The sequence below is a fragment of the Achromobacter sp. 77 genome (assembly GCF_020541125.1).
GTDB classification, from domain to species: domain Bacteria; phylum Pseudomonadota; class Gammaproteobacteria; order Burkholderiales; family Burkholderiaceae_B; genus Achromobacter; species Achromobacter mucicolens.
Window position 1 is genome coordinate 1 of the sequence record NZ_CP059848.1, and the last position, 225,744, is coordinate 225,744.

The 225,744-nt window shown below is 65.4% G+C and carries 214 protein-coding genes, 2 tRNA genes and 1 riboswitch (1 of these 217 only partly in view); of the genes, 97 read left to right on the forward strand and 119 right to left on the reverse strand.

Annotation, left to right across the window (positions count from 1 at the left end; genetic code table 11):
- The 3 genes from dnaA to gyrB all read left to right on the forward strand — a co-directional run bounded on the left by dnaA (nt 1) and on the right by gyrB (nt 5,118).
- The gene (gene dnaA / locus H4P35_RS00005; RefSeq protein WP_226847632.1) at nt 1–1,461 is read left to right on the forward strand and encodes a chromosomal replication initiator protein DnaA; all 1,461 of its coding nucleotides are present in this window, start codon (nt 1–3) and stop codon (nt 1,459–1,461) included.
- Between the two features lie 2 nt (nt 1,462–1,463).
- The gene (dnaN, locus tag H4P35_RS00010; protein ID WP_056327779.1) at nt 1,464–2,573 is read left to right on the forward strand and encodes a DNA polymerase III subunit beta; all 1,110 of its coding nucleotides are present in this window, start codon (nt 1,464–1,466) and stop codon (nt 2,571–2,573) included.
- A 97-nt stretch (nt 2,574–2,670) separates the two neighbouring features.
- A complete protein-coding gene (gene gyrB, locus H4P35_RS00015; RefSeq protein ID WP_062839304.1) occupies nt 2,671–5,118 on the forward strand; it encodes a DNA topoisomerase (ATP-hydrolyzing) subunit B in 2,448 nt (815 codons plus the stop codon).
- Nucleotides 5,119–5,309: 191 nt separating this feature from the next.
- Here gyrB and H4P35_RS00020 read toward each other — a convergent pair whose 3' ends face one another.
- Complete coding sequence (locus H4P35_RS00020) at nt 5,310–6,242, reverse strand: LysR substrate-binding domain-containing protein (RefSeq protein WP_226847633.1); 933 nt, start codon at nt 6,240–6,242, stop codon at nt 5,310–5,312.
- Between the two features lie 171 nt (nt 6,243–6,413).
- On the opposite strand from H4P35_RS00020, the gene H4P35_RS00025 reads away from it, so the two are divergent.
- The 6 genes from H4P35_RS00025 to H4P35_RS00050 all read left to right on the forward strand — a co-directional run bounded on the left by H4P35_RS00025 (nt 6,414) and on the right by H4P35_RS00050 (nt 11,671).
- Entirely contained in the window at nt 6,414–7,325 is a 912-nt protein-coding gene (locus H4P35_RS00025) for an amino acid ABC transporter substrate-binding protein (RefSeq protein WP_226847634.1), read from the forward strand.
- A 90-nt stretch (nt 7,326–7,415) separates the two neighbouring features.
- Nucleotides 7,416–8,180 (forward strand): amino acid ABC transporter permease, encoded by a 765-nt coding sequence (locus H4P35_RS00030; RefSeq protein WP_056327648.1) that lies wholly within the window; start codon nt 7,416–7,418, stop codon nt 8,178–8,180.
- A gap of 1 nt (nt 8,181) precedes the next feature.
- Nucleotides 8,182–8,871, forward strand: a complete 690-nt coding sequence (locus tag H4P35_RS00035; protein WP_056327649.1) for an amino acid ABC transporter permease — start codon at nt 8,182–8,184, stop codon at nt 8,869–8,871.
- Between the two features lie 52 nt (nt 8,872–8,923).
- Nucleotides 8,924–9,658 (forward strand): amino acid ABC transporter ATP-binding protein, encoded by a 735-nt coding sequence (locus H4P35_RS00040; protein WP_056565987.1) that lies wholly within the window; start codon nt 8,924–8,926, stop codon nt 9,656–9,658.
- A gap of 5 nt (nt 9,659–9,663) precedes the next feature.
- Nucleotides 9,664–10,722, forward strand: a complete 1,059-nt coding sequence (locus H4P35_RS00045; RefSeq protein ID WP_226847635.1) for a low specificity L-threonine aldolase — start codon at nt 9,664–9,666, stop codon at nt 10,720–10,722.
- 40 nt (nt 10,723–10,762) lie between these two features.
- Entirely contained in the window at nt 10,763–11,671 is a 909-nt protein-coding gene (locus H4P35_RS00050; RefSeq protein ID WP_226847636.1) for an EamA family transporter, read from the forward strand.
- Nucleotides 11,672–11,741: 70 nt separating this feature from the next.
- Here H4P35_RS00050 and H4P35_RS00055 read toward each other — a convergent pair whose 3' ends face one another.
- Complete coding sequence (locus H4P35_RS00055) at nt 11,742–12,038, reverse strand: acylphosphatase (protein ID WP_056327653.1); 297 nt, start codon at nt 12,036–12,038, stop codon at nt 11,742–11,744.
- A 164-nt stretch (nt 12,039–12,202) separates the two neighbouring features.
- On the opposite strand from H4P35_RS00055, the gene H4P35_RS00060 reads away from it, so the two are divergent.
- Both H4P35_RS00060 and H4P35_RS00065 read left to right on the forward strand, forming a co-directional pair.
- Entirely contained in the window at nt 12,203–13,099 is an 897-nt protein-coding gene (locus H4P35_RS00060; protein WP_180099921.1) for a phytanoyl-CoA dioxygenase family protein, read from the forward strand.
- Between the two features lie 127 nt (nt 13,100–13,226).
- A complete protein-coding gene (locus H4P35_RS00065) occupies nt 13,227–14,390 on the forward strand; it encodes an alpha-hydroxy acid oxidase (RefSeq protein ID WP_056327655.1) in 1,164 nt (387 codons plus the stop codon).
- A gap of 73 nt (nt 14,391–14,463) precedes the next feature.
- Here the strand turns inward: H4P35_RS00065 and H4P35_RS00070 are convergent, their stop codons facing one another.
- Nucleotides 14,464–15,306: an IclR family transcriptional regulator gene (locus H4P35_RS00070; RefSeq protein WP_128829685.1), complete on the reverse strand. Its 843-nt coding sequence runs from the start codon at nt 15,304–15,306 to the stop codon at nt 14,464–14,466.
- A gap of 209 nt (nt 15,307–15,515) precedes the next feature.
- On the opposite strand from H4P35_RS00070, the gene H4P35_RS00075 reads away from it, so the two are divergent.
- The 9 genes from H4P35_RS00075 (at nt 15,516) to H4P35_RS00115 (ending at nt 24,613) form a co-directional block, all read left to right on the forward strand.
- Nucleotides 15,516–16,589, forward strand: coding sequence for an ABC transporter ATP-binding protein (locus H4P35_RS00075; RefSeq protein ID WP_152383052.1), 1,074 nt, complete (start codon nt 15,516–15,518; stop codon nt 16,587–16,589).
- Between the two features lies 1 nt (nt 16,590).
- Complete coding sequence (locus H4P35_RS00080; RefSeq protein WP_226847637.1) at nt 16,591–17,481, forward strand: ABC transporter permease; 891 nt, start codon at nt 16,591–16,593, stop codon at nt 17,479–17,481.
- 19 nt (nt 17,482–17,500) lie between these two features.
- The gene (locus tag H4P35_RS00085) at nt 17,501–18,295 is read left to right on the forward strand and encodes an ABC transporter permease (protein WP_056327659.1); all 795 of its coding nucleotides are present in this window, start codon (nt 17,501–17,503) and stop codon (nt 18,293–18,295) included.
- Nucleotides 18,296–18,332: 37 nt separating this feature from the next.
- A complete protein-coding gene (locus H4P35_RS00090) occupies nt 18,333–18,674 on the forward strand; it encodes a (2Fe-2S)-binding protein (RefSeq protein WP_142052102.1) in 342 nt (113 codons plus the stop codon).
- Nucleotides 18,671–20,056 (forward strand): NAD(P)/FAD-dependent oxidoreductase, encoded by a 1,386-nt coding sequence (locus tag H4P35_RS00095; RefSeq protein ID WP_226847638.1) that lies wholly within the window; start codon nt 18,671–18,673, stop codon nt 20,054–20,056. The genes H4P35_RS00090 and H4P35_RS00095 overlap by 4 nt, the downstream gene beginning before the upstream one ends.
- Before the next feature lie 25 nt (nt 20,057–20,081).
- Entirely contained in the window at nt 20,082–21,254 is a 1,173-nt protein-coding gene (locus H4P35_RS00100) for an FAD-binding oxidoreductase (protein WP_226847639.1), read from the forward strand.
- Nucleotides 21,251–22,321: an ABC transporter substrate-binding protein gene (locus H4P35_RS00105; RefSeq protein ID WP_056327663.1), complete on the forward strand. Its 1,071-nt coding sequence runs from the start codon at nt 21,251–21,253 to the stop codon at nt 22,319–22,321. The genes H4P35_RS00100 and H4P35_RS00105 overlap by 4 nt, the downstream gene beginning before the upstream one ends.
- Nucleotides 22,322–22,391: 70 nt before the next feature.
- A complete protein-coding gene (locus tag H4P35_RS00110) occupies nt 22,392–23,327 on the forward strand; it encodes a glyoxylate/hydroxypyruvate reductase A (RefSeq protein ID WP_226847640.1) in 936 nt (311 codons plus the stop codon).
- Between the two features lie 452 nt (nt 23,328–23,779).
- Nucleotides 23,780–24,613 (forward strand): GyrI-like domain-containing protein, encoded by an 834-nt coding sequence (locus H4P35_RS00115; RefSeq protein WP_226847641.1) that lies wholly within the window; start codon nt 23,780–23,782, stop codon nt 24,611–24,613.
- Between the two features lie 16 nt (nt 24,614–24,629).
- On the opposite strand, the gene H4P35_RS00120 is transcribed toward H4P35_RS00115, so the two are convergent.
- Entirely contained in the window at nt 24,630–25,526 is an 897-nt protein-coding gene (locus H4P35_RS00120) for a LysR family transcriptional regulator (protein WP_180099905.1), read from the reverse strand.
- A 159-nt stretch (nt 25,527–25,685) separates the two neighbouring features.
- Here H4P35_RS00120 and H4P35_RS00125 point away from each other — a divergent pair, with 159 nt between their 5' ends.
- Genes H4P35_RS00125 through H4P35_RS00135 form a run of 3 tightly spaced genes read left to right on the forward strand, consistent with a single transcriptional unit; the run spans nt 25,686 to nt 30,465 of the window.
- The gene (locus tag H4P35_RS00125; RefSeq protein WP_062839321.1) at nt 25,686–26,666 is read left to right on the forward strand and encodes a tripartite tricarboxylate transporter substrate binding protein; all 981 of its coding nucleotides are present in this window, start codon (nt 25,686–25,688) and stop codon (nt 26,664–26,666) included.
- A gap of 24 nt (nt 26,667–26,690) precedes the next feature.
- The gene (locus H4P35_RS00130; RefSeq protein WP_226847642.1) at nt 26,691–28,754 is read left to right on the forward strand and encodes a hydantoinase/oxoprolinase family protein; all 2,064 of its coding nucleotides are present in this window, start codon (nt 26,691–26,693) and stop codon (nt 28,752–28,754) included.
- On the forward strand, nt 28,741–30,465 hold the full coding sequence (locus H4P35_RS00135; protein ID WP_226847643.1) for a hydantoinase B/oxoprolinase family protein: 1,725 nt from the start codon (nt 28,741–28,743) through the stop codon (nt 30,463–30,465). The genes H4P35_RS00130 and H4P35_RS00135 overlap by 14 nt, the downstream gene beginning before the upstream one ends.
- 13 nt (nt 30,466–30,478) lie before the next feature.
- Here the strand turns inward: H4P35_RS00135 and H4P35_RS00140 are convergent, their stop codons facing one another.
- Entirely contained in the window at nt 30,479–31,282 is an 804-nt protein-coding gene (locus H4P35_RS00140) for a GntR family transcriptional regulator (protein ID WP_062839324.1), read from the reverse strand.
- Between the two features lie 184 nt (nt 31,283–31,466).
- Here H4P35_RS00140 and H4P35_RS00145 point away from each other — a divergent pair, with 184 nt between their 5' ends.
- The 9 genes from H4P35_RS00145 to H4P35_RS00185 are packed head-to-tail and all read left to right on the forward strand — an operon-like array spanning nt 31,467 to nt 39,724.
- The gene (locus tag H4P35_RS00145) at nt 31,467–32,498 is read left to right on the forward strand and encodes an ABC transporter substrate-binding protein (protein ID WP_056327670.1); all 1,032 of its coding nucleotides are present in this window, start codon (nt 31,467–31,469) and stop codon (nt 32,496–32,498) included.
- A gap of 46 nt (nt 32,499–32,544) precedes the next feature.
- Complete coding sequence (locus H4P35_RS00150) at nt 32,545–33,612, forward strand: ABC transporter ATP-binding protein (protein WP_226847644.1); 1,068 nt, start codon at nt 32,545–32,547, stop codon at nt 33,610–33,612.
- Complete coding sequence (locus H4P35_RS00155) at nt 33,609–34,475, forward strand: ABC transporter permease (protein WP_226847645.1); 867 nt, start codon at nt 33,609–33,611, stop codon at nt 34,473–34,475. Before H4P35_RS00150 ends, H4P35_RS00155 begins: the two co-directional genes overlap by 4 nt.
- A gap of 1 nt (nt 34,476) precedes the next feature.
- The gene (locus H4P35_RS00160) at nt 34,477–35,277 is read left to right on the forward strand and encodes an ABC transporter permease (RefSeq protein ID WP_056327673.1); all 801 of its coding nucleotides are present in this window, start codon (nt 34,477–34,479) and stop codon (nt 35,275–35,277) included.
- Nucleotides 35,277–36,434 carry an FAD-binding oxidoreductase gene (locus H4P35_RS00165; RefSeq protein WP_056327674.1) on the forward strand — a complete coding sequence of 386 codons (1,158 nt, stop codon included), beginning with the start codon at nt 35,277–35,279 and terminating at the stop codon, nt 36,432–36,434. Before H4P35_RS00160 ends, H4P35_RS00165 begins: the two co-directional genes overlap by 1 nt.
- Nucleotides 36,418–36,726: a (2Fe-2S)-binding protein gene (locus tag H4P35_RS00170; protein ID WP_056327675.1), complete on the forward strand. Its 309-nt coding sequence runs from the start codon at nt 36,418–36,420 to the stop codon at nt 36,724–36,726. Before H4P35_RS00165 ends, H4P35_RS00170 begins: the two co-directional genes overlap by 17 nt.
- Complete coding sequence (locus tag H4P35_RS00175) at nt 36,723–38,165, forward strand: NAD(P)/FAD-dependent oxidoreductase (RefSeq protein ID WP_175236638.1); 1,443 nt, start codon at nt 36,723–36,725, stop codon at nt 38,163–38,165. The genes H4P35_RS00170 and H4P35_RS00175 overlap by 4 nt, the downstream gene beginning before the upstream one ends.
- A gap of 12 nt (nt 38,166–38,177) precedes the next feature.
- Nucleotides 38,178–39,341: an FAD-binding oxidoreductase gene (locus H4P35_RS00180; protein WP_226847646.1), complete on the forward strand. Its 1,164-nt coding sequence runs from the start codon at nt 38,178–38,180 to the stop codon at nt 39,339–39,341.
- Nucleotides 39,338–39,724, forward strand: coding sequence for a RidA family protein (locus H4P35_RS00185; protein ID WP_226847647.1), 387 nt, complete (start codon nt 39,338–39,340; stop codon nt 39,722–39,724). The genes H4P35_RS00180 and H4P35_RS00185 overlap by 4 nt, the downstream gene beginning before the upstream one ends.
- Here the strand turns inward: H4P35_RS00185 and H4P35_RS00190 are convergent.
- From H4P35_RS00190 to H4P35_RS00210, 5 genes are read right to left on the reverse strand one after another with little or no spacing between them, the layout of a single operon-like run.
- A complete protein-coding gene (locus H4P35_RS00190) occupies nt 39,699–40,979 on the reverse strand; it encodes an amidohydrolase family protein (RefSeq protein WP_226847648.1) in 1,281 nt (426 codons plus the stop codon). The genes H4P35_RS00185 and H4P35_RS00190 overlap by 26 nt on opposite strands.
- A 43-nt stretch (nt 40,980–41,022) precedes the next feature.
- Nucleotides 41,023–41,973 (reverse strand): ABC transporter permease, encoded by a 951-nt coding sequence (locus H4P35_RS00195; protein ID WP_226847649.1) that lies wholly within the window; start codon nt 41,971–41,973, stop codon nt 41,023–41,025.
- A gap of 10 nt (nt 41,974–41,983) precedes the next feature.
- Nucleotides 41,984–43,057: an ABC transporter permease gene (locus tag H4P35_RS00200; protein WP_063953565.1), complete on the reverse strand. Its 1,074-nt coding sequence runs from the start codon at nt 43,055–43,057 to the stop codon at nt 41,984–41,986.
- Between the two features lie 45 nt (nt 43,058–43,102).
- Complete coding sequence (locus tag H4P35_RS00205; RefSeq protein ID WP_226847650.1) at nt 43,103–44,632, reverse strand: ABC transporter ATP-binding protein; 1,530 nt, start codon at nt 44,630–44,632, stop codon at nt 43,103–43,105.
- Nucleotides 44,629–45,660: a BMP family protein gene (locus H4P35_RS00210; protein WP_056327682.1), complete on the reverse strand. Its 1,032-nt coding sequence runs from the start codon at nt 45,658–45,660 to the stop codon at nt 44,629–44,631. The genes H4P35_RS00205 and H4P35_RS00210 overlap by 4 nt, the downstream gene beginning before the upstream one ends.
- A 444-nt stretch (nt 45,661–46,104) precedes the next feature.
- Here H4P35_RS00210 and H4P35_RS00215 point away from each other — a divergent pair, with 444 nt between their 5' ends.
- The 6 genes from H4P35_RS00215 to H4P35_RS00240 all read left to right on the forward strand — a co-directional run bounded on the left by H4P35_RS00215 (nt 46,105) and on the right by H4P35_RS00240 (nt 50,526).
- The gene (locus H4P35_RS00215) at nt 46,105–47,019 is read left to right on the forward strand and encodes a DedA family protein/thiosulfate sulfurtransferase GlpE (RefSeq protein ID WP_226847651.1); all 915 of its coding nucleotides are present in this window, start codon (nt 46,105–46,107) and stop codon (nt 47,017–47,019) included.
- A gap of 112 nt (nt 47,020–47,131) precedes the next feature.
- Nucleotides 47,132–48,058: a 2-dehydropantoate 2-reductase gene (gene panE / locus H4P35_RS00220; protein ID WP_226847652.1), complete on the forward strand. Its 927-nt coding sequence runs from the start codon at nt 47,132–47,134 to the stop codon at nt 48,056–48,058.
- A gap of 257 nt (nt 48,059–48,315) precedes the next feature.
- Nucleotides 48,316–48,927, forward strand: coding sequence for an NAD(P)-dependent oxidoreductase (locus H4P35_RS00225; RefSeq protein WP_062839340.1), 612 nt, complete (start codon nt 48,316–48,318; stop codon nt 48,925–48,927).
- A gap of 63 nt (nt 48,928–48,990) precedes the next feature.
- Entirely contained in the window at nt 48,991–49,449 is a 459-nt protein-coding gene (locus tag H4P35_RS00230) for a nuclear transport factor 2 family protein (protein WP_056327686.1), read from the forward strand.
- A 7-nt stretch (nt 49,450–49,456) separates the two neighbouring features.
- Nucleotides 49,457–50,020: a flavin reductase family protein gene (locus H4P35_RS00235; protein ID WP_370638947.1), complete on the forward strand. Its 564-nt coding sequence runs from the start codon at nt 49,457–49,459 to the stop codon at nt 50,018–50,020.
- Between the two features lie 5 nt (nt 50,021–50,025).
- The gene (locus tag H4P35_RS00240) at nt 50,026–50,526 is read left to right on the forward strand and encodes a nucleoside 2-deoxyribosyltransferase (protein ID WP_128829696.1); all 501 of its coding nucleotides are present in this window, start codon (nt 50,026–50,028) and stop codon (nt 50,524–50,526) included.
- A 16-nt stretch (nt 50,527–50,542) separates the two neighbouring features.
- Here H4P35_RS00240 and H4P35_RS00245 read toward each other — a convergent pair whose 3' ends face one another.
- From H4P35_RS00245 to H4P35_RS00255, 3 genes are all read right to left on the reverse strand, one after another.
- Nucleotides 50,543–51,193 (reverse strand): TetR/AcrR family transcriptional regulator, encoded by a 651-nt coding sequence (locus H4P35_RS00245; RefSeq protein WP_226847653.1) that lies wholly within the window; start codon nt 51,191–51,193, stop codon nt 50,543–50,545.
- Nucleotides 51,194–51,277: 84 nt separating this feature from the next.
- On the reverse strand, nt 51,278–51,997 hold the full coding sequence (gene ribB, locus H4P35_RS00250; RefSeq protein WP_056327690.1) for a 3,4-dihydroxy-2-butanone-4-phosphate synthase: 720 nt from the start codon (nt 51,995–51,997) through the stop codon (nt 51,278–51,280).
- A 112-nt stretch (nt 51,998–52,109) separates the two neighbouring features.
- Nucleotides 52,110–52,261: riboswitch (FMN riboswitch) on the reverse strand.
- A 110-nt stretch (nt 52,262–52,371) separates the two neighbouring features.
- Nucleotides 52,372–52,998 (reverse strand): SET domain-containing protein, encoded by a 627-nt coding sequence (locus tag H4P35_RS00255; protein WP_226847654.1) that lies wholly within the window; start codon nt 52,996–52,998, stop codon nt 52,372–52,374.
- A 106-nt stretch (nt 52,999–53,104) separates the two neighbouring features.
- On the opposite strand from H4P35_RS00255, the gene H4P35_RS00260 reads away from it, so the two are divergent.
- Nucleotides 53,105–54,025 (forward strand): bestrophin family protein, encoded by a 921-nt coding sequence (locus H4P35_RS00260; RefSeq protein WP_226847655.1) that lies wholly within the window; start codon nt 53,105–53,107, stop codon nt 54,023–54,025.
- Nucleotides 54,026–54,047: 22 nt separating this feature from the next.
- Here H4P35_RS00260 and H4P35_RS00265 read toward each other — a convergent pair whose 3' ends face one another.
- On the reverse strand, nt 54,048–54,518 hold the full coding sequence (locus H4P35_RS00265) for an Lrp/AsnC family transcriptional regulator (RefSeq protein ID WP_063953553.1): 471 nt from the start codon (nt 54,516–54,518) through the stop codon (nt 54,048–54,050).
- Nucleotides 54,519–54,611: 93 nt separating this feature from the next.
- Here H4P35_RS00265 and ilvB point away from each other — a divergent pair, with 93 nt between their 5' ends.
- Nucleotides 54,612–56,447, forward strand: coding sequence for a biosynthetic-type acetolactate synthase large subunit (ilvB, locus tag H4P35_RS00270; RefSeq protein WP_226847656.1), 1,836 nt, complete (start codon nt 54,612–54,614; stop codon nt 56,445–56,447).
- Nucleotides 56,448–56,459: 12 nt separating this feature from the next.
- Here the strand turns inward: ilvB and H4P35_RS00275 are convergent, their stop codons facing one another.
- The 5 genes from H4P35_RS00275 to H4P35_RS00295 form a co-directional block, all read right to left on the reverse strand.
- On the reverse strand, nt 56,460–57,239 hold the full coding sequence (locus tag H4P35_RS00275; protein ID WP_226849419.1) for an SDR family oxidoreductase: 780 nt from the start codon (nt 57,237–57,239) through the stop codon (nt 56,460–56,462).
- 14 nt (nt 57,240–57,253) lie between these two features.
- Nucleotides 57,254–58,099 (reverse strand): ABC transporter permease, encoded by an 846-nt coding sequence (locus H4P35_RS00280; RefSeq protein ID WP_108006355.1) that lies wholly within the window; start codon nt 58,097–58,099, stop codon nt 57,254–57,256.
- A 19-nt stretch (nt 58,100–58,118) separates the two neighbouring features.
- On the reverse strand, nt 58,119–58,889 hold the full coding sequence (locus H4P35_RS00285; protein ID WP_180099854.1) for an ABC transporter ATP-binding protein: 771 nt from the start codon (nt 58,887–58,889) through the stop codon (nt 58,119–58,121).
- Entirely contained in the window at nt 58,889–59,950 is a 1,062-nt protein-coding gene (locus tag H4P35_RS00290; RefSeq protein ID WP_226847657.1) for an ABC transporter substrate-binding protein, read from the reverse strand. The genes H4P35_RS00285 and H4P35_RS00290 overlap by 1 nt, the downstream gene beginning before the upstream one ends.
- 119 nt (nt 59,951–60,069) lie before the next feature.
- Complete coding sequence (locus tag H4P35_RS00295) at nt 60,070–62,721, reverse strand: DNA topoisomerase III (RefSeq protein WP_226847658.1); 2,652 nt, start codon at nt 62,719–62,721, stop codon at nt 60,070–60,072.
- A gap of 62 nt (nt 62,722–62,783) precedes the next feature.
- Between H4P35_RS00295 and H4P35_RS00300 the strand changes: the two genes are divergently transcribed.
- Nucleotides 62,784–65,408, forward strand: coding sequence for a GDYXXLXY domain-containing protein (locus H4P35_RS00300; protein WP_226847659.1), 2,625 nt, complete (start codon nt 62,784–62,786; stop codon nt 65,406–65,408).
- 61 nt (nt 65,409–65,469) lie between these two features.
- Here H4P35_RS00300 and gluQRS read toward each other — a convergent pair whose 3' ends face one another.
- The 4 genes from gluQRS to H4P35_RS00320 form a co-directional block, all read right to left on the reverse strand.
- A complete protein-coding gene (gene gluQRS / locus H4P35_RS00305) occupies nt 65,470–66,348 on the reverse strand; it encodes a tRNA glutamyl-Q(34) synthetase GluQRS (RefSeq protein ID WP_226847660.1) in 879 nt (292 codons plus the stop codon).
- Nucleotides 66,349–66,436: 88 nt separating this feature from the next.
- Nucleotides 66,437–66,895: a DUF494 family protein gene (locus tag H4P35_RS00310; RefSeq protein WP_056327700.1), complete on the reverse strand. Its 459-nt coding sequence runs from the start codon at nt 66,893–66,895 to the stop codon at nt 66,437–66,439.
- Between the two features lie 236 nt (nt 66,896–67,131).
- Entirely contained in the window at nt 67,132–69,156 is a 2,025-nt protein-coding gene (locus H4P35_RS00315; RefSeq protein ID WP_056327701.1) for a TRAP transporter permease, read from the reverse strand.
- Between the two features lie 236 nt (nt 69,157–69,392).
- Nucleotides 69,393–70,352, reverse strand: coding sequence for a TAXI family TRAP transporter solute-binding subunit (locus H4P35_RS00320; RefSeq protein ID WP_056327702.1), 960 nt, complete (start codon nt 70,350–70,352; stop codon nt 69,393–69,395).
- A gap of 265 nt (nt 70,353–70,617) precedes the next feature.
- Between H4P35_RS00320 and H4P35_RS00325 the strand changes: the two genes are divergently transcribed.
- Nucleotides 70,618–71,757 carry a DSD1 family PLP-dependent enzyme gene (locus tag H4P35_RS00325; RefSeq protein WP_226847661.1) on the forward strand — a complete coding sequence of 380 codons (1,140 nt, stop codon included), beginning with the start codon at nt 70,618–70,620 and terminating at the stop codon, nt 71,755–71,757.
- A 148-nt stretch (nt 71,758–71,905) separates the two neighbouring features.
- Here the strand turns inward: H4P35_RS00325 and H4P35_RS00330 are convergent, their stop codons facing one another.
- From H4P35_RS00330 to H4P35_RS00360, 7 genes are all read right to left on the reverse strand, one after another.
- Nucleotides 71,906–72,034, reverse strand: coding sequence for an entericidin A/B family lipoprotein (locus tag H4P35_RS00330; protein WP_056327784.1), 129 nt, complete (start codon nt 72,032–72,034; stop codon nt 71,906–71,908).
- A gap of 58 nt (nt 72,035–72,092) precedes the next feature.
- Complete coding sequence (locus H4P35_RS00335) at nt 72,093–72,275, reverse strand: CsbD family protein (RefSeq protein WP_076518134.1); 183 nt, start codon at nt 72,273–72,275, stop codon at nt 72,093–72,095.
- Nucleotides 72,276–72,420: 145 nt separating this feature from the next.
- A complete protein-coding gene (locus H4P35_RS00340) occupies nt 72,421–73,158 on the reverse strand; it encodes an amino acid ABC transporter ATP-binding protein (protein WP_142052026.1) in 738 nt (245 codons plus the stop codon).
- On the reverse strand, nt 73,139–73,795 hold the full coding sequence (locus tag H4P35_RS00345; RefSeq protein WP_063954198.1) for an amino acid ABC transporter permease: 657 nt from the start codon (nt 73,793–73,795) through the stop codon (nt 73,139–73,141). The genes H4P35_RS00340 and H4P35_RS00345 overlap by 20 nt, the downstream gene beginning before the upstream one ends.
- Nucleotides 73,792–74,460, reverse strand: coding sequence for an amino acid ABC transporter permease (locus tag H4P35_RS00350; protein WP_063954197.1), 669 nt, complete (start codon nt 74,458–74,460; stop codon nt 73,792–73,794). Before H4P35_RS00350 ends, H4P35_RS00345 begins: the two co-directional genes overlap by 4 nt.
- Nucleotides 74,461–74,476: 16 nt before the next feature.
- A complete protein-coding gene (locus H4P35_RS00355) occupies nt 74,477–75,259 on the reverse strand; it encodes a transporter substrate-binding domain-containing protein (RefSeq protein WP_226847662.1) in 783 nt (260 codons plus the stop codon).
- Between the two features lie 282 nt (nt 75,260–75,541).
- Nucleotides 75,542–76,507 carry a tripartite tricarboxylate transporter substrate binding protein gene (locus H4P35_RS00360; protein WP_226847663.1) on the reverse strand — a complete coding sequence of 322 codons (966 nt, stop codon included), beginning with the start codon at nt 76,505–76,507 and terminating at the stop codon, nt 75,542–75,544.
- Between the two features lie 228 nt (nt 76,508–76,735).
- On the opposite strand from H4P35_RS00360, the gene H4P35_RS00365 reads away from it, so the two are divergent.
- From H4P35_RS00365 to H4P35_RS00410, 10 genes are all read left to right on the forward strand, one after another.
- Nucleotides 76,736–77,929, forward strand: a complete 1,194-nt coding sequence (locus H4P35_RS00365; RefSeq protein ID WP_056327713.1) for an acetylornithine transaminase — start codon at nt 76,736–76,738, stop codon at nt 77,927–77,929.
- A gap of 118 nt (nt 77,930–78,047) precedes the next feature.
- Nucleotides 78,048–79,073 carry an IS110 family transposase gene (locus H4P35_RS00370; protein ID WP_226847664.1) on the forward strand — a complete coding sequence of 342 codons (1,026 nt, stop codon included), beginning with the start codon at nt 78,048–78,050 and terminating at the stop codon, nt 79,071–79,073.
- 327 nt (nt 79,074–79,400) lie between these two features.
- On the forward strand, nt 79,401–79,727 hold the full coding sequence (locus tag H4P35_RS00375) for a hypothetical protein (RefSeq protein ID WP_226847665.1): 327 nt from the start codon (nt 79,401–79,403) through the stop codon (nt 79,725–79,727).
- A gap of 55 nt (nt 79,728–79,782) precedes the next feature.
- Nucleotides 79,783–80,403, forward strand: a complete 621-nt coding sequence (locus H4P35_RS00380) for a class I SAM-dependent methyltransferase (protein ID WP_226847666.1) — start codon at nt 79,783–79,785, stop codon at nt 80,401–80,403.
- A 226-nt stretch (nt 80,404–80,629) separates the two neighbouring features.
- Entirely contained in the window at nt 80,630–80,818 is a 189-nt protein-coding gene (locus H4P35_RS00385) for a hypothetical protein (RefSeq protein WP_226847667.1), read from the forward strand.
- Nucleotides 80,819–81,586: 768 nt separating this feature from the next.
- On the forward strand, nt 81,587–87,886 hold the full coding sequence (avs3a, locus tag H4P35_RS00390; RefSeq protein WP_304518377.1) for an AVAST type 3 anti-phage nuclease/ATPase Avs3a: 6,300 nt from the start codon (nt 81,587–81,589) through the stop codon (nt 87,884–87,886).
- A complete protein-coding gene (gene avs3b / locus H4P35_RS00395; RefSeq protein ID WP_226847668.1) occupies nt 87,852–88,547 on the forward strand; it encodes an AVAST type 3 anti-phage proein Avs3b in 696 nt (231 codons plus the stop codon). The genes avs3a and avs3b overlap by 35 nt, the downstream gene beginning before the upstream one ends.
- Nucleotides 88,548–88,613: 66 nt before the next feature.
- Nucleotides 88,614–89,234, forward strand: a complete 621-nt coding sequence (locus H4P35_RS00400; protein ID WP_226847669.1) for a hypothetical protein — start codon at nt 88,614–88,616, stop codon at nt 89,232–89,234.
- Nucleotides 89,235–89,367: 133 nt separating this feature from the next.
- Nucleotides 89,368–89,898, forward strand: a complete 531-nt coding sequence (locus H4P35_RS00405) for a hypothetical protein (protein ID WP_226847670.1) — start codon at nt 89,368–89,370, stop codon at nt 89,896–89,898.
- A gap of 407 nt (nt 89,899–90,305) precedes the next feature.
- On the forward strand, nt 90,306–90,638 hold the full coding sequence (locus tag H4P35_RS00410; protein WP_226847671.1) for a hypothetical protein: 333 nt from the start codon (nt 90,306–90,308) through the stop codon (nt 90,636–90,638).
- A gap of 99 nt (nt 90,639–90,737) precedes the next feature.
- On the opposite strand, the gene H4P35_RS00415 is transcribed toward H4P35_RS00410, so the two are convergent.
- Together H4P35_RS00415 and H4P35_RS00420 are read right to left on the reverse strand one after the other, a co-directional pair.
- Nucleotides 90,738–91,475, reverse strand: coding sequence for an anti-sigma factor (locus H4P35_RS00415; RefSeq protein WP_226847672.1), 738 nt, complete (start codon nt 91,473–91,475; stop codon nt 90,738–90,740).
- Nucleotides 91,472–91,987 (reverse strand): sigma-70 family RNA polymerase sigma factor, encoded by a 516-nt coding sequence (locus H4P35_RS00420; RefSeq protein ID WP_226849421.1) that lies wholly within the window; start codon nt 91,985–91,987, stop codon nt 91,472–91,474. The genes H4P35_RS00415 and H4P35_RS00420 overlap by 4 nt, the downstream gene beginning before the upstream one ends.
- Before the next feature lie 199 nt (nt 91,988–92,186).
- Between H4P35_RS00420 and H4P35_RS00425 the strand changes: the two genes are divergently transcribed.
- Nucleotides 92,187–93,410: a catalase family peroxidase gene (locus H4P35_RS00425; protein ID WP_226847673.1), complete on the forward strand. Its 1,224-nt coding sequence runs from the start codon at nt 92,187–92,189 to the stop codon at nt 93,408–93,410.
- Nucleotides 93,407–93,976: a cytochrome b gene (locus H4P35_RS00430; protein WP_226847674.1), complete on the forward strand. Its 570-nt coding sequence runs from the start codon at nt 93,407–93,409 to the stop codon at nt 93,974–93,976. Before H4P35_RS00425 ends, H4P35_RS00430 begins: the two co-directional genes overlap by 4 nt.
- 68 nt (nt 93,977–94,044) lie before the next feature.
- Here H4P35_RS00430 and H4P35_RS00435 read toward each other — a convergent pair whose 3' ends face one another.
- Together H4P35_RS00435 and H4P35_RS00440 are read right to left on the reverse strand one after the other, a co-directional pair.
- A complete protein-coding gene (locus H4P35_RS00435) occupies nt 94,045–94,467 on the reverse strand; it encodes a hypothetical protein (RefSeq protein WP_217618959.1) in 423 nt (140 codons plus the stop codon).
- A 15-nt stretch (nt 94,468–94,482) separates the two neighbouring features.
- The gene (locus H4P35_RS00440) at nt 94,483–94,857 is read right to left on the reverse strand and encodes a glutathione S-transferase N-terminal domain-containing protein (RefSeq protein ID WP_226847675.1); all 375 of its coding nucleotides are present in this window, start codon (nt 94,855–94,857) and stop codon (nt 94,483–94,485) included.
- Nucleotides 94,858–95,131: 274 nt separating this feature from the next.
- Between H4P35_RS00440 and H4P35_RS00445 the strand changes: the two genes are divergently transcribed.
- The 4 genes from H4P35_RS00445 (at nt 95,132) to H4P35_RS00460 (ending at nt 97,774) form a co-directional block, all read left to right on the forward strand.
- Nucleotides 95,132–96,196 carry a hypothetical protein gene (locus H4P35_RS00445; protein WP_226847676.1) on the forward strand — a complete coding sequence of 355 codons (1,065 nt, stop codon included), beginning with the start codon at nt 95,132–95,134 and terminating at the stop codon, nt 96,194–96,196.
- A gap of 128 nt (nt 96,197–96,324) precedes the next feature.
- Nucleotides 96,325–96,774, forward strand: a complete 450-nt coding sequence (locus H4P35_RS00450; RefSeq protein WP_255616251.1) for a GNAT family N-acetyltransferase — start codon at nt 96,325–96,327, stop codon at nt 96,772–96,774.
- 414 nt (nt 96,775–97,188) lie between these two features.
- Nucleotides 97,189–97,509, forward strand: coding sequence for a transcriptional regulator (locus H4P35_RS00455; RefSeq protein ID WP_226847678.1), 321 nt, complete (start codon nt 97,189–97,191; stop codon nt 97,507–97,509).
- The gene (locus tag H4P35_RS00460) at nt 97,493–97,774 is read left to right on the forward strand and encodes a BrnA antitoxin family protein (protein ID WP_180099801.1); all 282 of its coding nucleotides are present in this window, start codon (nt 97,493–97,495) and stop codon (nt 97,772–97,774) included. Before H4P35_RS00455 ends, H4P35_RS00460 begins: the two co-directional genes overlap by 17 nt.
- 57 nt (nt 97,775–97,831) lie before the next feature.
- Here the strand turns inward: H4P35_RS00460 and H4P35_RS00465 are convergent, their stop codons facing one another.
- The 6 genes from H4P35_RS00465 to H4P35_RS00490 form a co-directional block, all read right to left on the reverse strand.
- On the reverse strand, nt 97,832–99,067 hold the full coding sequence (locus tag H4P35_RS00465) for an MFS transporter (RefSeq protein ID WP_226847679.1): 1,236 nt from the start codon (nt 99,065–99,067) through the stop codon (nt 97,832–97,834).
- A gap of 131 nt (nt 99,068–99,198) precedes the next feature.
- On the reverse strand, nt 99,199–101,223 hold the full coding sequence (locus H4P35_RS00470) for an acetyl/propionyl/methylcrotonyl-CoA carboxylase subunit alpha (RefSeq protein WP_063954177.1): 2,025 nt from the start codon (nt 101,221–101,223) through the stop codon (nt 99,199–99,201).
- A 56-nt stretch (nt 101,224–101,279) separates the two neighbouring features.
- Complete coding sequence (locus H4P35_RS00475; RefSeq protein ID WP_056327727.1) at nt 101,280–102,887, reverse strand: carboxyl transferase domain-containing protein; 1,608 nt, start codon at nt 102,885–102,887, stop codon at nt 101,280–101,282.
- Nucleotides 102,888–103,116: 229 nt separating this feature from the next.
- On the reverse strand, nt 103,117–104,298 hold the full coding sequence (locus H4P35_RS00480) for an acetyl-CoA C-acetyltransferase (protein ID WP_062839373.1): 1,182 nt from the start codon (nt 104,296–104,298) through the stop codon (nt 103,117–103,119).
- A gap of 34 nt (nt 104,299–104,332) precedes the next feature.
- Nucleotides 104,333–106,213, reverse strand: a complete 1,881-nt coding sequence (gene aceK / locus H4P35_RS00485) for a bifunctional isocitrate dehydrogenase kinase/phosphatase (protein ID WP_226847680.1) — start codon at nt 106,211–106,213, stop codon at nt 104,333–104,335.
- A gap of 22 nt (nt 106,214–106,235) precedes the next feature.
- On the reverse strand, nt 106,236–107,414 hold the full coding sequence (locus H4P35_RS00490) for an isovaleryl-CoA dehydrogenase (RefSeq protein ID WP_056327730.1): 1,179 nt from the start codon (nt 107,412–107,414) through the stop codon (nt 106,236–106,238).
- A gap of 247 nt (nt 107,415–107,661) precedes the next feature.
- Here H4P35_RS00490 and H4P35_RS00495 point away from each other — a divergent pair, with 247 nt between their 5' ends.
- Both H4P35_RS00495 and H4P35_RS00500 read left to right on the forward strand, forming a co-directional pair.
- Nucleotides 107,662–108,837, forward strand: a complete 1,176-nt coding sequence (locus H4P35_RS00495) for a M20 aminoacylase family protein (RefSeq protein ID WP_082578974.1) — start codon at nt 107,662–107,664, stop codon at nt 108,835–108,837.
- 58 nt (nt 108,838–108,895) lie between these two features.
- Entirely contained in the window at nt 108,896–109,867 is a 972-nt protein-coding gene (locus H4P35_RS00500; RefSeq protein ID WP_062839376.1) for a tripartite tricarboxylate transporter substrate binding protein, read from the forward strand.
- Between the two features lie 155 nt (nt 109,868–110,022).
- Here the strand turns inward: H4P35_RS00500 and H4P35_RS00505 are convergent, their stop codons facing one another.
- Complete coding sequence (locus tag H4P35_RS00505; protein ID WP_062839377.1) at nt 110,023–110,355, reverse strand: YnfA family protein; 333 nt, start codon at nt 110,353–110,355, stop codon at nt 110,023–110,025.
- Nucleotides 110,356–110,360: 5 nt separating this feature from the next.
- Nucleotides 110,361–110,741 carry a MerR family DNA-binding transcriptional regulator gene (locus H4P35_RS00510; RefSeq protein ID WP_056327734.1) on the reverse strand — a complete coding sequence of 127 codons (381 nt, stop codon included), beginning with the start codon at nt 110,739–110,741 and terminating at the stop codon, nt 110,361–110,363.
- A 73-nt stretch (nt 110,742–110,814) separates the two neighbouring features.
- On the opposite strand from H4P35_RS00510, the gene H4P35_RS00515 reads away from it, so the two are divergent.
- Nucleotides 110,815–111,882, forward strand: a complete 1,068-nt coding sequence (locus H4P35_RS00515; protein ID WP_226847681.1) for an MBL fold metallo-hydrolase — start codon at nt 110,815–110,817, stop codon at nt 111,880–111,882.
- A 91-nt stretch (nt 111,883–111,973) separates the two neighbouring features.
- Here the strand turns inward: H4P35_RS00515 and H4P35_RS00520 are convergent, their stop codons facing one another.
- Nucleotides 111,974–112,600: a LysE family translocator gene (locus tag H4P35_RS00520; protein ID WP_226847682.1), complete on the reverse strand. Its 627-nt coding sequence runs from the start codon at nt 112,598–112,600 to the stop codon at nt 111,974–111,976.
- 126 nt (nt 112,601–112,726) lie between these two features.
- Here H4P35_RS00520 and H4P35_RS00525 point away from each other — a divergent pair, with 126 nt between their 5' ends.
- Both H4P35_RS00525 and metC read left to right on the forward strand, forming a co-directional pair.
- A complete protein-coding gene (locus H4P35_RS00525) occupies nt 112,727–113,434 on the forward strand; it encodes a nitroreductase (protein WP_226847683.1) in 708 nt (235 codons plus the stop codon).
- A 58-nt stretch (nt 113,435–113,492) separates the two neighbouring features.
- Entirely contained in the window at nt 113,493–114,686 is a 1,194-nt protein-coding gene (gene metC / locus H4P35_RS00530) for a cystathionine beta-lyase (RefSeq protein WP_175236666.1), read from the forward strand.
- Nucleotides 114,687–114,743: 57 nt separating this feature from the next.
- Here metC and H4P35_RS00535 read toward each other — a convergent pair whose 3' ends face one another.
- The 5 genes from H4P35_RS00535 to argS form a co-directional block, all read right to left on the reverse strand.
- Nucleotides 114,744–115,709 carry an alpha/beta fold hydrolase gene (locus tag H4P35_RS00535; RefSeq protein WP_226847684.1) on the reverse strand — a complete coding sequence of 322 codons (966 nt, stop codon included), beginning with the start codon at nt 115,707–115,709 and terminating at the stop codon, nt 114,744–114,746.
- Nucleotides 115,688–116,899, reverse strand: coding sequence for an ABC transporter substrate-binding protein (locus tag H4P35_RS00540; protein WP_175156337.1), 1,212 nt, complete (start codon nt 116,897–116,899; stop codon nt 115,688–115,690). Before H4P35_RS00540 ends, H4P35_RS00535 begins: the two co-directional genes overlap by 22 nt.
- Before the next feature lie 161 nt (nt 116,900–117,060).
- On the reverse strand, nt 117,061–117,693 hold the full coding sequence (locus tag H4P35_RS00545) for a thiol:disulfide interchange protein DsbA/DsbL (protein ID WP_226847685.1): 633 nt from the start codon (nt 117,691–117,693) through the stop codon (nt 117,061–117,063).
- 79 nt (nt 117,694–117,772) lie between these two features.
- Entirely contained in the window at nt 117,773–118,489 is a 717-nt protein-coding gene (locus H4P35_RS00550) for an SPOR domain-containing protein (protein WP_226847686.1), read from the reverse strand.
- A gap of 9 nt (nt 118,490–118,498) precedes the next feature.
- On the reverse strand, nt 118,499–120,184 hold the full coding sequence (gene argS, locus H4P35_RS00555) for an arginine--tRNA ligase (RefSeq protein WP_056327739.1): 1,686 nt from the start codon (nt 120,182–120,184) through the stop codon (nt 118,499–118,501).
- A gap of 269 nt (nt 120,185–120,453) precedes the next feature.
- Between argS and H4P35_RS00560 the strand changes: the two genes are divergently transcribed.
- Nucleotides 120,454–120,801: a DUF1840 domain-containing protein gene (locus tag H4P35_RS00560; protein ID WP_056327740.1), complete on the forward strand. Its 348-nt coding sequence runs from the start codon at nt 120,454–120,456 to the stop codon at nt 120,799–120,801.
- Nucleotides 120,802–120,882: 81 nt separating this feature from the next.
- A complete protein-coding gene (locus H4P35_RS00565) occupies nt 120,883–121,200 on the forward strand; it encodes a hypothetical protein (protein WP_056327741.1) in 318 nt (105 codons plus the stop codon).
- Nucleotides 121,201–121,264: 64 nt separating this feature from the next.
- On the opposite strand, the gene H4P35_RS00570 is transcribed toward H4P35_RS00565, so the two are convergent.
- The 7 genes from H4P35_RS00570 to H4P35_RS00600 form a co-directional block, all read right to left on the reverse strand.
- Nucleotides 121,265–122,613 (reverse strand): IS3 family transposase gene (locus H4P35_RS00570; RefSeq protein WP_226847687.1). Its coding sequence is split into 2 segments (ribosomal slippage): nt 121,265–122,166 and nt 122,166–122,613, totalling 1,350 coding nucleotides; the frame shifts between segments, so codons are not numbered across the junction.
- 91 nt (nt 122,614–122,704) lie between these two features.
- A complete protein-coding gene (locus H4P35_RS00575) occupies nt 122,705–123,505 on the reverse strand; it encodes a carbohydrate ABC transporter permease (RefSeq protein WP_226847688.1) in 801 nt (266 codons plus the stop codon).
- Nucleotides 123,502–124,377 (reverse strand): carbohydrate ABC transporter permease, encoded by an 876-nt coding sequence (locus H4P35_RS00580; RefSeq protein ID WP_056327743.1) that lies wholly within the window; start codon nt 124,375–124,377, stop codon nt 123,502–123,504. Before H4P35_RS00580 ends, H4P35_RS00575 begins: the two co-directional genes overlap by 4 nt.
- A gap of 15 nt (nt 124,378–124,392) precedes the next feature.
- Nucleotides 124,393–125,688 carry an ABC transporter substrate-binding protein gene (locus H4P35_RS00585; protein WP_062840146.1) on the reverse strand — a complete coding sequence of 432 codons (1,296 nt, stop codon included), beginning with the start codon at nt 125,686–125,688 and terminating at the stop codon, nt 124,393–124,395.
- A gap of 33 nt (nt 125,689–125,721) precedes the next feature.
- The gene (locus H4P35_RS00590) at nt 125,722–126,777 is read right to left on the reverse strand and encodes an ABC transporter ATP-binding protein (protein WP_062840147.1); all 1,056 of its coding nucleotides are present in this window, start codon (nt 126,775–126,777) and stop codon (nt 125,722–125,724) included.
- Between the two features lie 115 nt (nt 126,778–126,892).
- Nucleotides 126,893–127,690: a phosphodiesterase gene (locus tag H4P35_RS00595; protein ID WP_226847689.1), complete on the reverse strand. Its 798-nt coding sequence runs from the start codon at nt 127,688–127,690 to the stop codon at nt 126,893–126,895.
- Nucleotides 127,691–127,735: 45 nt separating this feature from the next.
- Entirely contained in the window at nt 127,736–128,749 is a 1,014-nt protein-coding gene (locus H4P35_RS00600; protein ID WP_056327747.1) for a LacI family DNA-binding transcriptional regulator, read from the reverse strand.
- Nucleotides 128,750–129,065: 316 nt separating this feature from the next.
- Between H4P35_RS00600 and H4P35_RS00605 the strand changes: the two genes are divergently transcribed.
- On the forward strand, nt 129,066–130,394 hold the full coding sequence (locus tag H4P35_RS00605) for an amidase (protein ID WP_180099774.1): 1,329 nt from the start codon (nt 129,066–129,068) through the stop codon (nt 130,392–130,394).
- 260 nt (nt 130,395–130,654) lie between these two features.
- Here H4P35_RS00605 and leuA read toward each other — a convergent pair whose 3' ends face one another.
- Both leuA and H4P35_RS00615 read right to left on the reverse strand, forming a co-directional pair.
- Nucleotides 130,655–132,364 carry a 2-isopropylmalate synthase gene (gene leuA, locus H4P35_RS00610; RefSeq protein WP_062840150.1) on the reverse strand — a complete coding sequence of 570 codons (1,710 nt, stop codon included), beginning with the start codon at nt 132,362–132,364 and terminating at the stop codon, nt 130,655–130,657.
- Between the two features lie 518 nt (nt 132,365–132,882).
- Complete coding sequence (locus H4P35_RS00615; RefSeq protein WP_180099770.1) at nt 132,883–133,545, reverse strand: hypothetical protein; 663 nt, start codon at nt 133,543–133,545, stop codon at nt 132,883–132,885.
- On the opposite strand from H4P35_RS00615, the gene rpoN reads away from it, so the two are divergent.
- Entirely contained in the window at nt 133,544–134,989 is a 1,446-nt protein-coding gene (rpoN, locus tag H4P35_RS00620; protein ID WP_056327751.1) for an RNA polymerase factor sigma-54, read from the forward strand. The genes H4P35_RS00615 and rpoN overlap by 2 nt on opposite strands.
- 121 nt (nt 134,990–135,110) lie before the next feature.
- Complete coding sequence (locus H4P35_RS00625; RefSeq protein ID WP_056327752.1) at nt 135,111–135,389, forward strand: bacterioferritin-associated ferredoxin; 279 nt, start codon at nt 135,111–135,113, stop codon at nt 135,387–135,389.
- Nucleotides 135,390–135,418: 29 nt separating this feature from the next.
- Here the strand turns inward: H4P35_RS00625 and H4P35_RS00630 are convergent, their stop codons facing one another.
- Nucleotides 135,419–136,282, reverse strand: a complete 864-nt coding sequence (locus H4P35_RS00630) for a LysR substrate-binding domain-containing protein (protein WP_226847690.1) — start codon at nt 136,280–136,282, stop codon at nt 135,419–135,421.
- A 132-nt stretch (nt 136,283–136,414) separates the two neighbouring features.
- On the opposite strand from H4P35_RS00630, the gene H4P35_RS00635 reads away from it, so the two are divergent.
- Together H4P35_RS00635 and bfr are read left to right on the forward strand one after the other, a co-directional pair.
- Complete coding sequence (locus H4P35_RS00635; RefSeq protein WP_226847691.1) at nt 136,415–137,326, forward strand: DMT family transporter; 912 nt, start codon at nt 136,415–136,417, stop codon at nt 137,324–137,326.
- Nucleotides 137,327–137,717: 391 nt separating this feature from the next.
- Nucleotides 137,718–138,194 (forward strand): bacterioferritin, encoded by a 477-nt coding sequence (bfr, locus tag H4P35_RS00640; RefSeq protein WP_056327755.1) that lies wholly within the window; start codon nt 137,718–137,720, stop codon nt 138,192–138,194.
- Between the two features lie 93 nt (nt 138,195–138,287).
- On the opposite strand, the gene H4P35_RS00645 is transcribed toward bfr, so the two are convergent.
- The 4 genes from H4P35_RS00645 to H4P35_RS00660 form a co-directional block, all read right to left on the reverse strand.
- The gene (locus H4P35_RS00645) at nt 138,288–138,962 is read right to left on the reverse strand and encodes a hypothetical protein (protein ID WP_226847692.1); all 675 of its coding nucleotides are present in this window, start codon (nt 138,960–138,962) and stop codon (nt 138,288–138,290) included.
- Nucleotides 138,963–138,999: 37 nt separating this feature from the next.
- Nucleotides 139,000–140,607, reverse strand: a complete 1,608-nt coding sequence (locus H4P35_RS00650; RefSeq protein ID WP_063954092.1) for a peptide chain release factor 3 — start codon at nt 140,605–140,607, stop codon at nt 139,000–139,002.
- A 109-nt stretch (nt 140,608–140,716) separates the two neighbouring features.
- Nucleotides 140,717–141,346, reverse strand: a complete 630-nt coding sequence (locus H4P35_RS00655) for a LysE family translocator (protein WP_056327758.1) — start codon at nt 141,344–141,346, stop codon at nt 140,717–140,719.
- A gap of 45 nt (nt 141,347–141,391) precedes the next feature.
- Nucleotides 141,392–142,927 (reverse strand): DEAD/DEAH box helicase, encoded by a 1,536-nt coding sequence (locus H4P35_RS00660; protein ID WP_226847693.1) that lies wholly within the window; start codon nt 142,925–142,927, stop codon nt 141,392–141,394.
- 305 nt (nt 142,928–143,232) lie between these two features.
- Between H4P35_RS00660 and H4P35_RS00665 the strand changes: the two genes are divergently transcribed.
- Together H4P35_RS00665 and H4P35_RS00670 are read left to right on the forward strand one after the other, a co-directional pair.
- Entirely contained in the window at nt 143,233–144,705 is a 1,473-nt protein-coding gene (locus H4P35_RS00665) for a YdgA family protein (RefSeq protein WP_152383123.1), read from the forward strand.
- A gap of 131 nt (nt 144,706–144,836) precedes the next feature.
- Nucleotides 144,837–146,288 carry a YdgA family protein gene (locus H4P35_RS00670; RefSeq protein ID WP_226847694.1) on the forward strand — a complete coding sequence of 484 codons (1,452 nt, stop codon included), beginning with the start codon at nt 144,837–144,839 and terminating at the stop codon, nt 146,286–146,288.
- 3 nt (nt 146,289–146,291) lie between these two features.
- Here the strand turns inward: H4P35_RS00670 and H4P35_RS00675 are convergent, their stop codons facing one another.
- The 8 genes from H4P35_RS00675 to H4P35_RS00710 form a co-directional block, all read right to left on the reverse strand.
- Nucleotides 146,292–147,500, reverse strand: a complete 1,209-nt coding sequence (locus tag H4P35_RS00675) for an amidohydrolase family protein (protein ID WP_226847695.1) — start codon at nt 147,498–147,500, stop codon at nt 146,292–146,294.
- A gap of 27 nt (nt 147,501–147,527) precedes the next feature.
- Complete coding sequence (locus H4P35_RS00680; RefSeq protein WP_226847696.1) at nt 147,528–149,255, reverse strand: ABC transporter ATP-binding protein; 1,728 nt, start codon at nt 149,253–149,255, stop codon at nt 147,528–147,530.
- Nucleotides 149,256–149,262: 7 nt separating this feature from the next.
- Nucleotides 149,263–150,189, reverse strand: coding sequence for an ABC transporter permease (locus tag H4P35_RS00685; protein WP_056327764.1), 927 nt, complete (start codon nt 150,187–150,189; stop codon nt 149,263–149,265).
- A 23-nt stretch (nt 150,190–150,212) separates the two neighbouring features.
- Nucleotides 150,213–151,184 (reverse strand): ABC transporter permease, encoded by a 972-nt coding sequence (locus tag H4P35_RS00690; protein ID WP_226847697.1) that lies wholly within the window; start codon nt 151,182–151,184, stop codon nt 150,213–150,215.
- A 119-nt stretch (nt 151,185–151,303) separates the two neighbouring features.
- A complete protein-coding gene (locus H4P35_RS00695; protein ID WP_226847698.1) occupies nt 151,304–152,911 on the reverse strand; it encodes an ABC transporter substrate-binding protein in 1,608 nt (535 codons plus the stop codon).
- 262 nt (nt 152,912–153,173) lie between these two features.
- Nucleotides 153,174–154,559: a GTPase/DUF3482 domain-containing protein gene (locus H4P35_RS00700; protein WP_226847699.1), complete on the reverse strand. Its 1,386-nt coding sequence runs from the start codon at nt 154,557–154,559 to the stop codon at nt 153,174–153,176.
- A complete protein-coding gene (locus tag H4P35_RS00705; RefSeq protein WP_226847700.1) occupies nt 154,552–156,009 on the reverse strand; it encodes a DUF2868 domain-containing protein in 1,458 nt (485 codons plus the stop codon). The genes H4P35_RS00700 and H4P35_RS00705 overlap by 8 nt, the downstream gene beginning before the upstream one ends.
- Nucleotides 156,010–156,117: 108 nt before the next feature.
- Nucleotides 156,118–157,008: a helix-turn-helix domain-containing protein gene (locus tag H4P35_RS00710; protein ID WP_175156352.1), complete on the reverse strand. Its 891-nt coding sequence runs from the start codon at nt 157,006–157,008 to the stop codon at nt 156,118–156,120.
- A 172-nt stretch (nt 157,009–157,180) separates the two neighbouring features.
- On the opposite strand from H4P35_RS00710, the gene H4P35_RS00715 reads away from it, so the two are divergent.
- Entirely contained in the window at nt 157,181–158,086 is a 906-nt protein-coding gene (locus H4P35_RS00715) for a DMT family transporter (RefSeq protein WP_226847701.1), read from the forward strand.
- Nucleotides 158,087–158,099: 13 nt separating this feature from the next.
- On the opposite strand, the gene H4P35_RS00720 is transcribed toward H4P35_RS00715, so the two are convergent.
- From H4P35_RS00720 to H4P35_RS00735, 4 genes are all read right to left on the reverse strand, one after another.
- Nucleotides 158,100–159,296: an aminotransferase class V-fold PLP-dependent enzyme gene (locus H4P35_RS00720; protein WP_226847702.1), complete on the reverse strand. Its 1,197-nt coding sequence runs from the start codon at nt 159,294–159,296 to the stop codon at nt 158,100–158,102.
- Nucleotides 159,297–159,321: 25 nt separating this feature from the next.
- Entirely contained in the window at nt 159,322–159,795 is a 474-nt protein-coding gene (locus tag H4P35_RS00725) for a RidA family protein (RefSeq protein WP_226847703.1), read from the reverse strand.
- Nucleotides 159,796–159,903: 108 nt separating this feature from the next.
- Nucleotides 159,904–160,797, reverse strand: coding sequence for a transcriptional regulator GcvA (gcvA, locus tag H4P35_RS00730; protein WP_180099746.1), 894 nt, complete (start codon nt 160,795–160,797; stop codon nt 159,904–159,906).
- Between the two features lie 169 nt (nt 160,798–160,966).
- A tRNA-Asn gene (locus tag H4P35_RS00735) sits at nt 160,967–161,042 on the reverse strand.
- Between the two features lie 181 nt (nt 161,043–161,223).
- Here H4P35_RS00735 and H4P35_RS00740 point away from each other — a divergent pair.
- Nucleotides 161,224–162,612 carry a GntP family permease gene (locus H4P35_RS00740; protein WP_226847704.1) on the forward strand — a complete coding sequence of 463 codons (1,389 nt, stop codon included), beginning with the start codon at nt 161,224–161,226 and terminating at the stop codon, nt 162,610–162,612.
- An 84-nt stretch (nt 162,613–162,696) separates the two neighbouring features.
- Here the strand turns inward: H4P35_RS00740 and H4P35_RS00745 are convergent, their stop codons facing one another.
- The 8 genes from H4P35_RS00745 to petA form a co-directional block, all read right to left on the reverse strand.
- Nucleotides 162,697–163,107 (reverse strand): hypothetical protein, encoded by a 411-nt coding sequence (locus H4P35_RS00745; RefSeq protein ID WP_152383133.1) that lies wholly within the window; start codon nt 163,105–163,107, stop codon nt 162,697–162,699.
- Entirely contained in the window at nt 163,107–164,183 is a 1,077-nt protein-coding gene (locus H4P35_RS00750; protein ID WP_226847705.1) for a PAAR domain-containing protein, read from the reverse strand. Before H4P35_RS00750 ends, H4P35_RS00745 begins: the two co-directional genes overlap by 1 nt.
- A 171-nt stretch (nt 164,184–164,354) precedes the next feature.
- Nucleotides 164,355–164,430: transfer RNA gene (locus tag H4P35_RS00755), tRNA-Thr, on the reverse strand.
- 68 nt (nt 164,431–164,498) lie between these two features.
- Nucleotides 164,499–164,951: a ClpXP protease specificity-enhancing factor gene (locus tag H4P35_RS00760; protein WP_226847706.1), complete on the reverse strand. Its 453-nt coding sequence runs from the start codon at nt 164,949–164,951 to the stop codon at nt 164,499–164,501.
- Nucleotides 164,952–164,964: 13 nt separating this feature from the next.
- Complete coding sequence (locus H4P35_RS00765; RefSeq protein WP_006388039.1) at nt 164,965–165,576, reverse strand: glutathione S-transferase N-terminal domain-containing protein; 612 nt, start codon at nt 165,574–165,576, stop codon at nt 164,965–164,967.
- Between the two features lie 151 nt (nt 165,577–165,727).
- Complete coding sequence (locus H4P35_RS00770; RefSeq protein WP_056320427.1) at nt 165,728–166,579, reverse strand: cytochrome c1; 852 nt, start codon at nt 166,577–166,579, stop codon at nt 165,728–165,730.
- A gap of 24 nt (nt 166,580–166,603) precedes the next feature.
- A complete protein-coding gene (locus H4P35_RS00775) occupies nt 166,604–167,992 on the reverse strand; it encodes a cytochrome bc complex cytochrome b subunit (RefSeq protein WP_056320424.1) in 1,389 nt (462 codons plus the stop codon).
- 73 nt (nt 167,993–168,065) lie between these two features.
- Nucleotides 168,066–168,707, reverse strand: a complete 642-nt coding sequence (gene petA / locus H4P35_RS00780; protein ID WP_062840173.1) for a ubiquinol-cytochrome c reductase iron-sulfur subunit — start codon at nt 168,705–168,707, stop codon at nt 168,066–168,068.
- A gap of 138 nt (nt 168,708–168,845) precedes the next feature.
- Here petA and mscL point away from each other — a divergent pair, with 138 nt between their 5' ends.
- The gene (gene mscL / locus H4P35_RS00785; RefSeq protein ID WP_152383135.1) at nt 168,846–169,292 is read left to right on the forward strand and encodes a large conductance mechanosensitive channel protein MscL; all 447 of its coding nucleotides are present in this window, start codon (nt 168,846–168,848) and stop codon (nt 169,290–169,292) included.
- Nucleotides 169,293–169,344: 52 nt separating this feature from the next.
- Here mscL and H4P35_RS00790 read toward each other — a convergent pair whose 3' ends face one another.
- Nucleotides 169,345–170,121, reverse strand: coding sequence for a Nif3-like dinuclear metal center hexameric protein (locus H4P35_RS00790; protein WP_226847707.1), 777 nt, complete (start codon nt 170,119–170,121; stop codon nt 169,345–169,347).
- A 19-nt stretch (nt 170,122–170,140) separates the two neighbouring features.
- On the opposite strand from H4P35_RS00790, the gene H4P35_RS00795 reads away from it, so the two are divergent.
- The gene (locus H4P35_RS00795) at nt 170,141–171,298 is read left to right on the forward strand and encodes a trypsin-like peptidase domain-containing protein (protein WP_226847708.1); all 1,158 of its coding nucleotides are present in this window, start codon (nt 170,141–170,143) and stop codon (nt 171,296–171,298) included.
- Here H4P35_RS00795 and H4P35_RS00800 read toward each other — a convergent pair.
- The 26 genes from H4P35_RS00800 to H4P35_RS00925 all read right to left on the reverse strand — a co-directional run bounded on the left by H4P35_RS00800 (nt 171,295) and on the right by H4P35_RS00925 (nt 191,423).
- Entirely contained in the window at nt 171,295–171,717 is a 423-nt protein-coding gene (locus tag H4P35_RS00800; protein WP_152383138.1) for a helix-turn-helix domain-containing protein, read from the reverse strand. The two genes, H4P35_RS00795 and H4P35_RS00800, sit on opposite strands and share 4 nt — an antisense overlap.
- An 87-nt stretch (nt 171,718–171,804) precedes the next feature.
- Nucleotides 171,805–172,599 carry a twin-arginine translocase subunit TatC gene (tatC, locus tag H4P35_RS00805; protein ID WP_180099738.1) on the reverse strand — a complete coding sequence of 265 codons (795 nt, stop codon included), beginning with the start codon at nt 172,597–172,599 and terminating at the stop codon, nt 171,805–171,807.
- Entirely contained in the window at nt 172,596–173,177 is a 582-nt protein-coding gene (gene tatB / locus H4P35_RS00810; RefSeq protein WP_226847709.1) for a Sec-independent protein translocase protein TatB, read from the reverse strand. The genes tatC and tatB overlap by 4 nt, the downstream gene beginning before the upstream one ends.
- Nucleotides 173,178–173,252: 75 nt before the next feature.
- On the reverse strand, nt 173,253–173,480 hold the full coding sequence (tatA, locus tag H4P35_RS00815; protein ID WP_056320404.1) for a Sec-independent protein translocase subunit TatA: 228 nt from the start codon (nt 173,478–173,480) through the stop codon (nt 173,253–173,255).
- Nucleotides 173,481–173,494: 14 nt separating this feature from the next.
- Nucleotides 173,495–173,863 (reverse strand): histidine triad nucleotide-binding protein, encoded by a 369-nt coding sequence (locus H4P35_RS00820; protein ID WP_056320402.1) that lies wholly within the window; start codon nt 173,861–173,863, stop codon nt 173,495–173,497.
- Nucleotides 173,864–173,880: 17 nt separating this feature from the next.
- Complete coding sequence (locus H4P35_RS00825; RefSeq protein ID WP_062840179.1) at nt 173,881–174,231, reverse strand: phosphoribosyl-ATP diphosphatase; 351 nt, start codon at nt 174,229–174,231, stop codon at nt 173,881–173,883.
- A complete protein-coding gene (gene hisI / locus H4P35_RS00830; protein WP_056320398.1) occupies nt 174,228–174,632 on the reverse strand; it encodes a phosphoribosyl-AMP cyclohydrolase in 405 nt (134 codons plus the stop codon). Before hisI ends, H4P35_RS00825 begins: the two co-directional genes overlap by 4 nt.
- A 2-nt stretch (nt 174,633–174,634) precedes the next feature.
- Nucleotides 174,635–175,456 (reverse strand): imidazole glycerol phosphate synthase subunit HisF, encoded by an 822-nt coding sequence (gene hisF / locus H4P35_RS00835; protein ID WP_056320396.1) that lies wholly within the window; start codon nt 175,454–175,456, stop codon nt 174,635–174,637.
- Complete coding sequence (gene hisA, locus H4P35_RS00840; protein ID WP_006224535.1) at nt 175,453–176,193, reverse strand: 1-(5-phosphoribosyl)-5-[(5-phosphoribosylamino)methylideneamino]imidazole-4-carboxamide isomerase; 741 nt, start codon at nt 176,191–176,193, stop codon at nt 175,453–175,455. Before hisA ends, hisF begins: the two co-directional genes overlap by 4 nt.
- A gap of 56 nt (nt 176,194–176,249) precedes the next feature.
- Nucleotides 176,250–176,948, reverse strand: coding sequence for an imidazole glycerol phosphate synthase subunit HisH (gene hisH, locus H4P35_RS00845; RefSeq protein WP_062840181.1), 699 nt, complete (start codon nt 176,946–176,948; stop codon nt 176,250–176,252).
- A gap of 52 nt (nt 176,949–177,000) precedes the next feature.
- Complete coding sequence (gene hisB, locus H4P35_RS00850) at nt 177,001–177,588, reverse strand: imidazoleglycerol-phosphate dehydratase HisB (RefSeq protein WP_008160445.1); 588 nt, start codon at nt 177,586–177,588, stop codon at nt 177,001–177,003.
- A gap of 1 nt (nt 177,589) precedes the next feature.
- A complete protein-coding gene (gene hisC / locus H4P35_RS00855; protein ID WP_179690782.1) occupies nt 177,590–178,693 on the reverse strand; it encodes a histidinol-phosphate transaminase in 1,104 nt (367 codons plus the stop codon).
- Nucleotides 178,690–179,994, reverse strand: coding sequence for a histidinol dehydrogenase (gene hisD / locus H4P35_RS00860; protein ID WP_142051890.1), 1,305 nt, complete (start codon nt 179,992–179,994; stop codon nt 178,690–178,692). Before hisD ends, hisC begins: the two co-directional genes overlap by 4 nt.
- Before the next feature lie 61 nt (nt 179,995–180,055).
- Nucleotides 180,056–180,730, reverse strand: coding sequence for an ATP phosphoribosyltransferase (gene hisG / locus H4P35_RS00865; RefSeq protein ID WP_056320385.1), 675 nt, complete (start codon nt 180,728–180,730; stop codon nt 180,056–180,058).
- Nucleotides 180,727–181,998 carry a UDP-N-acetylglucosamine 1-carboxyvinyltransferase gene (murA, locus tag H4P35_RS00870; protein WP_056320441.1) on the reverse strand — a complete coding sequence of 424 codons (1,272 nt, stop codon included), beginning with the start codon at nt 181,996–181,998 and terminating at the stop codon, nt 180,727–180,729. Before murA ends, hisG begins: the two co-directional genes overlap by 4 nt.
- On the reverse strand, nt 181,998–182,243 hold the full coding sequence (locus H4P35_RS00875) for a BolA family protein (RefSeq protein WP_056320382.1): 246 nt from the start codon (nt 182,241–182,243) through the stop codon (nt 181,998–182,000). Before H4P35_RS00875 ends, murA begins: the two co-directional genes overlap by 1 nt.
- Nucleotides 182,244–182,248: 5 nt before the next feature.
- The gene (locus tag H4P35_RS00880; protein ID WP_056320380.1) at nt 182,249–183,061 is read right to left on the reverse strand and encodes an ABC transporter permease; all 813 of its coding nucleotides are present in this window, start codon (nt 183,059–183,061) and stop codon (nt 182,249–182,251) included.
- Nucleotides 183,058–183,870: an ABC transporter ATP-binding protein gene (locus H4P35_RS00885; protein ID WP_056320378.1), complete on the reverse strand. Its 813-nt coding sequence runs from the start codon at nt 183,868–183,870 to the stop codon at nt 183,058–183,060. The genes H4P35_RS00880 and H4P35_RS00885 overlap by 4 nt, the downstream gene beginning before the upstream one ends.
- A 175-nt stretch (nt 183,871–184,045) precedes the next feature.
- Entirely contained in the window at nt 184,046–184,684 is a 639-nt protein-coding gene (locus H4P35_RS00890; RefSeq protein WP_056320376.1) for a phospholipid-binding protein MlaC, read from the reverse strand.
- Nucleotides 184,685–184,721: 37 nt separating this feature from the next.
- Nucleotides 184,722–185,528, reverse strand: coding sequence for a VacJ family lipoprotein (locus H4P35_RS00895; protein ID WP_056320374.1), 807 nt, complete (start codon nt 185,526–185,528; stop codon nt 184,722–184,724).
- An 81-nt stretch (nt 185,529–185,609) separates the two neighbouring features.
- Nucleotides 185,610–186,110 (reverse strand): outer membrane lipid asymmetry maintenance protein MlaD, encoded by a 501-nt coding sequence (gene mlaD, locus H4P35_RS00900; protein ID WP_056320371.1) that lies wholly within the window; start codon nt 186,108–186,110, stop codon nt 185,610–185,612.
- A gap of 12 nt (nt 186,111–186,122) precedes the next feature.
- Nucleotides 186,123–186,911, reverse strand: a complete 789-nt coding sequence (mlaE, locus tag H4P35_RS00905; RefSeq protein ID WP_056320369.1) for a lipid asymmetry maintenance ABC transporter permease subunit MlaE — start codon at nt 186,909–186,911, stop codon at nt 186,123–186,125.
- Entirely contained in the window at nt 186,908–187,744 is an 837-nt protein-coding gene (locus H4P35_RS00910) for an ABC transporter ATP-binding protein (RefSeq protein WP_175156363.1), read from the reverse strand. Before H4P35_RS00910 ends, mlaE begins: the two co-directional genes overlap by 4 nt.
- Before the next feature lie 365 nt (nt 187,745–188,109).
- A complete protein-coding gene (locus H4P35_RS00915) occupies nt 188,110–189,171 on the reverse strand; it encodes a nitronate monooxygenase family protein (RefSeq protein WP_180099728.1) in 1,062 nt (353 codons plus the stop codon).
- Nucleotides 189,172–189,189: 18 nt separating this feature from the next.
- Complete coding sequence (locus H4P35_RS00920) at nt 189,190–190,167, reverse strand: tripartite tricarboxylate transporter substrate binding protein (RefSeq protein WP_062840186.1); 978 nt, start codon at nt 190,165–190,167, stop codon at nt 189,190–189,192.
- A gap of 26 nt (nt 190,168–190,193) precedes the next feature.
- On the reverse strand, nt 190,194–191,423 hold the full coding sequence (locus H4P35_RS00925) for a YbfB/YjiJ family MFS transporter (RefSeq protein WP_226847710.1): 1,230 nt from the start codon (nt 191,421–191,423) through the stop codon (nt 190,194–190,196).
- Nucleotides 191,424–191,487: 64 nt separating this feature from the next.
- Between H4P35_RS00925 and H4P35_RS00930 the strand changes: the two genes are divergently transcribed.
- Nucleotides 191,488–192,360: a LysR family transcriptional regulator gene (locus tag H4P35_RS00930; protein ID WP_226847711.1), complete on the forward strand. Its 873-nt coding sequence runs from the start codon at nt 191,488–191,490 to the stop codon at nt 192,358–192,360.
- Nucleotides 192,361–192,400: 40 nt separating this feature from the next.
- On the opposite strand, the gene H4P35_RS00935 is transcribed toward H4P35_RS00930, so the two are convergent.
- From H4P35_RS00935 to H4P35_RS00950, 4 genes are all read right to left on the reverse strand, one after another.
- Nucleotides 192,401–193,039, reverse strand: coding sequence for an OmpW family protein (locus H4P35_RS00935; RefSeq protein ID WP_056320354.1), 639 nt, complete (start codon nt 193,037–193,039; stop codon nt 192,401–192,403).
- A gap of 199 nt (nt 193,040–193,238) precedes the next feature.
- Nucleotides 193,239–194,705 carry a glutamate synthase subunit beta gene (locus H4P35_RS00940; protein WP_226847712.1) on the reverse strand — a complete coding sequence of 489 codons (1,467 nt, stop codon included), beginning with the start codon at nt 194,703–194,705 and terminating at the stop codon, nt 193,239–193,241.
- A gap of 8 nt (nt 194,706–194,713) precedes the next feature.
- Nucleotides 194,714–199,453 carry a glutamate synthase-related protein gene (locus tag H4P35_RS00945; RefSeq protein ID WP_226847713.1) on the reverse strand — a complete coding sequence of 1,580 codons (4,740 nt, stop codon included), beginning with the start codon at nt 199,451–199,453 and terminating at the stop codon, nt 194,714–194,716.
- Nucleotides 199,454–199,883: 430 nt separating this feature from the next.
- Complete coding sequence (locus tag H4P35_RS00950; protein WP_062840191.1) at nt 199,884–200,648, reverse strand: hypothetical protein; 765 nt, start codon at nt 200,646–200,648, stop codon at nt 199,884–199,886.
- A 235-nt stretch (nt 200,649–200,883) separates the two neighbouring features.
- Between H4P35_RS00950 and fghA the strand changes: the two genes are divergently transcribed.
- The 3 genes from fghA (at nt 200,884) to rpoH (ending at nt 203,570) form a co-directional block, all read left to right on the forward strand.
- Entirely contained in the window at nt 200,884–201,750 is an 867-nt protein-coding gene (fghA, locus tag H4P35_RS00955; RefSeq protein ID WP_180099717.1) for an S-formylglutathione hydrolase, read from the forward strand.
- A 96-nt stretch (nt 201,751–201,846) separates the two neighbouring features.
- Nucleotides 201,847–202,536 carry a hypothetical protein gene (locus H4P35_RS00960; RefSeq protein WP_062840193.1) on the forward strand — a complete coding sequence of 230 codons (690 nt, stop codon included), beginning with the start codon at nt 201,847–201,849 and terminating at the stop codon, nt 202,534–202,536.
- Nucleotides 202,537–202,685: 149 nt separating this feature from the next.
- Nucleotides 202,686–203,570 (forward strand): RNA polymerase sigma factor RpoH, encoded by an 885-nt coding sequence (gene rpoH / locus H4P35_RS00965; RefSeq protein ID WP_062840194.1) that lies wholly within the window; start codon nt 202,686–202,688, stop codon nt 203,568–203,570.
- A 316-nt stretch (nt 203,571–203,886) separates the two neighbouring features.
- Here the strand turns inward: rpoH and cpdA are convergent, their stop codons facing one another.
- Nucleotides 203,887–204,726 carry a 3',5'-cyclic-AMP phosphodiesterase gene (gene cpdA / locus H4P35_RS00970; protein WP_056320337.1) on the reverse strand — a complete coding sequence of 280 codons (840 nt, stop codon included), beginning with the start codon at nt 204,724–204,726 and terminating at the stop codon, nt 203,887–203,889.
- 197 nt (nt 204,727–204,923) lie between these two features.
- Between cpdA and H4P35_RS00975 the strand changes: the two genes are divergently transcribed.
- Nucleotides 204,924–207,620, forward strand: a complete 2,697-nt coding sequence (locus tag H4P35_RS00975; RefSeq protein ID WP_180099714.1) for a cation:proton antiporter — start codon at nt 204,924–204,926, stop codon at nt 207,618–207,620.
- 111 nt (nt 207,621–207,731) lie between these two features.
- On the opposite strand, the gene H4P35_RS00980 is transcribed toward H4P35_RS00975, so the two are convergent.
- Nucleotides 207,732–208,544 (reverse strand): NUDIX hydrolase family protein, encoded by an 813-nt coding sequence (locus tag H4P35_RS00980; RefSeq protein ID WP_180099712.1) that lies wholly within the window; start codon nt 208,542–208,544, stop codon nt 207,732–207,734.
- 289 nt (nt 208,545–208,833) lie between these two features.
- Between H4P35_RS00980 and coxB the strand changes: the two genes are divergently transcribed.
- From coxB to H4P35_RS01005, 5 genes are all read left to right on the forward strand, one after another.
- Nucleotides 208,834–209,991: a cytochrome c oxidase subunit II gene (coxB, locus tag H4P35_RS00985; RefSeq protein WP_056320329.1), complete on the forward strand. Its 1,158-nt coding sequence runs from the start codon at nt 208,834–208,836 to the stop codon at nt 209,989–209,991.
- A 103-nt stretch (nt 209,992–210,094) separates the two neighbouring features.
- A complete protein-coding gene (ctaD, locus tag H4P35_RS00990; RefSeq protein WP_062840198.1) occupies nt 210,095–211,702 on the forward strand; it encodes a cytochrome c oxidase subunit I in 1,608 nt (535 codons plus the stop codon).
- 30 nt (nt 211,703–211,732) lie between these two features.
- A complete protein-coding gene (locus H4P35_RS00995; RefSeq protein WP_216639588.1) occupies nt 211,733–211,858 on the forward strand; it encodes a cytochrome oxidase small assembly protein in 126 nt (41 codons plus the stop codon).
- A gap of 11 nt (nt 211,859–211,869) precedes the next feature.
- On the forward strand, nt 211,870–212,094 hold the full coding sequence (locus H4P35_RS01000; protein ID WP_056565538.1) for a DUF2970 domain-containing protein: 225 nt from the start codon (nt 211,870–211,872) through the stop codon (nt 212,092–212,094).
- Between the two features lie 36 nt (nt 212,095–212,130).
- Nucleotides 212,131–213,006: a cytochrome c oxidase subunit 3 gene (locus tag H4P35_RS01005; protein WP_062840199.1), complete on the forward strand. Its 876-nt coding sequence runs from the start codon at nt 212,131–212,133 to the stop codon at nt 213,004–213,006.
- A gap of 163 nt (nt 213,007–213,169) precedes the next feature.
- On the opposite strand, the gene H4P35_RS01010 is transcribed toward H4P35_RS01005, so the two are convergent.
- Nucleotides 213,170–213,370: a twin transmembrane helix small protein gene (locus H4P35_RS01010; RefSeq protein WP_056320319.1), complete on the reverse strand. Its 201-nt coding sequence runs from the start codon at nt 213,368–213,370 to the stop codon at nt 213,170–213,172.
- A gap of 36 nt (nt 213,371–213,406) precedes the next feature.
- Between H4P35_RS01010 and H4P35_RS01015 the strand changes: the two genes are divergently transcribed.
- The 5 genes from H4P35_RS01015 to H4P35_RS01035 all read left to right on the forward strand — a co-directional run bounded on the left by H4P35_RS01015 (nt 213,407) and on the right by H4P35_RS01035 (nt 217,459).
- Nucleotides 213,407–214,219: an SURF1 family protein gene (locus tag H4P35_RS01015; protein WP_056320317.1), complete on the forward strand. Its 813-nt coding sequence runs from the start codon at nt 213,407–213,409 to the stop codon at nt 214,217–214,219.
- A 71-nt stretch (nt 214,220–214,290) separates the two neighbouring features.
- Nucleotides 214,291–214,872, forward strand: a complete 582-nt coding sequence (locus H4P35_RS01020; RefSeq protein WP_142055878.1) for a hypothetical protein — start codon at nt 214,291–214,293, stop codon at nt 214,870–214,872.
- A gap of 19 nt (nt 214,873–214,891) precedes the next feature.
- Entirely contained in the window at nt 214,892–215,929 is a 1,038-nt protein-coding gene (locus H4P35_RS01025; protein WP_175156373.1) for a heme A synthase, read from the forward strand.
- Nucleotides 215,930–215,942: 13 nt separating this feature from the next.
- Nucleotides 215,943–216,836, forward strand: coding sequence for a heme o synthase (cyoE, locus tag H4P35_RS01030; protein WP_056320311.1), 894 nt, complete (start codon nt 215,943–215,945; stop codon nt 216,834–216,836).
- A 17-nt stretch (nt 216,837–216,853) separates the two neighbouring features.
- The gene (locus H4P35_RS01035) at nt 216,854–217,459 is read left to right on the forward strand and encodes an SCO family protein (protein WP_226847714.1); all 606 of its coding nucleotides are present in this window, start codon (nt 216,854–216,856) and stop codon (nt 217,457–217,459) included.
- Between the two features lie 15 nt (nt 217,460–217,474).
- Here H4P35_RS01035 and H4P35_RS01040 read toward each other — a convergent pair whose 3' ends face one another.
- Entirely contained in the window at nt 217,475–217,693 is a 219-nt protein-coding gene (locus H4P35_RS01040; protein WP_175235899.1) for a DUF3717 domain-containing protein, read from the reverse strand.
- A gap of 132 nt (nt 217,694–217,825) precedes the next feature.
- On the opposite strand from H4P35_RS01040, the gene H4P35_RS01045 reads away from it, so the two are divergent.
- From H4P35_RS01045 to H4P35_RS01070, 6 genes are all read left to right on the forward strand, one after another.
- Nucleotides 217,826–218,485 (forward strand): glycine zipper 2TM domain-containing protein, encoded by a 660-nt coding sequence (locus H4P35_RS01045; RefSeq protein WP_226847715.1) that lies wholly within the window; start codon nt 217,826–217,828, stop codon nt 218,483–218,485.
- 44 nt (nt 218,486–218,529) lie between these two features.
- Nucleotides 218,530–219,354, forward strand: coding sequence for a PhaM family polyhydroxyalkanoate granule multifunctional regulatory protein (locus H4P35_RS01050; protein ID WP_226847716.1), 825 nt, complete (start codon nt 218,530–218,532; stop codon nt 219,352–219,354).
- A gap of 69 nt (nt 219,355–219,423) precedes the next feature.
- Nucleotides 219,424–220,797: a bifunctional UDP-N-acetylglucosamine diphosphorylase/glucosamine-1-phosphate N-acetyltransferase GlmU gene (gene glmU / locus H4P35_RS01055; protein ID WP_226847717.1), complete on the forward strand. Its 1,374-nt coding sequence runs from the start codon at nt 219,424–219,426 to the stop codon at nt 220,795–220,797.
- A complete protein-coding gene (locus H4P35_RS01060) occupies nt 220,794–222,182 on the forward strand; it encodes an MFS transporter (protein ID WP_226847718.1) in 1,389 nt (462 codons plus the stop codon). The genes glmU and H4P35_RS01060 overlap by 4 nt, the downstream gene beginning before the upstream one ends.
- A gap of 129 nt (nt 222,183–222,311) precedes the next feature.
- Nucleotides 222,312–223,634, forward strand: a complete 1,323-nt coding sequence (locus H4P35_RS01065; protein ID WP_226847719.1) for a UDP-glucose/GDP-mannose dehydrogenase family protein — start codon at nt 222,312–222,314, stop codon at nt 223,632–223,634.
- Nucleotides 223,631–224,689 carry a glycosyltransferase family 4 protein gene (locus H4P35_RS01070; RefSeq protein ID WP_226847720.1) on the forward strand — a complete coding sequence of 353 codons (1,059 nt, stop codon included), beginning with the start codon at nt 223,631–223,633 and terminating at the stop codon, nt 224,687–224,689. The genes H4P35_RS01065 and H4P35_RS01070 overlap by 4 nt, the downstream gene beginning before the upstream one ends.
- A 47-nt stretch (nt 224,690–224,736) precedes the next feature.
- Here H4P35_RS01070 and H4P35_RS01075 read toward each other — a convergent pair whose 3' ends face one another.
- Nucleotides 224,737–225,279 carry a nucleotidyl transferase AbiEii/AbiGii toxin family protein gene (locus H4P35_RS01075; protein WP_235512675.1) on the reverse strand — a complete coding sequence of 181 codons (543 nt, stop codon included), beginning with the start codon at nt 225,277–225,279 and terminating at the stop codon, nt 224,737–224,739.
- 147 nt (nt 225,280–225,426) lie between these two features.
- On the reverse strand, nt 225,427–225,744 hold the 3' portion of the coding sequence (locus H4P35_RS01080) for a hypothetical protein (protein ID WP_226847721.1). 81 nt of this gene lie beyond the right edge of the window; the window shows 318 of its 399 coding nt (coding positions 82–399); its start codon lies off the right edge, out of view; the stop codon is at nt 225,427–225,429.

Sequence of the window (225,744 nt, forward strand, 5' to 3'; positions counted from 1 at the left end):
ATGAAAGAATTCTGGCAGACCTGCGTCAGTCGTCTTGAGCAGGAACTCCCCCCCCAACAAATCAGCGCGTGGATACGACCGCTGGTCCCGCTTGCGTACGACGAAACGCAGGCGGTGCTGCGCGTTGCCGCGCCCAACCGCTTCAAGCTGGACTGGGTGCGCAAGAACTTTTCCCACCAGATCGAAGCGTTGGCCGCGGAGTGGTTCAAGCGTCCGGTGCAGGTTCTGTTCGAGCTGCCTTCGCACGGCGCCGCGCCGCGCATGCCGGTTGCGCCCGTGCGCGCCCAGCAGCCCGCCCAGCAACCGCACCTGTCCGCTGCTCCTCCCTCCGGCGCCGCGCCGCCTGTGACCGTCACCGTGACGACCGCGTCGCCGGCGCCCGCCACGACCGCGGCTGCGCAGGCCGTGAACGCGGACGCCGCCAACATCGTGTACGAGCGGTCGCGCCTGAACACCGACCTCACGTTCGAGAACTTCGTGACCGGTAAGGCCAACCAGCTCGCGCGCGCCGCCGCGCTGCAGGTCGCTGAAAACCCGGGCACCTCGTACAACCCGCTGTTCCTGTATGGCGGCGTCGGCCTGGGCAAGACCCACCTGATCCACGCCATTGGCAACGCCATGGTCGCGGCGGGCACCGGGGTGCGCGTGCGCTACGTGCACGCGGACCAGTACGTGTCCGACGTGGTGAAGGCCTATCAGCGCAAGGCGTTCGACGACTTCAAACGTTACTACCATTCGCTCGATCTGCTGCTGATCGACGATATCCAGTTCTTCTCCGGCAAGAACCGCACGCAGGAAGAATTCTTCTACGCGTTCGAGGCGATGGTTGCGCAGCGCAAGCAGATCATCATCACCAGCGATACATATCCGAAGGAACTGTCGGGCATCGACAGCCGCCTGATCTCGCGCTTTGACTCGGGCCTGACGGTGGCCATCGAGCCGCCGGAACTGGAGATGCGCGTGGCGATCCTGCTGCGCAAGGCCGAGTCCGAAGGCGTGCCCATGCCCGAGGAAGTGGCGTTCTTCATCGCCAAGCATCTGCGCAGCAACGTGCGCGAACTGGAAGGCGCGCTGCGCAAGGTGCTTGCCTATGCGCGTTTCCACGGCCGCGACGTGCTGACGGTCGATGTCTGCAAGGAAGCGCTGAAGGATCTGCTGTCGGTGTCCAACGGCCAGATCACCGTCGAAAACATCCAGAAGACGGTGGCGGACTTCTACAAGATCAAGGTCGCCGACATGTACTCGAAACGCCGGCCGGCCAATATCGCCTTGCCGCGCCAGGTCGCGATGTATCTGGCCAAGGAGCTGACCCAGAAAAGCCTGCCGGAAATCGGCGATTTATTCGGCGGCCGTGATCACACCACGGTGCTGCACGCCGTTCGCAAGATTTCCGATGCCCGCGCCAAGCAAGCGGAGCTCAACCATACCCTGCACGTGTTGGAACAAACTCTAAAAGGATGAACATGCAACTCGTACAAACCACACGCGATGCATTGCTGAAACCGCTGTCGACTGTGGCGGGCATCGTCGAAAGACGCCATACCCTGCCCATTCTTGCGAACATCCTGATGCGCAAGGAAGGCAACAAGGTTGCCTTCATTGCGACCGACCTGGAAGTGCAGATCACCACGCACGCCGACTTTGGTGTCGGCCAGGACAACGAGTCCACCACGGTGGCCGCGCGCAAGCTGCTGGACATCCTGAAAGCCCTGCCCGATACCGGCGACGTGCGCCTGGCCCTGGCCAGCAACAAGTTGTCGGTGCAGTCCGCCAAGAGCCGCTTTGCGCTGCAGACGCTGGCCGCCAGCGAATTCCCCACCGTCGCTCAGCCCGAGCAGTGGGACGTGTCGCTGACCATGCCGCAGCGCACCCTGCGCCACCTGTTCAACATGGTGCATTTCGCCATGGCCCAGCAGGACATCCGCTACTACCTGAATGGCATGCTGCTGGTGTTTGAACCGGGCCGCGTGCGCGCCGTGGCCACCGACGGCCACCGCCTGGCGCATTGCTCGACCGAAGCCGACGGCATCGCCGAGCGCCACGAAGTCATCGTGCCGCGCAAGACCGTGCTGGAAATGCAGCGTTTGCTGGAAGACTCCGACGAGACCGTCTCCATCGACGTGGCGCCGGGCCAGATCCGTTTCCGTTTTGGCGACGTCGAGCTGGTGTCCAAGCTGGTCGAAGGCAAGTTCCCCGATTTCACGCGCGTGATTCCCACGAACTACACGCGCCATTTCCTCGTCGGCCGCGAAGCGCTTCAGGGCAGCCTGCAGCGCGCCGCCATCCTGACCACGGACAAGTTCAAGGGCGTGCGCCTGCAACTGGCGCAGAACCAGATGAAGATCTCGTCCTCGAACGCCGAGCAGGAAGAGGCGCAGGAAGAAATCGACATCGACTACAGCCATGAAGCGCTGGACGTGGGCTTTAACGTCGGCTACCTGCTCGACGTGCTGTCCAACGTGAAGGTCGACAACATCCAGTGGTCGGTCATGCCCGATGCCAACGCGTCGGCGCTCATCACCCTGCCCGAAGACGACCAGTTCAAGTACGTCGTCATGCCCATGCGGATCTGATCCGCACTCCCCCCGTGGGTTTGTGCCGCTTGCGGACCGGTTGGTCCGCGGGCGGTCCGGCCGCCAGGCCGTTCTTTAAAGCGTTATCGATACAGACATGTCAGATCAGCAGAACACCACTCCCGAGACCAGCGGCTACGGCGCTGACTCGATCAAGATGCTCAAGGGGCTGGAGGCCGTGCGCAAGCGCCCCGGCATGTACATCGGCGACACGTCCGACGGCACGGGCCTGCACCACATGGTGTTTGAGGTCGTCGATAACGCCATCGACGAAGCCCTGGCCGGCTATTGCGACGACATCGTCGTAACCATCCACACCGACAATTCCATTTCCGTCACGGACAATGGCCGCGGCATCCCGACCGATATCCACAAGGACGACGAATTCCACCGCAGCGCGGCCGAAATCGTCATGACCGAACTGCACGCCGGCGGCAAGTTCGACCAGAACTCGTACAAGGTGTCCGGCGGCCTGCACGGCGTGGGCGTGTCCTGCGTGAACGCGCTGTCCGAATGGCTGCGTCTCACCATCCGCCGCAACGGCCAGGTGCACCAGATGGAATTCCGCCAGGGCGAGCGTGTGGCGCCCCTGGCCGTGACCGGCACGACCGACAAGCGCGGCACCGAAGTGCGCTTCTTGGCCGATCCGATCATCTTCAACAACATCGAATACCACTACGAGATCCTCTCCAAGCGCCTGCGCGAGCTCTCGTTCCTGAACAACGGCGTCAAGATCCGCCTGATCGACCAGCGCCAGGGCAAGGAAGAGAACTTCGCCTTCTCGGGCGGCGTGAAGGGTTTCGTCGAATACATCAACCGCGCCAAGACCGTGCTGCATCCGAACGTGTTTTCGGTCAGCACCGAGTCCGCGGCCGGCGGCGTGTCTGTGGGCGTAGAAGTGGCGATGCAGTGGAACGACAGCTACAGCGAAAGCGTGCTGTGCTTCACGAACAACATCCCGCAGCGCGACGGCGGTTCGCACCTGACTGGCCTGCGCGCCGCGATGACGCGCATCATCAACAAGTACATCACCGACAACGAACTGGCCAAGAAGGCCAAGGTCGAGACGTCCGGCGACGACATGCGCGAAGGCCTGGCCTGCGTGCTGTCGGTGAAGGTGCCCGAGCCCAAGTTCAGCAGCCAGACCAAGGACAAGCTGGTGTCCAGCGAAGTGCGTCCGGCCGTTGAAGAAGCCGTGGCCCGCACGCTGGAAACCTGGCTGCTCGAACACCCGAACGACGCCAAGGCCCTGTGCAACAAGATCGTCGAGGCCGCCCGTGCCCGCGAAGCCGCGCGCAAGGCGCGCGAGATGACGCGCCGCAAGAGCGTGCTGGAAGGCGCCGGCCTGCCCGGCAAACTGGCCGACTGCCAGGAAAAGGACCCCGCGCTGTGCGAGCTGTACATCGTCGAGGGCGACTCCGCAGGCGGCTCGGCCAAGCAAGGCCGCGACCGCAAGTTCCAGGCCATCCTGCCGCTGCGCGGCAAGGTGCTGAACGTCGAGAAGGCGCGCTTTGACCGCCTGATCGCCAGCGAACAGATCGCCACGCTGATCACGGCGCTGGGCACCAGCATCGGCCCGGACTTCAACGTGGACAAGCTGCGCTACCACCGCCTCATCATCATGACCGACGCGGACGTGGACGGCGCGCACATCCGCACCCTGCTGCTCACGCTGCTGTACCGCCAGATGCCCGAGTTGGTGCAGCGCGGCTATGTGTACATCGCCCAGCCGCCGCTCTACAAGGTCAAGGTTGGCCGCGAAGAGCGCTATCTGAAGGATGACCAGGAAGAAGCGCAGTTCATGCTGACGCTCGCCCTGAAGGACGCCGAGATCATCTCGGGCGGCAACATCATCCGCGGCGAAGAGCTGAACGACCTGGCCCGCCAGTACGTGGCGGCCGACGGCGTCATCGCCCGTCTGTCGCGCGTCTTCGACGTGGGCGCGCTGTCGGCCATGGCCGAAGGCGTGGAGATCAACCTGGACACGGCCGAGTCCGCCGCCGACTCCGCCAAGCGGTTGGCCGACGCCATGCGCGATCCCATCAACGGCAACGGCGTCGAAGTCGTACCGCAGTTCGACGAGGCCACCGAACGCCATCGCCTGTCCGTGCAGCGCATGCATCACGGCAACGTGCGCGTCAGCATCATCGATGCCGACTTCATCAATGGCTCGGATTACGCCATCCTGTCCAAGGCCGCCAAGAGCTTCCTGGGCAAGGTCGGTCCGCGCTCGCTGGCCGCTCGCGGCGAAGGCGACAAGCGCAAGGAGCAGCCGGTGTCCGACTTCCGCGAGGCCATGCAATGGCTGCGCAGCGAAGCCGACCGCAGCATCTCCAAGCAGCGCTACAAGGGTCTGGGTGAAATGAACCCCGAGCAGCTGTGGGAAACCACGATGGACCCGAAGGTGCGCCGCTTGCTGCGCGTGCAGATCGAGGACGCCATCGCGGCCGACGAAGTCTTCACCACGCTGATGGGCGACGACGTCGAACCGCGCCGCAACTTCATCGAAACGCACGCGCTGTCGGCGGGCAACATCGACGCCTGATCGCACGCCTGCTTGGTCACCGAAGGCCAGCCCGAGAGGGCTGGCCTTTGGTTTTGTGGGCCCGGGAGTTTTTCGGACTTGCCGCAACGGAGTCTGACATCCTGGGGAGACCGTCGTTGGTTTGCGGCAGTGCCTCAGCGGGTGTCAGACACCTGGCTTACCTGGCCCTGGCGTCCCGCCGTAGCGCCCTTCTACCTGGGCAGCCGCGCCTTCAGGTCTCCCATTTCCTCCAGCATGAGCTGATGCGCGTAGCGTGAAAATACGCTGACCAGCCGTGTGCGCGTGTGATACGGCGGATATAGCAGCGCCACCGTGACCGGCACTGCCGGGCTGAAGGGCCGGACTTCCACGCCGTTGGCTTCGTATTCCTCGCGTGCGGCCAACGGGTTGATCAGCGCCACGCCCAGGCCCGCGCCCACCAGCGCGCAGACCGACGAACCCAGTCCGGCCTCGGCCACCGTGTGGCGTTCGACCTTGGCGGACTTGAAGACGGCGTCGATCTTTTCTCGCAGCGGCGTGCCGCTGGGAAACGCGATGAAGGGCTCGCCCGCGAAGTCGGCGGGCTTGAGCTTTTTCAGTTTGGCCAGGCGGTGTCCGCGCGGCAGCACGGCCACGCAGCTCATCGTGAGGACGGGTTCGACCTGGATGCCGGGGGTTTCGCCCGACAGCATGGCCAGGCCGGTGTCGCAGAAGCCCGAACTGATCCAGTTGTGGACCGTGCTGGCGTTGCCCGAGTGGATCGCCACCATGACTTCCGGGTACTCGGTCTTGAAGGCGGCCACGATGCGCGCCAAGAGGCCGCCCGCCAGGCGCGGCATGGCGGCCACGCTCAGGCGGCTGGCGCTGAACGAGCGGATGCTGGCCGCCGCCGACTCCAGGCCGGCCAGGCCGATGAAGGTCTTTTCCACCTCCTGAAAGAAGCGCGACCCGTCCTGGGTTGGACTGAGCCGGCTGCCGTTGCGGTCGAAAAGGGGAAACTGGGTAATGGCTTCCAATTGCGCAATTAAGCGGCTAACGTGCGGCTGCGAGGTATGCACTCGACGGGCTGCTGCCGTCATGGAACCGGTCATCATGACGGCGCGGAACGCCTCGATGTGTCGCAAGCCCATCCGGGGAATGGCCATGTCAAATCCGTATAGAGGAATACTTGATTGGAACTGGATAAAACCATACTGCTAGTTGATACTTTTTGCCAGCCGCGGGGCTCATCGCGGGACGCGGCGGTCACCAGCAAGCCTGGATCCGCCGATCGTGAACATAAACACGCGCCGCACGCACGGCGCCAAGGGAATCAGATGAAAGCACTTGCCGCGATCTCCGTCGCCGCCACCCTTCTGGGCAGCGCCGCGACGGCTCATGCCGAAGGTCCCAGCCGTCTGGACAAGATCCGGGAAACCGGCGTCATCACGCTCGGCCACCCCGAGACGTCGGTGCCGTTCGCGTACCTGGACGGCAATCAGAAGCCCATTGGCTACACGGTCGAGATCTGCCAGGAAGTCGCCAAGTACGTGCAAGCGGCGCTGAAGCTGCCCAAGCTGGAAGTGCGCTACAACCCGACGACGTCGGCCACGCGCATCCCGCTGCTGGCCAACGGCACGATCGATCTGGAATGCGGCAACACCACCAACAACGAAGCGCGCCACAAGCTGGTGTCGTTCGCGCCCACGACCTTCGTGGCGCAAGTGGTGCTGGTGGCGCGCAAGGATGGCGGCGTGGACCCCAATGACCTGTCCTCGTTCCGCGGCAAGACCATCGCGGCGCAGGCCGGCGGCCAGACGTTCAAGCTGATCTCGCAACTGAATGCGCAGGGCAACCTGGGCATTTCGATGGCGCCCACCAAGGACACCGCCGAAACCATCCTGATGGTGGAATCGGGCCGCGCGGCCGGTTCGGCCAACGACGACGGCATCGCCTACGGCGCGGTCGCGTCGTCCAAGAACCCGGATGCGTTCGTGATCGGCAAGAAGGGCCTGGAAATGGCGCCCTACGGCATCATGGAGCCCAAGGACGATCCGAAGTTCAAGAAGGTCGTTGACGACGCCGTGATCGATCTCATGAAGACCGGCAAGATCGCCGCGCTGTACGACAAGTACTTCAATTCGCCGATCCCGCCCAAGCAGATCAACCTGAAGTACCCCATGAGCGACGCGCTCAAGCGCGCGTTGGCCAACCCCACCGACTCGGGCGATCCCAAAGCCTACGAGTAAGCAGCATGCCGCGGGGCGCAGCGCGCGCCCGCGGCGCATGAAGGGGCAAGGACGCCGGCAGCGACCGGCGCCGCGATCAAGGGCGAGGGCATGAATTACAACTGGAGTTGGAGCGTCTTCCTGGAGATGTCGCCGGACGGCGTGCATACCTTCCTGGAGACGATCCTGATCGGCGTGGGCTGGACGCTTGCGCTGGCGTTGACGGCGTGGGTGTTTTCGCTGCTGCTGGGATCCTGGCTGGGTGTAATGCGCACGGTGCAGTCCCGTCTGATGAACGCCATCGGCGCTACCTACGTGGAACTGTTTCGCAACGTCCCGCTGCTGGTTCAGATGTTCCTGTGGTATTTCGTGCTGCCCGAATTGCTGCCGCATGCATGGGGCCTGGCGATGAAGCAGATGCCGCAGCCGTGGGGGCAGTTCGTGCCTGCGGTGCTGTGCCTGGGTTTTTACGGGTCGGCGCGCGTGGCCGAGCAATTGCGCGCCGGCATCCAGTCGCTGCCGCGCGGCCAGTTTCAGGCGGGGACCGCGCTGGGCCTGACCGAGGCGCAGGTCTATCGCCACATCATCCTGCCCGAGGCCTATCGCATCGTGCTGCCGCCGCTGACCTCGGAGTTCATGGGCACGATCAAGTATTCGTCAGTGGCGCTGACCATTGGCCTGCTGGAGCTCACCGGACAGGCGCGCTCGATGGCGGAATTCAGCTTCCACATTTTCGAGGCGTTTTCGGCCGCGACCGTGATCTACCTGATTCTGAACGGCATCGTCGTGCTGGGAATGCGTACGCTCGAGCGCCGCGTGGCGGTGCCCGGCCTGATCGGCACGGCGGCAAAGTCGCCTGCGGGATTGGGGCGCTAGCATGGGCAAGTTCGATTTCGATGTGATCTGGGGCGCGCTGCCGTACCTGTTCCAGACCGGCATGACGTTCACGCTGACCCTGACCGTGCTGGCGGCGGTGATGGGGCTGGCGCTGGGCACGCTTCTGGCGATGATGCGGCTGTCGCGCTACAAGATCCTGTCGGTGCCGGCGGGCATCTACGTGAACGTGATGCGGTCCATCCCGCTTCTCTTGGTGATCTTCTGGTTCTACTTCCTGATGCCGTACATCGCGGCATGGGTCGTGGGATCGCCCACGCCGCTGCGTGTGGGGGCGTTCAATTCGGCGGTGATCACGTTCACGCTGTTCGAGGCCGCGTACTTCTGCGAGATCATGCGCGCCGGCATCCAGTCCATTGCACGCGGCCAGGTGTCGGCCAGCATGGCGCTGGGCCTGAACCACTGGCAGGGCATGCGGTATGTGGTGCTGCCGCAGGCGCTGCGCAACATGGTGCCGGCGCTGCTCACGCGCGTCATCATCCTGTTTCAGGACACCTCGCTGGTCTACGTGCTGTCGCTGACCGACTTTCTGGGCGCGGCGTCCAAGATCGGCCAGCGCGACGGACGGCTGGTCGAACTCTATCTCTTCGTGGCGGTGGTGTATTTCGTGATTTGCTTCACGGCATCGCGTCTGGTCAAGCATCTGGAAAAGCGCACGCGCGTGCTGCGCTGAGCCGTCCAGGTTATCCACAGGTTCAACGATGCAACTCTCTTCCAATCCTCCGATGATCGAGATCCGCCAGGTCAGCAAGTGGTACGGCGACTTCCAGGTGCTGGACGATTGCTCGACCACGGTGCGCCGCGGCGAGGTCGTGGTGGTGTGCGGTCCGTCGGGATCGGGCAAGTCGACGCTCATCAAGACCGTGAACGCGCTCGAGCCCTTCCAGAAGGGCGAAATCGTGGTCAACGGCGTGTCCGTGGGCGATCCGCGCACCAACCTGCCCAAGCTGCGCGCCGTGGCCGGCATGGTGTTCCAGCACTTCGAGCTGTTCCCGCACCTGTCGGTGACCGAAAACCTGTGCCTGGGCCAGATCAAGGTGCTCAAGCGCGGCAAGGACGAAGCGCGCCAGCGTGCGCTGGCCCTGCTCGAGCGCGTGGGCCTGTCGGCGCACAAGGACAAGCATCCTGGCGAACTGTCGGGCGGCCAGCAGCAGCGCGTGGCGATTGCGCGCGCGCTGTCGATGGACCCGGTCGTGATGCTGTTTGACGAACCCACGTCGGCGCTGGACCCGGAGATGGTCAACGAGGTGCTGGACGTGATGACCGACCTGGCGGGCGAAGGCATGACCATGATGGTGGTGACCCACGAGATGGGATTCGCGCGCCGCGTCGCCGACCGTGTGATCTTCATGGACGGCGGCAAGATCGTCGAGGACTGCCAGAAGGAGCAGTTCTTCGGCAACGTCGAGGAACGTGCCCCGCGCACGCGCCAGTTTCTTTCCAAAATTCTGCAGCACTGAACGCCATGACCCAGCGGACCCTCGCCGAACCTCCTCCACCGCCCGTCGACCTGCGCAGCGACACGGTCACCCACCCGACCGCGGCCATGTACGAGCGGATGCGCACCGCCCCCATCGGCGATGACGGCCTGGACGGCGACCCCACCGTGCGCGAGCTGGAAGCCTGTGTGGCGGCCAGCCTGGGCAAGGAAGCGGGCCTGTTCGTGCCGAGCTGCACGATGGCCAACCTGCTGGCCGTGCTGGCGCAGACGCAGCGCAGCGAGCAGGTGGCGCTGGAATCGACCGCCCACATGTACACGTCCGAACGCGGCGCGGCCACGTTCACGGGACTGTTCTATCAAGGTGTTCCGGGCACCGCGGGCGCGATGGACCTGAACCGGCTCGAGGACGCCCTGCTGACCGGCGGGCACCGGCTCAAGACCGCGCTGGTGGCGATGGAGACGTCCCACAACAATGCGGGCGGCACCGTGCTGCCGCTGGACCACATGCAGGCTGTGTACGGCATGGCGCGTGCGGGCGGCGTGCCGGTGCACCTGGACGGGGCGCGGCTGTTCAACGCGGCCGTGGCGCTGGGCGTGCCGGCCAGCGAGATCACCCGCCACACCGATACGGTGTCGCTGTGTTTGTCCAAGGGCCTGAGCGCGCCGGTGGGCGCGGTGCTGGCCGGCAGCCAGGCGGTGGTGGCCAAGGCGCGCTCGCTGCGTCGCATGCTGGGCGGCACGCAGCGCCAATCCGGCATCATGGCCGCCGCGGGCCTGGAGGGCGTGCAGCACATGAGCGGCCGGCTGGCCGAAGACCACGTGCGGGCGCGCCGCCTGAGCGACGGCATCAACAAGCTGGCCCCGGCGCTGACGGCGACGGTGCCGCAAACCAACATCGTGCAGGTCGAGACCGCGGATACCGGCATGACCAACGCGCAGTGGGTCTCGGCCCTGCAGGCGCAAGGTGTGCTGACGCGCCCCTGGGGCCGCACGCGGCTGCGTTGCGTCACGCACCGGCACATCGGCGATGCCGATATCGATGCGGCCGTCCAGGCGTTTGCCGCGGTGCTGCACGCGCGCTGATTCAGCCGGCTTTGGGGTGGGCGATGCGATAATGCTCCGCATGTCCACCCCCACTCATCTTTCCCGAAAAGACTATTTCTGCGCCTTGGCGGTGGTGGTCATCTGGGGCCTGAATTTCGTCGTCATGAAGGTCGGCATGCGGGGCCTGTCTCCCATGATGCTGGGCGCGTTGCGATTCGCGCTGGCGGCCTTCCCCCTGATCCTTTTCGTGCGCATGCCGCGGCTGCCGTGGCACTGGGTCGCGGCCTACGGGCTGGTCCAGGGGCTGGGCCAGTTTGGCCTGCTCTTTACCGCATTGAACTTCGGCATGCCCGCCGGCATGGCCTCGCTCGTCATCCAGACCCAGGCGTTCTTCACGCTGCTGCTGGCCGCGCCGGTCCTGCATGAACGGGCGCGGCGGCATCACTGGTTCGGTCTTGGCGTGGCGGCGATGGGTCTGGCCGTCATTGCCGGGGGGCGCGGCGAAGGGCCCGGGCAGATGACGATGCTGGGCTTTGTGCTGACGCTAGGCGCCGCGTTCATGTGGGCGGTGTCGAACATGATCGTTCGGCTGGCCAGCCGCAAGGCGCCCGGCTACGACCCCTTCGCATTCATTGCCTGGAGCAGCGCCGCGCCGGTGCTGCCCTTCCTGGCGCTGGCCGTGCTGATCGACGGCTGGAAGCCGGTGGTGGGCATGGTGACCGGCATCGGCTGGGGCGAGGCGCTATCGGTGCTGTACCTGGCGGTGCTGGCGACCCTGCTGGCCTACACGTTGTGGACGCAGCTGCTGTCGCGCCACCCCGCCGCAAAGGTTGCGCCGTTCTCGCTGCTGGTGCCGGTGGTGGGGCTGTGGGCCGCGTCCATGGCCTTCGGCGAGCGCCTGCAACCGCTGCAATGGCTGGGCGCTGCATGCGTGCTGGCCGGGCTGGTCATCAACCAGGTCGGCGGACGCTGGATGCGCTCGCGCTGACACCGTCAGCCCTTGCGGCGTGGCCGCCTCGTCCGGCCGGATTACATCGTGCCGGCTAGGGCGGCGCTGTTCAAAGTTGTTCGAAGCGGATGTAACGCTTATCGGTGTACTCCCGTCGCGTGATGATTTCCTGCACGGACGCGCCGGGCGGACCGCGCCGCAGCCATTCCAGCATATGGTCCACCTGGTCGGGCGTGCCCTGAACCAGCGCCTCGACCGTGCCGTCCAGCATGTTCTGCACCCAACCCTTCGCGCCCAGCATGTGGGCGCGCCGCACCGTCGCGTGACGGTAGCCCACGCCTTGGACCGTGCCGCTGACGGTGACGTGGACGGTTTCGATATGGGAATCGGCCTTAGGGTCTTGCATGGTTTTTCCTTCGGATGATGCGCCGCCACGCACGAGATACGTAGGCGGAATCGGCTACAGCGGATGGTCTATAGGCCCGGCGGGCTTCGAAGCGATACGTTAGAGCACATGTCAAAACGTGCCAGCTTAGAAATACCCATTACCGAGAGCTTGGAGAAGCCATTATGGAAGAGACCAGTTTGTTGTCGGATGCCGAGACAGCGCGCTACAGGGATCAGGGCTACCTGGCCTTGAAGGACATGTGCCCTCAGGATGAGGTCGGCTACATCCGCAGGACGCTGCTGGACTTGTTCGCGAACAAGACGGGTTACAACGAGGGCGCGCAGTATGACTTCGTCAGCCGCGACGACCCGACCAAGCCCGCCAAGTTTCCCAGTCTGCATGATCCGCGCCATTATGCCCCGGGCCTGTTGAAGACGGTTTACCACGAACGCACGCTGGAACTGGCGCGGCAGCTGCTGGGCCCGCAGGCGGCGCTCTATGGCGAGCACGCGTTGCTCAAGCCGGGTCCGCACGGACCAGAGACGCCGTGGCATCAAGACGAAGCGTTCCGTTCGCCGGACTTCGTCTACAACGAATTGAGCATCTGGCTGGCGCTGCAGCCGGCCACCATCGAGAACGGTTGCATGCAGTTCCTGCCGGGTTCGAACAAATGGGACGTGCTGGAGCACCGTTCGCCGGGGGGCGACAAGAGCCTGCATCCGCTGGAATGCTGCGGCGATTTTCCGCGTGAACAGGCCGTGGCCGAGCCGCTCGATCCGGGCGGCATCACGGTGCACGACGCGCGCACGCTGCACTTCACGGGGCCCAACACCTCGCAGACGCCGCGGCTGGCGTACATCCTGATCTACAACACGCCGCCGGTCTATAAGCCGGGGCGCCGCGAATTCCCATGGCTGGAGGGCCGCTGGACCGACAGCCAGACGCGCAAGAAGCAATGGCACAAGCGTGGCGGGCTGGCGGTGGACGTGATGCGCCGGTTGCCGGGCGCGCGGCTGACCAGCCCGCGCTGGGTCGCATGGGCGACCATCCGCGCGGTCACCAAGGTGTGGCCGCGCTAAGGCTGGGCGTGCAGGGACCGTAGAGTCTTTGCGCAGGGGGGCGAACGGGGCCGGCAAGCGACGCTTGCCGGCCTCGGCGCGTATACTGGGCGGCGCTGGCGCCCCCCTATCACTCCACAGACACCCCATGACCGCTAACCTTTCTACGATCACCTGCATCGAAGATTTGCGCGTCGTCGCGCAGAAGCGCGTGCCGCGCATGTTCTATGACTACGCCGATTCCGGCGCCTGGACAGAAGGCACCTACCGCGCAAATGAAAGCGACTTTCACAAGATCAAGCTGCGCCAGCGCGTGGCGGTGAACATGGAAGGCCGGTCGCTGCGCACCACGATGGTGGGCCAGGATGTGGTGATGCCGCTGGCGATTTCTCCCACCGGCCTGACCGGCATGCAGCACGCCGACGGCGAGATCCTGGCTGCCAAGGCCGCCGCCGATTTCGGCGTGCCCTTCACGCTGTCCACGATGAGCATCTGCTCGCTGGAAGACGTGGCGCAGGCCACCGGCAAGCCGTTCTGGTTCCAGCTGTACGTGATGCGCGACCGCGAGTTCGTGGGCAACCTGATCGACCGCGCCAAGGCCGCCGGCTGCTCGGCGCTGGTGCTGACGCTGGACCTGCAGATCCTGGGCCAGCGCCACAAGGACATCAAGAACGGCCTGTCGACGCCGCCCAAGCCCACGCTGCGCAACCTCATCAACCTGGCGACCAAGCCGCGCTGGTGCATGGGCATGCTGGGTACCAAGCGCCGCACCTTCGGCAACATCGTCGGCCACGCCAAGGGCGTGAGCGACCTGTCGTCGCTGTCGTCCTGGACGGCCGAGCAATTCGATCCACGCCTGAGCTGGGACGACGTGGAATGGATCAAGCAGCGTTGGGGCGGCAAGCTCATCATCAAGGGCATTCTTGATGTCGAAGACGCGCAACTTGCCGCCAACAGCGGCGCCGACGCGCTCATCGTCAGCAATCACGGCGGACGCCAGCTGGACGGCGCCATGTCGTCCATCGCGGCCTTGCCTGCCATTGCCGATGCCGTGGGTTCGAAGATCGAGGTGTGGATGGACGGCGGCATCCGCTCCGGCCAGGACATCCTGAAGGCGGTGGCCCTGGGCGCGCGCGGCACGATGATCGGCCGCGCCTTCCTGTATGGCCTGGGCGCGTATGGCCAGGCCGGCGTGACCCGCGTGCTGGAGATCCTGTACAAGGAAATGGATACGACGATGGCGCTGTGCGGCCGCCGTACGATCGAGCCGGGCGACCGCAGCATCCTGCTGCCGGGCACGTACCCGACCTGATTGCAGACGCGCATGACAAAAACCCGGACCGCCAGCGTGTCCGGGTTTTTTTATGCGCCGATGCCAGCGCTGGCTACGCCCCGTTGCCGGTGCCCAGAAACTGGCTGGGCCGGCGCAGCGCCGGATCGAAGGGATTGATCTGCGCCCCTACCGCGTCGGCCTCGCGCCGCAGCATTTCCACGATCAGCGGCAGGCGTTCATCGCTGATGCGTTCGATGGGCGCCGCCACGCTCAGCGCCGCGACCGTGACGCCGTTGGGATCGTAGACCGGCACCGCCAGCCCCGCGATGTTGGGAAACACGCCCTGCCCCTGGCTGCGCGCGTAGCGCAGTTCCAGGCATTCCTTGATGCGCACGCGCATCGAGATCTCGTCCACGAAGCCCAGATGATGCAGGCGCGGAATGTTAAAGCGCATGACCTCTTCGCGCTCGGCCTCGGGCAGGCTGGCCAGCAGCACCAGGCCGCCCTGTCCCATGCCCAGCGGCACGCGCCCGCCGATGTCGCCCGTGTGCGAGCGCACCGGAAATGCGCCATCCACGCGGTCGACGCAGACGGCGTCAAAGCCGCTGCGCACCAGCAGAAAAATGGTGTCGTTGAGCATGCCGGACAGCCGCAGCATGGCGGGACGGTACAGGGTGCGCAGGCTGGACTGGTGGGTGCCGGCGGCCGCGGCCAGCGAAAAGAAGGCGACGCTGAGCTGATACCCCTTGCTTTGCGCCGGCTGCTCCACCACGCCCTCCTGCATGAGCCCTTGCAGCACCCGATGCACCGTGGCCTGCGCCTGTCCCGTGCGTGCGGCGATATCCGTCAGGCGCAGCTTTTCGCCCTTGGCGTCGGCCAGCACGCGCAGCACCGCGAACGCCCGCTGCAGCACGCCCTGACCTGCGGAATCCTCCGAAGCCTCTGATTTCTTCATTCTTCAGTTCCGGTAATCAAAATAGTCAGGTGTATTTTTATCAAGAAATTCAGTCTAATGGAATTATTAGATAAAAAATTCGATTCTTCGGAAAACCCTAATTGCCCCGCATTTTTGAGGCTCCTAGACTGCCCCATCGATCAAGCAGCTGGGGTGAAGTCAGATCCCCCCGGCGGCGCAAGGCCCGGATGGGTCACGGGGTGTGGAACATGGCATTTCTGCGGCTGGACAACGTCTCCAAGAACTATGGCGACCTGCGTGTCGTCTCGGACCTGAACCTGTCGGTCGACAAGGGCGAGTTCGTCTCCCTGCTTGGCCCCTCCGGTTGCGGCAAGACCACCACGCTGCAGATGATTGCCGGTTTTGCCGACGTGACCTGCGGCACCATCACGCTGGACGGGCGCGACATCACGCACGCCAAGCCCAACACGCGCGGCCTGGGCATCGTCTTCCAGAGCTACGCGCTGTTTCCGCACCTGACCGTGACCGACAACGTCGCCTTCGGCCTGAAGATGCGCAAGGTCGAACGCGCCGAGCGCCAGGACCGCGTGCGCGAGGCGCTGGCGCTGGTCAAGCTGGACAAGCATGCGGACCGGTTCCCGCGCGAACTGTCGGGCGGCCAGCGGCAACGCGTGGCGCTGGCGCGCGCGCTGGTGATCCGCCCGCCCGTGCTGCTGCTGGACGAGCCGCTGTCCAACCTGGACGCAAAGCTGCGCGAAGACATGCAGTTCGAACTGCGCAGCATCCAGCGCAAGATCGGCACCACGACCGTCATGGTCACGCACGATCAGGCCGAAGCCCTGTCCATCAGCGATCGCGTCGTGGTCATGCAGGACGGCCGCGCCACGCAGGTGGACGCGCCGTATCGCATGTACGAGCACCCGCAAACCGAGTTCATCTCGCGCTTCGTGGGCAAGACCAATCTGCTCGCCGGGCGCGTGACGCGCTGCGGCGCGCGGGCAGAAGTCCAGACCGGCGCGTTGAGTCTCCTGGTCGACGGCGAAGGCCTGCGCCACGGCGATAGCGTGCAGTTGTCGCTGCGGCCCGAAAAGCTGGTGCCGGTGCCGTCCGGGCAAGGCAAGCTTGCCTGTGTGGTCAACACGCGCTACTTCCTGGGCAGCCAGTGGATGTACGACCTGGATTCGCCCGTGGGGGCGCTGACCATCCTGACGCCCAACGACGGCCGCCGTCCGCACGACGACGGCGAAGCCATCGGGCTGGACTGGGCGGACGGCGTGCTGCGCGTGCTGCGCGCGCCCGCCGCGGCGGTGGCGGCGGACTGACATGGCGACGCTCACGCAACGCGGCGCTGCCGCCAGCCAGCCCAAGCCGCGCAACGACGGCCTGCTCGCCATCCTGGGATCGATCCCGCTGGCGCTCGTGTTCCTCACGCTGGTGCTCACGCCGCTGGCGCTGACGTTCGCCTTGTCCTTCCGGCCGTTCGATTACGCCGCGGGCATCCAGCCGGGCCACACGTTCGAGCACTACCTGGCCGTGGTCACGGACAGCTATTTCATCGAGATCTTCTGGCGCACCTTCTGGATCGCCGGCGTCACCACGCTGATCTGCGTGCTGATCGGCGCGCCCGAAGCCTACATCCTCTCGCGCATGGGCAAGCCCTGGCGCTCGATCTTCCTGCTGGTGGTGCTGTCGCCGTTGCTGATCTCGCTGGTGGTGCGCGCGTTCGGCTGGAGCATGCTGCTGGGCCCGGGCGGACCGCTGGGCAAGGCGGCCGCCGCGTTGGGACTGGGAACGCTGCTGTACACGCCCACCGCCGTCATCATCGGCCTGGTGCACGTCATGCTGCCCTTCATGGTGATCCCCGTCTGGACGTCGCTGCAGAAGCTGGACCCCACCGTCGAGCATGCGGCGCTGTCGCTGAACGCCTCGCGCTTTCAGACGCTCACGCGCATCGTGCTGCCGCAGGCCATGCCGGGCATCCTGTCGGGCAGCCTCATCGTCTTCGGCCTGTCGGCCAGCTCGTTTGCGATTCCCGCGCTGCTGGGCGGACGTCGCCTGAAGATGGTGGCGACCGTCGTGTACGACGAATTCCTGACCGAGCTGAACTGGCCGCTGGGCGCGGCCATCGCGATCGTGCTGCTGATCGTGAACGTGATCGTCATGATGGCGTACAACCGCGTCGTCGAACGCTCTTACCGCCGCAGCCTGGGCTGAGCCGCGCAAGGAATCGAACATGCAGAAGAACGGTCCTTTCGCGCTGGCGTTCAATTTCCTGGTGGTGGCTTTTGTGCTGGCGCCGCTGGTCATCGTGTGCCTGGTGGCGTTCACGCCGGACTCGACGCTTACCGTGCCCACCACAAGCTTCTCGCTGCGCTGGTTTTACGCGGTATTCGAGCATCCCAACTTCATGCAGGCATTCAAGAACAGCCTGTGGCTCGCGTTCCTGTCGGCCAGCATTGCCGTGTGCCTGGCCGTGCCCGCGGCCATCGCCATCACGCGCTACCGCTTTCCGGGGCGCGACGTGCTCAACGGCCTGTTCCTGTCGCCGCTCATGATCCCGCACCTGGTGCTGGGCGTGGCGCTGTTGCGTTTCTTTGCTCTGATGGGCATGGCCGGCAGCTTTCCGTGGCTGGTCGCCAGCCACGTGGTCGTCATCACGCCTTACGTGATGCGCCTGGTGATCGGCGCGCTGGTGGGCTTTGACCGGTCCATCGAGCATGCCGCGCTGTCGCTGGGCGCCAGCCGCGCCACGGTGTTCTTTACGGTGACCCTGCCGCTCATCATTCCCGGGGTATCCGGCGGCTGGCTGCTGGCGTTCATCAACAGCTTCGACGAACTGACCATGTCGGTGTTCATCACCGCGCCATCGACCATCACGCTGCCCGTTCGCATGTACATGTATGCCACCGAATCCATCGATCCCATGATGGCCGCCGTGTCCGCGCTGGTGATTGCGCTGACGGCCGTGACCATGCTGCTGCTGGACCGGGTGTACGGACTGGACCGCGTCCTGGTGGGCCAAAAATGAAATCGCTGCCGACAGCCGCAAAGGAGCCGCGCGCGCCATGGCAATCCTGAAACGCCTGGCCGAAACCGGCCGGCCCGCGTTGACCTTCACGTTCGACGGACAGCCCTGCACGGCGCTTGCCGGCGACACGGTCCTGACCGCCGTCCTGACGCAGGGCGAGCGCCTGCGCGTCTCGGAATTCGGGGGCGGGCCGCGCGCCGGCTTCTGCATGATGGGCGCCTGCCAGGACTGCTGGGTGCAGCTTGAAAACGGCGAGCGCGTGCGCGCCTGTTCCACGTATATCGAGCCCGGCATGCGGCTGCAGAGCGCCGCGCTGGCGCCGGCAGCCGCGCCGGGAACCCTGTCGGCCGCCGCCTGGCCCGAGGACGACACGCCATGACCGCCGTGATGCCCGTGATCGTCGGCGCGGGGCCGGCCGGCATCCGCGCGGCCCAGACGCTGGCCGCGCAAGGCCTGCGGCCCGTGATCCTGGACGAAGGCCTGCGGCCCGGCGGCCAGATCTACCGGCAGCCGCCGCCCGGCTTCTCGCGGCCCAAATCCGCGCTGTACGGCTTCGAACACCGCAAGGCCGACGCCGTGCACCGGACCATGCAGGCGTTGCAGGGCAGCGTGGAATACCGCCCCGGCTGTCTCGTCTGGAACGCCGAGGGCAGGACGCTGGACGTGCTGCGCGACGGCGTCAGCACCACCGTGCCCTACACCCACCTCATCCTTGCCACCGGCGCCACCGACCGCGTGCTGCCGTTTCCCGGCTGGCTGACGCCCGGCGTCTACACGCTGGGCGGATCGCAGGTGGCGCTCAAGCACCAGGGATGCGGCATCGGTTCGCGCGTCGCGTTCATGGGCACCGGCCCCCTGCTGTATCTGGTGGCCTATCAGTACGCCAAGGCGGGCGCGCAAGTCGCAGCCGTCCTGGACACGTCCCGCTTTGCCGACCGCGCTGCCGCGCTGCCCGGCATGCTGCGCGCGCCCGCGTTGCTGGCCAAGGGCCTTTACTACATGGCGTGGCTGCGCGCACACGGCGTGCCGCTGCGCAGCGGCGTGCGGCCCGTGGCCGTCGCGGGCACGGACCGCGTCACGGGTCTGTCGTACCGGCAGGGCGCACGCACCCACACGCTGGACTGCGATGCGGTGGGCTTTGGCCTGTCGCTGCGGCCCGAAACCCAGCTTGCCAGCCTGATCGGCTGCGACTTTGAATTCAACGAACGTGACCGCAACTGGATCCCGCGGCGCGATGCCGCTGGCCGCAGCAGCGTGGCGGGCGTCTACGTCGCCGGCGATGGCGCAGGCATCGGCGGCGCCGACGCCGCCGAACTGGCGGGCGAACGCGCGGCGCTGGCGCTGCTTGAAGACACCGGGCATCCGCACGACGCGCGCCGCGCGCGCGTGCTGGAATCGCAACTGACGGCCAACGGCCGCGTGCGCGACGCGCTTGAACGCGCCTTCCCGTTCCCAGAGGACTGGGCCGCCGGCATCGCCGACGACACCGTCGTCTGCCGCTGCGAGGAAGTCACCGCCGGCGCCATCCGCCAGGCCGTGCACGAGAACGGCGTGCGGGAGATGAATCGCCTGAAAGCGCTGACGCGCGTGGGCATGGGCCGTTGCCAGGGCCGCATGTGCGGCGTTGCCGGCGCGGAAGTCCTGGCCCACGCCGTGGGCTGCGCGCCGCGCGCCATGGGCCGGCTGCGCAACCAGCCGCCGGTCAAACCCATCCCGGTCAACGTGGTGTGCCTGGAACGGCCCGCGAAAAGGGCTGCATGATGGAAGTCCGCATGATGGAGGCCGCATGACGGAACGCATCGACACCGAAGTCGCGATCATCGGCGGCGGCATCGTTGGCGGCAGCGCCGCGCTGTTCCTGCGCCGCCAGGGCGTGCCCGTGGTGCTGCTGGAAGCGGCGCTGTGCGGCGCCAAGGCCAGCGGCGTCAACTACGGCGGCGTGCGGCGGCAGGGCCGCGGCGTTGAACAGCTGCCGCTCGCGCGGCGCGCGCACGAACTGTGGGGCAAGCTGCCCGAGCTGATCGGCATCGACGGCGAGTACGTGCGCTCCGGACATTTGAAGCTTGCCTGCAGCGACGCCGACCTGGCGTTGCTGCAGGCCTATCGCGACAGCACGCGCGGCTTTGGCATGGATCTTCAAATCCTGGACCGCCGCGCGCTGGCGCGGCGCTTCGGCTGGCTGGGCCAGGGCGTGGTGGGCGGCTCGTTCTGCCCGCAGGACGGCCACGCCAACCCTCGGCTCGTGTCCCCGGCGTTTGGCCGTGCCGCGGCCGCGCTGGGCGCCGACGTGCGCGAAGGCGTGCGCGTCACATCAGCCACGCACGACGGCACGCGTTTCATCGTGCGCGCTGGCGACACACTGGAAGTGCGCGCGCGCGTGCTGCTCAATTGCGCGGGCGCCTGGGCCGGCCGCTTCGCCGAAGGCTTTGGCGAACCCGTGCCCGAAACCTCCATTCATCCCTTGATGATGGTGACCGAACCCCTGCCGCTGTTCATGAACGTCAGCCTGGGCATGCAGGGCGGCGGCATCTACGCGCGCCAGGTCGCGCGCGGGAACTGCGTCATCGGCGGCGGGCGCGGCGTCTCGGCAGACCCTGACTATGCCCGCCCGGGGCGCGACAACCTTGGCGCGCTGATGGCCAATGCGGCAACGCTACTGCCCGTGCTGCGCGGCGCGCAGGTCATCCGCTTCTGGACGGGGGTGGAAGGCAACATGCCCGACCACAATCCCGTGCTCGGACCCAGCGCCATCGTGCCCGGTCTCTTTCATGCCTTCGGCCTGTCCGGCGCGGGCTTTCAGATTGGCCCGGCCGTCGGCGAAGTCCTGTCCGAACTGGTCGTGCACGGCCGATCCTCCATTCCCATCGATGCCTTCCGCATTGAACGGTACGCGCCCGCCGCTCACGGCGCCGCGGCCCGGCCTGAGAGTCTTCGTGAGCAAACGCTGGAGTCACCATGATGCACAAGAAACAGGGCGCGCAGCGCCTGACCAAGGGGAAGCGCCTGTTGGGCGCGGCGGTGCTGGCATTGCTGTCCGCCGGCGCAATGGCGCAGCAAAAGACGTTGTACGTCGGCATGAACGGCGGCGACATGGAACGCGCCTTCACGCAGCACGTGTTCCCTGACTTCGAGAAGGCCAACAACGTCAAGATCGTCGTCGTGCCCGGCACCTCGACCGACGTGCTCGCCAAGGCGCAGGCCTACAAGGACAACCCGCAGATGCACGTCATGTTCCTGGATGACGGCATCATGGCCCGCGCGATCTCGATGGGCCTGTGCGAACAGCTCAACGACGACCCCGTCCTGAAAGAGCTGTATCCCACCGCCCTGATGAAAGACCGCATGGCCGCCGGCATCGACATCGGCATGACCGGCCTGGGCTACAACACCCGCCTCTTCCAGAAGAACGGCTGGACGCCGCCGACCTCGTGGCTGGACCTGGCCGATCCCAAGTACAAGGGCAAGGTCGTCTTCCAGTCTGCTTCCGGCAGCACCTTCGGCCTGCACGGCTTCCTGATGTTCAACCGCATCGAAGGCGGCAACGACCAGAACTACGAGCCCGGTTTCAAGAAGTGGCCCTCCACCATAGGCCCCAACGTGCTCGAGTACATCCCCAACTCCGCCAAGCTGGCCGAGATGATCCAGTCCGACGAGGCCGCCATCTTCCCGCTCACCCCCACCGCCATCGCCCGCCTGAAAAAGCGCGACATCCCGGTGGAATACGCCCAGCCCAAGGAAGGCTCCGTCATCCTCATGGTCGGCGAATGCGTCATCGCCAAGAACAGCGAACCCGAACTCGCGCAAAAGCTCGCGCTGTACCTCTTGTCCGCCAAGGCCCAGGCCAAGGCGCTGGAAATGGGCGGCCACTTCCCGTCCAACAAGAACGTCCAGGCGTCCGCCGACAACGCCGAGACGCTCAAGCGCTTCCAAGGCTACATGGCCAACGCTAAGATCCTGGACTGGGACCAGATCAACGCGGCCCGGCCCGCCTTCAACGCCCGCTGGAACCGCACGGTCGAACGTTGAGGCCAACGCGCGGCGTCCTGTGGACAACCCGCAGGCGCGCCGCGCCGGCCTTCCACCAGCAAGGACACGCATGCGCCTCATCATCAATTCCGGCGGCCCCCAGGCGACAGAAGAATGGCGCGCGCATTTCCGCGCGTTCGCGCCGGAACTGGACGTTGTCGGCTGGCACGAAGACCCCGACCCCGCCACCATCGACTACGCCCTCGTCTGGGCCCCCGACGCCGGCCGCCTGGCCACCTTCCCCAACCTGAAACTCATCATCAGCGCCGGCGCCGGCGTCGACCACATCCTCGCCGACCCCGCCCTGCCGCGCCACCTGCGCATCGCACGCATGGTCACCGCGCGCACGCAGACCGAAATGGCCGAGTACGTGCTCACCAGCGCCCTCATGATCACGCGCAACGTCAAACGCATCACCGACAACCAGGCCCGCCGCCACTGGGAATTCTTCGACTCCCTGCGCGTCGCCGCCGACGTGCGCGTCGGCATCATGGGCCTCGGCCACCTTGGCATCGCCTCAGCCCAACTCCTGTCCGGCGCAGGCTTTCCCGTCAGCGGCTGGTCGCGCGGCGCCAGCAAGCTACCCGGCATGCCGTCCTACGCAAGCCAGGACCAGTTCGCCGACTTCCTCGCCAACACCGACCTCCTCGTCTGCCTCCTGCCCGCCACCGAAACGACGCGCGGCATCCTCAACCGCACGACGCTGTCCCAGCTCCCAAAAGGCGCCAGCCTCATCAACGCCGGCCGCGGCACCCACATGGTCACCGAGGACATCCTGGATGCGCTGAACAGCGGCCATCTGGACCAGGCGATCCTGGACGTCTTCGAGCAGGAACCCTTGCCCGAAGACTCCCCACTGTGGACGCACCCAAGAATCACCATCACGCCCCACTGCGCGGCGATCCCCGACCGCAAGGAGCGCGCGCGCCACACCGCGCTGCTGATCGCAGCCAACGAGCGCGGCGAGGCGCTTCCCAACATCTACGACCCTCAGCGCGGCTACTGACACTGCGCAGCCCACAGCAATCCAGAGCGAAGCGCGCAGCGCCAACGCGTGCCGCAAGACACTGCGTAAGCGCCACCAGGCCGCCCGCGCGGCCGCCGTGGAGCGGGCACCGCAAGATCTTCCATCCCAAGCACCGCCCGAGCATAAAAACGCCAAGTACCCCGCCCGCCCCAGCGATGCGGATACTCGAACTAACAGAGCACGGTGTGGCGGCGGCCTTGGGGCGCGGGGCGTGTAGATGCGCCCGAGGGAATCTGAAGGGAGCCGAAGGCGGACGAAGATGACGAAGGGGCAGTCCGGAGCGAAGGCTCCGGACCGCAATCGTAGCCCCGCGCCCCAAGGCCGCCGCCGCGCCGTGCGTCTAAAGAACCGAACCGGCGCAACCCAGAGAAAAAAACCGCAAAATCTGCAAACCCCCAAACGCTAAATTGCCCCTACCAAGGAGCAACCCATTGAAACCCGCAACGCGATCCCTCTACGCCCAACGCCTGGACCCCGTCCTACGCTGGCTAGCCGCCAACCCAGACGCCCCGCCAGACCTGCACCACCTGGCCGACCTGGCCTGCCTATCCCCTTATCACTTCCACCGCGTCTACCGCGCCATGATGGGAGAAACGGTCAACGCCACCGTCCAGCGCATCCGCATGCACCGCGCGGCTGCCGCCCTGGCCGGCTCCGAAACCCCATTGAGAGACATCGCCCAACGCGCCGGCTACGAATCCGACGCCGCCTTCAACCGCGCCTTCGGCGCCCTCTTCGGCACCCCGCCGGGCCGGTATCGCGCCGCCCGCTCCCAGTCTTCCACCCCCAAGGAGCTGACCATGTACCCCGTCGTCATCGAGAACTTCCCTGGAACCACCCTGGCCGTCCTGCCCCATCGCGGCAGCTACCAGGACATCGGCCCCGTCTTCTCAAGGGCCTTCATGCTCGCCATCGGCCGCGGCATCGCCACCCCCGACACCATCGGCTACGGCATCTATTTCGATGACCCCGAGCAGGTCCCCGAAAGCCAGTTGCGATCGCTTGCCGGCATGCCCGTCGCGCCCGATGCCGACATCGGCCAGGAACTCGAACGCTTCGAAATTCCCGCCGGCCGCTGCGCCATCCTCACGTACACCGGCCCCTACAACGAAATGCGCAAGCCCTACGACTGGCTCTTTGCCGAATGGCTTCCGTCCAGCGGCATGGCCCCCGCGGATTTCCCCATGTTCGAGCAATACCTGAACGACCCGCGCACCACCCCGCCCGCGCAATTGCAGACCCGCATCTGCCTGCCGCTGCAATAGCAGACAGCGCCTCCCGCTACCCGAGCACGCCTGCCAGATATTGCCGCAGCCAGGCGTGCGCCGGATCGTCCTGATAGCGCTCGTGCCAGTACAACGACACCGCAATGGGCGGCAACGTCAGCGGCACCTTCTGCGTCACGATGCGCGCGCTGCCCGACATCGCCTTCGCAATGCTCACCGGCATCGTCGCGATCAGGTCAGATCCCTCCACGATGAACGGACACACCAGATAGCTGGACAGCGTCGCCACGATCTTGCGGCTGCGGTTCTGGCCCATCAGGATGCGATCGATCGCCGTGCTGAAGTAGCGCGTGTGCGCGGCCAGATCCAGATGTCCGTAGCTCAGGTAGGCGTCCAGGTTCCAGCGCTTGCGCAAACACGGATGTCCTTCGCGCACGATGCACACCGCCGGCTCCTGGTACAGAAAGCGCGTGCGCAGATCCGGCGCCGGGTCCGGAAAATAGCCCGCGATCAGCTCCACATGATTGGTGTCCAGCATGCTCAGCCCGTGCTGCGGCCGCGCCGGCACGATCTGCAACTGGAAGTGCGGCGCGTCCACCGCAAGCCGCGGAATCAGCTTGGGCAGCAGCGTGTACTGCACATAATCGGTCGCATACAGCGACAGCGTGCGCGACGAATGCGCCGGGTCGAACGCCTCGCGGGTGCGCGTCGCGCGATGCCAGCCCTCCAATAGGGGCTTGAAATGCTGGTGCAGTTCCAGCGCCCGCAGCGTCGGCTGCCACGCGCCGCCCTCGCGCACCAGCAGCGGATCGCCGAACAACTGGCGCAGCCGGTTCATTGCCGCGCTCATGGCCGGCTGGCTGATGTTCATCGCCTCGGCCGCGCGCGACACGTTTCTGCATGCCATCAACGCATCGAAGTGCAGAAGCAGATTCAGGTCCGGATTCTTCATCGCTGCGCGTCCATAAATGGCATCTATACAAATATAAACCTGTAGGACTGCTGTCATCGCGGCGCCGGGCCTAGCATGACTTCGTTGTTGCAGCGAACCAAGGTCGGACACGCATGATCCGGCCATAAGGAAGTTCTATCAACAAGGGGAAACCAAGCCATGAAAACAGGGCTACTTCGCAGTTGCTGTCGCATTGCCGCCGGCGTCGCGCTCTTTGCCGCCGCCGGAACCGCCAGCGCCGCCTGGCCTGACAAGGTCATCCGCATCGTCGTGCCGTTCGCGGCCGGTGGCTCCACCGACCTGGTGGCGCGCAAGATCGCCGAAGGACTGAGCCAGCGCCTGGGCGCCAACGTCATCGTCGAAAACCGGCCCGGCGCGGGCGGCACCGTCGGCACCGAGTACGTCGCGCGCCAACCCGCCGACGGCTACACCATCCTGATGGGATCGGTCAGCACGCACGGCAGCGCGCCCTGCGTCTATTCCAAGCTGCCGTACGACGCGGTCAAGGACTTCACGCCGCTGACGGTCGTGGCCACGATCCCCAACGTCATGTCGGTGAACCAGTCCGTCCCCGCCAACAACCTGCAGGAGTTTGTGGCCCTGCTGAAGAAAGAGCCCGAGAAGTATTCCTTCGCCTCCAACGGCCAAGGCACGTCCAACCACCTGGCCGCCGAACTCTTCAAGTCCACCGCCGGGGTGTCGATGGTGCATGTGCCTTACCGCGGCTCCGGCCCCGCGCTCATCGACCTGGTGGGCGGACAGATCAACATGATGATGGACGTCGTGATGACGTCGTACCCCTACATCAAGGACGGCAAGATCAAGGCGCTGGCGGTGACCTCGCCGCAGCGCTCGGCCATGTTGCCCGACGTGCCCACCGTCGCCGAGTCCGGCTACCCCGGTTACGAGGCCATGGTGTGGTTCGGCATGCTGGCGCCCGCCAACATGCCCGAACCCTTGCGCACCAAGCTGACCGACGGCCTGGTGCAGACCCTGCACGCGCCCGCCATGAAGACCTATCTCGAGCAGCAGGGCGCTCAGGTGTCGGATGTTGCGGGCCCGGCGTTCGGCTCGATGATCAAGGACGAAATCAGCAAGTGGTGCCAGGTGGTGAAGAAAGCCGGCATTCGTCTGGACTGACCCTCATTTTTTGGAAAGAACGATATGTATCGCATAGGGATAGACGTCGGAGGCACGTTTACCGATTTCACGATGATCGACGAGGACGCCGGCGTGGTGCACTTTCACAAGGTGCCCTCCACGCCGCACGATCCCTCCGAGGCCATCGCCACGGGCATCGGGCAGATGCTTGCGGATCATGGCGTCGCGCCTTCGCAGGTGTCGCACGTGGGCCACGGCACCACGGTCGCCACCAACCTCATCATCGAACGCAAGGGCGCGCGCGTTGGCCTGATCACCACGCGGGGCTTTCGCGACGTGCTGGAGATTGGCCGCCAGACGCGCCCGCACCTGTACGACTACAGCGTGGGCAAGCCGCCCGTCGCGGTGCCGCGCGAATTCCGCGCCGAAGTCGACGAGCGCGTCAACGCGGCGGGCGAGGTCCTGACGGCGCTGGACGAAGCGCAGGTGCGCGATGCGGCGCGGCGCTTCGCCAGGGCCGGCATCGAGGCCGTGACGATCTGCTTTCTGCATGCTTACCGCAACCCGGCGCACGAGCGCCGCGCCGCCTGCATCGTCCAGGAAGAAATGCCGGATGCGTACATCAGCCAGTCCTCCGAGGTGTTGCCCGAATTCCGCGAATACGAGCGCCTGTCCACCACCGTGCTCAATGCGGCGGTCGGGCCGAAGATGGCGCGCTACCTGGAGCGTTTCCTGAAGCGGGTGCGGGAACTGGACATCGGGCATGAGCCGCACACCATTCACTCCAACGGCGGCCTGATGTCGATCGCCACGGTGCGCCAGTATCCGGTGCGCACCTGCCTGTCCGGCCCCGCCGCCGGCGTGGTCGGCGCCGCGGCCGTGGGACGCGCCATCGGCAGCCTGAACCTTGTGACGTTCGATGTGGGCGGCACCAGCACGGACGTGTCGCTGGTGTGCGAAGGCAGGCCGCTCTTCACCTCGCATCGCCATGTCGCCGGCTATCCGGTCAAGACGCCGATGGTCGACATCCATGTCATCGGCGCGGGCGGCGGCAGCATTGCGTGGCTGGACGATGCCGGCGCGCTGAAGGTGGGTCCGCACAGCGCGGGCGCGGTGCCGGGCCCGGTGGGCTACGGCCGTGGCGGCCAGGAGCCCACCATCACCGACGCCGAAGTCGCATTGCAGCGGCTCAACCCCGTGGCGCTCTTGAATGGCCGCATGCCGGTGTATGCCGATGCGGCACGCGAGGTCATCCGCGGCCGCGTCGCCGAACCGCTGGGATTGACCATGGAGGCGGCTGCCGAGGGCATCCTGCGCATCGCCGCCGCCAACATGAGCCGCGCGATCCGGGCGGTTTCCACCGAGCGGGGCTACGACCTGTCGCGCTTTGCGCTGTATGCCTACGGCGGCGCGGGTCCGCTGCACGCCGTGGAAGTGGCCGAGGAATGCGGCATCCCCATCGTCATCGTGCCGCAGGAACCCGGCACGATGTGCGCGCGCGGCATTCTGCTCAGCGACATCTCGTTCGACTTCGTGCAAAGCGAGATATCGCTCGCCAGCGAGGACACGTGGCCCGCCATCACCGCCATCTTCGAAGGGCTTGCCGCGCAGGCGCGCGACTGGCTCGCGTCCGAACGCGTCGATCCCGCGCTGCGCGTGTGCCACAGCGCGATCGACGCGCGCTACGAGGGGCAGAACTTCGAGGTGCAGGTCAGCCTGGACGACACGGGCCCGGGCGGCTACGCGCAATTTGCGCGGCGCTTTGAAGAGGCCCATGAGCGCGAATACGGCTACACGGTGGACGATCGCAAGGTGCAGATCATCAATTGCCGCATGCAGGCGGTCGGACAGGTGGTGAAGGCGCCGCTCGCGCCACGCCATGTGGGCGGCACGCTGCAGGACGCGCGGCTGGGCGAGCGCAAGGCGTACTTCGGGCCGGCGCATGGCTGGCTGGAAACGCCTGTGTACGACCGCGACCGCGTGCCGACCGGCGCGCGCTTTCAGGGCCCGGCGCTGCTCGAGGAAATGAGCTCGACCACGGTGGTCGGCGTGGGCCACGAGGCCAGCGTCGACGAATTCGGCAACCTGATCATCCGTTTGCAAGGAGGCTCGCATGAACAAGCCTGATTCCATTGAACCGCGCGAGGCGGACAGCGCCTCGGTCCTGGCGGATCCGATCGGCATGGAGGTGTTCTGCAACCGCCTGCTGTCGATCACCGAAGACATGAACAACACGCTGGTGCGCGCCTCGTTCTCGACCAACATCAAGGAGCGCAAGGACTGCTCGGTGGCGCTCTTTGACGCGGCAGGGCGGCTGGTCGCGCAGGGCACGCAGATCCCGCTGCACCTCGGATCGCTGGACGGCGCCATGCGCGCCATCCTGCGCACGTTTGCCGAAGACCAGATCCGCGACGGCGACGTGTTCATCTGCAACGATCCGTACCTGGCCGACGGCAGCCACCTGCCCGACATCAACATCATCACGCCGGTGTTCTGGGAAGGCACGCTGCGATTTTTTGCCGCCAACATCGCGCATCACTCCGACGTGGGCGGCGCCGTGCCTGGCTCTATTGCCGGCGGGCTGAAGTCGATCTTCGAGGAAGGCATCCGCATCCCCGCCTGCCGCCTGGCCCGCGCGGGCCAGACCGACGAGGACCTGCTGCGCCTCATCTGCGCGAACACCCGCGATCCGGAAGAGCGCGTGCTCGACCTGCGCGTGCAGATGGCGACCAACCGCCGCGGCGCGGCCGCGGTGCAGGGATTGATCCGCCAGATGGGGCTGCAAGCTGTGCTGCGCTCGGTGGACGACGTGATCGCCTACACGCGCAAACGCCTCTTGAACCGCATCGCCGAGCTGCGCCCCGGCAGCTACACCTTCCGCAGCGATCTTGACGACGACGGCATGGGCGGCGATCCGGTGCCCATCCAGGTGACGCTGACCGTCGGCCCGGACAATCTGCACTTCGACTTCGACGGATCGGGCAGGCAGGCGCGCGGCGCCATGAACCTGCCGTTCAATGCCCTGCGCGCCTGCGTCTACTACGCCGTGAAGGCGCTGCTGGATCCGGACCTGGCACCCAATGCCGGGCTGTTCGATCCCATCACGCTGTCCGCGCCCGTGGGCACCATCACCAATCCCGAGCATCCGGCCGCGGTGGGCGCGCGGTCGATCACCGCGCAGAAGGTGGCCGGCGCGATCTTCGGTGCATTCCGGGGCCTGCTGCCGCCGGAAAAGACCATGGCTTCCAGCAACGACTGCTGCCCCGCCATCGTGTTCTCGGGACGGTGGCGCGAGCGCGCGGGACACTTTGTGTACCTGGAAACGTTGGGCGGCGGCGCGGGGGCGCGCTTCGATGCGGACGGCATGGATGCGGTGCATGTGCATATGACCAACACGTCGAACCTGCCGGTCGAAGCGCTGGAGAACGAGTATCCCCTGCTGATGGACGAGTACGCGATGATTCAGGACTCGGGCGGCGCGGGCCGCACGCGCGGCGGCTTGGGCATCGCCAAGCAGATACGCGCGGTGGGGCCAGGCATCGTGTTCTCGGCGCGCTCGGACAGTCACACCGTCGGCGTGGCCGCGGGCGTTGACGGCGGTGGAGATGGCCGCCGCGCGCGCCTGATCCGCAACTTCGGAACGCCGCAGGCCGAGGAGCTTTTTTCCAAGACCGCCAACATTGCGCTTGCGGCTGGCGATAGCGTGCGCATCGAAACGCCGGGGGCCGGCGGTTATGGCGCGCCGTCGGAGCGGCCGCCGGCGCGCGTGAAACAGGACCTGGCTGACGGCAAGATCAGCCCTCACGCGGCGCGTGCGGACTATGGGCTGTCCGCGTAGACCGAGCCGCGCGTCAACTGACGTTCAGGGTCATCGAGTACTTCATCTTGTCGTGCGGAAACGTGGTGATGGTGGCAAGCAGCAGCACGCCGCCGTCGCCGTAGTACCGGCGGGTGATGACAAAGCCGGGCGTGCCGGTGTCGACTTGAAGTTGCCTGGCGATCGCCGCGCCGATGGGCGTGGCGGAGAACTCCTGGTTGACCTCGGTGATGCGGTCGCCAAAGTGGTCCTCGATCAGCCGCAGCAGCGAGATCCGGGACTTCACGTCCACCAGCACGTCCGAATGCGCCGGGTTCGTGTAGATGAGCGTGCTGGCGGCCGGCACGTCGGGATCGTCCAGCGTCTTGATCGAGTTGATGTGCAGCCATTCTTGCCCGGCTTCGCAGCCCAGCGTTTCGGCAAGGCGCTTGGTCAGCTTGACGGTGCGCACGTCCTGCACCAGCAGCGCCGCGTTGCGCGCGTACTGCAGCAGATCGGGAAACTGCGAGATGCGCTGCGTGAAACGGGTCGTCGCGCGGGCCGTTTCGACACGCGTGCCCACGCCCGGCCGGCGCGACACCACGCCAGCCACCGTCAGCATGCGGATCGCTTCGCGGATGGTGTGACGGCTGGCGCCGAATTGTTCGCACAGTTCGTGCTCGGTGGGAAGCAGCGTCATGACGGGGTAGCGCCCGGAGCTGATGTCCTGCGAGAGCGACTGATAGATGCTCTTGTAGCGGGGGCCACCCGACATGTCTGCCGGGAGCGCCGCGCCGGGCCGGCCGCGGGCTTGCCGCTCCCCGCCGGGGCTGGCAGCGCGCTCGGAGGATCGGGTCATGAGGTTGGCTCCTAGATTGGTTTTATAGGGTTTGTCCGGACAATAACCGATTGACAAGGCAGTCATGCGGGATTCATTATTTGTCCGGACATTCATGTACGGACAAATTGTACGGCGGACATGAGGTCGCCGGGCAACAAATCAGTCGGTTCTTGCAGTTCTCTTCCAAAATTCGGGGGTTCTCATGAGCAAGGTACTTGCAGTGCTCGCGGCGGCGGCGGTAGCGGCCGGGCTGGGCGCAAACGCACAGGCGCAGCAGAAACTGGTGGTGGCCGGCTACGGCGGCTCGTTCGAAGACATCATGCGCAAGGACATCTTCCCGCCCTTCGCCAAACAGCATGGCGTCGAGCTGGATTACGTGGCCGGCAATTCCACCAACACCGTGGCGCGCCTGCAGGCGCAAAAGAGCAACCAGCAGATCGACGTCGCCATCATCGATGACGGCCCCATGTACCAGGCCATTGCGCTGGGCTTTTGCGAACCCATCAAGAACCTGCCCGCCGACGACATCTACACCACCGCGCGCTACAAGGACGACAAGGCGGTCGCCATCGGCATCGTGGCCACGGGCATCATGTACAACAAGAAGGTCTTCGACGAGAAGAAGTGGGCGCCGCCCACGTCCTGGAAGGACCTGAAGGATCCGAAGTACAAGAAGCAACTGGTCATTCCGCCGCTGAACAACACCTATGGCCTGCACACGCTGGTGGAATACGCCCGCGAAGGCGGCGGCGGCGAAAAGAAGATCGATCCGGGCTTCACCACGTTCAAGAACGAGGTCGGTCCCAATGTGCTGGTCTATGAGCCTTCGCCTGGCAAGATGACCGAGCTCTTCTCCAGCGGGCAGGCCACCATCGCGGTCTGGGGCAGCGGCCGCGTCAAGGCGTTTGCCGACACGGGCTTTCCGGTCGGATTCGTCTATCCGCAGGAAGGCGCCTACGCGCTGCTGTCTTCCGTGTGTCCGATCGCCAAACCCAATGCCAACCCGAAGGCGCAGGCCTTCGTCGAATACCTGGTGTCGCCCGAGGTCCAGGAAAAGCTCGCTTCCGCGTACGGCTATGGTCCGGTCAACAAGAAGGCCAAGGTCACGGACGATCCCCGTGTACCGCTGCCCATCGGCAAGCGCGCCGCCGATCTCATCGTAATCGACTGGGATACGGTCAACCAGAATCGGGACGACTGGAACAAGCGCTGGACGCGGGAAATCGAGCGCTGACGCGTGGGCATACGGGCGGCGCCACTGCCGCCCACCGGGAGCATTCATGACCTATCTTGTGCTTGACCGCCTGAGCAAGCGCTACGGCGACACTACGGCCGTCGAAAACCTGAGCCTGTCGGTAAACAAAGGCGAATTCATCTCGCTGCTGGGACCGTCCGGCTGCGGCAAGACCACCACGCTGCAGATGATCGCCGGCTTCGTCGAACCGTCCGGCGGCAGCATCGTGCTGAACGGCAAGGACGTCAGCAAGGTGCCCGCCAACAAGCGCGGGCTGGGCATGGTGTTCCAGAACTACGCGCTCTTTCCGCACATGACCGCGGCCGAGAATGTGTCGTTCGGCCTGGAGATGCAGCGCGTGAAAAAGGACGAGCGCCAGGCCCGCGTGGCCGACGCGCTCAAGCTCGTGGGCCTGTCGCATCTGGCCGACCGGCACCCGGCGCGCATGTCCGGCGGCCAGCAACAGCGCGTGGCGCTGGCGCGGGCGCTGGTCATCCGGCCCAGCGTGCTGCTGCTGGACGAACCGCTCTCCAACCTTGACGCCAAGCTGCGCGAAGAAATGCAGCTGGAATTGCGCAGCATCCAGCGCACGGTCGGCACCACGACCATTCTCGTCACGCACGATCAGTCCGAGGCGCTGGCGCTGTCGGACCGCATCGTGGTGATGAACCAGGGCCGCGTCGAACAGGTGGCCGAACCCTTTGCCGCGTACGAAGGGCCTGCCAGCCATTTCGTGGGCGGTTTCCTGGGCAAGGCCAACGTGTTCACGCCGCAAGCCGAGCAGTACGAAGGCGAAACGCGCGCGCGCATCGGCGAAGCCCATGTCTCATTGAACGGTGCACCAGTGCCGCAGGGCGCGGTGATCGTGCGGCCCGAGAAGATCCTGTTTTCCGAGCCCGCGACCTGTGCATTGCCGGGCCGCATGAAGACGCGCGTCTTCCAGGGCAACCATTGGTTGTGCCAGGTGGAAACGTCGGTCGGCGAAGTGATGGTGATCCGGCAGAACGACGGCGTGCCGGTGCCCGCCGAAGGCGAGACCGTGCATCTGCGCTGGCGCGCGCAGGACATGTGCGCCGTCGATCCGGCGGCCGCGCCGCAAGGCAACGCGTCATGAGCGCGCGCACCAATCCGTGGGTGCTGAGCGCCCCGGCGCTGGTGGTGTATGCCACGTTCCTCGTGGTGCCGATGGCGCTGGTGTTTCTGATCAGCTTCTTCGACTTCCAGTTCTACGGCGGCATCGAGGCCACCTTTACCTGGAAGAACTACATCGAGATCTTCTCGGACGGCTACTACTACGAGATCTACGCGCGCACGTTTGGCGTGGCCGCGGCCGTGACCGTGGCGTGCCTGGTGCTGGGCACGGCCGAAGCCTACGTGCTGTCGCGCATGGCCAATCCGTGGAAGGGCCTATTTTTGATGGTGGTGCTGGGCCCGCTGCTGATTTCGGTGGTGGTGCGCACGCTGGGCTGGGCGTTGCTGTTCGGGTCCACCGGCCTCATCAACAAGGCGCTGATGGGCATCGGGCTGATCTCCACCCCCATCGATTTCATGTACAGCAACCTGGGCGTGGGCATTGCGCTGACGCACGTGCTGGTGCCCTTCATGGTGATCTCGGTGTGGGCCTCGCTGCAGCGGATCAACCCCGCTACCGAGGCGGCCGCGCTGTCGCTGGGCGCCAGCCAGTTCACCGTCATCCGGCGCGTGATCGTGCCGCAGGTGATGCCCGGCATCCTCTCGGGCGCGATCATGGTGTTTGCGATGGCGGCCAGCTCGTTCGCCACGCCGGCCATCATCGGCGGACGGCGCTTGAAGAACGTGGCCACCGCCGCCTACGACGAGTTCCTGAACACCTTGAACTGGCCGCTGGGCGCAGCGCTGGCCGTGGTGCTGCTGGTGGCGACCGTGGTGGTGCTGCTGTCGGCCAACCGCATCATCGAGCGCCGCTACGGGGCCGTGTTCAACCAGGCCGGAGGCTGACATGCAATTTCGCAACGGCCCCATCGGCCTCGTCTTCCACACGCTGTTCATCTTGTTCATTCTGGCGCCCATCGTCATGGTGTGCGCGGTGGCGTTCACGTCCGAAGGCTTTATTTCGCTGCCCTCGGGCGGGCTGTCGCTGCGCTGGTTCCGCGCCATTCTGGACAACCCGCGCTTTGTCGATGCGTTCTGGTTCAGTCTGGGCCTGGGCACGTTGTCGGCCACGCTAGCCATCGGACTGGCCGTGCCCAGCGCATTGGCGATCGCCCGCAACCGCTTCACGGGCCGCGAAGCCCTGGTGGCGTTCTTCCTGTCGCCGCTGATGATTCCGCACGTGGTGCTGGGCCTGGCGTTCCTGAAGTTCTTCACGACCGTGGACCTGGCCGGCACGTATTTCGGCCTGGTCGTGGCGCACGTGATCCTGGTCATGCCGTATGCGCTGCGGCTGGTGCTGGCCTCGGCAACGGGCATCGATCCGGCGCTGGAGCGCGCGGCGCAGTCGCTGGGCGCGTCCAACTGGACGGCATTCCGGCGCGTGGTGCTGCCGCTCTTGCTGCCGGGCGTGGTCAGCGGCTGGGTGATCGCGTTCATCACCAGCTTTGACGAACTGACGATGTCGATCTTCATCGCCTCGCCGTCCACCACGACGCTGCCGGTGCGCATCTTCCTGCATATCGAAGACACCATCGATCCGCTGGTGACGGCCGTGTCGGCGGTGCTGATCTACGTGACGATCATTGCCATATTCATCCTGGACCGCGCGGTCGGCCTGGAGAAGCTGTTTGTAGGAAAGGGACGCTGATGACGGAAGAGAAAGAACTGGCGCCGCGCGCGCCCGTGCACCGCGGCATCTACGATGCGGCGGTGATCGGGGGCGGTCTGGTCGGATCGGCCGTGGCCTACGGGCTGCGCCGCGAACTGGACCACGTGGCCGTGCTGGACGAAGGCGACGTGGCCTATCGGGCTTCGCGCGGGAACTTCGGCCTGGTGTGGGTGCAGAGCAAGGGCATGGGCCTGCCGCGCTATGGCGTGTGGACCATGACGTCGGCCACTGGCTGGCCCCGGCTTGCCGCCCTGCTGCAGGAAGAGACCGGGGTCGACGTGCACCTGGAGCAGCGCGGCGGCCTGCACGCGCTCCTGAGCGACGAAGAGGTCGAGGCGCGCACGCGCTTCATGAACACGCTGCTGGCGCAGCCGGGCATGGCGCAGTACGAGTGGAAGATGCTGGATCGCGCCGAGGTCGCGGACCTGGTGCCGGGCATCGGACCCGAGGTGCGCGGCGCGACGTGGACGCCGGTGGACGGCATCGCCAACCCGCTCAAGCTGCTGCGCGCGCTGCACATGAGTTTTGCACAGCGGGTTGTGGATTACCTGCCGCAGCGGCCGGCGCAAAGCATCCGCCTGCGTGACGGCGTGTTTGAAATCGCCACGCCCGGCGGCACGGTGCGTGCGCACAAGGTGGTGCTGGCCTCGGGGCTGTCCAACAAGCAGCTTGGCGAGCAAGTCGGTCTGGACGTGCCGGTACGGCCGCAGCGCGGCCAGATCGTCGTGCTGGAGCGCACGCGCCGCATGCTCGAGACGCCGTTGTCCACGCTGCGCCAGACCGACGAAGGCACGTGGCTCATCGGCGATTCGCAGGAAGAGGCCGGCTATGTGGACAACCTGGTTGGCCTGCCGATCCTGGGCACGCTTGCCGACCGCGCTGTGCGCACGCTGCCCGCGCTGCGGGACGTGCGCGTGGTCCGCAGCTGGGCGGCGCTGCGCGTCATGTCCAAGGACGGCTTTCCGATCTATCAGCAATCCGAAACGTGCCCGGGGGCCTTCGTCGCCACCTGTCACAGCGGCGTGACGCTCGCCGCCGCGCACGCGCTCAACTTGGCGCCCATGATCGCCGCCGGCAAGCTGGCCGACGACATGGCGCCCTTCTCGACCCGGAGGTTTCATGTTCAAGCGGCTTGACGAGGCGCAGCGGCAGGCGCAGGGCGCGCCGGTGCGGGTAACGGTCAATGGCGCCGAAATGCTGTGCCGCCAGGGCGACAGCGTGGCGGCGGCGCTCTTTGCGGGCGGCGTGCAGGCCTGCCGCGACACGGCCGTCAACGAGGTGCCGCGCGGCCCCTACTGCATGATGGGCGTGTGCTACGACTGCCTGGTCACCATCGACGGACAAGCGAACCAGCAGGGCTGCATGACGCCCGTGCGGGAAGGAATGAAGATCGAGCGCCAGTTGGGCGCGCGCAAGGTGCAGGCATGATCGACACGATGCAATGCGATTTGCTGGTGGTGGGCGCCGGTCCGGCCGGTTTGGCAGCCGCGACGCTGGCCGCGAACCTGGGCGTGGATACCATGCTGCTCGATGAGCAGCCCGCGCCCGGCGGCCAGATCTACCGCGCCATCACCACCACCCCGGTCACTAACCGCGGCATTCTGGGTGAAGACTATTGGCACGGCGCGACGCTGGTGCCGCCGTTCCAGCAGTCGGGCGCGCGCTACGTGCCGGGGGCGACCGTCTGGGCCGTGGCGCAGCGCACCGCGCCCGAGCCGGCCGACGGTTTCGAGGTGGCGTACTCGGTGGCGGGCGAGGCCCGCATCGTGCACGCGCGCCGCCTGCTGCTGGCCACCGGCGCACAGGAGCGGCCCTTTCCGATTCCGGGCTGGACGCTGCCGGGCGTCATCACCGCGGGCGCGGCGCAGATCCTGCTGAAGTCATCCGGCGTCGTACCGTCCGATCGCACCGTGCTGGCCGGTTGCGGGCCGCTGCTGTACCTGGTGGCCTGGCAGTACCTGAATGCGGGCGTGAAGGTCGACGCGCTGCTGGAAACCACGCCGCCGGGACGCATGGGACAGGCGCTGCCCAAGGTCTGGGGTTTCCTGCGCTCGCCGTATCTGGGCAAGGGGCTGAAGCTGCTGCGCGCGGTCAAGGCTGCCGTGCCCATCGTCAAGGGGGTAACGGCGCTGGAAGCGCTGGGCGACGGCAAGCTGCAAAGCGTGCGCTACACGGCTGGCGGCGTCACCAAGACCCTGCCCGCCGATCAGCTGATGCTGCATCAGGGCGTGGTGCCCAACGTGAACCTGTCGCGCGCCGTGGGCGTGGCGCATCGCTGGAACGACGCGCTGGACTGTTGGGAGCCGGAGGTCGACGAGTGGGGCACGACGGCGGTGGACGGCATCGGCATGGCCGGCGACGGCGCGGGCATCGCGGGCGCGGTGGCGGCCGAACACCGCGGCCGGTTGGCTGCGTTGCAGGCCGCGCATCTGCTGGGCCGCATCGACGCCCGCAAGCGCGACAGCGAGGCCGCCGCGCCGCGCGAGGCGCTGGCGCGGGCTGTGCGGGGCCGCGAATTCTTCGACACGCTCTACAAGGCGCCCGAGGCATTCCGCCGGCCCACCGGCGACACCATCGTCTGCCGCTGCGAGGAAGTCACGGCCGCGCAGGTGCGCGAGACCGTCAAGCTGGGCTGCAGCGGGCCGAACCAGATGAAGGCTTTCCTGCGCTGCGGCATGGGTCCGTGCCAGGGCCGCTTCTGCGGCCTCACGGTGTCGGAAATCATTGCCGAGGAACGCGGCGTGCCGACCGAGGAAGTGGGCTATTACCGGCTGCGCTTTCCGACCAAGCCGCTCACGCTGGGCGAACTGGCCTCGCTGCCCCAGACCGACGATTCGCGTCAGGCCGTCGTCCGCCTGAAGAAATGACGGGTGGACACCATGACCGTTCACCCGCGGGCGGCTGAAGTCATCATCATCGGCGGCGGGCTGCATGGCAGCTCGGCCGCGCTGCATCTGGCGCGCGCCGGCGTGCGCGCGCTGGTCATCGAAAAGAACTACGTGGGGCGTCACGCCTCCGGCGTCAATGCGGGCGGCGTGCGCACGCTGTCGCGCCATCTGGCCGAAGTGCCGCTGGCGCTGGCCTCGCGCGAACTCTGGTATCGCATTGGCGAGCTGGTGGATGACGATTGCGGCTTCGAGCAGCACGGGCAGGTGCGCGTCGCCGAGAACGCGGCGGATGCCGAGACGCTGCGCGCGCGGCTCAAGACCATGACGGACCACGGCTACACCCACGAGCAGTGGATAACGCGTGAAGACCTGCTGGATCTGATTCCCGCGATCGCGCCCACCGTGCAGGGCGGCCTGATCGCGCGCGAAGACGCGGCGGCCGATCCGTACCGCACCACCCTCGCCTTTCGCATGAAGGCCGCCAGCCTGGGCGCGCGCTTTCTGGAAGGAGTACGCGTGCAAGGCGTGACGCGGCATGACGGGCAATGGCGCGTGCAGACGGATGACGGCGTGTACACCGCGCCGCAGGTGCTGAACTGCGCGGGCGCGTGGGCGGATCGCATCGCCGCGCAATGGGACGAGCCGGTGCCGCTGCTACCCATCAGTCCGATGATGCTCGTCACGCTGCGCATGGATCACTTTCTGGATCCCGTGGTGCTGGGCACGGGCCGTGCGCTGTCGTTCAAGCAGCGCACCAATGGCACCGTGCTGATCGGCGGGGGGCGGCGTGCCTGGGTGGACCGGGATGCCGAATGGACCGAGCTGGATTTCCGCTCGCTGGCCGAGGGCGCGCGCACGGTGGTGGACCTTTTCCCGCACATGCGCGACGCCATCGTGAACCGCGGATGGGCGGGCATCGAGGCGGCCATGCCCGACGAGATCCCCGTGATCGGGCGCAGCAGCCGGCATGAGACCGCCTTTCACGCCTTCGGGTTTTCGGCGCACGGCTTCGAGCTCGGGCCCATCGTGGGCCGCATCATGGCCGACCTGATCACGACCGGCGCGACGGACCTGCCGATCGCGCCATTCCGGATTGAACGTTTTTCGGATGCCGGCATGGCATCCGCCCCATCGACCAAGGAGCAAGACGAATGAACGATATCGTGCGCAGGGAAACCAACGAGCGCCTCTCGCGCATCGTGATTCACGGCGACACCGTCTATATCGCGGGGGTGACGTCGACCGCGGAGGGCGGCATCGAGGCCCAGACGCGCGACGTGCTGGCCAAGATCGACGTCTATCTGAAGCAGGCGAGCACCGACAAGTCGCGGCTGCTGTCCGTGCAGATCTGGCTCAAGGACATCGCGCGTGACTTTGCCGGCATGAACGCCGTGTGGGCCGAGTGGGCGCTGCCGCGCGCGATGCCCACCCGCGCCACCTGCGAGGCCAAGCTGGCGTCGCCCGACATGCTGGTGGAGATCATCGTGACGGCCGCCGCGCAACCGGCTTACGTCAACGGGCCGACGTCTGAAAGCTGACCTGGCCGGGGCGGCCCGGCAGGTGCAGCGTGGCGGTGGCCGGCGGCGTGGTCGCCACCACCTTGCCCGCGCGCAGCACCATCAGGCGCGTGGCGCGCAGGCGCAATGCCTCGACCGCGTCGCGCGCCTGCAGCAGCACCAGGTCGGCGCGCTTGCCGACCGCCAGGCCCGTCTCGTCCAGGCCCAGGATCTTGGCGGGCGTGGTCGTCACCGCTTCAAAACAGGCGCGCATCGCGTCCTGTCCCGTCATCTGGCCAACGTGCAGGCCCATGTGCGCGACTTCCAGCATGTCGCCTGAACCCAGGCTGTACCACGGGTCCATCACGCAGTCGTGGCCGAAGGCGACCGGCACGCCTGCCGCCATCAGCTCGGGCACGCGCGTCATGCCGCGTCGCTTCGGATACGTGTCGTGGCGGCCTTGCAGCGTGATGTTGATGAGCGGATTGGCAATCGCCGACACGCCCGCTTCGCGGATCAACGGGATCAGCTTGGACACGTAGTAGTTGTCCATGGAATGCATGGACGTCAGGTGCGAGCCCGTCACCCGGCCGGAGAGGCCGAGCCGCTGCGTGTGATACGCCAACGTTTCAATGTGGCGCGACAGCGGATCGTCGCTTTCGTCGCAGTGCATGTCCACGCGCAGGCCGCGTTCGGCCGCCAGCTCGCACAGGATGCGCACGGATTCGGCGCCGTCCTGCATGGTGCGCTCGAAATGCGGAATGCCGCCCACCACGTCCACGCCCATGTCCAGCGCGCGCTTCAGGTTGTCCAGCGCCCCGGGCGCACGCAGCACGCCGTCCTGCGGGAAGGCGACCAGTTGCAGGTCCAGGTACGGTTTGACCTTTTCGCGCACGTGCAGCAGCGCTTCCGTTGCCAACAGGCGCGGATCGCAGACATCCACATGCGAGCGGATGGCCAGCAGCCCGCGCGCCACGGCCCAGTCGCAATAGGCCAGCGCGCGTTCGACCAGGGCTTCCTGCGTGAGCAGCGGCTTGAGCTCGCCCCACAGCGCAATGCCTTCGAGCAGCGTGCCCGACTGGTTCACGCGCGGCAGGCCAAAGGACAGCGTGGAGTCCATGTGGAAATGCGCGTCGACGAAGGGCGAGCTCACCAGTTGACCGGCGGCGTCCACCGTCTGCGCGGCCTCGGCCTTCAGGGCCGGTTCCAGCGCGGCGATGCGGCCATCGGCCACGCCGATGTCGATGTTGGTGCGGCCGTCGGGCAGCGTGCAGTGCTTAAGAATCAGGTCAAGCATGCGTGTTCCTTGCGAAGAATGTCAGTGTCGTCATGGCGTCCCGTCACCGTTCGCCTTTGCGGTAAGGCTTCATCAAGGCCTGCGGGTAGGCGGCGCGGCGCGCCATGAACACCAGGGCCAGGATGGACAGGATGTAGGGCAGCATCAGATACACCTGATACGGCAGTTCGGGCATGCCCGGCAGCGCCGCGCCGCCTTGTTGCAGGCGCAGTTGCAGCGCGTCGAAGAACGCGAAGATCAGCGCGCCTAGCAGCGCCTTGCCGGGCCGCCACGACGCAAACACCACCAGCGCCACGCAGACCCAGCCGCGGCCGTTGACCATGTTGAAGAAGAACGCGTTGAATGCGGCCAGCGTCAGGAAGCTGCCCGCCACGCCCATCAGCGCCGATCCCGCCACGATAGCGCCGATGCGCAGGCGCGTCACGGACAGGCCCTGGCCTTCGGCGGCGGCGGGGTTCTCGCCCACCATGCGCACGGCCAGCCCCACCGGCGTGCGGTTCAGCACCCAGGCCAGGATCGGCACGGCGGCCAGCGCGATCAGCGTCATGGGCGTCTGCCCGGCCAGGACGGGGCCGATCAGCGGAATTGCCGCCAGGAACTTCATCTCGGCAAAGGGGGTGATCGTCGGCGGCGCGGACACGCTGGGGAACGTGACGCGGTAGGCAAAGTAACTGAGGCTGGTGGCCAGCAGGGTCACGCCCAATCCCGAGACGTGCTGCGACAGGCCCAGCGGCACGGTCAGCACGGCGTGCAGCAGGCCGAACACGGCGCCGGCCAGCGCGGCGGCCAGCACGCCCACGTACAGCGGCGCGCCCAGGTAGACGACCAGCCAGCCGGTGAAGGCGCCGGCCACCATGATGCCCTCGATGCCCAGGTTCAAGACGCCGGAACGCTCGCACAGCAGCACGCCCAGCGTGCCCAGAATCAGCGGCGTGGCCAGGCGCAGCACGGCCACCCAGAACGCCGAGGAACTCATCAGATCCATCCATTCCATGGCGTGCTCCTCAAGCCTTGTTGCGGCGCAGGCGGTACTGCGCGAATAGCGTCGCGACCAGCATGGCGAGCAGCGAAGTGGCGACGATGACGTCGGCGATGTAGTTGGGCACGGCGATGGCGCGGCTCATGCTGTCGGCGCCGACCAGCATGCCGGCCACGAAGATGCTGGCCAGGATCACGCCCAGCGGATGCAGGCCGGCCAGCATGGCGACGACCACGCCCGTGTAGCCGTACCCTGGCGACATATCCAGCGTGACGTAGCTGGTGCGCCCCGCGACCTCGATGGCGCCGGCCAGGCCGGCCAGCGCGCCGGACAGCATGGCGGTGCCCAGCATCACGCGGTTCACCGGCAGGCCCAGAAAGCGGGAGGCGTGGGCATTGGCGCCCACCGCGCGCATCTGAAAACCGAAGACGGTGTAGCGGTTCAAGAGCCACAGGCCCAGCGCCAGGCCGGCGGCCCACAACAGGCCCGTGTGGGCGCGCGTGCGTTCGATGAGTTTGCCCAGTTCCAGGTCGCCGTTCAGCGCCACCGATTGCGGCCAGCCCATCGCCATCGGATCCTTCATCGGGCCGTCCAGCATCATCGACACGAACAGCAGCACGATGAAGTTGCCCAGCAGCGTGGTCACCACTTCGTCGACGCCCAGGCGGGTTTTCATGATGGCCGGAATCAGCAGCAGCAACGCGCCGGCCAGCGCCGCGGCCAGCATCATTCCGCCAAACAGCACCGGCACCGGCAGGTCAAAGCCCGTGCCGTCATGCAGGCCGCCCACGGCCACCGCCGCCAGCGCGCCCAGATAGAGCTGCCCTTCCGCGCCGATGTTGTAGAAGCGCGCGCGAAAGGCCACGGCACAGGCAAGGCCCGTCAGCATCAGCGGCGTGGCGCGCGTCAGGGTTTCGGACAGCGCGAAGCGCGTGCCGAACGCGCCTTCGAACAGCAGCGCGTAGGTGCGGCCGACGGGGGCGCCGGCCCAGGCCACCAGCAGCGTGCAGACCGCCAGCGTGAAGAGGATGGCCGCGATGGGCGCCAATGCCAGCGCAAGGCGGCTGGGCTCGGGGCGGCGTTCCAGGATCAGTTTCATGGGATGCTCAAAAGTGAAGAAAGCCAGGCGGCACGGTTTGCACCGTCACGCCCGGGTTCCCGTCATGGCCAGGCCGACGGTGGCCGGCGTCCATTCGGCCACCGGCTTGACCGCGACCAGCTTGCCGCCGCACAGCACGGCGATGCGGTCGGCCAGCGCAAAGATCTCTTCCAGGTCCTCGGACACCAGCAGCACGCCGGCGCCGCGGGCGCGGGCGGCCAGAAGCTGCTCGCGCACGTAGGCGACCGCGCCGATGTCCAGGCCCCAGGTGGGCTGATCGGCCACGATGAAGCGCGGCTCGCGCGCCAGCGTGCGGCCAAGGATCAGCTTTTGCATGTTGCCGCCCGACAGGCTGCGCGTGCGCACGTCCAGCGACGCGGCGCGCACGTCGAACTGCTTGGCCAGCGACGCCGCGTAGGCCTTGCCCGCGCGGGCGCGGATCAGGCCGTGCCGCGCGAAGCGCTTGTCCTTCAGGTCTTCGACGATGGCGTTTTCCCACAAGGGGCTGTCGCCGATCATGCCTTCGCCGTGGCGGTCTTCCGGAATGCGGCCCACGCGCGCGGCGGTCCAGCCGGCGGGCGTCGTCGGCGCCGCAGCGTGTTCCGGACCCAGCCGGATCGTGCCGTCCGAGGGCTGGCGCAGGCCGGTCAGCACCGACACCAGCGCCTGTTGGCCGTTGCCGGCCACGCCGGCGATGGCCACGATTTCATGCGTGTGGACCACGAGGTCCAGGCTGTCCAGGCGCGGCGCGCCATCGCGGCTGTCGCGCACGGTGACCTGGGACAGCGTCACCACGGGCGCGGCCTGCTCGGCGGCCGAAGCGGCTTCGGCGCGCGGCATGACCACCTTGCGGCCCACCATCAGTTCGGCCAGTTCCGCCGGATTGGTGCCCGCGGTGTCGCGCTCGGCGACGAGCTTGCCTTGCCGCAGCACGGCCACGCGGCGCGAAACGGCCATCACTTCGTCCAGCTTGTGCGAAATGAAGATGACCGCCAGTCCTTCGTCGACGAAGCCGCGCAAGGTGGCGAACAGGTCCTGCACTTCCTGCGGCGTGAGCACGGCGGTGGGCTCGTCCAGGATCAGCACGCGGGCGCCGCGGTACAGCGCCTTCAGGATTTCGACGCGCTGTTTTTCACCGACCGACAGCGTGCCCACGCGCGCGTCCGGGTCCACGCCCAGGCCGAAGCGCTTGCCCAGTTCCACGAGGCGCTTGCGGGCCTGGCCGCGGCCCGAGGCCAGCTTCCAGAGCGATTCGGTGCCCACCATGATGTTGTCCAGCACGGTGAGGTTGTCGGCCAGCGTGAAGTGCTGATGCACCATGCCGACGCCCGCCGCCAGCGCGGCGTCGGGCCGGCCGGCGGGCAGGGGCTTGCCGAAGACTTCGATACTGCCGGCGTCGGCCACGTAGTGGCCGAACAGGATCGACACCAGGGTCGATTTGCCGGCGCCGTTCTCGCCCAGCAAGGCCAACACTTCGCCCTGGCGCAGCGTGAGCGAAACATCGTCGTTGGCCGTCAGGCTGCCGAAGCGTTTGGTGATCCCTGTCAGTTGCAGGGCGAGAGGCGCTTGATTCATCGTGCCGAGGACTTGGGTTCTTTGTCGTTGACCTTGACGGTGAAGCTGCCGTCCAGGATCGCCTTTTCCTTGGCCTGGACCTTGGCGATCAGGTCGGCCGGGATCTTCTGTTCGAAGGTGCCCAGCGGCGCGAGCGACGAGCCCTTGTGCTTCATCAGCGAATACTGGCCGAAGTCTTCGGCCTTGAACGTGCCGGCCTTGACCTGCTTGAGCGCTTCGTCGATGGTCGGCTCCATGCTCCACAGCGCCGAGGCGACGACCGTCTCGGGGTACTGCGGCTGGGTGTCGATCACGTTGCCGATGGCCAGCTTGCCGCGTTCCTTGGCGGCGTCCGACACGCCGAAGCGTTCGGCGTACAGCACGTCCGCGCCCTTGTCGATCATCGCGAAGGCGGCTTCCTTGGCCTTGGGGGGATCGAACCACGAGCCGATGAAGGTCACGGTGAATTCAGCCTTCGGATTGATTTCCTTGGCGCCCTCGATGAAGGCCTGCATCAGGCGGTTCACTTCGGGGATGGGATAGCCGCCCACCAGGCCGATCTTGCCGGTCTTGCTCATGCCGCCGGCGATCATGCCGGTCAGATAGGCCGGTTCCTGGATGTAGTTGTCGAACACCGAGAAGTTGGGCTGCTGCGGCTTGCCCGACGAACCCATCAGGAAGGCGGTCTGCGGATAGTCCTTGGCGACCTTGCGGGCGGCGGCTTCCACGGCGAAGGCCTCGCCCACGATCAGCTTGTTGCCTTGTTCAGCGTACTGGCGCAGCACGCGCTCGTAGTCGGCGTTGGTGACGTTTTCCGAGAACGTGTACTCGATGTCGCCACGGTCGCGCGCGGCCGACAGCGCCTTGTGGATGCGCGATACCCATTGTTGTTCGACCGGCACCGTGTAGACGGCGGCGACCTTGGTCTTGGCGGGCGCCTGGGCCAGGGCCGCGCCCGAGAACAGCATTGCGCCGGCTGCAGCCAAGGCCAGCTTGAGCAGGCCGCGGCGGGCGATGCCGCTGGCGGTCGAAAGGGAAAGGGATTTCATGCAGGTGACTCCTACGCGGGGAAGGACAGGGAATGGAGATGAGGGGGGATGACGCCCGCAGCACGGAGGCCGCTGCGGCCGGCAGGCATGCCGGGCAGATCGTGCGTGAACGGGGGCGTGGGCTCGGTCATCGGATGGGAGCGCCAGGCGGCGCACCCGCCCGAATGGTCGAGTTCTCAGCCTGTCCTGGCGAAGCAATTTGTATGCCACGGGGCAGTCCCGCGGCAAGGCGGGCAAACCTGATGGCCGGGCAGAATTATAGGCACCCTGGCGGGGAAGCGTGGCACCACATTGGTGCGCCGCTTTCGGGCGGGACGGCAGCAGGCGGCGCGCAAACGGAACAGACCGTTGCCGCGCGGCTGGCAGGGTCTATGGCCCCGGCGCGCCGCCGCGCGCCTAAAATCCGCGGATGAGCCGCGCCGCGCGCGGCAAGCTGGAAATCCCATGCAAGATATTCAATTGCTGCTCGAGCAGTACGGCGGGTGGCTGGTGTTCGGCAACGTCCTCATCGAGCAGGCCGGTCTGCCGGTGCCCGCCTATCCCATGATCATCGCGGCCGGCGCGCTGGCCGGCGCCAGCGGCTGGCTTGTGCCCCTGCTGGCTGCGACCGCCGCCTGCCTCATCGCCGACAGCCTGTGGTACTGGGCCGGGCGGCGTTACGGGTCGCGCCTCTTGGGCGTGGTCTGCAAGGTGTCGCTGTCGCAGGATTCGTGCATCCGCCAGACGCAGCGCCTGTATCTGCGCATCGGCGTGCGCGCGCTCTTGGTGTGCAAGTTCCTGCCGGGCGCGGGCGCTTTGTCCACCGTCATGGCGGGGCTGACCAACACGCCGTACCGCCGCTTCTTTCTCTACGACCTGGCCGGCGCGCTGATCTGGGTGGGCTCGGCCCTGCTGCTGGGCGGCCTTTTCCACAGCGTGGTCAACGACGTGCTGGACATCCTGGGCACCTACGGCCCGATGGGACTGGCGGTGCTGGCGGCCGTGCTGGCGCTGTACATCGTGGCGCGCTTTCTGCGGCGCAAGATCCTGCTGCGCAGCCTGCGCGTCATTCCGCGGCTGTCGGTGGACGAGCTGATGCAGTGGCGCCAGAGCGGACGAGATGCGCTGGTTTTTGACGTGCGGCCAGAGGCCCAGCGCGATGCCGCACGCATTCCGGGCGCCGTGGCCGTGGACCTGAAGCAGCCGCTGCCCGCGCTCGATCCCGGCGCGATCGATTCCGACATCGTGGTCTATTGCGCATGCCCCAATGAAGTGTCGGCCGCCCTGCTGGCCTCGCGGCTGCGTGCGGCCGGCTACCGCAAGATCTGGGCGCTGCGCGGCGGCTACGACGCCTGGGCCGAACGCGAACAGCAGGCCTGAAGCGTCCGGCGCATGGCCCCTCGGAGGGCGGGCGCTGGGCGGCGCGCCAGACCCGGGCGCATAATGCGCGCATCGGCCCGCGCCCGACGCGGGCAGCCAACAGGAGACAGGCATGCGGTTGTTGTTCTTGGGCGCCGGCGGCACCGGCGGATACTTTGGCGGACGCGCGGCGCAAGCCGGCGCGGACGTGACGTTCCTGGTGCGCGAGCCGCGCGCCGCGCGCATCCGCGAACACGGACTGCGCATCCAGAGTCCGCTGGGCGATGCCACGCTGCACCCCAAGCTGGTCACGCAGCAGACGCTGAAGGACAGCTACGACATCGTCGTCTTGTCGTGCAAGGCCTACGACCTGGACAGCGCCATCGAGGCCATCCGTCCGGCCGTGGGTCCCGACACCGCCGTGCTGCCCATCATGAACGGCGTGCTCCAGTACGACGTGCTGGACCGCGAGTTCGAGCCGCATCGCGTGCTGGGCGGCCTGTGCCAGATCAACGCCACCCTCGGTCCCGAAGGCGAAGTGGTCCACCTGGGCAAACACGCCAACCTGGTGTTCGGTGAACGCGCCGGCCCTGCCCGCAGCGAGCGCTGCGTGGCGCTGGAGCAGGCGTTGGCGGGCGGCGAATACGTCAGCCGCCTCAGCGAAAGCATCTACCAGGACATCTGGGAAAAGTACGTCATGCTGACGACGCTGGCCGCCGCCACCTGCCTGATGCGCGGCTCGGTCGGCGAGATCGCATCCACCGACGACGGCGTGGACTTCCTGCTCGGCCTGCTGCAGGAATCGCAGGCGGTCGCCGCGGCCTCCGGCCACACCGTGCGGCCCGAGGCGGACGCCACCGTGCGCAAGCTGCTGTCCGACCGCACCCAGCCCATGACCGCCTCCATGTTCCGCGACCTGCGCCAGGGCCTGCCCGTGGAAGCCGACCACATCGTCGGCGACATGGTCCGCCGCGCCCGCACGCTGGGCGTGGACGCCACCTACCTGCGCGTGGCTTATTCGCACCTGCAGGTCTACCAGGCGCAACGCGCCGCCCGCTGATCGCGGGAGCGGCCCCCTGTTCAAGCGGGGCCGCCGGGCGCACACTGATTGCGCGTGCCGCGGCGTGCGGCGCGTCCGGTCATCTCGCGCTGCTGCCGGTTCGCACCCATTGGTGCACGGTTTGCAAAAAACTCTTCCTGGTTAGCGGGTTTTTCGTTCGGATTTGACCGAATAGTATGGCTTGGCCTGAGCCGAAGCCCGCGCTGCCGCAATCGTGCGGCGGCCGCTCCCGGCCCATCCCTTCCAGGAGCAAGACCATGAAAATCGCATTGATCGGCATTACCGGCCGCGTGGGGTCCCGCGTGGCGGACGAATTGTTAAAGCGCGGCCACCAGGTGACGGGCATCGCCCGCAACCCGGCCGACGTCAACGAGCAGCCGGGCCTGACGGTCCGCCAGGGCGATGCCACCGATCCCGAAGGCCTGACCCCGATCCTGACCGGCCATGACGCCGTCATCAGCGCCACGCGTTTCGTGTCCACCGATGCCAAGCCCCTTCTGGCCGCCGTGAAGAACGCCGGCGTGCCGCGCCTGTTGGTCGTGGGGGGCGCGGGCAGCCTGCTGGTCGCGCCCGGCAAGATGCTGATCGACACCCCCGAGTTCCCGGACGCCTACAAGCCCGAGGCGCGCGCAGGCGTCGTGTTCCTGGACACGCTGCGCCAGGAAAAGGTGCTGAACTGGACCTTCCTGTCGCCCTCGGCCATGTTCGAGCCCGGCGAGCGTACCGGATCCTTCCGCGTGGGCGACGACAACCTGCTGGCCGACGACGAGGGCAAGAGCTGGATTTCCATGGAAGACTACGCGATTGCCCTGGCCGACGAAGTCGAAACGCCGCGGCATTCGCGCCGCCGCTATACCGTCGGATACTGATCTTGCGCCGCGTTTGTTTGTAAACTGGCAGGCCGCCAGCCGGCGTCATTTGAGTAGTCCTGTATGCGTATGAAGTGGAAATCCTTGGCTGCCTGCCTGCTGGTCGCCGCCAGTTGCGTGGCGGCTGCGCCGGCGCTTGCGGCCGCGCCGCAGTCGAACAAGGAAATTGCCGTCGCGTTCTTCCGCATGATGTTCCAGGACCGCGATATCGACGAGGCGGTGCGTCTGTACGTCGGCCCGAACTACACCCAGCACAATCCGTACATGCAGGACGGTGTCGGGCCGATGGTCGACTTTTTCCCGCGCTACTTCGAGCAGCATCCGCAGGCCATCGTCGAGATCAAGCGCGTGATCGCCGAAGGCGACCTCGTCATGATCCACAACCTGTGGCGCGACTCGCCCGAAGACCGCGGCCAGGCCGTGGTCGACATCTTCCGCCTTGAAGGCGGCAAGATCGTCGAACACTGGGACGTGAGCCAGGAAATCCCCGAGAACCCCGCCAACAAGAACGGCATGTTCTAGGCTGCCCATGATCGAACCCGTCGACCTGCCCCGCGCCTATCTGCTTTTGAACCACGGCCCGACCGTGCTGGTGACCAGCGCGCACGGCGGCGCCCGCAACGTGATGGCCGCGGCCTGGGCCATGCCGCTGGACTTCAGTCCGCCCAAAATGCTGGTGGTGGTGGACAAGAACACCTGGACGCGCGAGCTCATCGAAGCCTCGGGCGAATTCGCGCTGTGCATTCCGTCGCGCGCGCAGGCGCACGCCACGCTGCAGGTGGGCTCGCACTCGGGGCGCGACGAAGACAAGTTCCAGGCCAGCGGCCTGACCACGTTTGCCGCCAGCAAGATAGGCGCGCCGCTTATCGAGGGCTGCCTCGGGTGGCTGGAATGCAAGGTCATCCCTGAACCGCACAATCAGCAGGCCTACGACCTTTTCATCGGCGAGGTCGTGGCCGCATGGGCGGCGCCGGACGTGTTCTCGGGCAACCGCTGGCACTTTCCGGCCGACGAGCGCCGTTCGGTGCATTACGTGGCCGGCGGCTCCTTCTTCGCCACCGGCGAAGCCTTCAACGTTGCCGATCCGGAGTAAGGGCCATGCGCAGCGTGTATCTGGCGGGTTTCGACGTCTTTCTGCCCGACGCCGTGGCGCACGGCGAACGGCTCAAGACGCTGTGCGCCACCTACGGTTTCGAGGGCGTGTTTCCGCTGGACAACGCGGCGCCGCCGGACCTGTCCGGACAGGCGCTGGCGCAGTGGATCTACCGCGCCAACGTCGCGCTGATCCGCCGCGCCGACATGGTGATGGCGAACCTGAATCCGTTTCGTGGCGCCGAGCCCGATTCGGGCACGGCCTTCGAGGTGGGTTACGCCATTGCCTGCGGCAAACCCGTGTGGGGCTATACCGGCCAGTCGGGCAGCCTGATCGATCAGGTGGCGGTGGGGGCGGCGGCCGACGACGGCGCATCGCGCATGGTCGACGCCCAGGGCCATACCGTCGAGGACTTCGGGCTGAGCCTTAACCTGATGCTGGCGTGCAGCGCGCGCATCGTGAATGGCGGCCCGGCGGACTGCCTGGCCAGCATGGCGCGCAGCTGACGTTGGATGCCAGCAGCTAGGCGCGCGCGGCCTTCGTCTTTTTGGCGGCGCCTGCGGGCGCGCCCAGATACCCCATCACTGCATCCACCACCGCGGCCTCCAGCTGCTTGGGCGTGAAGCCCGCCGGTGGCTCCAGCGCGGCCGCGTGCACCAGCGATTCCATGATGCGCAGGACCACGTAGGTCGCCAGATCCCGGTCCGCCTGCGCGATCTCGGCGCGGTGCAATTCCAAGAGATGCCGCATGCGGCGGTGAATGTCCTGGTCCGCGCGGCTGTGTTCGTGCGGCTGGTCAAACAGCGGAAATTCCCTTTCCAGCACGCGATGCAGCGCCGGCTCCAGCAGATGCGCGTGCAGCATGGCTTGCACGATTGCGCCCACGCGTTCGCGCAGCGTGGCCGCCGGATTGCCGTTCAACACGTCGTCGATCACATCCAGCATCTGGTTGTCGTGACGGTCATGCAGCGCGGCGATCAGCGCGTTCTTGTTGGGAAAGTACTGATACAACGAGCCCACGCTCACGCCGGCCGTTTCCGCAATCAGATTGGTGTTGGTGCCGGCATAGCCATGCGTGGCCAAAACGTGAGCCGTGGCTTGCAGGATGGTGTCGACAGTGTGCTGGGACCTGAGTTGGCGCGGCGATTTCCGGGGCTGGGGGATGACGGTCATGGGTGGGGCAAAAGGCGAGTATTCGCGCGGATTATGCCATCCGCATCGGGGCTGCGATGGCGCGGCCCCACCCATTGCGGCCGGTCAGACGGTGGCCGCCATCTCCAGGACCTCGTCGTCGATCGCTTCGGCCTGGCCGTCCTGCAGCTTTTGCAGGTGGTCGGCCAGTTCGGCGATGGTCAGCGCCACCAGGCCCTGTTCGGCGGCGTAGCGCTCCAGCGCCGCGCCGCGCATCATCGTGCCGTCGGCGTTCATCAGTTCGCACAGCACGCCTGCCGGACGCAGCCCGGCCAGCACGGCCAGGTCCACCGAGCCTTCGGTGTGGCCGCGGCGCGTCAGCACGCCGCCCGGTTGCGCGCGCAGCGGAAACACGTGGCCGGGGCTGACGATGTCGTCGGCCTGCGCGGACGGCGCGATGGCGGCGCGGATCGTGGTCACGCGGTCGACGGCGGACACGCCGGTGCTCACGCCTTCGCGCGCTTCGATCGACACGGTGAAGGCCGTGGCAAAACGGCTCTGGTTGCGCTGGACCATGGGCGGCAGTTCCAGGCGGTCCAGGGTTTCGCCGGGCAGGCAAAGGCAGACGATGCCGCTGCCGTCGCGGATGAGTTGCGCCATGACGGGCACGGTCAGCCGGTCGGCGGCCACGATCAGGTCGGCTTCGTTCTCGCGGTCAAAGTCGTCCATCAGGATGACGGGACGGCCCAGACGCAGATGATGCAGCGCGCGCTGCAAGCGGGCGGCAAAGGGCTGGGATGCCAGGCTGGGGAGGGGGGACTGCTGGGTAAAGGCAACGTTGGACATTGAAACGCTCTCGCAAAAGGATTGGGCGAAAAACGTTTCAGGGCTAATCGACAGCCGAACGCACTACGGCCAGGCGGGCGCAATCGCGCCCGGCGCAGCCGAGTATGTGCCGGCACATCTTCTCTCATCCGGACTATGACCGTCGGCCCTGGCTTCTCACCAGGTCTGCTGACCCCGGCCAAATAGCTGGCCGGGCGCTCGCGGGCTCGCCACATTGCATGGCATACCGCCGGTGGGGAATTGCACCCCGCCCTGAAGACGTACTGCATGTCGTGTTAACGACCGAATGATTGTACGCCTGTCCGCCGGACGGGATTGAATATGCTTATTGCAGTTGTGGTCTTCGGAAAGCGCGGGACTGCCCCGTGTTGCCGTCAGGCGGCTTCGGCGGCGCTGGCCTTTTTGGCCGCGGGGCCCTTATCGGTCTTGGCGGTCTTTTCGGTCTTGGTGGTCTTTTCGGCCGTGGCGGGCTTTTCGGCCTTGACGGGCTTCTCCGCCTTCTCTGCCTTGTCGGCTTTCTTCGCCTTCTTGGCGGGCAGCGCCAGCATCGTGCCGCGGCACGGCGGCGTGCCGCAGAGGCACTTGTAGCCTTCCTTCAGCGCCTTCGTGATGCGCCCATCCAGCACCAGCCCGTAGTCGTACGACAGTTCCGTGCCGCGCGCGATGTCTTGCAGCGCCACGATGTAGACGCGCTTGCCATGCTTGCCTTCCTGCGCTTCGCAGTTGGGCTGGCAGGAATGGTTGATCCAGCGCGCGTCGTTGCCTTCGTCGCCGCCGTCGATCACGCGGCCGGAGCTGAGCGCGAAGAAGAAGGTGTGGAAGGGATCGTCCGGATTGGTCGGGTGGCGGCGGTCGGCTTCCTTGGCGCTGATGCGCTTGCCGCCGTACTCGATGATGCGCGTGCCCGCGGGAATCTTGCGGGCGGCGAAGACGCCATTGCCGTGCAGCTTGGAGCGGCGGACGGCGTACCAGGGCTTGATCGGGGTGTCTTCGGTGGTCATTGAAGGTCGCGTGTGGCGTGAGACGAAACAGAATTATATCGGCGGCCTCTTTGCGCGATCACAGGCGTATAGTGAGCGCCGGCTTGTCCCTTGTTTGATATTCATCATGATCGTCCGTCCGCGGCCCTCCGCGCTGGCTTTGTTCTTTGTACTGCGCGGTTCCATCATCCCGCGCATCCTCAGCAGGATCATCGTCATCACGGTGCTCTCCTGCGTGGTGGTGTGGATGTACCACCGCCAGTTCTTCTCGCCCGCGCATCTGACCGCGGTGCCGTTCTCGCTCTTCGGGCTGGCCCTGTCCGTCTTCATGGGCTTTCGCAACAACGTCTGCTATGACCGCTGGTGGGAAGCCCGCAAGCAATGGGGCGACCTCGTCGTGCAGGCGCGCAGCCTGGCGCGCGAAAGCGCCGTGCTGCTGGCGGCCAGCACCGCCAATCCCTTGCAGGAGCGTCTGGTGCGGCGCTGCATCGGATTCGGCTACGGGCTGGCGGCGCGGCTTCGCGGGCAGGACATGGTCGAGGCGGTGCGGCCGTGGGTGCAGCTGGACGAGCTGGATTCGCTGGCCGGCTGCCGCAACGTGCCCGATGCCCTGCTCCTGGCCATCAACCGGGATCTCGCGGCTTGCCTGCGGCGCGGTGAGCTGACCGACATCCTGTACCAGGGCCTGACCCAGCGCGTGGCGCAGTGCGCCGCCATCCAGGCGGCCTGCGAGCGCATCAAGTTCACGCCCTGTCCGTTCGCCTATTCGCTGCTCCTGCATCGCACGGCGTGGCTGTTCTGCCTGCTGCTGCCCTTCGGGCTGGTGGGCACGCTGGAGTTCCTGACGCCGCTTGCGGTGACCATCGTCGCCTACACCTTCTTCGGCCTGGACGCGCTGGGCGACGAGCTGGAAGACCCCTTCGGCGCGGACGAGAATGACCTGCCGCTGTCGGCGCTGGCCCGCGTCATCGAGATCGACCTGCTCGAAGGCCTGGGCGTGCGGCCCCTGCCGGAACCGGCGGTGCCGGTGGACTACGTGCTGCGCTAAAGGAACCGGACGCGGGGTCGGCCTACACCGCCGGCCCGGTCAGCGGCAGCTTGGTTTCCTTCAGCCGGCGCAGCACAAAGCAGGACTTGCTGTGCCGGATGCCCGGGATGCGGTAGAGCTGTTCGCGCAAGAGGCGCTCGTAGTCGCGGGTGTCGCGAACGGCGATGCGGATGTAATAGTCGTAGTCGCCCGACACCAGGAAGGCCTCCAGCACCTCGGGGATCTGCGCCAGCGCGCGGCCGAATTCATACAGCGTCTCTTCGCTGTGGCTCTCCAGGGTCACGTGGACGATGACCGTGTCCATGAAACCCAGGCTGGCCGGATCGATGTCCACGGTGTACCCGCGGATGACCCCGGCGCTTTCCATGCGCTTGATGCGGTTCCAGCACGGGGTGGACGACAGGCCGACCGCCGCGCCGATGTCGTTCAGGCTGGCGCGCGCGTTGTCCTGCAGTACCTTCAAAATGGCCAAGTCGAACTTGTCGAGGTTCATTTTCTTTGATTCCTCCAAATCAAAGATGAATTTACTCCGTCCGCCCGTTATCCGTGGAAAAGAAGATAAAAATTCTTCGGTTCTACCAATAAGATGGATAGCATGAACGATCGCCTGCACCCCACCGCCGCCGCCGCACTTGCCGCCACGGAAACCGCCACCGAAACCGCCCCTGAAAACGGGGCGAAGATTCTGCTCGACACGCTGATTGCGCACGGCGTCGACACGGTCTTCGGCTATCCGGGCGGGGCCGTCCTGCCTTTGTACGACGCCCTGTACGCCGAGCCGCGCCTGCGCCACGTGCTGGTGCGCCACGAGCAGGCCGCGGTGCATGCGGCCGAGGGCTACGCCCGCACTACCGGCCGCACGGGCGTGGTGTTCGTGACCTCCGGCCCCGGCATGGCGAACACGACCTCGGGCCTGTTGGATGCCATGTGCGATTCGATCCCGGTGCTGTGCATCAGCGGCCAGGTGGCCACGGCGGCCATCGGCACCGACGCTTTCCAGGAATGCGACGCCATCGGCATTTCGCGTTCCGTCACCAAGTGGAACACCCAGATCCGCGCGGTGGACGACGTGGCCGGCGTGACGGCCCGTGCGTTTGAACTGACGCGCCAGGGCCGTCCCGGTCCGGTGCTGGTGGATTTTCCCAAGGACGTGCAGCTTGCGGTGCCGCGCGACAGCGGCGATGGCCCGGATGTGCCCTCGCAGCACAAGCTGGCCGCGCTGCGCGCGCGCCGGCAGTCGGGCAAGCTGGCGGCCAAGCTCCCGCAGTCGGCCGTGCGCCGCGCCGCCGCGCTGATTGCGCAGGCCAAGCGTCCCATCTTCTACGGCGGCGGCGGACTGGTGAACGCCGGTCCCGAGGCCTGCGAAGCGTTCACCGACCTGGTGCGCCACACCGGCGCGCCTTGCACGCTGACGTTGATGGGCCTAGGCGCGTTTCCCGCGTCCGACCCGCAATTCGTGGGCATGCTGGGCATGCACGGCACGGTCGAAGCCAACCTCGCCATGCACAATTCAGACCTCGTCGTCTGCATTGGCGCGCGCTTTGACGACCGCATCACCGGCAAGCTGTCCGAGTTCTGCCCGCACGCCCGCAAGATCCATATCGACATCGATCCCGCGTCGATCAACAAGGTGGTGCGCGTGGATGTGGCGCTGGTGGGCGACTGCCTGCCGCTGGTGCGGGCGCTGCGCGCCGAACTGGGCGATACCCCGCTGGAGCCAGCGCGCCTGGCGCCCTGGTTCAAGCGCATCGACGCCTGGCGCGCCCAGGACTGCCTGGGCTTCACGCCCGCGCCCGACGCCATCCTGCCGCAGCACCTGATGTCGCGCCTGAACGCCGCGCTGGCGGACCGCGACGCCATCGTCTCGACCGACGTGGGCCAGCATCAGATGTGGGCGGCGCAGTATCTGCGCTTTGACCGTCCGAACCGCTGGTTGACGTCTGGCGGCGCGGGCACGATGGGCTACGGCGTGCCGGCCGCCATCGGCGCGCAGGTCGCGCACCCGGACAAGACCGTGGTCTGCGTCAGCGGCGACGCGTCGGTGCTGATGAACATCCAGGAACTGTCCACCGCCATGCAGCACGAGACGCCCGTCAAGGTCGTGCTGTGCAATAACGGCTACATGGGCATGGTGCGCCAGTGGCAGGAACTGATCCACGGCGGGCGCTACAGCCACAGCTACAACGCGTCGCTGCCGGATTTCGTGGCGCTGGCGCGCGCCTTCGGCTGGGGCGCGGCGCGCGTGGATGACCCGGCCAAGCTGGACGCCGCGCTGGCCGAATGCCTGGCGCACGATGGCCCGTACTTCCTGGACGTGGCGGTCACCGCGCAGGAGAACTGCTTCCCGATGATGCCCGCCGGGCATGGCCATCAGAAGATGATGCTGGCCGAAGGCGTCTGGTATCAGGACGAGACGACTTGAGCAGGGCCGTCTTCAAAACTGAATCGACAGCCCGCCGTCCACCACCAGCACGTGACCGTTCACGTACGACGCCGCGGGTGATGCCAGAAATACGGCCGCCCCGGCGATTTCTTCCGGTTCGCCCCACCGGCCCGTCGGGTTGCGCGCCGCGATGCGCGGGCCGAATTGCGGGTCGGCCACCATATCCGCATTGGTCTCCGTGGCAAACGTCCCCGGCGCGATGGCGTTGCTGGTGATGTAATGCCCGCCGAATTCCGCCGCCAGCGCCCGCACCATCCCCGTCAGTCCCTGCTTGGCCGCCGGATACACCGCATCGCCCGCCCGCGCCAACTCCCCCACCACCGAGGTAATCGCGATCAGCCTGCCGCCGCCCTGGCGCATCATGCGCTCGGCCGCGAACTTGGCCAGCAGCATGCCGGCCACCAGATCGGTGTCGATCAGTTCGCGGATTTCAGCCGGGCTGGTGTCCTGCAGCGTCTTGCGGTTGCGCGCACCCACGTTGTTGACCAGGATGTCCAGCCGCTCGTGCTCGCGGTCGATGCGTTCGAAGGCCGCGGCCATCGCCGCGTCGTCGGCCACGTCGAACGGCAGCGGATGCGCGTCCAGGCCCGCGCCCGTCAGTTCGGCCACCGCGGCATTGACCGCATCGGCATTGCGGCCGTTGATCAGCACGCGCGCGCCGCAACCGGCCAGCGCCCGCGCGATGCAAAAGCCCAGCCCGCGGGCCGAGCCGGTCACCAGCGCCACCTGTCCCGTCAGGTCGAAATTGCGCAGATACGGAAGGGTCTTCATCTTTCGGGCCTCGCTCATTCCCGGAACTCCGGCGCCCAGTGCAAGAGCCGCCGTTCGATCCACGTCACACAATAGACCAGCGCGATGCCGACGATGGACAGCAGCGTCACGGCCGCAAACATGTCGGTGGCGTTCAGCGTCGCCAGCGCGGTGATCATCAGATATCCCATGCCCGTGGTCGAGCCCACGAACTCAGCCAGCACCACGCCGATCAGCGCAAAGCTGATGGCGTTGGGCAGCGCGGCAAAGGTCCAGGCCGCGGCTGTGGGGATGCGCACCCGCCACAGGATCTGGCGCGGCGAGCCGCCCAGCGTGCGGCAGAAATCGACAAGCTCGCGCTCCACGCTGCGCCCGCCCTTGTAGGTGTTGAAGAACACCAGGAAGAACACGACGAACCACGACGTGACCACCTTGGACGCCAGTCCCAGGCCGAAGAACATGGTGATGAGCGGGACGAACGCAATCCGCGGCATGGAATTGAACGCCACGATGAACGGATTGAACACGTCGGCCAGAAAGCGGCTGCGGCTGAGCGTCATGCCCACCACGAAGCCGCTGCCCACGCCCACCACCAGGCCGACAAGTGTGGCCTGCAGCGTCAGCCACAGGTGCGGCCAGACCGAGCGCGGCCCGGGTTGCAGCCATTCCCACAACCGCACGGCGACGCGCGAGGGCTGGCTGATGAAAAAGGGATCGAAAAGCGTGTTCTGGGTGAACCACGGAATGCGCGTGAGGATTTCCCACGAGCCCAGGATGACGGCAAGGATCAGCACCTGCCACAAGGTGATGCGCACGCGGCGCGCGGCGTTGGCACGGCGGTCCAGCCGCAACTGGTCCTGCAGGGTGTCGGCGGTATCCATCGAATTCATGACTGTCGGTTCAGGCGGCGGCGCGGAACTGCTGGCCCAGCACGCTCCAGAGGCTTTGCACGTGGGAGACGAACTGCGGCGTTTCGCGCAGCGTGAAGACGTCGCGCGGATGCGGGATCTGGATGCGCTCGTCCAGCAGCACGCGGCTGGGTGGGCCGGACAGCACCACCACGCGGTCGGACAGCAGGATGGCTTCGTCCAGGTCGTGCGTGACCATCACGATGGTCTGGCCCAGCTTGCGCCAGATCTCCATCAGCTCTCGGTGCAGGTGGGTCTTGGTGTGCGTGTCCAGCGCGCCGAAGGGCTCATCCAGCAGCAGGATGCGCGGCTCGACCGCCAGGCTCATCAACAGCGCCACGCGCCGGCGCATGCCGCCGGAGAGCTGATGCGGAAAGGCGTCCGCGAAGGCGCTCAGGTGACCCAGTTCAAGCAGTTCGGCGACACGCTTTGCGATCTGGTCGGCCGGCACGCCCTGAAACTTCAACCCCAGCGCCACGTTCTTCCTGACGCTGAACCACGGCAGCAGCGTGTCCTTCTGGAAGATGTAGCCCAGCGCGGGCGGCACCTGCCCGTCCACCACGCGGCCGTCCACCAGGATGGTCCCGGTGGTGGGCTGCAGAAAGCCCGCGATCATGTTCAAGAGCGTGCTCTTGCCGCAGCCCGACGGCCCGACGATCGACACGAATTCGCCTTCGTTGATCGTCAGGCTGACCTCGCCGACGGCGTGCGTCGTGCCCTGGCGCGACTGGTACGCCTTGCCTACCTTGTCCAGCGTGATCATCAAAGGCCCCGGGCTTTGCGCACGAAGCTCATGTTCACGCATTTGGCGTAAGGCACGGTCTTGATCTCTTCATTGGAGAACTGGCGCCCGTCGCCCATGATGGCCGTCATGCGGTTGTACGCGTCCTCGGTGATGATGTTGTCCTTCAAGAACACCGTCTCCTTGTAGACGCCCAGCGTCTTCTCGATGGCGGCGCGCGGGAAGGCGCTCAGGTAATCGTCGTAGATGACGTCGGTGATGGCGGCCGCGCTGTTGGCGGTGATGAAGTCCTGCGCCTTGACCATGGCGGTCACGAAGGCCTGCACGACCTCGGGACGCTTCTGGATGGTGTCTTCCAGCGTCAGCGCCGCGATGCCCGGCACGTCGCCGCCCATGAATTCGTTCCACGATGCTTCGGTGGTGGCGTCAAAGATCGGAACGCCCCAGCCTTCCTGGCGGGCCTGTTCCATCATGGACATGGTGGCCATGCTGGCCGCAACCGAGCCCGTCTTGAGCGCGCCCAGCATCGTCGCCAGATCGCCCAGCGGGCGGATGTCGACCTTGTCGGCCACGCCGGCCTTCTGCATCAGGTACAGCGCCATCAGCCACGTGCTGGACTGCGGCTGGGTCGCGCCCACGCGCTTGCCCGCCAGGTCCTTCAGCGACTTGATCTTGCCGCTGTCGAAGTCCTCGCGGCGCACGATGACGTTGGCGTATGTCAGCTTGCGGTCAAAGCCGAACACCAGCGCGGCGGGCTTGCCCGCGATGGTCAGTGCGGGCGCGGCAGTGGCCGCGGTGGCGCCAAAGGCGATCTGGCCGGCCGCCAGCAGTTGGTTGGTGCGCGGGCCGCTTTGCGAATTCAGGTACTCGACCTCCAGGCCGCCTTCTCCGAAGAAGCCCTTTTTCAGCGCCACGTAGCCGGCCGCGAAAAAGGGGTCGATGCTGCCCTGGCCGTAGACGACCTTGCCCAGCTTGGGCTGCGCGAAGACGACGCGCCCATTGAGCAGGCCGAAGCTGGCCAAAGCGCAAGCGCTCGCCGCCAGCACGCGGCGGCGGGTGGTGAAGTCGGAGCTACGGGTCATGTCGTCCTCGGAAGTGTCTGGGTTGCAGCTGTTTGGCGTCAACAATACCCCAGCGATTGCTGCCCAACAATGGAAAACGCCCGGTCTCCCGGGCGTTTGGTCGTGCGGCGCAGGCTGGATTACGCCGTGGTCTTCTTGGGCGCCGCCTTTTTCACGGCTTTCTTGGCCGCGGTTTTGGTGGCGGTCTTGGTGGCGGTTTTTGTGGCCGTTTTGGTTGCGGTCTTGGCGGCAGCCTTCTTGGCCGGCGCCTTCTTCGCAGCCGTCTTGGTCGCAGTCTTCGTTGCCGTCTTGGCCGGCGCGCGGGCGCGTCCGGGCTTCTCGGGACGGGGCTCGAACTCGAACCCGATCTTGCCGTCAGGCTGGCGCACCAGGAACGCCTTGAACTTGCGGTTCGTGCGGCTGGAGACAAAGCCGTCGAGCAGGTCGGTGCGGCCGTTGGTTAACAGCTTTTCCATCTGCTCGCGCGAGATCTCCTGCTGCAGGATGACCTTGCCCGACCGGAAATCGCACGACTTCTCGGGGCCCACCGACTTTTCGCAGACGTAGCTCATGCCGTGCTCGAAGACGCGCGACTGGCACTTCGGGCAGGAGCCCACCGGCGTGTGGCCGGAGAAGTCCACGGCTTCGTTGTCGTCCTCGTCGTTCTGGCCGAAGTCGAATTCCAGCTTGTATTCGTCGCTGATCCGCAGGATGGCCGCAAACGGCCGGCCCATCTTGCTGATGAAGCCTTGCAGCGGACCGATCTCTCGCTTGGCCAGGAGTTCTTCGACTTCCGGCAGCTCGAACGTGCGGCCGCCCGGGTGCTTGCCGATGGAAAAGTCGCAGGCCGTGCAGGCGTAGCGGCGGTAGTTTTCCTTGACCACCGCGCCGCACTTGGGACACGGCGTTGTCAGCGTGGCGTAGTCGCCCGGCACCGTGTCGCGCTCGTATTCCTTGGCGCGCTTGACGATCACCTGCGTCATCTGCGCGATCTCACGCATGAAGGCCTCGCGGCCCAGTCCGCCCTGCTCGATCTGCTTGAGCTTGTGCTCCCATTCGCCGGTGAGTTCGGGCGAGGTCAGTTCGGCCACGTCCAGACCCGACAGCAGCGTCATCAGCTGGCGCGCCTTGGCAGTGGGCACCAGGTCGCGGCCTTCGCGGCGCAGGTAGCTTTCGTTGAGCAGGCCTTCGATGATGGCCGCGCGGGTGGCCGGCGTGCCCAGGCCGCGCTCGGACATGGCTTCGCGCAGTTCCTCGTCGTCCACCAGCTTGCCGGCGCCTTCCATGGCCGACAGCAGCGTGCCTTCGTTAAAGCGCGCGGGCGGCTTGGTCGACAGGCCGACGGCCTCGATTTCCTCGGTGCGCACGGTCTCGCCGTCGCCCACGGGCACCAGGTTGGCGTCTTCGCCCTGCGCTTCCTTGCCGTACACGGCAAGCCAGCCGGGGTTGACCAGCACCTTGCCGTCCGTGCGGAAGCGATGCCCCTGCACTTCGGTCAGGCGCGTGGTGACGCGGTATTCCGCCGCCGGGAAGAACACGGCCAGAAAGCGCTTGAGCACCAGGTCGTAGAGCTTGGCCTCGGCTTCGCTCAGGTCGTGCGGGATCTGCAGCGTGGGGATGATCGCAAAGTGATCCGACACCTTCTTGTTGTCGAAGATGCGGCGGTTGGGTTTCACCCACTGCTGGCTGACGACGGTCTCGGCGTGGCGCGACAGGCCGCCCACGGCGTTCGAGCCGCCCTTGGCCAGCGCGCGCATGGTTTCCTGCACCGTGCTGATGTAGTCCTCGGGCAGGTAGCGCGAGTCGGTACGCGGATACGTCAGGGCCTTGTGGCGTTCGTACAGCGTCTGCGCCAGCGCCAGGGTGGTCTTGGCCGAAAAACCGAACCGGCCGTTGGCCTCGCGCTGCAGCGACGTCAGATCGTACAGGGCCGGCGACATCTGGCTGGACGGCTTGGATTCCTCGGTCACGCTGCCCGGCTGCTCGCGGCAGGCGGCGACCACGCTTTGCGCGGCGGCGGCCGACCACAGGCGCGATTCGCGCTTTTCGGGATCTTTGTCGTCTTTCTTGAATTGCGGGTCGATCCAGCGGCCTTCGTACAGGCCGGCGGCCGCCACGAAGGTGGCACGCACTTCCCAATAGTCGCGCGGCACGAAGCGGCGGATGCGCTCTTCGCGTTCGGCCACGATGGCCAGCGTGGGCGTCTGCACCCGGCCGACCGGCGTCTTGAAAAAGCCCCCGTCCTTGCTGTTGAAGGCGGTCATGGCGCGCGTGCCGTTGATGCCGACCAGCCAGTCGGCCTCGGCGCGCGAACGCGCCGCGGCTTCCAGCGGCTTCATCTGCGTGTCGTCGCGCAGGCTGGCAAAGGCCTCGCGGATGGCGGCCTGCGTCATCGACTGCAGCCACAGGCGCTGGATGGGCTTGTTCACGCCGGCGTACTGAATGATGTAGCGGAAGATCAGTTCGCCTTCACGTCCCGCGTCACAGGCGTTGATGATGGCGTCCACATCCTTGCGCTTGGCAAGCCGGACAAGCAGCTTGAGGCGTTCGGCGGACTTCTTGTCGGTCGGGCCCAATTCGAAGGCCGGCGGAATCACGGGCAGGTGCGTGAAGCTCCACTTCCCCTTGACCGGATCGTTGGGCGCGACCAAGCTGAGCAAATGGCCGATGCTTGAAGCGAGAACGTAACGTTCGCTTTCAAAATAGTCGCCCTCGCGCGCGAAGCCTCCCAAGGCGCGTGATATATCAAGGGCCACCGAGGGCTTCTCGGCAATAATCAGCGTTTTATTCATGTGTTTCCAGTGGCGGTAGTCCCGCCGTATCAGCGCGGATAATAAGATCGGAGATTCGCCAGATGCAAGTCGGCACTGAAAGGCAAGCGGGATCCGAACTGCACGCTTGGCGTCAATTTTTGGCGCGAAGCACCTTGTGGCTAGGCGTTTTGCTGCTGGGCAGCGCTGCCGTCTGCTGGGTTGCCGCCAACTGGCAGGACATGACAAAAATGCAGCGCTTTGCCGGGTTGCAGGGCCTGTTGGCCGTCTGCGCGCTGGCCGCCGCGTGGTCCGGCTTGCGCTTGCGCGCCCGGCCCGGCGTGCGGCGCAGCATCCCTGGCGCGCTGCTGGCATTGGCCGGCATTTTGCTGGGCGCCCTGCTCGCCCTATTAGGACAAACTTACCAGACGGGCGCCGATACCTGGGAACTGTTCGCGTGGTGGGCAGTGTTGCTCTTGCCCTGGGCGCTTGCCGCGGGCAGCCAGGCCGTGTGGTTGTTGTGGGCGCTGGTGCTCAATCTTGCGGTCGCGCTGTGGCTGGGCGAACGCGTCTTCACGTGGATGATGATCTTCGGCGGTCCGGGCCTGCCCAGCCTGGTCATGGCCGCATTGAACCTCGTCTTGCTGTTCGGCTGGGAAATGGCCGCGCGACGCTGGCGCGCCAGCACGGTCTTCGGGCCGCGCATCCTGGCCGCCATCGCGATCAGCGTGCTGGTGCTGGCCCTCATGTTCGGCGATTTCATCGTCGACGGCCTGGGCACCTACAACGGCGTCGCCTGGGTTGCCGCCACGCTGGGGCTCGGCCTTTACTATCAGCGCGGCCGGCGCGACCTCGTCATCCTGGCCATGCTGGCCGCCGGCGTCATCTGCGTGTCGCTGCGCGTGGTGGGCGAATGGTTGTGGCGGCTTGAGCCCGGCGCGTGGGCGGCGCTGCCGCTGGCCGCCTTGCTCATGGCCGAGGCCGTCGTGGCCGCCCGATGGCTGCGCGGCATGAGCAACGAAGCGCCGGTCCCCGTGCCGGCCGCCGACGCGGAACCGGCTGGCGCCTCGGCAGGCAATGCCGTCGATCCCGCCGAATCCAGCGCGCCCGTGGCGCAGTTGGCGCCCGCTGCCGTGCCGCGCGCCGAACCGCCCTGGTACGTGCAATGCCTGCTGGGCCTGTCCGCGTGGCTGGCCACCCTGCTCCTCTTGCTGTTCGTCGCGTTCTCCAACCTGATCACCACCGAAAGCGGCGCGCTGGTCGCCGGCCTCGTGCTCTGCGCGGTGGGCGTGGCGGTGCTGCGCAGCGATGCCGGCCCGTTCTGGCGTCAGTGCGGCACGGCCATGGCCTTCACGGGGCAGATCCTCATCATTTTCGGACTGTCCAGTTCGACCTCGTTCGCCAGCGCAAGCTTCTTCGTGCTGCTGATGGCGGCCGCGGTTTATGCGCTGGGACCCGACGTGATCCTGCGCTTTCTGAGCGGCCTGTTGATCGCGCTGGCCAGCGCCGGCCTGATCTGGCGCGGCCTGTCGCCCGACCTCATGCGGGAAGACCTGATGGACGCCTGGATCCGTTTCGACGCGACCCGGGCCACCTTCCTGTGGCTGCCCATCGGCGTCATCGGCGCATGGGCCACCGCCGTCATCTTCACCGTCAGCCACCGCGTGGGCGCGCGGCGCGGCCATGCGCTGCAGCCGCTGGCGTGGGCGTTCCTGCTGTCCGTGCAGGGCATGGTCTGGCTGGCAAGCGGCATTGCCGTCACCGAGCTGCCCGCCATCTGGCAGCTTGCGCCGCGCACCGCCGCCCTGGTCGTCGCGGGCGCGCTCTTGCCGGTGGCCGCCGCGCTGGCCGTGCTGTGGCCGCGACGCCGCCTCCTGACCGGCGGCGTCACCTGGGGCGTGCCGATCGGCCTGTTGCTGCTGGCGCTGTTCTGGCTGCCCAGTCCGGGCGTCGGCTTCGCGCTGGCGTGGCTGCTGCTGGGATTTGGCCTGAACCAGCCGCGCGTCATGGTCTTCGGCGCCGCCAGCCTGTTGGCGTACCTGGGTGTCTATTACTACCAACTGGAGTTGCCGCTGCTGCAAAAGGCGCTGTGGCTAAGCGGCGCGGCGGTGGTCCTGTTCGTGCTGCGCGCCGCGGTCTGGCTGGTGCCACGCCTGATGCGCACGCAGGCCCCGGTTCAAGCGCGTCCCCTGCCGCCGGTATCCCCGGCCCTGCGCTGGCGCACAGCGGGCATCCTGGGCGGCCTGGCGCTGGTGCTGGTCGCGGCCAACGCCGGCATCTGGGAGCGCGAAAAACTCCTGTCGTCGGGCAAGGTCGTCATCCTGGAGCTGGTGCCGGTCGATCCGCGCTCCCTCATGCAGGGCGACTACATGGCCTTGAATTTTGCGGCCGGACGCGAGGTGACGCGCCTGCGGCTGGGCGGCAACCAGAACGACGGCGAAAGTGTCATGGGCTACGAGCCGGACGGCTACGTGATGCTGACGCCGGATTCGCGCGGTGTGGCGCAGGCGGTGCGGATCCAGTCCGACGTGCACCCGCATGCCGAAACCGAAGTGCCGCTGCGCTATCGCATCCGCGGCAATGGCGTGCGCATCGTGACCAACGCGTTCTTCTTCCCGGAAGGCGAAGCGGCGCGGTATGAGGTCGCGCGCTATGGCGAACTGCGCGTGGCCGACGACGGTGAAGCGCTGCTGGTGCGGATGCTGGGGGCGGACCTGCAGCCGCTGTGAGCGGTTGCAGGGCCTTCAGGGATCAGCCGGCAGGCAACGCGCGCGGCGGCTGCGGCCGGCGTCAGCCCGGAAACCGCGCTGCCCAGCGCGCCGTGGCGTCCTGCAGGAATGGCGCGACGCCCGTGGCGGCCAACGGCGCAAAGCCCAACGCCGCCCACGCCGCCTGCAGGGCCGGCAGCGGCGCGCGCGTATCCACCGCGGGGGCGCCATTCTGCTTGGACAGCTTCAGGCCGCTGGCCGGGTCCAGAATCAACGGCACGTGCAGGTAGCGCAGCGGCGGCAGGCCCAACAGACGGCCCAGCACGCGCTGGCGCGCCGTGGAACTGAGCAGGTCGGCCCCGCGCACCACGTCCGTCACGCCCTGCGCGGCGTCGTCCACCACCACCGCCAATTGGTACGCCCATAGCCCGTCCGCCCGCCGCAGCGCGAAATCCCCCACCGCCTGCGCCACATCCTGCTCCTGCGGGCCAAGCCAACGGTCCTCGAAGCGTTCCACGCCGTCCGGCACGCGCAGCCGCCAGGCGCGGGCTTCGCGCCCCGCCGGCAGGCCGTGACGGCATGTGCCGGGGTAGGGTCTTTCGCCATCGGCGCCGGGCGCCGTCTGGCCGCGTAGCGCCGAGTCCGCAATTTCACGCCGCGTGCAGCCGCAGCCATAGATCAGGCCCTGAGCGGCAAGCGCGTCAAACGCCGCCTGGTAGGCCGCGTTGCGGTGCGACTGCCAGACGATGTCGCCATCCCAGACCAGTCCCAGGGCCTGCAGCTGGCCCATGATGACGTCCGCGGCACCCGCCACCGTGCGCGGCGTGTCCACGTCCTCGATGCGCAGCAGCCAGCGCCCGCCCTGAGCGCGCGCGTCCAGCCAGCTGGCCAGCGCGGTCGCCAGCGAGCCCGCATGCAGCGGGCCGCTGGGGCTGGGGGCAAAACGGCCGACGTAGGTCACGGGGACGGAATAAAAAGCTCAAGCCCGCGCGGCCAGGCGCGCGGGCTGAAGGGTTGAATCAGGGGGAGGGCGGATCGGGGCCGCGCGCTCAATGCAGCAGGCGCCCGCCTTCTTCGTCGAGCAGCTCTTCAAGGACCAGATTGTCGATCTCGGCTTCCTGGCTCCAGAGAACCATGAGGGCGATGATCTTGATCTTGGAGAGCGGCACGGGCGTTTCCGGCGAGGCGAGGCCCCGGTCGATCACGATTTCGCGCAGGGGCGCGGGCAACACGCCGGCCGATTCCAGGAAGGCGATGAAGCCAATGGACTCGGTGCCGAGCTGTTGGTATTCGTTCTCGGTGTAGATCCGGGTGCCGGACGAGGGCGCCTGTGCCAGATCGACGCACCGTTCGGTGGTCTCGGCCAGGCCGTACAGCCACCCGAGCGCGTCGTCGATGTCCTCGTGCTCGAAACCGGCAGCGGCAAGCCGCTTGGCGAGCACATCGGCAGCAGGACAGGCCTGAGGCGTGTAGTAATTCTCGAACAGATAGACCAGGATATCGAACATATGGCGCAGTTTGTGCCTGTTTGCACAGTCGGCCCGCATATCGGCAGACCAGCAAACATGAATTTTACTTTACGCCGATTTAATTTGCCGGGCAACCGGGGAAAAGGCGGATGTTGTAGGCCGTCACCATGCGCCCAAGACCGCCCATTTTGCGCCCAAATGCTGACAAAATGGCTGATTCAGCAAAAAGGGGCGGGCCCGATTTGGTCCGCCCCTTTTTTGATTGTGCCCGGGCGCTACACCGCCTTGGGCGCGTTCTCCAGTTTCAGACCCGCCAGCTGGCGGATGAACACCGGGATGCAGATCGCCACCCCGATGATGCCGCTAGTCAGGCCCGGGATGATCGTCAGCAGCGCGCCAAGGGTGCACAGCCAACGTTCCCAGCTCTTCATGCCCACCAGCATGTAACGCGAGAAGGCGGCCGACAGCAGCACCAGCCCGACCATGCAGCCGATCAGCGTCACGAAGAAGTCGTACCAGGTGAACCCCTGCACCGAAATCAGCAGCGACGGCGAGAACACAAACACGAAGGGCACGATGAGCTTGGTGATGCCCAGCCTGAACGCCGTGTTGCCGGTCTTGAATGGATCGCTGCCCGCCATGCCCGCCGCCGCATACGCGGCCAGCGCCACCGGGGGCGTGATGTCCGCCAGGATGCCGAAATAGAACACGAAGAAGTGCGCCGCGATGGGTTGCACGCCCAGTTGCACCAGCGTGGGGGCCGCGACGGCCACCATGATGAGGTAGTTGGCGGTGGTGGGCACGCCGCAGCCCATCAGGATGCAGACGATACCGGTCATGACCAGGGCGGCGACCAGCGTCAGCGACTGCATGTCGGTCAACGCCTCGGGCAGGAAGAATGCAGCCCCGGAGGCCAGCACCTGCGAGGCGGCGATCACGATGTACGAGATCTTGAAGCCCACGCCGGTCAGCGTCACCACGCCGATCACGATGCCCACGGTGCCGGCGGCCGCGCCGACTGCCAGCGCGTACTTCGCGCCGGTCTCGAAGGCTTCGTAGAGGTCGCGCCAGTGCAAGCGCTGGAACGGATTCAGCATGCCCACCACGATGCAGCCCGTGATGCCCGCAAAGGCCGCCAGATACGGCGTGCGGCCGCTGGCCAGAACGCCGACCAGCAGCACCAGCGGAATCAGCGTCGGCCAGCGCATCTTGAACGACTGCTTGAGCTTGGGCATTTCCTCGGGGGTCAGTCCGCGCAGGCCTTCACGCTTGGCCTCGAAGTGGACCTGCATGAACATGCCGAAGAAATACAGGAAGGCCGGGAATATGCCCGCGATCGCAATCTGCTGGTACGGAATGCCCAGGAACTCGATCATCAGGAAAGCCGCCGCGCCCATGATGGGCGGCGTGATCTGCCCGCCCGTGCTACTGGCGGCTTCCACGCCTGCCGCGAAATGCCGCGGATAGCCCACGCGGATCATCGCCGGAATGGTCAGAGACCCCACCGTCACGGCGTTGGCCACCGACGATCCGGACAGCATGCCGAACATCGCCGAGCCAAACACCGACACCTTGGCCGGCCCGCCCGCGTAGCGGCCCGCCACGGTCGAGGCCACGTCCAGGAACAGCTGGCCCAGCCCGATGCGCGTGGCCAGCACGCCGAACAGCACGAAGTGGAACACGTAGGTCGCCACCACCCCGACCGCCACGCCGTAGACGCCCTGGCTGGTCAGATACATGTGGTTCACGACCTGGGACCATGTATTGCCCGCGTGCTTGAGCAGCCCGGGGAAGTACGGCCCAAACATCGCATAGGCCATGAACACGATCGCGATGATCGGCAGCGGCCAGCCCATGGCGCGCCGCGTGGCTTCCAACAGGCCGATCAGCAGGATCGAGCCCATCAGCACGTCCTGCGGCAGCGGATTGCCCACGCGGAACGCCAGGTCCTCGAAGATGTACGGGATGTACAGCACCGAAAGCGCCAGTGCGATGGCGATGATCCAGTCGTACAGCGGAATGCCGCCCGGCGAATACCAGGTGGACTTGGGTTGGCGCTGGTAGTGCGACTTCGAAAAGCCGAAGACCAGGAAAATCAGGCTCAGCACGAAGGCCAGGTGCACGCCGCGGTGCGTCGCCTCGCGCAGCAGGCCGAAGCCTGCGGTGTAGTAGTGAAAGATCGAGAGCGTGACCAGCAGGCCCGAGACGATCCACGTAGCAGTCTTGTCCAGCGGCCGGAAGCGGATTTCCGAATCGTACTTTTCCGCCAGCTTCTGGGTTTTTTCGTGATCGATTTCCATCGCGGTAATTCTCAAGGTGATCCAGCAAGCAGGGCCGCGCAACGGCGGCCCTGCTCAGATGCGGCGCGAAAGTCATCGCCGCCGACATAAAGACCTACGCGTCCCGCCAACCTCTACAAAGGCAAGCCACACGCAAAAAGAACCGGAGCCGCCCAAGCGGGGCCGCGCGGATCCGGCTCTGCCGGTCCGCCACCGGCGCCCCTGGGGGAAGCGCCGCAGGCGCTCGGGGGGGCCTACTACTTCAGCAGACCAATCTCTTTGTAGAACTTTTCGGCCCCGGGGTGGAACGGGATGCCTGCACCCTTGGTCGCGTTTTCACGGGTGATCAGCTTGCCCTTGGCGTGGCCGGCGTCCAGCGTCTTGCGCGTGGCGTCGCTGTACAGCGCCTTGGTCACGTCGTACACCGTCTGCTCGGGGATCTTGGCCGACGTCACCATCTGCGCGTTCACCGAGATGGTCTTGACCTCGGGGATATTCTGGTACGTGTTGGCGGCAATCACGTCGGGCGTGAAGAATTCCTGCTTGGCGCGCAGTGCGTCGATTTCAGGACCCACCAGCGACACCAGTTCGATGTTGCCCGTGGAGGCCAGTTCGGCGATGGCGCCGGCCGGCGCGCCGCCCACGAAGAAGAACGCGTCCAGGCCGCCGTCCTTGAGCTTGTCGCCCGCCTGGTTGGGCTTGAGGTATTCGGCCTTCACGTCCTTGTCGGTCATGCCGTACGCGCCCAGGATCAGCCGCACGTCGACCAGCGTGCCGGAGCCCGGCTCATCCATCGACACGCGCTTGCCCTTCAGATCGGCCACGCCCTTGATGCCGGAGCCCTTGCGCGTGACAAGGTGGATGCTTTCCGGATACAGCGTGGAGATCAGACGCAGGTCCTGCGCCTTGGGCTTGCCTTCAAACGTGCCGGTGCCGCTGTAGGCCCAGAACGCCACGTCGGATTGCGTGAAACCGGCTTCGAACGACCCGCCGATGATGCCATTGATGTTGGCGACCGACCCGTTGGAGGCGACCGCCGTGGCGATCAGCTTGCCAGGCTGCGACACGGCGTTGGCGATGATGCCGCCGATCGGGTAGTACGTGCCGGCCGTGCCGCCCGTGCCGATGCGGAAGAACTGCTGGGCCTGCGCGGTGCCGGTGGCGCCCACGGCGGCGACCGCGACGGTCAGGGCGGTGATCCAATGCTTGAGTTTCATGCGAGCTTCTCCGATACGGATTTGACAGGTCTGTCGAGTGACGAGGTTCGTCTTGTCATCGCCGGCGCGGCGTGGCCGCCTGCCGGAAATGGGCCTCCCCTTGGGGGCCGTTTTCATGATGAAATTCTGTCATGCCGCCCTCTGGTAGCCAATGGTTACGGGGCTATCGTTTACCTGGGGGTGCATTGCCCCTGTGGTTATGGGTGGTCCCGCTTTGGTTATGCGTGCGCAACCCCTTAAGCAGTCAGACTACGGAGTCATCAGGATGTCCCAGGAAGTCATACGCGGCATTGCGCTGCCCCCGCCCGCACAGCCAGGCGATCCGCTGGCCCGCGTCGACACGCCCAGTCTGGTGTTGGACCTGGCGCTTTTTGAAGCCAACCTGCGCGCGATGCAGGCCTGGGCCGACCGCCACGACGTCGCCCTGCGCCCGCACGCCAAGGCGCACAAATGTCCCGAAATCGCATTGCGGCAGCTGGCGCTGGGCGCGCGCGGCATTTGCTGCCAGAAGGTCAGCGAAGCCCTGCCCTTCGTGGCCGCCGGCATCCAGGACATCCACATCAGCAACGAAGTCGTCGGTCCGGCCAAGCTGGCGCTGCTGGGTCAGCTGGCGCGCGTGGCAAAAGTGAGCGTGTGCGTGGACAACGCGCACAACCTGTTGCAGGTCTCGCAGGCCATGGTGCAGGCGGGCGCGCAGATCGACGTGCTGGTGGAAGTGGATGTCGGCCAGGGCCGCTGCGGGGTGTCCGACGACGCCCTCGTGCTGGCGCTGGCGCAGCAGGCGCGCGACCTGCCCGGTGTGAATTTTGCCGGCCTGCAGGCCTATCACGGGTCGGTGCAGCATTACCGCACCCGCGAGGAGCGCGCCGAGGTCTGCCGCCAGGCGGCGCGCATCGCGGCGTCCTACGCGCAACTGCTGCGCGAGAGCGGCATCGCCTGCGACACCATCACCGGCGGCGGCACGGGCAGCGCCGAGTTCGATGCGGCCAGCGGCGTCTATACCGAATTGCAGGCCGGCTCCTACGCTTTCATGGACGGGGACTATGGCGCCAACGAGTGGGACGGCCCCCTGGCGTTCGAGAACAGCCTGTTCGTGCTGGCCACGGTCATGAGCAAGCCGGCGCCCGACCGGGTGATCCTGGACGCGGGGCTCAAGTCCACTACGGCGGAATGCGGCCCGCCCGCCATCTTCGGCGAACCCGGGCTGACGTACACCGCCATCAATGATGAGCACGGCGTCGTGCGCGTGGAACCGGGGGCGCAGGCGCCCGACCTGGGCGCGGTGCTGCGCCTGGTGCCGTCGCACGTGGACCCCACGTTCAACCTGCATGATGGGCTGGTGGTGGTGCGCGACGGGGTGGTGGAAGATATTTGGGAAATCTCGGCGCGCGGCTTCTCGCGCTAATAAGTCCTTCTGAGGGCCGGCCAGCCGGCGCGGTGCACGGTCACAATCGACCGTTCACCCCTCACGCCCCCGTATCCCGCGTTTCGCAAGAACGAAAAAAGGCCGGCGCGCCGTCACGCGCCGACCTTTGGATACAGCCTGCAAGCGCTTACTTGGCCTGCTGCTGGATCTTTTCCCCGCCCCTTTCAATATCTTTGCCGGCACCTTCCATCGTGTTGCAACCGGCGGTCACGGCGGTAATCGCGAGCATCAGTGCAAGCCAAATACGGTGGGTCATTTTCTTCTCCTTCGGGCATTCATTGGACAGTGCGGGTCATGCCGATCGGCAGCCGCAATTACTTGTCCAGCAAGTCCCGTGCCTGATCCTTCGCTTCGCCCACATTGCGCTGCACTTTACCTTCGGCTTTCTCCACTTTTCCTTCAGCTTCGGTGCGGGTGCTGCCCGTCACCTTGCCAGCTGTTTCCTTGATCGCGCCCTTCACTTCCTTGGCGGCGCCCTTGATGCGGTCCTTGTCCATGTCATCGATCCTCAGGTTTCAGGTGGGGTGAAACCGCGCCGGGGAAACCCGGAGTCCGGCGGCGGACAAGTCCAATATAGGAACCGCGCCGCACCCGCGATAGAGGCATGCGCACCAGGACAGGTGGTGCATTTTTACCTGCGGCTCACGCCGCCAGGTTCGTCATCCCCAGGAACTGCCGCAACTCCGGCGTGGCCGGTGCCGTGAAAAGTTGTTCCGGCGGACCGATCTCGTGCACGCGGCCCTGGTGCATGAACACCACGCGATCACAGACCTCGCGCGCAAAGCGCATTTCGTGCGTCACCATCAACAGCGTCATGCCGTCGGCAGCCAGCTCGCGCACGACCGCCAGCACCTCATTGACCAGCTCCGGGTCCAGCGCCGATGTGATCTCGTCGCACAACAGCGCCAGCGGCTGCATCGCCAGCGCACGGGCAATCGCCACGCGCTGCTGCTGGCCGCCGGACAGTTCGTCCGGCCAGGCGTCGAACTTGTGGGCCAGGCCCACGCGGGTCAGCATGGCCCGGGCCATGTCCTCGGCCTCGCGTTCGGGCACCCGCTTGGCCACCATGGGCGACAGCATCACATTGCGTCCCACGGTCAGGTGCGGAAACAGGTTGAACTGCTGAAAAATCATCCCGACCTTCAGCCGCAGCGCGCGCAGGCGCAGCTCGTCGTCGCCCAACTGCGCGTCGGCCACCATGATCGCGCCGCCGTCGATCTGCTCCAGCCCGTTGATGCAACGCAGCAGCGTGCTCTTGCCCGAGCCGCTCTTGCCGATGATGGCAATGACCTCGCCGGGGTCGACGCGCAAGGTCACGCCTTTCAGGACTTCGTTGTCGCCGAATCGTTTGCGGACGTCTTCAAGGGCGATGAGGGGCATGCAACTTCCTTTCCAGCCGGAGGCTTAGGCGCGACAGGGGCCAGCACAGCGCAAAGTAGATCAGCGCGGCGCAGGCATAGACAGTGAAGGGACTGAAGGTGGCGTTGGTGATCACGGTGGCCGCCTTCGACAGTTCCGTGAAGCCGATGATGGAGGTCAGCGCCGTGCTTTTGACGATCTGCACCGCAAAGCCCACGGTCGGCGCGACCGCAATGCGCAGGGCCTGCGGCAGCACCACGTAGCGCATCTGCTGCACGTAGCCCAGCGCCAGGCTGGCCGACGCCTCCCACTGCCCCTTCGGCACGGCTTCCACGCAGCCGCGCCAGATTTCGGCCAGGAACGCGCCCGACCACAGCGTCAGCGCCGCCCCGGCGGCCAGCCACGGCGGCACCTCCACGCCGATCAGCGACAGCCCGAAAAACGCCAGGAACAGCTGCATGAGGAGCGGCGTGCCCTGAAAGAGCTCGATGTATGCCCAACTGATGCGGCGCATCGCCGCCACGCGCGACGTGCGCATCATCAGCGCCAGCAATCCCATCAGCGCCCCGCCCGCAAAGGCCGCCAGCGACAGCACGATGGTCCAGCGCGCCGCCAGCAGCAGGTTGCGCACGATGTCCCAGGTCGAGAACTCGATCATCTTGCCGCCTTGCGAAAAAGCCGCCGTCCGGTCAGGCGCAGCACCTGGCGCAGCAGCACCGCCAGCACCAGATAGATCCCGGTCGTCACGAAATACACCTCGAACGCCCGAAAGTTGCGCGACTGGATGAAGTTCGCGGCAAAGGTCAGGTCCTCGGCCGCGATCTGCGAGCACACCGCCGATCCCAGCATCACGATGACGATCTGCGAAGACAGCGCCGGCCAGATGCGCATCAGCGCCGGCTTGAGCACCACGTGCCGGAACACCTGCAGGCGCGACAGCGCCAGGCTGGCGCCGGCCTCGTACTGCCCCCGCGGCGTGGCGTCGATCCCGGCGCGGATGATCTCGGCGCTATAGGCGCCCAGGTTCAGCGCCATCGCCAGGCACGCCGCCTGCATCTCGCCCAGCTGGATGCCCAGCGACGGCAGGCCAAAAAACACGAAAAAGAGCTGGATCAGGAACGGCGTGTTCCGGATCAGCTCGATATAGGCGGTGACCGGCGCACGCAGCCACGCCGGGCCCTGCGTGCGCACCCAGGCGCAGACGATGCCCAGGGCCACGCCCGCCACCGCGCCGAACGCGATCAGTTCGATCGTGACGCCGATGCCCTTGATCAGCACCGGCGTGTACTCGAACACCGAGGAAAAGTCGTACTGGTAAGCCATGACGGCCTCGCGCAGCCTACAGATCCTTGGGCAGTTCGGCGCCCAGCCACTTCTGCGAAATCGCCGACAGCGACCCGTCACGCTTGGCCGCGGCCAGGATGTCGTTCACGCGGGCGCGCAGCTTCGGTTCGTCCTTGTTCAGGCCGATGTAGCACGGCGAATTCTTGATCAGGAACTTCGTTTCCGGCTTCTTGGGCGGATTGCGCGCCAGGATCGCGGCCGCAACCACGTTGCCCGTCGCGATCATCGGCACCTGTCCCGACAGAAAGGCCGTGATCGTGCCGTTGTTGTCCTCATACCGCTTGAGCATGGCCGATTCCGGCGCAATCTTGGTCAGCTCGATGTCCTCGACCGCGCCGCGCGTCACGCCAATGGTCTTGCCCGCCAGGTCGGCGGCCGAAGACACCTTCAGGTCCGCCGGGCCAAACACGCCATTGAAGAACGGCGCATAGGCGTCCGTGAAGTCGATGGCCTTCTCGCGCTCGGCGTTCTTGCCCAGGCTGGAGATCACCAGGTCCACTTTCTTGGTCTGCAGGTACGGCACGCGGTTGGCGCTGGTCACCGGCACCAGTTCCAGCTTCACACCCAACTGCTTGGCGATCAGCTGCGCGGTATCGATGTCATAGCCCAGCGGCTTCATGTCGGCGCCCACCGACCCAAACGGCGGAAAGTCCTGCGGCACCGCAATCTTGATGACGCCCGCCTTGACGATATCGTCCAGCGCGTCGGCGTGCGACAGGGGCGCGGCCAGGATGCTGGCGGCGGCGCAAAGGGACAGCAACAGGGTTCTGCGTTTCATAAGGAACTCTCCAGGGCCCGCACTGCCCGGTCGGGTCAATGCGTTGCACACCAAGTCGGTATACAAAGCGAGGAGATGCAAGTTCTGTGCCATGTAGGCTGCGCTGGGAGGCAGCGGGGGTGGTGCGTTTTTCGCCCCGATCTGGTGCGCGTGATGCGCCGTTGGCGGGCGCGGCGGCACTGGTTTGGATCACGGGCAGGCTCCAGCCAAGCCAAGTACATGCCCAAACAAAAAAGCCGTCCCTTTTCAGGAACGGCTTTCCGCATCAACCCAGCGTCGCGCTTAATCCACCTGCGCGCCCGACTGCTTGACCGCCTTGCCCCACTTATCCACTTCCGAGGCAATAAACGTCCCGGTCGCCTCAGGCGTCAGCGGCATCGGCTCCGCCCCGCGATCCCGGAAGAACTTCTGCATTTCCGGCGAATTCAACACCTGCCCGATCTGCTTGCTAAGCGCATTCGTAATCTCCGAAGGCGTGTCCTTCGGCGCCAACACCGCCGCCCAGCCAATCGCCTCAAACCCCGGATAACCCGATTCCGCCACCGTCGGCACATTCGGCAGCTGCGGCAACCGCTTGGCCGTCGTCACCGCCAGCGCCACGGCCTTCTTGCTCTGCACGTGCGGCAGGCCCGCCGTCACCGAGTCCACCATCAGCGGCACCTGATGCCCCAGAAAATCCGCCTGCGCCGGGCCACTGCCCTTGTACGGAATATGGCGAATATCGATATTCGCCGCCGCCTTGAACATCTCGGCCGACAAATGCTGCGTGCCGCCAATACCCGCGCTGGCATACGCCAGTTCGCCCGGATTGGCGCGCGCCTGCTTCACCAGCTGCTGCAGCGACGTAATGCCCGACGCCGGCGTCGCCAGGAACATCAGCGGCACCGAGAACACGCCCGACACCGGCGCGAAATCCTTGGTCAGGCTGTAGTTGATGTTCTTATAGAGCGTCTGGTTCACCGCCGCGGCGCTGCCCGCGATCACCAGCGTGTAGCCGTCCGGCGCCGCGCGCGTGGCCTGCTCCATGCCGATATTGCTGCCCGCGCCCGCGCGGTTCTCCACCACGATCGGCTGCTTGACCGCCGCGCCCAGCTTCTCGGCCAGCGCACGGGCAAAGATGTCCGTCGCCTGCCCCGGCGGGAACGGCACGATCAGACGGATGGGACGGTCGGGAAATTCCGCGTGAGCGGGGGTCATGGCGGCGGCCAACGCCAGGCCGGCGGCAAGACTGGAAAGAATACGTTTCATGATTGGTCAGTAAAAAGCGACGGCGGACGGCGCGCGAGGGACGCATCGCCTGCATAAAATAGAGTGCCCGCGCTGGCAGCCCTTATGAGGCCGGCCCGGGGCAGATCGGAGGGGTAGCGTCACGATAGCATCCCCCCGTCGGTGCTACATTTGCCTTTTCGCGCTTCCCCCGGGGAAGTTCCCCGAAATTCCCTTCATCCCCTGTCCTTACATCCCGCAGGAACCGCCATGGAATTCAGCCAGTTCAACGTCAACACCCTCATGGAGATCACCTCCCGCCCGGACCTCGTGTTCGTCAGCGGCAAGGGATCCTGGCTGGAGGATCACGCGGGCAAGCGATACCTGGACTTCGTGCAGGGCTGGGCGGTGAACACCCTGGGCCACTCCGCGCCCGAAATGCAGCGCGCGCTGGTCGAACAGTCGCAAAAGCTGATGAACCCGTCGCCGGCGTTCTACAACATCCCCTCGATCGAGCTGGCCCAGCGCCTGACCGGCGCGTCCGACTTCGACCGCGTCTTCTTCGCCAACAGCGGCGGCGAAGCCAACGAAGGCGCCATCAAGCTCGCGCGCAAGTGGGGCCAGGTCAAGAAGAACGGCGCCTACAAGATCATCACCATGAACCACGGCTTCCACGGCCGCACCCTGGCCACCATGTCCGCCTCGGGCAAGCCGGGCTGGGACAAGATGTTCGCCCCGCAGGTCGAAGGCTTCCCCAAGGCCGAACTGAACGACCTGGAATCCGTGCGCAAGCTGATCGACGACAAGACCGTCGCCATCATGCTGGAACCGGTCCAAGGCGAAGGCGGCGTGCTGCCCGCCACCAAGGAATTCATGCAAGGCCTGCGCAAGCTGGCCGATGAGAACCAGCTGCTGCTGATCGTCGACGAAGTCCAGACCGGCATGGGCCGCACCGGCAAGATGTTCGCCTACCAGCACTTTGACGTCGTGCCCGACATCATGACGCTGGCCAAGGGCATCGGCGGCGGCGTGCCGCTGGCCGCCCTGCTCGCCCGTCAGGAAGTCAGCGTGTTCCAGCACGGCGACCAAGGCGGCACCTACAACGGCAACCCCCTGACCACTGCCGTCGGCGTCGCCGTCTTCGACGCGCTGGTCGCGCCCGGCTTCATGGACGCGGTCAACGCGCGCGCCAAGCAACTGTCCGAAGGCCTGCTGGCCATCTCGGCCAAGTACGGCATGAAGGGCGAACGCGGCATGGGCCTGCTGCGCGCGCTGGTGATGGATCGTGATGATGGTCCGGCGATTGTCGAGGCCGCGCGTAATCAGGCGCCGGAAGGTCTGCTGCTGAATGCGCCGCGCCCGAATTTGCTGCGCTTCATGCCCGCGCTGAATGTGACGGCTGAGGAAGTGGATTCGATGCTCAAGCAACTGGATGCGCTGATTGCGCAGGTGCGTAAGGCTTGATGAGGGTTAGAAAGGTGTGAATGCAGGGGCCGCGATTATGCGGCCCTAATGAGATGGTCAGCCCGATCCCCACGAAGCGGTACGCTGAGTGGGGATTGTTCTTTCTGGGAGACCTCTCATGAGCACCGTCACGCTGATTGGCATCGATCTGGGTAAGCATAGCTTCCATCTGCACGGGCAGGATTCTGCCGGCAGGATGGTGTTTCGCAAGAAGTGCTCTCGCCAGCAAGTGTTCACGTTGCTGGGTAATAGCCCGTGCAGCACGGTGGTGATGGAGGCCTGCGCAGGAGCCCATTGGATGGCGCGCCGCATCCAGGCGCTAGGCCACCAACCCAAGCTGATCTCCCCACAGTTCGTGCGCCCTTTCGTGCAGGGCAACAAGAACGACTTTGCCGATGCGCAGGCGATCTGCGAAGCAGCCTCGCGCCCGAGCATGCGGTTCGTGTGCGTGCGCAACGAGGCTCAGCAGACCGTCTCGGCGCTGCACCGCGTCCGAGAGTCGCTGGTGCGCGAGCGCACCGGCGTGATCAACCAAGTCCACGCCTTTTTGCTGGAGTTCGGCATCAGCCTGCCGCGCGGCCAGGCGATCCTGCGGCGCCTGCCAGCGGTGTTGGCCGAGCATGAGCTGCCGCCCCGACTGGCGGCATTGCTTGAACGGCTGCAGGCGCACTTCAAGTATTTGGACGAGCAGATCGGCGAAATCGAACGCGATTTGTGCCAGCAACTGCGCGAGGATGAACGCAGCCAGCGGCTTCTGGAGATCCCCGGCATCGGGCCGATCACCGCGAGCGTGCTGATGACAGAATTGGGCGATGCGCAGCAATTCGGTTCGGCCCGCCAGTTCGCCGCCTCTGTGGGTCTGGTGCCACGCCAATACAGCACTGGCGGTACGCCTAAGCTGCTGGGAATCAGCAAGCGTGGCGACAAGAATCTCAGGCGGCTGTTGGTGCAGGGCGCACGAGCGATCATGCAACGCGTAGAGCGGCGCACGGATCGGCTGGGCGTCTGGGTACGCGAGCTGCTGGCACGACGCCACTCGAACGTGGTGGCCTGCGCGCTGGCCAATAAATTGGCGAGGATAGCCTGGGCCATCCTCGCCAATGGAACGAACTACCGAAGTGAGCAGGTTGTTAGCGCAACCTGACATTCATCACCGTTTTACGCAGTCACTTCCTGGTTTTGCGACGCGAGTACGTGAAGACATAAACGGCTCAACGGCCTGGCAAGAAACCTGGTAAAAAATTCAGCACCTGGATGCTGAGGCCCTTTTGAGGTTTGCCGGGCGCGACTCTCATCATGGAGCGGGGGACCTGTCCCCAAACGACTCCGAATAGATTTGAGCAAAGCCCAATTTACGCCAACACAAACCCGCTTGCAAAAATCGGGCTGACCATAGATTGTTTTTTGGTTGATTGGATCGCGGTTGGGGTTGGGTGTGCGGCCGCGGGTTGGGACACGTTAAGGGAATCGAATGGACGCGAAGGAATTTGTCGGCAACTGGAATGCGCTGCGGGGTGAGTTGTTGGAGACGTTCATGGCGGCGGACGGCGGAAGTGCCGTCGCGGCCAAGGTGCGGGGGCTGGGGTTGTCGTCGGCGCAGCTTGAGGGCTTGCGTGGCGTGTTGGATCTGGCGCTGCGAGACACGATGTATTCGCTGCTGCTGGGGTTGGATGGGGCGGCGAGTATTGGCGATAGCCAGGAGCAGTTCACCATCGCGGGTGAGGATGGCGTGGTGATTGAGGATATTGAGTCGGAGGCTTGGGAGTGCTTCCATGGGGATGCGGGCGTTTGCGGTTGATTCGCTCGATTCAAAAGGTTCGTTTTTCTGTGGTCGCCGTTTCGGGAGTTTGAAGATGTCCAAATCGCCTGCTGATGACGTGGTGTCGATCTATCGGGAGCATGCCGACGCGTTTGTGCGGCAGCGTGGGACGGAGCTGATCGAGCGCGCGTGGCTGGATGCGTTTCTGGCGCTGCTGCCGGGGGCGAGTCCGCGGGTACTGGATATTGGGTGTGGGTTTGGGGTGCCGATTGCTCAGTATCTGATTGAGCGTGGTTGCCGGATCACGGGTGTGGATACGTCGGTGCCGTTATTGAAGCGGGCGGAGGCGGCGTTTCCTGAGCATAAGTGGGTTGCTGGGGATATGCGGCAGATGGCGGTCGCGGGGCCGTTTGATGGGTTGATCGCTTGGCATAGCTTCTTTCATTTATCGCCAGAGGATCAGCGGGGGATGTTTGGGGTGTTTGGGCGGTTGGCTGCGCCGGGGGCGGTGTTGATGTTTACAAGTGGGCCGGGGTTAGGTGAGGCGATTGGGGAGTTTGGAGGGAGGCCGCTGTATCACGGGAGTTTGGAGGGAAAGGAGTATCGGGAGTTGTTGGCGGGGAGTGGGTTTGAGGTGGTGCGGCATGTGGTGGAGGATGCCGGGTGTGGGGGGGCGACGGTGTGGGTGGTGAGGCGGGTTGGAGATAAGGCGTGACTTGCAGACAACGTCGGGAGGAATGAGTCAAATAGGGGGGCTCATCAAAAAATCGGACGCGTTGATGATCGGGCAGTACTGTTACGTTGTCTGATATTGGGCCTACAGAATTCAACGTTGGGGAGTGACTCACCATAATTAGCGACTTACTGAGCCGCGGATTGAACGATTCATTTCGCAGAACGCGGTTTAGCGGCATGGGCGAACGCGCAAAGAAGGTTCGACAATGAAGACAAGGAATTTGTATGCCGAGATTGCGGAAGGCTTTGCTGCACTATCGGATGCCCGGGTTGGCAACCTGAATCTGCGCACTGTGTATATCTCAATCGCCGGGCAGGGGGAAACGGGGCCTCTGGCTGATAAATCCAAATCCGACGGTGAACTTGTGGATTTAACAGCAGGAGAGGTTTCCTAATGTGCCGCAGCTTCAGGCCGGGCATCGGTGAGCGGGACGTCATCGGGATTGTGCCTGTGGTTGTAGACGAATTTCAGTTTTGCAAGCGGTTATCAGTAAATGTTAGCTTCCGGCCAACACCAGAAGTTCGCTTAGTGGATTCGATGTCCGATGGAGGCTGGTAGCGGTCAACAAAGCCTGAGGCGTCGACGACTGCTATCGATGCATCGCGGACGTCGGATTACTGTGCCTATTTGGCAATTTTTACTAGTGGATCCACCATTTAACCCACCCACGCTGCCCCAGCGACGGCCACCAAACTGAATTGCAAGTTCTAACATTCGAGACTGTGCAGCCCAGCTTCGATCCTCGCTAGACAGCCCCCTGGCGGGAGCGCCACCTTCTCGTCTGCGGGCCGGTGTGGTGCGTCGACAGTTAAACCCGGCGGAGATTTGGGTGGCGTCTGCGAATTGACAGCTTGTATGGCTTGTACAGTGGCAAAATGACTGTATAAAAATGTAGCGTCAGCCGATAATCCTAACGTCGACACCGGGGCGTGCGCTAAGTCGGATTTGGTGGAAGCTGTAAACAGCAGCCGTTTCAAGGTTGAGCTGGCTCAATTAGTGAACTGCGGTTGAGCAAGTCTCGTGGACGTACATATAGGTCCCGACCGAGCAGCGGGAAGCCGGTGGCACTGCGTCGTGACGCTCCGAAAGCAATCTTTCAGTCCTCATGAACTCAAAAACAACTACAGTTGGTGCCACAACCACCGACTCCGACTTGGTGCGAATGAGCAGAGACGGAGACCAGTTCCATTACCACTGGGCGGCGCGCCACTGCCTCTCGCTCTTGCCGGGAGTGAGCGACTTGGTCGCCATCTCTATTGAGGGCGCATCGGCTGCCGAAGGCCCTGGCTCAGCCAACGAAGGCGATGAACTCATCGACGTGGGTTTCTACTTTGGCAGCGAGTCCCTGAAGGACGCCCGCCTAGTTCGCTACGTGCAGCTGAAGCATTCCACGCAACGTGTGCAGAAGCCCTGGACAGCCAGCGGGCTGAAAAACACGCTTGAAGGCTTCTCCGAGCGGTTTGCGAAACTGCGTAAGACGTTCACCTGGAAGGAGCTTAAGGACAAGTTGCGCTTTACCTTCACGACGAACCGTCCTATCGATGAAAAAGTGGCTGAGTCGCTGGAGGACCTTGCAGAGGGGAAGCCAGCGAGACATTCCTCAGTCGCGAAGACGCTACTTGGTTATGTGAAGGGACTCGACAGCGAAACTGCAAATTTCTTAACTCTCTTTTCCGTTGAAGCAGGTGAGCCCGACCTATGGAATCAACGCAATCTCCTGTTCAAGGATGTAGGAAAATACTTGGCCGAGGCAGACTCGGACGCACCTCTTCAGCTCAAAGAATTGGTTACTAAGAAGGCCACCTCTGAGCACGCCTCAAACCCGTCCATTCGTCGCCTCGATGTTCTGCGAGCACTTGGGGCCGACGAGGCGGATCTCTGGCCCGCAAAGTGTCTGATTGCTGAGCCTACCGACGGTGCATTTCCTCGCGAGCAGGAGCGAGAGATTCGCACGATTTTGGAGTCCACCACTCAACCCGTCGTCCTTCATGCCGAAGGAGGAGTTGGGAAGTCCATCCTCGCGTGGCAACTTTCCAAGTCTTTCCCTGAAGGTTCCGTAGCGGTGCTCTATGACTGCTTTGGCGACGGACTGTACAGAAGCTCCCAACACTTCCGGCATCGACAAAAAGACGCCCTCCCGCAGATTGCAAATGAGCTTGCTGCTCAAGGGCTATGCAATCCTTTGATTCCAATCCGCGGAACGGATAGCAAGCAGTATATGCGTGCGTTTCTTGCAAGACTGACTCAGGCCGTCGGTCTGCTCCGGGCTAAAACGCCCTTTGCCCATCTCTATTTGATAGTCGACGCTGCCGACAACGCCGTTATGGCAGCTACTGAGTTCAATGATGCGGCCTTCGTGCCAGACCTCATTCGCACGGAGATGCCAGACGGTGTCAAACTGGTCTTTACTTGTCGGACCCATCGGCGAGACCATCTGCGAGCTCCGCCCGACGCGACGCACGTTGAACTGCGCCCGTTTAGCCGTTTGGAGACGGCACAGCACCTCAAAAAGTACTATCCGAACGCGACTGACAAAGATGTCGTCGACTTCGATTTCTTAAGCAGCTCCAACCCACGGGTTCAGGCGCTAGCACTCAGCCGAAAACTGCCGTTAGAAGGCATGTTGAAGGCGCTCGGACCATCACCCTCCACAGTTGAGCGGGCAATTGCCGAACTGCTGGAGCGCGCAGTCGAAAAGCTCAAGTTTCGAGAAGGCTCTATCGAAGCAGAACAGATTAACCAAATCTGCCAGGGCTTGGCCGTGCTGCGACCACTTGTTCCAATCGCGGTGCTAGCTGAGATTTCGGGAGCTACTGAAAGTGCGGTACGAAGTTTCGCCTATGACTTAGGACGACCGTTGCTGGTCAAAGGTGGCAGTCTTCACTTCCTGGATGAGCCTTCCGAGACTTGGTTCCGCGAGCGTTTTTGGCCAAACAAGGCAAAGTTGGCGACGTTTCTGGACCGATTGAAACCCCAAGCTGCCACCAGCTCCTACGTCGCATCAACAATTCCTCAACTGCTTCTCGCCGCGGGGCGAATGGATGAGTTGGTTGACCTGGCCCTTTCTGCTGATGGCCTACCTACGTCGAACCCACTCGAGCGCCGTGATGTGGAGGTCCAGCGCCTGACCTTTGCGCTAAAGGCCTGCCTGCAAGAGAAACGCTACGCCCCGGCGGCGAAGCTCGCACTTAAGGTGGCAGGCGAACTTGCCGGTGTCGAGCGACAGAATGACCTGATACAGGGGAACACGGACATCGCCTCTGCACTTCTTTCTCCAGACCGCATCGACGAACTAGTGTCTCGACGTACATTCGGAGGAAGCTGGACAGGCGCACATCATGCCTATGAAGCAGGCCTGCTGGCGGGCCGTCCGGAATTCATTGCTGAAGCACGAAGCCGCCTAAGAATGGCGACAGATTGGCTGTATTCCTGGGCGAGGATGGCGCATGAAGAACACGAGGAAAAAAACGAGCGCGTCGAAACTAGCGATATGGCCGAACTCGCAATGGCCAAATTGCTTGCAGAAGGACCGGAGCTCGCAGTCAGATTTCTTAGAGGGTGGACGCCTAGGTCTCTCTCGATGGCCGCCGGAGGCATCTTGGCGCGTCGGCTTGTGGACCTTGGTCGATTCGACCTTCTTGACCAACTGGCGGAACACGGTGCGCAAGATGTATGGCTGATGCTAGGCCTGGCAGCGGAAGCGTGCTGCGGCGGACACTCACTGCCTTCCAAGCCTGTGGAAAAGCTCATGCGTGCATTGAGTTCCCGTCGCATTCAACTGCAAGAACCAGGTGGTCATAGCGCTAAGTGGAGCGTGCTAAATGGCGTCACGTCTGCTGTTCTACAAGCGCTGAGAGTGCTGCCACGTGATGACGCGATGTGGGCAAATGTCATACGCCGTTACTTGCCGGACCATCCCCCTCGAGACCTGGCGGAGCGGTACGCGTCCGACAGGTCTACGCTGCTGAGAGCGTACACGCTTGAGTCCGCCCTGTTGGGCAAGCAACTCGAGCTCATCGACTTGGCTCCAAAGGAAATCCGAGAAGAGCTGGAAAAGAAGCAGAGTCACTACAGCGTAAGTTCTGATGCCGAAGCGTTTAACAGGGGGACGGGCGGTGTCTTCGCTTGGTATCGACTGAGCGCAGAAATCGCCTGCGGCAGGACCTCGGCAGATTTCAGCGAGGCCGCACAGGAAGCACTCAAAGCAACGAACGCAGCTAGGTCCAAGGACTACAGCAACGTCTTCAATCTAGACCAAGTCGTTGCACTGGAATGGATAAGGGCGCTCCGCGATGCGTCAATTTCTGACGTCACGTCACTGGCTTCATATCGGGCCTGGTTTGAAGAGAAGGCGAAAGGTATCTGGCCCGCCACCATGGCAGGTGTCTGTCGCTTGGCCGCCCGTACAAAGGTACTCGAGAACTTTGCGCTCGAGGTGTCCGTCAAGGCCTACGAAGCTATAGAACAAAATCGCGAGCACGCTGAGTCCAGAGTCGAGTCCTACCAAATTCTGGCGCGTGCCGTTTTTCCGGCCAGCATAGCGGAGGCGCGCAACTACTTTGAGCGGGCAGTGGAGATGTCGAACCGCGTTGGACAAGAGAACTTGGCCCGATGGGGCGCGCTCATTTGCCTGGCCGAAGCGAGCGGAAGAGACAGTCTCCCCCGGCCCGAGTCCGCCTACCGCTTGGCACGAGGCACGGAGCTGGCGTACGAATATGTGGAAAGAGACAAGCACTTCGACTGGGAACGCACAATTGATGGATTGTTGAGCTTGTGCCCAGCCTCTACGATCGCCGCTCTCAGTCGCTGGAGAGACCGCAAGTTTGGTTATGCAGACAAGCTTCTAAAAATTGCAACCGACCGCCTTGTAGAGCGCGGCTTGCTTCCGCGCATCGCGCCAATTGCGCTATGCCCGATTGGCGAAGAATGGGCGCGCGCCGAAGACCTTGTGAAAGCGGTTGAACACGAATCGAATAAGGAAGTACAGCGGAAAACGCTCAGCGTTGGCTACCGCTACCTAAGGGTCAGTTCGCCGTCGCTGGAGGAACTTGAAAGGATTTCTGAGTTGGCACGCACTTGTAACTTCGTGGCTCCAGACATCGACAGGCTTCTCACCCAAGCGAGGGTGCCTAAGCGTGAGGGTGGGAACTCTGCTCGGCAATACGCACCGAAGACGCCAAAGAAACGAAGCGACCCAGACTGGAATGTCCTATTCAAGGGGGTCGACCTAACAAGCTCCGTGGAACTACGTGCGGCGTATTTGCGCCTTAGGACTTTCGACCCTCCTTATAAAACTGACGAGTTCTACCAAGAAGCACTACAACGATGCGGTTTAGGCCGAGCGGCCGAATTCTGTCTTGCTGTTTCGCAGTGGCCAGAATTTGGGAGCTATGAGCTCAGGCAAATTTTCGGCGTGCTTGGAAAACAAAACATCAAGCCGGTTTCTCTGCGCAAAGCGATGACAGAAGTAGTGCTATCCGTATGCCGAACAAATCCTGAATCGGCTAGGCGAAAAGGATGGTGGAGCTCGTTTCCGTACAGTGAGATTATTGACGAGGGCATTGTTAGCGACGGCCAGATTGTGGACGCAGTGCTTGAGGGGTTTCTAGCCAAGGTCACAGTGCTAACAGCCGGCGAGCTCTTCCAGATGTTGGAGCCGTTGGCCTCTCGTTTGACAAACGATGAGGCGGACGACGCACTGCACTTTGGGTTATCTCTCCTCGAAAGTGACCTTCATCCTGACGATGGCGATGGACCCTGGAATGAGGGCATGAAGCCGCTCGGCAGCTGCGAGGCTGCACTGGCTGGTTACCTCTGGGCAGGGTTAGGTTCACCAACCACTTCTGTACGTTGGGAGGCCGCACACGCCGTTCGGGCGACTATCGAGCTTGGCTGGAAGCCGGTTGTGAATGCGCTTGCGAAATTCGCAGTCATCGGTTCACCCGGAGCGTTCGTCGACAAACGGTTTGTCTTCTACGAATGGCATTCCCGTCTGTGGCTCACCTTAGCGCTAGCTCGGTGTGCGGCCGAGCACCGAATCATGGTGAGCATGTTTGGCGAGTTTCTTTTGATGTCCGCCAAGGAGGAGCACGTACTATTGCGCCATTTCGCAGCCTGCGCTTTGCACGAACTACCCGAACTTCTAGGTGAAATGACTGCGCGGGGCTCGCCTGAGAAAATCAACGTAAGTGAACTTCCACTCGTTGAGCATGACTCCTACAGGAGGCCCGAGGTAGAGACACAGCCATCCAACGATTCGTCGGGCGATGGGGTAGATAAATACTACTTTGGCATTGACATTGGCCCATATTGGCTTGAACCTCTCGGTCGAGTCTTCGGCATCTCGCCGAGTAGCATTACTCGGCGCGCCATCGAGGCTATCAGCGAACGTATTGGGGCTATCACCACCAAGCATTACGACGACATTCGTTATAAAAGGGGCGTGTTTCAACACGAGCAAACCATGCACTCGCACGGAACCATGCCGAGAGTGGAAGACCTTCAGGTCTACAACTCCTATCACGCAATGATGATAGTGGCAGCTAGGCTGCTTAAGACCCACTCAGTTGGCAAGGCAAGTTACGGCTTAGAGGATGAGTTTAGTGAGTGGCTTGAGCGTCATCTTTTAAAGTGCAAGGATGGTATGTGGGCCGCCGATAGGCGCGACCCTCAGCTAACCAAGTCTCCACCCGTGTCCGAGCATTATGGTGACAAGGAGTGGCGGTGGCAGGTAACTGCTGAGCATCTTGATAGTCTTCTAGAGACTGACGAAGGTCTGCTGGTTGTAGCGGGTGATTGGACAAGTGGCCCCCAGGAGTTCCAAGAGGCTATTTCTGTGACCAGCACGCTGGTGCCGAGAGCTACCGCGACAGCGTTCCTCGCTGCGGCGCAAACTTCCTCGAACCCAAACAACTATTTCTTCCGGTACGACCAAGAACAAGGGACTTCGAACGAGGACATAACATCCGAAGGAGGTCTCCGTGAGCCCACATTGAAATTGGGCTCTCATGGACAGTTCAACCTTCATCGTTGGATATCTGACCGAGGTGAATCCTACGGAATTGACGACTACGACCCATGGGGCGAACGTGTGAGCGTTCCGGGTGATGAGCCGAACGCTGCAACTATCTCGGCAATGGGCCTGACCTCGGCGGACGGTGCGCGAAGATGGGTGACCAAGAGTGGTGCGCACGTTCGAAGTGAGACGTGGACCCATTCGAATGGGTATGGTCGTGAGAAGGAAACCATTTCTGGTACCCGCTTGAGTGCTGACATAGCGTTTCTGAAGGAACTCCTCACCGCTAATCCAGAGCATTGGCTTGTTGTCAATCTTAGTCTGCGTCGACGGGGCTCGCGATACAGCTCGAGTGACGAAGATTTGGGCACGTACGTACCACCTTATGTTCGCTACTACCTGATTAAAGAAGATGGAATCGCTAGAACGCTCAAGCGCAGTAATTGACCTCGGCAAGCGGCTCGTCAACCAGTTGAAGCTTGGGGATGATGAACTTGCTCAGTGGATGGCGCACGCGCTCGCTGAGCGAATCAAAGATGCAGAAAATGCCCCTCCTGAGAAACGAATCGCAGCACAAAGATCCTGCATGGAACTGGTTTTTCAGCTGTGGGAGCGAAGATATAGCCTTCCCACTCAACTTCGCCCTTTGAAGAGTCTGGAGCCGCTTTTGCGGACGCTCAATTCGCTTGATACGACAAGCGGTCCGCGATTTCGCTTCATGCAGGAGCGGCCTGCCGCTATGAAAGTCGATGAGGGTGTGGAGAAGACGCTCGACTTGGCCATGAAACTTGACGACGCAGCGCGGATTCTGGTGCAGTACTTCCTGGCCACAGCGGCAGAACAAGCCTCAGAGGAGATGCAGCCTTGGATTCAGAATGCCATTGACGCAGGAGCGGACGTGTCGTTAGAAGTCCGCGTTATTAGATTTGTGGATAGTGGCCTTGACCGTTCCTCTGAAGCAGCGAAGATAACCAAGGAAGCCTTGAATGAAAAGATACAGAAGCTTGAGGTTTTTGCATCTCTTGCGGCAGCCCTCGCAAAGGACTTGAGAGCAAAGCACGGCCTGCTGACCGATGAAGCGGACGACGCCCAACCAAATAATGAATGATCGGGTCCGCTGGCAATGTGGTGCGACAGGTTGAAGTCGACAGCTTTGTGCTGGTTGCTGTCATCCGTGACGCAGAAAAATACGTCTGCAATCGCTGCGAAGCAGCATCGGGCTTCCCACATCGAACTTCCGCTTTGGTTCGAAAGCAGTCGGCTGCGGGTGCTGGCGTGGTCGCCTAAGCGAAGCTTCTCGCTATCATCAATTATTGGAGTCCAGATGCACTATTTCCATGTCTTCGTATGCCAAGAAGGGGAAGCCGCCCTTCGAGTAGTAGCACTCGACTTGACTGAAGATGAGATCAAACGCCACATTGTTAACCCGTATCGTCGCGGAACTTCCATCGTTCAAAACGGAAAGATTATTTCCGTAGCGTCACTTCGAGAGCTACGGATTTGCATGACCAGCACCGCTTTCGAACAAGCGTACAGCTCCGAGCACGCGGTTCAATCCAGGAAAATAGATGAGTTAAACCGGGGTGGCGATGTGTTCTTTATTAGCCCAGGCCCTGGTTATGACGATATGGCGGACTCGTTCGAGAACGTTACCGACACGTTCTTGCGGGTCAAAGAACCTGGTAATGCTAGCCACCCCCCTCTTCTCGTCTCCTTCATCAATCACCCGATCGTCTCGACGGTCGTTGGCGGTGTCGTGCTGTCAGGTTTGGCGTTCTACCTCGGGTGGAAATGACGATATTACTGCGCGCCAATCGAAGCGTCGCGACAAGCGCGCCATTGCGCGGCGCACTGCTGAAGAGGGTGAACCTCGCTGAGTGCTGCGCAAGTGTGACACGTCTCAGACGTCAGGAACTAAAGGAGGCGCAGTGCATCAACTAACAGAACTGTTGCAGCGCGCAACCGCGAATGTGCCAGCTCAGTACTTTCAAGTTACGCTGGACGGCGGCGATCCAATCTACCGTGAACGGGTCTACTGCTATGAGTTGTATCACCAACTCCGATGCCAATGGCCAACCGACACGCCCTTCAATCTAAACGGCGAGCTCGACAAGGCTGCGCATCCAATCCTTCGGGAGCTTGATGCGGACTATGCCAAGCCTGACTTCCTGATTCATCAGCCTGGCTACATGGCAGAAAATCACACCATCATCGAGGTCAAGTCTTCGAATGCTCAATCGAATGGGATTGAGAAGGACCTGAATACGCTTTCGCTTTTCCGGACGAAAGTCAACTATCAAAGGGCGATTTACTTGCTATTTGGTTATGATGTGGCGATTGCCGCGGAACGCGTACGTCGAGTAGCAGCCAGACTGGAAGGACTTCAGCCAGTCGAGCTATGGCTACACGCGATGCCCGGCGAGCCCGCTCAACAAGTGAGCATCGGCATTGACGCCTGACCGTGGACGCCGCCGACTGCGCAGACGCTGACCTTGACTATTGATTGTCCGCTTATTGCAGACTCGTCGGGCGACTATGGGTCGAAAGCTGACATTGGAGTTGGTCATCCCACTGAGCTAAAACGGTCATTCTCGTTGTTTTCCTGTTAACCCGCTGCCGTATACTCCTCCAACTACCGCAACAACGGTAGTCCGGTTTGGAAGCCGGTCAGCTATAGGCGGGCAGCCGCCGCTTAGGCGGCTTATTTGCGTCCGCGCGTCTCTGCACGTCCCTATGGACGGGCCTTGGCGGGGGTGCGCTTGCGCACGCCGGGTCCTATAGCTCCGGTCTTCCAACCTCGACTCGTGCCCGTCCTCCCCATTTGGAAGTGGGGTGCGGGTTTGTTCGCCGCTATAGGAGATTGTCCATGACGCAGCACTCCCTTACCCAAGATCCCTGGTTCGTCGACACCAATCCAGAACTTGGCCTGGTTCCCCTCTCCCACGTCTACAACATCGATCGCGCCCGCTATGCCATCGCGTCGATCGCCCGCCTTGTCGGCAACAGCGCCTCGGAACCCGACGCAACCGGCTCGCAGCCGCTGGACGCATGGACCGTCGCAGCATTGTTGGGCGGCGTGGAAGGATTGTGTGAGCACATGGGCGTTATGACTGAGGCCATGCTGGAAACGGCTGGAGCGTGCGCACAAGATACCGATTACGCCGACCCCACGCATGACGCGCCCGCGTCGATTCAGTAGGCGCAGTAACGGCTCGGGCCTGCCGCGATGTGCGACAGGCCCGAGCTGTTAGATTCGACGAAAACTTGCTCGATCTGAGGCGTTAATCGCTCCGAGGCGTCACGATTCACCCACTTGCATGTTCTGACCGTGCCCATCCCCCGCCGTCACCAACGCATAGTTATACCCCTGCCCCGACCAATAGCGCGCCAGCAGCTCGCCATCCTTCCGGCTCCCTTGCGCCAGAAACTGCCCCCCCGGCCCCGGCGGCCGTATATAAAACGTAGCGCGCTGCCCCGCGTTCTCATAGATAACAAGCGCAGCCGGCCCCTGATCAGTAGCCAACAATCGCGCAGCAACAGGCCTAAACCCGCTATCGCTCAAATTAGGCAACCGCTCGGCATGAGCAAAATACGCATCCAACCACCCCTGCAAGTCCCCAACATCCGCACGCACATCCGGCTGCGGCGCATCCGCTGACGCAAACAGCCGATAAGCCTGCATCGCATCCTGCATGGGCAGCACCCGATTCGCCAAGGCCGTATCGCGAGCGCTCCATCCCGTGACGCCGCCAATCGCCACCGCCACAACCAAACTAGCCGCCATTACCATCCGCCGCCGCGTGCGAACCCTTAGCCCCGCACGCACCGCAGCAGGATCCAACGCAGGATTACCCGGCAAACCCTCCCCGCCAGCCCCTTCCCGCAGCCGCTGCGCATCCCGACGCCAAGCCTCCAGCTCCTGCGCCTCATCAGGATGCGCCCGTAAATACGCCTGCAGCGCCTGCAACTGCGACGGATCCAGCTGTCCATCCACATACGCATTACGCGTCAGATCATCGATAGAGCGTTCTTTCATTTCAATATCCTCAGACGAGCCTCGCCAGCCTGCCCCTCATGCAATTCACGCAAGGCACTCCGCGCGCGGGACAGGCGCGACATGACGGTGCCCAGCGGCACGTCTAAAACATCGGCGACGGCCTTGTAGCTCATGCCTTCCACGCTGACGAGCCACAGCAGCGTGCGCTGCGCCTCGGGCAGGCGTTCGAAGACATCCAGGGAAGATCGCGCCATGACCTCGCGCTCGGCCGACGGCGCGGCGGCGTCGGACCCGGCAAACCATGACAGCAGCCGCGCATAGCGGCGCGAGCGGCGTTGGGAATCCAGAAATTGGCGGTACAGGATGGTGAAGAGCCACGCGCGCACGTCGCCTTGCGGACGGCGGCCGCGCCAGCGGGTGAGCGCTCTTTCCAAGGTGGATTGCACCAGGTCGTCGGCCGCGACCGCATCGCGCGTGAGGCGCAGCGCAAAACGCCGCAGGCGCGGCAGTAGTTGGCGCAGCACGGCGTCGGAGAGTTCTTCCGCTGGCATCTCGTCGTCGGTGGATGCCGGGGCGTCGGGCGGCACGCGGACCGGTTGAATCATGGCGGGTTCCTGGGACAGGCCTGCGCAACCAGCTTACAGGTCAATGCAGTAAGACGCCGCTCCGGCGGGTTTATTCCATTGGGGAATAACTTTTTTGGGGTGGCGTCCTACAGGGGTATTCATCGCCCCATGGGCAAGGAGCCTTATGCAACAAGGATCTGACCGCAACGGCCCGCCGCCGGGTCAAACGCCACCGGAAAGCCTGCCGCCGGGCCGCCTGCCGCCGAATCGCCAACCGCCGGGTGCACGGCAACAAGACGGCCAGCCGGCGGACGACCGGCCCCAGAAGCCCCGGTCGCTCACCACCCCGCAAACCCTTCTTCGCCTCACCGCAATCGGCGCCATCGTGCTGGCCTCTGGCGCCGCGTTCGCCTACGTGGGCGGCTGGCTCGACCCGCAGCGGTTGACGCCGGACCGCATCGTGAACGCCCTGGAAGCCAACAGCGGCGTCCATGAGGGCTTTCGGCGCAACCACGCCAAAGGCGTCTGTGTGATCGGCCGCTTTGAAGGCAGCGGCGCGGCACACGATTTATCTACCGCTGCGGTGTTCGCCTCGGGCAGCACGCCGGTGATCGGACGATTGGCCCTGCCCGGCGGCAACCCGTATGCGTCGGACTCCAGCGTTCCGATCCGTAGCTTTGCCTTGATGTTCACGTCCGCCAACGGCGAGCAATGGCGAACCGGCATGAACAGCATGCCGGTGTTTCCGTTGTCGACCCCGCAGGCGTTCTACGATCAGCAGCTGGCCGGTCGTCCCGACCCCAAGACGGGCAAGCCCGATCCGCAGCGCATGCAGGCGTTTTTCGCGGCGCATCCGGAAACGGTTGCCTTCCGCGCGTGGGCCAAGACCGCGAAGCCGTCGGCCAGCTACGCGACCGAAGACTATTACGGCCTGAACGCGTTCTACCTGGTCGATGGCAACGGAAAGCGGCAGCCGGTGCGCTGGCAGTTGACGCCGTTGGACGCGGCGGCGGCGCCTGCGGCGCAGCCGGGGCACGACGCGGACTATCTGCAAACTGACCTGCAACAGCGCCTGACGCAAGGGCCGTTGCGCTGGCGTCTGCTGCTCACGCTGGGCCAGCCCGGCGATTCCACCACCGATGCAACCCGCCAGTGGCCGGCGGATCGGCCGACTGTCGACGCGGGCACCGTGGTGATAACCAGCAGCGCGCCGCAAAGCGATGGCCCGTGCCGCGACGTGAACTACGACCCGACCGTGTTGCCGCAGGGCATCGCTGTTTCCGACGATCCGCTGCTGGCGGCGCGATCCGCGGCCTACGCGGCCTCTTATGAACGCCGCACGGGCGAAGGGCCGCCTCACGCCGCCGCAGCGTCATCCCATTCGACCAAACCGGAGCGCGCCCAATGATCCCGTCGCCTACTCAAACCCGCCGCCCGCCCGCCACGTTCAGTCTATTCGCACGTGTGCTGCATTGGTCGATGGCGGCCGGCATACTCGCGATGCTGTTCATCGGCGTGGGCATGGTGGCGTCGGTGTCCGAGCGGCATCAGTGGCTGGTGCAGATTCATAAGCCGTTGGGCCTGGCGCTGCTGGCGCTGGTGTGCATACGGCTGGCCAGGCGTGTGTTTATGGGCGCGCCTGCGTTGCCGGCGGATCTGCCGGCCTGGCAACGTCATGCGGCGCTGGCCTCTCATGTCCTGCTGTACGCGCTGATGTTCGCGATGCCGCTGATCGGCTGGGCGATGCTGTCGGCGGGTGGTTATCCGGTCGTGGCGGCCGGTTGGCAGTTGCCGCCCATTGCGCGTGCGGATGCGGCGTTATTCAGTTGGCTGCGCGGAGCGCATCGCTATCTGGCCTTTCTGCTGTTCGCGACGGTGCTGCTGCATCTGGCCGCGGCGTTGTTTCATGGCTGGGTGCGGCGGGATGGCGTGTTGGAATCGATGACGCGGGGTCGTTCGGTGTCATCGCGCTGAATCAGGAAAGGGGCGCTGCCAGGCGATTTCCATGGCGCACGTGACACGGGTGCCGGCGTGACACGGATTCAATTCGGCTTCCAGGTCACCCCATCTTTCGTCCGATACTCCGGCGTCCCCGTGCAGCATCCCCCCGCCCCAAGCGCCTGCCGCCCAATAAACGCGGTGACGCCGCCCTTCTCTTCCGTAAGCGACTGACGCAAGCACGACGTCGGCAAGGGATAGAAATCGCCTTCCAGCACCAACGTCCAGCTCACGTTCTCGCCTTCAGCGGGATCGACCCGATACACCTTGCAGTTATGCGCAAGCAGATGAATGGGCTTTCCGGCAAGTACGCCCTTGAACTGATGTTCGGGCGGCGCCTCGCGCGTGGCGATGGTTTCGGCGGTGAGTTTGGATCCGGCCGGCGGTGGCGGCAGCGACGGTTCGCATGCGGCGAGCAGGCTGGTGGCGCATAGCGCGATGGTCATCCGAATCACGGCAGGCATCATGATCGTGCGGCTCAATTACGCGACGTTGGCAAACCGCTTTTCAAGGTACGCGATGATGTCGTTGGACTCGTACATCCAGCGCGTGCCCTCGGCGTCTTCGATGCGCAAGCAAGGCACCTTCACCTTGCCGCCGCCCGCCAGCAACGCGGCGCGCGCGTCGGGGTCATGCTTGGCGTCCTTCAGCGCAACCGGCACGTTGAGCCGATGCATGGCGCGGCGCGTCTTCACGCAGAAGGGGCAGGCCTGGAATTGATACAGCGAGAGCGCGGCCGCGTCGGCGTTGACGGCGGCCTGGCCTTGCGGCGAGCGCTTCTGCGGACGCGGACGGGTCAGTGCGTCGCCCAGGATAATGATTTGACCCAGGCCGACACGCAGGGCTTTGACGAGCATGGATGTGGACTCGGAATGTTGAAGAAGGCTGCCAGTCTACTCTGAGCGGCGACGCCGACGCTGATGGGCCGTCTACGAGGCAGGTAGATGACCTGCCACCGGCATGTGGCGGGAGGTATCCCGCGACGTGATCAGGAAGCGGATGCCGCTCGTCCCATCGCGTGAGGGTTCGCCGCGATATCATGCCCTGGTGTCTTCGCCCCAGGCCTTGTTCAGCCGCAGGGGCGACAGACGCCGATAGGCAACAACCCAACTCATAAAGGAACGAAGACCGATGACGCTGTCTCGCCGCGTGCTTGCCCTTGTATGCGTGTCCGCCCTGTCCGCCCCGGTTGCCGCATGGGCGCAGTCGACAAACGATAAAGCGACACAAGCCGAGGCGGCAGCCATGTGGAAGCGGCATCTTGAGAACACCGACAAGCTGTTCGACCAAGCCCGCAAGGACATGGCGATCGTGGTGATCCCAACCGTCAATTTCGATGCGGGACCACCGCGCAACTTCGACGATGCGGCCACGCGGGATAAGTTCACTCGGCAGCACAGCACGCTTATGCATTGGCAGCACAAGACCGAGAAGGGCTTCGCGATGACCGTGGGGCAAGGCAAGCACAAGTTTGATTTCTCGGATACGGGCCCGCTGTTCCAGACGACGCGCGGCGCATTGGCGTATCAAGTGATCCCGGTATGGCCTGGCGAGTACCGGCTCAATCGCATTACCTACCACCAGCCGCGCACGGCGTTGCCGGACTCGGACGCGCGTGCAAAATCGATGGACTATCAGAAAGACCTCGGCATGGCGACGCTGACCGAGACGCCGGATATCGACTTCAAGAAGGAAGGCCCCTGGAAGCCAATCACGCCAAGCGAGGATGGGCTGGGCGCGGGCTGCGAGGTCACGTTGCGCATTGGGGAAGGCTGCAATGAGGCGGCGCGGGAGTATCGGTGGGTGGAGGGGGCCAAGCGCGCGTTCCACAATCGCGAGGCAGAGATGTTGCCCGTTGCCGGCGTTGCCACGGAACTGCTCTTCACGCCGTTGGCCACGATCACGCTGGAAGCGGGCGATGTGGTGCTGATGGATGGGTACAAGATGCCGGATGATCAGCCGGTCATGGTAAAGGATTCGTGCGGGGTGTTGGCGCGGGAATGGGTGTGTTTGCTGGAGTCGATGACGCTTGAGCGTTTGCCCGCCAGCATTGAGGATTTTCGGAAGGCGCCTTCTGCTGCGAGTTTCCAGCTGCCCAAGCTGGATGCCGCGTTGAAGGAGCTGGTTTATCGGGAACCGAAGTATTACTTCGATCCGGCGGCTGGGGCGGCGAATCGGTTTGAGATGAGGAAGTAGGAAGTTGGCGCAGGCCTGACGCCCAATGACGAAGGTGGGCGTTACTGGGCGCGGGCCGATTTGCGTCGACCCGCGCTATCCCGCGCGACACTGTCGGCGAAAGGACTTCATAGATGAGATTGCGGAGATTGGATGCAATTGACGTGGACGTTATTTTGGCGCTGGAAGCGGACGCCGAAGTGATGCAGCACAGTACGGGGCTGATCCTTCCGACTGCAGAACGACGCGAAGCGTTGCTCGCGTACATTGCGGCAGACCAAGGAGAGCTAGGTCATTGGGCAATCACATGCGCCGGCAGCACGGCCGGTTGGATAAGCCTCACGCCTCTGGCCGAGACCACGCGCATACAGGTGGCCTACCGATTGGCACGCGCGCACTGGGGTAAGGGGCTAGCGCTGGACGCGCTCCGGGAAGTCTGCCGCTATGCGAAACGCCATCTGCTCCTGGAAGAGTTAGTCGCCGTCGTATGGCCGTCCAACCTCCGGTCGCAGCGACTCCTGGAAAGATCTGGATTTAACTTCGAGTGCGAAGCGCATCACTACGACCGAAATGTGATGCTATACGTTCGTCAGCTTTGATACTGGCCTTCGTCGAAAGCTATCGCAGTTATCGAAAGATTCCTTCTGGCGGTTCGAGGAACGCCTGGTGACTTCGTTCGGTATTCGAAGCTGTCTACTGATGGGAGGAGAGCAGAGCGACCACGCTGCGCTTTCTCTTCGTCTGATTTCTGCTTTGGCAAGTAGGATGGCCGGATCCGCTTCGACACAATACGTCTCCTAGCGAGCAGCCTCGATCTCGTTCGAGAAGTTGAGTGTTTGAAAACGCCCAGCTGGCACTGCCGCGTTTAAACGTGGGGGGCAAGGAAGTGGAAGGACGAAAACCGCATGGCGTGGTCAGTCGATGGCGCGCATATCGATCCGAGGGTCGAAGGCGTCGGCTGCAGCCTCCAGCCTACTTTGCGCTGCTCAATAAATTGTTAGTACAATTAAATCGTGCTAACCGTTATTGAGACGGGCGAATTTGGTGTTTGGGCGGCTAAGGTGTGGAGCGATTCCGAACGCGAGGCATTCGTTGACTGGATCGCGGAGAATCCTGAAGCGGGGGATGTCGTCCCCGGTTCTGGCGGGTGTAGAAAGGTGCGGTGGTTGCGCGGCGGTATGGGAAAGCGCGGTGGCGCCCGCGTGATCTATTACCTGCGATTGGCCCGTGGTGAGGTGGTGCTCTTAATCGTGTACGCCAAAGCCAAATTCGACAATCTTCCTGTCTCGTTCCTAGCCAAACTCAAGGAGAGCTTTGATGGCCAAGAAACCTGATCCCGAGATTGCCGAGTTTGAGGCAGCTCTGCTTCGAAGCGCGAAGCAGGCTGCGCAAGGCCAATACGCTCGCGTGCACAAGCCCGACGACATAGTGCGTCGCCGTGGTCGGCCGGTGGGCAGCACCGCAGCAACGCGGAAGTCGGCAACCACCATTCGTCTTGACGAGGAGATCCTCTCAGCTTTCAAGGCGACTGGGCAGGGTTGGCAGACGCGGATCAACAATGCGTTGAGAGACTGGTTGAAGACGCATCGATTGACGTGAGAAGCGTGCGTGACGCGCATGCGATCAGCGTCGACGTCCATTCATACGGGTGCTGCCTCAGCCCTGCGCCACCTCATTCCCATTCAACGTCCGAAGCCGCCTCAGTTCCGGGAACCACCGCATCCACAGCGCTGCGACCGCAATCGTCCCCACCCCGCCAATCACCACAGCGGGGACCGCACCGAATAACTGCGCGGTGAGCCCGGACTCAAATTCCCCAAGCTGGTTCGACGCACCGACAAACAAGGTGTTCACTGCGCTGACCCTTCCCAGCATGTGATCGGGCGTATTCAATTGCACCAGCGATGACCGCACGACAACACTGACCGCATCCGCTGCGCCCAGCACGACCAACGCGGCAATCGACACCGGAATCGAGGTTGACAGCCCGAACGCCGTGGTCGCCAGCCCGAATACGATCAGCGACCCGAACAGCAGCCGGCCAACGTTCTCACCCAGGCTCAGGCGCGCCAGCGTCAGCGACATCAGCGCCGCACCGCATGCAGGCGCCGCACGCAAAGCACCAAGCGCCCAAGGCCCGGCATTGAGAATGTCCTTCGCAAAGATCGGCAGCAGCGCCGTCGCCCCGCCCAGCAGCACCGCAAACAAATCCAACGACAGCGTGCCCAGCAGCAACCGCCGCTGGAAGATGAAGGTGATGCCGCCGAAGAGCGTGCGCCACGTGGTCGGCTCCTTACGCGGCGGCGCGCGTTCGATGACGAGGGTGGCGATGGCGATGAAGGCCGTCAGATACAACGCAGCGGCGACGCAGTAGATCCACCCTGCCCCGAGGCTGTAGCCGACGCCGCCGAGCGCGGGGCCGGCGATTTGCGCGATCTGGCCGCCGGATGAGGACAGCGCGGTGGCGCGTGGGAGCCATTCGCGCGGGACGACCGCGGGGATGAGCGTGGAGAGCGTGGGCGCTTCGAAGGCGCGGGCCGAGCTCATGATGATGATGGTCGCGTAGATGAGCGTCTTGCCGCCGACGCCGTGCAGCGCGGCGATGGCGAGGACCAGCGTGGCCAGGGCTTCTAGCGCCATGCAGAGGGCGACGATCTTGCGGCGGTCGTAGCGGTCGGCGACGTGGCCGACGACGAGCGTGAGCGCGGCCATGGGCAGGAATTGGGCGAGGCCGATGAGGCCCAGGTCGAGCGCACTGCCGGACAGCGCGTAGATCTGCCAGCCCACGGCGACGGAGACGATCTGGAACGCCAGTGACGCGGCAACGCGGCCGCAGAGGAAATGCAGGAACGGCGGACGGGAAAGCGGACTGGGCGTGTCGGCGGCGGACATGGTGGGCGTGGCGGGGGGAAGAGCCGATTCTAGGCGCGAGGCGCTGACGGATAGCTAAACCGGCGTGCCCCCAAAAACAAAGCGGCTCCGAGCGAAACCGCCGGGAGCCGCCAGCCAAACCCAAACCGCCGTTACTCGATCGAAACCAGCTCGGCGCCTTCGGTCACCTGATCCCCCACCCCGTAGAACACTTCACCCACCGTACCGTCGGCGGTGGCAGAAATGGTGTGCTCCATTTTCATCGCTTCCATCACCAGCAGCGGCTGGCCCTTTTCGACCTTGTCGCCGGCCTTGACCGAGATCGAGATAATCTTGCCTGGCATGGGCGCGGCCAGACCCGCGCCGTGTTCCCCCTGCGTGTCCTGCGAGTGCGTCAGCGCGTCATACAGCTCCAGGACGTGCGAGCCGTCCTCGCGGAAGACGTAGGCGCGGTCGCCGTGCAGGACGACCGTGCCGGCGCTTTCATGGCCTTGCAGCGTGATGCGCAGGCCGTAGGCCAGGTTGGGATTGGCACTGGCGTGCGAGCGCCACAGGAAGGGGCGCGCGCCGTCGCCGGTGTCCAGTGTCCACGCGCCGCCTTGACGGGCGACGGTGACGTGACGGGCTTCGCCGTTGTCGGTCCATTGCAGTTGGCGCCGATACTGGCCGCCCAGACGCCAGCCGTCGCGCGCGTCCCACGGGTCGGCGGGGCCTTTGCCTGCGCCTTGCGCGCCCGGTTGAGCAAGTCCTTGGCGAACTAGCACGGCGGCGGTGGCAAGGGCCAGCGCGTCGGCATCAGCGGGTTGCGGGTCGGGCAGCAGCGTGGCGCGCTGGCGTTCGATGAGGCCTGTATCCAGATCGGCGGCCGCAAAGGCGCTGTCCTTCATCAGGCGCGACAGGAATGCGACGTTGGTCTGCACGCCGACGGCCTGCGTCTGCGCCAAGGCTTGCAGCATGCGGGCGCGGGCCTGGTCGCGATCGGCGCCGTGCACGATGAGCTTGGCGATCATCGGGTCGTAGAACGGGGTGATGGTGTCGCCCATCCGCACGCCGCCGTCGACGCGGATGTCGCCGTTGGCAAAGGCGGTGTGCGGCGGCAGGCCCAGATAGGCAAGCGTACCGATGGACGGCAGAAAGCCCTTCTCGGGGTTCTCGGCGTAGATGCGGGCTTCGATGGCGTGGCCGTTGATGCGCAGGTCTTCCTGGCGCGCGGGCAGCGGCTGGCCGGCGGCGACGCGCAGTTGCCATTCGACGAGGTCGTGGCCGGTGATCATTTCGGTGACCGGGTGCTCGACCTGCAGGCGCGTGTTCATTTCCATGAAGTAGAAGCGGCCGTCGGGCTCGGCGATGAATTCCACCGTGCCCGCGCCCACGTAGCCGACGGCGCGCGCGGCGGCGACGGCGGCTTCGCCCATGGCGCGGCGGCGTTCTTCGGTCATGCCGGGGGCGGGCGCTTCTTCGATGACTTTCTGGTGGCGGCGCTGCACGGAGCAGTCGCGTTCGAAGAGGTAGACGCAGTTGCCGTGCGTGTCGGCGAACACCTGGATTTCGATGTGGCGCGGCTTTTGCAGGTAGCGTTCGATCAGGACGCGGTCGTCGCCGAAGCTGGAGGCGGCTTCGCGCTGGCACGAGGCCAATGCATCCAGGAATGCGCCGGACGATTCGACGATGCGCATGCCTTTGCCGCCGCCGCCCGCGCTTGCCTTGATGAGCACGGGATAGCCGATGCCGTCGGCCTGCGACTTGAGGAACTGCGGGTCCTGGTTGTCGCCGTGGTAGCCGGGCACGAGCGGCACGCCGGCCTTTTCCATGAGGGTCTTGGCGGCGGACTTGCTGCCCATGGCGGCGATGGCCGATGCCGGCGGGCCGACGAAGGCGATGCCGGCGTCCTGCGCGGCCTGGGCGAAGGCTTCGTTCTCGGACAGGAAGCCGTAGCCGGGGTGGATGGCGCCGGCGCCGGTATCGCGCGCGGCTTGCAGAATGGCGTCGGCGCGCAGGTAGCTGGCGCGCGGCTCGGAGCCGCCGATATAGACGGCCTGGTCGCACGCGGCGACGTGGCGGGCGTTGGCGTCCGCGTCGGAATAGACGGCGACGGTGCGCAGTCCCATGCGGCGCGCGGTGGCGGCGACGCGGCAGGCGATTTCGCCGCGGTTGGCAATCAGCACAGTATCGAACATTGCGTTATCCAAGCTGAAGTGTTCGGAAAGGGCGCGAAGCGCGTAGGGGGTGGGCTCTACATCCGGAAGACACCGAACTTGGTGTCTTCGATGGGCGCATTCAGCGCGGCAGACAACGCCAATCCCAACACGCGGCGCGTGTCGGCGGGCGCGATGATGCCGTCGTCCCACAATCTTGCGGTGGCGTAGTACGGATGGCCTTCGCGTTCGTACTGCTCGCGGATCGGGGCCTTGAAGGCGTTTTCTTCGTCCGCCGACCATTGGCCACCGCGCGCTTCGATGCCGTCGCGCTTGACGGTGGCCAGCACGCTGGCGGCCTGCTCGCCGCCCATGACCGAGATGCGGGCGTTGGGCCACATGAAGAGCATGCGCGGCGAATAGGCGCGGCCGCACATGCCGTAGTTGCCGGCGCCGAACGAGCCGCCGATCAGCACGGTGAACTTGGGCACGTTGGCGGTGGCCACGGCCGTCACCATCTTGGCGCCGTGGCGCGCGATGCCTTCGTTTTCGTATTTGCGGCCGACCATGAAGCCGGTGATGTTCTGCAGGAACACCAGCGGGATCTTGCGCTGCGCGCACAGCTCGATGAAGTGCGCGCCCTTTTGCGCGGACTCGGAGAACAGGATGCCGTTGTTGGCGACGATGCCGACGGGCATGCCGTGGATGTGCGCGAAGCCCGTGACCAGCGTGGGGCCGAAGCGGGCCTTGAACTCGTCGAACTCGGAGCCGTCGACGATGCGCGCGATGACTTCGCGTACGTCGTAGGGCTTGCGGGTGTCGGCGGGAATGATGCCGTTCAGTTCGCTGGGATCGAAGCGCGGCTCGCGCACAGGGATGGTGGCCAGCGGCTGCGGTTTCTTGCGGTTCAGGCGCGCAACCGCATTGCGCGCCAGTTGCAGCGCGTGCATGTCGTTGGCGGCCAGGTGGTCGACCACGCCCGACAGGCGCGTGTGCACGTCGCCGCCGCCCAGGTCTTCGGCGCTGACTTCTTCGCCGGTGGCGGCTTTGACCAGCGGCGGGCCGCCCAGAAAGATGGTGCCCTGGTTGCGCACGATGATGGATTCGTCGCTCATGGCGGGCACGTACGCGCCGCCGGCGGTGCAAGAGCCCATCACCACCGCGATCTGCGCGATGCCCTGCGCCGACATCTGCGCCTGGTTGTAGAAGATGCGGCCGAAGTGTTCGCGGTCGGGAAAGACTTCGTCTTGCTGCGGCAGGTTGGCGCCGCCCGAATCCACCAGATACACGCAGGGCAGATGGTTCTGCGCGGCGATCTCCTGCGCGCGCAGGTGCTTTTTGACGGTCATCGGATAGTAGGTGCCGCCCTTGACCGTGGCGTCGTTGCAGACGATGACGCACTCGGTGCCGGACACGCGGCCGATGCCGGTGATGACGCCCGCGCCGGGCGCGTCGCCGTCGTACATGCCATGCGCCGCCATCGGCGACAGTTCCAGGAACGGGGTGCCCGGATCGATCAGGTTCTCCACACGGTCGCGCGGCAAGAGCTTGCCGCGCGCGGTGTGCTTGGCGCGGGCGGATTCGCTACCGCCCAGGGCCGTCTGCGCCAGCTGCTGGTTCAGATCGTCCAGTTGCGCCTGCATGGCGCTGGCGTTGTCGATGTAGTCCTGCGACCGCGGATTGATGCGGGATTCGATGATGGGCATGGGGTACCACCCGTCCTGCTTGATTGGAATTTGAAGGCGCTCGAAAAAGAGCGGGTTGTCTCGCTGCCCGGTGGGCCGGGCATTCTTGTCGATTTGGTAAATCAGGATTTCGTTGCGCCTTTCCTGCCTGGCCCGCGACCGACCCGTCGCGGTGATTGCCCTGCCAGAAAGGCGCAGCGGAATCCTGCTTGAGGGACGGACAAAGCCCGCGCCCCAAGCAGGCAGCCGCTTAGACCATTTCGATGGCCATCGCGACGGCTTCGCCGCCGCCGATGCACAGCGTGGCCACGCCGCGCTTGCCGCCGGTCTTGCGCAGCGCGCCGATCAGGGTGGCCATCAGGCGCGCGCCCGAAGCGCCGATCGGGTGGCCCAGGGCGGTGGCGCCGCCGTGGATGTTGACCTTGTCATGCGGAAGCTTGAAGTCGGTCATGGCGGCCATGGTGACCACCGCGAAGGCTTCGTTGATCTCGTACAGGTCCACGTCCTCGGCCGTCCAGCCGGTCTTCTTGAACAGGTTCTTCAGCGCGCCGACGGGGGCGGTGGTGAACCAGTTGGGTTCCTGCGAATGCTGCGAGTGCGCGACGATGCGGGCCAGCGGTTTGACGCCGAGCTTTTCGGCGGTGGACGCGCGCATCAGCACCATGGCGGCGGCGCCGTCGGAGATCGACGACGAGTTCGCGGCGGTGACGGTGCCGTCTTTCTTGAAGGCGGGCTTGAGCGTCGGTATCTTTTCCGGCATGGCCTTGGTGGGCGCTTCGTCGGTGTCGATCACGGTGTCGCCCTTGCGGCCGGCGACCGTGACGGGCGCGATTTCCCACTTGAAGCTGCCGTCTTCCGACGCAGCGCGCGCGCGGCGCAGCGATTCCAGCGAGAATTCATCCTGCTGTTCGCGCGTGAACGAATACTTGGAGGCGCAGTCTTCGGCAAACACGCCCATGGCCTTGCCCTTGTCGTACGCGTCTTCCAGGCCATCCAGCGCCATGTGGTCGTACACGGTGTTGTGGCCGTAGCGGTAGCCCTGGCGGCCCTTGAGCAGCAGGTACGGCGCGTTGCTCATGCTTTCCTGGCCGCCGGCCACGACGATTTCGGCGCTGCCCGAGGCCAGCAGGTCATGGCCGAACATCGCGGCCTTCAGGCCCGAGCCGCAAACCTTGTGGATGGTGGTGCACGCCACGCCCAGCGGCAGCCCGGCGCCCAGCGCGGCCTGGCGGGCGGGCGCCTGGCCTTGGCCGGCCTGCAGCACGTTGCCCATGATGACTTCGTCGACCTGCTCCGGCTTGATGCCGGCGCGTTCGACCGCGGCCTTGATGGCGACCGAGCCCAGCTCGTGCGCGGCCAGGCCGGACAGGCTGCCCAGCATGCCGCCCATGGGCGTGCGGGCGACGGAAACGATGACGATGGGATCTGACATGACTTGCTCCTGTGAGGGTCGGACAGCGATTGGGTTACAACACCGCGTTGCCGTTTGACGGGCGGTCTGAACGCAGGCGTCTGTCCTTATCGTAAGGGAAAAATTCTTCGATCCGGCCTTGCGCCACGTGGGCGCGGCAGGCCTGCCACCAGTCCGGTTCCAGGAGGTCGGCATGGTGACGCATGAAGGCGCCGCGCACCCGCGCATCGCCCAGCAGGAAGCGGCCGAATTCCTCGGGGAAGACGTCGTTCGGACCGATGGCGTACCAGGGTTCGGCGGCCATCTCCGCTTCTTCATTCGGGGCCGGCGGGATGCGCCGGAAGTTCATCTCGGTCATGCGCTGGATTTCGTCGTAGTCATAAAAGACGACCCGGCCCAGCCGCGTGACGCCGAAATTCTTGTAAAGCATGTCGCCGGGGAAGATATTGGCCGCGGCCAGTTGCCGGATGGCGTCCCCGTATTCGCGCACCGCGTGGTCCAGCAACGCGTCCGGCGCCTGCTGCAGGTACAGGTTCAGCGGCGTCATCCGGCGTTCGATGTAGACGTGGCGGATGACGACGGTGTCGCCGGTTTCCTCGATGAGGCTGGGCACCAGCCGGCGCAGTTCATCGAGCAGCGCCGGCGCAAAGCGGGCGCGCGGCAAGGCGACCTGTGAATATTCCCAGGTGTCCGCCATGCGGCCGACGCGATCGTGCAGTTTGACCATCTGATACTTGCGCCGCACGGTGGCGTGATCCATGCCGTCCTTGTCGATGCGGTCCTTGATGAGCTTGAACACGTATGGATAGGACGGCAGCGTGAACACGCACATCACCATGCCCTTGATGCCGGGGGCGATGTCGAAGGCGTCGCGTGAATGCGCCAGATGATGCAGGAAGTCGCGGTAGAACAGCGTCTTGCCCTGCTTTTGCAGGCCGATCATGGTGTAGAGCTCGGCCTTGGGCTTGCGCGGCAAGAGACTCGACAGGAAGTTGACCACGGCCGCGGGCGTTTCCATGTCCACCAGGAAATATGCGCGGGTAAAGCTGAACAGCGTGCTCAGGTCGTCCGCGCCCAGGAGCAGCGCGTCCAGCGTCACCTGTCCCGCCGGATTGCGCGTCAGCGCGATGGCAAAGGGATAGACGGTGGTCTGGTTGATCAGGCGGCCGACGATGTAGGCGCCCTTGTTGCGAAAGAAAAGCGAGCCCAACGCATGGATCTGGCAGTCGGTGGCAATGCGCCGGCCGACGTGGCGGGGCAGCACGGCACGCAGCTTGGACACGGCCGCGCGCGCCAGCAGGCGCGTGTCGCGCGGCAGGTCCTCGAAGGGCAGCGCCAGACCGAAGTCGGCCACCATGCGGATCAGGCTTTTTTCCAGGCCGTCGGTCACCGGGTAGTACACGCGGTAGGACGGGATGCTGCTGTCCAGGTAGTCGGTGGCGACGGCCGGCCGGACGAACAGGAAATCGTTGTGGAAGTAGTCGCGGTGCAGCAGCCGGCACGACACCGAGTTAAAGAAGGTCTCGGCGCACTCGGGCTGGCGGTGTTCGCCCAGGAGGCCCACGAATTCCTGCTTGATGTCTTGCCAGTAGGCGGTCTGCGCGGCGGTCAGGGACGGGGCGTCGGCGCCATTGCCGCCACCGTTGCCCGCGCCGTTTCCACCCACCGCGCCTTCCGGCCGCCCGCGCAGCACGCCTTCCAGTTGCGTGGCGCATTCGCGCACACGCATGTCGTAGTACTCGATGCGTTCGCGCGACAGGTGCTGGATGCCGTGCCAGTCGCCGGATTCGAACAGCGCCTTGGCGCGCTGCGCGCTGTAGCGAAACAGCGCGTAGTGCCGGTCAAAGCCCGCCAGGATCAGCCGCGCGACGTCCAGCGGCGAGGGGCCCGGGGCGGGCGCCTGCTCGATGTGCTGGATGTCGGACGTGCGGATCATGGCGCGGGCTGTGGATAAGGCGTCAGGCGGTTTCGTTGAAGAGTTCGCGGCCAATCAGCATGCGGCGGATTTCGCTGGTGCCAGCGCCAATTTCGTACAGCTTGGCGTCGCGCCACAGGCGGCCGACCGGGTATTCGTTGATGTAGCCGTTGCCGCCCAGGATTTGCACGCCCTCGCCCGCCATCCACGTGGCCTTTTCAGCGGTGTACAGGATGAGCGCGGCGCAGTCCTTGCGCACCTGGCGCACGTGATCAGACCCCAGTTTGTCCAGGTTCTTGCCCACCTGATAGCAGAAGGCGCGGCTGGCTTGCAGCGTGGTGTACAGGTCGGCGACCTTGCCCTGGATGAGCTGGAATTCGCCGATGGCCTGGCCGAACTGCTTGCGGTCGTGGATGTAGGGCACCACCACGTCCATCACAGCCTGCATGATGCCTAGCGGGCCGCCGGACAGCACCGCGCGTTCGTAGTCCAGGCCGCTCATCAGCACCTTCACGCCGCCGTTGACCTGGCCCAGCACGTTTTCTTCGGGGATTTCGCAGTCCTGAAACACCAGCTCGCCGGTGTGGCTGCCGCGCATGCCCAGCTTGTCCAGCTTCTGCGCCACGGAAAAGCCTTTGAAGCCCTTTTCGACCAGGAACGCGGTGATGCCGCGCTGGTGGGCTTCGGGGTCGGTCTTGGCGTAGACGACGAGGGTGTCGGCGTCCGGACCGTTGGTGATCCACATCTTGGTGCCATTCAGCACGTAGCGGTCGCCCTTTTTGTCGGCGCGCAGCTTCATGCTGACAACGTCGGAGCCCGCGCCCGGTTCGCTCATGGCCAGCGCGCCCACGTGCTCGCCGGAGATGAGCTTGGGCAGGTACTTGGCCTTCTGGGCGGCGGTGCCGTTGCGGTTGATCTGGTTCACGCACAGGTTGGAGTGCGCGCCGTACGACAGGCCGATCGAGGCGCTGGCGCGGGAGATTTCCTCCATGACGACCATGTGGGCCAGGTAGCCCATATTCGCGCCGCCGTATTCCTCGTCGGCGGTCATGCCCAGCACGCCGAGGTCACCGAACTTGCGCCACAGGTCCATGGGGAATTGGTCGCTGCGATCGACTTCCGCGGCGCGCGGCGCGATCTCGGCCTGCGCGAAGTTGCGTACGGCGTCGCGCAGCATGTCCAGGTCTTCGCCCAGGTCGAAGTTCAGGCCGGGAAGATTCATCAGTGTCTCCGTGATAGTAGGTGCTTACATTCATGGACCTGCGCGTGCGTGTCTTGGCCGCCGTCGCGGGAGTGATCCATGATGCGCCGTTCGTCCGGCGCCGCGCAATGATGCAGTGCAAATATTACGTTTACGTAAACGTAAATTGGATGAGGGTTATCCCTAGCGTGTTGTGGACGCGGCGGAAGGGACGATGGGCAATACTTGATGCGACCCTTTAATCCTGAAACATCCGACGGAGTCAGCTGTGCTTGAACTATCCAACCTGGACGACATCGTGGCGCTGCGCCGTGACATCCACATGCACCCGGAGCTTTGCTACGAAGAGCACCGCACGGCGAAGGTGGTGGCCGACACGCTGCGCGGCTGGGGCATCGAAACGCACACCGGCATTGCCAAGACGGGCGTGGTGGGTGTGATCAAGCGGGGCACGTCGGACCGGGCGATCATGCTGCGCGCCGACATGGACGCACTGCCCATGCAGGAAGAGAACCAGTTCGAGCACCGCTCGCGTCACGACGGCAAGATGCACGGCTGCGGCCATGACGGCCACACCGCGATGCTGCTGGCTGCGGCGCAGCATTTGCAGACGGCGGGCGGCTTCGATGGCACCGTGTACCTGTGCTTTCAGCCGGCCGAGGAAGGCGGCGCGGGCGGCCGGGCGATGATCCAGGATGGCCTCTTCACGCGGTTTCCGTGCGAGGCGGTCTTTGGGATGCACAACTGGCCGGGGTTGCCGGCTGGCGCGTTCGGCGTCTGTGCCGGTCCCATGATGGCGGCAGCGAACGGTTTCAAGATCACGGTCAAGGGCAAGGGCGGCCACGCCGCCGCGCCGCAGGACTGCAATGACCCGGTGCCGGCGCTCTTTGCCATCGGCCAGTCGCTGCAGACGATCCTGACGCGCAGCAAGCGTCCGCTGGATGCGGCAGTGCTGTCGATCACGCAGGTGCAGGCGGGCGGCAGCGTCATCAACGTGATTCCCAACACCGCGTGGCTGGGCGGGTCGGTGCGGGCGTACAGCACCGATGTGGTGGACCTGATCGAGCGGCGCATGCAGGAGATCGCGCCCAGCATCGCCGCGGCGCATGGCTGCGAGGCCGAGGTGTACTTCGAGCGCCGCTACCCGGCGCTGGTCAACACCGTGGCCGAGACGGAATTCTGCATGGGCGTGATGCGCGAGGTCGTGGGCGAGGACCGCGCGCTGACCATCGAACCGGCGATGGCGTCGGAAGACTTTGCCTTCCTGCTGCAGGAAAAGCCGGGGTGCTACGTGTTCCTGGGCAACGGCGATGGTGAGCATCGCATGGCGGGCCACGGGCTGGGCCCCTGCATGCTGCACAACGCCAGCTATGACTTCAATGATTCCTTGATTCCGGCGGGGGCGTCGTACTGGGTTCGCCTGGCGCAACGCTACCTCGCCTGATGGGCTTTACCGCAATCCGTTTCACCCACGCAGTGCTACGCAACATCACCAGGACGATATGAAAAAGAAGACGTTGTTCATCAAGGCCGCGGGGGCGGCCCTGGCAATCATGGCAAGCGGCGCGATGGCGCAGACCTGGCCGGCCAAGCCGGTCACCGTGGTCGTGCCGTACACGGCCGGCGGCAGCGCCGATGCGATCGCGCGGCGTCTGGGCGACGCGCTGCGCAAGGAAGCGAACATCACGGTCATCGTCGAGAACAAGCCCGGCGCGGGCGCGTCCGTGGGCACGGACTACGTGGCGCGCGCGCAGCCGGACGGCACCACGCTGCTCTTGGCCTCGACCAGCCCGTTGACCATCTTCCCGCATCTGGCCAAGACCAACTATGACCCGATGAAGGACCTGACGCCGGTAGCTAGTGTGGCCGTCGCGCCGGTGGCCATCGTAGCGACCAAGGCGCTGCCCGTGAAGGATTTTGCGGGTCTCGTGGAATATGCCAAGGCGCATCCGGAAGGCGTGCGCTATGGCACGCCCGGTCAGGGCACGGTTGCGCACATCGGCATGGCGGCGGTCACCGCCCAGACGGGGACCAAGATGCTGCACGTGCCCTACCGCGGCAACAGCCAGGCGCTGACCGACGGCCTGGGCGGCGTGGTGGAACTGCTGGTGGTCAACAGCGACGTGGTGCTGCCGCACGTGGCCAACGGCGCGCTCAAGCCGCTGGCGGTGATGGCGCCGCAACGCCTCGCCGCGTGGCCGGACGTGCCGACGATGGCCGAGCTGAAGCTGCCGCAGGCGCAGTACTACTCGAACTTCGGCATCTTCGCGCCGGCCAACCTGCCGCCCACGGTGTCGCAGCCGTTGCAGGCCGCATTGACCAAGGCCGTGGCCAGCGCCGAGTTCCAGGAGCTGCTGGCCAAGTCGTTCCTGCAGCCGGGCACGGCGTCGGGCGAGGCGTTTGCCAAGCAGGTGCAGGCCGAGTTCACGAACAACGCCCGCCTCATCAAGGAAGGCAATATCAAGGCGGAGTGATCGGCGGTTTGTGGTGGCACGTCGGCGCGTCGGCGGTCGGTCCGCCGCGCGCAGATGCGCCGAGACGCAGCCTGCGTCAAAAGACCAGCACCCATGCAAAGCGCGCGGCCCTTTACGGGTACGCGCGCTTTTTCTTGCCCGTTCGGCGGCCCGGATCAGCTCCCGCGCGGCCCGAACATGATCACCAGCATTCCGGCGATGCACAGGCCCACGCCGATCCAGTCGCTGGCGCTGGGCCGCACGCCGTCCACCGCCCATAGCCACAGCAGCGCCATGCCGATGTAAACGCCGCCGTAGGCGGCATAGACGCGGCCGGACGCCGTCGGGTGCAAGGTCAGCAACCAGGCGAACAGCGCCAGGCTCAGCGCGGCGGGCGCCAGCAGCCAGATGGAGTGTCCTTTGCGCAGCCAAAGGTAAGGCAGGTAGCAGCCGATGATTTCGGCCAGGGCGGTCAGGACGAACAGGCCCAGCGTTTGAAGTGCTGCCATGCGGACTACGGCTTCTGCGCCAGCAGGGCGCGGCACTGGCGCTCCTGTTCGCTGATTTCCTGCAAGGTATCGTCGATGTCGCGGCGCTGTTGCTCCAGCGTGGCGCGATGCTGTTCCAGCACGGACAGGTATTGGCGCAGCTGGACTTCGGTGTCGCCGGGTCCGTCGTACATGTCGATCAGCGTCAGGATTTCGGACAACTGCAGGCCCAGCCGCTTGCCGCGCAGGGCCAGTTTCAGGCGCGTGCGGTCTCGCGGTCCGAAAATGCGGTTGCGGCCCTCGCGCGCCGGGCTGACGATTCCCTGGTCTTCGTAGAAGCGGATCGTGCGGGGCGTGACGTCGAACTCGCGGGCGAGCTCTGAGATGGTCCAGGTTGACGAGGGCATGCGACGTGTGGCAGTTTACGTAAACGTAAATTATGATGACTTGACGTGATCGTCAAGCGTGGAGCGAGAGGCAATGAACCCCAACGAGCAGAAGCTTCAGTATCCCTGGGCCGATTTCCAGCCCGAGGCCGGCCGCGCGCATGCGGTGGCGGAGGGCGTCAAATGGATCCGGATGCCGCTGCCGTTCGCGCTGGATCATATCAACCTCTGGCTGCTGCGCGACAACATCGACGGCCAGGATGGCTGGACCATCGTCGATTGCGGCATTTCGCGCGATGAAGTAAAGACGCTGTGGGAGGACGTGTTCAAGAACGAGCTGGACGGCCTGCCCGTGTTGCGCGTGCTGGTCACGCACATGCACCCGGACCACATCGGGCTTGCCCACTGGCTGTGCGAACGCTGGAATGCGCGCCTGTGGATGACGATGACGGACTACATGGTGGCGTCGCTGTGGTCGTCGCGCCGCACGGATGCCGGCGCCGGTCCGGGTGGGCAGTCGGCGGTCGAGCATTTCGCGCGGCACGGTCTGACCGACCCGGACTCGCAGGAGCAGATCCGCCAGCGCGCAAGCTACTACCCCAACCTGGTGCCCGCCGTGCCGTCGCGGTACACCCGCATCATGGACGGCGACCAGGTTCGCATCGGCGGACGCGACTGGCGTGTCATCGTGGGCTACGGGCACGCGCCGGAACACGCGTCGCTGTTTTCGCCTGATCTTGGCGTGCTGATCTCCGGCGACATGGTGCTGCCGCGCATTTCCACCAACGTCAGCGTGTTCGATTACGAACCCGACGCCAATCCGCTGCCTTTGTATCTGCGGTCGCTGCACGGCTATGACGGCCTGCCCCGCAACACGCTGGTGCTGCCGTCGCACGGCCGCCCGTTCAAGGGCCTGCACGAACGCATCACGCAGCAGCACGAGCATCACCGCGACCGGCTGGCTGAGGTGCTGGAAGCTTGTGCGGTGCAGCCGCAATCGACGTCGGACATCGTGCCGGTGCTGTTCAAGCGCAAGCTGGACTTGCACCAGCTCACCTTCGCGATGGGCGAGGCGCTGGCGCATCTGCATGCGCTGTACTTCGAAGGAAAGCTCACGCGGGCGCAGGATGCCGATGGCATCGTGCGGTTCAAGGCGGCTTGATTCGGGCGCCGGGTATTCGGCCAATGGGTATTCGGCCAACGGTGGCCGGATGCGTGTGCCGCGGCGCGTGGTCCGCGGCAACGCGCTGCGTCTAGCGTGACGCCGTCGCCAGCCGCACGGCCAGTCCCACGAACACCAGCGCGGCGATGCGGTTCAGCCAGCGCTTGGCCGTGACCGAGCGCTGCAGCAGTTCGCCAAATGCGCCCGAGAAGAACGCGATCGCGCCAAACACCAGCAGCGTCGACACGATGAACACCGCGCCCAGTTGCATGGTCTGCAGCCCCACCGGTCCCAGCCGCGGCGACGTGAACTGCGGCAGGAAGGCAAAGAAGAACAGCAGCACCTTGGGGTTGGTCAGGTTCATGACGATGCCGCGGCGGTACAGCGCGCCGGGCCGTAGGGGTTCGGGACGCTTGCCGGCCCCGGCCTCGACGGGGGCGCGCAGGATCTGCCAGGCCAGATACGCCAGATAGGCCGCGCCCGCAAGCTTGAGCACGGTGAACGCGATGGGCGAGGCGGCGAACACGGCGGCCAGCCCGACTGCGACAGCCGCAGTGTGACCCAGCAAGCCGGTGCACAACCCCAGCACCACGAACATGCCCGCCCTGCGTCCCCAGATGGCGGACTGCATCAGCACGAAAAGGTTGTCCGGCCCCGGCGTCAGCGCCAGCAGCACGGCAATGCCAAAGAATGCGATGAGGGTGTCTAGGGGCAGCATGGAGTCTCTTTGGTGACGGAACGGCAACGCACGGCAAGTGGCGCATGGCTAGTGGCGCACGGCCAGTGGCGCGCGGCTAGTGGCATCATAAGGTCAAAGCCGACCAGGACAGGAGACAGAACGACCATGACCGTTGCCGCCCAACCCCAGAACGCCGTCAACCCGCCCGCCGATGCCGCACTCGAGGACTGGCTGCTGGCCCGCCACAGTTGCCGCGCCTTTCTGCCAGAGCCCGTGCCCCGCGCCACCATCGAACGCATCCTGACCTTGGCGCAGCGCACGGCGTCCTGGTGCAACTGCCAGCCGTGGCAGGTGGCGATCACTGAAGGCGATGGCACGCGGCGGTTGCGCGATGCGCTCGAGCGCCGCGCGCAGGTCGAAGGCTTCAAGCCTGATTTCCCGTTCCCGCGCGAATACCGCGACGAATACCTGGCCCGCCGCCGCGAATCCGGCTTTCAGCTTTACGGCGCCGTGGGCGTGCCGCGCGGCGACCGCGAGGCCTACCGGCGGCAAGAGATGCGCAACTTCGCCCTGTTTGACGCGCCGCACGTCGCGATCATCACGACCCACGAGGCGCTGGGCGAATACGGCGCGATGGACTGCGGCGGCTATGTCGCCAATTTCCTGCTGGCCGCGCAAGCCAACGGCGTGGCAACCGTGGCCCAGGCGTCACTGGCGATGTATCCCGAGGTCCTGCGCGAAGTGCTGGGCATCGGACCCGGCCGGCGCGTGGTCTGCGGCATCTCGTTCGGGTTTGAGGACACGGCGCATCCGGCCAACAGCTACCGCACCCGCCGTGCGGATTTGTCCGAGACGGTTAAATGGATCGGCTGAAATTCCCGCCGCGTCCTGATATGGTTTGGTTTTCCCGGCTTTGACGCACCTCTACAAGATGCCTACCAAACACATCGATACGGTTCTCCAGCACGCGGGCACCGCCCCGTTCAATCCCGAGACCGGCACGGCGCCGGTGCCGCTGCCGCCCATGCGGGCCAGCACGGTGCGCTTTGCCAATCTCGCCGCACTGGAAAACGCGCAGCGCAGCAAGGCGGCCGGGGGGCGCGCGTCGACGTACGGGCGCATGGGCATGGACACGCATGCCGCGCTGGAAGAGGTGTTCACGCAGCTCGAAGGCGGCACGCACTGCTACTTGGCGTCGTCCGGCCTGTCGGCCATGACGATGGTGATGATGGCGCTGTGCTCGGCCGGCGACCATGCATTGATCTCGGACAGCGTGTACGGCCCGATGCGCGAGCTGGACGACGCGGTGCTCAAGCGCATGAACATCGAGATCACCTACTTTGCGGCGGGTGAGGACATCGATGCGCTGGTGCGGCCCAACACCACGCTGTTGTACGTGGAATCGCCGGGTTCCCTGCTTTTCGAAATGCTGGACATGGGCGCGATGGCCGCCATCGCGCAGCGTCACGGGCTGGTGCTGGCCACCGACAACACCTGGGGATCGGGCTACATCTACCGGCCGCTGACGCTGGGCGCGCAGGTCTCGGTCATCGCGGGCACCAAGTATGTGGGCGGGCACTCCGACCTGATGCTGGGCGCGGTGGTCACCAACGACGAGGGCATCGCCCGCAAGCTGAACCGCACGCAGTATGCGATGGGCTACTCCATCAGCGCGGACGACGCCTGGCTGGCATTGCGCGGCGTGCGCACCATGCCCATCCGCATGGCTCAGCATGCGCGCCACGCCATGCAGGTGTGCGAATTCCTGAACGCCCGTCCCGAGACCGTGCGCCTCTTCCATCCGGCCTGGCCGAAGGATCCCGGCCACGATTTGTGGAAGCGCGATTGCACGGGGTCCAACGGCATGCTGTCGGCTGAACTGGCCCTGTCCCCTGCCGCGGCGCGCCGTTTTGTCGATGCGCTGACGCTCTTTGGCATCGGCTTCTCGTGGGGCGGGTATGAAAGCCTGGTGCAGCTCGTGTCGCCCAAGGATCTGTCCAAACACCGCTATTGGGGCGAAGGCGAGAACCCGGTCGTGCGTCTGCACATCGGGCTGGAGTCGCCCGAGGACATCATTGCGGACCTGACGCAGGCCTTCGAGCAGGCGGCGGACGTCAAGGAATAGGCGGAGACCGGCGGGGGGCGGCTGCCGGACGGCAGCCCCGTTGGCCCACGCGCCCAATCACTCCGCCGTCTCGCGGATCCACGCGCCGATGCGCGCCGCGATGTCGTCGCTGTTGTCGTCCATCATGGGCATGTGCGAATTGCCTGCAATGCCCATTTCCGCCAGCCGCCACATCTGCACCCGCCCGCCGTGGCGCGCCAGCGCATCGGCGTAGGCGGTACCGGATTCGCCGAGCTTTTCCCACAGCGGCGTGGCATCCAGATAATCGCCATAGACAAACAGAAACGGCTTGTCCGCCACGCAGTCGGCGACAACCTCGCTGGAAAACCCGGACGGCTCGATGCCGATCACCCCGCGCACCAGCGCCGGCCGCGCGTGGAGCGCCCGGTAGGCCACTTCACCGCCGTGGCTGTGCGCCAGCACCAGGCACGGTCCGACGCGGTCCAGCACCGCGCAAAAACCGTGCAATGCGGCATCGTTGTTGCCCAGCCAGCGCGGCACGGCGTGGCGGATGAAGTCGTCGAAATGGTCTACCGGAAAGCGCTGTCCCGCAAACGCCTGCCGCGCCGCGAAATCCTCCGCGCGGCCAAACCGGAACAGCGACCAGCTTTCCTCGGCGTTGCGGATGATGGGCGGCTCGGGCCAGACCTGCGCAAACGGCGCCCACCCTGCGCGCCCGCGCTCCACGTTGTCCACCACATAGACCGCATGGCCCTGCCGCAGAAAATGCTGCATCCAGCCGGGCCGCCCATCGGGCGTCTGTTCCCACATCGCGCCGGTCATCCCGCCGCCGTGCAGCAGCACGATGGGCAGCGGATGCGCCAGACGCGCGGGGATGAAGAACTGCACGTAGGCCTGCTCGAAGTGATAGAGGCCGTTGGGATCGTAGGCGAGCGATGCCGACTGCGTGAAGGCGATGTCGCGCTTTGGCTGCCCTTCGATGCGTACACGCCGGCCCCCCGCGTAGAAGCTGCCAAAGTCGGCCAGCGCCAGCGCCTGCGTCATGGCTTGACCAGCGGGCATTGGCTGTCGGACAGCGGCCATGCCAGCGACTCGCCGGGGATGGTGCGCACGATGTTGTAGTAGTCCCAAGGCGCCTTGGACTGCTCGGGCGTCTTGACCTGCGCCAGCATCATGTCGCGCACCACCAGTCCATCGGCACGGATATGCGCGTTCAGGCTGAAGGGATCGTCGATCGGCATGGACTTCATCTTGGCCATCACCGCGTCCGCGTCGACTGAGCCAGCCGCCTTCACTGCCTGGAGGTAATGGCGCACCGAACTGTAGACGCCGGCCTGCAGGAAGGTGGGCGGACGGCCCACGCGCGCCTCGAACTTCTTGGTGAAGGCGCGGGTGCCGTCGTTCATGTCCCAATAGGACGGCACGGTCAGGTAGGTCTTTTGCGCGGCAGCCAGCCCAAGGCTATGCACGTCGGTCAACAGCAGCAGCATCGCGGCCAGTTGCTGCGCGCCGCCGATGCCGAACTCCGCGGCCTGCTTGATGGCCGAGATGGTGTCGCCGCCCGCGTTGGCAATCGCGATGATCTGGGCCTTGGAGCCCTGCGCCTGCAGCAGGAAGGACGCGAAGTCCGGCGCATTGAGCGGATGAAAGACGGTGCCGGCGATTTCTCCGCCGTTGGCCTTGACCACCGTCTCGGTGTCCGCGGCAAGCTGCTTGCCGAATGCGTAATCGGACGCCAGGATGAACCAGCGCTTGCCGCCCTCTTTCACGACGGCGGTGGCGGTGCCGCGCGACAGCGCGTAGGTGGTGTAGGTCCACTGCACGCCGTAGGGCGAGCACTGCGCCTGCGTCAGCGCGGTGGTGCCGGGGCTGGAGAACAGCACCAGCTTTTTCTTTTCGCGCGCGATGCCTTGCACGGCCAGCGCGACGGACGAGTTGGGCACGTCCACCACCACGTCCACGCCTTCGGTGTCGTACCACTTGCGGACCATGCTGCTGCCGATGTCGGGGCGGTGCTGGTGATCGCCGGACACGAGCGTGATGGGCTTGCCGAGCAAGGTGCCGCCCATCTCTTCGATGGCGAGCCGGGCGGCTTCCACCGACCCTTTGCCCGTGGCGTCGGCGGTAACGCCCGCCATGTCGGTCAACACGCCGATCTTGACGCCGTCGGCGGCGTTGGCGTGGGCCAGGCCCGTTGCGAGCGACAGGCACAGGCCCAGCGCTGCGCTGCTGCGCGAGAAGTGCTTCTTCATTTGTCTTCCACCCTTTTGATGCCGTGCGTGCGGCGATTTTTATGGCGAAAGTGTAGCCCGTCCCCCTGGAGACGCGGCTGAACGAAGCCTGAATGAAAACGCCCCGGCCGGAGAGGCTCGGGGCGTTTGCGATGCCGCGGTTGCGCGGGATCTTGCGCGGATTACTTGGCGCGCGCCATCGGGATCAGCGCGTTCACCTGCTTCAAGGCGCCTTCGTAGCTGTTGCCCGCCATGACCGGCGAGGTCATGAACTTGCCGCCCACGGCGAACGACGGGGTGCCTTCGATGCGGTAGGCGTCGGCGAGCTGGTTGGCGCGCTGCACCTGGGTCTGGACGCTGAACGAATCGAACACCGAGTCGAACTTGGCGCGGTCCACGCCCTGGGTTGCGATCCACTCGCCCATGGCCTTCTTGTCGAACAGGCGCTTGTGCTCGCCGTGGATGGCCGTGAAGACCTTGGCGTGCAGGTCGGGACGGTCCAGGGCCTGCAGCGTGTAGTACAGCTGTTGCAGCGGCTTCATGCCGGCGTTGAAGGAGATCGGCACTTGCTTGAGGACGACGTCGGACGGCGCGGTCTTGACCCAGTCTTCCACCATGGGTTCCATGGCGGCGCAGTGCGGGCACGAATAGGCAAAGAATTCCAGGACCTCGACCTTGCCCGGGGTGTCCGACGGCAGCGGCGGGTTGATGGGCACGTACTGCTGGGCGCCTTGCGCGTGGCTGGCCGGGCTGAAGAACGCGGTGGCGGTCAGCGCGGCGGCTGCCAGGATGCGGATGAGCTTGGGGGACAGCATGGGTGAGGTTCCTGAATAAAAGGCTACAGACAGGCCCGGGGCCGGATTAGTTCAATGCAAAACGATCCGCCGCGTGGCGCTACTGGCGCACCACGGCGGTTTCGATCTTGTTCTCGCCCAGGCGGCCACGTGCCCGGTTCATGTCGTCCAGGCGGGCAAACGGGCCGACGCGGACGCGATTGATGGGCTTGCCGTTCAGTTCCGCCTTCTGCACCGCGACCGGCAGGCCAAGCAGAATGATGCGCGCCTTGAGCGATTCGGCGTCGTTTTCGCCGCGGAAGGCGCCCGCTTGCAGGTAGTACGTGCCCGTGGCGGCGGGGGCGGCAGGCTTGGCCGATGCCGTGGCCGTGGGGGCGGCCTTGGAGAGGGGCGTGGGCGCGGACGCGGTGGCGGGGGGCGCTGCCGGGGCAGCGGCCGGCGCCCGGGAAGTCGGCAGCGTGGCTATCAGCGCGCCCAGGTCGTCCAGCTTGGCGGGCGTTTCGTCGCCCTTGCCCGGCGCGCCTGCGCCCGGCAGCGGGGCCGGCGCGGTGGCGGTGGGACCGGTGGGCGGGGCGCCCGCCGCCCCGTCGCGGCCGTAGAGGCCCGCGTTGGGGTCCGGCGCCGAGCGCGGATCGGGCAGCTTGCCCGTATCGCCCTGGCGGCTGGCCCGGTCCACGAAGGGAACGGGCGCCTTGGTGACATAAAACGCGACGACGGCGGCGACGATCAGCCCGATCAGCAGACCGGCCAGCGCCCCGTACAGGGTGCTGCCGCTTTCGCCGGAGGAACGGCGGGTGGATTTGCGCTTGGTGGCCATGAACCGATGTTACATCCGCTCGGGCGCGGAAACGCCCAAGAGCGCCAGGCCGTTTGCCAGCACCTGGCGGGTGGTGGCGGCCAGGCGCAGGCGGGCCAGCTTCACGGCGGTGTCGTCGACCAGCACGCGCTCGGCGTTGTACCAGGCGTGGAAGTCGGACGCGCAGTCGCGCAGCCAGAACGCAATGTGGTGCGGCGACAGGTCCTGGGCGGCCAGCGCCACCACCTGCGGGAATTCGGCCAGGCGCTGCATCAGCGCGAATTCGGTCGGCGCGGTCAGCAGCGCGGCGTCGGCCTGGGCCACGTCGGCGGCCGGCATGCCGGCGTTGTTGATGACCGAGCAGATGCGCGCGTGAGCGTACTGGATGTAATAGACCGGGTTCTCGTCGCTCTTGGACAGGGCCAGGTCCACGTCGAACACGAATTCCGTGTCGGCGCGGCGCTGGATCAGGAAGTAGCGCACCGCGTCGCGGCCGACCCAGTCGATCAGGTCGCGCATGGTCACGTAGCTGCCGGCGCGTTTGGAGATCTTGACCTCTTCGCCGCCGCGCATGACCTTGACCATCTTGTGCAGGACGTACGACGGGTAATCCTTCGGGATGCCCTCTTCCAGCGCCTGCAGGCCGGCGCGCACGCGGGCCACGGTGCCGTGGTGGTCGCTGCCCTGGATGTTCACGGCGCGGTGAAAGCCGCGCTCCCATTTGGCCTTGTGATAGGCCACGTCCGGGACGAAATAGGTGTAGCCGCCCTCGCTTTTACGCATGACGCGGTCTTTGTCGTCGCCCGTGCCCAGTTCGGTGGTGCGCAGCCACAGCGCGCCGCCTTCCTCGTAGGTGTGGCCGCCGGCAATCAGCGCCTTGACCGTCGCTTCGACGCGGCCGGACGTGTAGAGCGAGCTTTCGAGGTAGTAGTTGTCGAACGCCAGGCCGAACGCCTGCAGGTCCAGGTCCTGTTCGCGGCGCAGGTAGGCCACGGCGAAGGCGCGGATGTCGTCCAGGTTGTCGATGTTGCCCGTGGCGGTGACGGGCTCGCCGTCGGACGCCTGGATGGTCTTGCCGTCCTGGAAGTCGCGGGCGATATCGGCGATGTAGTCGCCCTTGTAGCCGTCTTCGGGCCAGTCGGGAGAATCGGTGGTCAGGCCGCGGGCGCGGGCCTGCACGCTGATCGCCAGGTTCTGGATCTGGTTGCCAGCGTCGTTGTAGTAGAACTCGCGGGTGACGTCCCAGCCGACGGCGTCGTACAGGCGGCACAGCGCGTCGCCCAGCGCGGCCTGGCGGGCATGGCCCACGTGCAGCGGTCCGGTGGGGTTGGCCGACACGAATTCGACCAGGATCTTTTCGCCCAGGCGCGGGGCGCGCCCGTAGGCCTCGCCCTGCTGGGCCACCGCGGCGATCACGGCCTGGCGCGCGGCCGGGGTGATGCGCAGGTTGATGAAGCCGGGACCGGCCACTTCGGCGCTCTCGACCAGCGCGGCGGCGTCGGGATTGGCCATCACGGCGTCCACGATGCCCTGGGCCAGTTCGCGGGGATTGCGTCGGGCAGGCTTGGCAAGCTGCATGGCCACGTTGGTGGCGACGTCGCCGTGGGCGGCAACCTTGGGGCGCTCCAGCAGCACGTTGGGCTGGGCGTCGGGCAGGCTTTGCGCGACGGCGGCCTGGATCAGGGAGATTAGCTGTTTCTGTTGCTCGAGGAGCATGGGCGTCTGGCGTGGTTCTGGGTGAGTGACGATGGCGGCACGGCGCTTGCGGCCTGCCGGCGATCCGCGTCGCGCCGACGGGCGCGGGGCACGGTGCCGTCCGGCGGGTGGCCGGCAAGTCGGCGCGCGCATGCCGGAATCAGGGCCGGCGCGGCGCCTGCTGTCACGGGAAACCCCTGAATCATAGTTGATTTGGGGGCGCCAGTTGGCATCATGGGGACGTTGCGGTAGTGTACGTAGCTAAGGTAATCATTGTGGGAGACCAGAATATGCTGATCACTTTTCACTCCAAGGTCGTGGCCGAAGTCCTGATGCTGACCGACCACGCCGGGCCCCTGCTGCAGGCGGCCGGCAAGTCCGTCGGCGACAAGATCCCCGAACGCGGCGTCTTCACCGTCGAGCAACTGGGACCGGCCATCAGCGGCATCGAACGCGCGATCGACGAGTACCAGCACGCCCACGAAGGCCAGGACGAGGAAGACGACGACAAGCCGGCCGTCGCTCCGATGGCGCGCATGGTGGGCCTGAAGGAACGCGCCTTTCCGCTGCTGGACATGATGCGCCAGTCGCAAGCCGCGGGCGCCGAAGTCACCTGGGAAGTGTCGCGGGGCTGGTAAGGATATGTCGCCGGACGGACAATCTGTCCGGCGTTTTTTGCCTACCCTGTTGGCCTGACGCCTTCTGACGGAGTTTTTCCCATGCGCAGCGACATCACCATCGTTTTCGACCCCCGCCGTTCGCTGGACCTGTCCGCGAACGTCGAGCCCTCCCCGCAACGCCAGGCCGATGCACGCGACTGGTTCGACAGCGCCTGGGAAACCCTGGGCTGCGAGCCGCTGCGCCCCAGCGGCAAGGTCCTGTTGCTGGACAAGGTGCTGGGTGTGGCCGACGCGCTGGGCTACGACACGCTGTCCACCGACGAAAAGGAAGCTCGCGAATTTGCCGAGCACCTGGCGCTGGCGCTGGAGCGTCCGCGCATCACAGTGGACCTGCCGGGCCTGACTGTGGGGTACTGAAACGCCGCCCCATCCAACGAGAAACCCCGCCTGATGAACTGACCCCCAGAAGTTGGACGGTCGACTAAAGCCCGAAGGCCTGAGCTCGGTATTGCACCGGGCTCAGGCCTTTTAGCTTGAGCTTGATGCGATCGTGATTGTAGTAACGGATGTACTGCCGGATGCCGGCCTGCAACTGCTCGATGCTCTCGAAGCGGTTGAGGTGGAAGAACTCTGCCTTGAGCGTGCCGAAGAAGCTTTCCATGGCGGGGTTGTCCAGGCAGTTGCCCTTGCGTGACATGCTCTGCGTCACTGACCGGGCCGCAAGCATCTGCCGGTAGATAGGCTGCTGGTATTGCCAACCCTGGTCGGAGTGCAGCACGGGACGCTCCGCCGGCCGCAGCCGCGCCAGCGCCTTCTTTAACATGCTGCCCACAAGCTTGAACACCGGCCGGCGGCTGGTCTCGTAAGCCACGATCTCGCCGTTGAACAGGTCCATCACCGGCGACAGGTACAGCTTCTCGCCGCGCACGTTGAACTCGGTCACGTCGGTGACCCACTTCTCGTTCGGACGGGCTGCCTCGAAGTCGCGCGCCAACACGTTGGCCGTCACGTGGTGTGACTGGCCCCGGTAGGAGCGGTACTTCTTGGCGCGCACGAGCGACTTCAAGCCCAGCGCCTGCATCAGCTTCTGCACCGTCTTGTGATTCACCAGCTCACCCGCTTGGCGCAGCACGGCCGTGATCCGGCGGTAGCCATAGCGGCCCTTGTGCAGCGCATAGACCGCGTTGATGTGCTGCTTGAGCTTGGCGTACGGGTCCACGGCACCAAGCGCCTTCAGGTGGTAATAGAACGTGCTGCGCGACAGCTTGGCTGCTCTGAGCAATAGCGCCAGCGGATGACGATGCCTCAACCCTTGGACCATTTGCGCTTTTTCACCAGCGCTTCGGTCCGTTCCGCTTGGATCAAGGCATCGAGTTTTTTTAGGTAATCGAGCTCCGCTCGCAGGTACGCGTTCTCTTCGCGCAACTGCTTCTCTGTCATGTCCTTGGGTGTTGGCTCGGGTGGATACTTGTGTGGCATGGCGGGGCTGTCTCGACGTCTGGGCTCCAATGCGCCCATTCCGCCCTCATCATACCCACGACGCCATTTGCCGATGATCCCGGAATCGCCCAAGTTGTAAACCGCCACCGCCTGCCTGTCCGACAAGCCGTCCTGCTCGATGCGCTTCAACACCTCAAACTTGAATTGCGCCGAATATCGCTTGCGCGGCCTAACTAAACCACCCTGTCCATGCAGTTGGTAGACAGCCACCCATCGCCGCAGCAACGAATAGTCCACGCCGACCTCCCGCGCCACTTTCGCGCAACTTTGCTGTTCAGACAGATACCGCCGGACAACGTCCAGCTTGAACTGCTCGTCGTACTTCGCCATGCAAAAACCCCCGAAGGTTGGATCAAAGTCCAACTTTCGGGGGTCAGTTCATGAGCGGGGTTTTTTTTGCGGCGCATCCGGCTGGCGGTCCTTAGCGGATCCCCGCCCGCATGAACGACTGCACGAACTGGCGCTGGAACAGCAGGAACGCGATCAACAGCGGCGCGGCCGACATCAGGGTCGCGGCGGTGATCACGGACCAGTCGATGCCCTGGTCCGTGGACGAGAACACCTGCAGGCCGACCGTCAGCGGCCGGGACTCGACCGAGTTGGTGATGATCAGCGGCCACAGGAAGTTGTTCCAGTGATGGCTGACCGACACCAGCCCGTAGGCCACATAGATCGGCTTGGCGAGCGGCACGTACACCTTCCAGAGCACCTGCAGCGGGTTCGCGCCTTCCATGCGGGCCGCTTCCTCGAGTTCGCGCGGAACCGTCTTGAAGGTCTGGCGCAACAGGAAGATGCCGAAGGCCGACGCGAAGTACGGCAGGCCGATGGCAAACACCGTGTCGCGCACGCCCAGCAAGCTCATCGACCGGTAGTTCTCCACCAGCAGCACGTCCGGCATGATCATCAGCTGCAGCAGCACCAGCATGAAAACGAAGTCGCGGCCGCGGAACTCGAAGCGCGCAAACGCGTAGCCGGCCAGCGTCGACAGCACGAGCTGCGCGGCCAGCACCATCGTGACCAGCACGAACGTGTTCAGGAAGTAGCGCGGAAACGGCGCCGCATTCCAGGCACGCACGAAGTTGTCCAGCGTCAGCGGCGCAAAAAGGTCAAAACGCGTTGCGTAGGCGGGCGGATGGAAGGCCGCCCACATGGCGTACGCCAGCGGCAGGATCCACAACAGGCCCAGCGCCCAGGCGCCCAGGGTATCAAGCTTGTCTCTCATTGGTAGTGCGTCCTGCGGTCCAGCCAGCGGAACTTGATCAGCGCGGTCAGCGCCAGCACCACCAGCAACACGACGGTCAGGGTCGCGGCGTAGGCCGTGTCCCAGAAGCTGAATCCCACCTGGTAGATGTAGTAGAGAAGCAGCGTGCTGGCGTTGTCGGGGCCGCCGCGCGTCATCACCACCACATGGTCGACCAGCCGGAACGCGTTGATCAGCGCATTGATCAGCACGAAAAGCGTCGTCGGCATCAAGAGCGGCCACAGCACGCGCCGGAAGTACTGCCAGCGCGATGCGCCTTCCAGCATGGCCGCTTCACGCAGCGACGGCGACACCGTCTGCAACGCCGCCAGATAGAAGATCATGAAAAAGCCGGATTCCTTCCACACGGTCACCAGCATCAGCGCGGGCAGCGCAGTCTCGCGGTTGCCCAGCCAGTTGGGACCGGGCGATCCGAACCAGCCCATCACCTGCGCGATCAGCCCGTACTGCGGCGTGTAGAAGAACAGCCAGATGTTGGCGACCGCCACCATGGGCAGCACCGTCGGCGTGAAATACGCCATACGCAGAAAACCGCGGCCGGCAAGGTTGCGGTTCACCCACAGGGCCATGATCAGCGCGATGCCGATCGAAGTGGGAATGGTGCCCAACGCGAACCACAGGTTGTTCCAGAGCGACTGCCAGAACACCGGATCGTCGCGCATGACGGCGTAGTTCTCCAGCCCGACGAAGCGGGCCGGACGCGCACCCTTGGGCGTGGAGAAAAAGCTGTGCCAGAGCGTCGCCACCGCCGGGTAATGCGTGAAGGCGGCGAGCAGCACGATGGCTGGCAGCAGAAGCAGCCAGCCATAAAGCGCATTCAAAGAGCGGCTCATCGTGCTTGGGGTCGTTTACTTGTAGGAACGCAGTATGCGATCGGACTCGCGCTGCGCGTCGGTCAGGGCCTGCTGCGGCGTCTTCGAACCCGTCAGCGCCGCCTGCAGGGCGTCGTTCAGGGTCTTGGTGACGCGCTGGTTCTCATGCGTGGAGAATTCGGCGACGCTGACTTCCAGCTGGTCGCGCGCGACCGTGGCGGCCGGCACTTCCTGCGCGTACTTCTTCATCTTCTCGGTTTCCCAGGCGGCCGGCGTCACGGCCACGTAGCCCGTGGCGATGCTCCAGTCGGCCGCGCGCTCGGGCGTGGTGGCCCACTGCGCGAACTTCAGCGCCGCTGCCTGCTGCTCCGGCGTGCCGCTCTTGAAGATGTAGAAGTTGCCGCCGCCCGTGGGGCTGCCGCCGCGCTTTTGCTGCGGCATCATCGCCACGCCAAACGGGAAGTCGGCGTTCTTGCGGATGTTGGTCAGGTTGCCGGTGGTGGTCCACACCATGGCGGCCTTCTTTTCCAGGAAGTCCTTGGGCGTGGTGCCCCAGTCGATCGTGCCGGTCGGCATGATCTTGTGCTTGGCAGACAGGTCGCGCCAGAACTGGGCCGCTTCGACCACCGCCGGCTTGTCCAGGTAGACCTCGTTGCCGGCTTCGTTCATCAGGATCGCGCCGTTGGGCGTGGTCAGCGCCTGGAACAGCCAGTAAGCGAACGCGCCGCCCGACGGAATCTCGATGCCCCACTGCGTGGTGTTGCCCGAGGCGTCCTGCTTGGTCAGCTTCTTGCCGTATTCGACCAGCTCCGCCCAGGTCTTGGGCGGCTTTTCGGGATCCAGGCCAGCGGCCTTGAAGAGATCCTTGTTGTAGTACATGACGATCGTCGAACGCTGGAACGGCACGCCCCAGGTGTGGCCGCCGGTGCGGCTGTTCTGCATGAAGGCGTCATAGAAGCCGCCCAGCCACTTCTTGTCGGCGTCGGTCTTGGCCAGGCCGTCGATCGGGACGATGGCGTCCTCGTCGATCAGCGTGAACATGTCGGTGGACAGCAGCACCGCGAGCTGCGGCGGGGTGCCGCCCTTGAGCGCGGTCAGCGCCTTGGCGATGGAGTCCTGGTACGAACCGGCATAGATCGGCTTGATCTTGATGTTGGGGTTTTCCTTCTGGAAGTCCGCCACCATGTCGTCAACGATTTTGGTGATCGGGCCGCCGACGGCAACCGGGTAGTAGAACTCGACCTCGACGGGCTTGTTCTGCGCCTGCACAGGCAGAGACAGGCAGGCGGCGGCCAGGCTGGCGGCCAGGGTCTTGAGTACGATGCGTCGCATGGTGTGTTTCCTTTCCTGTGTGGGCTATTTGTTTTAGCGCCCGTCGGTGTTGATGACCGCCGAATCGGCGGCAAAGAAATGCTGTTGCCCGTCCGGCCAGGACAGGCGCAGCGGCTCGCCGGCGCTGGCGCGCAGGTGGCCGCCGACCCGCACGGCCACGCCGCTCGTGTCGCCGATGCGGCACACCACGATGGAGTCCGCGCCGAAGTACTCGACGCTTTCCACGGTGGCGGCGATGCCGTCGCCATCGATGCGGATATGTTCCGGGCGCACGCCAAGCTTCACGGCGCCAGCCGGGGCGTTTGCGATGACCGGGCCTTGCGTGCCGGCGATCACCGTGCCGCCTGCTTGCTGCGCCAGGTTGATCAGGTTCATGGGCGGCGTGCCGATGAAGCGCGCCGCGAACTCGCTGGCGGGCCGCGCATACAGCCCGTCGGGCGTGTCGTGCTGTTCGATCTGGCCGCCGCGCAGCAGCACCACCTGGTCGGCCATGCTCATGGCTTCTGTCTGGTCGTGCGTCACGTAGACCATCGTGATGCCCAGGCTCTGCTGCAGCGCGCGGATCTCGCGGCGCATTTCGTGGCGCAGCTGCGCGTCCAGGTTGGAAAGGGGTTCGTCCATCAGGCAGACCGGCGCCTCGGAGATCACGGCGCGCCCCAGCGCCACGCGCTGTTGCTGCCCGCCCGACAATTGCGACGGCTTGCGGTCCAGGAGGTGAGTCAGGCCCAGCAGACTGGCCACGCGCTGCAGGCGCCGGTCAAAGTCCTTGGCGGGCTCCTTGCGCACCTTCAGGCCGAACAGGATGTTCTCGCGCACCGTCAGGTGCGGAAACAACGCGTACGACTGGAACACCATGGAAATGCGCCGCTTGGCCGGCGGCAATTGCGTGACGTCGCGGTCGCCGATGCGGATGCTGCCCGAGGTGGGCGTATCCAGGCCGGCGATCATGCGCAGCGTCGTCGACTTGCCGCAACCGGACGGACCGAGCAGGACGGTGAAGCTGCCGGCCGGAACCGTGAAGCTCACGCCTTGAATCGCCGCCGCGCCGGCGTACTGTTTGGTGAGGTTATCCAGAACGATGGATGACATGCTGTCTCGTAGATCTAATTGTTAGATCCGCATTGTTGCCTGTTATGAAAACCTTTTCATTGTGCAGCGCAAACATGACGGATATGTGGCAATGCGCGTTTCCTGGTCCCGGACGTCAGCCGAAGGGATACGGCCCGGGGTAATCCCCCAGAACGGCGTGGTGCGTGACCAGATTGCCGCCTTGCCACCAATGCAGCTGGTAGCCGGGCGGTTCCATGATGTATTGCAGCGTGGGGCGCGGACCCAGCTCCAGCGCAAGCTGATGCGCCGTGCCCGGACAGGTCGAGGCGATGGTGCCGCCAAAGCGCTGGAAGATCGTGCGGTGCAGGTGGCCGCAAAGCACGCGCTCCACGTTGGGGTAGCGGGCAACGATGCGCTCCAGCTCGGGCGCGCCGGCCAGAAGGCCGATGTCGTCCATGTGCTCGATGCCGGTCAAGAACGGCGGGTGGTGCATCAGCACCAGCGTGGGCCGGCCGGGCTGTTCGGCCAGGCGTTCGGCCAGCCAGTCCAGGCGCGTCTGGCACAGTTCGCCGTGGCTCTTCATCGGCACGACGGTGTCCAGCGCCAACAGGCGCAGCGGATAGGTCTCGATGGCGTACTGGACGAACGGTCCGCCGTCCTGCAGGTATGCGTGGTCGGGAAACGCGGCGCGCAACTGCGCGCGATCGTCGTGATTGCCGGGCATCAGGAAATACGGAATCTCCAGCGCCTGCAGGTGTTCGCGCAGCGTCTGGTATTCGATGGGCTTGCCCAGGTCCGTCAGGTCGCCGGTGATCAGCACGCAATCGGGCCGCGGCGTCAGGGCATTGAGGGCGCGAACCGCCGGCGCCAGGAACGCGGCCGGATCGATGACGCCGTAGGCCTTGTCTCCCGGGGTGCGCATGTGAAGGTCGGTGATCTGAGCGATGAGCATGGCGCGTGGAAATCTGGAAATGGTTGGATTGTTATGCGGGCAGCGCTAGCGGCGCACGGACGCCGCGGTGCCGCCCACGACGATGCAGTGCGGCAGGCGGTTCGATTGCGGCGGCTGGCCATGAATCTGCGCCAGCAGGTTGGAGCAGGCCGTCTGCCCGATGCCGTCGCTGGGCTGCGCGACGGTGGTCAGCGGCGGCGTCAGCAGGGCGCCAAAGCGCATGCCGTCAAATCCGCACACCGAGATGTCGGCCGGCACGGACAGCCCCAGCCCCACCAGATCGGCGATGACGGCGGTGGCCAGCAGGTCGTTCGAGCAGAAAAGCGCCGTGGGCGCCTGCTTGCCGCGCAACGCGGCCTTCAGCGCGTCCACGTCGCTGCCCGTGTGCGAACTCATGGAGATATGCTGGATCGCGTCCAGGCCCAGCTTCTTGGCGCTGGCGCGTGCGCCCATCAGGCGGCGGCGGGCGCGGTCCGACGCCGTCAGCGGGCCGGTCACCAGCGCGATGCGCTTGTGCCCCATCGCCGCCAGATGCGCGACCATGTCGCTTGCCGCGGCGCGATTGTCGACGGAGGCAAAGGGATGGTCGTTCGATTCGTTGTAGACCAGCACATAGGGAATGCCGCTGCGGTCCAGGTCGTCCAGGGTGGCGCTTTTGCCCACGTCGGCCACGGTCAGGATGAGGCCATCGACCTGATGGTCGATCAGTCCCTGCACCGCGGCCGATTCCACCGCGGGGTCGTAGCCGGTGGCGGTCAGCATGACGCTGTAGCCCGATTCGCGAGCGCGCCGTTCCGCGCCTTCAAAACACTCCGCGAACACGGGATTGGACAGCGTGGGCAGGATCAGCCCGATGGTGCGGGTGCTGCCCGAACGCAGGCTGCGGCCGACGCGGTTGGGACGGAAGCCCGCGCGCTTGGCGATGTTGCGGATGTGCGCCAGCGTGTCGGGATGCACGATCTCGGGCTGGTTGAACGCGCGCGACACCGTCGCCGGCGAGACGCCTGCCTTGCGAGCCACTTCGATGATGGAAAAGCGGGGCGACGGGCGCGTGGCCATGAATGAATCGCTGCAAGTTTGCTGAAAACGATTTCATCTTACTTGAGGAATATGACCTTTGTATTGCACGGGTTTGCGCTATGCTGGTGCGAACGCAACAACACAAAGCCACGGCGCGGCGCGTGTGTTCGCGGAAAACCCGGCGTTTTCGGTGTTTTTCCCAATTGACGCGAAGCGCACAATGGCAGGGTCGGTGTGTGCGGGCATGGCGCTTGCTTGAATGGGCGGTGGGCATGTCCGGCATACCCTCGGTCAAGGGGACCGGGTGCGAAGGATCATCCGCGCTTGTCGCGGCACCGGCAAAGAGGAATGAATCATGTCTATTGCCTTGAACAGACTGGGCGCGGTCCAAGCCGCGCACAAGCTGCAACGGCGCGAATTGACCGCAGTGCAATTGGTGCGCGCCTGCTTTGCGCGCATCGAACAGCGCGAAAGCACCGTCCATGCCTGGACGGCCCTGCAAAAACAGGCTGCGCTCGACCAGGCCGAAGCCCTCGACAAAGGCGCGTTGCGCGGCCCGCTGCACGGCCTGCCCATCGGCGTGAAAGACCTGTTCGACACCGTCGATCTGCCCACCCGCTACGGGTCCCCCATTTACGACCGGCACCGTCCCGGCCTGGACGCCGCCTCGGTGGCGCTGTGCCGCGGCGCTGGCGCCCTGGTCATCGGCAAGACCGTCACCACCGAATTCGCGACCTACCAGGCCGGTCCCACCCGCAATCCGCGCAACGAGGCCTATACGCCCGGCGGCTCGTCCAGCGGCTCGGCGGCTGCCGTGGCGGACGATATGGTGCCCTTCGCGCTGGGGTCGCAGACGGCCGGTTCCATCATCCGGCCGGCCTCCTACTGCGGCGTTGTCGGCTTCAAGCCCACCTTTGGACGGATCCCGCGCGCGGGCGTGAAGAGCCTGGCCGAGTCGCTGGACACCCTGGGCGGCTTTGCGCGGTCCGTGGAAGACGTGGCGTTGTTCTCGTCGGTCCTGATGCGCGATCCGCGCGTGCTGGACCTGTCCTATCACGACGCGCCGCGCGTGGGCATGTACCGCAGCTTGCAGTGGCGCCACGCGCAGCCCGAAACCAAGGAGGCGTTCGCGCAGGCCGCGGCGATCCTGTCGCGCGCGGGCGCCAAGGTCGAGGAAGTGCCGCTGCCGCCAGAGCATTGCGTGCTGGTGCAACTGCATTCGGACATCATGGCGTTCGAGGCCTCGCAGGCGCTTGCCTATGAACGGCTGGAGCATGCCGCGCAGCTCGGTTCCAAGCTGCAGGCCATTCTGGAGGCCGGCGCGCAGATCAGCGCCGAACAGCACATCAAGAACCTCGCGCGCGCTGCCGAATCGCGTGCGCGGGTCGATTCGTGGTTCCAGCAGTACGACGTGCTGCTTGCGCCCAGCGCCAGCGGCGAGGCGCCTTTCGCCGACCTCGGCACGGGCGATCCGCAGTTCTCGCGCGCGTGGACGCTGTTTGGCCTGCCTTGCCTGAACCTGCCGTTCGCCACCGGCCCGCAGGGTCTGCCCGTCGGACTGCAATTGGTCGGCGCGCGTCATGAAGACCATCGCCTGCTCGCCATCGGCGCGTGGATCCACGCGCGCCTGCTGGCCGCCACGGCGCCGGACATCGGCGCGTCGGACATGTGGCCGCGCGGCTGAATTCACGGCATGCCTTGCGGATTTACGTCTCGGATGGGTGTCTGACACCCTGGCGAAATCGTCGTCATGCCAAGCCGGCCTCCCAAGGGTGTCAGACACCGCGCTACACCGAAGCCGGCCTCCCAAGGGTGTCAGACACCTTGCCACACCGTGCTTGACCTTGCCCTTCAAAGACGGATCACACGCAATGAAAAAGCCCGCCGGATAAGGCGGGCTTCATTTTGTGCCCCGTCGTCGGGGGCTTCAGGCCTGGTCGTGGATCACACGGCTTCGGCGGTTTCCTGTTCGGCGGTGACGGCGCCCGAATTGATGTGGCGGTTCACGGCGCTCAGCACGGCCTGGAACGACGCCGTCACGATGTCGCGGTCGATGCCCACGCCAAAGCCCGTGGCGGATTCGCCGACGCGCAGTTCGACGTAGGACGCGGCGCGCGTGCCGGTGCCGGTGCCGATGGCGTGCTCGTGGTAGTCCATGATGCGAACCGGCACGTCCAGCGCGGCCACGAAGGCGGAAATCGCGCCGTCGCCCTTGCCGCGCACCACACGGCGCTCGCCGTTGAATTCAAGTTCGGCTTCGATGCTGAAGTGCTGGCCTTCGCCGGCCGACGGATCGCCGTCGATGCGATGGCGGATCAGCTTCCACGGCGCCTTTTGCTCAAGGTATTCGCGGTTGAAGATCGTGTGCACGTCGTCGGCGGTGACTTCGCGGCCGGTCTCGTCCGTGACGCGCTGGATGGCGCGGCTGAATTCGATCTGCAGGCGGCGCGGCAACACCAGGCCGTGTTCCTGCTCAAGCAGGTACGACACGCCGCCCTTGCCCGACTGGCTGTTCACGCGGATCACGGCGTCGTAGCTGCGGCCGAGGTCGGCGGGGTCGATCGGCAAGTAAGGCACTTCCCAGACTGCGTCCGGCTTCTGCAATGCAAAGCCCTTCTTGATGGCGTCCTGGTGCGAGCCCGAGAATGCGGTAAAGACGAGGTCGCCCGCGTACGGATGGCGCGGATGGACGGGCAACTGGTTGCAGTATTCGGCGCAGCGGCGCACTTCGTCGATGTCCGAGAAGTCCAGGCCGGGATGCACGCCTTGCGTGTAGAGGTTCAGGGCCAGCGTAACGAGGTCGACGTTGCCGGTGCGCTCGCCGCTGCCAAAGAGACAACCCTCGATGCGGTCGGCGCCAGCCATCACCGCGAATTCGGCGGCGGCAACAGCGGTGCCACGGTCATTGTGCGGGTGGACGCTGAGCACGATGCTGTCGCGACGGGCCAGGTTCTTGTGCATCCACTCGATCTGGTCGGCGTACAGGTTGGGCGTGGTGGCTTCGATCGTGGCGGGCAGGTTCAGCACCATCTTGGCGTCGGGCGTGGGCTGCCAGACGTCGGCCACGGCGTTGGACACTTCCAGCGCGAATTCGGGTTCGGTCGTGCTGAAGACCTCGGGCGAGTATTCGTAGCCCCACTTCGTTTCGGGGCGTTGCGATGTGTACTGCTTGATGAGGCGCGTGCCGGTCGTGGCGATGTTCTTGATCTCGTCCTTGGACATGTTGAACACCACCTTGCGGAAGGCGGGCGCGCAGGCGTTGTACATGTGGACGATGGCCTGCTTGGCGCCGGCGGCGGCTTCCACGGTGCGGCTGATCAGGTCTTCGCGCGACTGGGTCAGCACGATGATGGTCACGTCGTCGGGAATGCGTTTTTCGTCGATGAGCTTGCGCACGAAATCGAAGTCGGTCTGCGACGCGGACGGAAAGCCCACTTCGATTTCCTTGAAGCCGATCTTCACGAGCTGCTCGAAGAAGCGGACCTTGCGTTCCACGCTCATCGGCTCGATCAACGCCTGGTTGCCGTCGCGCAGGTCCGTGCTCATCCAGATCGGCGCCTTGGTGATGCGGCGGCTGGGCCAGGTGCGTTCGGAAAAATCGCGGGCAAAGGGCGCGAAGGGGACGTATTTGGTGGCGGGGTTGGCAAGCATCATCACTACACCTCGATCGGTTTCTTGTGAATCCCGGCGCGCTTGGCGCTCGTCGGCATCGCGACCGGATGACGGTCTTGTGCCAGGGGTTGCCGTGGTGGACGGCAGGATTCAGAGATAAAAGGGGAAAATCGCGTGTGGCAAGCGTGGCTGCCGAGCTACCACGGGGACACTAGGCCCGGCAACCGATCGGTAGCAATAGCGATAGCGCGATGAAGGAGGTACGAGCGCGCAGGCCGGCGACCGGAGCGGCGGAGCGTCCGGTGGCAATCGCGAAGGGGGTGCGGTGAGCGGCCATAGGGTGCTAGTCAAACACACTTTTTCGGGAAGCGCAAACGGAAAAAGCGAGGGACGGATCGCGGTGCGGGCGTTTGCGCGGGATCGCGGGCAGCTCGGTAAGGGCGCTTGATCCGGGAGCTTGTGGCTGTTTTCTCGGTCGATCGCGGACGTTGCCGCGGATTGGCGGCGCAAACAGCAAGGCCGCCTTGCGGCGGCCTCATGTCGAATTTAGATAAGTGAAATTAACGAGCAGGGCCGATGCGGGGTTCGACGTAACGATCGCCACGCGGTTCGCGCGGACCGTCAACCCGGGGATCAACGCGGCGGTCGTCACCGCGGCGGCCGTCATCCCGAGGATCGCGGGTCGGCCGGTTGGCGCCGCCTTCAAGAATCCGGGCCTGGTCGGCCACCATGTCGATCTTGCCGACGCGGTTGTGGCGCAGCTCGTACAGCGAGCGGCGCAGGTCGCCGACGGTGAAGGGTTCCTGGCGGTCGCCCCACGTCCAGCGCAGCACGCCCAGCGATTCCTCGGACAGGTTCGGCGCCAGTTCGGCCAGCGTGTCCGTGCCAACGGGCGTCGCGGCGCCGGAAGCCAGGCTGGCGTAGAACCACGCGCGCACCGAGAAGAAGACGATCAGCGTCCAGATGCCGGCAACCACCCACCAGAGATAGGGGTTGATCCGCTGCGCCATGTCCATGGTCGGCTGGCCCAGCGTGTGCAGAAAGTCATAGTTCATGCGCTTGCCGAAATCCAGTATCCACGTGGCAACGAGATACCAGACAACCAGGGCGACGGCGATGACGATCGCGCGCAGAACGAGTCGGGGAAGCGCCAGTTTGAGCAGGGTCTGACCGATCAATCGGCAGTCCTGGCGAACGCTTGCGGGCGAAGTCAGATTCATCATGCAAAATATTGTACCTATGACCCGTCCAATTTTAGAACTGCGGCCTGGCCAGCACCTGACGCTGACCCCACAACTTCAGCAATCGATCCGATTGTTGCAGTTGTCCACGCTCGACCTTGAAGCGGAAATCTCGCAAGTGCTGGCCGAGAATCCCCTGCTGGATCGCGAGGACGAGCCGGCGACGGCGGAGGATCGGGCCGAATCCGAGCGCGAATCTTCGGTTCAGGACGACGAACCGGCGGCCGAGCGCGAGACCGCCATCGACGAGATGCCTGGCTCGGGCGGGGTGTATCCCGACGACGACGCCAGCCTGCCCGAGGCGGCGCGGCCGGACACGCTGCGCGAACATCTGCTGGGTCAGCTTGCCCTGACGCGCGCCGCGCCGCGCGATGCCGCGCTGGCGTCCCTGTTGATCGACGAACTGGACGAAAACGGCTACCTGGGTTCGCCGCTGGACGAAATCCTGGGTTGGCTCCCTGCCGAAATGGAGCCCGACATGGACGAGCTGCGCGCCGCCCTGTCGCTTCTGCAATCGTTCGACCCGGTGGGCATCGGCGCGCGCGACATGGCTGAATGCCTGCAACTGCAACTGCGCAATCCCGATCTCACCTTGCTGCCGGAGGCGGCTGACCCCGTCGTGCTGGCCTGTGCGCGCCGGATCTGCGCCGAGCACCTGCCGCTGTTGGCAACCGGCAACGCCGCGCGCCTGTGTGCGGCCGTCGGCTGCGACGAGACCACGTTCCGCGCGGCGCATTCGCTGATCTTGCGCCTGGAACCCCGGCCGGGTCGGGCCTGGACCGTGCCGGCGGCCGAGTACGCAGTGCCGGACGTCATCGTCCGCAAGACGCGGCGCGGCTGGCAGGCCACGCTGAATAGCGCCGCGGTGCCGCGGCTGCAGATCAATGGGCTGTACGCGCAGATGCTGGGCAACCAGAAGGAATCCGCCCACGCCGGCCTTCAGGCCCAGCTGCAGCAGGCCAAATGGATGATCCGCAACGTCGAGCAGCGCTTTGACACGATCCTGCGCGTGTCGCAGGCCATCGTCGAGCGTCAGACGGCTTTCTTCAGCCAGGGGCCGGCGGCGATGCGTCCGCTCATCCTGAAAGACATCGCCGGCGAGCTGGGTTTGCATGAATCGACCATTTCCCGGGCCACAACACAGAAGTACATGCTCACTCCATTCGGCACGCTGGAGCTCAAGCGCTTCTTTGGAACGGGCGTGTCGACAGAAGGCGGCGACGCCACGTCGGCTACCGCGGTGCAGACCTACATCCGCCAGATGGTGGCCGACGAGAACCGCGCCAAGCCGTTGTCGGATAGCCAGATCATGCAAAAACTGGCCGATCAGGGGATAGTGATTGCGCGCCGGACGGTGGCAAAGTACCGCGAAGCGCTGCGGATTGCCCCCGCCGCCCTGCGCAAGGCGCAGGCCTCCGCACGCTGAAATAAGGGACGCGCTTCGGCAAATTCGTCCCTGTTTTCAATGGCTTGCGTGACAGGTCGGTTGCAAATTTATTTGCGCAAAGGGCTTGTCAGGGCATCAATATTTTTCGATAATCATTCGCATGTACATTTGCGTATGTAATGCCATCACCGAACGCCAAGTCCGCGCCAGCGTGGACGCCGGCGCGACGACGCTTTCCGACCTGCAGTTCGAGCTGGGCGTGGCCACGTGCTGCGGCTGCTGCGCGGCAACCGCCGCCGAATACCTGCCGGGCGGCCGCTGCTCCAGCGTGTGCGACGTGCGCTCCATTGCGGTTCCGGTCAATGCTCCCGCCCTTGTCGAATCGGACACGCCGGCTGCCAACAGCAGCTTCCCGATTCCGCTGGTCGCCATCGCCTGAGCATTGGTGTCTTTACCGGCTCGCTGCCTTCATGCGGCGAGCCGCGTCATTTCCTTCTCGCAAAAATCCCTGATATCCATCGCCAGCTGACGCGCGGGTTCACGTGCGGGGCCGGCCACGCATAACGCCAATTCCGAAGGCGGCACCGCGGGCAGGCCCACGTCCAGGATCCGGTGGCCGGCGCCGATGCAGCGGCGTTCCAGCAGCGCGATGCCCAGGCCGCCGGCCAGGGCGGCCTGCACCCCCGACAGGTTCGGGCTTTCATAGGCGATGCGCCAGCGCCGTCCGGCCGATTCCAGCGCGTGGATCGCGCGGTTGCGGTAGATGCAGCCCTGCGGAAAGGCGACCAGGGGCACCGGCGCCTCCGCGCCCAGGGCAAGCTGCACCGAATCGCTACCGATCCAGTGCAGCCGTTCCGGCCATGCCGCCAACGCCGCGCCCGCACCCGGCTCACGCTTGAGCAACGCCACGTCCAGATCCCCGCGCGCCAGGCTGCGGGTCAGGACTGCGGTCAGATCGCAACGCACCGACAACTGCACGCCCGGCCGTGTCCGCGCGAATTGGGCGACGACAGCCGTCAGCGCGTCGACCGCAAAATCGTCCGGAATGCCCAGGCGGATCACGTCCACGCGCTTGCGGCCGCTGACGGCTTCACGGACCTCAGTGGATAACGCCAGCATCCGGCGCGCGTAACCCAACAGGCGTTCGCCTTCTTCGGTTAGCTGGACCTGGCGGCCCTCGCGCAGAAACAGCGGGCATTCCAGCGTGTCTTCAAGCTTGCGGATCTGCTGGCTGACGGTGGACTGGCTGCGGTGCACGCGTTCGCCGGCGGCTGTGAATCCGCCGGCATCCACTACCGACACAAAGCTGTGCAAAAGATCGAGATCAAGCATGGGGTGCCCCGAGCCATTTGATTTTCAAATACTTTCGATCCGAATAAAGAGTTTGTCAATGGATGGGGCCGCGAGGAGAATGCCTGCATCCCGCCGCCACTGCGGTTGCAGTCCCACATTGCCGGATCCGCCATGAAGGCTCTATCCACCCCTGCTTGCGCCTTGCCCGCGAACGACCGCCCTGGCATCAGCCTGGCGCCGATCGCCGCGTTCTGCTTTCTGTGGAGTTCGGCCTTTGCCGCCGCGAAGATCGCGGTGCGCGATTGTCCGCCGCTCACACTGCTGACGATCCGTTTCCTGATTGCGGGCGCGCTGATGCTGGGGCTGGCAGCGGCCAGCGGTCGCTGGAAGCTGCCTTCGGGCCGCGACCTGGCGGCGCTGGTGCTGCTGGGGGTGCTCAACAACGCGCTGTATCTGGGCCTGAGCTGGTCGGGGATGACCACGGTGTCATCCGCGTTCACGGCGGTGCTCATCAGTACGAATCCGCTGCTCGTCGGCGTGCTGGCCGGGCCAATGCTGGGCGAGCGGCTGAGCTGGCGCAAAATGCTCGGGCTGTGCCTGGGCCTGACGGGTGTTGCGCTGGTGTTGCGGTCGCGTTTGACCGGCATGCAGGAAGACCTGCACGGGACGCTGCTCGTCACGGGTGGTCTGGTGGCGCTGGTGGCCGGCACGCTGCTCTACAAGCGGCTCAAGCCCACTTCCGGTCTGTGGACGTCGACCGGCATTCAATCGCTGGCCGGCGCCGCGGCGCTGCTGCCATTTGCGCTGGCCACCGAAAGCCTGGGCGATGCGCGCCTGACCACGAGCCTGATCTGGAGCATGGCCTACATGATCGTGGCGGTGTCCATGGGCGGGTATTACCTGTGGTTCATGATCCTGGGCCGCGCCAGCGCCACCTCGGCGAGCGCGCTGCATTTTCTGATGCCGCCATTGGGCCTGCTCTTCGGATGGGTGGTGCTGCGCGAGCCCGTTTCGTGGCTGGACCTGCTGGGCATCGTTCCCATCGCGTTTGGCATCTGGCTCGCGACGCGGCGCACCGCGTAAGTTGAGAGCGGTCAATATTGAGGGCGGTCAATGCGGCCCGCTGCGGTTGCTGATATGCAACGGGCGCGCGTTGCGCTGGCAGGGAGGGATCGCACACCATCAATGCGCATCCCGCGCACAAAGTCCCGGCATGCGCGCGCCCCATTCGGCGTGACGCGCATCGCAAAGCCGCGCCAATCCGTCCCCGAGTGTGCAAGGCCTCACGCACGCATACTCATTCTCATTAGCCTGTCGCTTTCTTGTTGCGCTCCTAAAGCCGTTTACCAAATGCCGCGCAAGGCTAGGCGCGGCCCGGCGCCGAATGGTAGTCTGCACGGGTTGCGTACGCGCGGCATCGTGCGCTCCTTTGTCGCGATGCGCTCGCGTCGCGCCTGACTGCAAGGAGTCCATCATGAAAGGCGACAAAACCGTCATCCAGTTTCTCAACAAGCAACTGACCAATGAGCTGACGGCCATCAACCAATACTTCCTGCATGCCCGCATGCTGAACCATTGGGGCTTCGACAAGCTGGGCAAGCACGAGTACGAAGAATCGATCGGCGAAATGAAGCATGCTGATCGTCTGATCGCCCGCATCTTCATGCTGGACGGCCTGCCCAATCTGCAAGACCTGCACAAGCTGCTGATCGGTGAAGACGTGCCGGAACTGCTGGCCTGTGACCTGAAGCTCGAGACGGCTGCCCAGGCAACCGTCAAGGAAGCCATTGCCTATTGCGAATCGGTGCGGGACTACGTGTCGCGCGATCTCTTCCAGGACATCCTGGACGACACCGAAGAGCACATCGACTACCTGGAAACCCAGATCGACCTGATCGACAAGGTCGGCATCCAGAACTACCTGCAAAGCCAGATGTCCGTGCCCGAATAAGGCACTTGGCTGCAAAAGAAATGGCGCCCCGCGGGACGCCATTTTTCATGCTGGAAAGCTGTGCAGGTAGGCTGATATGCCGCTGCAGAGACCTTACTGCGGACGGGCCGGGCATTCGGCCATCGTGCCCCAGGCGCGGTTCGGCGCGCAGTACTTGTTGCGCGCGTTCCAGGAACACGAGGGACGCTCGAAGAAGCCTTGCGTGGCGCATTGGGCCAGTTCGCGCCGCAGCGCATCCTGCCAGCCCTGGGCGCCGGGTGTCGGCGCCGTGTTGGGCGGCGGCGGGGGCGCCTGCACCATTTGCGGCGTGCCGTAGCTGCCGCCGGCGGCCACGCCGCCATTGATGGCGGTCGACGTGCCCGGAACCAGCAGGTCCATGGTGCTGACGTCCGACGTGCCCGAGGGCAGCGGCACGTGCGACGAGGCAGCGATTTCGCGCGCCTGTTCGGGGCTGATGCGTTCGCGCGAGATCTGGACAGCGGGGTCGCTGACCGTGTCGAACAGCGACACGGTATTGACCTGCCATTCGCGGTCGGCCGGCTTGTCCGGCACGCCCAGCGTGCCATCGATGCGCGGTTGCGGCGGCTGCGCCACGTACGGACGGCCATTGGCGTCCAGCACGGGCTGCTGGGACGCGGCGGCGTCCTGCCCAGGAGCGGGCGCGGCCGCGGGCGCGTGCGCCACCAGCCAGTCACCCAGTTGAATACCGCCCCAAGCCGACGCGCCGAGCGCGATCAGGAGCGTTGCGATCAAAAAACGCCAAGACATTGCTACCCTCAATCTGCCGTGCGGAACCCGAACGGGTCTACGCTTTGTCTCCGAAAACCTTGCCGCCGTGCTCCCGCATGGCATGGAATTTCACATCGGGATACAGTTCCTCGGCGACGCGCAACTGCGCGGGAGAACCGATCAAAAACGCCGCAGCATCGACCACATCATAGGCGATATGGGCGGCATTGGCATCCATGAACTTGCGCAGCGCCTTGGGGTTTTCAGACGTAATCCAACGTGCCATTGTGTAGCGCGACGGCAGCATCCGGGCATCGACGCCATACTCGGTCTTCAGGCGGTGCGCGACCACTTCGAACTGCAGTTGGCCGACCGCGCCCAAGAGCAGCGAGCCGCCGGCGACATCGGGACGGAACACCTGAATGGCGCCTTCCTCGCCCAATTGGGTGAGGCCGGTGCGCAGCTGCTTCGTGCGCAGCGGGTCCTTCACTTCGACCGCCTGGAACAGTTCCGGGGCGAAGAACGGCAGCCCGGTGAACTGCAGGGTCTCGCCTTCGGTCAGCACGTCGCCCAGTTGCAGCACGCCGTGGTTGGGGATGCCGATGACGTCGCCGGCATAGGCCTCGTCCAGGAGTTCGCGGCGCTGCGACAGGAACGACACCACGTTGTTCGGGCGCATTTCCTTGTTGGTGCGCGCCACTTTCAGGCGCATGCCGCGTTCAAAGCGGCCGGAGCTCACGCGCACGAAGGCAACGCGGTCGCGGTGCGCCGGGTCCATGTTGGCCTGCACCTTGAAGACGACGCCGGTGAACTTGGGTTCTTCGGGCTGCACTTCGCGTTGCAGGGCCGTGCGCGGGCCCGGGGGCGGCGCCTGGTCGACCAGGGCGTCCAGCACTTCCTGCACGCCGAAGTTGTTGATGGCGGAACCGAAGAACACGGGCGTCTGCTTGCCGGCCAGGAACTGGTCGCGGTCGAACGCGGGCGCTGCTTCGTTGATGAGTTCGATCTCGCCGCTGGCCTGGTCGAACGCGCTGCCAAAGCGTTTGGCGATCTCGGGGTTGGTCAGGCCTTCGATGAAGTCGTCGTTGTCGGAGCGGCGCTCCTGGCCCGGGCGGAACACGCGCATGCGGTCGCGGCGGATGTCGAACACCCCGCCGAACGACTTGCCCATGCCCACCGGCCACGAGAACGGCACGGCGTCCATGCCCAGGTGCCCTTCGATTTCCGACAGCAGTTCCAGGGGCTCGCGCACTTCGCGGTCCATCTTGTTGATGAACGTGATGATCGGCGTGTTGCGCGCGCGGCAGACCTGCAGGAGGCGGATGGTCTGCGGCTCGACGCCGTTGGCCGCGTCGATCACCATCAGCGCGGCGTCCACCGCCGTCAGCACGCGGTAGGTGTCTTCGGAGAAGTCCTGGTGGCCCGGGGTGTCGAGCAGGTTGATGACGCAGTCGCGATATTCCATCTGCATCACCGAGGACGCCACGGAGATGCCGCGCTGCTTTTCGATTTCCATCCAGTCGGACGAGGCATGGCGCGACGCCTTGCGCGCCTTGACGCTGCCGGCGATCTGGATCGCGCCTGCGAACAGCAGCAGCTTTTCCGTCAGCGTGGTCTTGCCCGCGTCAGGGTGGGAAATGATGGCGAACGTACGGCGCCGTGCGACTTCGTTGGAAATGCTCATATCGGAGGTTTCTGCTTGGCGCCGTCAATCAGGCCGGCGCGGTCCGGTGTCGTGCACGAAAACATGTGGGGCACGCGCCGTTGCCGGCACGTGCCCCACGCTTTTTGATTCAGTTGTGGCGGCGGAAGGTCGCCAGGAACACGCCCGCCAGGATAAACAGCGACCCGAAGGTCCGGTTCATCCAGCGGATGTGCTTGGCATCGCGCAAGAGGCGCAACACGCGCGCCGCCAGCAGCGTATACACGCCCATCGCCACCAGGTCAGTGAACGCCAGCGTTGCCGCCAGCGCCGCGTACTGCGGCGTCAAGGAGAGCGCGGGGTCCACGAATTGCGGCACCACGGCCAACAGGAACACGGTGCCCTTGGGGTTCATGGTGTTGATCAGGAAACCGCGCATCACCAGATCACGGATGGACGCCTTGCGGGGATCGCCCGCGTCCACAGCAACGGGTGCGGCATCCGTGCGGATCTGGCGCACGCCGAGGTAGATCAGGTAGGCCACCCCCAGGTACTTGACGACGTTGAACGCCATTTCCGAGGTGGCCAGCACGGCGCCCAGGCCCACGGCCACCACGACGAACTGGAACAGGATGCCCAGGATCAGGCCTGCCGTGTTCCAGTAGCCGCGCGCAAAGCCGTATTTCAGGCCTGACGACATGGCCGAGATCGCGCCGGCGCCCGGTGAAAACGAAATGGCCCAGGAGGCCAGGAAGAACGTCAACCAGGTGGATAAAGGCATGATGGCGCGGGTCCGTGGGTCGCAGTGTCGGGGTTGCCAGTGATATTACTTGCTCAGCAGCGCGGCGCGGGGCGCACCGCCCGGACGGCCTTGGCCCGAGCGTCCTTCGGCCGGGCGGCCGGCGGGCGCATTGCCTGCCGGGCGCGACGAACCTTCAGGACGGCGGTTCTGCTGGGGACGGCCCTCGGCGCGGCCGGCGTGAGCCGGACGGTCGGCGGGCTTGCCCTCGCGCGAACCGGCATTGCCACGGCCTTCACCGGCGCGGGCCGGCGCGGGCGCGCGGCCGCCTGCCGCCGCGCGCGGCTGGCCCTGGGCGGGACGCGAGCGGCCCGAGCCGCCGTTGCCGCCACGGCCGCCATTGCGATGGCCGCCGCGCATGTTGCGCGTGTCTTCGTCACGCTCCTGGCGCTCGAACGACGCTGCGCTGGTGGCCGGAGGCGTCCAGCCTTCCACCGGCTTGCGCTCGATGGTCTTCTTGATCAGGCGCTCGATGTCCTTGAGCAGCTTGATCTCGCTGTTGTCGACCAGCGAGACCGCGGCGCCGGTGGCGCCCGCGCGGCCCGTGCGGCCGATGCGGTGGACGTAGTCTTCCGGCACGTTGGGCAGCTCGAAGTTCACGACCTGGGGCAGCTGGTCGATGTCCAGGCCGCGGGCGGCGATGTCGGTGGCGACCAGCACGGTCACGGTGCTGTCCTTGAAGCCGGCCAGCGCGCGCGTGCGGGCCGATTGGCTCTTGTTGCCGTGGATGGCCGCGGCGGTCAGGCCGTCCTTGACGAGCTTTTCGGCCAGGCGGTTGGCGCCGTGCTTGGTGCGCGTGAAGACCAGCACCTGGTGCCAGCCGCTTTCACGGATGATGTGGCTGATCAGGTCGCGCTTGTGGTGCTGCTCGACCAGGTGCACGGTCTGCGTGACGAGTTCGGTGGCGGTGTTGCGCGGGGTGACCGAGACTTCGCCCGGATTGTTCAGCACGCCGCGTGCGAGGGTACGGATCTCGTCGGAGAACGTGGCCGAGAAGAGCAGGTTCTGGCGCTGCTTGGGCAGCAGGGCGAGAATCTTGCGGATGTCGCGGATGAAGCCCATGTCCAGCATGCGGTCGGCTTCGTCCAGCACCAGGATTTCCACGCCCGACAGGTCCACCGTCTTCTGGCCGCAGTGGTCCAAGAGGCGGCCCGGGGTGGCGACCAGGATGTCCAGCGGCTTGCGCAGCGCGGAGATCTGGGGGTTGATATTGACGCCGCCGAACATCACCATGGACGTCAGCGAGGTGTACTTGCCATAGGTCTGCACCGATTCGGCCACCTGTGCGGTCAGTTCACGCGTCGGGGTCAGGATCAGGCAACGGGGGCGGCCGGGCTTGCGAGCCTCGGGCTTTTTCTGCGACAACAGGTGCAGGATCGGCAGCGTGAAACCGGCGGTCTTGCCGGTGCCGGTCTGGGCGGCTGCAAGCAGGTCGCCGCCTTTCAGCACTTGGGGAATGGCCTGGGCCTGAATGGGCGTGGGCGCGGTGTAGCCGGTATCGGCAATGGCGCGCAACAGCGAATCAGCCAGCCCGAGGTCGGCGAAAGGGGAAGTGGTAGTCAAAACAGCTCCAGCGGCAGCCTGTCGCTCTATTTGAGAGACTCCAATCCAGGCGGTCGGTATAAGGAGAAAAGGGAAGCGCCCATCAGGGGCGAAGCTTGGCAGCGAAGGGCCTAGCGGACGTGCGCAGATTGGCTTGGCGCACGAAGCGGATTGTAGCTGATGTGGCGGCGCAGCAAGTGGTCAAAAGGTCCCTATAGAATCAAACAGCAATATTTCGTATTAACTTCGAACAAAATAAGTGTTTTCCCTAGTCGGCCCTCCCTATAATCCGTCGGCTTTCATCTATTCAAAATAAAAGGGATGCAATGAAGAAATCGGCAATAGTTGGCATCGTCGTCGCGCTGGGCGCGGTCTGGACCGGCACGGCCTGGTACACGGGCCAAAAGGCCGAGGAATTCGTCAAGCAGGCCATCGAGGACTCGAACGTCGAGCTCAAGAAGGTTGCGGACAAATGGGGCATCAACGCCGTCGCCGAACTGGTCTCGTTCGACCGCGGCGTCTTCACCTCGGTGTCGCGCTACCGCATCAAGTTCACCACGCCCGCCGCTGACGGCAAGCCCGCGCAAGAGCGTGACGTGGTGTTCGTCGAACACCTGAGCCATGGTCCCCTGCCTTTCTCCAACCTGAAGTCGGGCAAGTTCATGCCGGCCATGGTGGCCAGCGATTTCGCGCTGGAAGAGACGGACACGGTCAAGGACTGGTTCGCCGCCGCCAAGGGCGCCGTGCCGCTCTCGGGCCACTACAGCGTCAGCTACGGCAAGGACATTTCCGGCAAGTTCAACATGGCGCCGGTCGAAGTCGCCAAGGACGCCACCAAGCTCGTCTTCTCGGGCATGAAGGGCGACTTTGAATACGCCACCTCCACCAAGCGCGGCGTCTTCGACGTGGCGGCCGACAGCCTGGAGCTCTCGGGCCCGTCCGACAACAGCGACATCACCGCCATGGCGGTCAAGGGCATCAGCCTGACCAGCGACCTGAAGCCGGCTGCCAACGAGATGTACGTCGGCAGCCAGAAGCTGACGTTCAAGGACTGGACGATCACGTCCCGCGAAAAGCCGCCCGTCCAGTTCAAGGACACGTCCATCGCCGTGGACATGACCGAGAACGGCCCGGCCATGGGCGCCAAGATGGCCGTGGACTTCGGCATGATCAACGTGCAGGCCAAGGACGTGGCCGGCATGAAGCTGGTCGTCGACGCGCAGAACCTGGACTCCAAGGCGCTGAAGTCGCTGAACGACGTCTATGAAGCCGCCTCGCGCCGCATGCTGCAAAGCCAGGGCGAAGAGCAGACGCCGCAGTTCACGGAAGAAGAAAAGGCCGTGCTCAAGACCAACTTCGAGCAGCTCTTGGCCGGCAACCCGACGCTGGCCGTGTCCCCGCTGGAAGTGCGCACCGCCAACGGTACGTCGACCTTCAACCTGAACCTGGCGCTGGTCAAGCCGGCCGCGCTGGAAGGCGAGGCCTCCGACATGGCGTTGCAGGCTCTGAAGAAGCTGGATGCCAAGCTGGTGCTGTCCAAGGGCAACCTGGCGGACCTGATGGCCATCGAACCGCAAATGCGCGGCGTGGCCCCCGAGCAGGCCGCGCAGACCGCCAAGGGCCAGGTGGAAATGGTCGGCACCATGGCCACCGCGATGGGTCTGGGCAAGGTCGAGAACAACAACATCGTCACCTACCTGAACTACGCCGACGGCCAGGTGGACTTCAATGGCAAGAAGATGCCGCTGCAGCAGTTCCTGATGATGGCGATGGGCGGCGTGATGGGCGGCATGCGCTAAGCTGCCGCAACACGAATGGCGCGCCGCAATCGTCTCGGCGCGCCTGACACGGGCTGTCTTGCGACAGCCCGTTTTTCTTTGACGCGACCGATCGCGGCAATCCCAGGGTTTCACAAACGGACAGGGGCAACATGAACAAGCGGATCGTGGCGGGTGGCGCGTTGGTGGCGGTGGTGGCCGCGGCGTGGGTCGGCACCGCGTGGTACACCGGCAAAGAGATCGAATCCCGGCTGGCGCAGGACGTGCAGGCGTTGAATGCGCAGGCGCAGCGCCTGGGTGCGAAGGTGGGTGTGCCCGTGACGCTGGAACTGCTGTCGTTCGAACGCGGCGTGTTTTCTTCCGAAGCGCGGTTCGGTGCGAAGGTCACCGTGCAGTCTGGCCGCAAACCCGCCGAGAAGGCGTTTGCGTTCACGAGCAACATTGAACACGGTCCGTTTCCCGCCTCTCGGCTTGCGTCAGGCGACGTCGCGCCCGTGATGGCGGCGGGCCGGCTGCACATGACGGAGACGCCCGATGCGGCCGCCTGGTTCGCGGCCGCAGGCGGATCGGCGCCGGTGACGGCGAACTTTCTAGTCGCGTATGACCGCGACTTTTCCGGCGATCTGGCGCTGGCGCCCGTCAAGTATGCCGACGCTCCGGTCACGTTCGACTTCTCGGGTTTGCAGGCGCAGGTCGAACATGCCGGTGACGGCACGCGCGACGCGGTGTCATTGGCCATCGGCAAGGCCTCGCTGACTGAAGTGATCAAGGACAACCCTTACACGCTGACCCTGGATGATCTGGCGTTATCGCATGAATTGACGGGTCCACCCGAGTCCACCGCGAGCAGCACGACGCTGACGGTGAAGCAATGGGCTTCCGATCTGGACAAGCTGCCATTGAGCCTGAAGGACATTGCGCTGACGCTGGGTTCGGACGGAATCCCCGAGCGCATGACCGGCAAGATGACGCTCGATGTCGGCAGCATCAGCGTGCGCCACCTGCATGTGGCCAAGCTGCAGATGGCGGCGAGCGGCAAGGACTTGGATGTTGCGTCGCTCAAGGCGTTTCAAGACGCCACCGCAAGCTCGCCGCTGCACGCGCAGAAGGCCGATCCGCTTTCGGGCGACGGAATGCTTGCCGCGTCGCATATGTTGAAGTTTCTTCTGGCCCGCCCCAGCTTCACGCTGTCGACGCTGCAGGTCGACACGGCGCGTGGCACGTCGACGCTCAGCCTGGATATCGGCCTGGATGCGCCGTCGTTCTGGAAACGCGACCCTATCGCCATCATCAAGGAAGTCGTGCGTAACGTGAGCGTGCGGCTGAAGCTGTCGCCGGAGAACATGGCCGATGTGATCGCGGCACGGGCGGAACTGAAGGGCGCCACGCGTGAGGCAGCCCGGTCGGCGGCCGAGCGGGAAGCCGCAGGCGTGCGCGGCCTGGTCGCGGCAACATCCTGGGCCCGTATCGAGGACGGCGTGATCCAGTTCGAGGCGGACTACCGCGATGGTCAAGTCGACATCAACGGAAAGCGCATACCCATCGAAATGTTCCTGGGCCAGATGTTCATGCGCAACTCGCAGGGCGCCGCACCGGCGCCCTGAGGTTCAGAACGGCAAGGCGCCCGCCGCAAGTTCGCCGTTGCGCAGCACGGCCACGTGAAAGCGCTTGTCGGCGGCCTTCATGATGTCTTCGGCGGGGTCGCCCTGCACCAGCAGCAGGTCGGCCACCTTGCCCTCAGCAATCACGCCGTGATCGGTCATGCCCATCAGGTCATGGCCGCGTGACGTGCCGGCGATCAACGCGTCCACTGGCGTCATGCCAAACTCCACCATGTACGCCAACTCCATCGCGTTCTCGCCGTGCAGGTTGAACGGCGTGCCCGCGTCGGTGCCCAGCGCGATGCGTCCGCCCGCCTTGTAGTACATCTGAAACGACTCGCGATGCCGCTGTTCCACCGCGCGGGCCTTTTCCACCGCGTAGGCGGGAATGCCGTTGTCGGCATTGGCGATGATGTTGCGCACGGCGGCGATGGTCGGCACCAGGTAGGTCTCGGCCTCCAGCATCTCGCGCAGGCAGTCGTCGTCCATGAAGATGCCGTGCTCGATCGAATCGATGCCCGCGCGCACCGCATTCAGGATGCCCTGCGTGCCCTGCGCGTGACTGGCGGTGCTTTTGCGAAAGCGCTTGGCCTCGTGCACGCCCGCTTTCATCTCGTCGAAGCTGTAGTGCGCGTCCATGGGGCTGACGCCCGGCGTCATGACGCCGCCCGTGGCCATGATCTTCACGAGGTCGCAGCCCGCGTGGACCTGTTCGCGCACCGCCTTGACGACTTCCTCGCAGCCGTCGGCCACGCGGCCGATGCGGTTGCCGTGGCCGCCCGTCATGCAGATGATGCGGCCCGAGGCCTTGATGGTGGGACCGGGGAACACGCCACGCGCAATGGCGTCGCGCACGCCGAATTCCAGATAATCCTTGCCGCCGCAGTCGCGTAGCGCCGTGACGCCGCCGCGCAGGCTGGCCTGCGCGTTCTCCAGCGCGGTCAGCGTGATCTGCGCGGGGCCCTGCTTGCTCAAGTGGGCGTTGGGGTCGGCGCCGCCCGTGTAGACCAGATGCACGTGGCAATCGGCCAGGCTGGGCATGAGCGTCATGCCGGTGGTGTCCACGCGGGCGCCTGCATAGCCTGAGAATTCCGCTGCCGGCGCCACGCGGGCCACGCGCGCGCCTTCGACCAGCACGCCGTGTCCGGGCAGCGTCTGCCCTTCTCCGTCGAATACCTTGCCGCCGATGAAAAGGGTTTGCCGTGTCGCGGTCATGTCAGTAGGCTCCGGGGGCGCGCGGTGTCAGCTCACCACGTCCAGCCCCTCGCGGGACATGGACTGCAGGCGGGGCATCAGGCCGAGCAGGTGTTGGCTGTAGGGATGCTGCGGATGTTCGAACAGGGATTCGGTGTCGGCCACTTCCAGCAGTTCGCCGTGGCGCATCACGCCGACGCGGTCGCACATCTGCCGGATCACCGGCAGGTCGTGGCTGATGAACAGCATGGTCAGGCCCAGCTCTTCCTGCAGGTCCTTGAGCAGGTTCAGGATCTGCGCCTGGATGGACACGTCCAGCGCCGAGGTGGGTTCATCGCAGATCAAAAAGCGCGGCCGCGTGGCCAGCGCGCGCGCGATGCAGATGCGTTGGCGTTGCCCGCCCGAGAACTCGTGCGGAAAGCGTTCGGCGGCGCGGCTGCCCAACCCCACCACGTCCAGCAGATCGGCCACGATGCGGCGCGTTTCGGAGTCGCTGGCGGCCAGCTTGTGAAAGCGGATCGGCTCGGCCACGATGTCCAGCACGCGCATGCGCGGGTTCAGCGACGAGAACGGATCCTGGAAGATCATCTGGATCTGCCGCCGGAACGGGTTCAGTTCCTTCTCGCCCTTGAGCGCCGTGAGATCGGTGCCGCCAAACGTGACCGAACCTTCGCTGGGCGTGTAAAGCCCCGAGATCAACCGCGCCACCGTCGATTTGCCGGAGCCCGATTCGCCGACCAGGCCAAAGACCTCGCCTTCGCCGATGGACAGGTTCACGCGTTTGACCGCGTCCAGCGTGCGCTGGTTGCGCTTGAAGAAGGCGCTCTTGAGCACGAACCGCATCGACAGGTCGCGCGCCTGGACCAGCGGGCCTTCCGTGCGCTTGCCGAAGTCGCGGCGCTGGCCCAGCCAGTGCGTGGCCAGGTCCAGCGGCTGCGCGGGCGTCTTCACGTCCTCGATGTAGGTCACCAGCGGAAAGCGCCGGAGCTTGATGTCCGGACGCGGCACGGCCGAGATGAGGCTGCGGGTGTAGGGATGATCGGGGTCGCCCAGGATCTTGGCCGTGGGGCCTTGCTCGACCAGCTTGCCGTGATACAGCACAGCCACGCGGTCGGTCACGTCGGCGATCACGCCCATGTCGTGCGTGATGATGATCATGCCGACCTGCTCTTCGCGGCACAGCTTTCTGAGCAGGTCCAGGATCTGCGCCTGGATGGATACGTCCAGCGCGGTGGTGGGCTCGTCGGCAATGATGACTTCGGGTTCGCAGCACAACGCCAGCGCAATCACCACGCGCTGTCGCATGCCGCCCGAGAACTGATGGGGATATTGCTGCACGCGCAGTTCGGGCTGGTCGATGCCGACCTGCGCCAGAAGCTGCACGGCCCGCTTTTTTGCCGCGTCGTGCGTCAGATCCAGATGCACCAGCATCGTTTCCACCAGCTGGCTTTCGACGGTCTGCAGCGGGTCGAGCGAGGTCAGCGGATCCTGGAAGATCATGCCGATGCGCCGGCCTCGAACCTTGCGCTTCTGCGCGGGCGTGAGCGTATCGATGCGCTCGCCGTTCAGCAGCACCGCGCCGCCTGCCAGGCGGCCGGGCGCTTCGAGCAGGCCGATGACGGCGTTGCCGATCGTGGATTTTCCCGCGCCGGATTCGCCGACCACGCCCAGGATCTCGCCTTTCTCAAGCGCGAGCGATACGCCGTCCACCGCCACCAGCGTGCCGCGGCGGCTGGGGAATTCGATGCGGATGTCTTCGATGTTCAGAAGGGCCATGACGTCCTCAGCGCAGCTTGGGGTTGAGCGCGTCGCGCAGCCAGTCGCCCAGCAGGTTGACCGACAGCACCAGCGCCACCAGCGCGATGCCGGGGAAGATGGAGATCCACCACATGCCCGAGAAAAGATAGCTGTTGCCGATGCGGATCAGCGTGCCGAGCGACGGCGCGGTGGGCGGCACACCCACGCCCAGGAACGACAGCGTGGCCTCGGTGATGATGGCCACCGCCAGGTGGATGGTGGCGATGACCAGCACCGGCCCCATGACGTTGGGCAGGATGTGGCGGCGCAGGATGGTGATGGGGCCGATGCCGATCAGCTTGGCCGCCTGCACGTATTCCTTGTTGCGCTCGACGAGCGTGGAGCCGCGCACCGTGCGCGCGTATTGCACCCAGCCGGAAATGCCGATGGCGAAGATCAGCACATACAGCGCCAGCTGGTCGTGCATGTCGCGCGGCAGCAGCCCGCGCGCCACGCCGTCGATCAGCAGCGCCACCAGAATGGCCGGGAATGAAAGCTGCACGTCGGCGATGCGCATGATGAAGCTGTCCACACGTCCGCCCGCGTAGCCGCTGATGAGGCCGAGCGTCACGCCCAGCACCATCGAGAACAGCACCGAGGCAAAGCCGACCAGCAGCGACACGCGCGAGCCATACATCACGGCCGACAGGATGTCGCGGCCCTGATCGTCCGTGCCCAACAGGAAGTCGGGGCTGCCGCCCTCTTCCCAGGCCGGCGGGGTGTTGGCGTCCATGATGCTGAGCGACGCGAGATCGAAGGGGTTGTGCGGCGCCACGACCGGCGCGAACAACGCGCCCAGCACGATGACCAGCGTGACGATCGCGGCGACGATGGCGCCGGGCGAACGCTTGAAGCTGTGCCACAGGTCGCTGTCGGCGGCGCGCGTGAAGAAGGGGGCGATGCGAGCAATCATGCGATTTCCTTTTTTACCGCTATTTATTTGCTCTGCACGCGCAGACGCGGGTCCACGGCGAAGTAAAGCAGGTCGACGACCAGGTTGATGACCACGAACATGAAGGCGATCAGCACCAGATAAGCAGCCATGACGGGGATGTCCACCATGCTGATGGCCTGGATGAACAACAGCCCCATGCCGGGCCACTGGAACACCGTCTCGGTGATGATGGCGAAGGCAATGATGGAGCCGAGCTGAAGCCCCGTGATGGTGATGACGGGCACCATCGTGTTCTTGAGCGCGTGGCGGAAATTGATCAGCCGTTCCGGCAGTCCGCGCGCCCGTGCGAACTTGATGAAATCGGCGCGCAGCACTTCCAACATCTCGGCGCGCACCAGACGCATGATGAGGGTCATCTGAAAGAGCGCCAGCGTGATGGCGGGCATGATGAGCGCGAGCCATCCGGATTTGGTCAGAAAGCCCGTGGTCCACCATCCCAGGCTGACGACGTCGCCGCGCCCGAAGCTGGGCAGCCATCTCAGCTGCACGCCGAAGAACAGGATGAGCAGGATGCCGATAAGAAAGGTGGGCAGCGAAATGCCGGCCAGCGAAATCGCCATGAATGCCTTGGACAGCACGCCGTGCCGCGTGAGTGCGGTGTAGATGCCCATCGGAATGCCCAGCGCCAGCGCCATGACGGCGGACACGAACGACAGTTCCAGCGTGGCCGGCATGCGCTCTTCAAGCAGCTCGCTGACCGGGCGGCGGTGCCGGTACGACATGCCGAAATCGCCCTGCACCGCGTTGGCGACGAAGTGGGCGTACTGCACGATGAACGGATCGTCCAGGCCGAGCTGTTCGCGCAGCTGCGCGCGTTGTTCGGGCGTGGTGTCCTGGCCGACCATGCTGGCGACCGGGTCGCCCACGTAGCGGAACATGGAGAACGCAATCAGCGCCACCGTCAACATCACGAGCACCGACTGCACCAGCCGCTGCGCAATAAAGGAAAGCATGTCTGAAAGCCCTTTGGTTCGGACGGCGCCGGGCCGCGTTCCGCGCGCGAGGCGGGAGTGGGGGCTGGGCCGGGCGCGTCCGGGCGGCGCGCGCCGCCCGGGGTTGCATCACGCGGCGTTTACGGCAGCACGACGTTGCGCAGGTCGAGCACGTCGTCGGCGCGCTGGATGACGGTGACGTTTTCCTTCACGCCCCACGACATGGGCTGCTGGTGCAGCGGCAGGTAGCCGAAGTCGCTGCGCACGATGCCAAAGGCTTCCTTGATCATCGCGTTGCGCTTGGCCTGATCGGTTTCGACGCCGATCTTGTTGGTCAGCTCATCGACCTTCTTGTTGCAGTAGCCGCCCAGGTTGAACTGGCCCGCGGCCGTCTTGGCGTCGCGGCACGAGGTCAGGTTCAGGAGCGTGTTGTGCGCATCGGTGGAGCTGGGCGTCCAGCCCAGCATGTACATGCTGGTCTGGTTGCCGGCCTGCAGCAGGATCTTGCCGAAATACTTGGACTTGGTCTGCGCCAGCAGGTTGATCTTGATGCCCACGCGCGCCAGCATGCCGGCCACGGCCTGGCAGACCTTCTCGTCGTTGACGTAGCGGTCGTTCGGGCAGTCCATCGTCACAGTGAAGCCCTTGGGATAGCCGGCTTCGGCAAGCAGCTTCTTGGCGCGCTCGGGATCGGGCTTGTACGGCGCGCCGAACGATTCGTCGTAGCCGTTGATGGACGTGGCGATCAGGGTGCCCAGCGGCTTGGCCGCGTTGCGCATGATCTTCTCGTTGATGGCCTTGGTGTTCACGGCCAGCACGACGGCCTCGCGCACACGCGCGTCCTTGAACGGGTTCTTGCCCTTCACGTCGGAGAACAGCAGCTCGTCGCGGTCCTGGTCCATGCCGATAAAGATGGCGCGGGCTTCGGGCGCGGTCAGCGGCTTGACGCCCTTGGCGTCTTCCAGGCGCTTCCAGTCCTGCACGGGAACCGGCTGCACGACGTCCATCTCGCCCGAGATCAACGCGGCCACACGCGTGGCTTCCTGCGTGATGGGCTGGAAGACGACCTCGTCGATGTTGGTCTTGATGTCCTTGTTCCAGTAGCCGTCGTAGCGCTTGAGCACCGTCTTCACGTCGGGCTGGCGTTCGGTCAGCATGAAGGGACCGGTGCCGTTGGCGTGCAGGTTGGCGTAATTGCCCTGGTTGTCGCCCTTGACGTTGGTGGCCTCGGTGGTCTTGTTCTTTTCCGCCCAGTTCTTGCTCATGATGTACAAGAACACCCATTCGCGCGGCAGGATGGGGTTGGGCGTGGGCGTGGTGACTTCGATGGTGTAGTCGTCCACCTTCTTGATGTCGCTGGCCTTGGCGCCGTAGCCCTTCATGTCCGAGCCCGGCGTCAGGCTGCGCTTCCACGAGAAGATCACGTCGTCGGCGGTGAACGGCGAGCCGTCATGGAACTTGACGTCCTTGCGCAGCTTGAAGATCCATTTCGTGGGTTCGGGGTTTTCCCAGCTTTCGGCGAGCAGCGGCGTGAGCTTCAGGTTGCCGTCGTAGCCGGCCAGCGTTTCGTAGATGTTGCCCTGGAAGCCCAGCGTGAACGTCTCGTTCAGGGCCATGGGATCCATCGACGTGGCATCGCCTTGATACGACCAATGCAGCGTCTTGGCGGCCGCGCCGGCGCTGAAGGCCAGCGAGGCGGCCACGGCAGCGGCAAGCGCCGCCTGCTTGAAGTGGGGAAAAGTACGCATAGCCCTCATGCTCCGTGTGGTGCGCGGATTGCGCGACAGAAGTGACAGGGCCCCGGCCCCAAAGGGCATCCGGGGCATGGCGTTGCTGCTGGAGTCGATAGACCCAACCCCTTGTGATTGGCATGACGGGGACGGACCCGCGCCGATGCAGATCGAATCTTATCGACGCATTCGTTTAAGCGTCAATTGGTTTGGATTGGGGTAATCACGCGCTTGCCGGATGCCGTGAATGGTGCGTGCTGCGAGGCGCGCGGGCCGCCGGTCAATCGGCCGGGAGCGGCGTGGATGCTAGGGTTTTCGCCAATTCGAGCAGCATGCGCTTGCGCCGGTCGCTGTCTTCATGGTGTTTACCCAGGGCCGACCATTCCGGTCGGCTGCGCGCTTCTTTCAGCGCGTCCGGCAAGGGGCCCTTGCGCCAGGCCTCGTCGTCCGGAAGGTCCAGGCGCAACGGTTCACGCGCGGCGTGGCCGCGGCGCTCCAGCGCTTCGATCAATTGCCGTTGGCGCAGTGCCAGCAGCCGCAGCACGGCATCGTCGACACTGATCTCGCGATAGCCGCGCAGCTTGCCCGCCACGCGCTTGCCCAGCTTTTCGACGCCCTGCCACAGGCCGCCGGCCGCCGCGCCGATCAGCATGCCGGTGCCCAGGCTGAGACCCGCGCTCATGAGGTCGACGGCCGCGCCGGCCATGGCGCCCGCGGCGGCGCCCATGCCCACCTGCACGCCCATGTCCTTGAGCGCCTGCGGATGAAAAAGGTCCATGCCCCAACGCTCGCCCTGCAGGGGCAACGCGTCGTCGGCGTAATCCGAGGCGCGAAAGTTGTAGAGCGCGAGCAGCGCGTTGACGCAGGTCTGTTCGCGCTGGCGCACCTGGTCGCGCAACTGGCTTGAAGCGGCGGCCATCGCCGCGTCGTCGCTGGCGCTGGACACATGCAGCGCGGCCACGTCGATCAGCAGGTCCGCGACCAGCTCGTAGGCCGCGGCGTGGCGCTGGCGGCGCTGCGCGGCCAGGCTGTCCGACAGCCGGGCCAGCGCGCCGGCGTGACGGTCCAGCAGCACGCCAAGCTTGGCGTACAGCTGTTGCTCGCCATCGAGCGGCGGCGCGATCGTGTCGAATTCCACGACGGCGTGCAGACCCAGCCGCGCCATCGCGTCGCGCCACGCGTCGGCGCGGTGCGCCGGCGCATTGACGAAGTTCAGCACCGGCAATAGCGGGCGTCCGCAGGCAGCAAGGATGGCGAGTTCGTCGCGGTGCTTGCCCAGCACCGGATCGCGCGCGTCGATCACGTACAGCGCGGCGTCGCAATCCAGCATCTTGGTCAGCACGCGGGCCTCTTGTTCGAAGCGGCCATGCGCTTCGGGCGTGTCCAGGAAACGGCGGATGCGTGCGGGGCCGTCGAGCCGTTCGCCGGGGCGATCCAGCCGTTCCAGGTATTCCAGCAATGCGATGCTGTCTTCCATGCCGGGCGTGTCGAACCATTCCAGCACGGGCCGGCCATCCAGGCGCAGGCGGGCGCCTTCGACGTGGCGCGTGGTGCCCGGCCGGTCAGCCACTTCGCCGAAGGTGGTGTCGCGTGTCAGCGTGCGCAGCAGCGACGTCTTGCCGGTATTGGTGTGGCCAACGAGCGCGATCTTGATCAGTTCAGCCATGGCCGGTCTCCAGCCAGGTCAGCGGCGCAACGGGCGCCAGCAGGATGGCGTCGGCCGGCAGGCCCAGCGCCAGCAGACGGTCGCGCCAGAGCTCGGCGCGGGTTTCGGTGCCGGCCCCGGCGGGGACGTGGGCGCCGGCTTGCGGCAGGATGAGCCAGACCCGCGTCTGCGCCGCGTGCGCGGACAGGTCGGCGATCAGGGATAGCGTGCCGCGATCCGGCGTCTGGCGCGCATCGCACGCGATCAACAGGCGCGCGGCGGCCGATTGCGCCAGCGCGTCCAGCACGCGGTTGCGTTCCTCGCGCGTGTCCAGGTTGCCCGCCTGGCGGATGCCGTCCGGCAGGTCCGCGGGCGGCCAGGTCAGATCCGCGGGCAGTTCCAGCGCCAGCAGCACCGGCTGACCGCCCAGTCCGTCCAGCGCCGGCGCCCGCACGCGGGGTTCGTGCAGGGGATCGACGGGGCGGTCGATGCCGGTGGACAGCGCGGGCGGCTCAAGCCGGTCGCGCAGCGTGGAGAAACCGGCCAGCGCGGGGTCGATGTGCACGCGGCGCAAGGCGCGCAGCGTGGCCGCCACGCACAGCCCGCCGGCAATCAAGCGCGGCACGATGCCGTAGACCACGAGGACGCCGATCAGCCAGAGCGACCACTGCGCCTGCGCGCTGGCCGGCAGGACTTGCGTGCCGTCGCTGGCGCGTATGGTCGCGGCGTCGGGCATCGGAAAGCCCAGATGCGCCGGCAGCCAGCCAATGGCCTGCGTCAGCCACACGAACGACTCGGGCGCGAGCAGCGTGGTGGCCCAGACGAACCGGTAGCTGGCGGTGGACAGCACCACCAGCAGCGTCGCCAGCGCGGCGCACAGCGCCGTCAGCCACAACAGATGGCTGATGCTGCCGAACAGGCCGCGCAACGCGCCCGCGCGCGTCAGCAGGTTCAGGAAGGCCTGTGGAACCAGCGCGCCATCGGGGCCACGCGCGAGCTTGCGCGTGGCCCACAGCCAAAGGCGGCCCAGGCCGGTGACGGCGGCGGGCCGCAGCAGAAAGCTCGCCAGCCACAGCAAAAAGGTGAGCGCGTGCAGCCCCAGAAGCGCGCCCATCGCCCACAGCACGTTCACGGCCCGCGTGCCGTCGCCCAGCGCGCCCAGGGCGGCGGCCGCGCCGGAGAGTACGGCCAAGACGAACAGGACGGCCAGCATGGCCACGGCGCTGCGGCGCCAGCCATCGACAAGGGGAATCAGGTTTTCGCGGTGCGCCAGCAGCGCGGCGCGGGCAAGGATGCGCGCCGGCAGGCCGGCATCGAGCTGACGCACCTGACGCACCGCCTGCGCGTCCTCGAGCGGTCCCCAGTGCGCCTCACGCAATCGGATCAGCTCGGCCAGCCAGTGCGCGCGCAAGGGGCGCTGAACGGCGCTGTCGATGAGGGGGGAGGTATCGCGAGAGGTCGGGGACGGCATCGCGTCGGTGCAGGCGGGAGAAGGCCTGGAAAGGCCAAGTGAAGCCGCGAGGGCGATGCGCCATTGTAGACCGCGTGTTGCGGCCGGCGGCACCCCGGATCGGCGCGGTCAGTGGCTGGCGCGCGCGCTGCGGTACTGGCCCGGCGTGACGCCGATGGCATCGCGAAAGACACGGGCAAGGTGGCTGGCGCTGCCAAAGCCGCTGGCTTGCGCAATGGCTGCCAGGTCGCCTTTGCCGGCCGTCAGCAGGCTTCGGGCGCGGGCCAGGCGCCGGCCGCGCACCCAGGCATGCGGCGGCTCGCCGAACGAGGCATGGAACATGCGGGCAAAGTGATACGTGGACAGCGCGGCGACGCCTGCCAGTTCGTCCAGCGTCAGGGGATCGGCCAGATGCGCGTCCACATAGTCCATGACGCGGCGGCGCACGCCCGGCGCCAGGCCGCCGCGGACCGGTTGCGGGGTCTTGCGCGTGACACCCTGCGTCAGCAGGTGGTGCAGCACGGTCTCGGCGGCGCTGCTGGCGGCCAGCCGGTCGGCGGGCTGGTTCCAGTCCGTGCCCAGGAGTCGGCGGCAGACGTCGATCAGCGAGTCGTCCTGGATGTAGGTGCGGTCGCGCAGTTCCAGCGTTCGCGGTTCGCAGTCCAGCCGCATGACGGCTTCGCGGGCCAGCCGCTGCGGGGCGATGTACAGGTGCAGGAAATGCACGTTGTCGTTCATGCTCCAGCGGGAATGGTGCTCGGCGGGCAGCACGCAGAATTTGCCCGCGCCGCCATGCAGCGAGTCCTGGCCCACGCGAAACGACCGGTCTCCGCCCCGCAGGTACAGCGACAGCGTGTGATGGCCGGGCGTTTCGTAGCCCAGCGTTTCGCGGGCGGTGCGCGACCACTGCGAGATCGCCATGCCCTCGCCCAGCGACGCGGCGCGCTCAAGCGTCGCGGTCGAGCGCGACAGCGTGCGGAAAACAGAGAAATCGGCCGGAGCCGTAGCGGGGGTGCCCATGGAAAGGAATGCTACTCCCGTCCACCCGCGCTTGACGCGCCCGATTCGGACAAAAGCGCAAGAACCGGCAATCGCGGCGTGGCATCGGGGCGCACACTGGATGTCCGGCGATCAAACATGGCCGCCGATGTCCGTATCAGCACTTCGCGTGGCCTGCCGCGCCCGTCGCATCATGAATCTTTCGCTGTATCTGCTCACCGTCCTGATCTGGGGCTCCACCTGGATCGCCATCAAGCTGCAGCTTGGCGTGGTGGCCATCCCGGTGTCGATCTTTTACCGTTTCGCGCTGGCGGGCCTGCTGCTGTTCGTGGCGCTGCTTGTCCTGCGCAAACTGCAAAAGCTGGACCGGCGGGGCCATTGGCTGTGCGTGGGTCAGGGTCTGTGCCTGTTCTGCCTGAACTTCCTGTGCTTCTATTCGGCCACGCAGTGGATCCCCAGCGGCCTGGTGTCGGTGGTGTTCTCGGCCGCCACGCTGTGGAACGCGCTCAATGCGCGGCTCTGGTTCGGCACGCGCATGGCGCCGCGCATCATGGCGGCGGGCGCGCTGGGGTTTTGCGGCCTGGTGCTGCTTTTCTGGCCGGAGCTGGCCAGCCAGCAGGCCAGCCACGAGACGCTGCTGGGCCTGGGCTTTGCGCTGCTCGGCACCCTGTGCTTTTCCACGGGCAACATGCTGTCGTCCCTGCAGCAGCGCGCGGGCATCCGGCCGCTGACCGGCAACGCCTACAGCATGCTTTACGGGGCGGGCATTCTGCTGGCCGGCTGCCTGGCCGCGGGCGTGCCGTTCAGCTTCGATTCGTCGCCCGCTTATGTGGGCGCGTTGCTGTACCTGGCCGTGGTGGGTTCCGTGGTGGGCTTTACCGCGTATCTGACGCTGGTCGGCCGCATGGGGCCCGCACGGGCCGCCTATTGCACGGTGCTGTTTCCGGTCGTGGCGCTCAGCATATCGACGGTGGTCGAAGGCTACCGCTGGACACCTTATGCCATCGCCGGCCTGGCGCTGGTGATGCTGGGCAACCTGCTCGTCTTCACGAAATGGTCGCCGTTTTCCAAGCGCGCGGCGCTGGCCGGCCGCGCCTGAGCCCATTGCCGCGCTAGGCTGCCAGCTTGCGCAAGGCCTGCAGCAGGCGATCGATTTCGTCGCCGCTCGTCAGATAGCTCACGGACGCGCGGGCAATACGGTCCAGACCACGGGCCTGCATGTCCAGCGGCGTGTACGGCACGCCGTTGCTGCCGATGGTGATGCCCTGCGCGGCCAGCGCGCGCTGAACGTCGGCCGCGTCCTGTCCGGCCAGGTTGAAGGCGACCAGCCCTGATTGCTCGCGCCCCTGGTCCAGCACCGACACGCCGGGAATGGCCGCCAGTTCGGCGCGCAGCGTCTGGGCAGTGGCATCGATGGTGGCGCGGATCGTGTCCAGGCCCAGATCCAGCGCTTCGCGCAGGGCATTGGCCAGGCCGCAACGCAGCGCCAATGAATTCTCGGCGGATTCCAGGCGTGCGGCATCGGCGCGCAGCACGGGTTCCCCGTCCACGCCCAGCGGCGCGGAATGCGTGTCCACGAAGGCGGGCGTGAGCCGATCCAGGAATTCGCGCCGCACATACAGCAGCCCGGTGCCGCGCGGTCCGCGCAAGGCCTTGCGGCCTGCGCCGCTCAGCACGTCGCAACCAACTTGCCGCACGTCGATGGGAATCTGACCCACGGCCTGGGCGCCGTCCACGAAATAGGGAATATCGTGCTTGCGCGCCACGCGCCCGATCGCGGCGGCCGGATTGATGAGGCCGCCGTTGGCGGGCAGCCACGTCAGCGCAATGAGCCGCACCCTGTCGTCCAGCATGGCTTCCAGCGCCTGCGGGTCCACGCAGCCGCTGTCGTCCGAGGGGATGGTCTCCAGCGTGGCGCCCGCGCGCTGCGCGATCAGCCGCATGGCCGCCAGGTTGCCGCCCCATTCGTGACGGCCCACCAGGATGCGGTCGCCGGGCCGCCAGGCCGGCAGCGCCACAAAGGCGGCGCCCCAGCCCGGCGAGTTGCCGCCGGTCAACGCGATCTCCTCGACCTGCGCGTTCAACAGCTGTGCGGCCAGCGTGCGGGCCGCTTCGGTCAGGTCGCGCGCCGCCACGCCCGCTTCCATCGGACCCTGCGCCGCTTCACGCTTCAGATGCGCGTGAATGGCCTGGATCGTGGCCGTGGACGGCAAGGATGCGCCGGCGTGATTGAAATGCACCGAGCTTTGCGTGCCGGGCGCGTGGGCGCGAAGCGCCTGGATGGCGCTTGGGGTCAGAGGGGCGGTCATGGCGGTTCCTGTCGGGTGGGGCGTATCAGGCCGGGGTCAGCGCGATGACGGCCTCGACTTCTACGGACACGCCCTGCGGCAGGGCGGCCACGCCGACGGCGCTGCGCGCATGGCGTCCGGCGTCGCCGAACACGTCGACCATCAGGTCCGACGCGCCGTTGGCGATGACGCTTTGGCGATTGAAGTCCGGGGCGCTGGCGACGAACACGCCCAGCTTCACGACACGTGCCACGCGGTCCAGACGGTCGCCCGTGGCGGCGGCGATCTGCGCCAGGATGCCCAGGGCGCTGGCGCGCGCAGCCTGAACGCCGTCGGCGTCAGACACCTGGTGGCCCAATTGGCCCAGATACGCGGCCTTGCCATCCTTGCGGGAGATCTGGCCCGAGATGTAGAGCAGGTTGCCCTCCTGCACAAACGGCACATAGTTCGCGGCCGGGGCGGAGGCAGGATCCAGGGTCAGGCCACGCTCGGCAACGCGGGCGGAAATGCTGCGGGTCATATCGAATCACCTATGAAAAAAGGGAAAGCGCGTCTTGATGCTCCCCCGATGCTATCGGCCGCGGCGTGGCCTGACCAATCAATTCTTGCGAAGTAGGTATGAGTAAAACTAATGTGTGTGCGCCAGCCAGTCGTGCAGCGCCTGGACCGGCGCGCTCAGTGGCCCGCGCGGCGTGACGAACCACCAGCCGATGCGCGGGTCTTGCAGCACCGCGCCCGGCAGGGCTTGCACCAGCGCGCCGCTGGCCAGGTGAGAGGAGATCAGCCGCTCGCGGCCCATCGCCAGGCCCTGGCCGGCCAGCGCGGCTTCGACGACGATGTTGTAGTCGTGCAGACGCACCGTGCGGGCCGCGCCCAGATCGAATCCGAACGCGTGCGCCCAGGCGTCCCATTCGAACTGATGCCGCGCGTGAGAGACCAGCAGCGGATGACGCAGCAGATCGGCGGGCGTCTTCGGCCGCTTCCTGCCCGCGACCAGCGCGGGCGCGCATACGACAGACAGGCGTTCGGTCATCAGCAACGTGCTGCGCACGCCGGGCCAGCCGCCACGGCCATAACGGATCGCGGCGTCGACCTCTCCGCCCGCCACATCGGCCAGCGCGATGTCGGGTTGCAGTTGCAGATCGATGTGAGGATGCGTGGCGGCAAAGGCGGGCAGGCGCGTCGCCAGCCAGCGCGTGGCGAACGACGCCAGCAATCCGATTCGCAGGGTGTAGCGCGCCGGCTCGGGCGCGCGTAATGCGTCGGTGCCCTGGCGCAGCAGTTCAAATGCCGCATGCACGCTGCGGAAATAGGTCTGGCCCGCTTCGGTCAGCGCCACGGCGCGCGTGCGCCGTTCGAAGAGCGCGACGCCCAGTTCTTTTTCCAGGCGCTGGATGTGATGGCTGATGGCGCTTTGCGTGACAAACAGATCTTCCGCGGCTTGCGAGAAGCTTAGCCGCCGCGCCGCCGCTTCGAAGGCGCGCAGGGAAATCAGGGGCGGCAGGGATCGCGATGAACGCATCGGTGTGCAGGGCGGGAAGGTGCGGACCCGGGCCATGCTACGCGATGCGCACGGCTTGGCAACCTGGGCGTCGACAACCCGGGCCCGAACGGCAGCTTCGTGCGCCAATGCAAAAAGCCCGCAAACACGTTGCGGGCTTTTTTAAGGGTACTGCGGTACTGCAAATTCTTGGCTCCCCGAGCTGGGCTCGAACCAGCGACCTGCGGATTAACAGTCCGTCGCTCTACCGACTGAGCTATCGGGGAACAGGTAGAGGGGGCGAATTATGCACAAAAAATCGGAAGAATGCAAAGCGAGGCGGAAAATTGCGGTTTTGGCCGGTGAAGCCGGCCCTGTTTTTCAAGCTTGCCGTCATCCCGATCCCGTATCATGGCCGCCAGAAGAAGGAAGGCTCGCAACCTCTCTCGTCTTTTCTGGGTTCACGTCATGTCTTCGTTCGACATTCAATTGCTGCTCACCGCCCTGGTGAGCGTTCTGGTCCTGGTCGCGCTGATCGTCTCGCGTCTGCGCATGCACCCGCTGCTGGCGCTCCTGATCGTATCCATCGGCGTCGGCTTTGCAACGGGCATGGCCCCGGGCGCCATCGTCAAGAGCCTGACCGATGGCGCCGGCAAGACGCTGGGCGCCGTGGGCGTGGTGATCGCGCTGGGCGCCATGCTGGGCAAGATCCTCGCGGATTCAGGCACCACCGAACGCCTGGCCAACGCCATCCTGCGCCGCACCTCTGCCCGCCTGATTCCGTGGGCGATGACGCTGGTGGCGTTCGTCATCGGCATCCCCATGTTCTTCGAAGTGGGCCTGGTGGTGATGCTGCCGCTGATCTTCAGCGTGGCGCGCAAGCTGGAAAGCCAGGCGCGCTTCAAGGGCTCGGCCTATGTCTACGTGGGCGTGCCGGTGATTTCCGCGCTGGCAGCCATGCACGGCATGGTGCCCCCGCATCCCGGCCCGCTGACCGCCATCGCCACGCTCAAGACCACGGTGGGCCCCACGATGATCTACGGTTTCATCGCGGCGCTGCCGGCCATGATCTTCGGCGGGCCGCTCTATGGCGCGTTCATCGCCCCGCGCATGACGACGCGGCCGGACGAGGCCCTGCTCGAGCAGTTCACGGCGTCTACCGACAGCCCTGGCGGCAATAACGCGCCTAGCGTCGGACTGGGCGTGCTGGCGGCGCTGCTGCCCGCCCTGCTGATGCTGGTTCACGCCGTGGCCGAAATGCTGCTGCCCAAGGACTCGAGCGTGACGCACGTTGCCGCGTTCCTCGGCAACCCCGTCGTCGCGATGCTGCTGGGCGTGCTGTTTGCAGCCGTGACGCTGGTCTTCCTGCGCGGCGGCGACGCGGAAAAGCTGCGTGGCGCGCTGGGCCAGAGCTTGAAGCCCATCGCCGGCATCATGCTCATCATCGCCGGCGGCGGCGCCTTCCAGCAGGTCCTGACGAACGCCAAGGTCGGCGACGCCATCGTCCACCTGACCCACCAGTTCGCTTTCCCGCCGCTGATCCTGGGCTGGCTGATCGCCATGCTGCTATCGGTCTCCACCGGCTCGGCCACGGTCGGCATCGTTGGCGCCGCGGGTTTGCTGGCGCCACTGGCTGGCGCGGACCCCACCCTGAATTTGCCGCTGCTAGCCCTGTCCATCGGCTGCGGTTCGCTGTTCTTCAACTACGCGAATCACGCCGGATTCTGGATGGTGAAGGAATCGTTCGGCATGACCATGGGCGAAGCCACGAAGACGATTTCCGTTGTGCAGTCGATCGTGTCGGTGGTGGGGTTGGTGATGGTGCTGCTGTTTAATATGTTGCCGGCGCTGGGGTGATGCGGGTGGGGGCGGATGCGCGTCAGGCGCGAGCCGCCTTTTCACGACGAACGCCGGGGGTCATGGATGAACCCCGGGCGCGACTCAGCGCTTGGACGCGGGCTCGCAGGGTGGACTCGGCTCAGTAAAGCGATCAAGGAATCCGTGGCGCGTCACTATCCGTTCAATTTTTGCGCCAGGTCCGATGCAGACGTCGATTCGCCTGAATGGGTTGGTGATTTCGAGCGAGTCAGTGCTTTGGCTGGGAAATGTCAGCAGCAGCCACATGTCGGGCTTTGGAAACATGGCCGTGTATTGGGCCGACGTCTCGCCCGGGCTCATGCCAAATTTCGCTGTGTTGTCGTTGTCGTTAAAAAAAACGCCAATTCGGTCAGTCGCCCGCTCGGAGTAGTGCAACACCACGATCGGCGAGAACGTACCCCACAACGCTATGCAACTCCAAAGCACCGCAAGAATTCCGACGATACTTCCGAAGAATTTTAGTAAGAAGCGCATTACGTCCCTTTGCGATCGCAGTTGTGGATCTCTTTGGCGTGATGCTCAACATTCCCCCAAGGTAACGGTACGGCCTCAATGAATTGCAGGAGAGTTGCTGTCGTCAGTTCGTGGGGTTTGGCCCGATCATAAAGATTGCAGCCCAACTTGATCGAAATATGATCTGGCACATCGTCAGCGCTGGCTGGCCAGGGCCCGTTTTCCGGATGGTTTTGCATGGTTGGCCATCGGGTTTCCTTCAGGGCATTGTAGGTGTCCAAAAGCGCCTGTGCGATGCCTGCCGAATTGATGAGTTCGGCACTATCAAAGCCGAGCGCAACGCCCACATATCCATAATGGATGTTGGACCAGATGTCATAGTAATAGTCAAAAGAGCCGTACTTCTGCCAACCTTTATTGAGGCGGGGGCCGAGCATTCGCCGCAAAATGGACTTGTGGTCCCAGGGGCGACTTGGGCCGATGATGTCGGCAAAAAGCATGTACGCGGAAAGCTGCTGTTCTACCTTCCTCTCGATGTAGGTTTTACGCGCTGACAGCCTGAGATACCAAGGTGCATTTTCCAGTTCTTTGTAATACGCCCTGATGTCGTAGTGGTTGGCGTCATGGATCTGTCGACCGCGAATGGAAAATGGATTGGTCTTCATCTCACGGACGATGTACTCGGCCAGCTGTATTGCCGTGTCAGGGTGATCACAGCCGGTACGTTGGTGTTCGTTGGAGAGCCTCTGCCCCGAAAAAGTCTGATCTGTCAGCGAGCTTTCCGTGGATGCGCTACGGTCGACCGATGCACTAACGATGCCACCTGGATCTAGGTACACAACCGCAATAGCTTGACTCGCGATCAGCGAAGCGCCGCATGACGTTTTCATGCCGTCGACTGCAACGAAGCTATCGTCGATAGCGAAAGTGGCGACACCTTCGGCGATGGGAAAAACGCCCTCGCAGCGAGGGCAAGTCACCATGTGCCCCATTCCCGCAGCGGCACGGCCAAGAACGTCATAGGAGGAGAACCCCTCCGTCACCGTACCTCCATGCGTGGTCTTGTCGCCTACACGAACAATCGGGCGGCCATTCATGATTAATCCTCGGGATTCGCAGAGCCTTAGAACAACACTGCGTCGAACGGCGGACAATCAGAAGAATTTGGAAAACGCATCGAAGGCGGGCCGCCGGCCAATGGGGCGGCGATCCAATGCAAAAAAAAGGCCGATCCACAAGGAATCGGCCTTTTTGCTGGGGTATTTCTCTGGTGCCGGTGAAAGGAATCGAACCCTCGACCTTCTCATTACAAGTGAGCTGCTCTACCAACTGAGCTACACCGGCGAAGCGTGCCGGGGCACGCGCAGGGACTGCATTGTAATGAAAAAAATGCAGCCCCTCTCGTGGGGTCGTTATTTGACGATGGTCAGGCGCGGGCGCTTGGGTTCGTCGTCGTCGCCGTCGTCGTCGCCAGGGGCGGGATTGGCGTCAGAGCCTTCCGGGGCGGCAGGGGCCGGCGAGGCGCTCTGGGCGCCGGCTTCGGGCGGCTCGTAGGGCTGGACCTCGAAGCCCATGCCGGCGCCGGTTTCGCGCGCATAGATGGCGCTGACGGCGCCCACGGGAACGTAGACGTTTTCGGTCACGCCGCTGAAGCGGGCCTGAAATTCAATGAATTCGTTGCCCAGCACCAGACGGTTGGTGGCCAGCGTGCCCACGTTCAGCGTGATCTGGCCGTCGCGCACGTGGGCGACGGGCACCATGGTGTGCTCGTCGACCTGCACGGTGATGTACGGCGTGTAGCCGTTATCGGTGCACCATTCGTGCAGTGCGCGGATCAGATACGGTTTGGTCGAAGTTTCACCCATTACACAACCAGCCTTAGCGACGCATCACTTTTTCCGAAGGCGTCAGCGCTTCGATGTAGGCCGGGCGCGAGAAGATGCGTTCGGCGTACTTTTGCAGCGGAGCCGCATTCTTGGGCAGTTCGATGCCGTAGTGGTCCAGGCGCCAGAGCAGCGGTGCGACGGCCACGTCGAGCATGGAGAATTCCTCGCCCAGCATGTACTTGTTCTTGAGCAGCATCGGGGCCAACTGGGCCAGACGGTCGCGGATGTTCTGGCGAGCGTTGGCGAGCTTCTTTTCGTCGGGCTTGGCGCTGCGGTCTTCCAGCGTCGAGACGTGAACGAAGAGTTCCTTCTCGAAGTTGTAGAGGAACAGCCGCGTGCGGGCGCGCATGACCGGGTCGGCGGGCATGAGCTGCGGGTGCGGGAAGCGCTCGTCGATGTACTCGTTGATGATGTTCGACTCGTACAGAACCAGGTCGCGTTCGACCAGAATGGGCACTTGACCGTACGGGTTCATCACCGAGATGTCTTCGGGCTTGTTGTACAGGTCGATGTCGCGGATCTCGAAATCCATACCCTTTTCGAACAACACGAAGCGGCAGCGTTGCGAAAACGGACACGTGGTTCCGGAATAGAGCACCATCATGGCGGTAAGTCCTTTATTGAAAAACGAAAGGCCAGCGCCTAAATCTAGCAGGCGCTGGCCCCAATTGCCAGGCAGGATAGGCGTACGGCCCTATCCGCCTCTTCCGTCCCCGATAGACGGGGTGGCTGGGGAACCTGGCGGGGCGTTACGGTTAGCGCACGTGTTTCCAGTACGAGGCATTCAGGCGCCACGTAACAAAGAAGAACAGGAGCAGGAACAACATGACGCCGACGCCGATGCGGACACGCAGTGTCTGGACGGGCTCGGCCATCCAGGACATGAATGCGGTCAGATCAGCGACGTCGTTGTCGTATGTTGCGGTTTGGGCCGGGTTGGCGGCCTTGAATTTGGCATCGAAAGTGGCATGGCCATGGTGATTGGCTAACGGCTCGGCCTTCACCGTGGCAAAACCCTGTGCATCGTACACCGTTGTGACGCGTTCCCAGGATTTGGGGGCGCCGTCCTTGCCTTCGACCTCGTGGACAGCGACCGTGGTCAGCTCGCGCGGACCCTGTTCCTGCCAGAGGGCATGCGGCATGCCGACCGACGGGAAGACCAGGTTGTTCCAGCCCGTGGCGCGCGACGTGTCGCGGTAGAAGGTGCGCAGGTAGGTGTACAGATAGTCGGATCCCGAGGGCCCGGCGTTCACGGATTTGGCGCGGGCGATCACGGACAAGTCCGGGGGCGTCGTGCCAAACCAGGCCTTGGCGTCCTTCGGCGTCATGGCGACGTGCATCATGTCGCCAATCTTTTCGCCGGTGAACAGCAGGCTTGTCTTGATCTGTTCGTCGGTCAGGCCGATGTCCCGGAGCTTGTTGTAGCGCATCGAGGATGCGCTATGACAGTTCAGGCAGTAATTGACGAACAGCTTGGCGCCGTTTTGCAGCGACGCCATGTCGTTGACGCGGTAAGGCGCCTTGTCCAGCGGATAGCCGCCTCCGGCGGCAAAGGTAGCGGTACACGTGAGCATCAAGGCCACGGCACCAATCAGCTTCTTGATCATGGTTAGTCCGTTATTCTCGTTGGCTCAGTGGGCGTGGAACGTGACGCGGTCGGGCACTTGCTTGAAGGTGCCCAGGCGGCTCCATACCGGCATCAGGAAGAAGAAGGCCAGGTACAGCAGCGTGCCGATCTGCGACGTCAGGTTCAACGGCGGACTGGGCGGCTGCGTACCGATGTAGCCAAGCACCAGGAAGTTGACCATGAAGATGCCGTAGATCCACTTGTGCCACGTGGGGCGGTAGCGGATGGACTTGACCGGCGAATGATCCAGCCAGGGCAGGAAGAACAGGATGACGACCGTGCCGCCCATGGCCACCACACCCCAGAACTTGGCGTCGATGACGCGCAGCAGCACGGCGACGACGATCAGGATGCCGGGGACGGCGATGCGCATGAAGCCCTTCAGGTTGCTCTTGGCAAACAGCACGATGGCGCCCAGCACCGACGCGCCCGCCAGCACCCACGTGAATTCATCGGTGGTGGCACGGAGCATCGAGTAGAACGGCGTGAAGTACCAGACCGGCGCAATGTGCGGAGGCGTCTTCAGCGAGTCAGCGGGAATGAAGTTGTTGAACTCGAGGAAGTACCCGCCCATTTCCGGGGCGAAGAACACGATGGCTGCGAACACCAGCAGGAAGCCCGCCACGCCCACCAGGTCATGCACCGAGTAGAACGGATGGAACGGGATGCCGTCTTTCGGGCGGCCGTACTTGTCCTTCGGGCCCTGCTTGATCTCGACGCCGTCCGGGTTGTTGGAGCCGACTTCGTGCAGCGCCACCAGGTGCGCGGCAACCAGGCCGATCAGCACCAGCGGAATGGCGATGACGTGGAAGGCGAAGAAGCGGTTCAGCGTGGCGTCGGACACGACGTAGTCGCCGCGGATCCAGATCGACAGTTCAGGGCCGATGAACGGGATGGCCGCGAACAGGTTCACGATCACCTGGGCGCCCCAGTACGACATCTGGCCCCAGGGCAGCAGGTAGCCGAAGAACGCTTCGGCCATCAGACAGAGGAAGATCGCAACGCCGAAGATCCACACCAGTTCGCGGGGCTTGCGGTAGGAACCGTAGAGCAGGCCGCGCAGCATGTGCAGGTAAACCACCACGAAGAACATCGAGGCGCCGGTCGAGTGCATGTAGCGCACCAGCCAGCCCCACGGGACCTCGCGCATGATGTATTCGACGGACTGGAACGCGCGCTCGGCGTCCGGCTTGTAGTGCATGACCAGGAAGATGCCGGTCACGATCTGCAGCACCAGCACCAGAAGCGCCAGCGAGCCAAAGAAATACCAGAAGTTGAAATTCTTGGGTGCGTAATACTCGGACAGATGGGCTTTCCAGGTGGAGGTCACCGGGAAGCGCCGGTCCAGCCAGCCCAACAGGCCTGTCGTCTCGACGGTTTTCTCGCCAGCCATGTAACGGCTCCTTCTCTAATACGTGGCGTATTGTTTTACTTACGTAGATCGGGAAAAAAGCGCGACGCGAGCGTCAGGCCTTGTTGTCTTCATCGACGCCCACGATGATGCGGGTGTCGCTGAGGTACTGGTACGGCGGAACTTCGAGATTATCGGGGGCAGGCTTGTTCTTGAAGACCCGGCCAGCCAGGTCGAACGTGGAGCCGTGGCAGGGACAGAGGAATCCGCCTTGCCAATCCGCGCCCAGACCGCCGCCGCCACCCGTTTCGAAGTGCGCGGTAGGCGAGCAGCCCAGGTGCGTGCAGATGCCGACGCAGACGAAGAGCTCGGGCTTGCGCGAGCGGGCTTCGTTTTCGGCATAGGGAGGAGTGAAGCCGGGCCGCTTGGATTGCGGATCGGCGAGCTGGGAATCCAGCCCTTTCAGACCGGCGAGCTGCTCGGGCGAGCGGTGGATGATCCACACCGGTTTGCCGCGCCATTCGACCGTTTTCATGGCGCCGACGGGAATGTCGCCGACATCCACCTCAACGGGCGCCCCGGCCGCACGGGCTTTTTCAGAGGGAGAAAACGTGCTCACAAGCGGCACTGCCGTTGCGACACCTGCTACGCCACCCACAGCACAGGCGGTGGTAACCCAGAAACGTCGCGAAGGATCAGGTGGCAGGTTGGGATCAACCGCACCGTCATCGTCATGCACCAGCGTATCCTGACTCATCTTCCTATCCTTGTTGATGCGCCCGCTCAACGAGTAGCATCACTTCTGCGGCATCGGGTTCGCGGGAATATGTAACAACATAGCAACCGCGTATTATAGGCCAGCCTACCCCAGGCGTATCACGAATGGAGCGGATTTATGAGCAAATCGACTGGTTTCGTCAAAGAGTTTCGAGATTTCGCGGTCAAGGGCAACGCGGTCGATCTGGCCGTCGGTGTCATTATCGGCGCGGCCTTCGGCAGGATCGTCGACTCGCTGGTGCGGGACATCATCATGCCGCTCGTCAATTTCATCCTGGGCGGATCGGTCGATTTCTCGAATAAGTTCCTGGTACTGTCCATGCCCGATGGGTATGCCGGGCCGATGAACTACGCGGACCTGACCAAGGCGGGCGCCATCGTCTTCGCGTGGGGCAACTTCCTCACCATCGTCATCAATTTCGTTCTGCTGGCGTTCGTGATCTTCTGGATGGTCAAGGCCATCTACAAGGCCCGCAACAAGCAGGAGGAAGCGCCGGCGCCGGCCAAGACGCCGGAAGACGTCGCCCTGCTGCGCGAAATTCGCGACCTGCTCAAGCGCCCGTAAATGAAAAAGCGTCCTTGAACGGACGCTTTTTTGATTTGAAGGGGCGGTGGGGTCAGGCAGGATTGTCGATATCCACGAATTCGACCTTGACGCCGAAGCGCTCGGCCACGGCCTGCCCCAGCGCCTGGACGCCGTAACGCTCGGTGGCGTGGTGGCCGGCCGCGATGAAGCCGACCCCGGTTTCGCGAGCCAGGTGCACCGTGGATTCCGAGACTTCGCCGGTGATGTAGACGCTTGCGCCCGCATCCACGGCGTCGGCCATCATGCCCTGGGCGCCGCCCGTGCACCAGGCGATGGTCGCCAGCGGCTGGTCCGGATCGCCCACGACGAGCGGCGGGCGGCCCAGGCGTTGCGCCACGCGCTCGCCCAACTGGCCCAGGGTCTGCAGACCGCTGGCCTCGCCCAGCCAGATCAGCCCGTCCTGGCCGCAGGTCAGGGGCGCGCCATCGTCGCGCCGCGCGGGGGACAGGCCCAGCACACGCGCCAGCTGCGCGTTGTTGCCCAGCGTGGGGTGCGCATCCAGCGGCAGATGGTAGGCGTACAGATTCAGGTCGTTCTTCAGCGTCAGGGCCATGCGGGTGCGACGGGTGCCGATGACGCGGCGGTCTTCGTTGCGCCACATCCAGCCATGGTGCACCAGCACCGCATCCGCGCCGCGTTCGACGGCGGCGCGCAGCAATGCTTCGCTGGCCGTCACACCGGTGATAATGTGTCCGACCTCGGATCGGCCTTCCACCTGCATCCCGTTGGGACAGTAGTCCTTGAAACGGGCCGTCTGCAGGGTGTCGTCCAGCCAGCTGGCCAGGACGCGGGAGTCCACTTTATTCATTGCTAGTCCTATCAGAAACATGCGCCGATATTGGCTGATCTTTGCTCAGGCCGTCACGGTCTGCCTGGGTATTCTATTCGTGGTGACGACGTTGCGGCCCGACCTGCTGCGGGTGAACGGGCCCGGCGCGGTCCTGCCGGCCACAGCGGCGCCCGTGCGCGCGCCCGCCGGCGACGTAGGCGCGGTGTCGTACGCGGACGGCGTGGCAAAGGCGGCGCCTTCGGTGGTGAACGTATTCACCACCAAACACGTGAACGTGCCGTTGATCCCGCTGCCCGATGACCCGGTGCTGCGCCAGCTCTTTGGACAGATGCCGGGCGCGAGCCGCCGGGAGGCCTCGACCAGCCTGGGCTCGGGCGTGATCGTGAACGCGGACGGCTACGTGCTGACCAACTATCACGTGGTGCAGGCCGCGGACGCCATCGAGGTGGCGCTGCGCGACGGGCGGCGGGACACGGCCAAGGTCGTGGGCGCGGATCCGGACACGGACCTGGCGGTGCTCAAGTTGTCCAGCCTGCGCGAGCTGCCCGCCGCGACGCTGGCGTCCGACAAAGGCCTGCGGGTGGGCGACGTGGTGCTGGCGATCGGCAACCCGTTTGGCGTGGGTCAGACGACGACGCAGGGCATCGTGTCGGCGCTGGGCCGCAATGGCCTGGGCCTGAATACCTACGAGAACTTCATCCAGACCGACGCGGCGATCAACCCCGGCAACTCGGGCGGCGCGCTGGTGGACGCCTACGGCAACCTGGTGGGCATCAATACCGCCATCTATTCGGAATCTGGCGGGTCGATGGGCATCGGGTTTGCAACGCCGATCGAGATTGCGCGCAAGGTGATGGACGATATCGTCAAGACCGGTTCGGTCAAGCGCGGCTGGCTGGGCGTGGAGCCGCAGGACGTGACGCCGGAACTGGCGCGGGCCTTTGCGTTGCCGCGCGACACGACGGGGGTGATCATCGCCGGCGTCATGCGCGATGGCCCGGGCGCGCGCGGCGGCTTGCGCGTGGGCGACATCGTGCAGTCGGTCAATGGCAAGCGGGTGGCGGACACGACCGGCCTGCTATCGGAGATTGCGCAGTTGCCGCCCGGCCAGCGGGCCGCGCTGGGCATATTGCGCGGCGGCAAGCCCGCGGAGCTGGCGGTGGTGGTGGGTACACGACCGGGCAAGCCGCGCTAGGCGCATTTACGCGCCGCCGCACGGGCGGCGCCGGGGCTGATGCCGGTGCCGGGCTTGTCAGACAGTTCGCGCACCAGGGCCAGGATCAGCCGCTTGGTGCTGTCGGGTTGCGGCGCAAGCCGCGCGCAGATTTCGGCGCAGTAGCCATCGACGCCATTGGCTGCGGCGTCTGGCAGCCGGGGCGCGGGGTTGGCCCCGGGCGCGGCGGCGGGCACCACGCCATCTGTCAGCCACGGCACGCTGGTGCCCAGGGCGTGCGCCAGGCGCACGAGCGTATTGCGGGCGGGCGAATAGCGGTCTTCGCGGGTAAGGATGCGATGAATGCAGGACTGCGGCACGCCCGACAGGCGCGCAAGCTGGTTCTGGCTATGGATGCCGCGCCACCGCATGAGGGTGCGCAGTCTTTGAGAAAGCGACATGACTGCAATGTAGGACTGCGGTCAGAGGCCGACAAGGTAAAACGGTCCGCTTTTATGCGGACCGTCTTGGTGGCTGTGCGCCTGGGGTCAGTGGCGTTCGGTCAGGGAGTCCGACGCTGCGTCGTCCTCTGACGCGCTTTCCTTGGGTGTGACCATGCGGGCGCAGATCAGTCCGACCTCGTAGAGCAGGCAAAGCGGCACCGCCAGCATGAACTGGCTGACCACGTCGGGCGGGGTGACCACGGCGGCGATGATGAAGGCGCCCACCACCACGTAGCCGCGCGCGGCCTTCAACTTGGAGAGTTCGACCACGCCCATCTTGACCAGCAGCACGACCGCCACCGGCACTTCGAACGTGATGCCGAACGCCAGGAACATCGTCATGACGAAGCTGAGATAGGCCTCGATGTCCGGCGCCGGCGTGATGGATTGCGGCGCGAACGTGGCGATGAAGTGGAACACCGTGCGAAACACCACGAAATAGCAGAACGCCATGCCCGCGATGAAGAGAAACGTGCTGGAAACGATGAGCGGCAGCGCCAGGCGCTTTTCGTGGCGGTACAGCCCGGGGGCCACGAAGGCCCAGGCCTGATACAGCACCACCGGAAGCGCCACGATGAACGCGGCCATCATCGTGACCTTGACGGGCACCATGAACGGCGTGATGACGCCGGTGGCGATCATGCGGGTGCCTTCGGGCAGCGAGGCCAGCATGGGCGCGGCCAGCACGTCGTAGATGGCCGACGCGCCGGGATAGATGAAGAGCACGATGAACACCGCCACCACGGCGCCGACAGCGCGCAGCAGACGGGTGCGCAGCTCGACCAGATGGGAGATGAAGGTCTCTTGCTGGCCTTCTTCTTGGGTTGCGTCCTGGGTCACGACGAAGTTCCGGAAGGCGAGACGGGCTTGGCGGCAGGCGCGGCGACGTCAGCCGCGGTCGCGCTGGGCGCCGGGGCGGGTTGTTGTTGGGGGGCGGCCGGGCGCGGGTCGGCGTTGGGCACGGGTTGGGGCTCGGCGGCAGGCAGGTCCAGATCCAGATTGTGGTTCTGGCTGGGCGGGGCGATCGTGCGCGCGGGCTCGGCGGGCGTGTCCGCGGCGGGCGCCTGCGTGGCAGTCGCCGTGGCCGGTGAGGCGGGAGCGGCCTTGCCGCTGGCTTCGCGGGCGACTTCGTCCAATTCGGCGCGGAACTGCTGCACGGGTTCCTGCAGCGAGGCGCCGGTCTCGTTCAGCGATTGCTGCACGCCCTGGGCCGCGTCTTCCATTTCAGTCTTGAACTTGCGGAGTTCGTCGAGTTCGATTTCGCGCTGGATATCGGACTTGACGTCATTGACGTAACGCTGCGCGCGCCCCAGCAGGTGACCGACGGTGCGGGCAACCTTGGGCAGGCGTTCGGGGCCGATGACGATCAGGGCGACGACGCCGATCACCATCAGTTCAGTGAGGCTGACATCAAACATTCGACGGCCGCTCGGGAATTGAAGCAATAAGGGCCGGCCCGTTCAGGGCTGGCCCGGAGGGAGACTGGCTGACGCTCAGGAGTTGGACTTTTCCTTGGCCTGCACGTCGATGGTGTCGCCGGCAACGCGCTGCTGCGTGACCGGTTCGGCGGGCTTGTCGCTGTTGGCTTCCTTCATGCCGTCCTTGAAACCCTTGACCGCGCCGCCCAGATCGCCGCCGATGTTGCGCAGCTTCTTGGTGCCGAAAATCAGCGCGACGATGACCAGGACGACCAACCAATGCCAAATGCTGAAACTACCCATGATGATTCTCCGAATTACGCAGTGGGGGCCACGCGCCCTTTCCAGGGACGCGAGCCGCCGATGATGTGGAAATGCAGATGCGGGACTTCCTGGCCGCCTTCGACGCCAGAGTTGATCATGATGCGAAATCCGCCATCAGGGCCCGGACGGCAACCGTTTTCGGCGGCAAGCCGCGGCGCCAACGACATCATTCTACCCAACCAATCTGCGTCCTCGCCCGTAATATCCTGCATGGATGTGACATGACGTCGAGGAATCAGCAGTAAATGGACCGGCGCGGCCGGATTGATATCGTGAAATGCAACAAAGTCCTCGTCCTCGTAGACCTTCTTGGACGGGATGTCGCCGGCGGCGATCTTGCAGAAAAGGCAGTTGTCGCTCATGGGTTTGGTTTCCGTGGTCAGTCTTTCGGGCGGCTTGCCTTTTCCACCAGGCCCGACAGGCCCTCGCGGCGTGCCAGCTCGGCCAGCACGTCTTCAGGCCGCAGGTTGAAATGCGTCAGCGCCACCAGGCAGTGGAACCACAAATCGGCGGTTTCGCTGACGATGCGGTCGGGCACGCCATCCTTGGCGGCCATGACCAGTTCCGTGGCTTCTTCCCCGATCTTCTTCAAAAAGGCGTCGGGGCCCTTGGCCAGCAGCTTGGCCGTGTAGGAAGCCTGGGGATCGCCGCCATTTTGCGGGCGGCGCGTTTCCAGCGTGTCTGCGATGCGCGCCAGGATGTCGGCGGCGGTCAGGGTCTGATCGGTCATTTGTAGATGAGTTCCGGGTCTTTGAGCACCGGATCCACCGTGACCCACGACGCATGGTCGGTCTGACCTTCCAGGCGGCGGAAAAAGCAGCTGGCGCGGCCGGTGTGGCAGGCGATGCCGCCTTGCTGGTGGACCTTCAGGAGGACCACGTCGCCGTCGCAATCCAGGCGCAGTTCATGCACTTCCTGGACATGGCCGGATTCTTCGCCCTTGCGCCACAGACGCTTGCGCGAGCGCGACCAATAGACCGCGCGGCCGGTGGCGGCCGTTTCGGCCAGCGATTCGCGGTTCATCCAGGCGACCATCATGATCTGGCCGTTTTCGGCGTCTTGGGCGATGGCGGGGATCAGGCCGTTTTCGTCGAAGACGACGTCGGCCATCCAGGCAGGTTCGTTGCTCATGTTCAGTCCAATCGTACGGCGATGCCCTGTTCGGCCATGAAGCGCTTGCACTCGCCGACGGTATGCTGGCCAAAATGGAAGATGCTGGCGGCCAGCACCGCGCTGGCGCGGCCGGTGGTGACGCCGTCGGCCAGATGCTGCAGGTTGCCGACGCCGCCGGAGGCGATGACGGGCACCGGTACCGCGTCCGAGACGGTGCGGGTCAGTTCCAGGTCGAAGCCGGACTTGGTGCCATCGCGGTCCATGCTGGTGAGCAGGATTTCGCCCGCGCCATAAGCAGCCATGCGGCGCGCCCATGCCACGGCGTCCAGGCCGGTGGCCTTGCGGCCGCCGTGCGTGAAGACTTCCCAGCGCGCCGGTTCGCCGGCCGCGGAGACGCGGCGGGCGTCGATGGCCACGACCACGCATTGCGAGCCGTGGTAGTCCGAGGCGGCGCGAACCAGGTCGGGATTGGCCACCGCGGCGCTGTTGATGCTGATCTTGTCGGCGCCGGCGTTCAGCAGACGCTGGATGTCGGACACCTGGCGCACGCCGCCGCCCACCGTCAGCGGAATGAAGACCTGCGAGGCCACCTGCTCGATGATGGGCAGGATCAGGTCGCGGCCGTCGCTGGTGGCGGTGATGTCCAGGAACGTGAGTTCGTCGGCGCCCTGCTCGTTGTAGCGGCGGGCGATCTCGACGGGGTCGCCCGCGTCGAGCAGGTTGACGAAGTTCACGCCCTTGACGACGCGGCCGGCCGTGACGTCAAGGCAGGGAATGATGCGGCGGGTCAGCGCGTTGTGCATGGTCGCGCCGGCCCCGGGGGTGCTGCTGGATGTGGTCATTTTGCCAATTCGTCGGCGCGCGCCTGCGCGGCCTGGAAGTCGAGCGTGCCTTCGTAGATGCTGCGGCCCAGGATGGCGCCTTCGACACCCTCTTCCTCGACGGCGCACAGCGCCTCGATGTCCTGGATGCCGGCGATGCCGCCCGAGGCGTACACGGGAATGCGCACGTGCTGGGCCAGGCGTACGGTGGCTTCGACGTTGACGCCCGACAGCATGCCGTCACGGCCGATGTCGGTGTAGATGATGGCTTCGCAGCCGTAGTCTTCGAACTTCTTGGCCAGATCCAGCACGTCGTGGCGGGTCAGCTTGCTCCAGCCATCGGTGGCGATCTTGCCGTCGCGGGCGTCCAGGCCGACGATGATCTGGCCGGGGAAAGCGCCGCAGGCGTCCTGCAGGAAGCCCGGATTCTTGACGGCGGCCGTACCGATGATGACGTAGGAGATGCCGGCGTCGAGGTAGCGCTCGATGGTGTCCAGGTCACGGATGCCCCCGCCGATCTGGACGGGAATGTCGTCGCCGACGGCGTCCAGGATCGCCTTGATGGGCGCTTCGTTCTTGGGCTTGCCGGCGACGGCGCCGTTCAGGTCGACCAGATGCAGGCGGCGGGCGCCCTGGTCAAGCCAGCGGGTGGCCATGGCGGCGGGGTCTTCGGAGAACACCGTTGCATCGTCCAGGTCACCCTGGCGCAGGCGCACGCAACGCCCGTCTTTGAGATCGATGGCGGGGATCAGCAGCATGGTTGGCAGCGAGAAAAAAAATGGGGTTGAACGGGCTGGCGCACGGGGCTCGGGGCCTACGGCTGCCAGTCTACAAAATTGCGATACAGGCGCAAACCGTGCTCGGCGCTCTTTTCGGGGTGGAACTGCACCGCGAAAATGTTAGCTGCCGCCACCGCGCAGGTAAAGGTGACGCCATAATCGGTTTCACCAACCGTCAGGCCTGGATCGGCCGGATCGGCGTAATAACTATGGACGAAGTAGAAGTGCGAGTCGTCCGGAATGCCTTCCCAGATCGGGTGAGACCGGGTGTGGCGGACCTTGTTCCAGCCCATGTGCGGCACCTTCAGGCGCTCGGGGCGGGTGTCCGCCAGACCTGCCGCGCCCGTGTCGGCCAGGCAGGCTTCGTCGTCGGCGGGGATCAGGTCGGCAAAGCCGGGGCCGGAAAAGCGGCGCACGACGCCCGGGAACAGGCCCAGGCAGGTGGTGGCGCCTTCTTCGCTGGCGTCGAACAGCATCTGTTCTCCCACGCAGACGCCCAGCAGGGGCTTTTCGCGGGCGGCGCGCACGACGGCGTCGCGCAGTCCGGATTCGTTCAGGGTGCGCATGCAGTCCGCCATCGCGCCCTGGCCCGGAAACACCACGCGGTCGGCGGCGGCGATTTCCTGGGGTTGGTTGCAGATGCGGATGTCGGCGTCAGGCGCGGCGTATTTCAGGGCGCGTGCGACGGAATGGAAATTGCCCATTCCGTAGTCGACGATGGCGATAGTGGTCACTTCTGTCTGCCTGGTGCGGTGCGAAGGGGATGGCTTGCCTGGGTTGCGTACCTTACAGCACGCCCTTGGTGGACGGCACGACGTCGCCCATGCGCGGGTCGACTTCCAGCGCCATGCGCAGCGCGCGGCCACAGGCCTTGAACACGGTTTCCGCCTGATGGTGCGAGTTGAAGCCGCGCAGGTTGTCGATGTGCATCGTGATCAGCGCGTGATTGACCAGGCCCTGGAAGAATTCGCGCGTGAGGTCCACGTCGAAGCTGCCGATGTGCGAGCGCGTGAACGGGATGTGATATTCCAGGCCGGGACGGCCGGAGAAGTCCACCACCACGCGCGACAGCGCTTCATCCAGCGGCACGTACGCGTGACCGTAGCGGCGCAGGCCGGCCTTGGTGCCCGCGGCCTTGGCGATGGCCATGCCCAGCGTGATGCCCACGTCTTCCACCGTGTGATGCGCGTCGATGTGCAGGTCGCCCTCGGCCTTGATGTCCAGGTCGATCAGGCCGTGACGCGCGATCTGGTCCAGCATGTGATCCAGGAAGGGCACGCCCGTGTCGATCGTCTGCTTGCCGGTGCCATCCAGGTTGATGGCCACGCGGATGCGGGTTTCGTTGGTGTTGCGGGTGATTTCTGCGGTACGCATGTTAAGCACTCAGGATCTCTTGCAGGGCGGATAGCAAGGCGGCGTTCTCGGCCGGGGCGCCCACCGAGATGCGCAGGCAGTTGGCCAGCAGCGGGTGGGCATTGGAGAAGTTGCGAATCAATATTTTGCGCGTTTTCAGGGCAAGATGCACGGCGTTGCCGTCGAGCTTGCCGGAAAAGCGGGCCAGAATGAAATTGGCCGCGGAAGGGAATACCCTGACGCCGGGCAATTGCGCCAGCGCCGCGGCCAATGGCTCGCGGTCGGCACGCAGCCGGGCCGCCTGTTCGTCCAGCACGGCCTTGTGCCGCAGCACGGCCTGCAGCGTGGCCTGCGTCAGCACGTTCAGGTTGTAGGGCGGGCGCACCTTGTTCAGCTCGGCGATCCAGGCCGGATCGCCGGCCAGGTAGCCAAAGCGCAGCCCCGCCAGGCCGATCTTGGACACGGTGCGCATGACGACCACGTTGGGCGCCTCCAGCACGCGCGGCATCCAGGTGTAGTCCGCGAACGGCTGGTAGGCCTCGTCGATCACCACGAGCCCTGGCGCGGCCTGGATAATGGCGTCCACGTCCTCGCGCGACCAGAGACCGCCCGTGGGATTGTTGGGCGTGGCCAGGAACACCAGCTTAGGCTGATGCTGGCCGATGGCCGCCAGCATGGCCGGCAGGTCCAGGGTCAGGTCATCGGTCAGCGGCACGCCCACGAAACGCGCGTGGTCAAAACGCGCGGCCATGTCGAAGTACACGAACGACGGCCAGGGCGACAGCACCACGTCGCCCGGATTGCAGCACGCCTGGACCATCAGGTGGATGAGCTCGTCCGAGCCGTTGCCAAACAGCACGTCCGCGCCATCGGGCACGCCGAAGGCTGTCTTGACGGCGGCTTGCAGCGCGGAGAGATCCGCGGACGGATAGCGGTTAAGCGGCGTGTCGCGGACGGCGCGCGCAATGTCGTCGCGCACGGCTTCGGGCAGCTCGTACGGGCATTCCATGGCGTCCAGCTTGATGCAGCCTTCGGCATGGGCGACGGGGTACGCCGCCAGCTCGCGGATGTCGGCGCGGACGGTGCCTTTGACGCGGCCGGCGACGTCCGCCGGTCCCGCGCTCATGTCTTGTCGACCCGGTACTGGGCGCTTGCGGCATGCGCCTGCAAGCCCTCGCCCAGCGCCAGTTCGGCGGCGATGCGTCCCAGCGTCTGGGCGCCGGCGTGCGAGACCTGGATCAGGCTGGAGCGCTTCTGGAAGTCATACACGCCCAGCGGCGACGAGAAGCGCGCCGTGCGCGAGGTGGGCAGCACGTGGTTCGGGCCGGCGCAGTAGTCGCCCAGGGCTTCCGAGCTGAAGCGGCCCATGAAGATGGCGCCGGCGTGGCGGATGCGGGCGGTCCAGACTTCGGGCTGCTCGGTGGAGATTTCCAAATGCTCGGGGGCGATGTCGTTGGCGATCTGGCAGGCTTCTTCCAGGTCGCGCACCAGGATCAGCGCGCCGCGGTTGGCCAGGCTGACGCGCAGGATGTCGGCGCGCGGCATGGTGGGCAAGAGGCGGGCGATGGCCGCTTCGACCTCTTCGATGAAGGCGGCGTCGGGACAGAGCAGGATGGACTGGGCGAGCTCGTCGTGCTCGGCCTGCGAGAACAGGTCCATCGCGATCCAGTCGGCCGGCGTCTTGCCGTCGCAGATGACCAGGATTTCGCTGGGGCCGGCGATCATGTCGATCCCGACCACGCCGAACACGCGGCGCTTGGCGGCCGCGACGTAGGCATTGCCCGGGCCGACGATCTTGTCCACGGCCGGCACGGTGCCGGTGCCATAGGCCAGCGCACCCACGGCCTGCGCGCCGCCGATGGCGAACACGCGGTCCACGCCGCCGATGGCGGCCGCGGCCAGCACGATGGGGTTGCGCACGCCGTCCGGCGTGGGCGTGACCATGACCAATTCCTGCACGCCCGCGACCTTGGCCGGAATGGCGTTCATCAGCACGGACGACGGATACGCGGCCTTGCCGCCGGGCACGTACAGGCCCACGCGGTCCAGCGGCGTGACCTGCTGGCCAAGCAGCGTGCCGTCGGCTTCGGTGTAGGTCCAGGTCTCGGCGCGCTGGCGCTCGTGGTAGGCGCGCACGCGGTCGGCGGCGGCTTCCAGCGCATTGCGCTGCGCGGCCGGCAGCCCGGCCAGGGCCGCATGCCAATCGGCCTTGGGGATCTCCAGCGTATGCGCTGCCGCGTCCGGCATGCGGTCGAACCGCTGCGTGTATTCCACCAGCGCGGCGTCGCCGCGGGTGCGCACGTCGGCCAGGATGCTGGCGGCGGCGCGGTCGATGGATTCGTCCTCGGTGGCCTCGAAGGCCAGCAGCTTGGACAGGGCGGATTTGAATCCGGGATCGCGGGAGTCGAGACGATTGATCAGGGCCATGGCGTCATGGAGCAAAGCAGGTAACGGTATCGGCCGCCGCGCCGGGCGCGGCGGGCGGGAATCAGACGTTGCGGGAGGCCGCTCTTGCGAAGGCGTCCAGCAGCGGCTGCAGGCGGTCGCCGCGGGTTTTCAGGGCAGCCTGGTTGACGATCAGGCGCGACGAGATCGGCATGACGTCTTCCACGGCGACCAGGTCGTTGGCGCGCAGCGTGCCGCCGGTGGACACCAGGTCGACGATGCAATCGGCCAGGCCGACGAGCGGCGCCAGTTCCATCGAACCATACAGCTTGATGATGTCCACGTACACACCCTTGGCCGCGAAGTGTTCACGGGCTGACTGCACGTACTTGGTGGCCACGCGCAGGCGCGCGCCCTGGTGGACCGCGGCGTCGTAGTCAAAGCCGTTGCGCACGGCCACGGCCAGGCGGCACTTGGCGATGTTCAGGTCGATGGGCTGGTACAGGCCGCCGGGCTGTTCCTTGGCGTGCTCGATCAGCACGTCCTTGCCCGCGATGCCCAGGTCGGCCGCGCCGTACTGCACGTAGGTGGGCACATCCGAGGCGCGCACGATGATCAGGCGCAGGCCGGGATCGCTGGTGGGCAGGATGAGCTTGCGCGAGCTTTCGGGGTTCTCGGGGACTTCGATGCCGGCTTCCGCCAGCAACGGCATGGTCTCTTCGAAGATGCGGCCCTTGGACAACGCCAGGGTCAGGGGGGTGACGGAGGCATTGCTCATTGAGCCTGTTCCTTGCCGGTAACTCGTTGGATATCCGCGCCCAGGGCGCGCAGTTTCACTTCCATCTGATCGTAGCCGCGATCCAGGTGGTAGATGCGGTCGACCAGCGTATCGCCATCGGCGGCCAGGCCAGCGATGACCAGGCTGGCCGAGGCGCGCAGGTCGGTCGCCATGACGGTTGCGCCCGACAGGCGCGGCACGCCGCGCACGACAGCGGTGTGGCCGTCGATGTCGATCTGGGCGCCCATGCGGCGCAGTTCCTGCACGTGCATGTAGCGGTTCTCGAAGATGGTCTCGACGATGACCGACGTGCCGTCGGCCACGGTGTTCAGCGCCATCAGCTGGGCCTGCATGTCGGTGGCAAAGCCCGGGTACTCGTGCGTGCGGAAACCCACGGCCTTGGGGCGCTTGTCCATCGCGCCGCGGATCCAGCCGGGACCGGTCTCGATGGTCAGGCCCGCTTCGGTCAGCTTGTCCAGCGTGGCGCCCAGGATGTCGGCATCCGCGTTCTTGAGCAGGATGTCGCCGCCGGCCGCGCCCACCGCGCACAGGAAGGTGCCGGCTTCGATGCGGTCGGAGATGACGCGGTGTTCGGCGCCGTGCAGACGCTCGACGCCGTCGATCACGATGCGGTCGGTGCCGTGGCCCTGGATGCGGGCGCCCATCTTGATGAGCAGTTCCGCCAGGTCCACCACTTCGGGCTCGCGCGCGGCGTTTTCCAGCACGGTGCGGCCCTCGGCCAGCACGGCGGCCATCAGCAGGTTTTCCGTGCCGGTGACCGTGACCATGTCGGTACGGATGGAGGCGCCCTTCAGGCGCTTGGCGCGCGCCACCACGAAGCCGTGCTCGATGCTGATTTCAGCACCCAGCGCGGCCAGGCCCTTGATGTGCTGGTCGACCGGCCGCTGGCCGATGGTGCAGCCGCCGGGCAGGCTGACGCGGGCCTCGCCGAACCGCGCGACCAGCGGGCCCAGCACCAGGATCGAGGCGCGCATCGTCTTGACCAGGTCGTACGGCGCTTCCAGGCTGTCGACGTTGCCGGCCTGCAGCGTGACGATGCCGTCGTCGGCGCGTTCGGCACGCACGCCCATGCGGGCCAGCAGGCGCAGCATGGTGCCGGTGTCGTTCAGGCGCGGCACATTGGACAGAACCAGCGTGTCGGCGGTCAGCAGACCCGCGCACAGGATCGGCAGGGCCGAGTTCTTGGCGCCGGAAATCGAGATCTCGCCATGCAGCCGCGCGCCGCCGGTAATGCGAAGCTTGTCCATCATTCGCCCGCTTTCTGGTATTCGGCGGGGGTCAGGGTGCGCATCGACAGGGCGTGGATCTCGGCTTTCATGCGGTCGCCCAGCGCGGCGTAGACGAGCTGGTGGCGCTGGATCAGGCGCTTGCCTTCGAAGGCCGTGCTGACGATGACGGCGTCGAAATGCGACCCGTCGCCCTGCACGTCGAGATGTTCACAGGGCAGGCCGTCAGCGATGTATTGGCGGACTTGCGCGGGAGTGGGAAGCATGGACGTCAGTTCCTGAGTTTGTAGCCGCTGGCCAGAAGCCGCAGCGCGTAAGCGGAGAGCGCAAGGAACACCGCCGTCACCACCGCCAGGCTGTGCCAGGGCGAGACGTCCGACACCGAGAAGAATCCGTAGCGGAATCCGTCGATGGTGTAGAAGATGGGGTTCCAGTGCGAGACGCTTTGCCAGAACGGCGGCAGCGTATGGATGGAATAGAACACGCCGGACAGGAAGGTGGCCGGCATGATCAGGAAGTTCTGGAAGGCCGCGAGCTGGTCGAATTTTTCGGACCACAGGCCCGCGACCAGCCCCAGCGTGCCCATGATGCCGCACGCCATCACTGCAAAGACCAGCACCCACAGCGGATGCGCGGGCGCCAGCGGCACGAAGAACAGCGCCACGGCCCACACGCACAGGCCGACCGCCAGACCCCGCGCGATCGCGGCCAGCACGTAGGCGCCGAAGATGTCCCGGTGCGACAGCGGCGGCAGCAGCATGAACACCAGGTTGCCGGTGATGCGGCTCTGGATGAGCGACGAGGACGGATTGGCGAACGCGTTCTGCAGCATGCTCATCATCATGAGCCCGGGGATCAGGAACGACGTGTAGGGCACGGTGCCGTACACCGTGACGCGCCCTTCCAGCACATGCGCGAAGACCAGCAGGTACAGCAGCGCAGTGATGACGGGCGCGGCAATGGTCTGGAAGCTGACCTTCCAGAAGCGCAGCAATTCCTTGCGCAGCAGGGTCGGAAAGCCGGAGCCGGCGTCCAGGCGGGGCTGCACCAGCGGCTGGCCGGCAGGCGTGGCGGGCTGGGTCATGATGAGATCTCTTCGGGTTGCAGGGCGCGCGCGCCGGGCTCGTCGTCCTGGTGCATGATGCGCACGAAGGCGTCTTCCAGGTCCACGCCGCCCACGCGGGCAAGCAGCGCCTGGGTGGTGTCCAGCGCCACGACACGCCCGCCCTTGAGCATGGCGATGCGGTTACAGAGCGCCTCGGCCTCTTCCAGGTAGTGCGTGGTGAGCATGATGGTGTGGCCGGCCTTGTTCAGCCGCGAAATGAACTCCCACAGCGTGCGGCGCAGGTCCACGTCCACGCCCGCGGTCGGCTCGTCCAGCACGATGACCGGCGGGCGGTGCACCAGCGCCTGCGCCACCAGCACCCGGCGCTTCATGCCGCCGGACAGTGCCCGCATGTTGGAATTGGCCTTGTCGGCCAGGCCCAGGTTGAACAGGATCTCGTCGATCCAGTCGTCGTTCTTGCGCAGGCCGAAGTATCCGGACTGGATGCGCAGCGTCTCGCGCACGGTAAAGAACGGGTCATAGACCAATTCCTGCGGCACGACGCCCAGCGCCCGCCGCGCCGACTTGTAGTCGGCCACGACGTCGTAACCACAGACGGTGGCGCGGCCCGAGGTGGCGTGCGCGAGGCCCGCCAGGATGGAGATGAGCGTGGTTTTGCCGGCGCCGTTGGGACCGAGCAGGCCGAAAAACTCGCCATGCTCGATGTTCAGGCTGACGTTGTCCAGCGCCTGAAAGCCGGGCCGGGGCGCGCGCCCGAGCAGTTTCTGCCAGCCGCGCTGGCGCGGCGAGTAGATCTTGGAGACGTTTTCTAGGCTGACGGCAGACATGACGGGGGGAGATGGCCCGGAAAGAGCGAATTGACCATTATATAAGCGCGGTGCGGCAGGAGCCCTGATGGCCCCGGTGGCAAAGGGGACGCCCCGCTTGTTGCGTCCCCAAAAACAATCGGCCCGGCGGCCCCCCGAGGGGACGCGCCGGGCCGAGCTGAGCCTGAACGGGTCTTTACTTGTTGCGCTGGTTCAGCGCCTGGATCAGACCGTCGATGCCGTTCTGGTTGATCTGCTGGGCGAACTGGTTGCGGTAGTTCTCGATCAGCCAGATGCCTTCGACGTTCATGTCGTAGATCTTCCAGCCCTGCGGGGTCTTTTCCAGGCGGTAGTCCACGCCCACCGGCTGGCTGTTGGACTGGCTGATCAGCGTGCGCACGACCACGTCGTCGGCCTTGGGATCGCCGCGGAACGGCAGGCCGGTGATGGTGGTGCTGGACGTGACGCGGGTCAGCGCGCCGCTGTACGTGCGGATCAGCGTGCCGCGAAAAGCCTCGGCCAGCGCCGTTTTCTGCTGGTCGGAGGCCTGGCGCCAGTAGCGGCCGGCGGCCAGGCGCGTCGTCTTCTGGAAGTTGACGTACGGCAGGATGTGCTGGTCGACGACCTGGTTGATGCGGGCGGTGTTGCCGGCCCGGACCGCGCCGTCAGCCTTCAGGACATCCAGGGCCTCGTTGGCGGCAGCCAGCACGAATTGTTCGGGCGGGCCATTGGGATCCGGCTTGGCTTGTGCGGCCGACGCGGCCGTGGCGGCGGACAAGCCCAGCAGGCCCGCGAACATCAGCCGCTGCAACAGGGAGGGAACGGAAAATCGCATCAAATCTCCTTCAGTACCGAAAGCGCAATCCGACAGCTTACTTGTTCGCGGGTTGCGGTGCAGGCACGGGGGCCGGCGCGGGTGCGGCGGGGGCGTCGTCGCCGTCGTCTTCGTAGTTGGGCAGCGAGCCTTCGTCATCGACGCGATGGCCCAGGACCATGGCGGCGCGGCGTTGCAGGAAGGCGTCGCGCACGAAGCTGTACGGGTCCAGCGCCACGCGGTCGATGGTGTCGGTGGTGTCGAGCAGGTTGGCGCGCGTATCGACGATGCGCAGGCCCCACAGCGAATTGCGCAGGCGGACGTTGTCGATCGAGTCCACGCCCATGTAGCCGTAGGTGGTGCCGTACAGGTCGCCGACCAGGCCGACGCCGTCACGCACGCTGGAGGCGCCGAAGAACGGCAGCACCAGGTACGGACCCTGGCTGAAGCCCCAGACGCCGAGCGTCGTGCCGAAATCGTTGGGGATCTTGCGCGCGCCATTGGCCGAGGCGACGTCGAAGCAGCCGCCCACGCCCATGGTCGTGTTGAACAGGAAGCGGCCCAGCGTGTTCACGAAGTCGTGGCCGCGGCCCTGCAGGAAGCTGTTGGTGCCGGACCACAGATCGCCGACGTTGCTGAAGATGTTGTGGATGCAGCTGCGCACGGGCTGCGGCGTCACGAACGTGTAGGCCTGCGCGACCGGCTTGAACACCGCGCGGTCGACCGTGTCGTTGAACTGGTAGACGCCACGGTTGAAGCCTTCCCAGGGGTCGCGCGGATCCGGATTCTTGGGTGCGGCGCAGCCGGCCATCAGCGCGCCCGCCGCTGCGACGGTGGCAATTCGGGAAATAGCTTTCTTATTCATGATCCGGGTATCCCTATCAACATTCTTTTGTTATCGCGACCGCGAGACGCAGCGTAGTAACGGCTTGTTTGTGCCGGGCCTTTAATCCTGCGCCTTGGGAGCGCCTTCCGGCGCGGCGGTCGTACCCTGCTTTTCCGCCGACCCGTACAGGAATTGGCTGATCAGCTGCTCCAGGACCACGGCGCTTTGTGTATAGCGGATTTTTCCGCCGTCGGTAAAGTTATCTTCCTCGCTTCCGGCGGTCAGGCCCAGGTATTGCTCGCCCAGGAGGCCCGAGGTCAGGATGGCGGCCGACGAGTCCTTGGGGAACTGGTATGCCGTTTCCAGATCGACCGAAACGATGGCCTGGAAGGTCTTGTCGTCGAAGGAAATGTTCGTGACCCGGCCCACCACCACGCCGGCGCTCTTGACCGGCGCGCGCACCTTGAGGCCGCCTACGTTATCGAAGTTGGCGGTCACGGTATAGGTCGGGGCAAAGGAAAAAGTGCTCAAGTTGCCGGCGCGCAACGCCAGGAATCCAAGCGCGATCGCGCCGAGCAATACAAACAGGCCTACCCAGAAGTCGGTTTTTTCGCGTGACATGATCGATCCGTATCAATTTCCAAACATCAAGGCGGTGAGCAGGAAGTCCAGCCCCAGCACCGCCAGCGAGCCCACGACCACGGTGCGCGTGGTGGCGCGGGCGACGCCTTCGGGGGTGGGCTTGGCCTGCCAGCCTTCGTACAGGGCCACCAGCGTCACCGTGACGCCGAAGACGACGCTCTTGATGACGCCGTTGGCGACGTCTTTCCATACATCGACGCCGTTCTGCATCTGCGACCAGAAGGCGCCGGCGTCCACGCCGATGAGCAGCACGCCCACGACCCAGCCGCCCAGGATGCCCACCATGGAGAACACCGCGGCCAGGATGGGCATGGCGATGATGCCGCCCCACAGGCGCGGCACGAGCACCCGGCGTATCGGGTCCACGGCCATGACTTCCATGGCCGACAGTTGTTCGCCCGCTTTCATCAGGCCGATCTCTGCGGTGAGCGAGGTGCCGGCGCGGCCCGCAAAAAGCAGCGCAGTGACCACCGGCCCCAGCTCGCGCACCAGCGACAGGGCCACCAGCAGGCCCAGGGCCTCTTCGGAGCCGTAGCGATTCAGCGTGTAGTAGCCCTGCAGGCCCAGCACGAAGCCCACGAACATGCCGGAGACGGCAATGATCAGGAGCGAATAATTGCCGATGAAGTGGACCTGCTGCGACACCAGGCGCGGGCGGGACAGCGCGATGCCGCTGCGCGCCAGCATGGCCCCGAAGAACCGGGTGAAATAGCCGATGCCGGCGACGTGGGAACGCACCCATTGGCCCAGCACGGCGATGGCGTTGTTGGATCCGCTCATGCTTTGCGCCCTTTCTGTTGCGACAGCCACTTCTGGAAGGCGGGAGTTTCGGGATATTGGAATGCAACCGGGCCGTCCGGCTGGCCTTTCAGGAATTGCTGGACGTAGGGGTCTGGCGAGGCCGCGAGCATCTGCGGCGTGCCGGAGGCGGCGAGCTGGCCGCGGCCCACCAAATAGACCTGGTCTGCAATGGCAAAGGATTCCTGCACGTCGTGGGTGATCAGCACCGAGGCGCAACCCAGGCGGTCTGCCAGACTGCGGATCAGGCGGGCGGTGATGCCCAGCGAGATCGGGTCCAGCCCCGCGAAGGGTTCGTCGTACAGGATCAGTTCGGGTTCCAGGACCACGGCGCGGGCCAGCGCCACGCGCCGGGCCATGCCGCCGGAGATTTCCGAGACCTTCAGGTGGGCGGCGGCACGCAGGCCCACGGCATCCAGCTTGTCGAGCACCCGGTCGGTGAGTTCGGCCTCGGGCAGGCGCGTGTGCTCGCGCAGGGGAAAGGCCACGTTCTCGAACACGTTCAGGTCGGTGAACAGCGCTCCCTGCTGGAACAGCACGCCCATGCGCTTGCGCAGGGCTTGCACTTCCGAGCGGGAGGCGGCGCCGATATCCTGGCCGAATGCCAGGACGCGGCCCTGCTGGGCGGTGATCTGGCCGGTGGCCGCGCGCAGCAGCGTGGTCTTGCCGGAACCCGACCCACCCATGACTGCCACCACCTGGCCCGCCCGGACGTCCATGGAAATATCGCGCAAGACGGTGAAATCACCGTAGCCAAGCGCCACACCTTCCAGGCGCAGGGCGAATTCCGGGGTGCTGCTGGTTTGAGCGGGCATGGGCAACGAAAGGGAGTTTCGGCGGCGGAGCTTGCCGTGCTGTCCTGCCGGCAAGCGGGCCGGAGAACCTGGCCGGCGCGGGCAAGACAGGCTGCGTCGGGAAGCGCCCTGTTACTCAGATGCCGGGGACGAGCTCAAGCGTCGGCTCCCGGCGGCGAGGCGCCATTGTAGCCCGACGCTGTGCAATCACAATCGGACCGGCCGCACGTGGAACAGTGTTTTCAATTCCACGGACAATCCGGCGGGCGGCTTGTTGCCATCTTCCTGGGCGTCACGGGTGTCTGACACCCCTGAAACGCCAGCCCCGCGCACACGCCTCTGACCCGGGTGTCAGGCACCCTTTTTAACGGCCCCGCCTTGTTCCTTCAGCGACGTGCGCGCGCCGCCGCGGTTTCCCGGGCCAGCCGCTGAATCAAATCCGCCGTCGATTCCCGCCGCGCCAGCGGCGCACCCTGGCCGGCCCACAGGGACAGGACGTTGATGTTGCCGCTCTTGCCGCCCGCCGTGCGCATCGGGCGCGTCAGCGCGTTCTGCAGCGGATACGGCAGGATGTCGCCCCCGATGGCGTCCGCGTCCCGCATGAAGGCGTTGGCGATGCCCCGCGCGGGGCGGCCGGAAAAGGCGCGGGTGACTCGGGACTGTTCCGCGCGGGAGGCGGGCAGGACGGCCTTGTAGGCCTCGCTGATGCCGGATTCGTCCGTCGTGAGAAAGGCCGTCCCCATTTGAACCAGGTCGGCGCCCAGCGCCAGGGCGGCCGCGATGCCGCGCCCGTCCATGATGCCGCCCGACGCAATGACTGGCACCGAGACGGCGTCGGCCACCTGAGGCACCAGGGCCATCGTGCCGATCAGGGACGCCTCGAAGGCATCCAGGAACGTGCCGCGGTGGCCGCCCGCCTCGGCGCCTTGCGCCACGATGGCGTCCACGCCGTCCTGCTCCAGCGTCTGGGCCTCGCGCACCGTGGTGGCCGTCCCCACGGTCAGGATGCCCAGCTCGCGGCAGCGGGCCACGGCCTCAGCGGGCAGGCGGCCGAAGGTGAAGCTCAGGACGGCGGGACGGATCCGCAGGATGGCCTCGAGCTGGCCCGCCAGCGGGTCGGTCTGCGGACCGGGCGCCTCGGGGGCAGGCAGGCCCAGTTGCTCGTGGTAGCGGGCCATCAGGGCCAGCATCGCATCCGCATTGCCCGCCATGGGTTGCTGCGGCACGGACGCGAACAGATTGATGGCGAACGGGCGGTCCGTGCGCGCACGGATCGCCGCGGCCGCCGCGTCGATCTGTTCGGGCGTCATGTAAGCCGCCCCAAGCGATCCCAGGGCGCCCGCCTTCGATGCCTCGGCCACCAGTTCCACCGTGGTGGCGCCGCCCGCCATGGGCGCCTGGATGATGGGATGGTCCAGCTTGAGCAGTTCAATCAGAGGGGAAGCCATGGGAAAACTCCTGGGAGGTTATTGAAGCTGGATGTTTCCAGCCTTGATGACGTGCGCCCACTTTTCGCTTTCGCTCTTGATGAACGCGGCGAATTCCTCGGGCGTGCCGCCGCCGGCCTGGCTGCCGGTGTCGGCGATGGCCTTTTGCACATCCGGTTCCTTCAGGATGCGGTTGAACTCGGCGTTCAGCTTGGCGATGATCGGCGCGGGCGTGCCGGCCGGCGCGACGATGCCCTGCCAGTTGTAGGACTCAAAGCCCGGCAGGCCGGATTCGGCCATGGTGGGCACGTCGGGCAGCACGGCCAGGCGCTTGGCGGACGTGACGGCGATCGGGTGGATCTTGTTGCCCTGGATGGCGGGCAGCGCGGAATAGCCCATTTCGAACATCATCGAGATGTGGCCGCCCATCAGGTCGGTCGCGGCCAGGCTGCCGCCCTTGTAGGGCACGTGGATGATGTCGATCTTGGCCTGCTCGCGGAACATCTCGCCCGACAGGTGGTGCGCGCCACCCACGCCGGACGAACCGAAAGTCAGCTTGCCGGGCTGCTTCTTGGCCAGCGCGATCAGGTCGGCCAGCGTCTTGACCGGCAGTTCGTTGTTCACGCTCAGGACCAGGGGGCTGTTCTCGATCAGGATGATCGGCGCCAGGTCCTTTTGCGGGTTGTAGGGCATTTCCTTCATCAGGGACGGGTTGACCGCCATCGGGGCCAGGTTGCCCGTGCCGATCGTGTAGCCGTCCGGCGCCGCCTTGGCGATGAGGTTGGTGCCAACCACGCCACCGGCGCCCGCCTTGTTCTCGACCACGACGGGCTGGCCCAGCGACTCGCCCAGCTTGCGCGCCAGGAGGCGCACGCGCGTGTCGGCAAACCCGCCGGGGGCATAGGGGACGATCATGGTCACCGGCTTGGCGGGCCATTCGGCGGTCTGGGCCTGGGCGGCGCCGCCAAAGGCGGCGGTGGCGGCCAGGGCGGCAATCAGGGGGCGTAGTGCTTTCATGCTGGGGACTCCTCTTTTCCTGCTTTTTAATTGCTGTGTGATTGGCCCGAGGGGCCGATGGCATTATGCCCAGCGCCATTGCCCTCTGTCGTGACTTTTCCCAGCCCCCAGGCCGACAGCGCCAGCAGCGCCGCGCTGGCAGCCAACACCTGCGGCAACCCGGCGCCCCAGCGCGCCGCCCACGAGGCCAGCAGCGGGCCCAGGATCTGCCCGGCAGCGAACGCCGCCGTCATGATGGCCGCCGCCCGTGGCCCCGCCGCGCCCGACCGGCGGCGCGCGGTCAACATGCCCGCCTGCGTGATCACCATGAAGGTGCCGCCCACCAGCAGCGCCGCCAGAATCACGGCGGCAATGTGGTGCCACAGCGCCACGGCCAGCATGCCGGCCGCCATCAGCGCCTGCGCGCCGCGCCACACCTGCCGGTCGTCACGGCCCCGAGCCAGCCGGGGCACCAGCAGGCAGGACAGCGCCGCAGCCATCCCGAAAATCGGCCACGCCCACCCGAAGATCGCCGGATTGGGAAAGATCTCCTTGGCCATGGCGGGCAGGAAGGTCGCGGGGATGATGTAACCCACCCCGAAAACGCCGTAGTGCATAGACAGCGCGGCAATGCCCTGCGGCAGCCGCGCCGGTGGCGCGCCGGCGCCCGTCTGGCGGACCGGGGGCGATTGCCGGGTGAGGCCTGCCCACGCCGCCGCGGACAGCGCTAGCGCCAGGGTGCCCAGCGCGGACCAGGTCAGGTTGGCGCCCGCGCCCCAGCCCATCAGGGCCAGGCACGCCAGCCCCGTGAGCGCGATGCCCGCGCCCACGCCGGCATACGTCACCGCGGATACCGACGCCTCGCGCGCGTCGCCGGCGGGAACCGGCCGCCACGCCACCACGCAGATGAAGGCGCTGGCGCTGGCATAGCCCGCGGCCAGCCGCAGCGCCGACCAGCCGGCCAGGTTGTTCACAAGCGGCATGGCAAGCGTCAGGGCGGCCACCGCGGCCAGGCTGGCCGCCAGCGTGGCGCGCAACCGGCGCACGGGCCAGACGATGGCCGCCAGCGCGCCCAGCAGGTAGCCCGCGTAATTGGCCGACGCCATCCAGCCGCCCTGCGCGAGCGACAGACCAGACGCCTGCGCCATCAACGGCCACACCGGCGTGAAGGCAAAGCGTCCGATGCCCATGGCGGCCGCCAGCGCAAGGGCCGCGGGCCACGCCAGACGGGTGGCGCTAGCCGAGGGGTCCAGGGAAGGGTAAGCAGGCGTTGACATGGCCTCACTCTACGGCTGTACTAATATCTTGAATAGTGAATTATTAAGAACGTGAGTTCCCAAAATGAGAAACTTGGATCTCGACGCGTTGCAAATTTTCAAGACGGTTGCCGACCAGGGCGGGGTGGCGCGCGCCGCCGCGCACCTGAACCGTGTCCAGTCCAACGTCTCGACGCGCCTGAAGCAGTTGGAGACGTCGCTGGGAACGCCCCTCTTTCGGCGGCAGAACCGCCGCCTGGTGTTGTCGGATCAGGGCCGGGTGCTGCTGTCTTATGCGGACCGGCTGCTGCGCCTGTCCGACGAGGCGCAATCGGCCGTGCGGGAAGGCGCCCTGCAAGGCGTGCTGCGCATCGGCACCATGGAAAGCACCGCGGCCGCCCGCCTGCCGCCCATCCTGGCGGCCTATCACGAGGCCTGGCCCAAGGTGCGCATCGAACTGGTCACCGGCACGTCGGGCGCGCTGGCCGCAAAGGTGCGCAATTACGAGATCGAGGCTGCGTTCGTGGCGCAGCCCTTTCCCGCGGACGGCCTGGCGGCGATGGATGCGTTCAAGGAGGAATTGGCGCTGATCTCGCCGCTAGCCTGGGCGCCCATCCGCAGCGCGAAAGATCTGGTCAACCGCAGCGTCATCGCGTTTGCGGCGGGCTGCTCGTACCGACGGATCCTGGAGTCGTGGTTGAACCAGGAAGGCATTGCGCCGGACAAGGTGATGGAGTTTGCGTCGTATCACGCCATCGTGGCGTGTGTGGCCGCGGGGACCGGCGTGGCGATCGTGCCGCGGTCGGTGCTGGCGGTGCTGGGGGCGGAGCATTCGGTGCGCGTGGGGGCGCTGTCGGGTCCCCACGGGCAGGCGCTGACCCAGCTTGTCTGGCGTGCCGATGACGACACGCCGGCGTTGCAGGCCCTGCGGAGCCGGCTGCAGGCGCCGCAGGATTGACCGATGCGCGCGAGGCTGCGCGCATCGTCAGGGGCCGCGATCAGAAGCGGTAGCCGACGCCCAGCGTGGCCACCCACGGATCGATCCGGGCGGTGCCGACGCGTTCGCCGTCCAGCGTCACCTTGGACTTGATGTCGATGTAGCGGATGTCGGCGTTCATGAACCAGCGGTCGTTGATCTTGATGTCCGCGCCCAATTGGGCGGCCACGCCCCAGGAATCGCCCAGCTTCAGGTTCGAGCCTTTCAGCGCGCCTTCGCCCTTGGTGTCGAAGAAGTGCGTGTAGTTAATGCCCACGCCGATGTACGGCTGGATCATGCTGTCGGGCAGGATGTGCCATTGCAGGCTGAGGGTGGGGGGCAGCTGCTTGGTGGAGCCGATCTTGCCCAGGTTGCTGCCGTTGACGTCATGCTGGAAGGGCCAGGCGCCCAGCAGTTCGATGCCGATGTTGCGGGTGGCCATGTAGGCCAGGGTGAAGCTGGGGCGCACGTTGTTGCTCACATCCAGCTTGACGCTGCCGTCGAGCACCGAGCCATTGTTTTGCGAGGGGCGGACTTGGGTCACGCCCACGCGGAACAGCACATCGCCCGCTTCGTGGGCATGGGCGGGGGCGGCAAATGCGCCGGCAGCGATCAAACCGGCAATGGCGGTGGCGCGGATACGCCCGTTCAGCGAAAACATTTTCTTCTCCGATCTTTCCGTGTGGGGTGAGCCGACAGGTTCTCAGACCGCCCCGTCCCCCAACTTGACGTGTGTCAAATCGTGAAAAGACCGTTTTTAGAAAGTGGTTATGCCGCAACAGGAATGTGTGATTTCGCCGCCCAAAACAAACGCCGCCGGCGCGCAAGGCGTCCGGCGGCGTTGATAGGTCGTGTTGCGATCAACGCGGCAGATCGCTGCTTCCCATGAGGTAGGCGTCGACCGAACGCGCGCATTGGCGGCCTTCGCGGATGGCCCAGACGACGAGCGACTGGCCGCGGCGCATGTCGCCGGCGGTGAAGACCTTTTCGACGCTGGTGCGGTAGTCGTCGGTGTTGGCGCGCACATTGCCGCGGCCGTCGCGATCCACGCCGAACGCGTCCAGCACGTTCTGCACCGGCGACACGAAGCCCATGGCCAGCAGCACCAGGTCGGCCTTGATCTCGAATTCCGAGCCCTCGACCTCGCGCATCTTCATCTGGCCGGTGGCGTCGTCCTTGAACCATTCGACGCGCGCGCCGACCAGTTTTTCGACCTTGCCGTTGGCGCCCTTGAGCAGCTTGGTGGTCACCGACCAGTCGCGCTCGCAGCCTTCCTCGTGCGAGGACGACGTGCGCATCTTCAGCGGCCAGTACGGCCACGTCATGGACTTGTTCTCGGACTCGGGCGGCTGGGGCATCAGTTCGAACTGCGTGACCGACGCCGCGCCGTGGCGGTTGCTGGTGCCGACGCAGTCGGAACCCGTGTCGCCGCCGCCGATCACCACCACATGCTTGCCCTTGGCCAGCGTCTGGTTGGTGAGGCGGTCGCCCGCCACGGCCTTGTTCTGCTGGCGCAGGAAATCCATGGCGAAGTACACGCCTTCCAGCTCACGGCCGGGCACCGGCAGGTCGCGCGGCGTCTCGGAGCCGCCGCTCATCACCACGGCGTCGAATTCGGCCATCAGCGATTGCGGCGTGCGCACGGTCAGGCCATCGGCCACCGGATCCTTCGGGTTGCCGACGTAGGTCGACGGCGCGAATTCCACGCCCTCGGCTTCCATCTGCGAGATGCGGCGGTCGATCTGGTGCTTTTCCAGCTTGAAGTCGGGGATGCCGTAGCGCAGGAGGCCGCCAATGCGGTCGCTCTTTTCGAACAGCGTCACCGAGTGGCCCGCGCGCGCCAGTTGCTGCGCGCACGCCATGCCGGCAGGGCCCGAGCCCACGACGGCGACCTTCTTGCCCGTCTTGCGCGCCGGCACTTGCGGCGCGACCCAGCCTTCGGCCCAGCCCTTGTCGATGATCGCGTGCTCGATGGACTTGATGCCCACCGCGTCGCTATTGATGTTCAAGGTACAGGCGGCTTCGCAGGGCGCCGGGCAGATGCGGCCCGTGAACTCCGGGAAGTTGTTGGTGGAGTGCAGAACGTCCAGCGCGCGGCGCCAGTCCTGCTTGTACACCAGGTCATTCCAGTCCGGGATGATGTTGTTGACCGGGCAGCCGTTGTTGCAGAACGGGATGCCGCAGTCCATGCAGCGCGCCGCCTGCTGCTTGGCCTGGTCGTCGGTCAGGTGCAGCACGAATTCGCGCCAGTTCTTCAGCCGCTTCTGCGGGGCCTCGGAGGCCTCCTGCAGGCGCTGGTATTCCATAAAGCCAGTGATCTTTCCCATGGTATCCCTCACGCAGCCATTTGTTGCGGGTTGGCTGCACGCCACATTTCACCCAATGCGCGGCGGTAGTCCGTCGGCATGATCTTCACGAATTTGCCGCGCGAGGCTTCCCAGTCGCCCAGGATCTCGCGAGCACGGTAGCTGCCGGTGTAGCGGAAGTGGTCTTCCACCAGGCGGCGCAGGATGGTCTCGTCCGTCTCGCGTTCGCCGCCTCGCTGCGCGCTGTGCCAGATGTCGATGTTGTTCAGCGACTGCTGCTCGGCGTGCGGCACGACCGATTCCAGCTCCACCATCGACAGGTTCACGCGGTGCTTGAGCGTGCGGTCCGGATCCCAGACGTACGCCACGCCACCGGACATGCCCGCCGCGAAGTTGCGGCCGGTGGAACCCAGCACCACGACGGTGCCGCCAGTCATGTATTCGCAGCCGTGGTCGCCCGTGCCTTCCACCACCGTGGCAGCGCCGGAGTTGCGCACGGCAAAGCGTTCGCCCGCCACGCCATTGAAGAACGCTTCACCGGCCAGCGCGCCGTACAGCACGGTATTGCCAGCGATGATGTGGTCGGGACCGAAGCCGCGGAAGTCGTTGGGCGAGCGCACGATGATGCGGCCGCCGGACAAACCCTTGCCCACGTAGTCGTTGCCTTCGCCCACCAGGTCCATCGTGATGCCGTGCGCCAGGAACGCGCCGAAGCTCTGGCCGGCGGTGCCGTTGCACTGGATGTGGATGGTGTCGTCGGGCAGGCCCTCATGGCCGTAGCGCGAGGCCACGGCGCCCGACAGCATGGCGCCGATCGTGCGGTTGCGGTTGCGCACCGGCACGATGAACGAGACCTTCTCGCCCCGCTCCAGCGCCGGCTTGCTGCGCTCGATCAGCAGGTGATCCAGCGCGCCCGCCAGGCCGTGATCCTGCTCTTCGGTCTGGTGCACTTCGGCGTCGGACTGGGTCTGGTGGAACACGCGGGTGAAGTCCAGCCCTTGCGCCTTCCAGTGCTCCACGCCCGAACGCATGTCCAGCAGATCGGCGCGGCCGATCAGGTCGTCGAACTTGCGGATGCCCAGCTGGGCCATGATTTCGCGCACTTCCTCGGCGATGAAGAAGAAGAAGTTCACGACGTGCTCGGGCTTGCCCTGGAATTTCTTGCGCAGCGCCGGATCCTGAGTGGCCACGCCCACCGGGCAGGTGTTCAGGTGGCACTTGCGCATCATGATGCAGCCTTCGACGACCAGCGGCGCGGTCGCGAAGCCGAATTCGTCGGCGCCCAGCAGCGCGCCGATGACGACGTCGCGGCCGGTCTTCATCTGGCCGTCGGCCTGCACGCGGATACGGCTGCGCAGGCGGTTCAGCACCAGCGTCTGCTGCGTTTCGGCCAGGCCCAGTTCCCAGGGCGTGCCCACGTGCTTGATGGACGACACCGGCGAGGCGCCCGTGCCGCCGTCATGGCCGGCGATCACGACGTGGTCGGCCTTGGCCTTGGCCACGCCCGCGGCCACCGTGCCCACGCCGACTTCGGACACCAGCTTGACCGAGATCGAGGACTTGGAGTTGACGTTCTTCAGGTCGTGGATCAGCTGCGCCAGATCTTCGATCGAGTAGATGTCATGGTGCGGCGGGGGCGAAATCAGGCCCACACCTGGCACCGAATAACGCAGCTTGGCGATGTACTCCGACACCTTGTGGCCAGGCAGCTGGCCGCCTTCGCCGGGCTTGGCGCCCTGCGCCATCTTGATCTGGATCTGGTCGGCGGACGACAGGTACTCGGCGGTCACGCCGAAACGGCCCGAGGCCACCTGCTTGATCTTCGAACGCAGCGAGTCGCCCTTCTTCAGTTCGACGTCGGCTTCGATGCGGTCCGTGCCCAGCACCGAGGCCAGCGTGTCGCCGTCCTTGATGGTGCTCTTGCCTTCGCGCATTTCGGCGCGGTAGCGCAGTTCGTCCTCGCCGCCTTCGCCGGTGTTGGACTTGCCGCCGATGCGGTTCATGGCCACGGCCAGCACCGAGTGCGCTTCGGTCGAGATCGACCCCAGCGACATCGCGCCGGTGGCAAAGCGCTTGACGATTTCCTTGGCCGGCTCGACGTCGTCCAGCGGAATGGCGCGCGACGGGTCAAAGCGGAATTCGAACAGGCCGCGCAGCGTCATGTGACGGCGGCTCTGGTCGTTGATGATCTGCGCGTACTCCTTGTACGTGCGGTAGTTGTTGGCGCGCGAGGCGTGCTGCAACTTGGCGATCGAATCCGGCGTCCACATGTGCTCTTCGCCGCGGACGCGATAGGCGTATTCGCCGCCGGCGTCCAGGTCGTTGGCAAGCACGGGGTCGGCGCTGAAGGCGGCGCGGTGCTGACGCAGCGCTTCCTCGGCAACCTGGAAGATGCCGATGCCTTCGATGTTGGAGGCGGTGCCGGTGAAGTACTTGTTCACCAGGGCGCTTTGCAGGCCCACGGCTTCGAAGATCTGCGCGCCGGTGTAGGACATGTACGTGGAAATGCCCATCTTGGACATGACCTTGTTCAGGCCCTTGCCCAGCGCCTTGATGTAGTTCTTCACGGCCTTTTCGGGGTCATTCATCTTGCCCAGCGATTCGAGCGCCAGGTAGGGGTGAATGGCTTCGGCGCCGTAGCCGCCCAGCAGCGCGAAGTGGTGCACTTCGCGGGCCGAGCCGGTCTCGACGACCAGGCCCGTGTTGGTGCGCAGGCCGGCGCGGATCAGGTGCTGGTGCACGGCCGAGGTCGCCAGCAGCGCGGGGATGGCCACGCGCTCGCTGTCGACCAGGCGGTCCGACACGATCAGGATGTTGTAGCCGCTGCGCACCGCATCGACGGCGCGCGCGCACAGGGCTGCCACGCGGGCTTCGATGCCTTCGGGGCCCCAGGCGGCGGGGTAGGTGATGTCCAGTTCGAAGCTGCGGAATTTCTTGCCCGTGACCTGGTCGATGTCGCGGATCTGCGCCATGGCGGCAAAGTCCAGCACCGGTTGCGACACTTCCAGGCGCAGCGGCGGATTGACGTTGTTGATGTCCAGCAGGTTCGGCTTCGGACCGATGAAGGACACCAGCGACATCACCAGCTGTTCGCGGATGGGGTCGATCGGCGGGTTCGTGACTTGCGCAAACAACTGGCGGAAGTAGTTGTAGAACGGCTTGGCGCGGTCCGACAGCACGGCCAGCGGGGCATCGTTGCCCATCGAGCCGATGACTTCCTCGCCGGTCGAGGCCATCGGTTCCAGGATGAACTTGTAGTCTTCCTGGGTCCAGCCAAAGGCCTGCTGGCGGTCCAGCAGCGACACGGCCGATTGCGTGGCCACAGCCACCTGGCGCGGCGCGGGCAGCGATTCCAGCTTGATCTGCAGGCGTTCGATCCACTGGCGGTACGGACGGCTGTTGGCCAGCTGCAGCTTGATTTCCGCGTCGTCGATGATGCGGCCCTGTTCCAGGTCGATCAGGAACATCTTGCCCGGCTGCAGGCGCCACTTCTTGACGATGCGGTTTTCGGGGATCGACAGCGTGCCGGCTTCCGAGGCCAGGATGACCATGTCGTCATCGGTGACCAGATAGCGGGCGGGACGCAGGCCGTTGCGGTCCAGCGTGGCGCCGATCTGGCGGCCATCGGTGAACGCGACCGCGGCCGGGCCGTCCCACGGCTCCATCATGGCGGCGTGATATTCGTAGAAAGCACGGCGGCTTTCGTCCATCTGCGTGTGCTGTTCCCAGGCTTCCGGGATCATCATCATCATGGCGTGGGCCAGCGAATAACCCGAATTGACCAGCAGTTCCAGGCAGTTGTCGAACGTCGCGGTGTCCGACTGGCCTTCGTAGACGATGGGGTAGAGCTTCTTCAGGTCGTCGCCCAGCACGGCCGACTGCATCATGCCTTCGCGGGCGCGCAGCCAGTTGAAGTTGCCCTTGACCGTGTTGATTTCGCCGTTGTGGGCAATCATGCGGTACGGGTGGGCCAGGGGCCAGGCAGGGAACGTGTTGGTCGAGAAACGCTGGTGAACCAGCGCCAGCGCGGACACCGTGCGGGTGTCGGCCAGGTCGCGGTAGTAGCGGCCAACCTGATCGGCCAGCAGCAGGCCCTTGTAGACCACGGTGCGCACCGAGGCCGAGGGCACGAAGTATTCCTTGCCGTGCGCCAGGTGCATGTTCTGGATGGCGTGGCTGGCGGTCTTGCGGATCACGTACAGCTTGCGTTCCAGCGCGTCGGGCACCATCACATCGGCGCCGCGGCCGATGAAGAGCTGGCGGATCACGGGTTCGCAGTCGCGCACGGTGGGCGACATGGGCATGTCAACGTCCACCGGCACGTCGCGCCAACCCAGCACGACCTGGCCCTCGGCGCGGACCGAGCGCTCCAGCTCCTGTTCGCAGGCCAGGCGCGAAGCCGTTTCCTTAGGCAGGAACACCATCGCCACGCCGTACTCGCCGGGCGGGGGCAGGATGATGCCTTGCTGGCTGAGCTCGTCGCGGTACAGCGTATCGGGGATCTGAATAAGGATGCCCGCGCCGTCGCCCATGAGCTTGTCGGCCCCGACCGCGCCGCGGTGATCCAGGTTTTCCAGGATCTTCAGACCCTGCTGGATGATCGCGTGGCTTTTCTTGCCCTTGATATGGGCCACGAAGCCGACGCCGCAGGCGTCATGTTCGTTCTTCGGGTGGTACAGGCCCTGGGCCGAAGGCAGACCGATGCGGCTGGCATCGATGGGGATCGCCTTGGAGGTGGGACAGGATTCGGTCGGGGTAATTTGGGGCATGGCGCGCTCCGCAGTGGGCCTGCGTCGTAATGTTGCAGTGCAGGAGACGGACAATACCCCCGACATGAGTAGGGTGCAATAAGAACAAACGGGGTATGACCCTATTTAAATAGGCGCTCCATCATAGTGCATTAATATAGGGACACAGCAACGGGCGCGCCATTATTGGGCTTGCCAGCGGGGTCTCTTCATGAGGAATGACAGAGACCAGGGAAACGGGCCAATTTGCAGTTATGCGTCCCCATTTAAAAGGAAGATTTTCCTGGTCCGGATCGACGTGAGGTGTGGCGAAACTGCACCGATCCCGCCCGCCACGCGCAGTCATGCGGACGCGATGCTGCGGTAGGCGCTCATGCCGCGGGGGAAGCCGCCAGATTCCAGCGCAGGACGCCCAGGCAAACAAAACCCGCCATGTAGGCGGGTCGAAGGATCAGGAATTGGTGGCCGGCGGTGTGGATGTCGACGGCGCCGGCGGGCTGGATTCGTTGTCCGCGGCTGCGGCCGCAGGCTTCTTGCGGGGCCGGCCCCGCTGGCCGGGCGCCACGCGCCGGCTCGCGGTGTGGGCCAGGCTGGCGATGAAGCTCGGGCCGCCCAACGCCCATTGACCGGAAACGGCTTGGTCGATGCGCTGGGTTTCCTCGCGCGACAGGCCGTCCTGAAGCCGCTTGCGATAGTTGGCCTGACGGTCGAACGGCGTGTTGCCGCAGGCCCAGTAATCGGCGTGATCGGATTGCCATTGCGCGGGGGCGGCACTGGTGTTGCCGGTATGGCTGGACGCGGACGACCACGGCCACGAATCGGGATCCTGCGAAGCCCCGCTGCGAACCGGATACGTCTCCAGCCAGACCAGCGAAGGCAGCACCCACGCGCCGGGTTCCAGCAAGGCAGATCGGTAACGGCCCGCGAACACCCGGCCGCCGCGCAGCCGCGCCGCCAGGTTGCGGCCGAGCGTCTGCATCAAGCGGGGCAGGCCTTCTTCGTCGGCGGGCGTGGCCAGGAGCAGGATGCGGTCGTTGGCCAGCAGCCAGCCGTGCACCGACACCCGGTGTCGCTGGGCCGATTCGCCCAGCCAGGTGGCGAGCTGATTCAGGATGTCGGCGGGCGCAGGTTGCGATGGCGCCGCCAACGGCTGAATAAAGTTGGCCTGCACCAGTTGGGGCAGCCCAGGGGCGTACAGACGGGGCAGTCGGGCCATAGTGTCAGGGCTTGCGTATCAGGAAGAACGGGTTGTCTTCACTCACGGTATATAAATAGTGCCACGGTGGGCGCTGGTCAAGTCCCGTGACCACAATCTGAGCGCGGAATCGTATTTTTTTGTGGCGGGCGCTCATTGAGGGGCAGGTTAACATTCGGCGACGGAACGTCGCACCGTGGATTCCCCTAACGCCGACGATTTTTCCGATCTTCAATCTCTTTTCCCGGAGCAAGCCATGGCCGCGCCTCTCGAACTCATCTCGCAGCATCGGTGCTTCGGCGGCACGCAGCGCTATTACCGCCACGCCTCCACGGAAATCGGGCTGCCCATGCGGTTTTCCGTCTACGTGCCGCCGCAGGCCGAGCAGGGTCCGGTGCCGGTGCTGTTCTACCTGGCGGGCCTGACCTGCACCGAAGAGACCTTCATGATCAAAGCGGGCGCGCAGCGGCTGGCCGCCGAACTGGGCGTCATGCTGGTTGCGCCCGACACGAGCCCGCGCGGCGCAGGCGTGCCCGGCGAAGACGAAAGCTGGGACCTGGGCACCGGCGCCGGCTTTTATGTGGATGCCACCACGCCCGCGTGGCGCGACCACTATCGCATGTACAGCTATGTCACCCAGGAGCTGCACGGTATCGTCACCGGCGGCGCTCTGCCGGGCGACGCGTCGCGCACCGGCATCTTCGGTCACTCCATGGGCGGTCACGGCGCGCTGGTGCTGGCGCTGCGCAACCCCGGCAAGTTCCGTTCGGTCTCGGCATTCGCGCCGATCGCCGCGCCCAGTCAGTGCCCGTGGGGCAAGAAGGCGTTCGGCGCGTATCTGGGCGCCGACGAGGCGGACTGGGCGGCCTATGACGCCTCCACGCTGATGCGCGGCCTGCAGCAGCCTTTCACCGGGGGCATCCTCATCGATCAAGGCGACGCGGACCAATTCCTGGCCGAGCAGTTGTATCCCGAGGTGTTCGAGGCGGCATGCGCCGCCGCCGGGCAGCCGTTGACCCTGCGCCGCCAGCCCGGCTACGACCACGGCTACTACTTCATCTCGACGTTCATCGAGGATCACATCCGGTTTCACGTCGAGCGGCTTGGAAAACCGGGCGCCTGACGCCCGCTTCTATACTGGCGGACCTGCCGCGGCGGGTGGCGGCTTCCTGCGCCCGCCGCGCTGCAGCCTGCGGCGGCTTGAATAGGAACGTCTGATTTGATCAACGGAATCGCTCCCTTCGCCTGGATCCTGCTGGGCGCCGTCATCGTCCTCTTGCCGGGCTTGGTCATGTTGCTGGGCCGCGGCGGGCCGCGAGACGAACGCGGTCGCCGAATGTTCCAGTTCCGGCCGGTGCGCCGCACGTGCGGCCTGCTGCTGGTGTGCCTGGGATGCGTGACCGGTTTGCTTGCCCTGTCGCTGGTGCAGTTCGTGCGCCTGACCACCGACGAACCGGTGGCCAGCATCGACGTCCGCCAACAGGCCGAGGGCCAGTTCCAGGTCAATGCCAGCGCGCCCGCCATCGGCTCAAAGCAATATGTTCTATATGGCGACCAGTGGCAGATCGACGCCCGGGTCGTCCGCTGGAGACTGCCTGCGCTGATGGCCGGCGTGCCGCCGCTGTACCGGCTAGAACGCCTGTCCGGACGCTACAGCGATGCCGCCCGCGAGGCCACCGCCACGCGCTCGGTGCATTCGCTGGACGATTGGCCCGCGCCGGACCTCGGATCCCTGAAAAAAAGTTTTCCGAACTGGTTCCCCTTTGTCGATGTCCAATTTGGCAGCGGCGCGTACATGCCGCTGTTTGACGGGGCCCGCTATCAGGTCTTCATGGATCCGCGTGGCGCGCTCTTCATCCGTCCGGACGGTCAGGCCACCGCCGAAGGGCTGAAGCGCCTGGGCTGGTAACGCCATTACACTGGGCGGCCCGAATAAATGGGGACGCGCCATTGAAATGAAACTTTGACGCGTCGCAACAGTCGAATTAGCACTCCTATTACTTGAGTGCTAACATCGAATTCATGTCGTTATCTCTTCGCCATCCGGAGACCCCCGCTATGAAACAACCCAGTACCTCGTTGACCGCTTCCGGCAACGCTCTGGCGTTGGCCATTGCCAATCCGGGCGCTCTCGGCACGATCGACGCCTATATCTCCGCGGTCAACCGCCTGCCGGTGCTGTCCGCGGATCGCGAAACGGAACTCGGCCGCCGCCTGCGTGACCAGGAAGATCTGGGCGCCGCTCGCGAGCTGATTCTGTCGCACCTGCGCCTTGTGGTGTCCGTGGCCCGGCAATACCTGGGTTATGGCCTGCCCCACGCCGACCTCATCCAGGAAGGCAACGTCGGCCTGATGAAGGCCGTCAAGCGTTTTGACCCCGAGCGCGGCGTGCGCCTGGTGTCCTTCGCCGTTCACTGGATCAAGGCCGAAATCCACGAATACATCATCCGCAACTGGCGGTTGGTCAAGGTGGCCACGACCAAGGCGCAGCGCAAGCTGTTCTTCAACCTGCGCAGCATGCGTCCTGACGGCCAGACCCTGGATCCGGAACAGGTCGACCACATTGCTCGCGAGCTGAACGTTCGCCACGAAGACGTGAGCGAAATGGAAGTCCGGATGTCCGGCCGTGACATGTCGCTGGAAAACCAGGACGACGACGACGACAGCTACGCGCCGATCGCCTACCTGTCCGACGAAGGCCGCCAGGAGCCCACGCGCGTCCTGGAACGCGCGGCGCGCGATCAGCTGCAAAGCGCCGGCCTGACCGGTGCGCTCGATGCGCTGGATCCGCGCTCGCGCCGCATCGTCGAAGCCCGCTGGCTGCAGGACGACGGCGGCGCCACGCTGCACGAGCTTGCGCAAGAGTTCGGCGTGTCGGCCGAACGCATCCGCCAGATCGAAGCGGCGGCGCTGAAGAAGATGCGCGGCAACCTCGCCTCGTGAGTTTGCCAGACCCCGTCGCCGCGCCCGTCGCTGCACCCAAGTCAAAGGCCGCAAGTTGCGGCCTTTTTCTTTGGCCGCGCGCGGTGGGTGGCCAATAAATTGATACAAATTCGGGGTTAAATTTTCCGGGTTCGCAGAAACTTAATGGGGAAGGTGCCGCCTAACTTCATGTAGACCGCGAACTTCGGTTAGCAGTCTTGTCATCCGTCTCGGCTTCTCCTCTTTCCCCTCCCCTATGAGACGGATGCTTGCGGGGCACCTAGCATATCGGTGCCCCGTTTTTTATGCGCGCTCGGAACGCAAGCGCTGCAAGGAATCATGCGGCCCGCGCGCTGTCCGGCGCCGCCAGCGCCGTATGCCACAGCGCGTCCTGGACGCGGCGCACGCCAGTCGCCATCGACCCGTCCTGGTAAAGCTTGATCCACCGATAGCCCGGCGCCATGTTGTCGACGATGTGCTTGCCGTCTCGGATGCTGAATTGAAAACACGTTGAGGGCGTGGCCAGCATGCGCAGGTTGTGCCGGCGGCGGTCGAACTCGTGGTGCACATGGCCCCAGAGCAGCACGCGCACCTGGGCAAATCGCGCCAGCAGCTTGAAGAGCGCCTGGGGGTTGTCGATCATCATCGAGTCATGCCAGTGGCTGTCGATCTGCATCGGGTTATGGTGCATCGCCACCAGCGTGTGGCGATCGGGCGCCTGCGCCAGCGCCGCTTCCAGCATGTCCAGTTCGCTGTTGCATAGATGGCCCGCGTTGGAGCCGGGCACCGTGGTGTCCAGCGCAACGATGCGCCATGCGCCCACGTCGGTCACGGGCATCGACCAGTCGGAGAGTTCCTGGCGCAGGACGGATGGTTGATCGTGATTGCCGGGCAGGCAGCGGATGGTCGCGCGTTCCAGCGCGGCCGATTCGGACAGGATGCGCGCGAAACGCCGGTAGCCTGCGGCTTCGCCGTCCTGCGACAGGTCGCCCGTGGCGAGCAGCAGGTCGGGATGCTTGCCGTCGGCTTCGATCTGGCGCAGCACGGCGCGCAGGCTTGCGTCGGTATTGACGCCCAGCATCGACGTTTCGGGTTCGCCGAAAAGATGGCTATCGGTCAACTGGACGAGCATCGCGGGCGCGTCGTGGCGCCGGGTCAAGGTGTGGATGCGTGCCACGTGCCGCTCCTGCAAAAGTTCGCGTGATGCCACATTACCCAAAAAACATGGCGCGGCACGTTTCGCAAGCGTCCATTGGGGTAACGAAACGTGCATTCTCCCCGATTCCCGCCACGCCCCGGCCGCGAGCGCCGGAAAAAAGCCGCTATTCTTGTGAAACTTTCCACAAGCACTACGATCGGGACGCGGCGCTACCCATGGATGTTGGTTTTCTCGTATTTGGTCTTGCGGGCCTGCTCACGCTGGTCTGCTTCATGCCGCCCCTGGCCGGCCGCGTCAAGCTGCCCTATTCGGTGCTGCTCGCCATCGTCGGCTGTCTGCTCGGGATCGTCATTCACGTGCACGGCTGGGCGCCTGCCTGGATCGGCGACTTTCTCGATTCGCTGGAGCGCTTCGAGATCTCGTCAGAGACCTTCCTGATGGTGTTCCTGCCGGTGCTGCTGTTTGAGACGGCGCTGTCGATGAACGTGCGGCGGCTGATGGACGACATCGGGCCGATCCTGATGATGGCCATCGTGGCCGTGGTTGTCTGCACGGTCGTGGTGGGTGTGACGCTGGACGCCATCTCGCCCTATGGGCTAGTCGTTTGCCTGCTGCTGGGCGCCATCGTGGCGACGACGGATCCGGTGGCAGTGGTCGGGATCTTCCGCGAGGTGGGCGCGCCCAAGCGCCTGACGACGCTGGTCGAGGGCGAAAGCCTGTTCAACGACGCGGCGTCCATTGCCCTGTATTCCGTGCTGCTGGCGGTGCTGAGCGGCAAGGGTGAGCTGTCCGTCAGCGGCATCTTCAACGACTTCATCGTGCACTTCATCGGCGGCGGCGTGGCCGGGTTTGCGATGGGGCGCCTGGCCTGCTTTCTGTTCGCCTGGCTGCGCGGCTTTCCCACGGCCGAGATCACCCTGACGCTGACGCTGGCCTATCTGTCCTTCTTCATCTCCGAGCATTACCTGAACGTGTCGGGCGTGGTCGCCACCGTGATCGCGGGCCTGGTGGTCGGGTCCACCGGCCGCACGCGCATGTCGCCGACCACCTTCGAACACCTGGCCAGCGCCTGGGAGCAGTTTGGTTTCTGGGCCAATTCCCTCATCTTCCTGTTCGCGGCCATGCTGATCCCGAAGCTGATGGCGGCGGCCGATTGGCAGGAACTGGTGCTGGTGGGTGTGGTGTTCGTGGTGACGCTGGTCGCGCGGGCAATCGTGGTGTTTGGGCTGTTGCCACTGCTTGGCCTGACCCGGCTGGGCACCAAGGTCAGCAATCCCTACAAGGTGGTGATGCTGTGGGGCGGATTGCGCGGCGCCGTGTCGCTGGCGCTGGCGCTGGCGGTGACCGAGCAGATGGGCGTGCCCGAAGAGGCGCGCCAGTTCATCGCCGTGGCCACCACGGGCTTTGTGCTGATGACCCTGTTCGTCAACGGCATCAGCCTGCGGCCGCTGATTCGCATGTTGGGGCTGAACCAGCTGTCGCCGGTCGAGCGCACCATCCGCAATCAGGTGCTGGCCGTGGCGCTGGAAGATCTGCAGGGCAAGACCGAGGAAGTGGCCAAGGCCGAGCACATCGGCAACGAAGTCCGCGACCGTATCCGCGCCGTGTTCGACGCCAGCCTGGCCAGCGTGCACGACGGCCGGGTCAGCCAGATGACGGACGAGCAGCGCGTGTCAGTGGGACTGGCCATGGTTGCCCAGCGCGAAGAGGAAATGTTCTTCGACATCCTGAAGGCGCAGATCGTGGACTGGCGCATGGCCGAAACCCTGCTGGCGCGGGCCGAACGGCTGGAAGACGCGATCCGGCTGGGCGGCGTTGAAGGCTTCGAGCGCGCCATTGCCGCCGATGTCCGCTATTCGACGGGTTTCCGGCTGGCATTGCGGCTGCATTACCTGTTCGGCTTTCAGGGCTGGCTGGCGCGCGAGCTGGGCCAGCGCTTTGCCAACCTGATGAGCAAGCGCTCGGTCGCGCAGCGCCTGATCGCCTTTGCGCGCGAGCAGATCACACCGCTGCTTGGCGAAGAGGCCACGCAGCGCATCGTGTCGCTGCACCAGCGCCGTCTGGATCTGATCGAAAACGCCCTGCAGGCGCTGAACCTGCAATATCCGTCGTACGCCCAATGGCTGCAGGAAAGTTATCTGGGCCGCGTGGCCCGCGAGCTCGAACGCATCCGCTATCGCGACATGCTTGAGCAATTCCTGATCAGCGGCGAAGTCTATGCGGACCTGACCGAGCAATTGAAAAGCCGCTGGGCGCACATCGACAAGCACCCGCCGCTGGACATCGAAATGAGCGCGGCCGAACTCATCAAGCGCGTGCCGCTGTTCGAGGGACTGTCGCCCGATTCGCTGCGCGCCATCAGCAAGCTGCTCAAGCCCCGCCTGGCATTGCCCGATCAGCGGGTCCTGACGAAGGGGCGGCACGGCGAGGAAATGTGCTTCGTGGCGTCGGGCGCCGTGGCGGTCCATCTGCCCGACAACACCATGATCGAACTGGGCAGCGGCGAATTCTTCGGTGAACTGGGTCTTTTGGGTGAAGTGCAGCTTACGCCGGACGTGACCTCGCTGGGCTACAGCAAGCTGCTGATGCTGTCGTCGCGCGACTTCCACGCCCTGCTCGACCGCGACGAGAACCTGCGAGAACGCATTCAGGTCGTGGCCAAGCAGCGCCTGCGCGCGATTGAAGTGTGGAAGCAGTTTTCGCAGCAGTCTGCGGCCGCGGCCGCCGCGCCGGCGCCCGTGCCGCCGCCCAGCTCGGCGCAGGCGGCCGAGGCCGCGGAAGCCGCTGGCGCGGTCAGTCCGGCCCAGGCCGAGGATATGCAAGCGGCCCGCGAACTGCGCGGTGAATCATCGGGTGACGATGACGCCGCGGCGGGGTCCGTGCTGGGAACGCCGGAACCTGCGCCCCGCTAGGCACGCCCCCCTAGGCGCACCCCACTAGGCGCGCCTCGCCCAATCCCATGTCCTAGGTTCTGCGCCGCATCAGGCCCGCCCAGCTCGGCTCAGCCCCGGGCCGGCGCCTGATCAGATCGTGATCTCGCCCGCGGCCTGGCGCCGCATGATGTCCTCGACCAGCACCAATGCTGCTTCCAGCGTGAACTCGCCCTCGGCGACATGGTGCAGGGCCGTGGCGACGTCGATGGTGGCGATTTCCATGACCTCGCCGTCGCGATTGGCGGGACGGGCGTCCGGCGCCAGGATGCAGGTGCTGGTCAGCACGTCTTCGACCTGATAGCCCTCGGGCAGGCGTCGATGGATGCGCAGGATCGTGCGCAGCGGCGTGCGGCGCGCGAGATCGGGTTCGTCCAGGCCGGCCTCTTCGCCGCATTCGCGCACCAGCGCCAGTTCCAGGTCTTCGCCCCTGCCGGCCAGTCCGCCAACTAGCGTGTCCCACATACCGGGATCGGTGGATTTGCTGAGAGAACGCCGCGCGACCCACAGCTTGCCGTCGGGCGTCCAGGCGTTCAGGTGCACGGCCTTGGTCAACAGGCCCAGCGGCCGCACGGCGGCGCGTTCGATCACGCCGAGCGTCTCGTCGCCATCCAATACGTCCAGCAGTTCGTCGCGCCAGCCGCGCAGGCAGTTGGCTTGGCGCAACAGTTCCGCGGCCTGTTCCAGCGCCGCGTCCAGCGCATTGCCCGGCGCCAGGCCCTCGCCGATGCGCAACGCCGTGCCGTCGGACTGTGTTTCGGGCGCGTCGCGCAGCGCGTCGCAGGCCGCGTGCGTGGCCCAGCCGCAGCGTCGCCCCGCTATATATAAAGCGCGCGCGCCTTCGGGGGCGGGCTCCTGCGCGCGGGCGCACAGGGCGGCATACAGATCGGACAGCGGCTTTTGCATCGTGGCGCCATGGTGATGAGGTTGCGGGCGATTTTAAGCCACCCTGTTTACGGCTCGCGGTCAAGGGGGCGCGCCCAAGTGGGGGCGGGCCGCATGAATTCAAGAGCACTAAATTACATCTGTTTGCGCGTCCGCTATAATCCGCCAGTTTCTTTGTGATTTCGAGAGGGAACGACAGGGCCGCTCTATCTCCCTGCATCGCCCTGCCATCTAATAATTGCGTGTTGCCCGTATTCCGGTGACTTCCGCCACCAGCAAATGGGCCTTCGCGCCGTATTTCGAGGTAAGCATGAAGAAGTGGAGAGGGATACTGGGGGCTTGTGCGATGCTGATTGGCGGCGTGGCCGGTGCCCAGGTGCAAAACATGCCCGGCGGTCCGAAGGTCAATCAGCTGAACCTGCATGAAGGCGTCACCGCGATTTCGCGCGACATCATGTGGCTGCATTGGTTGCTGCTCACGATCTGTATTGTGATTTTCATCGGCGTCTTCGGAGTGATGTTCTACTCCATCTGGGCGCACCGGAAGTCCCGCGGCCACAAGGCGGCGACCTTCCACGAACATCTGGGTGTCGAAGTCGCCTGGACTGTCATTCCCTTCATCATCGTCATCGCCATGGCGTTGCCGGCCACCAAGACGGTCGTCGCCATGAAAGACACTTCCAGCGCCGACCTGACCGTCAAGGTCACCGGCTATCAATGGAAGTGGGGCTACGAATACCTCGACGGCTCTGCCGCCGGCATCAAGTTCCTCTCCACGCTTTCCACGCCGCGCGCCCAGATCGAGAACCGCGAGCCCAAGGGCGAGTTCTATCTGATGGAAGTGGACAACCATCTGGTCGTTCCCGCCAACAAGAAGATCCGCATCGTCCTCACGGCGGCCGACGTCATCCACTCGTGGATGATTCCGGACTTCGGCGTGAAGCAGGACGCGATCCCCGGGTTCCTTCGCGACACCTGGTTCAACGCCGAAAAGCCTGGCATCTATCGTGGCCAGTGCGCGGAATTGTGCGGCAAGGACCACGCCTTCATGCCCATCGTCGTGGAAGTCCTGGCGCAAGCCGACTACGATAAGTGGGTTGAAGACCAAAAGAAGAAGATGGCGGCAAACGCCGACGATCCCAATAAAGAGTGGACGGAAGCCGAACTGGTTGCCCGCGGCGAAAAGGTTTTCGCGGCGAATTGCGTGGCCTGCCACCAGGCCAACGGCAAGGGCATTCCCGGTTCCTTCCCGCCGCTCGACGGAGACAAGGTTGTTCTGGGCCCCAAGGGGGAGCAGATCAACACCGTGCTGAAGGGCAAGCCCGGCACCGCCATGGCGGCGTTCGGCGGGCAGCTCAACGATGTCGAGATCGCAGCGGTCATCAGCTATACGCGCCATGCCTGGAGCAATGCCGGCAAGGGGCAGGACCCGACGGTTCTACCGAAGGACATCACGCCCGCGCGCTGATTGCGCGCGCGCCGTTCCTTCACCGTAGAACCGGTTCCGTTTAGTCAGAGATACCCTGCCGCCCCGTTGGACGGGGCTGGCACTCAGCAGGAAGGAGTCCATCATGAGCAGCGTCACTGTAGACCACGTGTCGCCGGGCCACGGCCACGGTCACGATGACCACCATCACGGCGTGCCCACGGGCTGGCGCCGGTGGCTTTTTGCAACGAACCACAAAGACATCGGGACGATGTATCTCATCTTCTCGTTCGTCATGCTTCTGGAGGGCGGCACGCTGGCCCTTCTGCTGCGCACCGAACTCTTCGAGCCCGGCCTGCAGTTCTTCCGCCCCGAACTGTTCAACCAGTTCACCACGATGCACGGCCTGATCATGGTGTTCGGCGCCATCATGCCGGCCTTCGTGGGCTTTGCGAACTGGATGATCCCGATGCAGATCGGCGCGTCCGACATGGCGTTCGCGCGCATGAACAACTTCAGCTTCTGGCTGCTGCCGGTTGCCGCGATCATGCTGACCGCCTCGTTCTTCGTGCCGGGCGGCGCCACCGCTGCGGGCTGGACGCTGTACGCGCCCCTGTCGCTGCAGATGGGCCCGGGCATGGACCTGGCCATCTTCGCCATCCACATCATGGGTGCCTCGTCCATCATGGGCGCCATCAACATCATCGTGACCGTGCTGAACATGCGCGCGCCCGGCCTGACGCTGATGAAGATGCCGCTGTTCTGCTGGACCTGGCTGATCACCGCGTTCCTGCTCTTGGCCGTGATGCCGGTGCTGGCCGCCGCCATCACCATGGTGCTGACCGACCGCCACTTCGGCACGGGCTTCTTCAACGCCGCTGCCGGCGGTGACCCGGTCCTGTACCAGCACGTGTTCTGGTTCTTCGGGCACCCCGAGGTCTACATCATGATCTTGCCGGCGTTCGGCATCGTGTCGGCCATCGTCCCCGCGTTCGCCCGCAAGAAGCTCTTCGGCTACGCCTCGATGGTGTACGCCACCGCCTCCATCGCCGTGCTGTCGTTCATCGTGTGGGCGCACCACATGTTCACGACGGGCATGCCGGTGACCGGCCAGCTCTACTTCATGTACGCCACCATGCTCATCTCCATCCCGACCGGGGTGAAGGTGTTCAACTGGGTCGCGACGATGTGGCGCGGTTCCATGACGTTCGAGACGCCGATGCTGTTTTCCATCGGCTTCATCTTCGTGTTCACGATGGGCGGCTTCACGGGCCTGATCCTGTCGGTGGCGCCGATCGACATCCAGGTCCACGACACCTACTACGTGGTGGCTCACTTCCACTACGTGCTAGTGGCCGGTTCCCTGTTCGCGCTGTTTGCCGGCGCTTACTACTGGGTGCCCAAGTGGACGGGCCGCATGTACAGCGAAAAGCTGGGCAAGCTGCACTTCTGGTCCACGCTGATCTCGTTCAACGTGACCTTCTTCCCGATGCACTTCCTGGGTCTGGCCGGCATGCCGCGCCGCTACGCCGACTACGCCGCGCAGTTCACGACGTTCCATCAGCTCGCCACCATCGGCGCGTTCTGGTTCGGCCTGTCGCAGCTGATTTTCCTGGTTGCGATCCTGCGCTGCTACATGGGCAAGGGCGAACCGGCCCCGGCCAAGCCGTGGGAAGGAGCCGAAGGACTGGAATGGACGGTGCCGTCGCCCGCCCCGTTCCACACCTTCGAAACGCCGCCCGAAGTGAAGTAATCCCTTATCCATGTTTCAGGCCGCACAGCAATGACACCCGAGCAGCGCCGTCGTAACAAGATCGCAGGACTGGTTCTTCTGGTTTTCGTCATTGCCGTGTTTGCCTGGACGGTGATCCGCGGTTCGGCCTTGCTGACCGGCAAGGCGGTGGGCTAGAGGCCTCGGCCATGAGCGACGACCTTCGCGAAACGTCTCAGCGCAAGCTGAGCTTCCTTCAGACGATGAAGGCGGTGGCGTGGGGGTTCTTCGGCGTGCGCAAGGGCGCGGGCTACCGTGAGGACAGCGCCAAGCTCAATCCCGTCCACGTCATCGTGGCCGGGCTGCTGGCAGCGGCAATCTTTGTGACTGTGCTGGTTTTAATTGTTCGTTGGGCTGTTTCCAGCCTGACTTGAATTACCTAAATCTAAATCTGTACCAGGGAGAAAGCCATGAGTGCAAGTCACTCGGTTCAAGGTAAAGAGGCACCGTACTACTTTGTCCCCGCCGACTCGGGCCATCCCGTGCGCATGGCCGTGGCACTGCTCTTCATGGGCCTGGGGGCCGCGGCCTGGGTCAACGGCGCCGATTGGGGCAAGTGGTCCGTGCTGGTCGGATTCATCGGCGTGATCATCGTGATGTATTACTGGTTTGGCGACGCCATCCACGAATCCGAGATCGGCCTGAACAGCAAGCGCATCGACGGCTCGTACCGCTGGAGCATGAGCTGGTTCATCTTCTCCGAGGTCATGTTCTTCGCCGCGTTCTTTGGCGCGCTCTGGTACACGCGCACCATCACGACGCCGTGGCTGGGCGACATCGACCACCGACTGATGCTGTGGCCGGACTTCCAGGCGGCCTGGCCCAACTTCGGCCCGGCGGGCGTGGTCGAACCCTTCCAGACCGTGGGTCCGTTCTGGCTGCCCACGATCAACACGGCGCTGCTGCTGAGCTCCGGCGTCACGCTCACCATTGCCCACCATGCGCTGCGTGAAAACCACCGCGGCAAGGCCAAGTTCTGGCTGGCGGCCACCGTCATCCTGGGCTTTGTCTTCGTGGGCTGCCAGGCGTTCGAATACATCCACGCCTACCGCGACCTGAACCTGAAGTTCAATTCGGGCGCGTACGGGTCGCTGTTCTACATGCTGACCGGCTTTCACGGATTCCACGTGATCCTGGGCGCCACGATGCTCACGGTCATCCTGATCCGCCTGATCCGCGGCCATTTCACGCCGGATCATCACTTCGGGTTCGAAGGCGCGGCCTGGTACTGGCACTTTGTCGACGTGGTGTGGCTGGGCTTGTACCTGTTCGTGTATTGGTTCTGACCGCATTGGCCCTGACGGCGGCCGGCAGCGCCGGCGGCCGTTGCGGCAGGGAAAGCGCGAAGGGAGCCGGGCGGCAAGCCGGCCTCCGTCGCGCTTTCAGCCCATCTGGCGGGGCGCGGCGGCAGGCATCACGCAAGGCCCGGGGAACCGGGCGGCACGCAGCCTATCTAAAACCGGTGCTCTCGATCCAGCCCATGTAATGGGCGAACAGCACGAACAGGAACAGGGCGACCGACAGGCCGATGCGGACCGTCAGCGCGTTGACCGTGCGGTTGGTGGTACCTTTGTCCCGCATCAGGTAGACCAGGGCGGATGCCAGACTGGCCAGTATCCCGATGAAGGCCAGAACGACGAAAACGCGCATTGTGGTCTCCCGACAATTCAGATTTAGCAACGACAGATGTCCCGACCGCATTCCACCCGCTACACGGTAGCCGCCTTATTGTTGCTTGGCCTCGCCGTGGTGGTCCTGGTGTCGCTGGGACAATGGCAGATGCGCCGCAGCGATGAGCGACGCGCCATTCTGGCCGCGATCGAAGCCGGCCGCAAGCAAGCGCCCCTGCTTCTGACGCCGGCGACGCCGCCCGCGGACATGACGCCGTGGCGCGTGGCGCAGGCCAGCGGGACATGGCTGCCGCAATTCAGTGTACTGCTGGACAATCGCAACCACGACGGCAGGCCGGGCTACTGGCTGGCCACGCCGCTGTTGCTGGATGCGGCGACGAATCGCGCGGTGCTGGTGCTGCGGGGCTGGCTGCCGCGCGTGATCCAGGGCCAGGGCGAGCCGCAGCTGCCGGCCACGCCCGAGGGCATGCAGACCGTGCAAGGCGAGCTGTCCGTACGCGTGCCGCGCCTGTTTGAACTGTGGTCGCTGGGCGGCGCCGACGCCTCCGCGCTGCCCGCGGCGCTGCCGGTTGCGGGCGGCGCGGTGCCGCAAGTGCAGAACCTGCCGCTGGACGACTATGCGCGCGCGACCGGATTGAATCTGCTGCCCACGGTGCTGAGCCAGGGCGGCCAGGTGGACGACGGCCTGGTGCGCGACTGGCCCCAGCCGTCGGTGGATTTCCAGCAGAACACGTCGTACGCGGTACAGTGGTTCGCTTTCGGCGCGATTGCGGCGATTGCCTGGCTGGTGGTGCTGGGGGGCGCCATCCGCCGCAGGCGCCAGCGCGTGGACCAGCAGGCGCAGGCTCGCATGCGGGCACGCAGATGACCAACGCTATTCCAGGATACAAAGTGGCTCGCGACATTTCATCCAACAAGCCCGCACGCAAGCGTTCGCTGATGCCGATGGTGCTGGTGTTCCTGTGCTCGCTGGCGCCCATCGTCGCCGCGTTCGTGGTCTACATGAACCCGCAATGGTGGCCCAGCGATTCCAGCAATTACGGCACGCTCCTGTCGCCGCAACGCCCGATGCCCGAAGCGTCCGAACTGCGCCTGACCACGCTGGACGGCAAGCCGTTCGATCTGCAGAGCCTGAAGGGCAAGTGGCTGCTGGTGGCCGCAGATGGCGCGGCCTGCCCCGAAAGCTGCGCGCGCAAGCTCTTCATCACCCGCAACAGCCACGCCAGCCAGGGCAAGAACGTGGATCGGCTGGCGCGCGTGTGGTTCATCACCGATGATGCGGTGGTGCCGGACAAGGTGCTGGAGGCGTACAAGGGCACGGTCATGGTGCGGGTGGATCCGGACCAGCTGGCCCGATTCCTGCTGGCGCGCGACACGGCCGCGGGGCAGCCCGGACTGCAGGATCCGATCTGGGTGATCGATCCGCTGGGCAATCTGATGATGCAGTATCCCGCCGAGGCGGATGGCGTGCGGGTGCGCAAAGACATCAGCAAGCTGGTCTATAACTCGCGCATTGGTTGAACGGTTTTTTGGTTTTGATATGGAACGCATCAAAGCGCGTTATCGCAAGCTCGTTTTCTTCACCTGGTTCCTGACGCTGGACCTCATCATGTTCGGCGCCTTCGTGCGCCTGACCGATTCCGGGCTGGGCTGTCCGGACTGGCCTGGCTGCTACGGCAGCGTCACGCCGATCGGCGCGATGGGCGACATCCACGAAGCCTCGCAGGCCATGCCTTTCGGCCCGGTGACGCTGTCCAAGGCCTGGATCGAAATGATCCACCGTTACGTCGGCGCCATCCTGGGCATGCTCATCATCGGCATCGTCTACATGGCCTGGCGCTATCGCCGCGAACTGGGCCGTTCGCCCGCGCTGGCCATCACCACGCTGGTTGCCGTGTGCGTGCAGGGCGCGTTCGGCGCGTGGACCGTGACCCACAAGCTCATGCCCGCCGTCGTGACGGCCCACCTGGTGTTTGGCCTGTCGGTGCTGGCGTTGATGACCTGGCTGTCCTCGCGCGAGCGCCCGCACCTGCCCGTCAGCGCCGAGGCCGTGCGGTGGAAGCCGTGGGTGGCGGTCGGATTCGGGCTGCTGCTGGTGCAGGTCACGTTGGGCGGCTGGGTCAGCACCAACTATGCGGCGCTGGCCTGCATGGACTTTCCCACGTGCCACGGGCAATGGGTGCCGGAAATGGACTTCCACGGCGGCTATTCGGTCATCCGGGGGCTGGGCGAACTGCCGTCCGGCGAAATGATCTCGCAGCCCGCGCTGACCGCGATCCACTGGGTGCATCGCAATTTCGCCTTCGTGGTGTTCGTCTACCTGGGCATCCTGGCCTGGCGGCTGCGCGCCGCCGAGCCCGGCCTGCGCGGCCCGGCCACGCTGATGCTGGCCCTCCTGGCCGCGCAGCTGTTCACGGGGCTGACCACCATCTTCTTTCAGTGGCCGCTTCTGATCGCCGTCCTGCACAATGGGGGCGCGGCGGGCCTGACATTGTCGGCCGTGGTGTTGTTGGTGCGGCTGGCGTCTGCCGGCCGCGAGCCGGCGGGGCGGTACGACCCCAATTTGGTGCGCGTTTAAAATGAGGTCCACTATGACCAGTCTTGCCGCTCCTCAATCCGGATTGCTCCGCCAGTACCTCGTTCTCACCAAGCCGCGCGTCACGCAGCTGGCTGTGTTTTGCGCCGTGATCGGCATGTTCCTCGCGGCGCCCGGCATCCCGGACATGCGCCGGGTGCTGTTTGGCACGATCGGTATCTGGCTGCTGGCCGCCGCCGCCTTCGCCATCAACTGCCTGATCGAACAGGAAGTCGACGCCCGCATGCTGCGCACCGCGCGCCGGGCCACGGCGCGCGGCACCATTTCGGCATTCCAGGTGCTGAGCCTGTCGGGTCTGCTGGGCGGCGCGGGCATGTTCGTGCTCTACCACATGGTCAACCCGCTCACCATGTGGCTGACGTTCGCCACGTTCGTGGGCTACGCCATCATCTACACCATCATCCTCAAGCCGCGCACGCCGCAGAACATCGTGATCGGCGGCCTCTCGGGCGCGATGCCGCCGGCGCTGGGCTGGGCGGCCGTCGCCGATTCTGTGCCGGCCGAGGCCTGGGTGCTGGTCCTCATCATCTTCATCTGGACGCCGCCGCACTTCTGGGCGCTGGCGCTTTACCGCAACCACGATTACGCCAAGGCCGGCCTGCCCATGCTGCCGGTCACCCACGGCAACCAGTTCACGCGTCTGCACATCCTGCTGTACAGCCTGGCGTTGATGGCGACCACGCTGTTGCCCTACGCCATCCGCATGAGCGGCGAACTCTATCTGCTGTCGGCGCTGGTGCTGGGCGGCATGTTCGTGTCGTATGCGTGGCGCCTGTACCGCGCATACAGCGACGAGCTGGCCCGCAGCATGTTCCGTTTTTCCATTCTCTACCTGGCGCTGCTGTTTGGCGCCCTGCTGGTGGACCACTGGGTCGCCCTGTTGCGCTGACCCCCTGGAGGTTGTCGATGTCCGTGTTTTCCGCCAGCCGCCGGCTGGTCCTGCGACTGGGCGCAGCTGCCGCCGTCGCCGCCGCCCTGGTTGCCTGCGGCGACAGCACGCCCGTCTTCAAGGGCAGCGATATCACCGGCACGCAATTGGGCCGCGGCATGGAACTGTCCGACCACAACGGCAAGCTGCGTCAGCTGTCGGACTTTTCCGGCAAGGTCGTGGTCGTGTTCTTCGGTTTCACGCAGTGTCCAGACGTGTGCCCCACGGCGCTGGCTGAACTGACCGAAGTCATGAAGAAGCTGGGTCCGGATGCCGATCGCGTCCAGGTGCTGCTGATCTCGGTGGACCCCGAGCGCGACACACCTGAGGTGCTCAAGCAGTACGTCACGGCGTTCGATCCGCGGTTCCTGGGCCTGACGGGCACGCCCGACCAGGTCAAGAAGGCGGCGGCCTCGTTCAAGGCCTATTACGCCAAGGCGCCCACCAAGGACGGCAATTACACGATGGACCACACGGCCGCGTTCTACCTGCTGGACGGCAAGGGCGAATCCCGCGTGCTGGTCAACAACAACGTCGGCGTGGACGCGCTGACGCAGGACATCCAGGCGTTGTTGATGGGTTGATCCGCCCGGGCGGGCTCAGGCCTTTGCCGCCGCCCACGCGGCCAATGCGGCGCGGGCCTTGTCGCTGAGTTCGGCAGTGGAAATATCGCGCCGGTGCGCGATGATCATCAAGGCGTAGGGCGTGGCAAGCGCGGCCGCTTCGGGACACAGGCGCGCCTCTTCACCCACCGAGGGCGACGTGTTGCGCCAGTAGTTGATGGCCTGTTCGAGTTGGGGCAGCGTGATCAAATCCATGCGCCTATTGTCCACGAATGCCCCACCCTGTCCACCCTCCATCCGCCCTGCAATGAAGGGTCACCATCGCAACATGCCGAAACCGCGCGCGGGTGCTATACCACTGCCGGTTAGTTACGATGGAGCATCGTCATGAATACTTCGACCTCTACCGCGTCGCCGCGCCGCGGCCTGCATCCGCTGCTTGCCGCCGCCGCGATCGCCGTCATCGTCATGTGCTCGGTGGGCGTGGCCGCCGTGCTGGGCTGGCTGCCGTCGCCGTCGGCTAACCCGCACGCTGACCAGGCCGTGGCCGAGGCCGGCCCCGAGGATGCCAACCTGGCGCCTGCGCCGGCTGCCGAGCCGCCCGGCGCGGGCAGGCCCGCCGGCCAGATGCGCGAGGCGCAGCAAGCGCAGGCCGCCCCGGCCCCGCGTCCCGCTGCCGCGCCCGCACAGCAGGCGTGCGCCAGCTGCGGCGTGGTCGAGACCATCCGCCAGGTGCAGGTGCCCGCCAAGGATGACGGCAACCATCTGGTTGGCACCATCGCGGGCGGCGTGGCCGGCGGCGTTGTGGGTAATCAGTTTGGTGGAGGCAACGGCAAGACCGCGCTGACGGTGCTGGGCGCGGTCGGCGGCGCTTTGGCAGGCCGTGAAGTTGAGCGTAATATCAGACAGCAACAAACAGTGACGCACTATGAGCTCACGGTCCGCATGAATGACGGCAGCAAGCGCCAGTTCCGCAGCGCGCAGCCGTTCTCGTTTGCCTCCGGCGACCACGTGCGCGTGGAGAACAATCAATTGCTGCCCGGTTGATACCGGCTGACGGCGGCAAGCATCCCACTATGGAGAGATCTGGAATGAGCGACCAATTCAACAATCCGTTCGTCCTGCCCGGCATGGGCCAGAATTCCGATCTCTCGGGCAATCCGCTTCTGGCCAGCATGGAGATGATGCGCCAGGCGTGGGCAGGCCTGACCGGCCCCGGCGGTCTTGCCAGCAGCCTGCCCATGGCGCCGCCCATGAATCTCGAAGACCTGGACCGCCGCATCGCCGAACTGCGCTCGGTGGAGAACTGGCTGCGCATGAACCTGAGCATGCTCTCCAGCACCATCCAGGGCATGGAGGTGCAACGCTCCACCATCAGCACCCTGCGCGCCTTCGTGGACAGCGCCTCGCGCATGGACATGGGCGCAACCCCGGAAGCCGGCGCGCCGTCGCCGCTGGAAGTCGCTCTGGGTTTGAAGCCCGCGCCCAAGACAGCCGCGTCCGCGCCGTCCGCCAATGCCGCGGCTGCCAGTGAAAAGGAAAATGCCGGCGCGCAGTCCGGCGCCAAGGCGCAGGGCGAAGACACCGCCACCGGGCCGGAGTCGGCCGCGGCCATGAGCGAGCAGATGGGCGCTGCGGCGCAGTCGGCATCCAAGGCCTGGTGGGAGCTGCTGCAGCAGCAGTTCAATCAGATCGCGGCCGCTACCGCGGCCTCCATGCCTGCCGGCGCACCGGGCACGGCCAGCGCCAAGTCCGAACCCTCGCATCCCAAGGCGTCGGCCGAGGCGCAGGCCAAGCCCGGCAAACCCGCGGCCAAGCCCGCCGCCACCGCCCGCAAGCCGGCCGCCGCCAAGAAAGCGGCCAAGCCAGCGGCCAAGACTGCCAAGAAAAACGGGCCTGCCGACAGCAAGCCCTGACACCATCTTTCAATCGACACGCGGAGCCGCCGCCAGGCCGCCCGCCCGTCTCTCAACCTACTGGAACTTATGCTTAATGTAGTGATTCTTGCCGCCGGACTGGGTAAACGCATGCAGTCCGACCTTCCCAAAGTGCTGCACACGCTGGCCGGCAAACCCATGCTGGCGCATGTGCTGGACAGCGCACGCCAACTGAATCCCGCGCGCATCGTCGTGGTGGTCGGCCATGGCGCCGATCGCGTCAAGCAGGCATTCGAAGGCCAGCCGGATCTGCACTTCGTGCTGCAGCAGCCGCAGCAGGGTACGGGTCACGCCGTGCAGCAGGCCGTGCCGCAACTGCTGGAAGGCGACGGCAAGGACGACGTCACGCTGGTGCTGTACGGCGACGTGCCGCTGGTGCAGCCGGAAACGCTCAAGCGCCTTCTGGACGCGCGCGGCCAGGGCGCCGCCGTGCTGACCGAAGTGCTGGCCGATTCCACCGGTTATGGCCGCATCGTGCGCGACGCCAAGGGCAGCGTGTGCCGCATCGTCGAACACAAGGACGCCTCGGACGCCGAGCGCGAGATCAAGGAAGTGAACACCGGCATCCTCACCGCGCCCACCGCGAAGCTGAAGAACTGGCTCACCCGCATCGACAACAACAACGCCCAGGGCGAGTACTACCTGACCGACGTGGTCGGGCTGGCCGTTGTCGACGAAGTGCCCGTGGGCGCGGCCCAGCCGGGCGCCGCCTGGGAAACGCTGGGCGTGAACAGCCGCGTGCAGCAGGCCGAACTGGAGCGCCGCTGGCAAGCCGAGCAGGCCCGCCGCCAGCTTGAAGCCGGTGTCACGCTGGCCGACCCGGCGCGCTTTGACGTGCGCGGCACGCTCACTTGCGGCCGCGATGTCTTCATTGACGTGGGCTGCGTCTTCGAAGGCCAGGTGTCCCTGGCTGACGGCGTGCGCGTGGGCCCGCACTGCGTGCTGCGCGACGTCAGCGTCGGCGCGGGCACCCACATCGAGGCCTTCAGCCATCTGCAGCAGGCCGAAGTCGGCCGCGATGCGCGCGTGGGTCCTTACGCCCGTCTGCGTCCTGGCGCCGAACTGGGCGACCGCAGCCACGTCGGCAACTTTGTCGAGATCAAGAAGAGCGTGCTGGGCGCGGACAGCAAGGCCAACCACCTTGCGTACATCGGCGACGCGGACATCGGCGCGCGCGTGAACGTGGGCGCGGGCACCATCACCTGCAACTACGACGGCGTGAACAAGCACCGCACCGTCATCGAAGACGACGCCTTCATCGGCTCGGACACGCAGCTCGTCGCGCCGGTGCGCGTGGGCCGTGGCGCGACGCTGGGCGCCGGCACCACCCTCACGCGTGACGCGCCGGCCGACAAGCTGACCGTGTCGCGTCCCAAGCAGGTCACCGTTGACGGATGGCAGCGGCCGGTAAAGAAGTCGTGACGCAGGATCAGGAAGCGGCCGCGGGGGGCGGGGCCAAGCCCGCGCACCCCGACGGCCTGCCGGCGCCGCGCCGGTACTGGGCGGCGGCCACTGTGATGACGGGCATCAGCCTGTCGGTGCTGGACACCACCATCGCCAACGTGGCGCTGCCCACGATCGCCAAGGATCTGAACGCCCTGCCCGCGCAGGCAGTCTGGATCGTCAACGCCTACAACCTTGCCGTCGTGATGGCGCTCTTGCCGCTGTCCGCGCTGGCCGAGCGCATCGGCTTTCGCCGCATGTTCACGTTCGGGCTGGTGCTGTTCACGCTGGCCTCGCTGGGCTGCGCGCTGGCCGGCACGTTGTGGCAATTGACCGCCGCGCGCGTGTTCCAGGGGCTGGGGGCGGCCACGCTCATGTGCATGTTCGGCGGCCTGGTGCGCAACATCTATCCGCTCAAGATGCTGGGCCGGGGCATCAGCATCAATGCCACCACGGTGGCGGTCATGTCGGTGCTCGGGCCCACCATTGGTTCGGCCATCCTGTCCGTGGCGCCGTGGCCGTGGATCTTCGCCGTCAACCTGCCGATCTGCGCGCTTGCCATGTTTGGCCTGCGCCATCTGCCGGAAGTGCCGCGCAACGATGTGAAGCTGGACTGGATCAGCGCGCTGCTCTGCATGGCGACGCTGGGCGTCTTCATCTCCGGCGTGGACATGATGGGCGAGGACCTGCTGCGGGGCATCGGCCTGGTAGCGATCTCGGCGGTGGCCGGACTGGTGCTGGTGCGCCGCGCCAGCCAGCAGACCGCGCCGCTGGTGCCGGTGGATCTGCTGCGGATCCGCCCGGTGGCATTTGCCGTGGGCGCCTCGGCCTGCACCTTCGCCGCCCAGATGGCGTCCTACGTGTCGCTGCCGTTCTACTTCCAGCAGGTGCTGGGCCGGCCTTACCTTGAGGTGGGCATGCTGATGGGCGCCTGGCCGGTGGGTACGGCGATCATCGCGCCGCTGGCCGGGCGGTTGTCCGACCGCTATTCCGCCGCCACGTTGAGCGGCGTGGGGGCGGCCACGATGGTTGCCGGCATGCTGTGGCTGACGCTGCTGCCGTCCGCCGTGTCGAACTGGCCCATCGTTGCCGGCATGTTCGTGGCGGGCGTGGGCTTCGGTTTTTTCCAGACGCCCAACAACCGCGCACTGCTGTCTGCCGCGCCCCGGCTGCGCAGCGGCGCGGCGGGCGGCCTGCAGGCCACGACCCGGGTGTTTGGCCAGAGCTTTGGCACCGCGCTGGTGGCTATCGCCTTCAGCGTCAGCGCGGCTCACGGACCGGGGCTGGCCCTGGTGCTGGGCACGGTGTGCGCGGCGCTGGCCGTGGTGGTCAACACCGTCCGCTTCAACAAGCTGCGGGCCTAGCGGCGGAAGCGGTCCAACACCCCTCTAACCCCGCCCGGACCCCCGGGCGCGGGCCGCTTCTATAATGGCGGCCGGCGCCCGGTTTCATTTTCCGGGCGCGAAGATTACCTATTTTGAAGGCGCACAGGCATGAAGATCACGGTCGTGGGTACCGGTTACGTAGGATTGGTGTCGGGAGCGTGCCTGGCGGACATGGGCAACGATGTCATGTGCCTGGACGTGGATGCGGCCAAGATCGCGCTGCTGCGCCAGGGCGGCATTCCCATTTACGAGCCGGGCCTCGAAGACCTGGTGCGCCGCAACGTGCAGGCCGGGCGCCTGCATTTCACCGATGACATCGCGCAAAGCGTGGCGTTCGGCGACGTCCAGTTCATCGCCGTGGGCACTCCGCCCGGCGAAGACGGTTCCGCCGATCTCAAGTACGTGCTGGCCGCCGCGCAGAACATCGCGCGCCACATGACCTCGCGCAAGCTGATCGTGGACAAGTCCACCGTGCCCGTCGGCACGGCCGACAAGGTGCGCGCCGTGGTCGCCAAGGAACTGGCCGAGCGCGGCGTCGACATCCCGTTCACGGTGGCGTCCAATCCGGAATTCCTGAAGGAAGGCGCGGCCATCAACGACTTCATGAGTCCGGACCGCGTGATCGTCGGCGCGGACGACGACTACACGATCGGCGTCATGCGCCGCATCTATGAACCCTTCCAGCGCACCCACGACCGCCTGATGGTGATGGACGTGCGCTCGGCCGAACTGACCAAGTACGCCGCCAACGCCATGCTGGCCACGCGCATTTCGTTCATGAACGAAATGGCGAACCTGGCCGAAGTGCTGGGCGCCGACGTCGAACAGGTGCGCCGCGGCATTGGCGCGGACCCGCGCATCGGCTATCACTTCCTGTACCCGGGCGCGGGCTATGGCGGCTCGTGCTTTCCGAAGGACGTGCAGGCGCTGGTCAACACCGCGTCCGAACACGGCCTGCCGATGCGCGTCATCGAGGCCGCCGAGGCCGCGAACCACGCGCAGAAGTTCCGCCTTTCTGAAAAGCTGGTCGAGCGCTTTGGTGAAGACCTGCGCGGGCGCAAGATCGCGTTGTGGGGCTTGTCCTTCAAGCCCAACACCGACGACATGCGCGAAGCGCCCAGCCTGACGGCCATCGCCGAACTCACGCGCCGCGGCGCCGAGGTGCGCGCCTATGACCCGGTGGCGATGCACGAGGCTGGCCGCGTGCTGGCCGGCCATCAAGGCATCAGCTTCGCCGCCGACATGTACGACGCGCTGGACGGCGCGGACGCGCTGCTCATCGCCACCGAGTGGAAGGTCTTTCGCGCGCCCGACTTCGATCGCGTCAAGGCGCTGCTCAAGACGCCGCTCATCATCGACGGCCGCAATCTCTACACGCCGGCCGACGTGCGCAGCCTGGGTTTTGAGTACTCGGGCATCGGCCGCGCATGAAGATCCTGCAACTGAACTTCGAAAAGGGCTGGCGCGGCGGCGAGCGCCAGACGCTCTATTGCATGCGCGCCTTTCGCAAGGCGGGCCATGACGTCGAAGTGATGTGCCGCGAAGGCGCGCCGCTGGCCGAGCGCGCCCGCCAGGAAGGATTCGTCGCCCACACCGTGCGCAACGTGCCCGGACAGCTGGCCTTTCTGGCCGGCGCCGGCCGCTACGACATCATCCACGCACAGACCGCCAACACCATCACCTGGGCCGTGCTGACCAAATGGCTGCACCGCCGGCCCGTGGCGTTCTCGCGCCGCACGTCGTTCGTGGTCAAGCCGGGCGACGAATGGAAGACCGGCTACAAGTGGCGCCACGCCGACCTCTTCGTGGCCATCAGCGAGATGGCAGCCAGCGAGCCGCGCCGCCTGGGCATCGAACCCGTCATCATCCGCAGCGCGGTCGAACCTCATCAGATCAACGCCGAGAACGTCGCCAACCTGGTTCGCGAGTTCGATCTGGAAGGCAAGAAGGTCATGGCGACCTCCGCCGCGCTCATTCGGGACAAGGACCCGGTCACGCTGGTGCGCGCCGTCGGCGAACTGGCCAAGACGCGCCGTGATTTTGTCTTCCTGCACTTCGGCGCCGGCGGCGACCGCGAACAGCAGGCCAAGGACGAGGCCCGCAAGCTTGGCATCGAAGACGTCTACCGCTTTGCCGGCTTTCGCAAGGGCGTGGAAGACTTCTACAGCATCCTCGACGTGTTCGTCATGAGCTCCGAGGAAGAAGCGCTGGGCAGTAGCGTGCTGGACGCCTTCCTGCAGCGCGTGCCGGTGGTGTCCACCGACGCCGGCGGTCTGAAGGAAAGCCTGGCCGACGGCCGCGGCGTGCTATGCGCCGTGGGGGATCATCAGGCGATGGCGGCGGGCATGGCGCGTTGCCTGGATGATGCGGCGTTTCGGCACGAGGTCACCGAACGTGCTTATGAGTACGTGCGCAATGAACACGACGTGCAGAAGATGGGGAACCGGTATCTGGCGCAGTTCGAGCGGCTGGTGGGGCGCAGGTAGGGTTGAACGCCTCTAGCGATGGGCAACGGGGTCCGGATGCTGAGGCGTCAGCGCCATTGCGCAACCTTCTCCTTCGCCCACGCAGCGGTCTTATCCAGATCGGGCAAGCGGTCGGTTCTGATCCTATCCCAGGCGACCCGTTGAGATGGCCTTTGCAACATATGCGTCAGGGCGGCGTCCAAGCCATCAAGCTTGGCTTTTAGAAGCGATGCCAGCGCCTGCTCGGGAATTGCGCCTGCAGGCGCTTCGGTCTGCAGCACAGCCCAGTCAAACAAATCCCGGGCGGTGAGCGCCCAACCGCGGAAGAACAGTTTTTTCGCCAACACCTCGGCCGGCGGCTCCAAAGGAAAGCGGGTTTCCGGTGCAGAAGGGTTCCAGATATCAGGCGTGTCCGGCAGTAGAGGTGCGGCAACGACGAAATCGATTTCGCCCTCGGCAAAGCGCAGCTTCACATGGGCGTTGTCCTCGTTGTAGCCCGACAGTTCGTTTTCGAAGAGGTCGTTAAGCCGCGGCGAAACATACGGAAGCCATCCCGGCGAATCAACGAATAGGTCAACATCGTCGCTGATTCGATGATTGAGGGCGAGCATCAAGCGTGTTCCGCCGCCCAGTACAGGCCGGAATGAATCGCCGCCATGACGGCGTGCATCCTCAACCAGAGCCTGCGCGCGCGATTCCAAACGCGTCCACGGGCCGGATGCGCGATGAAGCAGGATGTCTTTCCTTGAAGTCCCCATTCACAGCACCCCCTCGAGCGCTTCCTCCCACCGCACAGCCCGGGGCAGGTCGAAATGCTGGCGGGCGTTCTGGTACAGCGCGTCAGCTTCTTCGAGGCGCACACCCGCTTCAAAGCTGGCTCGACCAATGAACTCCGGATCCAGCTCAAAGAACATATGCGCGAGTAATTCTTGCGCAAGTGCGTCGTGCGCAACCGACGCCAAATCGCCGTGGCGCAGTGCGGCGGCGACATCAGTCGGGCTTACCACCTCGCCATAGGGGGCGTTGAGGTGGGTGGCTATCATCTCGAGGTACGGGGTGAATTGCGTTGGCAAGGT

Bases quoted from the DNA above. Each gene is read 5' to 3' on its own strand.
- dnaA (WP_226847632.1), top strand. From the start codon at position 1: ATGAAAGAATTCTGGCAGACCTGCGTCAGTCGTCTTGAGCAGGAACTC.
- dnaN (WP_056327779.1), top strand. From the start codon at position 1,464: ATGCAACTCGTACAAACCACACGCGATGCATTGCTGAAACCGCTGTCG.
- gyrB (WP_062839304.1), top strand. From the start codon at position 2,671: ATGTCAGATCAGCAGAACACCACTCCCGAGACCAGCGGCTACGGCGCT.
- H4P35_RS00020 (WP_226847633.1), bottom strand. From the start codon at position 6,242: ATGGCCATTCCCCGGATGGGCTTGCGACACATCGAGGCGTTCCGCGCC.
- H4P35_RS00025 (WP_226847634.1), top strand. From the start codon at position 6,414: ATGAAAGCACTTGCCGCGATCTCCGTCGCCGCCACCCTTCTGGGCAGC.
- H4P35_RS00030 (WP_056327648.1), top strand. From the start codon at position 7,416: ATGAATTACAACTGGAGTTGGAGCGTCTTCCTGGAGATGTCGCCGGAC.
- H4P35_RS00035 (WP_056327649.1), top strand. From the start codon at position 8,182: ATGGGCAAGTTCGATTTCGATGTGATCTGGGGCGCGCTGCCGTACCTG.
- H4P35_RS00040 (WP_056565987.1), top strand. From the start codon at position 8,924: ATGATCGAGATCCGCCAGGTCAGCAAGTGGTACGGCGACTTCCAGGTG.
- H4P35_RS00045 (WP_226847635.1), top strand. From the start codon at position 9,664: ATGACCCAGCGGACCCTCGCCGAACCTCCTCCACCGCCCGTCGACCTG.
- H4P35_RS00050 (WP_226847636.1), top strand. From the start codon at position 10,763: ATGTCCACCCCCACTCATCTTTCCCGAAAAGACTATTTCTGCGCCTTG.
- H4P35_RS00055 (WP_056327653.1), bottom strand. From the start codon at position 12,038: ATGCAAGACCCTAAGGCCGATTCCCATATCGAAACCGTCCACGTCACC.
- H4P35_RS00060 (WP_180099921.1), top strand. From the start codon at position 12,203: ATGGAAGAGACCAGTTTGTTGTCGGATGCCGAGACAGCGCGCTACAGG.
- H4P35_RS00065 (WP_056327655.1), top strand. From the start codon at position 13,227: ATGACCGCTAACCTTTCTACGATCACCTGCATCGAAGATTTGCGCGTC.
- H4P35_RS00070 (WP_128829685.1), bottom strand. From the start codon at position 15,306: ATGAAGAAATCAGAGGCTTCGGAGGATTCCGCAGGTCAGGGCGTGCTG.
- H4P35_RS00075 (WP_152383052.1), top strand. From the start codon at position 15,516: ATGGCATTTCTGCGGCTGGACAACGTCTCCAAGAACTATGGCGACCTG.
- H4P35_RS00080 (WP_226847637.1), top strand. From the start codon at position 16,591: ATGGCGACGCTCACGCAACGCGGCGCTGCCGCCAGCCAGCCCAAGCCG.
- H4P35_RS00085 (WP_056327659.1), top strand. From the start codon at position 17,501: ATGCAGAAGAACGGTCCTTTCGCGCTGGCGTTCAATTTCCTGGTGGTG.
- H4P35_RS00090 (WP_142052102.1), top strand. From the start codon at position 18,333: ATGGCAATCCTGAAACGCCTGGCCGAAACCGGCCGGCCCGCGTTGACC.
- H4P35_RS00095 (WP_226847638.1), top strand. From the start codon at position 18,671: ATGACCGCCGTGATGCCCGTGATCGTCGGCGCGGGGCCGGCCGGCATC.
- H4P35_RS00100 (WP_226847639.1), top strand. From the start codon at position 20,082: ATGACGGAACGCATCGACACCGAAGTCGCGATCATCGGCGGCGGCATC.
- H4P35_RS00105 (WP_056327663.1), top strand. From the start codon at position 21,251: ATGATGCACAAGAAACAGGGCGCGCAGCGCCTGACCAAGGGGAAGCGC.
- H4P35_RS00110 (WP_226847640.1), top strand. From the start codon at position 22,392: ATGCGCCTCATCATCAATTCCGGCGGCCCCCAGGCGACAGAAGAATGG.
- H4P35_RS00120 (WP_180099905.1), bottom strand. From the start codon at position 25,526: ATGAAGAATCCGGACCTGAATCTGCTTCTGCACTTCGATGCGTTGATG.
- H4P35_RS00125 (WP_062839321.1), top strand. From the start codon at position 25,686: ATGAAAACAGGGCTACTTCGCAGTTGCTGTCGCATTGCCGCCGGCGTC.
- H4P35_RS00130 (WP_226847642.1), top strand. From the start codon at position 26,691: ATGTATCGCATAGGGATAGACGTCGGAGGCACGTTTACCGATTTCACG.
- H4P35_RS00135 (WP_226847643.1), top strand. From the start codon at position 28,741: ATGAACAAGCCTGATTCCATTGAACCGCGCGAGGCGGACAGCGCCTCG.
- H4P35_RS00140 (WP_062839324.1), bottom strand. From the start codon at position 31,282: ATGACCCGATCCTCCGAGCGCGCTGCCAGCCCCGGCGGGGAGCGGCAA.
- H4P35_RS00145 (WP_056327670.1), top strand. From the start codon at position 31,467: ATGAGCAAGGTACTTGCAGTGCTCGCGGCGGCGGCGGTAGCGGCCGGG.
- H4P35_RS00150 (WP_226847644.1), top strand. From the start codon at position 32,545: ATGACCTATCTTGTGCTTGACCGCCTGAGCAAGCGCTACGGCGACACT.
- H4P35_RS00155 (WP_226847645.1), top strand. From the start codon at position 33,609: ATGAGCGCGCGCACCAATCCGTGGGTGCTGAGCGCCCCGGCGCTGGTG.
- H4P35_RS00160 (WP_056327673.1), top strand. From the start codon at position 34,477: ATGCAATTTCGCAACGGCCCCATCGGCCTCGTCTTCCACACGCTGTTC.
- H4P35_RS00165 (WP_056327674.1), top strand. From the start codon at position 35,277: ATGACGGAAGAGAAAGAACTGGCGCCGCGCGCGCCCGTGCACCGCGGC.
- H4P35_RS00170 (WP_056327675.1), top strand. From the start codon at position 36,418: ATGTTCAAGCGGCTTGACGAGGCGCAGCGGCAGGCGCAGGGCGCGCCG.
- H4P35_RS00175 (WP_175236638.1), top strand. From the start codon at position 36,723: ATGATCGACACGATGCAATGCGATTTGCTGGTGGTGGGCGCCGGTCCG.
- H4P35_RS00180 (WP_226847646.1), top strand. From the start codon at position 38,178: ATGACCGTTCACCCGCGGGCGGCTGAAGTCATCATCATCGGCGGCGGG.
- H4P35_RS00185 (WP_226847647.1), top strand. From the start codon at position 39,338: ATGAACGATATCGTGCGCAGGGAAACCAACGAGCGCCTCTCGCGCATC.
- H4P35_RS00190 (WP_226847648.1), bottom strand. From the start codon at position 40,979: ATGCTTGACCTGATTCTTAAGCACTGCACGCTGCCCGACGGCCGCACC.
- H4P35_RS00195 (WP_226847649.1), bottom strand. From the start codon at position 41,973: ATGGAATGGATGGATCTGATGAGTTCCTCGGCGTTCTGGGTGGCCGTG.
- H4P35_RS00200 (WP_063953565.1), bottom strand. From the start codon at position 43,057: ATGAAACTGATCCTGGAACGCCGCCCCGAGCCCAGCCGCCTTGCGCTG.
- H4P35_RS00205 (WP_226847650.1), bottom strand. From the start codon at position 44,632: ATGAATCAAGCGCCTCTCGCCCTGCAACTGACAGGGATCACCAAACGC.
- H4P35_RS00210 (WP_056327682.1), bottom strand. From the start codon at position 45,660: ATGAAATCCCTTTCCCTTTCGACCGCCAGCGGCATCGCCCGCCGCGGC.
- H4P35_RS00215 (WP_226847651.1), top strand. From the start codon at position 46,105: ATGCAAGATATTCAATTGCTGCTCGAGCAGTACGGCGGGTGGCTGGTG.
- panE (WP_226847652.1), top strand. From the start codon at position 47,132: ATGCGGTTGTTGTTCTTGGGCGCCGGCGGCACCGGCGGATACTTTGGC.
- H4P35_RS00225 (WP_062839340.1), top strand. From the start codon at position 48,316: ATGAAAATCGCATTGATCGGCATTACCGGCCGCGTGGGGTCCCGCGTG.
- H4P35_RS00230 (WP_056327686.1), top strand. From the start codon at position 48,991: ATGCGTATGAAGTGGAAATCCTTGGCTGCCTGCCTGCTGGTCGCCGCC.
- H4P35_RS00235 (WP_370638947.1), top strand. From the start codon at position 49,457: ATGATCGAACCCGTCGACCTGCCCCGCGCCTATCTGCTTTTGAACCAC.
- H4P35_RS00240 (WP_128829696.1), top strand. From the start codon at position 50,026: ATGCGCAGCGTGTATCTGGCGGGTTTCGACGTCTTTCTGCCCGACGCC.
- H4P35_RS00245 (WP_226847653.1), bottom strand. From the start codon at position 51,193: ATGACCGTCATCCCCCAGCCCCGGAAATCGCCGCGCCAACTCAGGTCC.
- ribB (WP_056327690.1), bottom strand. From the start codon at position 51,997: ATGTCCAACGTTGCCTTTACCCAGCAGTCCCCCCTCCCCAGCCTGGCA.
- H4P35_RS00255 (WP_226847654.1), bottom strand. From the start codon at position 52,998: ATGACCACCGAAGACACCCCGATCAAGCCCTGGTACGCCGTCCGCCGC.
- H4P35_RS00260 (WP_226847655.1), top strand. From the start codon at position 53,105: ATGATCGTCCGTCCGCGGCCCTCCGCGCTGGCTTTGTTCTTTGTACTG.
- H4P35_RS00265 (WP_063953553.1), bottom strand. From the start codon at position 54,518: ATGAACCTCGACAAGTTCGACTTGGCCATTTTGAAGGTACTGCAGGAC.
- ilvB (WP_226847656.1), top strand. From the start codon at position 54,612: ATGGATAGCATGAACGATCGCCTGCACCCCACCGCCGCCGCCGCACTT.
- H4P35_RS00275 (WP_226849419.1), bottom strand. From the start codon at position 57,239: ATGAAGACCCTTCCGTATCTGCGCAATTTCGACCTGACGGGACAGGTG.
- H4P35_RS00280 (WP_108006355.1), bottom strand. From the start codon at position 58,099: ATGGATACCGCCGACACCCTGCAGGACCAGTTGCGGCTGGACCGCCGT.
- H4P35_RS00285 (WP_180099854.1), bottom strand. From the start codon at position 58,889: ATGATCACGCTGGACAAGGTAGGCAAGGCGTACCAGTCGCGCCAGGGC.
- H4P35_RS00290 (WP_226847657.1), bottom strand. From the start codon at position 59,950: ATGACCCGTAGCTCCGACTTCACCACCCGCCGCCGCGTGCTGGCGGCG.
- H4P35_RS00295 (WP_226847658.1), bottom strand. From the start codon at position 62,721: ATGAATAAAACGCTGATTATTGCCGAGAAGCCCTCGGTGGCCCTTGAT.
- H4P35_RS00300 (WP_226847659.1), top strand. From the start codon at position 62,784: ATGCAAGTCGGCACTGAAAGGCAAGCGGGATCCGAACTGCACGCTTGG.
- H4P35_RS00310 (WP_056327700.1), bottom strand. From the start codon at position 66,895: ATGTTCGATATCCTGGTCTATCTGTTCGAGAATTACTACACGCCTCAG.
- H4P35_RS00315 (WP_056327701.1), bottom strand. From the start codon at position 69,156: ATGGAAATCGATCACGAAAAAACCCAGAAGCTGGCGGAAAAGTACGAT.
- H4P35_RS00320 (WP_056327702.1), bottom strand. From the start codon at position 70,352: ATGAAACTCAAGCATTGGATCACCGCCCTGACCGTCGCGGTCGCCGCC.
- H4P35_RS00325 (WP_226847661.1), top strand. From the start codon at position 70,618: ATGTCCCAGGAAGTCATACGCGGCATTGCGCTGCCCCCGCCCGCACAG.
- H4P35_RS00330 (WP_056327784.1), bottom strand. From the start codon at position 72,034: ATGACCCACCGTATTTGGCTTGCACTGATGCTCGCGATTACCGCCGTG.
- H4P35_RS00335 (WP_076518134.1), bottom strand. From the start codon at position 72,275: ATGGACAAGGACCGCATCAAGGGCGCCGCCAAGGAAGTGAAGGGCGCG.
- H4P35_RS00340 (WP_142052026.1), bottom strand. From the start codon at position 73,158: ATGCCCCTCATCGCCCTTGAAGACGTCCGCAAACGATTCGGCGACAAC.
- H4P35_RS00345 (WP_063954198.1), bottom strand. From the start codon at position 73,795: ATGATCGAGTTCTCGACCTGGGACATCGTGCGCAACCTGCTGCTGGCG.
- H4P35_RS00350 (WP_063954197.1), bottom strand. From the start codon at position 74,460: ATGGCTTACCAGTACGACTTTTCCTCGGTGTTCGAGTACACGCCGGTG.
- H4P35_RS00355 (WP_226847662.1), bottom strand. From the start codon at position 75,259: ATGAAACGCAGAACCCTGTTGCTGTCCCTTTGCGCCGCCGCCAGCATC.
- H4P35_RS00360 (WP_226847663.1), bottom strand. From the start codon at position 76,507: ATGAAACGTATTCTTTCCAGTCTTGCCGCCGGCCTGGCGTTGGCCGCC.
- H4P35_RS00365 (WP_056327713.1), top strand. From the start codon at position 76,736: ATGGAATTCAGCCAGTTCAACGTCAACACCCTCATGGAGATCACCTCC.
- H4P35_RS00370 (WP_226847664.1), top strand. From the start codon at position 78,048: ATGAGCACCGTCACGCTGATTGGCATCGATCTGGGTAAGCATAGCTTC.
- H4P35_RS00375 (WP_226847665.1), top strand. From the start codon at position 79,401: ATGGACGCGAAGGAATTTGTCGGCAACTGGAATGCGCTGCGGGGTGAG.
- H4P35_RS00380 (WP_226847666.1), top strand. From the start codon at position 79,783: ATGTCCAAATCGCCTGCTGATGACGTGGTGTCGATCTATCGGGAGCAT.
- H4P35_RS00385 (WP_226847667.1), top strand. From the start codon at position 80,630: ATGAAGACAAGGAATTTGTATGCCGAGATTGCGGAAGGCTTTGCTGCA.
- avs3a (WP_304518377.1), top strand. From the start codon at position 81,587: ATGAGCAGAGACGGAGACCAGTTCCATTACCACTGGGCGGCGCGCCAC.
- avs3b (WP_226847668.1), top strand. From the start codon at position 87,852: ATGGAATCGCTAGAACGCTCAAGCGCAGTAATTGACCTCGGCAAGCGG.
- H4P35_RS00410 (WP_226847671.1), top strand. From the start codon at position 90,306: ATGACGCAGCACTCCCTTACCCAAGATCCCTGGTTCGTCGACACCAAT.
- H4P35_RS00415 (WP_226847672.1), bottom strand. From the start codon at position 91,475: ATGAAAGAACGCTCTATCGATGATCTGACGCGTAATGCGTATGTGGAT.
- H4P35_RS00420 (WP_226849421.1), bottom strand. From the start codon at position 91,987: ATGCCAGCGGAAGAACTCTCCGACGCCGTGCTGCGCCAACTACTGCCG.
- H4P35_RS00425 (WP_226847673.1), top strand. From the start codon at position 92,187: ATGCAACAAGGATCTGACCGCAACGGCCCGCCGCCGGGTCAAACGCCA.
- H4P35_RS00430 (WP_226847674.1), top strand. From the start codon at position 93,407: ATGATCCCGTCGCCTACTCAAACCCGCCGCCCGCCCGCCACGTTCAGT.
- H4P35_RS00435 (WP_217618959.1), bottom strand. From the start codon at position 94,467: ATGATGCCTGCCGTGATTCGGATGACCATCGCGCTATGCGCCACCAGC.
- H4P35_RS00440 (WP_226847675.1), bottom strand. From the start codon at position 94,857: ATGCTCGTCAAAGCCCTGCGTGTCGGCCTGGGTCAAATCATTATCCTG.
- H4P35_RS00445 (WP_226847676.1), top strand. From the start codon at position 95,132: ATGACGCTGTCTCGCCGCGTGCTTGCCCTTGTATGCGTGTCCGCCCTG.
- H4P35_RS00460 (WP_180099801.1), top strand. From the start codon at position 97,493: ATGGCCAAGAAACCTGATCCCGAGATTGCCGAGTTTGAGGCAGCTCTG.
- H4P35_RS00465 (WP_226847679.1), bottom strand. From the start codon at position 99,067: ATGTCCGCCGCCGACACGCCCAGTCCGCTTTCCCGTCCGCCGTTCCTG.
- H4P35_RS00470 (WP_063954177.1), bottom strand. From the start codon at position 101,223: ATGTTCGATACTGTGCTGATTGCCAACCGCGGCGAAATCGCCTGCCGC.
- H4P35_RS00475 (WP_056327727.1), bottom strand. From the start codon at position 102,887: ATGCCCATCATCGAATCCCGCATCAATCCGCGGTCGCAGGACTACATC.
- H4P35_RS00480 (WP_062839373.1), bottom strand. From the start codon at position 104,298: ATGTCAGATCCCATCGTCATCGTTTCCGTCGCCCGCACGCCCATGGGC.
- aceK (WP_226847680.1), bottom strand. From the start codon at position 106,213: ATGATCCGCACGTCCGACATCCAGCACATCGAGCAGGCGCCCGCCCCG.
- H4P35_RS00490 (WP_056327730.1), bottom strand. From the start codon at position 107,414: ATGAATCTTCCCGGCCTGAACTTCGACCTGGGCGAAGACCTGGACATG.
- H4P35_RS00500 (WP_062839376.1), top strand. From the start codon at position 108,896: ATGAAAAAGAAGACGTTGTTCATCAAGGCCGCGGGGGCGGCCCTGGCA.
- H4P35_RS00505 (WP_062839377.1), bottom strand. From the start codon at position 110,355: ATGGCAGCACTTCAAACGCTGGGCCTGTTCGTCCTGACCGCCCTGGCC.
- H4P35_RS00510 (WP_056327734.1), bottom strand. From the start codon at position 110,741: ATGCCCTCGTCAACCTGGACCATCTCAGAGCTCGCCCGCGAGTTCGAC.
- H4P35_RS00515 (WP_226847681.1), top strand. From the start codon at position 110,815: ATGAACCCCAACGAGCAGAAGCTTCAGTATCCCTGGGCCGATTTCCAG.
- H4P35_RS00520 (WP_226847682.1), bottom strand. From the start codon at position 112,600: ATGCTGCCCCTAGACACCCTCATCGCATTCTTTGGCATTGCCGTGCTG.
- H4P35_RS00525 (WP_226847683.1), top strand. From the start codon at position 112,727: ATGACCGTTGCCGCCCAACCCCAGAACGCCGTCAACCCGCCCGCCGAT.
- metC (WP_175236666.1), top strand. From the start codon at position 113,493: ATGCCTACCAAACACATCGATACGGTTCTCCAGCACGCGGGCACCGCC.
- H4P35_RS00535 (WP_226847684.1), bottom strand. From the start codon at position 115,709: ATGCCCGCTGGTCAAGCCATGACGCAGGCGCTGGCGCTGGCCGACTTT.
- H4P35_RS00540 (WP_175156337.1), bottom strand. From the start codon at position 116,899: ATGAAGAAGCACTTCTCGCGCAGCAGCGCAGCGCTGGGCCTGTGCCTG.
- H4P35_RS00545 (WP_226847685.1), bottom strand. From the start codon at position 117,693: ATGCTGTCCCCCAAGCTCATCCGCATCCTGGCAGCCGCCGCGCTGACC.
- H4P35_RS00550 (WP_226847686.1), bottom strand. From the start codon at position 118,489: ATGGCCACCAAGCGCAAATCCACCCGCCGTTCCTCCGGCGAAAGCGGC.
- argS (WP_056327739.1), bottom strand. From the start codon at position 120,184: ATGCTCCTCGAGCAACAGAAACAGCTAATCTCCCTGATCCAGGCCGCC.
- H4P35_RS00560 (WP_056327740.1), top strand. From the start codon at position 120,454: ATGCTGATCACTTTTCACTCCAAGGTCGTGGCCGAAGTCCTGATGCTG.
- H4P35_RS00565 (WP_056327741.1), top strand. From the start codon at position 120,883: ATGCGCAGCGACATCACCATCGTTTTCGACCCCCGCCGTTCGCTGGAC.
- H4P35_RS00575 (WP_226847688.1), bottom strand. From the start codon at position 123,505: ATGAGAGACAAGCTTGATACCCTGGGCGCCTGGGCGCTGGGCCTGTTG.
- H4P35_RS00580 (WP_056327743.1), bottom strand. From the start codon at position 124,377: ATGAGCCGCTCTTTGAATGCGCTTTATGGCTGGCTGCTTCTGCTGCCA.
- H4P35_RS00585 (WP_062840146.1), bottom strand. From the start codon at position 125,688: ATGCGACGCATCGTACTCAAGACCCTGGCCGCCAGCCTGGCCGCCGCC.
- H4P35_RS00590 (WP_062840147.1), bottom strand. From the start codon at position 126,777: ATGTCATCCATCGTTCTGGATAACCTCACCAAACAGTACGCCGGCGCG.
- H4P35_RS00595 (WP_226847689.1), bottom strand. From the start codon at position 127,690: ATGCTCATCGCTCAGATCACCGACCTTCACATGCGCACCCCGGGAGAC.
- H4P35_RS00600 (WP_056327747.1), bottom strand. From the start codon at position 128,749: ATGGCCACGCGCCCGTCGCCCCGCTTTTCCATCATCGAAGTGGCTCGC.
- H4P35_RS00605 (WP_180099774.1), top strand. From the start codon at position 129,066: ATGTCTATTGCCTTGAACAGACTGGGCGCGGTCCAAGCCGCGCACAAG.
- leuA (WP_062840150.1), bottom strand. From the start codon at position 132,364: ATGATGCTTGCCAACCCCGCCACCAAATACGTCCCCTTCGCGCCCTTT.
- rpoN (WP_056327751.1), top strand. From the start codon at position 133,544: ATGCAAAATATTGTACCTATGACCCGTCCAATTTTAGAACTGCGGCCT.
- H4P35_RS00615 (WP_180099770.1), bottom strand. From the start codon at position 133,545: ATGATGAATCTGACTTCGCCCGCAAGCGTTCGCCAGGACTGCCGATTG.
- H4P35_RS00625 (WP_056327752.1), top strand. From the start codon at position 135,111: ATGTACATTTGCGTATGTAATGCCATCACCGAACGCCAAGTCCGCGCC.
- H4P35_RS00630 (WP_226847690.1), bottom strand. From the start codon at position 136,282: ATGCTTGATCTCGATCTTTTGCACAGCTTTGTGTCGGTAGTGGATGCC.
- H4P35_RS00635 (WP_226847691.1), top strand. From the start codon at position 136,415: ATGAAGGCTCTATCCACCCCTGCTTGCGCCTTGCCCGCGAACGACCGC.
- bfr (WP_056327755.1), top strand. From the start codon at position 137,718: ATGAAAGGCGACAAAACCGTCATCCAGTTTCTCAACAAGCAACTGACC.
- H4P35_RS00645 (WP_226847692.1), bottom strand. From the start codon at position 138,962: ATGTCTTGGCGTTTTTTGATCGCAACGCTCCTGATCGCGCTCGGCGCG.
- H4P35_RS00650 (WP_063954092.1), bottom strand. From the start codon at position 140,607: ATGAGCATTTCCAACGAAGTCGCACGGCGCCGTACGTTCGCCATCATT.
- H4P35_RS00655 (WP_056327758.1), bottom strand. From the start codon at position 141,346: ATGCCTTTATCCACCTGGTTGACGTTCTTCCTGGCCTCCTGGGCCATT.
- H4P35_RS00665 (WP_152383123.1), top strand. From the start codon at position 143,233: ATGAAGAAATCGGCAATAGTTGGCATCGTCGTCGCGCTGGGCGCGGTC.
- H4P35_RS00670 (WP_226847694.1), top strand. From the start codon at position 144,837: ATGAACAAGCGGATCGTGGCGGGTGGCGCGTTGGTGGCGGTGGTGGCC.
- H4P35_RS00675 (WP_226847695.1), bottom strand. From the start codon at position 147,500: ATGACCGCGACACGGCAAACCCTTTTCATCGGCGGCAAGGTATTCGAC.
- H4P35_RS00680 (WP_226847696.1), bottom strand. From the start codon at position 149,255: ATGGCCCTTCTGAACATCGAAGACATCCGCATCGAATTCCCCAGCCGC.
- H4P35_RS00685 (WP_056327764.1), bottom strand. From the start codon at position 150,189: ATGATTGCTCGCATCGCCCCCTTCTTCACGCGCGCCGCCGACAGCGAC.
- H4P35_RS00690 (WP_226847697.1), bottom strand. From the start codon at position 151,184: ATGCTTTCCTTTATTGCGCAGCGGCTGGTGCAGTCGGTGCTCGTGATG.
- H4P35_RS00695 (WP_226847698.1), bottom strand. From the start codon at position 152,911: ATGCGTACTTTTCCCCACTTCAAGCAGGCGGCGCTTGCCGCTGCCGTG.
- H4P35_RS00700 (WP_226847699.1), bottom strand. From the start codon at position 154,559: ATGGCTGAACTGATCAAGATCGCGCTCGTTGGCCACACCAATACCGGC.
- H4P35_RS00705 (WP_226847700.1), bottom strand. From the start codon at position 156,009: ATGCCGTCCCCGACCTCTCGCGATACCTCCCCCCTCATCGACAGCGCC.
- H4P35_RS00710 (WP_175156352.1), bottom strand. From the start codon at position 157,008: ATGGGCACCCCCGCTACGGCTCCGGCCGATTTCTCTGTTTTCCGCACG.
- H4P35_RS00715 (WP_226847701.1), top strand. From the start codon at position 157,181: ATGAATCTTTCGCTGTATCTGCTCACCGTCCTGATCTGGGGCTCCACC.
- H4P35_RS00720 (WP_226847702.1), bottom strand. From the start codon at position 159,296: ATGACCGCCCCTCTGACCCCAAGCGCCATCCAGGCGCTTCGCGCCCAC.
- H4P35_RS00725 (WP_226847703.1), bottom strand. From the start codon at position 159,795: ATGACCCGCAGCATTTCCGCCCGCGTTGCCGAGCGTGGCCTGACCCTG.
- gcvA (WP_180099746.1), bottom strand. From the start codon at position 160,797: ATGCGTTCATCGCGATCCCTGCCGCCCCTGATTTCCCTGCGCGCCTTC.
- H4P35_RS00740 (WP_226847704.1), top strand. From the start codon at position 161,224: ATGTCTTCGTTCGACATTCAATTGCTGCTCACCGCCCTGGTGAGCGTT.
- H4P35_RS00745 (WP_152383133.1), bottom strand. From the start codon at position 163,107: ATGCGCTTCTTACTAAAATTCTTCGGAAGTATCGTCGGAATTCTTGCG.
- H4P35_RS00750 (WP_226847705.1), bottom strand. From the start codon at position 164,183: ATGAATGGCCGCCCGATTGTTCGTGTAGGCGACAAGACCACGCATGGA.
- H4P35_RS00760 (WP_226847706.1), bottom strand. From the start codon at position 164,951: ATGGGTGAAACTTCGACCAAACCGTATCTGATCCGCGCACTGCACGAA.
- H4P35_RS00765 (WP_006388039.1), bottom strand. From the start codon at position 165,576: ATGATGGTGCTCTATTCCGGAACCACGTGTCCGTTTTCGCAACGCTGC.
- H4P35_RS00770 (WP_056320427.1), bottom strand. From the start codon at position 166,579: ATGATCAAGAAGCTGATTGGTGCCGTGGCCTTGATGCTCACGTGTACC.
- H4P35_RS00775 (WP_056320424.1), bottom strand. From the start codon at position 167,992: ATGGCTGGCGAGAAAACCGTCGAGACGACAGGCCTGTTGGGCTGGCTG.
- petA (WP_062840173.1), bottom strand. From the start codon at position 168,707: ATGAGTCAGGATACGCTGGTGCATGACGATGACGGTGCGGTTGATCCC.
- mscL (WP_152383135.1), top strand. From the start codon at position 168,846: ATGAGCAAATCGACTGGTTTCGTCAAAGAGTTTCGAGATTTCGCGGTC.
- H4P35_RS00790 (WP_226847707.1), bottom strand. From the start codon at position 170,121: ATGAATAAAGTGGACTCCCGCGTCCTGGCCAGCTGGCTGGACGACACC.
- H4P35_RS00795 (WP_226847708.1), top strand. From the start codon at position 170,141: ATGCGCCGATATTGGCTGATCTTTGCTCAGGCCGTCACGGTCTGCCTG.
- H4P35_RS00800 (WP_152383138.1), bottom strand. From the start codon at position 171,717: ATGTCGCTTTCTCAAAGACTGCGCACCCTCATGCGGTGGCGCGGCATC.
- tatB (WP_226847709.1), bottom strand. From the start codon at position 173,177: ATGTTTGATGTCAGCCTCACTGAACTGATGGTGATCGGCGTCGTCGCC.
- tatA (WP_056320404.1), bottom strand. From the start codon at position 173,480: ATGGGTAGTTTCAGCATTTGGCATTGGTTGGTCGTCCTGGTCATCGTC.
- H4P35_RS00820 (WP_056320402.1), bottom strand. From the start codon at position 173,863: ATGAGCGACAACTGCCTTTTCTGCAAGATCGCCGCCGGCGACATCCCG.
- H4P35_RS00825 (WP_062840179.1), bottom strand. From the start codon at position 174,231: ATGACCGATCAGACCCTGACCGCCGCCGACATCCTGGCGCGCATCGCA.
- hisI (WP_056320398.1), bottom strand. From the start codon at position 174,632: ATGAGCAACGAACCTGCCTGGATGGCCGACGTCGTCTTCGACGAAAAC.
- hisF (WP_056320396.1), bottom strand. From the start codon at position 175,456: ATGACCACATCCAGCAGCACCCCCGGGGCCGGCGCGACCATGCACAAC.
- hisA (WP_006224535.1), bottom strand. From the start codon at position 176,193: ATGCTGCTGATCCCCGCCATCGATCTCAAAGACGGGCGTTGCGTGCGC.
- hisB (WP_008160445.1), bottom strand. From the start codon at position 177,588: ATGCGTACCGCAGAAATCACCCGCAACACCAACGAAACCCGCATCCGC.
- hisC (WP_179690782.1), bottom strand. From the start codon at position 178,693: ATGAGCGCGGGACCGGCGGACGTCGCCGGCCGCGTCAAAGGCACCGTC.
- hisD (WP_142051890.1), bottom strand. From the start codon at position 179,994: ATGGCCCTGATCAATCGTCTCGACTCCCGCGATCCCGGATTCAAATCC.
- hisG (WP_056320385.1), bottom strand. From the start codon at position 180,730: ATGAGCAATGCCTCCGTCACCCCCCTGACCCTGGCGTTGTCCAAGGGC.
- murA (WP_056320441.1), bottom strand. From the start codon at position 181,998: ATGGACAAGCTTCGCATTACCGGCGGCGCGCGGCTGCATGGCGAGATC.
- H4P35_RS00875 (WP_056320382.1), bottom strand. From the start codon at position 182,243: ATGCTTCCCACTCCCGCGCAAGTCCGCCAATACATCGCTGACGGCCTG.
- H4P35_RS00880 (WP_056320380.1), bottom strand. From the start codon at position 183,061: ATGACCCAGCCCGCCACGCCTGCCGGCCAGCCGCTGGTGCAGCCCCGC.
- H4P35_RS00885 (WP_056320378.1), bottom strand. From the start codon at position 183,870: ATGTCTGCCGTCAGCCTAGAAAACGTCTCCAAGATCTACTCGCCGCGC.
- H4P35_RS00890 (WP_056320376.1), bottom strand. From the start codon at position 184,684: ATGCGATTTTCCGTTCCCTCCCTGTTGCAGCGGCTGATGTTCGCGGGC.
- H4P35_RS00895 (WP_056320374.1), bottom strand. From the start codon at position 185,528: ATGAATAAGAAAGCTATTTCCCGAATTGCCACCGTCGCAGCGGCGGGC.
- mlaD (WP_056320371.1), bottom strand. From the start codon at position 186,110: ATGTCACGCGAAAAAACCGACTTCTGGGTAGGCCTGTTTGTATTGCTC.
- mlaE (WP_056320369.1), bottom strand. From the start codon at position 186,911: ATGAGCGGATCCAACAACGCCATCGCCGTGCTGGGCCAATGGGTGCGT.
- H4P35_RS00910 (WP_175156363.1), bottom strand. From the start codon at position 187,744: ATGCCCGCTCAAACCAGCAGCACCCCGGAATTCGCCCTGCGCCTGGAA.
- H4P35_RS00915 (WP_180099728.1), bottom strand. From the start codon at position 189,171: ATGGCTTCCCCTCTGATTGAACTGCTCAAGCTGGACCATCCCATCATC.
- H4P35_RS00920 (WP_062840186.1), bottom strand. From the start codon at position 190,167: ATGAAAGCACTACGCCCCCTGATTGCCGCCCTGGCCGCCACCGCCGCC.
- H4P35_RS00925 (WP_226847710.1), bottom strand. From the start codon at position 191,423: ATGTCAACGCCTGCTTACCCTTCCCTGGACCCCTCGGCTAGCGCCACC.
- H4P35_RS00930 (WP_226847711.1), top strand. From the start codon at position 191,488: ATGAGAAACTTGGATCTCGACGCGTTGCAAATTTTCAAGACGGTTGCC.
- H4P35_RS00935 (WP_056320354.1), bottom strand. From the start codon at position 193,039: ATGTTTTCGCTGAACGGGCGTATCCGCGCCACCGCCATTGCCGGTTTG.
- H4P35_RS00940 (WP_226847712.1), bottom strand. From the start codon at position 194,705: ATGGGAAAGATCACTGGCTTTATGGAATACCAGCGCCTGCAGGAGGCC.
- H4P35_RS00945 (WP_226847713.1), bottom strand. From the start codon at position 199,453: ATGCCCCAAATTACCCCGACCGAATCCTGTCCCACCTCCAAGGCGATC.
- H4P35_RS00950 (WP_062840191.1), bottom strand. From the start codon at position 200,648: ATGGCCCGACTGCCCCGTCTGTACGCCCCTGGGCTGCCCCAACTGGTG.
- fghA (WP_180099717.1), top strand. From the start codon at position 200,884: ATGGCCGCGCCTCTCGAACTCATCTCGCAGCATCGGTGCTTCGGCGGC.
- rpoH (WP_062840194.1), top strand. From the start codon at position 202,686: ATGAAACAACCCAGTACCTCGTTGACCGCTTCCGGCAACGCTCTGGCG.
- H4P35_RS00975 (WP_180099714.1), top strand. From the start codon at position 204,924: ATGGATGTTGGTTTTCTCGTATTTGGTCTTGCGGGCCTGCTCACGCTG.
- H4P35_RS00980 (WP_180099712.1), bottom strand. From the start codon at position 208,544: ATGCAAAAGCCGCTGTCCGATCTGTATGCCGCCCTGTGCGCCCGCGCG.
- coxB (WP_056320329.1), top strand. From the start codon at position 208,834: ATGAAGAAGTGGAGAGGGATACTGGGGGCTTGTGCGATGCTGATTGGC.
- ctaD (WP_062840198.1), top strand. From the start codon at position 210,095: ATGAGCAGCGTCACTGTAGACCACGTGTCGCCGGGCCACGGCCACGGT.
- H4P35_RS00995 (WP_216639588.1), top strand. From the start codon at position 211,733: ATGACACCCGAGCAGCGCCGTCGTAACAAGATCGCAGGACTGGTTCTT.
- H4P35_RS01000 (WP_056565538.1), top strand. From the start codon at position 211,870: ATGAGCGACGACCTTCGCGAAACGTCTCAGCGCAAGCTGAGCTTCCTT.
- H4P35_RS01005 (WP_062840199.1), top strand. From the start codon at position 212,131: ATGAGTGCAAGTCACTCGGTTCAAGGTAAAGAGGCACCGTACTACTTT.
- H4P35_RS01010 (WP_056320319.1), bottom strand. From the start codon at position 213,370: ATGCGCGTTTTCGTCGTTCTGGCCTTCATCGGGATACTGGCCAGTCTG.
- H4P35_RS01015 (WP_056320317.1), top strand. From the start codon at position 213,407: ATGTCCCGACCGCATTCCACCCGCTACACGGTAGCCGCCTTATTGTTG.
- H4P35_RS01020 (WP_142055878.1), top strand. From the start codon at position 214,291: ATGCCGATGGTGCTGGTGTTCCTGTGCTCGCTGGCGCCCATCGTCGCC.
- H4P35_RS01025 (WP_175156373.1), top strand. From the start codon at position 214,892: ATGGAACGCATCAAAGCGCGTTATCGCAAGCTCGTTTTCTTCACCTGG.
- cyoE (WP_056320311.1), top strand. From the start codon at position 215,943: ATGACCAGTCTTGCCGCTCCTCAATCCGGATTGCTCCGCCAGTACCTC.
- H4P35_RS01035 (WP_226847714.1), top strand. From the start codon at position 216,854: ATGTCCGTGTTTTCCGCCAGCCGCCGGCTGGTCCTGCGACTGGGCGCA.
- H4P35_RS01040 (WP_175235899.1), bottom strand. From the start codon at position 217,693: ATGGATTTGATCACGCTGCCCCAACTCGAACAGGCCATCAACTACTGG.
- H4P35_RS01045 (WP_226847715.1), top strand. From the start codon at position 217,826: ATGAATACTTCGACCTCTACCGCGTCGCCGCGCCGCGGCCTGCATCCG.
- H4P35_RS01050 (WP_226847716.1), top strand. From the start codon at position 218,530: ATGAGCGACCAATTCAACAATCCGTTCGTCCTGCCCGGCATGGGCCAG.
- glmU (WP_226847717.1), top strand. From the start codon at position 219,424: ATGCTTAATGTAGTGATTCTTGCCGCCGGACTGGGTAAACGCATGCAG.
- H4P35_RS01065 (WP_226847719.1), top strand. From the start codon at position 222,312: ATGAAGATCACGGTCGTGGGTACCGGTTACGTAGGATTGGTGTCGGGA.
- H4P35_RS01070 (WP_226847720.1), top strand. From the start codon at position 223,631: ATGAAGATCCTGCAACTGAACTTCGAAAAGGGCTGGCGCGGCGGCGAG.
- H4P35_RS01075 (WP_235512675.1), bottom strand. From the start codon at position 225,279: ATGCTCGCCCTCAATCATCGAATCAGCGACGATGTTGACCTATTCGTT.